The following is a 230,686-nucleotide window of genomic DNA, read 5'->3' as shown; positions in this document are numbered from 1 at the left end:
GTTGGGAAATATCGAAATGTTGTCCAGCAACCGGGGCGCTACATCCGGGTAAATTCGGTTAATCAGCAACCGGTCCTCCGGGCTGAGACCAGAATCATCGAGCGTCCCACCGTTCATGTATACATTGAGCAAAATGCCAGTTTCCTGCACCCCAACACGCTCCAGGCGGCTCAGAGGGCCAAATTCCAGGTGGTTGCCTGGCTGCAAATCAATGTAAGTTTGATTATCGGGGGATACCTCGTGGTTCCACAGTACAACCCGGTTGTTAATAAACAGGCGGCTGTCTTTGCCCAGCACAATTTGACCTTCTTTGCCGAGCCCCAGCAAACCGTCCCCATCTGCACCATAGTGAAGGTCTACGCCGGGCTGTACCTCCAATTTTGATCCATTGAGAAACATTAAACAGGCGGTCTCCCCGCCAAAGTCCAGGTGGCCGCCGCCGTATATCAGATTTGTAGAGCCATCGAAGACCAAGTCAATAATTACACCAAGGCACCAATCCATACCTTCATTGATAATATTCAATTCGTGCCGGACAGAGTCGCTGCCCTCCACCAACGCCCCCCGCACCTGCGTGAAGGGCTGAAAACGGAGATTGCTATACTCCCCGGCATACAGATTCAACTCCTGTGGAGTGGTCGTGTTTGTCTCCGGTTGCGCCTCAATGAAAGAGGGCTGGTCTACGCTCGGGTAGGTGGTATCTGCATAAACCCCTAGATAATTAGGCGCCCAGGGTTCCCCATCTACCACCTCCTCAATCGCAGCATCGTAGGAGTCACCGTCAAAAGACAAATCTGGGAATACCAGCTCAGGAAAAAGGCTGACTTAATCGTATATGCCCACAAAGTCACTAAAGAATAGCCGGAGCACTTGTCCACTTAGGTCTTCTTCATCGAAGGTGAACTTGATGACAAAGGTTTCCAGGAATTGATCTTCAAAGCGTTCCGTGGCAATACAGCTTTCAGCATAGAAGTCGACATTGTCGCCATCAATGCCTGCTTTATAGGTACGGTGTGAGCGCTCGCCCGGTATTTCAGCGGGAATATTGATCCGCGTAATCAATCCGGAGCAAAGTCCGCCCGGACAGCCCGTACCCAGCTTCAGAATACTCCCGGTATTGGGCTGTACATCAGATGCTGACAAATAAATATGGCTAGGGATCAGGAGTGCATTCAGGATATCTGTGCTTCTGATAAACAGGGACAGGTCCGGATCGATCTGGCCTAAATCAATGGTAGGGTTAAAGCCATCTGCTTCCACAGTGATACAACGTGTGCTATCTACCGGTCCATCCCATAGCCCGTTCGTAGTCTGGTAAACCTCCCAGCCCACCGGCCAGAGTACAGTTTCTGATTCATCATAGGGGCAGGGGCGGCTTTCAAGGTCGTTGTAGTAAATATTCTCCAGAAGTGACTGAGCGTGTAGCGCAAATAGTCCGAAACAGCTGGCTAGTAGTAAGGAATAAAGCTTTTTCATACGAAGAGGGTTTAGTCAGACTCAAGTTAGCCCTTTAGGAACTGTACTTCAACCCTAACTTTGTCTCGGGGATTGCCAGAACGACCGATTGAACGAAAATTCGGACTGTGCTGTTGATTGTCAAGCGAATACCGTACTTTTGCAAGTCCGAAAATTACAAGACCGATAACGATTATGTTTCCAGAATACGATGTGATTGTAGTGGGTGCCGGGCACTCGGGATGCGAAGCCGCCGTAGCCGCAGCTAACCTGGGCTCCAAAGTGATGCTCGCCACTATGAATATGAATACCATCGCGCAGATGTCCTGCAATCCGGCTATGGGCGGGGTGGCTAAGGGTCAGATTGTACGGGAAATTGATGCCCTGGGTGGTTACTCCGGTATTGTGACCGACCACACGATGGTGCAGTTCCGCATGCTCAACCGTTCCAAAGGGCCGGCTATGTGGAGCCCGCGGGCCCAAAGCGACCGTATGCTCTTTGCGGCCAAATGGCGCGAGTTGCTGGAGCAGCATCCTAACATCGACTTTTGGCAGGAAATGGTCACGGGTATTATGGTGAAAGACGGCCGGGCAACCGGTGTGCGCACCAGTCTGGGGCTGGAAATCCCGGCAAAGGCAGTCATCCTGACCAACGGCACTTTCCTCAACGGCATTATCCACATCGGTGAAAAGCAATTCGGTGGTGGCCGGGCGGGCGAACGTGCTTCCAAGGGTATCACCGAGCAACTCGTGGAGCTGGGCTTCGAAGCCGGCCGCATGAAAACCGGTACCCCACCCCGCCTCGACGGCCGCTCTATCGACTGGTCGCAGCTGGAAGAACAACCGGGCGATGAAGATCCGGGCAAGTTTTCCTACACCGATACTCCAACGCTGAAAAAACAGCGCCCCTGCCACATCGCCTACACGAGTCAGGAAGTGCACGACACGCTGAAGGAAGGCTTTGACCGCTCCCCTATGTTCAATGGGCGCATTCAGGGCCTGGGGCCACGCTACTGCCCTTCCATCGAAGATAAAATCGACCGCTTTGCTGACCGCGACCGGCATCAGCTTTTTGTAGAGCCCGAGGGTTGGAATACCGTTGAGATTTACGTCAACGGCTTCTCGTCTTCCCTGCCGGAGGATGTGCAGTACAAAGCGCTGCGGAAAATCCGGGGTTTTGAAAATGCCAAGATGTTCCGCCCGGGCTATGCCATCGAATACGACTTCTTCCAGCCTACGCAGCTGAAGCTTACACTGGAAACCAAGCTCGTCGACCGCCTTTACTTCGCCGGACAGATCAACGGCACCACCGGTTACGAAGAGGCCGGCTGTCAGGGGCTGATTGCCGGTATCAATGCCCACCTTTCCATCAGGGAGGAAGCGCCATTTGTGCTGCGCCGCTCCGATGGCTACATCGGTGTGCTCATCGACGACCTCGTCAACAAAGGTACCAAGGAGCCTTACCGCATGTTTACCTCCCGGGCCGAGTACCGCATCCTGCTCCGGCAAGACAATGCCGACCTCCGTCTGACGCCCCTGGCACAAGAGCTGGGCATCCAAGGTGCGGAAGAGCGCATGCAGCGCGTACTGGCCAAGCAGGAAGCTGGTGAAGCCATCAGTAAATTTGCCCGCAAGCTCAGCGTGGAGCCTGGTGAAGTCAACCGCTACCTGGACAGCCTGGGTTCGCAGCCGCTTTCGCAAAAAGTGAAGCTGCACAGCCTGCTCCTGCGCCCGCATGTGGATATTGCCGGGCTGCGCACCGTTCTTCCTGCCCTGGATGAGTTCCTGGGCAACTATGAGCCTGAGTTTATCGAGACGGCCGAGACGGATATGAAGTACGAGGGCTACATTGAGCGGGAGCGCGAGCGGGCCGACAAGATGAACCGCCTGGAAAATGTCCGCCTTTTCGACAACCTGGACTACGAGCAGCTGACTTCCCTGTCAAAAGAGGCCCGCGAAAAGCTATCCCAAATCCGCCCGGAAACGGTGGGGCAGGCGAGCCGGATCAGCGGAGTTTCTCCGGCGGATATTTCGGTCTTGCTGGTGCATATGGGGCGGTAGGTTTTTCTGTGTTTTTTGGTCAACTGTTTTCAGGAATTGATCGTGACATTTCCACCCCCTGAATCCACCTCCAGCGGGGGACAGTCGCTGCGCTTGGGGTGAGGGCGTTGAGGTGATCGCAGTGGCTTCAAGCTTCATACTGCAACATACGAAGCAGCCCTAAACCTTTGGCTCCAGCCTAAGACAAAACACTACGCTAACTCACGCTACCCTGAAATCAAACAAAACCCTACGCCCAAAGCCGCCCCTGCTCCGCATTAGGCAGCAGGCGGAACGACTGCCGGTGGTGTGGCGTAGCCCCGTGCGCCTGTATAGCCGCCCGATGTGCTTTGGTGGGGTAGCCCTTGTTTTTATGCCAGTCGTAGTGGGGGTGCATTTCGTGAATCTGCATCATATAGTCGTCGCGGTAGGTTTTGGCCAGTACGGAGGCGGCAGCGATCGACAGATACTTCCCATCTCCCTTGATGATGCAGTGGTGGGGCAAGTCCTGATAAGCCTTGAACCGGTTGCCGTCGATGAGCAGACATTCCGGTATGGGGTCGAGTTGAGCGATGGCCCGGTGCATGGCAAGGAAGGAGGCGTTGAGAATATTGATCTCATCGATTTCTTTTGGGGCCACCTGCGCTACAGCCCATGCAATGGCTTCGGCTTCGACGATTTTACGCGCTTCGTACCGCTGTTTTTCTGACAATTGTTTGGAATCATTGAGCAACGGGTGCTCAAAATCTGTTGGTAAAATCACAGCAGCTGCAAAGACCGGCCCGGCAAGACAGCCGCGCCCGGCTTCATCGCAGCCTGCTTCAATCTGATTTTTGTCGAAAAAGGGCAATAACATTATCGCGAAGAGTTGAATTAGTGGCCACAAAGATATAGCTTACGTCCAAGAGATGATGAAAAGTCCAATATTTATCCTACTGCTACTGCTTACAGCCGCTCCACTCCTGGGGCAGGTGACGCTGCGTGGCCGGGTGATCGATCAGGATACCAAGGAGGGCGTACCTTTTAGCAACGTATTCTTCGAAGGCACTACCAAAGGCACCTCTACTGATGTGGATGGTTACTATGAAATTACGGTCAAGGAGCCCGGAGACAGCCTGAGCGCGAGCGCCATCGGTTATAATGTGGTACGTAAGCCCGTGCTGCCGGACCTCGCAGAGCAGGAGATCAACTTCTACCTTGGCGGCTCCAGCCTGACCCTCAACGAGGTGGTGGTCATTGCCGGGGAAAATCCGGCCAATGCCATTGTGAAGGGCATTATTGACAACAAACCGCAAACCCGCATGAGCGCCCGGGAGTCCTACGCCTACGAAAGCTACGCTAAAATTGAGCTGGACCTGGAAAACATAGACGCAGAGCTGCGCAACAAGAAGCTCCTCAAGCCCTTCGACTTCATCTTCGAGAACATCGACAGCACTTCAGATGAGAAGCCCTTCCTGCCGATTTACATCAATGAGGTCCTCTCCGATGTGCTGTATGTGAAGGATGCGGGCCAGCCTAAGCGTATCATCAAAGCACAGCGTGCTACCGGCACGAACAATCAGACCGTTATCGAGTACATCAAGCGCATCCACCTGGAGTACAGTATTTACGATGACTGGATTTACGTGCTGGACAAGCCCTTCGCCAGCCCTTTTTCCAAATCCGGGCTCAACTACTACGAGTACTACATCATCGACAGCGCCATGGTCAACGGGCACTGGAGCCATCAGCTGAAGTTTAAGCCCAAGCGCAAGCAGGAGCCAACTTTTTATGGCGACTTTTGGGTGGCAGATTCTACCTTTGCGGTACAACGTGCCAATATGCGGATGACGCCCGATGCCAACATTAACCTGGTCAGCCGTATCATTATACATGAAGAATATGAACCGAGGGGAGAGGTACCCAACTGGGTGCCGGTCAAGAAAAAGATGGTGGTCGACTTTTCCCCCGCCGAAAATGCGCCCGGGATGATCGCCCGGCGGACCGAGACCTTCAGAAACGTACGCCTCAATCAGCTTGGCACCAAACAGGATTATATTGAGCTGGAAGAATTTTACCTGCTCGATGAAGTCAAGGTGGAAAACGACTCCTTCTGGCAGGCTGCCCGTCACGAGCCCCTTTCCAAAACGGAACAGCAGGTCTACACCATGGTAGACAGTATTCAGAACATGCCTTTGTTCAAGACCTATGTGGAAGTCCTGGAGACTGTCTTCGTCGGCTACCTGCAAGTTGGCAAAGTGGAAATCGGTCCCTATTCCTCCCTCTACAGCTTCAATCCGGTGGAAGGCGACCGCTTTAGTATTGGCGGGCGGACTACACGGCTATTCAGTGAAAACCTACGGCTTGGTGGCTTCCTTGCCTACGGGCTTCAGGACCAACAATTCAAATACGGGGGCAATGTAGACTGGATTATGAGCCGAAAGCCCAGAACTACGGCTGGTATAGCTTACGTAAACGACATCAGCCTCAACAGCGAGAACAGTGAGGAATTTGTGCAGGGCGATTTGTTTTCCGGGCTTTTCCGACGGGACCTGCTCATGAAGCTAATGCGTGTCAGAGAGGGCAAGGTCTACTACGAGCGCTTTTGGAAGAATGGCTTGTCCAACCGCGTCACCTTCCTGCACCGGGAGATGGACCCCTACGGCGGTATTTTTCCCGACGGGCGCGGCTTCAACTTTGCTTATTTATCGGACCCGGGCCGATTGACCGATATTGATACGACCATCCGCACTACAGAGATCGTTTTCAAAACCCGGTACGTAAAGGACGAGATGATTGTAGACGGCGATTTCAGCCGCAACAGCTTTGGGTCCAAACACCCCATCATTGAATTCCAGTATACGCTGGGCGTCGATGACCTGCTTGGCGGGCAGTACACCTACCATAAGCTCAACCTGAGTTACCGGCACTACTTTTATATGAACCCAATAGGCTGGATGTCCTACCGCATCCGGGCAGGCAAAGTTTTTGGCAATGTCCCCTTCCTGTTGATGGAGGTTCACCCCGGCAACGAAGGCTATCTGGTAGGTCGGAGTATTTTCAACATGATGACGCGGTATGAGTTTGCCAGCGACACCTACGCCAGCCTGATGCTGGAACACCACTTCGATGGGTTCTTCCTGAACCACATCCCGCTTTTGCGTAAGCTTAAGTTCCGTTCCTACGCGACCTTCAAAGCGGTGATGGGCCGCCTCTCCAATGCCAACCGAGATGTAAACCGGCTCAACCTCTTCGAGCCTACCGATGTCAACACCTATCCGGGCTTCCGGGCACCGAGCCAACATCCCTACATGGAGGCCAGTGTAGGCATTGAGAATATCCTGAAGGTCTTCCAAATTGAAGCCGTATGGCGGCTGAACTATATGGACAACCCTCAGGCAAGGCGCTTCGGGCTGAGGGGCGGTGTGGCTTTTTACTTCTAACCCCTAGCTACCGGTAAGCCCTGAAGACCATATCCAGTTGTGAAGCATAGTTAGCGGGTGGGGAATAAGCAAAGAAGACGACTATTTCCAGCCGGACACTCTCCCGGAACAAATCCCGCTTGGCATTCCGCAGCCCGGGCAGCAGGTCAATGCGGTCATCTTCAGGGTAGCGCTGCAGCTGATCGATGTAGAAGACTTCATCGGCAGGGGTACAGTTTTCTGTCCCATCTTCACATATGCGTACCGAGACCCCCTCCATAAAGACATAATCAAACCCATCCAGGCACCGAAGGGTTGCCGAGTAGGCACTCACCTCAGAAATCGCCGAGGTATCCGTATTGTTCTGGTTGAGGAAGAAGTTAATATTGGTAGCCACCCCGCGGATAGCGTAAGCCCCCGGAAGCACAGGGCTTTCACCGGCTTGAATGGTGAAGCGGAAATTCGGGTAAGCCAGATCAAACAACGGCTGCCGGTTATCACGGCGGCAGGCAGCGAAGATGAGCACTGTGAGGAAGATGTAAACCAATTGCTTCATAATGTTCATAACAACCGAATGCCCGGAAAGATTGTGTGCGTGGGACATCTTAAAGATTGCTCTTTTTTCACGCCGCCCGGGCAAGCAAAATTAAAAACTAAATTTATGCTTGCCTTTCCAATTATCAACTATATTTAAGCAGTTGAACAAAACGACACACTTATGGGCGAACAAAGAGTCTCTCTGGTACAGGATGAAGTATCTATGCAACAGTTTGTTAAGAAGCTGCTGCGGGATGTACAGGCATTGGAATACATGTTGGACAACGACTGGTTTGAAAAGGACATCGTCCGTATCGGGGCGGAACAGGAGATGTGCCTGGTGCACCGAAAAACCTACAAGCCGGCTACAATTGCCATGGAGGCGCTCGACCACATGAAAGAATATGACTGGGTGGAGACCGAGCTGGCAAAGTTTAACCTGGAGACCAATCTCGACCCGCGGGAGTTCACCGGGCACTGCCTGAGCGAGCTGGAAAAAGAGAACGCAGGTAAGCTGGATAAAATCAGTGACAAGCTCAAGGACCTCAAGGCACGGCTCATTCTTACGGGTATTTTGCCTACACTCCGAAAGTATGACCTGGAGATGCACAACCTGACGCCTAAGAAGCGCTACTATGCACTCATGGAGGCCATCAATTCCCAGCTGCAGGGCAATGCCTATGAGCTTCGGCTTTCGGGGATTGACGAACTGCTGCTGCGGCATAATTCTCCACTGCTGGAGGCTTGCAACACCAGCTTCCAGGTCCACCTGCAGGTAAGCCCCAACAACTTTGCACCGTTGTACAACATCTCGCAGGTCCTGGCTGCTCCCGTTATTGCAGTGTCCGCCAATTCACCTATTGTCTTTGGCAAGCGCTTATGGCATGAAAGCCGTATTGCGTTGTTCCAACAGGCCCTGGATGTACGTACCACAAATGAACATATGCGGCAGCGCAGTCCCAGAGTCAGTTTCGGCACCAACTGGCTCAACGAATCCATTATGGAGATTTATAAGGAGGACATCGCGCGCTTCCGTGTACTGCTGAGTGCTGATGTGGAAGAAGATTCTATAAAGCTGCTTTCAGAAGGGAAGGTACCCAAGCTACGTGCCCTGCAGGTTCACAACTCCACGGTGTACCGGTGGAACCGCCCCTGCTATGGTGTGAGCCCGAATGGCCAGCCCCATCTCCGTATTGAGAACCGGGTCATCCCTGCCGGTCCAACCGTTGTTGATGAAGTGGCCAACGCTGCTTTCTGGCTGGGAGCTATGGTAGGCATGCACACTGCCTATCCTGATATCCGGGCTAAAATTGGGTGGGAAGATGCGCAGGACAATTTCATCAAATCCGCCAAATTTGGTATCGATACCAAGTTCACCTGGTTTGGCGACCAGAAAGTAACGGCTACTGACCTCCTGCAGCAGGAACTCATCCCACTGGCACGGGAAGGCCTGAAGCAACGCAATGTGGATAGTGGCGACATCGACCGGTATATGGGCATTATTGAGGAGCGGGCTAAAATGCATATGAGCGGCTCGCGCTGGCAACTGCGGGCCTACACCAAACTGTCCAAGGAGGTAACACGCGATGAAGCCCTCTGCGGTCTGACGGCCTCTATCATCAAAAACCAGAAAGCCAATAAACCGGTTCATACCTGGGAGCTCCCGAATGCAGAAGATATGCCCGATTATAAACCCGCCCGCCTGATGGTCGATGAATTTATGGAAACCGACCTGTTTACAGTGCAGAAAGATGACCTCATCGAACTGGTCGCAGAACTCATGGATTGGCGCAAAATCCGCTACATGCCTGTGGAGGACTCCAAGGGCAAACTCGTAGGGCTTATTACTTCCCGGCTGTTGCTGCGCTACTACACGCATCAAAGCCGGCTCAACGGCAAGGCCGCAATCTGTGTGAAGGATATCATGATTAAAAGCCCGATCACCGTTGGGCCCAATGAGACGATCGTGCAGGCCATGCGCACGATGCGCGACAAAAAAATCGGCTGCCTGCCTGTGGTGCAGAACGATGAACTGATCGGCATCATCACAGAAATGGATTTTCTGCGCATCACTGGCCGCCTGATGGAACGGCTGGAGGCGGAGTTTGAGGATTGAGCCTAATCCAAAGCACGCTTTAAATCGCGCAACAGACGGCGCTGCCCAAGCTCTATCCGAAACTCCATACGCTCGTTGAGCAGCCGGCCCTCCTCCGTTGAATTGGAAGCGCGGGGTGCAAAATCGCCCTTGCCCGCCACCGTCACCCGGCTGGTGCTGAGCTCGTATTTCCGGGTCAGTTCGTTCACCAGGGTGGCAGCCCGCATGGCACTAAACTCCCATTTGCTGTTGATGCTGTTGCGGCGCAGAGGCTCGTTATTATTGTGGCCGATGACCGTGAGCTGCAGCGTGGGATAATCTGCCAGATACCGGCTGATGATTAGCAGGGTCGAGTCAGCCGCCGGTTCGAGGCGGGTGGTGCTGCCCGGATAAAAAAGATAATCAGCTAACACAGATAACGACAAATAGCCCCCGGGTTCCACATCAAGAGTAAAGGCAGCAGAATCCCGCCTTTGCAAAGTATCAAGCAGCTGAGCACCAAGGGTATCAAGCTCGGCGTTGCGGGCTTCCAGCAAAGCCTGGAAAGCCGCAATTTTGGCATCTCTTTCGGCAATGAGCGCGTCCCGTTCCTGCAGGCGGTCATCCAGGTCCTGCACTTCATTTGAGCGCTCTCTTTGCAACCGCTCAATTTCATCATCAAGGGCAATGATCCGGTCTTGTAAATTGCGCTGACTGGCGAGTAGAGCGGTATTCTCCCCCCGGCGCTCAGCTGTATCCAATCTCAACTGGTAGACGAGATTTGTGGTGGAGTCCAACCGGTAAGTTAAGCTGTCTGCCATTGCATCAGCAGTAGCCAGAGCCGCCAGGTGCTTTTTTTTGCCCACGCAGGACAGCAGTAGCAGGGGAAATAATCCAATCCAAAGTATCTTCCTCATTTGCAGACGATTTAGCCCCACAAATATAGCCTTCCTGATCTGTCCGCTGAAAAATACTCGCGCGTTCCTGAAATCAGCGAGCCCCGAAAAGGCGCAAAAGCTTTCCCGGGGCTCGAATAGTTTTATTGGAATTTATTCCGGCCAGGTTTAACGCAGCCGTATGCTGGAGGAGCCCAGCATGCCGATTTCCGTAAAGATGGACACCCGGTAAAACCCAGCGTCAAGTTTATCTTCCAGGTCGTATACGAAAGATAGACGCTGGTTCTCAGCAATATCCACATCTTTCGCTTTGACGGCGATGATGTCCATTTCCTGGTTATTGACAATAGTTTTTGCCTTTACCGGATTGGCAGCAGCAATTGGCGTTCCCTTGTCATCGTTAATGGTCAGATAAAGGGTACGCAGTCCCTGCAGCTCGTCCGGTACACCAGTCAGGTCGAAGCTGACCCGGATGGTCCGTACACGGCGCGCTTTGGAGGTTACTTTGTCATTACCTTTTTCCAGCTCTACCTGAAAGGCAGAAGCTTTAAAGTTTTCCAGCGTCAGCCGGCTATTTTCCTCTTCAATGGTTCGCCGGATATTGTTCAGCTGTTCAATCTCTTCTTTGGAAGCCGTGAGTTCGCCTTCCATGACGCCCATAGCCTGACGCAGGGAGTCATTCTCAGCTACTAACCCCTGAATATTGGACTGCAGCTCATCCTTCAGAGACATGAGTTCCTGAATCTCCGCTCGTAGTGCATTAATTTCGGAGGAACTTTTCGCACGGATATTACGAATGGCCGCTTCCTTTTGTGCAATGGTTTCCTGGGCTTGTGCCAGATCGCCCTGCAATTCTCCGTTTTGCTCCGCGAGCATGGTATATTCACCCTGCAGGCTGTCCACTTCTGAAAGCAGGTCTTCTCTCAGTCCTTCCAGGTCTTCAACCGTACCCTCCAGTTTATCCCGGACGCCCTCCAGTTCCTTACGTTGGCTGTTTTGGTTGAGCCCCCAAATACCGGCGGCGATAAACAGGATGGCTAAGATAACGATGGCGGCAATCATGCCTTTCTTCTGGTCCATAGTTGTTACAGTTAGTTGGTTTTGATGATGAAACTCGTCTTTTTTCAAGCGTGCTTCATCCCTCCTAACGAAGTGAAATGACCAAATCGCATGATTGCCTCCACTTTTTTTAACATTTTTTTAATTATTCAACGATCGTCATTCTCAGCGTGGTCCGGGACTGCCCCTGACTGAGCTGCAGGTTGTAAGTCCCTGCCGACAAGCCCTCCACAGGCAGCTGTAGTTGATGTCCTCCTGCCGATATTTCCGTTTGACCGCTGCGCAGTTGCTGCCCGAATTGATTAGTAAGGCTCCAGGCCAGTACGCCTGCCTTAGGGCTACGGACGGACAATTGCGCCTGATTGACTACCGGATTGGGGAATATCCGCGCATTAAGTACACCGGCTTCTGCAAACGAAGCACTGGTAGGGTCCAGGTCAAGCACTTCGATCAGGTCCAGGTAAATGAAGTTGCCATAGTCGCCAACATTTTCAAATTCTATTGTCACGGCTTGTCCTGTAAAATCTGCCAGGGAGACAGTTTCCGTACGCCATTCGTCACAACCTTCAGGCACAAACGGGCTGATTTCCGGGCTTGCTGTGGCCAGGTCGCTGCCAAAGGCTTCGTACACGGTGGTCTTATTGCCATCGCAGTCGATCAGGTTTACCCGAAGCCCATCGGCAATACCAGTCGTTTTTTGAGCATGGGCCACATCAAAACGCAGCGTGGGGTCATTTAAACTGCTCAGGTCGAAATTGGCACGCAGGTAATCACTTGTGTTGCGGGTATCGACCAGGAAGTTGTTGATGCGCATGGCACCGGGGTCGCAGAAATCAAAGTCCACCCGTTCCCAGGCTGCCAGGTCGCCCTCGGGATTCTCCACCGTCCAGGTTGCTGCCGGGAAGGCATCTTCAAAGGTCTCCAGGTAAGGCTGTTGCAGTTGCCGCACTTCCACGTGGTTCATTTGTGCCAGGGTATCAGCAATACTGCCTTTGTAGGCGATTAGCTCCACGGCATAACTTCCCCCTTCCTGATAAGTGACTGTCGGCATTTCTACCGTTGAAGTGGCTGGCTGCCCGCCCGGGAAATACCAGCGGATACTGTCGTAGGCACCGGTCGTCAGGTTCTCAAATGCGACCGCCTCGCCCGGGCAAATCTCGCGGGATTCCGGCCCAAAGGCGGGCTGCAGGGCATCGACTTTAAACCGGAAGTAGCCTTCAGGGGCCACAATAGGGCGCACCTGAGATTTTCCGCTGTTGGCTTCGGCTGCCAGGTAGTATTCCACTACTGTATTTTCCGGGAAGGGGGGAATGCTGCTTGTCCAAACAGATTCTGAAGTATCAGAAAGCACCATATTTACGGTGGTATAATCTGCCTCATCAGCTGTGCGGTAGTGCAGTGTAGCCTCCGCAATGCCACTCTTGTGCTTGATGATCGCGCTAAGCGGATAGGCATCTTCGGTACTTTCCTGGTCTCGCAGGCGGGCGTGGGCAATCCACAGCGGATCGTTTACGCCAACCAGCTTGGTGATGCAGTGGATCGCACCAAGGCTGGGGATGATCCCGTTACAGTCAATGCCCACGATATTATAGCCGGGCAGGGCTTCTTCATAAATACGAAGGGCGGTGGTATCGTACTGCTCATCGTAGGTAGGCACAAGCACGGTGCCATTCACAAACAGGGAATTAGTGTACGTGCGGTAGTCCCCGTTTTGATCCGGGTAGCGCCCCTGTGCATCCGGAGGCATAGGAATTCTTATAATGCGGTAAGGGTTACCGAATGGCGTCGGCACCTCATTGAGCAGGTACTCAATATTGGCTTCAATCTGCGGGCCATCAGACACACCATCCGGATACTCCCCAATGATGATGGTTTCTTCGTCAATGAAGCGCATGTGCATATCGAGGTGGTGGATTACATCGTAAGGAAGCGCAGGCAGCTTCACATAACGGTCTGCACCGAAAAAGAGGTTGGCAATCTGGTCGATCTCTGCTTCGGTTTTGAAGGGGTTTTCCTCCAGGATCAGGTCAGAGGAAAAAATGGTGCCCATGCCATCACGGAGGTTGTTCCCTCCGCTGTGCACCCAATCGTAGGGCGGCTCTATGGCTTCGTAAATGGGTAGCCCGAGGTGCTGAGCGATGAAGGCCGGAATTTTATCATCATTCGGGCGCCAGGGCCGGTTGTAGATGTAATCCGCGATCATCAGGCTGTCTACGTCATTGTGGTAAATTGTCCAGGGGCCGTAGTCCCGAATCCAGATGGAATCATACTCCGGGCTTAGTATCTCAACGTTTTCCAGGGAAACGTTCCCGGAACTGAGGTAATTCGAAACGGCAGAAGGGTTATCTGCAAAGATGATGACTTTGCATTCGGCGGAGCCATGGCGCACAATCTCCCTGAGCAGGATCGCATGCTGATTGCGCCAGCTTACCAGCAGTGCCTGTGATTCTTCCCACTCGGCCATCAGGCGCACCGGGGCGGGGGGTGGATCCGTGCTGACTTCCTGTGCCCGGGTTGAGGTAGCAGGCAGCAATAATAACCAAACGAAGCAGATCAGTAGTGTAGACCTTAGTTGCATAGGATGAGTTTTGTAACTCTTAAAGATACACCGATACCACTACTTTTTAAAAGGCAACTTTGGATTGCGTCGCCAAAATTGCCAGAACGTTGTTATCAGCCTCCCTAAAAGGTTGTACCTTTTAGGGAAGAAAAAATAATGTATGCCCGTTTTTGAAGAAAGTGGCCTGCAGTTCGGGTTCGATAACCGGTGGACGGTACGCAAGTACGATGCGCACCGCTTCTTTCAGGGCTTCAGCGGTGCCGGTCTGAAGGGGGTAGACTTCATTGCCCTATCAGGCAGTGCGCTGCTATTGCTGGAAGTCAAAAACTACCGCCGGCGCCGGGCCTGGCAAACGGAAAACCCTTTTGACCGTATTTTGGAAACTCCGGAAATATTCGCCGGACATATGGCGGGCAAGTTTACAGATACCCTGCGGGCACTCCGGGCTATTGGCACTTACTATCGCCGAAAGTGGTTATTCCGACTATGCCGCCCCATCTTGCTGAGGCGTTCCGGAGGGCACTCCGACTGGGCATTCTGGGCACAGGTGGATGCACATCTGCAAGGCGGCCAACCCGTGATCGCGGCACTTTGGCTGGAAACCGAACGAGACCAGGCTGTCTTCCGCGAGCAGCTAAGGCAGTCCCTGAAAAATCTGCTTGAAGATGAGGTTCAGGAAGTACAGGTGTATCATCTGGCCATGGACAAATCACCGGAGGGCATTCAGGTGTACCTTGCTCAAAAATAACCCCTACTCTTCCTCCTCCGCGAGCCGCTGATTGTAGCGGGCTACCGAACGGGCGAATTCCAAAAAGTACTTATGTGCCGGAGTAAACCGGAAAATCTGATCGTCCAGCCTCTCAATGATGCGGCGGCGGTGCAGGCGGTTGTAGAAATTGCGGCGGGCCTGGGCGTCCTGCAGGTTGGTAGTAGCGTCAAGGACTTCCCGGAAGGAAGACATTTCAAACATTTGCTCCACCTGCTCAAACTCCAGCGTGTGAAAAGAAAGCTGCTCCAGCAGGTTATAGCCTTCCCGGTCGAGCTCATAGCATAATATGCCCAGGAAGATGCACACATCGCGCGAAAGCGGGTCGCTGTCCCGCCCACTTTGCAAAAAGGCGTACTCACTGTGGTATTCCAGGGACAGCCCGAAGGACTCCCGAAAAAAAGCCTGGTAAAAATCAACGTGCTGCTTTAGCGTCATGAAAGCCGGGTCGCCTTCAAGGAGGAAACGCCCGTCTACCAGCAAGGCTTCCACTACATCCTGATGGCCCTCGGGGAAATTGATTCGGCGTTCTGCAGAGGTATCCCTATTCATAGAGCAGTTGTTTTTTGAGCCGTAGCTTCCTGTGTTTTGCGGCGCACCTCCATGACCGGCAGGTCAAAGACAGCGGACTCGATTTGTAATTGGATGCGGCCTTCGCTAAATTCGGCTTCATACTCATCGGCTTCTTCAAAGAGCAGGCTGCCAATTTTGAGGAAGCGTTCGGTGGTAGGCATAGCTTCGTGTGCCTGCATCACCTCATAGCACCATTCGAAGTAGTTGCCTACGGGGGCCGCAGCCTTCAGTGCCTGCTGGTAATGGCGGCGGTTGAAGTAGACCTGACGGGTGTTCACCGGGGCGGTTTCTTCTTCCTTAAGGACAATATCGGCCGGGCGGCGCTCAAACTGCTGCAGGAACAGCTCCAGCCCCACACCTATATTACTGCCCGTGAGCGTGAACAACCGGCGCGCGGGCATCACCGGCACTTTGTGCAGGAAAGGCCGCTCCAGAAAATAAAGCCAGCCACTGAGGATTTCCGACTCGGTCTGCAGGCGTTCAATCAGTGGCAGCAACTCGCGGGTCACCACATGGGATTGCCGGAGAATGCGGGCTTCAGCTTCACGCAACAACTCATGCAGACGCTCAAACCGTTGCCGGATACCGGTGTGCGGATGGTTGAAGCGTTCCACATTAACGTAAGCGGATACCTGGTTGAGCAGATTGGTAATGGACTGCTTTTTCTGGACGTCGAGGATTCGGTTGAGCGGCTCGATGTAGTATTCAATCAGGTGGCGGGCGCGGCGTACCCGCTCACTGTAGGGGATTTCGCCTTTGTTGGCCTTGAGGTACTGACTGTTGCGCAGCAGCTGGCTCGTATTGCTCTCTACATTTTCCAAAAACTCCTGCAGTTCCTGATAGAAGGCGTCGAGGCGTTCAGCCAGGATGAGAATGTCATCGTCCCGGAATGCCTGAATCCGCTTGAACAGCTCAAGGAAAGCCTGCCGGTACTTGGTCAGCTCCTCCGGCAGCAGCGGCTTAAACTCGTTAAGCAGAAAAGCCAGAAAGCCCCGCACCGGCTCATTGATGCGGAAGCCATTAGGCTGGCTGACCACCAGTTTGTAGTCCAGCATCCGCTTGACGATAACGTCCGCTTTTTCTTCTGTGGCTTCTTCAAACAGATCCCGACCAATGATGCTGTGCTCCAGTTGCAGGCGGTAGAGCGTGCGGAACAGCTCGAAGTTATCTTCGAGGAAGCGGAGGGCCTTATCTGGTTCTGCTTTTAAGATCATGCTATACCGCTTGGGCTACCTGAATAACGTGTTTTTGCTCATCAACCACCAACTGACCGCTGGGCTGCCGCTGAATAAGCAGATACTGGTCAAAGCCGTCCACAATATCCGGGGCGGCAAAAATGGGATAAAAGTGGTGCTCTTTGCAGAACTCCACGAGCTGGGGCCGGTTCTTACCATCAATGGTGGCGATTTCGTCGATAAACAAGACCACCCGGTTGTCCGGGCTACGCTGCGACAGCCGGCTGATGACCGCCATGACGATGATGAGGCGCAACATCCGGTCCGTACCATCTGACTCCACCTGCCGCCCGAGGTTGACCGAGCGGACTTTACCATTGATGGAAAGCCGCAGCTGCAGGTTGAACAAATCACTAAAGGCGATGGCCTGCCCTTTCTCGAGGTACTCCCTCAGGATGTCGAGCCGCTTGGCAGTATGGTCGGGCATACGGAACAGCCCATCAGTGGTGAGGGACAGCTCAGCGATGGACCGCAGGTCGTTCTGCAGGCGCTCGTTGGGCTCAAGCAGCACATTGAGGGATTCCAGATTAGAGATTTGGATCTCGCCCATCGTCCGGTTGAACTCATGGTGCACGAAAGCTTTGAATTCCTCATAGGCATCCAGAAAACGCTGAGCCGGGTTAGCAAACTGCACAGCAATGCTTTCCAGCAGGCTTTCGATACTTTGCTGCTTATCCCCGATCGAGAGCATTTCCTGCTCCAGCTGGGTGACAAACTGCTGCTCATCGGCCAGGTCGAACTGGGTTTTGTCTTTGAGCTGCTGGAAGAGACGCTGCCGGGCTTCCCGCTTTTGGGCCACCTCTTTGCGCAACTGCTTGATCTGGTTGAACAACTGCCGGATGGAATCGGGCGTGCGCACCATTTCCTGTGCATCAGGCTCCATAACGGGCAGGTTCATTTCCTCCACTTCCCGCTGATCGCGCTCCATATCCCGTGTTGACTGCTCAATGCCCTGCACCTCTTCCTGCAGCTGTCGGATAGCACGCTGCCGGCGCTGCAAGTCCTCTTGTACGGTGCGGTATTCGTGTTCGAGCGTATTAAGCTGCTTCTCCAGCTTGCGGATAGCCTGCTGCTGGCTTTTTAGTTCGTTTTTGATTTCAGGCAGCGCGCGCACCTGCTGCAGGGACTCCTCCAGTTCCTGGCGTTCAGCCTTGGCGGCTTCGAGTTGTTTTTTGATTTCGGCGCTGTTCTGAGCCGTGTCCATCAGCTGGGCGTAGCGGTCGCGTTCCTGCTGTAGTTCGGCGACTTCTTCTGCCAGTTGCCCGGGGTTGCTTACTTCCTGCATAGGAAAATCCTCAGGCAGCTCAATCTGCCCGTCGAAGAGCTCAATGAGGCGGCTGGCCTGGCTGATGGGCTTCTTGATTCGTGCTTTTGGCAATCGGGCGATATCCGGATGCAGGATGCTGTTGAGGAGGCGGCGCTGCGCATCGTCTTTCGCCAGGTGGGCTATAAGCCAGTCGTTGATATCGGCCTGCTGTGCCGCTTTGCGCTGTATTTGCTGATCTAGGCGCTCAATGCGGCGCTGCAACTGCTCTGGTGGCTGGGCGGCATTGGCAGCATACTGCTGCAGCCGGAACCAGAGCTGCTCCACTTTCTCCTGCTGATTTTGCAATTGTTGCTCCAGCAGGCTTTCAGCGGGGAGTTCCAGGGCTTGCTGCTGCTGTTGCTGCAGCGTTTGGGCTTCGCTCTTCAATTGGCGAAGCTCATAATCAAGACGGCCCTTTTGCTGATTAATGCGGTCATTCTCCACACTTTTGGCCTGAAGCTCGCCCTCCATTTGCTCAATTTCCTGCTTTTTGCGATGGCGCTGTTCCATGAGTGTGGCCCGTCGCAGGTTGGCACTGGCGAAAAAGGTAGCCACCTGCTGGCAAAGCAGCTCGTAGTGGGCTTTCACTTCGCTGACCAGGCTTTTGAACTGGGTGAACTCTGCCTCAATATTTTTAAGTACAGACAACTGCTGGCTTTGGTAGCGCAGGCGGTCAATCTGCTGTATATTCTGCCGGCTGTAGCTCAGCTCGTCCTGATCGCGGCTATCGGCAATCAGCAGGATGTCCTTGAGGGCCCGGTTGTCGATAAGTTTAGAGTTGATGAGGTAGCGGTAGACTTTATTAAAACTATTGTACGTACCGCTGATCTTGCACTTATCGGTGAGCCAGACCACGGCATCGTTACGGTCCCCAACCTGATAGATGTGCTTGAGGATTTCCTGGACCTGATCGATTTTTTTGACCTTCGCGCCTGCTTTGACGGCGGTGCGCATTAATTCCTTATAATTACGGAGATGCTGCCCATCTGCCTGTTCTTCGAAGAAATAGCTGCGTTGATAAGGCTGATCGATGCGGGTGTAGAGCACCTCATTGTCAGCATTGCGGTGCACAAGCATGCAATAGCGGCGGTCCCGCTTTTTGACCTCGAAGAGGATGAAGCTCCGCTCCGGGCTTGGGAAGTAGTGCGCCAGGGTCTCCTTATCGGCCGTACGCTGCCCGCTGAAGTTCATCAGGCGTTTATTGACCAGGAACAGGAAGTTAAGGGCATAGATCAGGGAGCTCTTGCCTACGTTATTGGGGCCTACCAGCTGCGGGGAGTGGCCGTGTTCGAATCCGACCTCTGCCATTTTGTAGGCACAGGAGTTAATGAGTACGAGTTTGGTCAGCATAGCCGACAAAGATAAAAAAACAAGGCTAAGAAAGCAGGGCTACAGTACTTTCATCAGGGTACGGAAAGCAACGAACTTCCCCTTGTACCGGTCCTGATGGTCTTTCTGCAACAGGTAGGCATGCTTTTCCTGATAGAGTTGGTAGGTGGTCATATTGGGGCTCAGGTACTGAATGCTATAGGTGAAGCCATCGGACTCATCCGTACCCAGCAGGCGGGAAATCCGGTGCTCGATGAACATGCCGGTTTCCATAATCGCCGGGATGTGCACCCGGCGCATCCACCGCAGCCAGTCTTCGTGTACGTCGTGGTCTATTTTCACCGTAACATTATACAGGATCTTGCTCATGTTTATTTTTTAGCATTTGGTAGGAAGGGCTATTCCCCAAAGATTTCAGCCAGTTTGATTTCCAGGGCTTCTGCACGAAGTTTGTTGGCAATGACGCTGCCCTCGGCGTCAACAAGCACGGTGTGGGGGATAGAACGCACTCCATATAGTTGGGCGACTTCGTTCTGCCAGCCTTTCAGATCACTTACGTGAGGCCAGGTTAGCCCATCAGCTTCAATAGCAGCCAGCCACTTATCGCGGTCCCGGTCCAGGCTGATGCCCAGTATCTCGAAGCCTTTATCCTTGTATTTTTCGTATACTTTCACCACGTTGGGGTTCTCCCATCGGCAGGGTCCGCACCAGCTTGCCCAAAAATCGAGCAGAACAACCTTCCCCCTGAAATCCGAAAGGCTCAGTGGCTCACCCTCGGGGCTATTCTGCGAAAAGTCCGGCGCACTGCCACCTTTCATCAGGTTTTTCACCTGTTCGATCTCCGCATACATGCTCGCTGCCGCATCCGGATCTTTCTCTTTGTAAACGTCAATGAACGCCTGTGCGAAGTGAGCAAAGCTTTGGCTGTTTCTTTGCTTAAGTCCTGCCACGACCCCGGAGAGCGCCAGCTTGTGTGCCGGTGAGCCAGGCGCTATGCCGGACATTGCCCCCTCGATAAACTGCTGCTGCCGTTCCGCATTAATACCAATGCTCGCCAGCGTAGTGGCATATTCCTGGAACTTTTCGAAGGTCCAGGGCAACTGTCCGTATACCGGCTGGGAAAAGTCTACAAGGCCAAAAAACTCGTTGGCGAAGTATTCAATTTCATTACCGTACCCTTCCGGGTGGTTGTGGTAGCTCAGATAGGTGTTCAGTCGAACAATAGGGCCAAACAAAGGGTGTTGTTTTTCAGCGCGGGCCAGCAGGGCCAGCTTTTTTCGTCCAGGGCTTCCATATCAGCAACGACTGCAGCCTTACCTGCACTGTCCCGTTTGGACTGGTAACGGCGGATCAACCCTGCGCCTTCCTGCTTGAGGGCATTGATTTCTGTCTTCAGCTCCTGATAGTTCGTATTCAATGGAGAGTCACCAACTGCGGCAGTCCGGATTTTAAGGCAGCTGCCAGACAAGCGTATGGTGTCCTCCTCACCAAGCAGGAGTGGGATCATATTGCTGCGGCTGGTCCCGATGTAGAAGAAGCTTGTTTCCTGCTTTGGCAAACGGACCTGATACTGATCCTCTCCGGTTTTCTCTACTGATTGGACCGGATAGAACTTGCTGCCGTCAAACTTCAGGAGGGCCAGCGGTTCCTGGCAACCGGCAAGATTTACTTCTACCACGACTTCCTGAGCCGGCGCTGCAAGAGTAAACAGGCATAGTATCCATATGGAAGACAGTAACTTATGCATGGTCTTATGTTTTGGCGTTATAAAGGTAAAATACAAAAGGTGAAGCATTTTACCACTCCACCTTTTACCCGATCTTAGTTCAGTCGGATTTCATCCTCGTTCTCATCGTAGAACTTGTACTTGGTCAGGTGGAAATCATTATTCGCCTGAATACGCACCCACTTGTAGTAATTCATGTACCAGCGCATTTGCACGCTTGGGAGCCCTTTCTTGAGGTAAGCCTCAATGAAGGGGTGTACCAGTAGTTTGATTTTCGACTTTGGCCGGGACTGAACGATGAAGTTCAGGTCGCGCTCGATCTCGTCATAAATCAGCAGGGAAGCATTGATCTTTCCGGTACCGTTGCAGGTTGGGCAGACTTCGGAAGTGCTGATATTGACCTCCGGCCGCACCCGCTGACGGGTAATCTGCATCAGCCCGAATTTGCTCAGGGGCAAAATCGTATGCTGAGCGCGGTCTTTCTTCATAAACTGCCGCATGGCCTTGACGAGCTCTTTGCGCTGCTCAGCCTTGCGCATATCGATGAAGTCGATAATAATGATACCACCGATGTCCCGCAGGCGCAACTGCCGTGCAATCTCTTCTGCTGCTTCAAGGTTGACCCGCATGACGGTATCTTCCTGCTTTGAGCTGCCCATTTTGTGCCCGCTGTTCACGTCAATAACGTGCATAGCTTCGGTGTGCTCAATGACGAGGTAAGCCCCACTTGGCATAGTAGCCGTTTTGCCAAAGGATGCTTTGATCTGCTTGGTTACACCGTGGGCATCAAAAACAGGCTTATTGGTCCGGTGTAAATTGACAATCTTGACTTGCTCCGGAGATATATTCTCGAGGTAGCCCCGGATGTTTTGGTACATCTGCTTGTCGTTGACTACAATCCGGTTGAAGGAGTCCGTTAGTACGTCCCTCAGTATACTCGAGGTTTTATCCAGTTCGCTGAGGAGTTTCAAAGGCGGCTTGGCCTTGTGGAGCTGTTTGTGAATATCCTCCCAGCTTTGCATGATCTGAATGATCTCTTCGTGCAGGTCTGCCACTTTCTTGCCTTCGGCCGCTGTGCGCACAATTACGCCAAAGCTCTTCGGCCGGATACTCTCTACCAGGAGGTGGAGGCGTTTACGCTCTTCGGCGTTGCTTATTTTTTTGGAAACAGCTACAACGTTGGAGAATGGGGTGAGGACGATATAGCGCCCCGGCAGTGTCAGCTCACAACTCAGGCGCGGCCCTTTGGTGGAGATCGGTTCTTTAAGCACCTGAACCAGGATAGGCTGCTTCTTACTAAGCACCTGATCGACTTTACCGGTTTTGATGATATCCGGCTCCATCTTGAAGTTGTCAAGTGTATGAGTATTGACCCCGCCTGACATCGCACCATTCGTGAATTTGAGCAGCGACTTGAGCTTGGGGCCCAAATCAGTGTAGTGCAGGAAGGCGTCTTTAGGGTGCCCGATATCCACGAAAGCGGCATTCAGGCCAGGCATGAGGCGTTTGATACGCCCTACGAAAATGTCCCCTACGGTAAAATTGTCGTTGGTTTTCTGATAGTGGATTTCTACCAGTTTTCCGTTTTCAAGCAACGCAATTTGAACCTCCGTGGGGGTGGAATTGATGATAAGTTCTTTTTCCACGGTCATGTTTTTGGGCTCCTGCCTGAACTCTCGGGGCTCGCCTTATACCAAGGTAGCGGCAACCGCCCGGCACGGGCAGAAGTCAAAGATAAACTCGGTCTCAGCGATCAAGCGAGATACGAACAGCAGTGGAAAAGAACCGTTGAAGTGTCACCCTAAGCCAATTATAAAGTGCCTTTGATGTTAATAAAGGCAGAGCATAAAAGCTTTGGGCTCATTTATCGTAAAGTTAGGTCTGCTTTAACAGGAAGGAAGCTGCTTTGTCTTCATAAAAGGAGCCTGATTAGAGGCAAAATATCTTATTGCTAACACGCGCCTACTGCGCCGTGTCGTTCTCTGCAGCTCTAAAGTATCCTATTATACAAGCTCTCCGGTAGCCGCTCTTTCGATTCGGGCTATACTTTTGGGCCTGTAACCTGTCAAAGAAGTTTTTTCTTTCTTCTGCCAGCACCTCATGTATAATCTGAGGCACTAACCTGAAGTGGATCAGCGGTTATTACAGCTGAAAGGGTATGAGGCGACGGGCCGTATTTGAATGACGGCTCCCCAACTTCATCCGGCATAGCTGATGTACAATACCACGCCTGAATACACCGCTTCCGGAGTCAGGCACAGGCCAGACTCCGGAAGCAACCGAAAATCACTTACTTATTCTTCTTCTTATGACGATTCTTGCGCAAACGCTTTTTACGTTTGTGCGTTGCGATCTTATGTCTTTTTCTCTTCTTTCCACAAGGCATAGTCAGAATCCTTTTAAAAATGAAAAAATCAAATATTTAATGATAATTACTGTCTCAGTTGCCGGCACTGCTCAGCAAATGCATTAGCCTGCTCAGCATTTCCGGCGCCTTCATAGGCTTGAGCCAGTAAACAAATGGTTGTCACGTTCTGCGAGTCGGCTTTCAAAGCGGCCTCCAGGCGTTTGACGGCATTCTCAAACTGCCCGGTACGAATAGATAGCCGGCCAAGGGCATTAAGTACTAAAACATTGTCAGGCTGCTCTTGGTTGAGTTCTCTCAACATCAGCACCCCTTTCATTGGATTATCTTCCGGCGGATTATTGGTATAAGTCAGCGCCAGGTTAACCCGATTGGCCAGGTTTTCCGGATTCAGGGAAATGGCATTTTCAAAAGCCTGTATTGCCCGTTTCGAACAAAAAGACTTTATCCGCTCCTCTGTCGTACGCTGCGTACAGATAGAGTAGGTAGTCCCTGCGATGGACCATGCCCCCTCGTTATTTTCCACCTCAGCCACCTGCTGCGCATAGTGGCCGGCGATGGAGAAACGCTGCAATTGATACCATTCCCCGGAGAGCTCCTTGTACAAGCCTACCCGGATGCTGTCTTCAAGTGAAGACTCCAGGTCTTGCTCAAGGCCCGAAATCATCGAGCGCTGAGCAGGCTCAAGCACTGCTTTAGCTTCCTGAATGACCAAATTAATGTCTGTACTTTCAACCGATAGTGCTCTGGACGTTTCCAGACTTGCGATATCTTCAGGTTTTCGGTCGCAGCCCAGGTAGAGTACCAGAAACAAGGCTAATGCCCCGGCGATGACCGCCCACTGAAGCTTTGTCATATCAGCAAAAGTTATTTTGTATCTTCATCCGGGAGCGCATCCACATTTTCTTTCACCTGCTCCACGAAAACCTTCGCCGGCTTGAATGAAGGGATATAATGCTCAGGGATTTCTATGGCGATATTCTTCTTGATATGGCGACCGATTTTTTTGGCGCGCTTTTTAATCACGAAAGAGCCAAAACCGCGGATATACACGTTCTCACCATCAGAAAGGCTGCCTTTCACTTCTTTGAAGAAAGTCTCCAAGGTAACCAACACGTCTACCTTTGGCACACCTGTTTTCTCTGAAATTGCTGCAACCAAATCAGCTTTTCTCATCGTTAGTTCTTGGTTTATAGTCAGTTATAGCAATTCTTGCTTTTTCAAAACGAAGGGCAAAGCTCGGTATTTATTTTTTTAATCGAAAATAAATGTTTGGTTTATTTTTACTTTTTTTGGTTCGCGCTCAACTGGTTACAGCAAAAAATGACTTTTCCATTCCTTTCTTTATCTTTGCACATTGCAAAATTACGGCTGTATTAGCCTACCTTCCGGGCTTAAAGCCTAAACTTATTTCTATGCTGCTATCAATGACAGGCTACGGCCGCGTGTCACATCCCTTTAAGGATAAAACCATCAATGTAGAGCTCCGGTCTCTCAATAGTAAATACACTGATATCAGGGCCAAAATACCTCAAAACTACCGGGAAAAAGAGCATGAACTCCGCAAGCTCATCTCCGACCGGGTGCACCGGGGCAAAATAGAGGTCAATATCGAAGTAGCTTCTGATAGCGGGGATGAGGAGTACGGCCTCAACGAACCGCTCTTCCGCAAATACCACCGGGAGCTGAGCCGCCTTTCTTCCGAACTCAACATACCGGATGGCGATATGCTGCAGGCTATTCTACGGCTGCCCTCTGTAGTGGCGACTGCGGCTGACAGCATAGACGAAGAGGAGTGGTCTGCCATGAAAACTGCGCTGAATGACGCGATAGAGAAGTTCACCGCTTTCCGCACCGCCGAGGGCAATGCCATGAAGGAGGATCTGCAACTACGCGTTGAAAACATCTCCAGCCTGCTCCAGCAATTGGACCCGGAGGAGGAAGAGCGCGTGACTAAACTGAGGCAGCGTATGCGGCAAAGTTTGGAAGAGCACCTGGGCAAGGACAAAGTAGACGACAACCGCTTCGAGCAGGAGATACTGTTCTATCTCGAAAAAATTGATATCACGGAAGAGAAAGTCCGCCTCGAACAGCACTGTAAGTACTTTATTGAGGAACTCAACAAAAAGCAGCCCCTCAAGGGCCGGAAATTAAGCTTCATCAGCCAGGAGATGGGCCGGGAGATTAATACTATGGGTGCCAAAGCCTATTCTTCCAGCATCCAAAAGCTGGTAGTAGAGATGAAGGACGAGTTAGAAAAAGTTAAAGAACAAGTGGCCAACACCGTATGAGTAAGTTATTTCTATTTGCCGCGCCTTCAGGAGCTGGCAAAACTACTATTGTCCGGCATCTCCTTGAGCGCTATGATCATTTGTCTTTTTCCACCTCAGCCACTACCCGGCCCAAACGGCCGCATGAAACGGATGGCAAAGACTACTATTTTATTTCTCCGAAGCAGTTTACGGAGTTAGTGAAAAGCGAGGGCTTTGTGGAATGGGAAGAGGTATATGAGGGCCTGTTCTATGGCACCCTCAAAAGTGAAGTGGAGCGGCTATGGGGAAAGGGTAAGCATATTGTGTTCGATATTGATGTAAAAGGTGCAGTCAATATTAAGGAAGCCTACCCCGAGGAGGCAATCGCTGTATTCGTCAAGCCCCCTTCACTTGAGGCGCTGCGTCAGCGGTTGGTTGCCCGTGGCACTGAGGACGAGTCTAATCTCCGTAAACGGCTGGACAGAGCGGCTGAAGAAATGACCTATGAGGGCCGTTTTGACATCGTACTCATCAACGATGACCTGCAACAAGCGCTCCGTGCTGCGGAAAAAATTATTGAAGATGCAATAAAGGAAGCCTAGACATGGCAACGCAAACGACTAACGGCATTCAGATTACGGTACAGCCTTCCTATCAGGCCGCTTATTCCCGTCCTGCTCAGCACCGCTACATTTTTGCCTACGAAATCACCATTGAGAACAACAGCAAGGAAACCGTGCAGTTGCTTGGGCGCCACTGGTTTATCTGGGATGCCAACGGACATGTGCGGGAAGTGGAAGGGGAAGGTGTGATCGGACAGCAGCCTGTCCTGCCGCCGGGGGGCAAGCATCGCTATGCCTCCTGGTGCGACCTATCGACAGGCATTGGGAAAATGCACGGTGCCTTTCAGATGGTCAACATACTGGACAACAGTACCTTTAAAGCAATTATCCCAACCTTTTTCCTGATCGCGCCTATCCGGCTGAATTAATCCGTATACGCCTTGAGGTCCGGAAAGTCAATGATATGCCTGCGGGCACGCATCTGATCGGCACGCCGCCCATCTATATACGCTGCTACGTAAGCCGATGTAAAGGCGCCCCTGAGCAACTTCACCTTAAACGCCTCCGCCTCTTCAAAAGTCGCAAAAGCACCTACCGTATACCGGTAATACGGACCATCCATCTGCCGTTCTACCATGACGCCTTCGTACGCATCGAGGCTGTTGGTGCCATAGGCGCCGCTTAGTGCCCCTACCTGTACCTTGTACAATAGCCGTTGATGAACAGGATGCCTGGGGACTGCATTAGCGTACCGGAGACCTACGACTGGAAGAGGGGTTGTGGCAGCCTTGCCTTCAGGAAGGTAGAATGAAAAATCAACACTGCATTCCTGATCACCTACTGCTTCAGAAAGCAATCCTCTGATAAAAATACGGTCGTTCGGTACTCCTTTTTCCAAAAGGGCTTTTGCGACAGCTTCTGCCTGCTGAGCACCTTTGAATATTGCTGTGCCTTTGCCACTTTCAACCTCTTTCTGGTAAGCCGTTAAAACCAGGTAGGCATCTTCCTGTTTTTGCATGGTGTCTGCGATGGTCTGCAGTTGCCGAAGCTGATCTGCGGAGAAGGCTTCCGGCGTATCCATTCTGAAGTAGATCGGGGGCAGGAACAACAGCCCGGCATTGCCTGCCTCAGAAGCGGTCTCCGGTGCCCCGTCCACCTGAGGCTGAACAGGAACCTCCTCCTGTTCACCTGTAATTTCGTGCTCCGCAGACATTTCTGCTTCTGGCACTGACGCCACCTCTTCAGTAGTGATGATCTCCTCAGGCAAAGCCGGTAGCGATTCCCCTTCTGGATTAGCAGCCATATCCTCCTGAGGCCCGGTTACTTCGGGTTCAACAAGCCTGGATTCTACATACCCGTAGTACTCATCCACACGGAGTTCCATCTCCGGCAAAAAATTGTCAAAATGAGCGGCATAAAGGTCACGCTGTCCCATACCGTCCTTTCGGGAAGAGGCAAAAAAGCCCGTGAAGCCGTCCTTGGCGATCCGAAAGTAGGCATCATCTTCAGAAGAGTTGATCTTCGTCAGCAGGTTTTCAGGCGTGGTCCAGGTTTCGGAATTGGCGTTAAAAACAGCTTTTACGATATCCAGTCCTCCGATACTAAAATCAGGATGGTTGGTGCTGTAATACAGGGTTATGCGGTCCCGGGCCAGAAAGGGCGTGGTTTCGTCATAGGCGGTATTGATTTGAGGGCCAAGGTTGACAGGAGTCCCCCACTGCCCGTTTTTGTATTCAAGGCGATACAGGTCAAGCCCACCGTAGCCTCCGGGGCGCCGGCTGGCGAAGAAAACCAGGTTGTCGCTGGCGAAGAAGAACGCTTCATCACCAATAGCAGGATTGATAGGCCCTTTGAAAACATCAGAACTCACCGTTCGCTCTTCCTTATCGTTGCGGAAAGTATCCACAATAATCTTGGCGTCCTCATGGTGCCAGCCCTGAAAAAAATACAGGACAGTACCGTCCGCATTGAAATCAAGGAGCACATCGTGCCGCGTACTGTTGACCAGGTACCCCACAGAGCTTACTTCCTGCCAGTTCCCCCCACCACCGGTAGCAGAACGGCAGGAAAAAATATCGCTATAGAACTGTCCGGTACGGCTGTCCGGCATTCCATTCTCGTCTCTGCGCCCGCCCAAATTACCGCTGCGCATGGATGAAAAATACAACCGATTGCTGAAGTTAGGGCTGGGCACGGGTGCGAACTCATCGCCGTTAGTGTTCACTTTGGGCCCCAGGTTTTCAGCGTACACTTCAGAGGGCAGGTACTGCAGCCGCATACCGGTTGCGCAGCGGCGGATATCGTCCCATACCATTTTCCGGTTGGGGCTATTGGCGCGGATACGCCTTAAATAGTCTTTATAGTAACCCGCTGCTTCTGCAAACTGGTTCATAGCATGGCGGATCTTCCCCAGGTAGAGCCAGCATTCCGGAAAAGGATCCTTTTCACTACGGATAATAGACTGGAACAAGCGTCCCGCGGCTTCCAGTTGGTTGGTTTGATAATAGGATACCGCGAGTAGGAAGCGCGCTTCCTGGTCGTTGGCTACCAGGGACTCTGCTGTTTTTAACACAGCAAGCGCTTCTTCGTACCGTTGATTGACGAAGAACGCCTTGGCCTCTTCTTTTTTGTAGGCTTGTGCCTTGAGTGCGTGCCCCATTGTCAATGACAACAAGGCAAGTAGCAATATTCTCATAGCGCCTGTTACTTTTGAGGAACGGCCGTGGCAGAGGACCGTTCAGGGTTAATGTCGACAGGTTACCAAAGCTCTGCGCCAACAGGCATCAGAGCACAAAAGGCGTTATTCATGATTGTGCTTGTAAGGCATCAGGGTTGGGGGTAAAAAACTTTTCTATTATAAAACTTAACCGCATCGAATGCAAGGAATATGCCAACTTTTATATCTAATTCCTGCATCCGATGCGGAAATAATGTATTTTAAATGGTTTGGGTATCATCAAACTGCTCCATATAGTCTCCTATCCGGCGCAGGAAGGAACCTCCAAGGAAACCATCCACAACACGGTGGTCGTAAGACAGCGAAAGGAACATCATATGGCGGACCGCAATAAGGTCGCCGTATTCAGTTTCCACTACCGCAGGCTTTTTCCGGATCGCGCCTACGGCTAAAATAGCCACTTGAGGCTGATTGATGATTGGCGTACCCATGACATTGCCAAAGGTACCTACGTTGGTCAGGGTGAAGGTTCCGCCCTGTATCTCATCAGCCCCCAGTTTATTTGCCCGGGCGCGGGCCGCCAATCCGTTAACCTGCTTGGTAAGCCCCATCAGATTGAGGTGGTCTGCATTTTTAATAACGGGCACGATCAGGTTACCGGAAGGCAGTGCCGTAGCCATACCGATGTTAACGTTCTTTTTGCGTACGATTGTGTTGCCGTCCACCGATACATTAACCATTGGGAAGTCCCGTATCGCTTTGGCTACGGCCTCCATGAAAATCGGAGTGAAGGTAATTTTTTCTCCGTGCTTTTCCTGGAACTGTTTTTTCACTTTGTTGCGCCAGTTGACAATCTTTGTCACATCCACCTCCACAAAAGAAGTCACGTGCGGTGAGGTCTTTTTGGAATTCACCATATGGTCCGCAATGATGCGGCGCATGCGGTCCATCTCAATAATTTCAACATTATCGGAAGCAGATACCCCGGCGGAAGCAGGTTGAGCAGGCGGTGCTTTGGGCTGTTTTGGCGCAGCGGTTTCCTGCACGGGAGCCTTGAGTTCAGGCGCAGAGGAGGGTTGGCTTTTGCGGTTTTCCACGTAAGCCAGGATATCCTTCTTAGTCACTCTGCCCTGTAGGCCGGAACCTGAGATCTGCTCCAGTTCGGCCATGCTAATGTCTTCTTTTTCCGCAATGGTACGGACCAGGGGTGAGTAAAAGCGATTGCTGCTGTCCGTACGCTCAACGGGCGCATCAGCGGAAGCCATAGCAGGCTCTGGCTGAGGCTCCGGCTTATCTATGCCATTACTGCTGGTCTTTTCGGCAGGCGCCTCGGCTGTCTCTTTGACGCTTGGACTGGCTTTCGGAGTAGCTTCCTCTCCATCTGTACCAATGATCGCAATAACTTTACCAATCTCCACCGTTTCGTCTTCCTGAAAGCGGATTTCCTGAATCACTCCGTCTACCGGAGAAGGCACTTCGGAATCAACTTTATCTGTGGCAATTTCAAGAATGGTTTCATCCTCCTCAACGGAGTCTCCTACCTGTTTAACCCATTTGAGGATGGTTGCCTCCATGATGCTTTCCCCCATTTTGGGCATAATCAGTTCGACTTGAGCCATAATTCTTTCTTTCGTTGTGTATTTTGGTTCTATTTGGCAGGTCTTTGCCTGTGCCTTTTCAGACCGCAAAATTAGCCGTTTTGCACTTGTAAAACAAATAAAGCACTGCATTCCGAAAGCCCCTGCTCCTTCCCTTGATTTAGCCATTGGCTACCGAGGCAGGATAATGTTTTTTCAGAAACCGGCGGATAAAATTCAGGGCATGTGCACCAGTGTATTCAATATTTTTCTCACGGTCTTTTCCAGCCTTAAGCAGATAAGCCTCCGTCACATTGTGATCTCCAACGGCAAGCCAGATGGTCCCTACCGGCTTTTCCGGCGTACCGCCGCCCGGGCCGGCAATTCCGGAAACGGCAACAGCAATATCGCCTCCGAAGTGCTGCAGGGTGCCAGCCACCATTTCGCGGACTGTAGCCTCACTTACAGCACCATCGGTTTCCAGTGTAGCAGTACGCACGCCCAGCTTTTCCTGCTTTACTATATTGCTGTATGCTACGATACCGCCAAGAAAGTATGCAGAAGAACCGGGAATACTGGTAACCAGGTGCGAAAGGTACCCGCCGGTGCAGCTTTCCGCTGTACTGAGCCACAGCCCGCGTGCTTTCAGCATTTGCCCGACTACAGCCTCCAGGCGGTCTTCTTCTTCTCCGAAGAGCAGGTCCTCCATCCGTTCTTTGAAACGGTTAGCCCACTGCTCAAGTTCGTCCCGGTATTGGTCAGACTGACTCCCCCGGCTGCTGAGCCGCAGCCGTACTCTCCCTAGATTGGGCAAATAGGCTAGCTTGATATGGGGCGGAAGGGCGTCTTCAAGGTCGGCGATGCGCTCGGCAATGCGGGATTCACCTTCTCCGGCTGTGAGTAAAGTACGGTGGGCAATCCGTTCCAGGGGGTACTGTGCCTTCAGGCGGGGCAGGACTTCCTTCTGCATAAGGGCTTTCATCTCGTAAGGTACACCCGGCATGGAGACGATCACCTTACCATCTACTTCAAACCACATGCCCGGGGCGGTGCCCATTGGGTTGGTCAGCAGCGTAGCGTTGTCCGGCATGTAAGACTGCAGCCGGTGGGCTTCCGTTGGCTGACGCCCGAGCTGCTTAAAAAACCGCTCGATACGCTGGTAAGTCGGTTCATGAAAAGACAGCCTGCCGCCGGTAAACTCCGCAAGGACTTTTTTGGTGATATCATCTTTGGTAGGCCCCAGGCCTCCGGTCATTAAAACCACATCTGCGGAGCGTAGCCCTTGCTCCAATGCCTGAACGATGCTTTCTGCCTCATCCGAAACGGTCATTATCCCGGTAATATGCGCTCCATTAAGATTGAGCTGCTGCCCCATCCAGGCCGAATTGGTATCCACAATCTGCCCGATAAGAATTTCATCACCTATTGTGATCAGGTATACTTTCATGAACCTTTTTTCTGGAAAAGACCAGTAAGGGGCGATTTGTTGCGACAAATCAGGAAATATCAGGCACCAATGCGATTTCCTTAAGTGCGAAGGGCTGAAGCTCCCCACTAATGCGTAAAAGCAAGCGGCCGGCTTCATCTACTCCGGCAGCCTCTGCCTCGAACTCCCTGCCGTCAGGCAAACGATAAGTGCGCAGCTCCTGATACCCGGTCAGGTGCTGGTAATAATCGCGCCTGAGCCGGGTAGTCTGCCCTGCCCTCAGCAGAAGGTAGCGTTGCTCGAGTGCCTGTAAATAAGAAGCCGCTACCTCGTCCAGGTCGTGTATGAGGCCCGTATCCAGGTACAGTGAAGTGGCGAATGGCAGCTCAGGAGGGAAAGCCCGTTGATTAATATTGACCCCGGTCCCGATGATGCTATGCTGTACCAGCTGCCCGGCCAGCTGATTTTGGATAAGAATGCCTGCGACTTTACGCGGCCCCAGATAAACATCATTGGGCCATTTCACGCTTACTACAGATTTGGCATAAGCTGACAGCGCATCACGCAGCGCAAGAGTGGCAGCCATATTGAGCTCGAACTGTTTGCGGGCCTGTAAAAAATGAGGGTACAAAATGACACTCAGGGACAAGCTCTCCCCTTCCGGGCTCTCCCATTTACTGCCAATTTGTCCACGGCCTGCGGTCTGTGTGGCTGCCGAAATGACCGTTCCTTCAGTTGGTTTACTTTTTGCAAGGAGTTCTTGTGCGTAACTGTTTGTGGAAGCAAGTGCCTCGAAGGCATGAACAACCTTTCCGATAAAAAGGGTGTTTTTGTTAGGCAAGAGCAAATTATTTGATAATTTTATTTGTTGTAAGCCCTGGGAGGGGGCTATTCCACCTCAGAACCATATTTTGGGGCAAAACGAAAAGCGAATGCCTCCTTTATTCATTGCAAAATTAACAAAATCTGAGTTTGAATTCACACACCAAAGTTCAACAACGCGAACTCACCACCGAGGCGCTGAACGAATTGATCATTGAAAGTATTCAGGACATCAAGGGCAAGAATATCATCAAGCTGGACATGCGAAAACTGGATGATGCCCCAACTGACTATTTCATCATTTGCGAAGGCGACTCCAACACCCAGGTAAAAGCCATTGCCGATCACATTCAGAAACGGCTCAAAAGAGAGGCAGATACCTTTGCCAGCCATGTTGAAGGCGACCGAAATGCGCTTTGGGTTTGCATCGACTACTTCACGACTGTAGCGCATGTGTTTCATAAAGAGCGGCGCTCTTTCTATGAATTGGAGAGCCTTTGGAGTGACGCACAGGTTACGGAATACAAGAGTTTATAGTCTGCTCAGAACTCTTGGCCGAATTCTGGCAACGAAATATCGTAAAGAACGTTACTACATAAATTTCCTGGGTATATCACCCCGGACATCCGGCTCTGATTACAGTCTTGTGGAAATACTCTAATTTTGGGGCGGCTACAGGACGACAAGCATTACAATCAGTTGAGACAGGGCCTGGCTCTGCCTGATTCGATAAACGTATATTTTAATGGAGAACAAGAATAACCAAGAAGATAAGAACAAGCCAACCGGGCCCAAATTCAATACTTATTGGATTTATGGGATTATTGCGTTGTTCCTGCTGGCACTGAATTTCTACAGTATGTCAGAAGGCACTATGGAACAGGTGAACCGGCAAAAACTCGGTGAAATGATTGCGGACCAGGACGTGGAAAAACTGGTGGTGGTCAATCAAAAACGGGGCTATATCTACATCAAGCGGCAGGCCCTTGAGCAAAAAACAGAGTTTTACAAAGATGCCGAAAGCCGCTCCTCGCTAAGCGGGGAGAACTACCAATACTGGCTTGAAGTAGGCTCAGTGGAAGCCTTTGAAGATTGGCTGCGGATCACGCAGGAGCAGGCAGATATACCTGAATCGGAATGGATTTATCCAACTTTTGAAACCCGCCAGAATTGGCTGACGCCACTTTTGGGCTGGGTCCTGCCGATCATCATCGTGGTTGCCATCTGGGTTTTCATCATGCGCCGGGTAAGCGGTGGTGCCGGTGGGCCCGGTGCCCAGATTTTCAATATAGGCAAATCCAAAGCGACCCTTTTTGATCAAAACAGTAAGGTTAACGTCACTTTTCAGGATGTAGCCGGGCTTGATGAAGCCAAAGAAGAGGTCATGGAGGTCGTTGATTTCCTGAAAAATCCTAAAAAATATACTGCTCTGGGTGGTAAAATCCCGAAAGGAGTTCTGCTGGTTGGCCCTCCGGGCACTGGTAAGACACTCCTTGCCAAAGCAGTAGCCGGTGAAGCAGGGGTCCCTTTCTTTACGATTTCCGGTTCAGACTTCGTAGAGATGTTCGTGGGTGTTGGTGCCTCACGGGTACGCGATCTGTTTAAGCAGGCAAGGGAGAAAGCGCCTTGTATCATCTTTATTGATGAAATCGATGCGATTGGACGTGCCCGCGGGAAAGGTAATATGCAGGGAGGCAACGATGAGCGGGAAAACACCCTCAATCAGTTGCTGGTGGAAATGGACGGCTTCAGCACCGACAAAGGTGTCATCCTGATGGCCGCTACCAACCGACCGGATGTACTTGACAGCGCATTGCTGCGCCCGGGGCGTTTTGACCGACAAATCGGTATTGACCGCCCGGATCTCAAAGGCCGGATATCCATCTTTAAAGTACACCTCCGCAATATTAAGATTGGTGAAGGAGTCAATGCTGAAGCTCTGGCAGAGATGACACCGGGCTTTGCGGGAGCAGATATTGCCAACATTTGCAACGAAGCCGCGCTCGTGGCTGCCCGCCGCAATAAGCAGGCGGTGGATATGGATGACTTCAACTTCGCACTGGATCGCATCATCGGCGGCCTGGAGAAGAAAAACAAGCTCATCTCCCCTAACGAAAAGAAGATTATCGCTTACCATGAAGCCGGGCACGCCATCTGCGGATGGTTCCTGCCACACGCTTCTCCGCTGGTGAAGGTGACGATCGTACCACGTGGTGTTGGCACTTTGGGGTACGCCCAATACCTTCCTAAAGAAGAGTACATCACGCGCACCGAGCAACTGCTCGACCGTATGTGCATGACCTTCGGAGGACGGGCTGCCGAGTCTATTGTGTTTGATAAAATCTCTACCGGTGCGCAAAATGACCTTGATCAGGTTACCAAGATGGCCTACAGTATGATAACCGTCTTTGGCATGAATGAGAAGGTCGGCCAGGTTTCTTTCTATGGCCTGTCACAAGACCAATTCCAGCGCCCTTATTCTGATGACACGGCCTCCCTGATTGACGATGAGGTAAGAAAACTTGTCGAGTCTCAGTACATCCGCGCCAAAGAATTACTGACAGAACACCGGGAGGACCTGGAAAAGCTGGCAGAGGTATTGCTGGACAAGGAAGTCCTGCTCAAATCCGATGTGGAGCGCCTGCTGGGCAAGCGCCCGAGTGAGGCAGAGGACGATCCGGAAAGCGGCTTTGATGACCATATCGCCGGCCAGTTGAAACCTATAAAAAGGGAAGAGGCTGAGGTATCCACTGAAGCGCCTTCAGAACCTAATAATGCTGAGCAAAACGGCGAAGAGAACAAACAGGAAGAGCATCAGGAGGAAGAAACACCGACCAAAAATGCTTAAGGCATAAACAGCCTCTTACCTTCTGATTACAAAGCCCCGCCTGCTTCCGTTGAAGCAGGCGGGGCTTTTATCATGATGCCTGTTTGAATTTATTTTTTTTATATGCTTTTTATATCAGTATATACTATCACTTGTTAAGCCCACGTTAAGGAGCCAATTTTATGCATGACAGGGCGCTATTGAGCTCCGAAGGCCCCAGGTATCTGACTACAGAAGCCAATGATAACGAAGCCAGGTCTGAGAAATTGCCGCATGCCTAAACAATTTATATTTTTTTTCATATAGAAAATTTTTTAGTTTAATACTTTGCGAATGTGTCTAAAACCTGTTAACTTTGAAACATCCTAATCAGTTGTGGGGTAAACCCGCATCATCCATCAAACCAAAGAGTGTTTCGGGGGCAATAAGGCAACTCTATGCTCGGTCCGGCAAGCTGGTCTGCAATACTAAGACCGCTTCCGAAAGAGCAGTTTGTCATTTTTCCTTTTCACTTTTTCTGAGAACGACTTCAACACAAACTTACCTTGAGAAAACGCAAATAGTACGCCGTGGCCGTGGTCTGCACGCTCCACGCCCTGGTACTATTGCGATGAAGCCATCATTCTTGACCCCAGGCTGCAGGATTGACCCCCTGCGTGATAAGCAACTGTATTGTCAAACTGAACACGGCAAATCCATTGTATTCAAACCATAATCTTATGAAAAACAACGCTGCGGGCAGGCTTCATGCTCTGGAAGCTTAGGCTTCTGAAGTTTTCCCCAGCCACGAGCCGGTATGCTTCATTTCAACTGCCTTAGGGCTGATGTTGCGAAGCTTTCCGGATTTACACAGGTGCAAGCGCACGTAGCAGTGCCATGCGCTAACTAATGATGCAAACACTCACCTGTTGACAATGAAACGTTTGTCAGCAAAAGGGAGTGGTGTGCCCCGACAACTGATTGATAACAAGAACCGATTGTTAACCAAAAACCGTTTTACACCATGAGATTCCCACTTACGTTGCTGGCGCTGCTGGCATCACTGCTTGCCTTTGCACAACAAGGCCTCAAACCCATTGACTTGATAAACACCGCTAAAAACGAACGTACAACATTTGAAGAGCTTAACTTATTTACCTTCTCACAACAATCTGATTACGCCCCTGCACGGCAGCTTGATGCCAATGACTTTACGTTACTTGAACTTGACGAAGAACCCCTTTCTGCTTTGGCACACCTAAAACCCGACGCCATTAAGCTGTCGTTACCTGCTAAAGGCCGGTCCGGATCTATTGACCTGGAGATGGTCCGCGTCAATCCGCTTAGCCCTGGCTTTGTGGCGATTACAGCTTCCACACAGCGCCCGGTCAAAGCACCAGAGGGGGCGCACTACCGGGGAGTCGTCAGGGGGGCACCGGGCTCGGTCGTCGCCCTAAGCTTTTTTGAAGACGAGGTCATGGGGCTGATCAGCACCCCCGGTCAGGGCAACCTCGTGCTCGGAAAAAACCAGGAAGCCCGCTCCCCTCAGGAGTACATCTTGTATAACGACCATAATGTGCTCCGCGAAATGCCTTTCGACTGCGCTACCTCTGATGATGCGCCGGATTACCGCCCGGAGCAACTGGAACCGGTGGTGGGCGAACGTGGCCCTGGCGATTGTGTACAGATCTACCTGGAGATTGATTATGATGTCGTGCAAAGCAAAGGCGGTGTGGCCGGAGCCACCAACTATATCACCGGCTTATTCAATCAGGTAGCTACCTTGTACGCCAACGAAACCGTCAACATCCGCCTGTCTGAAATGCTGCTCTGGGACCAGATTAGCCCGTACAACGGCAACAACAGCTTTGTCGTTCTCACTCAGTTTGTCAATGAGCGCCCCACCTTTAACGGTGACCTTGCCCAACTGATCAGCTATCAGGCTTCCGGCGGCATCGCTTATCTGTCTGGCCTATGCAATGAATACTCGCCCCGGCACGGGTTCAGCAGCATTAATGCAACTTACGCTGCCGTACCCACTTATTCCTTTTCGGTAATGGTGGTCGCGCACGAGCTTGGGCATTCCTTTGGCGCCCGTCATACCCACGCCTGTGCCTGGAACGGCAACAATACTGCTATCGATGATTGTGCAGGGTATACGGAAGGTAACTGCGCCTCCCCGGGTTGGCCTTCCGACGGCGGCACGATGATGAGCTACTGCCACCTGCGCAACGTGGGTATCAATTTCAGTAAAGGTTTTGGCTTTCAGCCCGGTAACGTCTTGCGCAACGCCGTAGCCGATGCGGACTGCCTGCAAGCCTGTGCTACAGATGGCGGAGGCGGAAGTATTGACACCTGCGCCGGACAGGAAGTCGCGCTGGAGATTGTCCTCGATGCCTATGGCATTGAAACCACCTGGGAAATCAGAGATACCAGTGGCGCATTACAATACAGTGGCGGCCCGTATCCCAATACAACAAATGGTACCATCATTAACGAAATGCTCTGCCTCAAGGAAGGATGTTATGTATTCGAAATCCGGGACACCTACGGCGATGGCATCTGCTGCGACTACGGTGATGGCTATTACGCCCTTACGGACACAAGTGGCTTACTGTTGGCCACGGGTGGGGAGTACGGTACCGGAGAGGAAGTCAATTTCTGCCTGCCTGCAGAACAGCCGGAGCCAGGAGACAACAATTGCCTCACCATCAACTTTTCGGATTACGAAATCCTGTCCTTCGGTGGACCACAGGATGCGGGCACTCACGATCTGCTCGATGATGGCCAGGTGCTCCGTATCCAAAACAACGCCTGGAAAGCCATAGAAGTCAATTATGAGGTGACGCCTAATACTGTCATTGAACTGGAATTTGGTTCTACTCGTCAGGGAGAAATACATGGCATTGGCTTTGACGAAAACAACAGCATATCCTCCAACCGCCTGATCCGGTTATACGGTATTCAAAACTGGGGTTATGGCAACTACGACAACTATCCCGGAGGGGCAATTTGGAAAAAATACGTCATCCCGATTGGTGAATTTTATACCGGGGAATTTCAGTACCTGTTCTTCACGGCTGACCATGACCGACCGCCCCGCAATGGCAACTCCTACTTCCGCAACATCATTATTTATGAAGGAGACGACTGTTCAGGCAGCAATGGATTGGGCACCCCTTTAGCGGCATTGGAAGAAAATGCGCCCACCGCAGCACTTAGCCTGTACCCCAATCCCGTAGCGGATTTGCTCACGCTACAGCTTGATCAGCCACAATTGGAGCAAGCGAGGGTGGAAGTCTATGCCCTGACCGGACAGCAAATGCCAATCGGCACACAAGATTGGATGCCTGGTACCGTGCAACAGCAAATCGACGTCAGTCAACTGCCAGCCGGCACCTACGTCGTGCGGGTACAGGCCGGGCATCAGTACTGGGTAGAGAAATTTACCATTTCCAGGTATTAACATACAGACAGCCGCAAAAGGCTGTAAAGACATGGCATTAATTGTGTGAATTTCGAGCGCTGCGGCAAAGGAGCCGCAGCGCTCTTTTTTTGTTCATCAAAAATGCCGTTTTTTTTGCTTATACATTAATTTTTACTACATTTATCACCATCGAGACAGAACAAGCTTCTTATTTCAAACCAAGACTCCAAACATTTAAGATTTACACACCACCCTGGTTATATCCATATTATACTGAGCCCGAAAATTTGAATGGGCTTAAAGTCAATCTGGATCAACGCTTGCCAGAACAAATGCTCCTGTACTCCTAACAGGTGTTTTCACCCGCATGGCACTTAAGTGCCGAGAAACAATCGGATAGTGACGCTCAGTTTGAGCTGTTCAAAAGCTTTGGATCACTGCAACATGGCCTGTTACAGGTTAGGTGCCGTGCATTAGGTCCTCTTCATGCTTTTTGAAGCAATACGGCTTTACCTGCTGCCATCAATGGGATTGGACAGCAGTGGGTTTTGTATGCCTTCGAGGCTGCTTCTTCATTCTGAAATTCTTTTTAACCATTAATAATTAGTATGAAAACTCTACTTACAACAATCTCCTGTTTCCTTGCCCTGTCCCTCTTTGGGCAAGGCATCCTAAAGCCTGCCGAGCTCGTTCAGGCGGAGAAAAGCAAGGGCATGCCTTTCCAAACGGTAACTGCTTTTGACCAATCTGAAGAACGGGCGAACCTTGGGGACGAGGCTCCTGACCAGTACGATCTGCTCGAAATGCGGGACGAGGTGGTACAGCAACTCCATGCCGAGCAGCCAGACCGCATCACGTTTAACTTACCCTCCACCCATCGCAGCGAGCTCGCCATTGAGCTGGTCAGGGTGGACCTCTTTACCGATGACTTCCAGGTTACGGACAGTCAGACCGAGTCTGCCGCTGATGTAGACTACGGCGTGCACTACCGTGGCATTATCAAAGGGGAATCCGGTTCCATCGCTTCCCTGAGTATTTTTGAAGATGGGGTCATGGGCCTGTTCAGCCCGGCAAGAGGGGGCAATCTCGTCCTTGGCCAGTTGGAAGGCAACCGCAATGAAACCCGCTACATCCTGTACAACGATAAGGATGTACTGGAGCGCATGGCTTACGATTGCGGCACGCCCGATGATGGCGAAGGCTACACCCGGGAGGAACTGCAGCCACAGGCCGGTACACGGGCACTTAGCGACTGTGTGCGCTTTTACTACGAAGTAGATTATGACATCTTCCAAAACAAAGGGGGTACACAAGGCGCGACCAACTACGTAACGGGCATTGCCAACGAGGTGGCCACGCTCTATGCCAACGAGAACATCAACACCGTAGTTTCAGAAATTTTTGTCTGGAGCTCCAGCAGCCCTTACTCCAGTAATTCCAGTTCCGGCATGCTGTCCGACTTCCAAAGCTACCGCAATGGCGTGAACGGCGACCTGGGGCATCTGCTTTCCTATCAGGCAAGCGGTGGTATCGCTGCTGGCTTCTCCGGGCTTTGCAACAGCAATCCGGATAACAGCCTGTGTTTCTCTTCCATTAGCTCTTCTTATTCACAGGTACCGACTTACTCCTTCACGATTATGGTCACCACTCACGAGTTTGGGCACCTGTTCGGTTCCCGCCACACCCACGCCTGTGTCTGGAATGGCAATAATACGGCTATCGATGGCTGTGCCGGATCAACAGAGGGCTCCTGCTCCCTGCCGGGCTACCCCAGCAATGGAGGGACGATTATGAGCTACTGCCACATTCAGAACGTCGGGATCAACTTCAACCTCGGCTTTGGATCACAGCCTGGCAACGTCATCCGCAACCGCGTGTCCAATGCCTCCTGCCTGCAGGCTTGTGACGGTGGCGGCGGCAACCCCACCTGCAACGACAATGAGATTACGCTCACCATCAATCTGGACAACTACCCGGGAGAGACGACCTGGAGCGTGGTTAACGGCAGTGGCACAACCGTAGCTTCCGGTGGGCCATACAGCGGTGCAGGGTCTACCGTCACCGAAGACATCTGCCTGCCGAACGGCTGCTATGACTTCACCATCTTCGACAGCTATGGAGATGGTATCTGCTGTGCTTACGGTAACGGCTCGTACAGCCTCACCGATGGCAGCACGGTACTGGCTTCGGGAGGCAGCTTTGGCAGCAGCGAGGCCACTAATTTCTGTGTTAACAATACGCCCCCTCCGCCGATAAGCTACTGTGGCTCGGAAGGCAGCAATAGTAATTTCGAATGGATTCAGCGAATCCAGTTTGGCGGTATTAATAACAACTCCGGCAATGACGGTGGTTACGGCGACTACACCAACCTCTCTACTGCACTGACGCCTGGCGGGTCAGTATCTGTAACCCTTGTACCCGGCTTCTCAGGCTCCACTTATACCGAATACTGGCGCCTGTGGATTGATTACAACCGTGATGGCGACTTCTCAGATGCCGGAGAGCAAATCGGACAGGGCAGCGGTACAGGCACTTTGTCAGGTACCCTGAGTGTATCTCCAAACGCAACTCCAGGCACTACGCGCATGCGGGTAGCCATGAAGTACAACGCTTATTCCACGCCCTGTGAAACATTCAGTTATGGCGAGGTAGAAGATTACACCATTACTATTGGCTCTGCTTTACCCGGAGAAAATGGAATCGCCGTGGGCAATCCTTCCGGCCTGAAAAGCAACGACCTGACTAAAGGCGCCGGCTTCCGCATCTTCCCCAACCCTGCCAAAGACCTCGTCAATCTGCAGTACCGTGCCGCAGTTGAGGGCAAAGTGGAAATTGAACTGCTTGACCTGATGGGCCGTACGCTGCAGGCGTTCACGGACCAGGCAGTAAGTGGCTCCAACGCCTTCCAGCTGGAAACCAATCAACTTCCGGAAGGGACCTACCTTATCCGGTTGACCCAAAACGACCAACAGCATGTGGAACGGGCGGTCATCAGCCGATAATAAGGAATAACTGTCTCGATAAATGGTCTCGATAAAATAGCAGTGCCCGGTACAAGCTTACAACCTGTACCGGGCACTTTTTGTATTCCCAAAATACTATTACCGCTACCAGCGCAGGGCTTGCAGCATCAGGCCGAAAATATCGTTGTTCTGATAAATACCCATAAACTTAGCCGCGCCGGGGCCGTAGGCATAGACCGGGATAAGCGTAGCAGAGTGCCCGCCAGTGCTGAAGGTTGGGTTGATATGCTCATAAGTCCGCTGCATCCGCACTTCAGCGGCTGAGAGGGACATCCCGCCTGTTTCATGATCTGCGGTAACAATCACCAGGGTATTCCCATCTTTTTCTGCAAAATCCAGCGCCGCATCAATCGCTTTATCAAAGTCTTTCACTTCCTCAATGATGTAATCGCCATCGTTCGCATGGCCGCCCCAGTCAATTTGAGAGCCTTCCACCATCAGAAAGAACCCATCTTTGTCCTCAGAAAGAAAATCAATAGCCATGGCAGTAGCTTCAGGGAGGAAGTCGCCCCGGCCTTCTGACATTTTCGGCATACCATCAGAAGCCAGAAGGTAGCCATACTTTTTGCTATTATCCCAGGCTGCAGGCTTGGTAAGAGCAGTGGTATCCATCAGGTAACCGTAAGCGGCAAGGGAATCCAGGTAATTTTTGCCATCCTTACGGCGGGCAAAGAACTCAATGCCACCACCCGCAAAGAAATCGACAGGCGCTGCGGGTAGCTGAGCCGCAATTTCGTCTGCCATGCCGCGGTTTGCAACATGCGCGAAAAAGGAAGCGGGCGTAGCGTGAGTGATAGAAGAGGTAGCTATAACGCCGGTAGCCTGCCCCCGGGCTGCAGCCATCTCGAGGATCGTCTCCCGGGCAATTGTATCTTTATCTACTCCAATGGCGCTGTTGTAGGATTTGTAACCGGTTGAGAACGCAGTAGCGCCCGCCGCCGAGTCGGTAATCGTAGCGTCAGTGGGTTCATTTTGGTGCAGCCCGATGTGCTGGAAACGGGTAAAGCTGGGCGTTTTATCCTGGTAGTAAAAAGCAGTGGACATCTGCGTCAGCCCCATGCCGTCTCCAATCAGCAGGATGACATTTTTTGGCTTTTTACGGATGGCCATTTGCTGGTAGCTGTTGTTGCAGCTCTGTACCACGAGGATAGTGGCGAGGAGGAAGAGTAGCTTTTTCATATCGCGTAATGCAGTTTTGGGCAAAGGTAAGATTTTGATATTGCTTAAAAGTTAACTTTATACCTTGACTCGGACACTCCCAAAAGGCAATTTTGCAATCACAGTTAAAAAAAGAGGATACCCGATGAGCCAAACCATTTTTCAGCTCAAAATAACGCTGATGGGCTCCCCAGAGCACACGTCCGCTTAGTTGAGTGGTGCAAAAACGCAGCGGACGCTTACGGCGAAATATTTTGATTAACCTTTTTGTACCAATTGCCGAATGGCTTCTCCCGCCTGCTCAAAGGGGAAGCCCTGAGCGGTACGCTCCCACTTCGCCCGGATTTTCGGCAGGCATAAGTTGCCAATGCTGCCTTCATGCGTGTGCCGGATTTCCCGGGGTGGCTCAAAGGTACCGTTAGCAATCTGTCCGCCCACAATCTGGTAGGCTTCCCGGAAGGGCTTGCCTTCGAGTACCAGCTGATTGACCGCTTCCACGCTAAAGAGGTAACGATAGCGCTCGTCCTTAAGTAAGTGCCCGGCCGGGCGGGCATAGGGCAAAGCGTAGTTGAGAATGCTCAGGCACTGCTTGAGCTGCTGCAAGGCGGGGAAAATCGCCTCCTTTAATAACTGAAAATCGCGGTGATAGCCGGAGGGCAGCCCGGCCGTCAGTTGGCTGATTTGTACGGGCAGGGCCTGCAGGCTGTTGCAACGGGCCCGGAGCAGCTCGAAGACATCCGGGTTTTTCTTGTGCGGCATGATGCTGGAGCCGGTGGTGAGCTCATCCGGGAAGGATAAAAAGGCGAAATTCTGGCTGACATAGAGCACGACATCTGCAGCGAGCTTGCCCAGGGTAGCCGCAGTGCCGGCGATACCATAGCTGAGCTGCTGTTCAGATTTTCCCCTCCCCATTTGAGCGTGTACCACGTTGTAGCTCAGGTCTTCAAAGCCCAGCAGTTCTGTGGTCATGCGACGGTCGAGCGGGAAGGAGGCCCCATAGCCCGCCGCTGAGCCGAGCGGATTGTGGTTGATGGTTTGATAAATGCCCTGCCAGAGCCGCAGGTCGTCCACCAGGCTTTCCGCGTAAGCGCTGAACCACAGCCCGAAGCTGGAGGGCATAGCCGCCTGGTAGTGGGTGTAGCCGGGCAGCAGAATGTCTTTATGCTGTTCGGCAAGCTGTAAAAGGGTTTGAAACAGCTCACCCATGAGTTGGCTGACTTCCTCTATCTCCGAGCGGAAGTACAACCGCAGATCTACCAACACCTGATCATTGCGGGAGCGGCCCGCGTGTATCTTTTTGCCGATATCGCCCAGTTCCTCCGTCAGCATATACTCCACCTGTGAGTGGATGTCTTCCATGCCTGACTCCACAGTCATACCCTCTTCAGTTGCCTTTTTATACAGTCGGCGGAGAGCGGCTTGCAGCTGGGTCAGCTCCTCTTCGGTAATCAGCCCGATCTTGGTGAGCATCTGCACATGCGCCAGAGAGCCGAGGATATCCCAGGGCGCCAGGTAGGCATCGAGTTCGCGGTCCTGCCCTACGGTGAAGGCTTCGATTTGCTGGTCGAGGGTGTAGGATTTTTGCCAGAGTTTCATAATGTAGCTGCAAAGTGGTCTTGGAAGTACAAGGTTTTCAACTTAGTATCAATACCATTTAGATGAATCGCCTCCGGACCTTATTTTTATTAATTGTAATAAATTCGTGTTTGCTGGATTTCCCTGCCTTTAGAAGAGATTTGATCAACTTTGATAAAAAGTCAAAAACCTTAGCGTAATCATCCTTTTCATACCTTAAAAAAACAATCGTGACCTCAATATTTTGTTTCCGTAGCCCGGCTACAATTTTACCATTTAGTCCTTCATCAGCTAACACCATAATCTAGGCAGCCTTAATTACTTCTTCATTCTCAATAACTAATGCGGCATACGTTATGGCAGCTGATATGTCCTCCGGCTTAAGATGAGGGTACATCTCCAAAATTTCCCCTGAATCGTATCCATCCGCCAGTTTTCGGAGTAGGAGCTCAACCGTAATCCTTGTGCCCTTAATAACCGGCTTGCCCAGCATTACATCCGGATTCGATTCAATATGATTTCTATAATCTACCATAACTAGGTCTTTTATTATAACACTTATTGATAACTTGAATAACAAAACAACAAAAATAAGCTTTGAGTAGTTTCCAAGCGCCAATTCACGTCAGCAGTACTCATATCTACACCCGCTCCACATACCCCTCCAACAACGCAATATACCGCTCAATCCCTTCCTCCACTTCCACCACCTTGATATACTCATTCGCCGTATGCGAGCGGGCGGAGTCGCCGGGGCCAATTTTGACGGTAGGAAAAGGGCAGAGCGCCTGATCGGAAAGCGTGGGCGAGCCGTAGGTGGACATGCCCAGGGCTATACCCGCCTGCACCAGTGGGTGGCCTTCCGGTATACCGCTGGGGTTGAGGCGCAGGGAGCGGGGCACGAGTATAGATTGTGTGTGAATCTGTAGGTACTCCAGCACCTCGGCATTGGTATAATGCTCATTGGTGCGCACATCGATCACAAAGTCGCAGCGGTCGGGCACCACATTGTGCTGATGACCGGCTTTAATTTGCGTCACGGTAGCCTTCACCGGCCCCAGCAGGCGGCTTACCCGCTCGAAATCGTGCTGTTGGATCCACTCAATATCCTTTAGCGCCAGGTAGATGGCGTTGACGCCCTCATTTCTGGCTGCATGCCCGGCGATACCTGTGACTTCTGCATCAATCACCATCAGGCCGCGCTCGGCTATGGCCAGCTGCATCTGCGTAGGCTCCCCGATGATGCCTACGGCGATTTCCGGCAGTTCCGGGAGCACCGCAGCTATGCCATTCGCACCTGAGATCTCCTCCTCCGCTGTAGCGGCCAGAATGAGGTTGAAGGGCAGGTCTTCCCGTTCGTAAAAGTGCAAAAAAGTGGCGATCAGGCTGACGAGAGGACCGCCGGCGTCGTTGCTGCCCAGGCCGTAAAGCGTGCCCTCTTCCATATCCGGTGAGAAAGGGTCTTTTGTCCAGCCTGCCACCGGCTTGACGGTATCGTGGTGGGAATTGAGCAGTACGTTGGGTTTGGTTTCGTCGTAGTGCCGGTTGAATGCCCAGATGTTGTGCCCTTTTTGGTGCGTAGTTAGGCCTGCATCTTTCAGAAAACGGTCGATTAGCCCGGCCGTCTTCTCTTCTTCGCGGGAGAAAGAAGGCGTGGCGATGAGGGATCGCAGCAGGGCAATGGCATTGGCGGCAAGTGGTGGCGTATTCATATCTTTTGTGGCTAGTTTGACGGTAATTTAAGGGGGATTTGATCAAATTTATGTTCGAAGAGTAAGGGTAGTGTAGTTAGAATTGCCCGAATCAGACGGGCTTGTTATCTGTCTCATTTAGTACTGAGTCTTCAGTTAGTCATTGTAGACGTTGTTGTTGTGACTCTATTTGAATGGTACTAATGCTAAATTAATATATTAATATGAGGTATCAATCCTTACCTATTGCTGTTTTAGACCGTGTTGGGACTTTAGTAATCGGTCTGCAAACTACACTTTTTTGCTTATACTTCGCCCCGAAAATCCTCATCCGTACGGACTCCGGTTTTCGGCTCTTGTCTAAACAAAAAATTGTTAGTTTTCGACTAGAAGACCAAAATCCCAACACGGTCTTAGCCCCCTAATAGATCAGACTCGATTACAGATCAAAAACTGTAACTTTGATCATGGCGCTGTGGCGGCTAAAAGACAAGGTCATGCGCTACAGCGAGTTGAAGCGAAGCATCCCGCACATTACCGACAAGATACTCACCTCACAGCTAAGGGAGCTAGCGGAGGGCTTCGTTAACCCGGGAAGTATACGCAGTATTGCCCCCCAAAAGTGGAAAATTCAATGACAGAGAAAGGCAAAACCTGCATCCCTATTATCCATGCCATACGGGACTATGGCATATATTTGATTAAGGAGGCGGGGATTGAGCATGACTTTAAATAAGCAGGTGGCAGATAATGGATTGAATTCCTGCCTGCGAGCAGAAGCGGGAACTGTTTGGTGCCGCTAGCTGTTCTTAAGCAGTATGTTATCGTCTAATATCCAAAGCATAATCAACTTCTTATGTCAACTGAAGACCGCTTAGTTCTGGATTATATGGCAATGCTACGCCACCTGAATATTGACCTCCGCCTCAGGCTTATTGCGGAGCTCACGGAAAGTATTCATGTAGATCAGTCCACAAACAAACGGAATGATCATGAGTGGAAAGATTTATTTGGGGCTTGGAGTAATATAGACGATAGCGTAGAAGAACAAATTAAAAGAGGTTAAGAGATGGGTATAGAATTAATTCGCAAACAAAGTGAAGTACTGGAAGAGGTGTGCTCATTGTTTGAAGTCGATGAATTATCTGTTTTTGGGTCGATTTTAACTTCTAAATTCAATCCAGAAAGCGATATTGATTTTGTCGTCTCTATCTCTTCAACTGATCCTATCGAATACGCAGAAAACTACTTCAATCTGAAGTTTGAGCTAGAAAAAATATTTGAAAGAAAGATTGATCTGCTGGAAGAGCGTTCCATTAGGAATAAAGTTTTCAAAGGTTTAGTGAACAAGCAAAAAGCCATCGTTTATGCAAGAGGAAATAAAGGTATGGCTTGAGGATATTGAAAAAGCGATTGCTGAGATAAATGATTTCCTTCCCAGCTCAGGCACGTATACAGAATTTGAAAAAGACATCAAGACCAAAAGAGCTGTAGAACGAAATATTGAAATCATTGGCGAAGCTATGAGCCGAATTTTAAGGGTAGAGCCAAATATCTCAATCAGTAACTCCAGAAAAATCGTAGATACTCGAAACCGGATAATTCACGGATACGATTCCGTCTCAGATGAGGTGCTTTGGCTTATCATTACCCGCTACCTTCCTATTCTGGAGAAAGAGATCAGGAAGATTAAATAAATAATGGTATGGATGGGGAACAAGACAGATGGATTAGTCAACCACCTCCGTACCCCCACCAGCCTTCAATCCCGCCAAATCCGCAATCACCGCCCGCTTCGCCCCCGCCTGCACCGCCCGGAAGGCGTTATCCAATTTAGGCACCATGCCGTCTACGATCACACCCTCTGCCCGGTAGGCAGCGTAGCTGTCTGGGTTTAAGGACGGGATGAGGGATGCCGGGTCTTTGATATCCCGCATCACACCGGGCTGCTCAAAGCAGTACTGCAATTCCACCTCGTGATAAGGTGCCAGCCCTGCAGCAAGGGAAGCGGCAATGGTATCTGCATTCGTATTGAGCAGCTGTCCCTGCCCATCGTGGGTGATGGCGCAGCAGACGGGGACTAAGCCTGCTCTCAGTAAAGCCTGTAGTTGCTCCGCCTGCACGCTGATTACGTCCCCCGCATAGCCGTAATCCACAGCTCCGCCCCGCCGTTTTCCGAAAGGATGATATTGGCATCCGCCCCGCTCAGCCCGATGGCCGGGCAGCCGAGAGCTTGCAGTTGGGCAACGGTGCGCTTGTTTTCCAGGCCGGCGTATACCATCGTCACCACCTCCAGCGTGGCCTCATCGGTAAGGCGGCGGCCTTCGTACATGCGCGGGGTGATGCCCAGGGCTTTACTGACTTGGCTGGCGCGCCGGCCTCCGCCGTGTACCAGGATTTTATGCCCCGGTAGCCCGTGGAAGTAATCCAGGCAGTCGCTGAGGGCTTCGGGCTGCTGTAGCAGGGCTCCTCCGATTTTTAGAATGGTGAGTGTGGACATGTTATTGGCTTTTCAGCAATTCTTTAATCGCCGCCATCGCCGCCCAGGTCCGGTTGTTGCTTTGCTCGAGATGCAGGGAGCGCGGGCTGTCGATCACGGCGTCTGCCACCACTACATTACGGCGTACCGGCAGGCAGTGCATAAAACGTCCGTCATTGGTCCCCGCCATTTTTTCCGGGCTGATCATCCAGTTGGCATCCTGGTTTTGCACTTGCCCGTAGGTATGGTAGGGCGACCAGTTTTTGACGTATACGAAGTCGGCTCCTTCCAATGCCTTTTTCTGATCGTAGATGACCGGCGTATCGCCCACAAAGTCCGGGGCCAGCTCGTAGCCCTCCGGATGGGTCAGGCAGAGGTCCACATCGGCAACCTGCATCCATTCGAGGAAGGAATTGGCGACCGCCTGTGGCAAAGCTTTGGGATGAGGCGCCCAGCTCAGCACGACCTTTGGGCGGTGTGCCGGGCGGTGCTCAGCTATCGTCACCCAGTCGGCCAGGGACTGCAGCGGGTGACGGATAGCCGATTCCAGACTGAGGACCGGCACTTGCGCATGCGTTTTGAATTGCTCCAGTATGAAATCCTGATAATCGCGCTCGCGGTCTGTCAGGCTGGGGAAGGTGCGCACACCGATAATATCCGCGTACTGACTGATGACACCCGCCGCTTCCTTCACATGTTCTGCCTTATCGGCATTCATAATGACGCCATCCTCAAACTCGAGTTGCCAGCCCTGACCGGCGTTGTGCACCATCACCTGCATGCCGATGCTGAGGCCGGCTTTCTGCGTGCTCAGGCGGGTGCGGAGACTGGGGTTGAAAAACAAGAGGACCATCGTCTTGTGCTGCCCAATGGAAAGCAGGTCTTCCGGCGGGCTTTGCTTGAGCTCCAGGGCACTTTGGACCAGCGCTGCCGGGTCCGCTACATCGTGTACGGAAGTGAAATGCTGCATAAGGTTTAGAATTGAGAAGGTTTGAGCCGCAGGCCAGCCGCTTCGTCCAGCCCAAACAGCAGGTTCATATTTTGTACCGCCTGCCCGGATGCGCCCTTGAGCAGGTTGTCGATCATGCTGACGATGAGGAGCTTGCCTTCGTGCCAGTCGAGGTAAACGATGCCTTTGTTCGTATTCACCACCTGCTTGAGGTCCGGATTAGTTGGGGAGCAAAATACGAAGGGAGAGTCGGCGTAAAACTCCTCAAACAGCTCTGTGGCTTTTCCAGCTTTCAGGTCCGTATACAGGTAGGTACTTGCGTAAATACCCCTGGGGAAATTGCCCCGCAGCGGCAGGAAATTGATGTCCAGGTCAAAATCGGGCTGCAACATGCGTACGCTCTGCCCAATTTCCTGTAGATGCTGATGCCGGAAAGCCTTGTAGATGGAGATATTATTATTGCGCCAGCTGAAGTGGGTAGTGGCTGAAGGCGCCTGCCCTGCCCCGGTGGAGCCTGTGACGGCGTGCACGTGCACATGATCTTCCAGCAGCCCGTTTTTAGCCAGAGGCAGCAGCGCCAGCTGAATCGCCGTGGCAAAGCAGCCCGGGTTGGCAATACGCGTAGCCGAGCGGATGCGGTCGCGCTGCAGCTCGGGCAGGCCGTATACAAAATCATGGTCTTCGCTTTCCGCCCGGAAGTCCGTGCTCAGGTCGACGATGCGGATGTCCTCCGGCACTTCATTTTCCGAAAGGAAGCTGGCCGAGCGGCCATGGCCCATGCATAGAAAGAGCACATCCACACTGCCATAGTCAGCTTCCGCCTGAAAATTGAGGTAAGTCTCGCCCAGCAGGCTGGTATGCAATGCAGTGACCGGTTTGCCCGCCTGACTATTGCTTTGTACCCAGGCGATTTCAACATCCGGATGATTGATGAGAATGCGGAGCAGCTCTCCGGCCGTGTAGCCCGCTCCGCCTACAATACCTGCGTTAATCATCTTTTGGTGCATTTTGCTGTACGAAATGGTGGATTTTCAGGTTGGTGGAGAGAATTTTGGTGAAGCCTTTGACATCCTCCCCACTCCAGGCTTTGTTCATCTCGCCGTACTGCCCAAAGCCGCTGTTCATCAGGTCGTAATCTGACTGAATGCCGATGAGCTCAAAGCGGTAGGGGTGCAGTTGGACGGTAACGCTACCGGTCACTGTCACCTGTGTTTCGGTCAGGAAAGTTTCGATATTGCGCATCACCGGCTCCAGCAGCTGCCCCTCGTGCAGGAGCATACCGTACCAGTTGGCCAACTGCTCTTTCCAATACTGCTGCCACTTGGTAAGGGTGTGCTTTTCCAGCAAATGGTGCGCTTTGATGATGAGGAGCGGAGCGGCCGCTTCAAAACCCACCCGCCCCTTGATGCCGATGATAGTATCGCCCACGTGCACATCGCGGCCAATGGCGTAGGGGGCTGCCAATTCCTGCAGGGCTTGTATGGCTTCCAGCGGGTGGTCGTAGGAAACTCCGTTCAGCCCGGTCAGTTCCCCCTTTTTGAAGTGGAGAGTGACTACCTGCGGCTCCTTTTGCGTAAGCGGGCTGGGGTAGGCTTCCTCCGGTAGAGTCTGGTCGGAAGTCAGGGTTTCCGCCCCACCCACACTAGTGCCCCATACGCCCTGATTGATGGAGTATTTGGCTTTCTCCCAGGGCCAGTCGATGCCGTGCTTTTTCAGGTAATCAATTTCTTCCTGCCGGGACAGCTGCATATCGCGGATGGGCGTGATGACCTGCAGGTTGTTGCCCAGCACCTCGAAGACCAGGTCAAATCGCACCTGATCATTGCCCGCACCGGTACTGCCGTGGGCTACGGCATCTGCGTCCAGGCTGTTGGCGTACTTGACGGTCTCCAGCGCCTGAAACATCCGTTCGGCACTTACGCTCAGCGGGTAGGTGTTATTTCGGAGCACGTTGCCGTAAATGAGGTAGCGCAGGCATTGGTCGTAATAGGTGGGCAAGGCGTCCACGGCTTTGTAAGATGCCGCGCCGAGCTGCAGGGCTTTCTGTTCCAGGGCTTCCAGCTCTTCCGGGGAGAAGCCGCCGGTATTTACCGTGAGAGCATGCACTTCCATGCCTTTATCGGCGGTCAGGTGTTTTACGCAAAAAGAAGTATCGAGGCCGCCGCTGTAGGCGAGGACCACTTTAGGTGGTTGGCTCATGTTTATTGAAGGGTTTAACGTTGGTTGACAATCATGTTGCTCATATCGTAGGCCATGGCATCTGCTTCCTCTTTGGAAGGCGCAAGCATGGCCGTGCACAGGCACATCCGGCGCTGATTGCGCTCGAGGATGTCGTAGTTAGGGCAGGATTTACAGCCCGCCCAGAAGGCCTCATCCTGTGTCAGCTCCGAGAAGGTGACCGGCCGGTAGCCCAGGTCGGAGTTGATGCGCATGACCGGCATACTGGTGGTGATACCGAACAAGCGCGCCTGTGGATACTTGTTGCGCGAAAGCTCGAAGGCTTTGGCTTTGATTTGCCGGGCCAGGCCGTGCTGCCGGTACTGCGGGAAGACGATGAGGCCCGAATTGGCGACGTAGCGCTCGTGGCTCCACACCTCGATGTAACAGAAGCCGGCTACCTTACCGTCCTGAAGGGCGATAATGGCGTTGCCATTCTGAATTTTAGTACGGATGTACTCGGGCTGTCGCTGAGCGATACCGGTACCACGGGCGCGGGCAGACTCAGCGTACTCGCGGCAGATTTCTTCAGCAAAAGCCTCGTGAGAAACGTCCGCTATCTGGATATCAAACTTCATGTGTCAAATTGATGCCTTTAGCATTTGGTACAGAGACCAAATGGTATTCAGATTGATGAATGCAAAACGTGGTTTTAATTTTCAGCAGGGAAAAGGAAAGGGTAAGCAAAGCTACACCCCGGATGGGTTATATGTTGAGTATACGCCCCTATGGGCGACGTGGGAAGCGTCGACGAGCACCTGCCGGGAATGTCCGCAGGAATAATGGTGAAATGATAATATTTGCTACGTCGTGTTGCATTTAGACATGCAATCTATAGGAGATTTCAAGAAAATGCAAAATTTGCCCGGAAAAAATTAAAATTTGCCCTTTTGTGATCTAGTGCATTGAAGGAAAACAGCCAAAGCCAGAAATTTGCAGCAAAAAATGAGTCAAAAGGCACCCTTGATTACCCGAGATGTTTTGGCCATAGAGCGCACAAGGCTGGCCAATGAGCGTACTTTTCTGGCCTACTTCCGTACTGCGGTAGTTTTCCTAAGTGCAGGGTTCGCTATACTTGAGATGTCAGCGCTGGAAGAAATCCGGCCTCTTGGATGGTTCCTCCTATGCTTGTCCCCTATAATTCTGGCTGTAGGTATTGGGCGGTTGGTCTACATCCGCGCGCACATCAAAAAATACTATCAGTTGTGACAGTGCAGTTGCTTTTTACCGGCACAACCACTATATTTGAAGTACCAAACTACTTTTTAAGGAACAAAAACCTCTGTGGCTGAAAGGCTACAGGGGTTTTGTTTTTGATTTTTAGTCTTTCAAAAGGCGATGATTCATCGGGTGCAGATAAACAAAAAGCCACACCCGGCAACTCCGGATGCAGCTTTTTTATCAGCAAGTCGGTAAAATTCTGATTGAAGTGCTTTATTCCTCAACGTATTTTTTAGGCAGCTCGCCGGAAGCGCTTACCCACTCCTGCAGCGCGTAGGCAAATCCCCGGCCGGAATGTTCTACCTTAGCCAGCAGCCCTTTCTTATTGGCCAGTTTATGCAGGCTCGCGTTAAGCTTGGTCTTGATCTGAGCAGCTCCCAGCTTGATCTCAGGATTTGCCACCCCGATTTTTGTCAGTTCAGAAGTGGTCAGGACTTTGCCTTTGTCTTTAATGCTTTTCAATACAAAGTCATCCCATTCTGACAAACGATAGCCCGGGACATCCTCATTGGCAGGTGTCTCTTTTGCGGTTTGGCTGGCCTTTTCTTTAGCGGCCTTCGGTTGGGTTTCTGTAGTTGCTTTCTTTTTGCTTTTGGAGCCAGGCGGGCGGCCAGGCCCCTTTCCCTTTCCTTTTGTCTTGCCAGCGGCGGCAGGTTTGGCAGCCTTTTTCTCTGTGGTTTTCTTATTCTTAGCCCCTTTTGGACGACCGCGCCCTTTAGTCTTAGGAGCAGCAGCTTTCTCTTCTTTTTCCTTTTTAGGAGCTGCCTCTACTTCCGGTACGTTCACAGTGGCTGTAGAAATTTCCAGCCCAAGCGCTGTTTCCGCTTCGGACAGATAGCCTTCCAGTTCGCTGACCATAGCCTGCGTTTTGACCACCTGATACTGCAGTTTCCTCAAATCGGAATTAAACTTATTAATTAAATCCCTTAGTTCTAAAGGGGATAGCTTTTGAAATTCCATTTTTTGTTTTTTTTATTTCGTTCTCAATTAAAATGCAAAACTAATCAAAACGTTTATTTTACTGCCTTTTTTCTATTAAATTTCAAAATAAAAAAAAACAAGATCAGCACACAACAATGAAGTAACGGAAGGCATTCTAAGTATTGATTTTAACATTGAAGCCTAATTCGTTTTTTTTGAATTTTAAATTTACAACCTGACTGCCTCTCAGCATATCAAAATACAGAGTACCTTAACAATGACCCGAAAGCTTAACCCTAAGCCACAGGCTAAATACCAATTCCGGTTTTTGAAGCTTAGCAAACCATTCACCCGCCCACCAATGAGGAAGATAAAGAGATTTCAGGCCTGTCCATCTTAAAGTCATCCAGCGTTGATCGAAAAAAATGGAGAATTTACCGTGCATAGTGTAAGATTGGGGCATCACAGGGCGTTAATTGCCTGTTGTTCAAACCAAAACACCCGACCACCATGTCAAAGACCAAGGAGTTCCTGCTATATTGCTCCGGAGCAGATACCTCAATTCTCGAAAAATGCCCTTCCGACGAAAATAAATTTATCGGTATTGGCGGCACTGTACTCTTCACCGGCTTGCTGGCATTTTTCTCTGCCGGCTATGCTGTCTATACTGTTTTCGACAATTATTTCTTTGCTTTCGTATTCGGCCTGATCTGGGGTCTGATGATTTTCAACCTCGACCGGTACATCGTAGCCAGTATGAAGAAGCGCGGGACGTTCTGGAAGGACTTCGCTATTGCCTTCCCCCGCCTGCTGATGGCGGTATTGCTTGCGCTGGTCATTTCCAAGCCTTTGGAGCTAAAAATCTTTGAAAAGGAAATTAACGCCGAATTACTGGTAATGGAACAGGAGGTATTTAAAGACCAGGAAGCTACCATACAGAGCCGATATCAGTCGTCCATCCAAAGCCACCTCGACCGCATACAGGGCCTGCAGGCCGAAATCAACACCCAGGCTTCCATCCGCGACACGCTCGCCCTAATGGCCCTGAGAGAAGCAGATGGCACCGGTGGGTCCGGTAATAAAAACCTGGGCCCTATTTACCGCGCTAAAAAGGCCGATGCGGATAAAGCAGAAGCCGAGCTGCAAACGATCAGAATGCGGGTATTGCCCCTTATCGCTGAACAGGAATCAGCAGTGAATGAGCTGGACAGCCTGATGAAAGCGGACATCGCCGGACTGGAGCGGGGCGCTTACGGAGGCATGGCGGCACGTATGGAAGCGCTGCACCGGCTAGGCTCGGAAAGCGACGCCATCTACTGGGCCAGTATTTTCATCATGCTTCTCTTTATAGCCGTTGAAACAGCCCCTATTTTTGTAAAACTCATCTCACCGCGCAGCCCCTATGACTACCTGCTGTACAACTATGAGCATGAGTTCGAAATGGACAACCTTGAAAAAGTGAGCCTGCGCAATAACGCCATGAGGAACAAAGTGAAGTTCGATACCGAAACCAGCATTTACCGGACGCAGCAAGAGATCAAAATCGAAAAAGAACTGACCAATACCTACCTGCGCCGCAGGAAAGAAGCCATCGAGCAAACGCCCGTGGAGTGGGAGCAACCTCCATTCCTCAGAGAAGCAAGTTGATGCTTAGTCAATTGCCTGCAGCCCTTTCAGCACATCTTCCGGCAAAGCCTCGAGCACTTCCTTACCGTGACGATACCCTTCGTCCCGAATATGCTCATAGGCTTTCCAGGAGGCGAACCCAAACTTCTGCACATTGGGATTGAAGTGGATATCGAGGTACTGAATCGTCTCTTTGCGCCGGGCTGTGCTGTACAAGAGCGAGGACTTGGTGATGATGCTGGTCATGGAAGGCATTTTGTACTTTCTCTTTTTTCTTCGGAACTTATCCCGCAGCAACTCCCAGGAGCTCGGGGTTTCATCAAAGTCCAGGGTATAATTTTTATCCGCAAGGAAGTCTACCCCAATAACGGAGCCCGCGCCCATTTTGCGCATTACATCCACAGGGAAGTTGTTGAAGTTGCCCCCGTCAACCAGGAGGTCATCCCCTAATGGAACAGGTGGAAAAACGCCAGGTACCGCCCCTGATGCAGTTAGCAGCTTCACGGCAGAACCACGGGTAAAGACTTCTTCCCGGGCTTTACTGAGATTGCTCACTACAACGTGCAGCGGTATCCAGGAATCAGCCAGGTCAACATCCGGATGGCCAGTCAGGCATTCAATAGCCCGGCTGATCATATCCCGGAACCGCTTACCTTTAATCAGGGAGACCAGTGGCAAGACATTTAGGTCTTTGGTCGGGTTGTACGCGGCTGCCCCTTTCAGGCATTTATCGGTCTGTTCGTAAGTAGTGTCAAAAGAAATCACAGCCGCCAGCATAGCACCCGCACTCGTGCCGCCTACGATATCGACCGGCACGTCCTTTTCCAGAAGGGCCCGGTACACGCCGATATGTGCAAAGCCTTTGGCACCCCCACCTGCCAGGGTCAGCCCGATGGCATTGCCGCACAAACTCCGTACTAAGCGGGGAATATCGCGTGGATTGTCCTGCCGGATGTGAAAATGACGGTGCAGCCACGGGCGCTGATCAAGCCAGTTTACAGTTCCTCTTGGAAAGGGCGCGCCTGCCGGATGTTGCAGGACCAGTATTTTGGGGGCCATCCCTGCTGAGAAGGCTGTTTCCAGTTCCCTCTCCAGAGGCGTTAGTGCAGGCCCGGCAGTAAAGGGCGCCCAAAGCAGCACCTGATCTGCCTGCCGCATGCAGCGGAGTATCCACTCTTTCTGATCCGGCCGGCCGGTAAAGATCAGGAAGTCGTGAGCTGATTCCTGCTCTTCCAACCAGTGGCTTACCCGTTCGGAGGCCAGACCTGCAGAGCGATTCTGCCTTGTCTCCGAGCTGTAGGGAACATCGGCTTCTGTTAACACCCTAACGCTACCAGCTTCCTGAAGGGCACCTTGCAGCGCTTTGAAGTATTGCTTAAAATCTTCGTTTTGATCCTGAGCGAGCAACAGCATAGTGGCCGGGCGTTTCACCTGATGTTGCCCGGCATCATCCCTGCGCAGCCGCTTAATGATGCGTTTGGTAATGCGGTGCCCTAACTGTGGAAAATGCTGAAGGGCCTGAAAGTAAGCCTCCGCAGAGATTTTGATCAGGACGCTGTCCCTTATCGCCATCACACTGGCCATGCGGGGCTCCTCGGAGTGAACGGCAATTTCCCCCACGACCTCTCCCCTTGCTACCTCGCCCAGTACTTCAGATGGGTTGCCCTCTCCGGCAGACCGGCGCAGCGCAAGCAACCGCCCCCGCACGAGAAAGTATACAGCATCTCCCTGATCACCTTCTTCAAAAAGATAATCGCTACCATGCAGCTTGATCCATTGGATGTGAGGCAAAAGAAAATCGAGCAGCGCTTCGTCGAATTCACCGAATATTTCACCCAGGCCTTTATGCAGCAGGTGTTTATCATCCTTTTTTACAGTAGAAAACATAAGCCATCAATTTTAGTCACACGCAATCAATAATCCACAACCTGTAGCATGCACTACAGGAAGGACACTCCCTGCACCGCTCTGGCACAGACAGCTCCGAATTTTCAAGGGGATATTGGTCTGACAAAAATCGATTAGGCCCTGAAAGGGAAGCGTTATTATCGCTTTTTCTGGCCTTTAAGGCGCTTGAACGCAGCCACAATATAATTGTTTTTTGGTAAACGCTAAAACACCCGGCCTCATGGTTTCAAACCATCTGCCAACGGCTACTCTGCTGAGGCTCGATAGCAAAAGTTAAAAACTAGCCCTGATTTTAACTTCCAACCCCCGGTGGGGAGTATCTTTGACAGGAACAACCAAAACAAAACGTATGGATTTAAGTCAGGTTGCTGCCCAGGTTTTACGGCAGGCGGAATACTACCTCCCCCACCTGACCTCCCGGCAATACACCGAACAGCCACAACTGTTGCAGGGCAGCTCCGTGGGGCAACATACCCGCCATTTTATTGAGTTTTTTGAATGCCTGATTGAGCAAAGCCAGCAACCTGCCGGAGAAATTGACTACAGCAAACGACGGCGCTCACCCGAAGTGGAAACCCAGCCTGGCAAAGCCCTTCAAAAAATCGAGTCGGTCTGCACACAACTTTCACTACTGGAAGCGCCTCAACCGCTCCGGCTGCAATGCAATGACCTGCAACATATTGCAGAATCCAGTACCATACCCACTAACCTGGAACGTGAGCTGGTCTACAATATCGAGCACACCATCCACCACCTGGCCATTATCAAAATTGGCCTTGCATTGGTAGCCCCTGAGCTTATCCTCCCGGAAGCATTTGGCACCGCTCCCTCAACGATGGCTTTCAGGGCAATGCGATAGCTCCTTTCTTTTTGCCGCACAACGACTACGCCAAACTTTGTCGGACATTTAAAGGCTAATTTACTTATATTGACGTTAATATCGGCTGGCTTTAACCCTCCCCGTCAACAAATTGAGCTGTTGATGTGTAAAATAGTAAGACCAGCCCGAGCAAATGCACAACCTTTATGTCGCAAAGCCTACCTATTCCACCTAACGAGGAAGAACGCCTCAAAGCACTGGCGTCCTACCAGATCATGGACACCCTTGCCGAAAAAGAGTTCGACAACCTCACCCGTATTGCCTCCCATATTTTTGATGCGCCTATTGCACTAATCACCCTGCTGGACGACGAGAGGCAGTGGTTCAAATCTAAAATAGGACTCGAAGCAGAAGGGACGCCCCGGGAAGTTTCCTTTTGTCAGTATGCCATAGTGGATGGAGAGACGCTTATTGTCAACGATGCTCACGAAGACAAACGCTTTGAGGACAATCCACTGGTAACAGGCAATCCGAATATCAGGTTTTATGCCGGCCACCCCATCACTAATGAGCAGGGGCACAGCCTGGGCACCCTCTGTGTGATTGATGACAAGCCCCGCTCTGCCACGCCAGAACAAATTGAATTGCTAAAGGGCCTGGCAGAGACTGCTATGAGCCTTATCGCATGCAGAAAGATCAATTACCGCCTGGAAATCTACAAGCGCTTCTTTGATGAGTCGCTAAACCTGATGTGCATCGTGGATATGCAGGGCATCTGCAGAGAGATTAACCCCTTTTTTATGAAAAAGCTGGGCTGGGAACAATCCCAACTTCTTTCCAGGCCACTCATGGACTTTTTCCACCCGGACGATCAGGAGCAGGCTTATGCTCAACTGGCAAAGCTTAACGAGGGCGAGCCAGCTGTGGAGTTTGAAAACCGCCTCCGCAAAAAAGACGGGTCTTACATTTGGGTACAGTGGAACTGTCAGCCTGACCCCGCCGCCGGGCAGATGTTTGCCATTGCCTACGACATTACGCCCCTCAAAGAGAAAAACGCAGCCCTTCACGAGGCTATCCACCACAAGGACATCTTCCTTTCCAATATGAGCCATGAGATCAGGACGCCCATGAACGCGATCATTGGGTTTTCTGACCTAATGGAGCGGACCAAGCTCGGGCCCACTCAGCGGGAATACCTGGACGCCATCTCCGTGGCCGGCAATAACCTCCTGGCAATCATCAACGATATTCTTGACCTTTCGAAAATTGAAGCTGGTAAAATTGACCTGGAATCCAAGCCGCTGGAGCTGAAAAAAGTCATACAGGATGCCATCAAGCTCAGCCAGTCCAGGGCGGAAGAAAAAGGACTCCGCCTGAGGGCCAGCCTGGACATGAATGCACCGGAATACATCATGGGCGACCCCACCCGCCTGCATCAAATTCTGGTGAACCTCATTTCCAATGCCGTCAAGTTCACAAACGAAGGGTCTGTAACGGTAGATGTCGAAGTCAAAGACCGGGATGAAGAACATGCAGGCCTGTGTTTTAAGGTTTCCGATACCGGCATAGGTATTTCGGAAGAAGACCAGGAGCGTATTTTCAACCGGTTTGAACAGGCGCGGCAGCCCAAAGAAGTGCTCTTTGGAGGGACCGGGCTGGGCCTTAGCATTGTAAAAATGCTGGTGGAGCTACACGGCGGCCACATTGAGGTAGAAAGCCAGCTGGGCGAGGGAACCACATTTTCCTGCTACCTGCGCTTACCCATTGCCCAATCTCCTGAAAAACCTAAAGCAACCAACGTGGATACCAACTCACCCCTGAAGCTTTCCGGCGTACGGATATTACTGGCGGAAGACAATAAGCTCAACCAGAAACTCGGCTCCTTTGCCCTGAAAAACAACGGCGCCATCGTGGAATTTGCGGAAGACGGAGAAGCTGCCGTCGAAATGGCCCAAAAGCAGGCATACGACATCATACTGATGGACCTGCAGATGCCGAAAATGAACGGCTATAAGGCAACCGAGGAAATTAGAAAAAACCTGAAAGTAAACACACCTATCATTGCCTGCACGGCGCACTCCCTCGTGGGGGAACGAACGAAATGCATTGAGGCAGGGATGAACGATTACATTTCTAAGCCCTATACAGAAGCTGTCCTCATAGAGGTTATTCAGCAAGCCCTTCGTGAAAAGTAGTGCCGGTATTATCCCAGAATGTGGGACGGGATAGACAACAGCGGCATGTTGCAGTGGTACGACATTTCCTTAGCGTGGCTGTACCGGAGCAGTTCCTGGAAGAAGTTGCGCTTATGCGTGACCATCACCAGCACGTCTACCGAATGGGTCTCCATGTACTTGGTCAGCCCCTCCCGGATATCCGTGCTCTCGATTACCTCAAAAGTTGTATTGTCGTAAGCGGGTAGTTTCCCCTTAAACTGATCCATCTCGTGGCGGTAATCTTCAGCATGAGACAGGTCTACATTCACACAGTGTATTTTGGCGTTGAACGGCTGGCAAATTTCCACTACTTTCTGGAAGGCTTCCACCTCCTCGTCCTGATAGTTGACCGCAAAGGCGATATCATCGATCTCTCCGTCGAAAGCTGCCTTTTCAGGAATAGCGAGTACCGGGCAATTGGCATTTTCCAGTACTTCCCCTGCCACACTGCCCATGAAGATTTCTTTCAGCCCCCTTGCACCTGTGGTCCCCATCACGATCATTTCCACTTGTTCCTCATCCGCCACCTTCAGGACGGTTTCCACTGTCCGGCCAGGCTTAAGCAGATGCTGTACGCTAAGAGCGCCAAAGCCCTCCCGCTGTTGAATATTACGCAAAATCGGAATAGAATCCTTGAAATTCTCAAACTCATCCAGGTCATAGCTTTCGTAAAACTCAGAAAGGGTATGGGGCAGGCCTCCACCTCTGACCTCCGGCTTCTGATACACATGGAGGGTAATCAGTTCAGCTTCCATGTTTTTGGCCAGGTGCAATGCATAAATGAAAGCACGCTCTGCAGCCGCAGAAAGGTCGGTGGGGAAAAGGATCTTTTTCATGGTAAGTTGGTTTCTTTTGCTTAGAGCCCAACCAGGAAACCCGGGTGTAGCCCTTTAGGACAACATATAGAAGTATGAACCGAAAATTAGTGAATTTCGGAAAGTTGAATGCGATAAATGCGGGAAATTTTGAGATTACTTTAAATCCTGAGTAAAGATTTGATTTCTTCTACTTCCAGAACCCTGCCGCTCGCTACCACCTGCTCTCCAATTTGCAATGCCGGAATAGCCGTGATACCCAGGTCCATCATCTCCTGAATATCAGAAACTTCCTCTATGCTCACCTCCAGGCCCAACTCTTTAGCGGCCCTTTGCATATTAGCATGCAGATTGCGCGAAAGGTTGCAACCAAGCCCAAAAAGTCGTATTTCTGTATTCGTCATGGCGTTCAATTTGCCTGAGCAGGTAGATTCATGGAATTCGTAAGTAAACCGGGCCGCAGTACGTAAATGAATTCCGTACAGCTTATTTCACGGTTCAAAATTGCAGTAATACCTTTGTTATTCTATTGACATTTGTCAGCCCCCTTTCTGATTTTTCTCAAAAAAGGGGCTACCTTGAGGTATACTGTCAACGATACGATAAATAAAATACCTTACCGATTAGTTCTGGTTTATGGAAGTGACTTTTATCACCCTGCTGTATTTTGCAGCGTTCCTGCGCCCAGCCAAAAGACTATATTTACATGCTTAGATACTTTCTACCCCTATCCTTTCTACTTTTGAGCACTGCGATCTGTTTTGCTCAAGATAAAGAAACCCTGCGCCAGCTGCCTCCGGAAGCTGTTCAGCTTTATCCCACTTTGGAGGATATGGAAGGCTACGCGGTCGGACAGTACAAAGATTACCTGCTCATCTTTGGGGGAAGTATTCGTTCCAAAATATCAGATAACAATTACCAGGATTTCCCCAATCTTGATATTCTGCTCATTGATTTTAATGAAAACCGGGCCAGTGCCTATACCAACGGCAGCTATGAGGGCAGCCTTGGAGAACAGATCAGCGCCACGGGGCTATCTTATTACCAAAATGATGGCCTACTCTATCTGCTGGGGGGCTATGGCTACAGCGAAACGCACAATCAGTTTATCACCTTCCCCTACATTACCGTTATCAACGTGAAGCAAACCGTCCTGTCACTCCTCAATGGCATGGACCCGGTCGCCAGTTTTTACCAGCTTTGCGACGACCGCATGGCTGTTTTTGATGCTGAAATGGACTATAACGGTGATGAGTTTTTCCTCATGAATGGCAAATTCGCGTATAAACTGCGCCCCTTCGCTGACAACCCGCGTTATGTGGAGGAAAAATACAATGAAGAGATCCGCACCTTTAAAATCAGTAAAGACGGGGCAGAATGGCACCTGGAGCATTTTGAGACCTGGTACGACCTTGAAGCCTTTCGGGAGCAGTATGGCACTCTTATTCCGGAACGCATCGAGCAACAGCTGCAACAGCTACAACAATCCAGAAACCTTAGCCAGTGACAATAGTCACTCTTCGCGCTGAGGGAAGTCATTTAGCTGGCCTGAAAACCCCTTTACATTTGTAGTGTAAGCAAAAGAATTGATAGAGATCGATTCAAAGCTAACATGGTCAATTGGGTGTTCAATCATTTTTGCCGGAGTAGCGTAAGTTTTTTGAGACAAAACGATCAACCGGCTATACAGCCGCACTGTCGAATTTTTCAGTGCGGCTGTTTTTTTCCTATTTCTGCTTCACATAAGCTTCCACCCCTTTACCGGAAAGCTCCGACTTTAGAGCCTGGGCACTAGCAAGCCCATCAAAGCGGTCAACTAACGCCACCGCATAACGCCCCCGGTCGAAAAGCTCTACAGAAGCGTTGGCGTACCCCATCCCTTTCAGTTTGCTGACCATCTCTTCGGCATTATTCCGGTATTTAAATGTGCCGGCCAGCACCATATATTGCCCACTGGCGACAGAACTGAAATCCGGTTTTATACGGCCGTCTTTTGCAGGGCCCCGGCTGGAGGATGTCTGCAGATCGCTGTCTGCATCTTCATAGTTAGGCGCATCCTCTTCCGCTATGGCCTGATCGCCTTCACCTGTATTGTCAACGGCCGCCCCGCCTTCATCATAGTAGCCATCATCAAAGGTGGCTGTCGTATCTTCCGGATAGTACTCCTCTTCTGCGTATTCGTCCTCTGGATCCGAAACCATTTGATCTGCAGTAGCCGGGGCTTCCGGACTGCTCCCCAGCAAATTGGTGGTCATGTAGATCAGGTAGACGAGCGCAGCTACGCATACAGCAACAATAGCAATGGTCACATAATCGAGTCTTGACATAGTGGAGTTGGTGTTGTTTGGTGATGAAAATAGGTAAATTTTACTAACTACTGTTAAATCTGTGCATAAGCTCAACTTTTAACAGCTAACATGCAATATCTAAACGCTCTAATGGGTTAATGTTCCCGTCTGTTATCTACAGCAACAACGCTTCCCCTAGTAAAATTTTAATCTCCCAAAAAAAACAGTCTTAGTCCGGAATACCTGCACGCTTTTGAATGGAAGCCTGCATGTGGCATCTGTTTGACTTGATACCGTCATCAATGCCTTTGACCAAATAACAGGGAGCTGATAACCCTTAAAACCCTCCCAAGAACCGATTGATTCCCCATTCCCTGACCGGGGCCGGCTTTGTGCTGGTCCTGGTTTTTTATTTTTTTCACCCCTTAGTTTGACTTTTAAACTAAGAGTACGTATACTTGTAGCGCGATAGATAGTTTTAAAACAAAACTAAGCTTGGTTTTACTGAGGTTTAAAGACCTTGTAAATTCAGGCAGGCTATTGCCCCCGGGGATTTTTTATTCTCAAATCCTAAAATTTAAACAAGATGGGTTACGCAAGATGGTCGAGTGATGCCTACCAGCATCTCCGGGCAAGTTATGCCAACAAGTCAAGAGACGATATTTTTCAGGCCAACCGCCACCGGCGGATGAATGCCGCTGTGAACCCCTACGGGATTCGCGTCCGGGAAAGCCGGGATTCGCAACGGCACCCTAATTCCTTAGCCATTGGTGTTTTCCTCGATGTGACGGGCTCGATGGGCCGTATACCGGAGCAGCTCGTGCGTTACAAACTGGGCGCGCTTATGAATACGCTAATTGCCCACGGCGTTAAGAGCCCACATATTATGTTCTCTGCCATTGGCGACCACCTCTCTGATCAGGCTCCTCTGCAGGCCGGGCAGTTTGAGGCAGGAGCGGATGAGCTGAGCGACGGGCTGTCCAAACTTTGGCTGGAAGGCGGCGGGGGCGGCCAAATTCAGGAGTCCTACCTCCTCGCCTGGCTACTGGCGGGCCGGCATACCTCCATCGACTGCTTTGAAAAGCGGGGGCAGAAGGGTTTTCTCTTCACCGTAGGAGACGAAGCCAGCTGGGAACGGCTCTCGCCTGAGCAGGTACAGCGCATCATGGGATACTGCCCCCAGCATACGCTCGATGCGTCTACGCTGTTGCGGGAAGCCCAACGAATGTATCATGTTTTCCACATTCACATCAACGAAACCAGCTACCGCAATCACCCCGAAGTGATCGGCTTCTGGAAAAGCCTGCTGGGGGAGCGCGCCCTGATACTAAATGACCACAATGCGCTGGCCGAGCTTATCGCCGCCACAGTAGCTATAGTCAGTGGGCACCCATTTGAGCAAACGATGGCGGGCTTCAAGCCAGCCGCCGCACAACAGGTATCTCAGGCGTTAGCTCCGGGTACAGGCTGGAACAGGCGCTCTTCTAACACTACAATCCTTCCATTATGAGCACACAGATTGTCATTGGGCTGGGCTACGGCGACGAAGGCAAGGGCCTGGCCACCGATTATCTGAGCCGCCGGGCGGCGCACCCCGTTGTGGTGCGCTTCTCGGGCGGCCATCAGGCGGGGCACACGGTAGTAGGCCCCAAAGGGGAGCGGCATGTATTTTCGGGCATTGGCGCGGGCACTTTTCAGGGTGCGCCCACCTTTTGGAGCCGGTACTGCACCTTTTCGCCTCCGGCTCTGCTGAACGAGCATCAGTCGCTATCGAAGCTGGGCTATCTGCCCCGTATTTTTGTGGATACGCTGTGCCCGGTCACCACGCCTTACGATATCGCGTATAATCAGCTACTTGAGCGCAGTCAGCGGCATGGCAGTTGCGGAGTGGGCTTTGGAGCTACCGTTGCGCGGCATTCGGAAACGCCCTGCCGGCTCTTTGCGCAGGACTTGGCCTACCCCGTGGTGGTGCAGCAAAAACTTAAAGCCATTGAGCAGTACTACGTGCGCAAAGCCAATGGGCTGTTGGCGGCAGAAAACTGGAAAGAGGAGGTCATGGCATGGCAGGAACAGTTGCCGGCTGTGCTAAAACGTATCCACCTCACCTCGGAATCCCGGTTTTTTGAGCGGTACGAAGGAGCCGATTTTATCTTTGAGGGCAGTCAGGGCATTCTGCTGGACATGGAGCACGGTTTTTTTCCGAATGTTACCCGGGCGCACACCACCTCCCGCAATGCACAGGCCATTATTAGGCGTAACGGGCTGTCAGAACCGGAAGTGTTTTGCCTCACCCGGGCTTACCAAACCCGGCATGGCAATGGTTTTCTGAGCAATGAAGGCATTCCTGCGGACCTGGTTCTCAACCCCAAAGAGACCAATCAGGAAAACGAGTGGCAGGGCCAGCTGCGCTACGGCACGCTGGATGTGGACCTCTTGCGCTATGCCCTGCAGTCTGAGGCCAACTACTCCGCCGGGCAAAAACGGCACCTGTTCCTCACCTGCCTCGACCAGTTGCAAGGGCCCCTGCAGGCCACCCTTGGCGGCAAACGGCATACTTATCAGACACCGGACTTAATCGCCCGCCTCCTCCCAGGCATTACCGGCATAGTTTACCAGAGCTACTCCGATGACGGGCAGCAGGTCAAAGGCGCTACTTTTACGGCGAAGGCCATAGGCAAATAATTATCTTTGCGCGGACCATAATCCGCAATCAATGACACTAAGAGAATTTTTTGACGTACTGACCAACGATCCGACTTATGTACTGGTTTACCTGTCCATCATACCGGTCATGGCCTTTGTGGCCGGGCTGACGGGACAGGACAAAGGCCACGAAGCACCGTGGAAATACCTTTACTCCACGCTGATTTACTTCATTTGTGTGCCGGGGATTTTTTCTATCACCGTCTCGGTCTATCAGTTTCTGTTTGAGCGGCGCAGCATTTGGGACGCGGATGTATTTGTGCAGGTCCTGCCCATTATTTCCATGGTCGTCACCCTGCTTATCATCCGGCGCAACGTCAACCTGGACTACATCCCGGGCTTCGACAAGCTGGGCGGGCTGGTGATGATCATCGCCTCCACGCTCATCATCATGTGGTTCATAGACCGGATGCGGATCATTGTATTTTCGTACCTGCGCTTTGAGTATGTTATCTTTTTCTTTGTTGGTCTGCTACTGGTCATCCGGTTTGGGTGGAAGCGGGCGTTTGGGAGTGCCTGAGCCTATGGCATTACACCCCCGGACAACAGTCCTCTTTATCATGAAAATGGTTAAATTAGTAGTGGGGCAAAAATAAAATGCACAACTTTTTAAAGCTTTTGCTCCAACATCTTTCAAAACCCGCCCTTTGGTTGGTTTTATACGACGTTGGAACAAAATCAGTTGTGCATTTCATTTTTCGAGTAGCCCTCAGGAAGGTAAAGCCAATATGATGATTAGGGACCTGCCGGTATTGCTGTACACTGCCATTTGCCTGGCTGCCATGGCCGGGCTTAGCAACAAGGCTTCCGCCCAGTTGGGGGGCCCCAGGTTTATCAACTATGGTGTAGGCGAAGGGTTATCGCAGAGCACGGTCCTTTCGGCCCACCAGGACAACTATGGCTTCCTCTGGCTGGGCACCCGGGACGGGCTCAACCGTTTTGACGGATATGCTTTCGAGGTTTTCCGCCGGCAGCCCGCCGACAGCACTTCCCTGGCGAACAACGTCATCAATGACATCACAGGCGACTCTCTGGGAAATATCTGGATCGCTACGCAGGGTGGGGTTAGCCGGTATTTAATCAATCAGTCGGGGTTCCTAAACTATACCTTTCATAACCTCGCTCAGCAGGAGACCCGCTGCCTTTGGATTGACCCTCACCATCAGCTCTGGGCCGGGACTAATGATGGCCTCTTCCGTTATAATCCGGCCACGGATGCCTTTGAGCAGCCCGATAACCCTCTGGCCAAAGCTGTGGGAGAGCGCTACGTCACCAAAATCTTCACCGACCGGCAGGACAGGCTATGGGTGGGAACAACCAGCGGTTTATTCTGTCAGCTGCCAGATCAGCAAACTATCATTACTTATACTCCAAATGCCCAAAGACCGGCGCACCAAATCAGCAATGAGCGGGTGGAGGATATTATACAGGCTGCGGATGGCACGCTTTGGGTCGCCACCTACGGCGGTGGAGTATGCGCCTATGATCAGAATGGCCAACTGACCGCACACTATGATGACAGCCCGGACTCAGAAGTACGCCTCTCCAATGCCTTTGTGCGCTGCCTCGAAGCCACCCCCGATCAAAACCTGTGGATTGGTACCTTCCAGGGGCTCAACATCCTGGACACCCGGACGCTGTCTTTACAAAAAATTTTGCAGGACAGCCGCTCCAGCAACGGGCTGAGCCACGGCTCTGTACGTGCCCTGCTGCAAGACCGGAAAGGTGCCATCTGGGTGGGCACCTACTTTGGCGGTGTGGACTATTTCGATCCGGATAATCAGCGTTTTCAGCATTACACCCACCTGCCTGAATTGGATCACAGCCTGAGCTTCAATGTAGTCAGCGCTTTTGCCGAAGCCTCAAATGGTCAGTACTATGTAGCCACGGAAAGAGGCGGGCTCAACCTGTTCGACCCTCAAACCCGGCGGTTCCGTCGGCTGCGGGGCCAATCCGGGCATGAGCTCAGGAGCATGACCATCAAATCGCTCTATGCCGCTCCGGACGGGCAGCTGTGGGTGGGCACCTTTAAAGGTGGGCTCCATGCCTATAATCCTAAAACCAACCGGTTTACCCCTCACTTTGGTGCCGAAACCTCACAACTCCCTGCCCTTTCTGATGCCATTGTAAATGCCATAGCTCCGGCAGGTGCCTATCTTTGGATTGGGACGGATAAACACGGCGGGCTGCATAAGTTTGACCCGCAGTCCGGACAGTACGTGGATTATCCCATGCGTGAAGCATTGCATCAGCACCTGCTGAATGTAAACGTTAAAGCCATTTATGCTGATCAGTTGGGCAATCTCTGGCTGTCCACTTTTGGCCGTGGCCTGGTCCTGTTTAATGAACAAACAGGGCGCATCACTACTTTTGAGCACCTGCCCGAAAACTCTAACAGCCTGCCGCGCAATGATGTCACTCATGTGCTGGAAGACCAACAAGGACAAATCTGGGTGGCTACCAAGGGAGGAGGTATCAGCCGCTTTGACCGGCAACGCCAGCAATTCCAGAACTATGATACCCGGCACGGCTTGCAAAACAATACTGTACTGGGACTGCTGGAAGATCAGCAGGGGCAAATCTGGGTCAGCACCATCAATGGCATTAGCCGCTGGGAAAATAAAAACCAGCGCTTCAGAAACTACAGCTACACCAATGGCTTCCCACTCGAAGAGCTCAACGAGGGCGCCTTTTTCACCGCTACCAACGGGCAGCTCTTTTTTGGCGGCAGCAACGGGTTTGTCACCTTCGACCCCGCCTCGCTGGCCGACAACTCCTATGTCCCACCAGTATACCTGACGGCGCTCAAGCTGTTCAACAAAGATGTAACTCCGGGCGATGACACCCGCCTGCTGAACGCCAGCATGCTGCAAACCGATGAACTGCAGCTGCGCTATTTTCAGTCCATCATCACCCTCGAATTTACAGCCCTCAACTTTTTGCGCCCGGAGCAGAACCGTTACCAATACAAGCTTGAAGGGCTGGAGGACAATTGGAACGAGGTCGGCAACCAACGATCGGCCACCTATACTAACCTCAAGGAAGGCACCTACACCTTCCTGCTCAAAGGAGCCAACAACGATGGGCTATGGAACCCGGAGCCCGCCCAACTGAAGATCACCGTGGAAGCCCCGCCCTGGCGCACCTGGTGGGCCATCCTGCTGTACAGCCTGGTCATTCTGCTGGGCATCTACCTGCTCCGCTACCTCAGCCTGCGCAGTGCCCGACTTCGAAACGAAATCCGCATTAAGGAACTGGAAAAAGAAAAGCTGGAGGAAGTCCATCAGCTCAAGCTGCAGTCCTTTACCGATGTCTCTCACGAATTCCGGACGCCTCTTACGCTTATTATCGACCCCCTGGAGCAGGTGCTGGAACAACACAAGGCTGAAGACTGGCTGGGGCGGCAATTACACCTTATGCACTTCAATGCCCGCCGCCTGCTCCTGCTGGTCAATCAGGTGCTGGATATCAACGCCTTGGAGACCGGCAAAGTAGGGCTGCGAAAAGAGCCTGTCCCGCTCGGGCAAATGACCAAACACATCTGCGATACCTTTCGGGGGCAGGCCGCCAAGCATCAGCTTGAGCTCTATTTTGCAGATGAACTGCCGGAGGCCTGGTACGAAGCCGACAAAGACAAGCTCGAAAAAATCATTTATAACCTCATCTCCAATGCCATCAAATTCAATAAGCCAGGCGGGCAGGTGCGGGTGGCACTGTCGCAAAAACCAGATAACGGCAAGGTTCAACTGACCGTTGCCGATACGGGTCAGGGCATTGCCCCGGAAGTGCGCGAGAAAGTCTTCGAACGCTTCTACAAAAGCGAACAGACCAAGGGCACCGGTATTGGCTTATCGCTAACCAAGTCCCTGGTAGAGGCCATGGGCGGCTCCATCAGGCTCCAAAGCCAGCCGGATTCAGGTACGACTTTTACCCTGCTTCTCCCGCTTAAGCCCGTAGGGCAGTCGGACGAAAACGCAGCATCCGCTTTCGTGAAGCCGCTGCCGGTGGAGTACCAACTCAGCGTAGATGAGCCCAATGCCGCTCCGGAAAACACCAACAGCAGCAGCAAGCTTCACCTTCTCATTGTGGAAGACGACCCCGACCTGCGCCGTTACCTGCGGGACAACCTTTCGGGAGCTTACAAAATCACGACTGCCAAAAACGGGCGCAGCGGGTTGGAAAAAGCCCGTACCCACACCCCTGATTTCATCCTTTCTGACATCATGATGCCCGAAATGGACGGTATAGAGATGTGCCGGGCGCTGAAAACCGATCCCGAATACTGCCACATCCCTATCCTGCTACTTACCGCAAAGGGAGAAGATACCGATCGTGTACATGCCCTGGAAACCGGTGCCGATGATTACCTGGCCAAACCTTTCATCATGAGGGAACTGCGCAGCCGCATCCAAAACCGGCTCAAAATGCGCGACCTTCTGAGGCGGCGCTACAGCCACGGGCCGGATTTACAAACCGAAGCGCTGCAGCTCAACAGCTACGACGAGGAGCTTCTCCAACGGGTGCAGGCTGCCGTGGAAGCCCACCTTGATGATCCGGACTGGAGCGTGGAAGCATTAGCCGAGGCCGTCAACCTGAGCCGGGTACACCTCTACCGCAAGCTGAAGGGGCTGCTCGATGTATCTCCGAGTACCTTTATCCGCAACATCCGGTTGAAACATGCCGCCCAACTGCTTGCTCAGAACAAAGTCAATGTGAGCGAAGTCGCCTACCGGGTCGGATTCCAGGACCCTGCCTATTTTGGCAAAAGCTTTAAGAAACAGTACGGCCTCAGCCCCTCTCAGTACGCCAAACAAGCCGGGAAGTAACCCCATTACCTGCCTTTTGTAACGCTTTTACGCACACAAGCAACGTATTCACCCCTCCCTGTAACCTCAGTGCCATTCTCCTGTCGCTGCCGGACATACATTTGCATTAACTCAAAAACGGGAGAAGGATGAGCTCAGATAAAAACGACCTGGATGAAAAATTGAGATTTAATGCCGTAGTCGAAGTGCTCGTCACACTAATAATCCTGGCTGCCGCATTACTGATCCTAAATGCTTTGTAAGCAATGAAGTACCTATTCCAAATAATCATACCACTATTAGCAAGCGCCACCCTGAGTGCACAGACCGGTACCGCTTTCGGTATCATCACAGATGCTGCCACCGGCGAGGCGCTGCCCGGGGCTACGGTTGTGGCCATGAGCAACGGCCGGGGCACGATTACCGAACTCACCGGCGAATACCGCCTGCCCAATCTGCCGGCCGGCAAACAGCAACTACAGATTTCCTACATCGGTTACCAAACGGATACGCTGGAAGTGGACGTTCCTCCTGGTGGGACGGTGAATGCCAATGTAAAGCTGCTCCTAAATGCCACCGTGCTGGGAGAAGTCGTCGTGCGCGGCCAACTGGAAGGGCAAAAGAAAGCCCTCAACCAACAGCGCTCCGCCGACAATATTATCAATGTGATTTCGGCAGACCTGATCGGCCGCTTCCCTGACCTCAACGTGGCAGAAGCCCTGCAGCGTGTACCCGGTGTGAATATCAGCCGCTCCCGGGGCGAAGGCTCCACGGTTTCGCTGCGGGGAACGCCCACGCACTTTACCACCATCAACATTAATGGCGAGCAGTTGCCTTCCACGCAGAGCGATGGCTCCCGAAATGAATCGCTCGACCTCATCCCGGCTGATCAGCTGGCTTCCATGGAGATTACCAAAGCCATCACGCCCGATATGGATGGGGATGCCATCGGTGGTACGGTCAACCTGCGTACCCCAACCGCCACAGGCATGGATCTCAAGCTGAAAGCCGAAGCCGGCGGGGGCTACAACAGTATGTCCCAAAGTTACAACGGCATCGGGCGCTTCAAAGCCGGGCGCCGATTTTGGGAAGATGATAAGCTGGGTACCGGCCGCTTCGGTGCCCTCGTCGGGCTGAGCTACTTCGAGACCGACAACGAATCTGACGAACTGGAAGCCGTGTGGTCGCCATTTGGGGATACGCCGGTACTTGGCCTGGGCCGGGACACGGTTGTCATCGAAAACCATCAGGTGTCTGACCTCGTCAACCAACGGACGCGCATGGGGGCGACACTCACCCTGGACTACAAATTTTCACCCAATTCTGACATCATCTTCAACTTTATGTACTCCCGCCGGGGCGATACCGATGAGCGGAATCGCCTCCGAACCTTCCTCAACGAATCTGCCGGCGTCACCTGGGTTTCCCTGGATACCATCCGCGGGGCAGAGCTGCGCCGGGATATCCGCCTGGCGGAGTCTTTTTCTGAGAACCTCTCCTACAACCTGCAGGGACAGCACAAATTTGGTCGCGGCACTATCGACTGGGGGCTCTACCACGCCGATAGCCGGCGGGTGGAAGATGCCTTAATTGGCCGTTTTGAGCGCGGGGAGCAGAGCCGGATCGACCTCTACACGCTGAACTCCTCCGGCATTTACAGCGATTTTGCCCAATTCCGGACCATCGGTAGTGAGCTGGGCTTCTTTGACCCCTTCCTCATTACGGACATTAACCGTTACGAGCGTTCGGCCCTCAACCTCGATGCCACTAACAGCGTAGCCAAAATCAATTATGAACTGCCTTATCAAATCGGTTCTTATCAGGCCACCTTCAAGACTGGAGTGAAATACCGGCGGCAGACCAATATCAAGGCATTTAACAGCGATGTCAATAACTTCTCAGACCCCAACCGGGTACTCGATCAGTCTGAAGGCTTTGCCAGCGTCATCAGTGATTTTGAGGATGAGAACTTCCTGGACGGCAATGTACGTTTCGGCCCCGGTATAGACCCCGGGAAATACCGGGATTTCGTTGACCGCAACGACAACTTATTCATCTTCGACCCCATTCGGTCTAACCGCAACTCCTTCAATGCTTCCTACGAAGCCTCCGAGGACATCATCGCCGGCTATGCCATGACCCGCATTCAGTTCCGGAACCTCATGGTGCTCGGCGGGCTGCGGTACGAAACCAATGAGGTGAACTACGATGCCTTCTCTGTCAATAATATTACCGGAGAAGCCACTCCCATTACCGATGGGACGAATTACAGCTTTTTGCTGCCCAATATCCACCTGAAGTACAGCCTCGGCAAATTCACCAATCTGAGGGCTGCCGCTACCTGGAGCTACGCACGCGCCAACTTTGACGACATCGTGCCTTTTCTGAACATTGACGAGGAAGGCTCCCGCATACAGGCCGGCAACCCCGACCTGCGCCCCGGCTCCGCCCTCAACCTGGACCTGCTGGCGGAACGCTACCTGGGCAACGTAGGCATTATTTCCGGTGGCCTGTTTTATAAGCAAATCGACGATTTCCAATTTAGCCGCAATCTACGCTTTCTGCGGCCAGGGGACCCTTTCTACGATGAGTTCCCAGGCTTCCAGTTCCGGCAGGAGCAAAACGGGGAAACCGCAGTCGTGTACGGTTTTGAGATGAACGTACAGGCCGCGCTATCATTCCTGCCCAAACCATTGGACGGGTTGGGGCTCTTTTTCAACTACACCTTCACCGAATCGGATGCCTTTACCAGCGACCGGGACAACATCAGCCTGCCCGGGCAGGCGACGCATACCTGGAATGCCGCCCTGAGCTACGACTACAAGCAGTTTTCTGTAAAAGGGTCCCTGAACTACAACGGTACCTTCCTGAACACCGTAGCCGGGGAAGCCCGCAACGACCTGGTACAGGAGGGGCGCCTGCAGGTTGATCTGAATGGCTCTGTAGCCGTTACCGACCGCATCACCCTGTTTGGGGAGTTCCTGAATGTGACCAATGCTCCCGTGATTGTCTATCAGGGCATACGGGAGCGCATTGCACAGTATGAAGTCGTAGGCTGGTGGAACCGCTTTGGCCTTTCTTACAGATTATAATAACCGAGTAGAACCATGATAATCCGAAATACCATACTTCTGTTCAGCCTGACCCTACTTTTGCTAGGCTGCCAAAAGGACAACAACACCTTTGAAAAGCAAGGCCCGGAAATTCAGCCTCTAGTGCCGGTGGAGTCCTTCCGGCAGGACCGGGGGCGGGAAGTCAACCTGAGCTTTGAGCTGCGGGCCATCAGTGGGCTGGGCGCCTTGCAGGTACTGAAAGACGGAGAGCCTTACGACAATATCAACTTCCCGGCAGACGACCTGATCTTTCAGTATGACTTTAACTATCTCGTGGAAGAGCTCCCGGATGGTACGGCGCTAAACTTTACTCTGGAGCTGACTGATCAGCTTGGGGCTACTGCAGAGCCCTTTACCTTTGAGGTGGTAGTCGGCCCGCCCTTCGATATTACCGACGAGACCATTGCAGGTACCGAGGTGAAAGTCATTACCGGTCGCATCAACCGCGACCTGAGGCTGGAAGCGCAGTTCACCTATCTTATCAACGGGCTGGTATCCGTGGAGGACAACAGTGTCCTCACGATTGAGCCCGGCACAACCATCCTCATGCGTACCTTCAATGGCCCGGAAGACTCCCGTTTGGCGATTACGCGAGGGTGCCGGATCATAGCCGAAGGCACTAAAGACAGCCCGATTGTTTTCACTAGTCAGGGCATACTGGACGGCACTGCAGCATGGGGTGATTGGGGCGGCATATTTGTCTACGGCAATGCCCCCACTAATCAGGCAGCAGTGGTCTTTGAGGATGGCTTCACCTACGGGGGCAATAACCTGGGCGAAAGCTCCGGTTCCCTACGCTATGTACGCATTGAATATGCAGGCAAAAGTGATGCCGATGGTATTCAGCTATATGGTGTAGGCTCTGGCACGCAAATCCGATACCTGCAGGTGTGGAACTGCTTCGACAACGGCATCCGTTTCAAAGGCGGCGGGGCGGATATCAAGTATGTCGTAGTGACTGACCACGGGGCCTACGGGCTTTGGGCAGAGCACGGATGGCGGGGCAGAGGGCAATTCCTCCTCTTTCAGACCTCCATTGCGGCTACCATTATCCCGGTCAACTTTAACAACATTGCCCGCTCCCTGGAGCTGCGCAACGATGCCAGCAATTTTGAGCTGGAACCCCGCACTTACACCTACATCTCCAATGTAACGATGATTGGCAACGGCAGCACCGATGCAGATGGTACCCGGCGGGGGTTCCGGGTGAGAAGGGGCGCAATGGGGCTTTTCCACAATATGATCGCCACCAACTACCCGGACGATGCAGTGCGGGTGGAAGATGTGGCGCCCGAACGCCTCGACGATGGCACCATGGAGATCGGAAATATCCACTCCTGGGGCAATAAGACTAACTATGATGAACTAGCAGAAGATTATTTCCTGCCAAACCCTGATTTCAACCTGAGCGAGGAGCCCGTGCCCGGCATTACGCCCGGCAACTTCGTGGGCTCTGTACCCAGTCCGTTCAACCCGGCAGCAGATGCCCGTTTTGGCAACTGGTTTACACCTGCGCCATACGTTGGTGCAGTCGAAAACGAAGCCAATGACTGGACGGCCGACGGCAGCTGGTGCAAAAACCAGGACGGCACGATACGATAGAACCATTTCCAATTTCAACTTCTTCTAAATTCACTTGTCATGAAACTTCAACATTCTTTTTTCACCCTCTTGTTATTCGCGCTGGGCGGTATGCTTTTATTCCAAGCCTGCGGCGATGACGAAGAGCCTGTTTTACCTGCACCGGCAATTTCTGTAGTTGGCGACAACCTCGTCAACCTGAAGCCCGGACAGGATATCACCGTAGAGCTCAGCCTTCAGGCAGAAGGCGGCCTCAGCTCCATCATCGTGAACCGCGGCGGCGGCTTCCTGGAGGAAATCACGCTTCCCGACCCGGACGCCACGACCTTTACCTACACCGGACAAACGGTTGCTGCCGATGCGATGGAAGGTGAGTTAGTGGAGTACGAATTCATTGGTGTAAACACCCAGGACCTGGAGTCTGCTCCGGCAGCTTTCAGCGTGAGCGTCAATCTGTACGATGCCATCGATATTGGCGGCACCTCTGTTTTTGATGTAAATCTCCCGGCGGATGGTATCATTCCAGCTGGCACAACTGTAAAGTTCGCCGAGGGCCGTTCTTACTACCTGGCGCAGCCTGCACCGGACGTGAACATCTCCTTTGAGGAAGGCTCCACTTTCCAGATTGAAGCGGGTGTGACCATCTATCTGCAGGCCGGTGTGGATATGGACGTAACGGTCTTTGGTACGGCCGACATCCGCGGCACCGCTGATGCTCCGGTGGTGATGACCAGCGAAAACGTACTGCGCCCCGGTGCAAACCCGGAAGCAGGCGACTGGAACGACTTCCAGATTGAAGGGCAGGGCAAAGGCACCAACAGCGGTTTTGTACAGTACCTGCGTATTGAGTATGCCGGAGACCGGGCTTTCGTCCTGGACGATGTAGGCAACGGCACACAGGTATCTCACGTGCAGGTATGGCAGTGTACAGATGAGGCGATCTTCATTGCTGGTGGCGATGTGAATGTTTCCCACCTTATTGCTACCAACTCCGAAGACACCCAATACCGCACTGATGATGACTACAGCGGCAACATGCAGTTCATCATTGCCGTAAGTACAGTACCCGGTGCAGGCGCAGAGTCCATGTACCTGCGTGGCGACTCAGAGGCGCTGATCTCCAACGTAACTGTAGTAGGGCCAGGTGCTGAGTTTGAACCAGATGGCGAACCAGATGGTGTCCGCTTCTGGTCTACCCGTGGCAACAAAATGTATAATGCCGTAATTACTGGCATCCCTTCCTGGGCAACCCGCGCCGAGGCCAATGAAACCGATGGCCGGCCTGAGGTCACAGACATCAATGGCCCGGTGGTGTTTGCTTACTCCAATGTATTTGGCTGCGATCAACTGGCACGCGATGATGCAGAGCCGTTCTTCACAGATCCCTCATTCAACAACTCTGAAGAAGCCATCCCTGGCCTGGGTGCTAACGATTTTGTACCCGACGCCCGCACAGGCAGCGACTTTGATCCTTCCTCCCTGGGCAGCTTCTTCGCACCGGCCAACTTTAAGGGCGCTATAGAAAGCCCGGATAACGACTGGACACTCGGCTGGGTGAAAAACCCGGATGGAAGTGTACGGTAAGCCTCTAAGAATTTGAGTGTAATTCAGCTTTTCTGTCGGCTGGGCATCATTTGCTCAGCCTTTTTTTTGCATCAGTGTTGCATTTTTTCAATTCCTGTATTACTTTTGCAACATCGTTGCATTAAATTAAAACTCAAAAGATGAAAATGCTGAAGTATTCCTGGCTGTTTATGCTGGCGCTTGCCGTAACGGTCTTCTCTGGTTGCGAAGATGATGATCATGATCACGACCATGGCGACAATGACATTACGATCAGTATCCTGGAGCCCGGTGCTGATGAGGTGGTGGCAGATGCCAGTGATGTGCACATCCATATCGAAATCGAAGCGACTGAAGACAACCACGACATCGATATAATTCTCCACCCGGACGGGGATATATCTGACAAGATCATCGAAACTAACCTGCACGAACATGATCAGAAGGTCAGCTTTGAGCAGGATGTTGACTTGTCTTCCTACCCTGCGGGCACCAAGTTTCACCTGGAAGTGGAAGCCTGCAAAGATCACGATTGCGAAGAGAAAGTGTTTGCTGATGTAGAGTTCTCTATTCAGTAAGCCCCTGTTCCTCAGCCCGGCTTAACCTAAAGCGCCGGTAGTGCCTCTGTTGCATTACCGGCGCTTTTTTTTGCCCTCTACTCACTGACCACCTAACCAAAGTCACTGAAAACCACTGAGAAAAGTCATCTGCTTTGCGCTGAAATTCCGGTTACATTTGAATAGAACATAAAATCAGCGCATCATGAAAACTTTCATCCGGACTATCATACTGCTTTTGGCGACTTTGCTGATGACCAGCGCTGCCAGGCGGGATGTGCGCCCCGGCATGGTGCAATTTGACCGGGCATTTCTGCCGGCATTAGATTACACCCTGCAAGGCAATACCCATGAAGCTAAAAAGGCAGTTTTTTACCTGGAATTCCGCTGGCGTCGGCTGCGCGATCAGCTTGCTCATCAGTATCCCGGAGAACAGGAGACCCTGCGCCGAGTCGATAGCTGGCTGGGGGATGCCTACTACGCTATAGACGCCAACCGCCCCTATACCGCAGCCAATCAGCTGGAGCATGTGAAGTATGAACTGATGGTGCTCCGCGGCCATTACGGCATCGACTACTACCTGGACGACCTGTACGACTTCCAGGGCGGGCTGGAGCTGCTAACGGAAGCTGCTAACGATGAAATGCTTTGCCTTATGGACTGGGGAGAATTTACAGCCCTTGGCAAGGAACTCCGCCTGGAGTGGCAGTACATCATGAAAAAACCCTTTGATCAGGAATTGTACGACTTTGACGACCAAGCCGTCAAACGACTAACATACGAACAACGAGCAATGGCGGAAGCTCTATATACTTTCGCAAAAGCAACCAATCGGGCAGACCGGAATGCAGTAGCCACTGCGGCCAAAGACCTCATGCCTCACTACAACGAAGTACTAAGGCTCTTTGGAGACTACCAGTCTACGCAAACATTCTTTGCCCGGCACAACCTTATTAGATAACAGAAAATCGGCCATTATGAATCCGGACACACCTATTCGGGAAATTATGACAACCAACCTCATTACGGTTGGGCCCGACCGCACCGTAGAAGCCATTCAGGAGCTGTTCCGCGAGAATGAATTCCACCATATCCCAGTCGTTGACCGGGGCGAACGTCTGATCGGCATCATCAGCAAGGAAGATGTTTTCAAGCTTTCTTATGTACTGTCGCTACAGACCACCGGCAAGAAGTATTCTGAAAAGGAATACCAAAGCCTGAAAGCAACCGACATTATGACCCGTTATCCGGTCACGCTTGACCCCGACGATACCGTGGGGTTGGCGGCAGATATCTTCCTGGCCAACAAGTTCCATGCCCTGCCCATCGTCGAAGACGATCAGTTGATGGGGCTGGTGACCACGCACGATCTGCTTTCGTACCGGTTTGGAGAGCCTATGCCTCCCAAGCAGGAAGAAGTATTCGAAGAAGAACTTTAAATCCGAAAAATCAACAGCCATGACTGATAAAACCACCACCGTTGCTCAAATCATGAGTACACCTGTAATCACAGTGGGGCCAAATGACACGATGAGCGATGTACAGGATATCTTCCGCAAAAACAACATCCACCACATCCCTGTGGTCGACGACGGCAAAGTGGTGGGTATCATCAGCAAGTCTGATTACTATCGCCTGTTGCACGGCTTCACCCTGTTTAAAACTCAGAAAAGCGAACAGTACAACGATGCTATCATGCGCTCCCTCCTGGCCGGAGAAGCTATGACCCGGCAGGTGGCTACCCTTGCTCCCGGTGATTCGCTGGAAATGGCCGTCGGCTTTTTCCGGGAGAACCTCTTCCACGCCTTACCGGTAGTGGACAAAGGCCGCCTCATCGGCATTTTAACGACATTTGACTTGCTTACCCATGCTTATGCTACTCCGTTTATGATGGAGGAGCAGTAAGTAAAGCACATACAATTTCCAGTTTATTTCAGCCGCTTCCAGGGTGTTCCGGGGGCGGCTGATTTTTTAAAACACCCGCGGCTCAAACCCCTCCGCATTCATAATGGCAGCGGAATCACCTGTGGCGCGGATAACGAACAAGCCTCGTTTTTCGGCCATATCTTCGCTGTTCTCTTCGGCGCGGAGGAAAGCAACAGCACCGTACACGTTGTGGTCATGGTATTCGGACAGCCAGGTTTTTACCTGTTGCAGCTTTTTGATGTGCTGACGGACATGCTTCGTGCGCAAGGTGGTCTTGACTTCGATGACCACGATCTCTTTGCCGTTGTGGGCAATGATATCGAACTCATAGCTGTTGCCTTCGTAGTTGCCTTTCACACGGGTGGAGGTCCGGTTAATTTTAATACCCTTTTCCTGAAGGATACGCACCACATCACCCTCAACCAGGGACTCCATGAGGCGCCCCCACTGTGATTCGAATAAGTCGAAAGCCTGTTGAATGCGTTTGTCGGTTTCCTTGAACTTTGCATCTGTTTCTTTGAACTTTGCGTCCGTCTCCTTAAACAGTTGCTTGATTTCTGCCCAGGTCAATTCTTCTGCCATGAGTAGTCCGTTTTGAATTTACGCTGAATGTAAAACTCCTGGAGGAGTGATTAAGTTCCCACCTCTCTTCCCTCAACCCGCCTTTTACAAGCCCCCGGGCAGCATATCTACCACAATTTTTCTACCTTTGGGCGTCTAAAATTGGACTTGAAAAATATCCGAACCGCTATGTCAGCAGACACCTTCAGCAAAGTAGACGAAATGAAGGCGGCCATTGAGGCCGATCAGCCGGGCGACCTGCAGGCGCTCGAGCAGTTTCGCATCAAATACCTGGGCTCCAAAAATGTCATTAAGGCACTGTTTGGGGAAATCCGCAATATCCCAAACGAGCAGAAAAAGGAGTACGGGCAGCGGGTCAATGCCGTGAAGGAAGCCGCAGAGGCCAAGTACAACAGCCTGAAGCAGGATCTGGAAACGGCAGCGGAAGAAGCGGCCGTCAAAGACATCGACCTGACCGCGCCGGGCGAACCCATCGAACTGGGGTCCCGCCACCCGATTGCTGTGACCATGAACCGCATCATCCGCATCTTTGAGCGTATTGGTTTTGTGGTGGCCGACGACCGGGAAATTGAGGACGACTGGCACAACTTCACCGCTATGAATACGCCGGAAGACCACCCGGCACGCGATATGCAGGACACTTTCTACCTGCAAAACAGCATGGAGATGCTCCTGCGTACGCATACGTCTTCCGTACAGGCACGGGTGATGAAGCATACACAGCCGCCCATCCGTATTATTGCGCCGGGCCGGGTGTACCGCAACGAGACCGTCTCTGCACGCTCCCACTGTCAGTTTCATCAGGTGGAAGGCTTGTATGTGGATGAGAACGTCTCTTTCGCCGACCTGAAGCAGACGCTGCTGTACTTCGCCCGGGAGATGTTCGGGCCCGATGCGCAAATCCGCCTGCGCCCTTCCTACTTTCCATTCACCGAGCCAAGCGCGGAGATGGATGTCTACCTCGGCACCGAAACCGAGAAAGACTACCGCCTCACCAAAGGCACCGGATGGCTGGAAATCCTGGGCTGTGGCATGGTCGATCCTGCTGTGTTGGAAAACTGTGGTATTGACTCGACTAAGTATACCGGCTTTGCCTTCGGCATGGGTATTGAGCGGCAGGCGCTGCGCCTGTATGACATCGGCGACATCCGCCTTTTCTTTGAGAACGATGTGCGCTTCCTGAAGCAATTCGCTTCTACGATCTAGAAAAAACGACTATGAAACCGAGTATCCCTAAAGGTACACGCGACTTCGGCCCGGCTGAGGTCATCAAACGCAATTACATATTCGACACCATACGGGAAGTCTTCGTGCGCTATGGCTTTCAGCCTATCGAGACGCCGGCCATGGAAGACCTCGCTACCCTTACCGGCAAGTACGGGGAGGAAGGCGACCAACTGCTGTTCAAAGTACTGAATAACGGCGATTTCCTCTCCAAAGCGGATGATCAGGCGCTGCAGGCTAAGGACTCGGCAAAGCTGGTCCCTTCCATTTCCAAGCGGGGGCTGCGCTACGACCTTACCGTGCCCTTCGCCCGCTTTGTGGCCATGCACCAAAACGATATTCCTTTTCCTTTCAAGCGCTACCAAATTCAACCGGTTTGGCGTGCCGACCGGCCCCAAAAAGGGCGTTATCAGGAATTTTACCAATGCGATGTGGATGTGGTGGGCTCGGAGTCTCTCATGTTTGAAGCCGAACTCGCACAGATTTACGATGAGGTCTTCCAAAAGCTGGGACTCAAGGTGGTCATCAAGCTCAACAACCGGAAAATTCTGGCGGGCATGGCAGAAGCTGCCGGATTATCTGAAGACCGCTTCATGGACATGACTATCGCCATCGACAAACTCGATAAAATTGGCATGGATGGTGTGAAGCAAGAGCTCAGCAAGCGGGATATCTCTGCCGAAGCCATTGAAAAAATTGAGGCCATGCTGGGCACCACTGAGCTGGAAGCCCTTAAATCCACCTTTGCGGCAAGCAAAACCGGGCTCAAAGGCATTGAAGAACTGGAAACGGTCTTTGAATACCTCAATATGGGCCACACCTACAATACCATCCAATTCGACATCACCCTTGCCCGCGGGCTCAACTACTACACCGGCTGCATTTACGAAGTAGCCGTTGACCTGGAAGCCGAAGGGCAGGAAAATATCAAAATGGGCAGCATCGGCGGGGGCGGCCGCTACGCCAACCTCACCGAAAACTTTGGCATGAAGACCAATGGTTCCGGTGTAGGTGTTTCCTTCGGGGCGGAGCGCATTTACGATGTTATGGAAGAGCTCAGCCTCTTCCCGGAAGACAAAGCCAATACCCTGCAACTACTGTTCATTGCCTTTGATGAGAAAGCGCACCGCTATGCCTTCAAAGCCCTGCAGCAGGCACGGGCAGCGGGCATTAATGCCGAGCTTTACCCGGACCCTGCCAGGGTAAGGAAACAGATGAAATACGCTGATCAGCGGAATGTACCGTACACGGTCGTTATTGGCGACCGCGAGATGGAATCAGGCGAGCTCGCCTTCAAAAACATGGTAACAGGCCAACAGGAAAACCTCCAACTGAATGCGATCATAGACCAACTGAAGTGATGAAGCGTTTTTACCTCAGCTTACTGTTTTGTGCCCTCGGCAGCCTTGCTATTGCGCAGGAGCTGCAGTTGGAAAACACCGTCAGCAGGCGTACCCTCACTCTAAAGCCGGGCAGTACTGTCGATTTGCATCTGGATTTGCCCGCCGCTCAGATGGTCCGCTCCAATAACCGGGTGCTGACCGGTGCGCTACAGACTCCGGAAAGAGGGCTGCTGCAAATCCTACCCGCAGAGGAGACCAAGCGATACCTTTTTGAAAATGGGCTAAAACGAGAAGATAAAACCTATTATGAGGAGCTCCTCGGCCGCCAACCCTACCGCCTTCCTCTGGAAGAGGTCAACTCGATCCATTACCGCACTCCGGCTATCGAGGGCCTGAATAAAGCCGGTAAAATCCTGATGGTGGCTGGTGGTGCCGGTGCACTGCTCGTTGCCCCCCTTGCCAGCATTGATTATGGAGAAGGCAGCTTCAATGGAGACCGCTACTTCCGCATCGCCGGGTACAGCCTGATTACGGCTGGCGTGGGTGTGGGCCTGAACCTTAGTACCCGAAAACGGGATTTTGCCATTCTCCAACCCGGCGAAAGCCCCCAAAAAAACCGCTGGACCCTAAAGATTCTTAACTAATCCGCCATGCCCAAATTCACCCACCTCTCCCAAGTACGTACGGCTATTGAAGATGGCGACCTGACCTGCACAGCGCTCGTAGAGTACTACCTCAATCAAATTGAGCAGCAAGCCCATCTGAATATCTATGTTGAGGTATATGCGGAAGAGGCACTGGAACGTGCCCGTACCCTCGATGCCCGCTATCAGCAGTCGCCCGGAGAGCTTGGCCGGCTGTATGGTATGGTGCTTTCGCACAAAGACGTGATTTGCTACGCCGGGCATGGCGTTCAGGCCGGCTCCAAGATTCTGGAAGGCTTTGAATCGCTCTACTCTGCCACTGCTATTGAGCGGCTGCTCGCTGAAGATGCCATCATCATCGGGCGGGTGAATTGTGATGAGTTTGCCATGGGCTCCTCCAATGAAACCTCCCACTTCGGCCCTGTACGCAACGCCGCTGATCCGGAGCGCGTGCCCGGTGGTTCTTCCGGAGGCTCTGCGGTAGCGGTACAAGCGGATACCTGCCTGGCTTCCCTCGGTTCAGATACCGGAGGCTCGGTGAGACAGCCGGCATCGTTTTGCGGTGTGATTGGGATGAAACCCACCTACGGGCGGATTTCCCGCCACGGGCTGCTGGCCTACGGCTCCTCTTTTGATCAAATCGGCACCCTGACTCATTCGGTAGAGGACGCAGCATTGCTCTTGGAAATCATGTCCGGACCTGATGAATACGACAGTACGGCAAGCCAAAAGCCGGTGCCAATGGCAACGGAGATCAAGATTGCCCCCTACGGAAAGCGCATTGCCTATTTTCCTTCTGCCCTACAGCACGCAAGCATACAGCCCGAAGTAAGGGCTACTGCCCAGACCTTCATTCAGCAACTGCAAGAGGAAGGGCATACGGTGGAGGGCGTTGAATTTGACCTCCTTGATTACCTGATCCCAGCCTATTATGTACTGACCACAGCCGAGGCGTCTTCCAACCTCAGCCGGTACGATGGCATCCGCTATGGCTACCGCAGCAAAAATGCAACAGACCTCTTGTCAACCTATCAGCAGTCCCGTACAGAGGGCTTCGGTACAGAAGTCAAACGCCGCATTATGCTTGGCACTTTTGTGCTCAGCGCGGGCTACTACGATGCTTACTACACCAAAGCCCAAAAGGTACGCCGCCTGCTCAAAGAAAAAACGGATGCCATTTTCCGGGACTACGACTTCATTATGATGCCTGCTGCGCCAACCACAGCGTGGAAACTAGGCGATAAATCAGCCGACCCGGTAGAGATGTACCTGGCGGATATTTTTACGGTACAGGCCAACATGGCTGGCATTCCGGCTATTTGTATCCCTGTAGGATCAGACGACGCAGGACTGCCCATTGGCATGCAGCTGATGGGGCCTAAATTCGCGGAAACAGCACTGCTGAGCCTGGCCAGCACCCTGATCCGTTAATCAGAATACTTAACATGACCCGACCCAAATATACGGAACGCGTAGCTCAGTTTGAATCGGCTGCCGAAGCCCTCAGCCAGCGTTACAATCGTCTTTCCATCATTCGCCTGCTGATCTTTCTGGGGGGTATTGCTGCGGTGGTACTCCTCTGGAATGGGGCAAACGCTCTCGTGGGTGTGGTTAGCATAATTGTCTTTCTGGCAGGCTTCTACCGCTTCGTCACCTGGCACCAACGGTTGAAAGCCGAAGAACAACATCAGCGCAACCTCGCCAAAGTCAATGATTGGGAGGCTGCGGTGGAACAGCACGATTTTTCAAACTACGACGATGGCGCCCGCTTCCTTGATCACGGGCACCCCAACGCCATAGACTTAGACCTCTACGGGCCTTTTTCCATGTTTCAGTACCTCAACCGGGCGGTGACTGCCCTGGGACAGCAAATGCTCGCCCGATGGCTGGCCGAACCAGCTACGCCTGAGGCCATCCAACAACGGCAGGCAGCTATACGGGAACTCGGCCCAATGCTGGAGTGGCGGCAGCACTTTCAGTCCTACGGACTGGAAACAGAGGATAACCTGGAGCAAATCAGCCTGCTGCACCGATGGATGAAAGAGCCCCCTTTTCTGACTGACAAAAAATGGGTAGCTGTTGCCCTTTATATCATACCGCTATGGTCGGTTGCAGCTGCCGTAATCTGGGCGCTGTACCTGCCCTGGTACCTGGGTATTTTACTGTACCTGCCAGCCCTGCTTATCCTGCGGCGCTTCGTGGAACGGGTCAACGAAACGCACCAAAAAACAACGCATGCGGAACTGGCCCTACGGCACTATGCACAGCTCATTCAGCATATTGAGGGGCAAAAGTTTCAGAGCGCCCCTCTGCGTCAGCTCCACGACGAGCTGTCGACCGAAGGGCAGCCCGCCTCTGCTATGATCCGCCGCTTGTCCTACATCATCCGGCAGCTGAATGTACGGTATAATGCCTTTTCCTTTATTTTCAACATCTTTGGATTGTGGGAATTGCAGTATGTCTACCGGCTGGAGCAATGGAAAGCCGCTGTACAGGGGCACCTGCCCAGGTGGTTCGAAGCCATGGCCAGCTTTGAAGCCCTGAGCAGCCTGGGTAATATTCATCATAACAATCCGGAATGGGCTTTCCCTGCCATCACAAATGGTGCCGTGGTGGAAGCCGAAGAGCTGGGGCACCCCCTGCTGCACCGCGACAAGCGGGTGTGCAATGATATCCACCTGCCCACCAATGGCCACATCAAGCTCATCACGGGTTCGAATATGGCTGGCAAGAGCACCTTTTTGAGAACGGTAGGCCTGAATATGGCGCTCGCTATGGCCGGCGCCCCGGTTTGTGCCCGTAGCATGGCCCTCCCACCCCTGCAGGTCTACACTAGCATGCGCACACAGGATGCTCTGCAGGAAAGCACTTCCTCCTTTTATGCCGAGCTCAAGCGCCTGAAGTTCATCATTGAGGCCGTGGAGGATACCGCTGACCATCAGCCGCCACAACTGCAAGCCTTTTTCCTCCTCGATGAAATCCTCAAAGGCACCAACAGCAACGACCGGCATACCGGCTCCAAAGCACTCATCCGGCAGCTCATCCGCAGCCGGGGCTCGGGCATCATTGCCACCCATGACCTTGAACTGGGGCAGCTCGAAGCTGAAGCCAACGGCACCATTGAGAACCTCCGCATAGAAGTGGAGATTCAGGATGGCGAACTGCACTTCGACTATAAGCTTAAGAAGGGCGTGAGCCAGTCCTTCAATGCCACCCTGCTGATGAAGCGGATGGGGATCAAGATTGAGGAATAAGCTTTACGGGCAAAATATTGACCTTTTTCTTCTAAATTTGTGTTGATTGTACAAATGGTTGAAATGCTACACTCTATATCAATAGTCTGTCATTCCGCCATGAAGCAACACAGCTGTTTCTCATTTAACGATCAGTAATATGCGGACTATCACAGTAGATATTATAAACGAAAAAGCACTGAACCTTTTACGGGACATGGAGTCTTTGGAGCTTATCCGTTTGAGAAACAGCAAGCCCGAAGAGCATGGAGAACCTGTAGACTGGACTAAGTATAAGGGAGCTATGTCCAAACAGCTTTTAAGCGAGATTGACCAACAGTTAGACGAGTTGAGAGGCGAATGGGACTAAAATATCTTTGGGACCCAATACCGCTATTTATTACTTGCAGCAACAATTTCCGCTCTCAGCTGAAAAGTTCATCGATGAGACCCTACTGGATTCCAGCCCTGCGATTTCAGTGATCACCGAAATAGAGTTGCTCTGCTGGAAGACAGATTCGGAGAAAGATTTGATTGTTCTTCGTGACTTTATTCATGACGCCCAAGTCCTCGAGCTGGAGAAGGCTATAAAGTTAAAAACCGCAGAAATACGAAAGGCTCATAAAATCAAGCTCCCGGATGCAATCATTGCTGCTACTGCCCTGGCTCATGATTTTACACTACTCACCAGAAATGTCAAAGACTTCAAGCATATTGAAGGTCTAAGCCTCATTAACCCTTATGAAAAATAAGTGGGTGTGCTTTCTGAATAGTCTCACCTGTCCTTCCCTCAGAACCAAAAGGCGTTTAGGGTTAAGTTCTGCATCAGTCTGCTTATCTATCATTATTACTATTTGGATGCTAAAAAAGCATCTCTAAACAGTTCAACATTTGAGCAATTAAGAATCAAAATATAATTCTGAATTGCACTGAAAAATAGAGGTCGCCGTCTTGTCGAAAGTATAGTTTTAACCAATAGCACCATAGAAAAGCCTGATGAGTTGTGTGATAGCCGACACACAACTCATGTCCATATGATCATAGATTTGTGTTATCAAATAATAAAACAAATAGAAAAACATGGAAGATAACACCACGATCAATCAAATGCCGCGCATCGGCGATCAGGCACCTGACTTTACCGCCTCTACGACTACCGGACCGCTGAAGCTTTCCGAATACAACAAAGACAGCTGGGTGATTCTATTCTCTCACCCTGCCGACTTCACACCGGTTTGCACGACTGAGATGAGCGCTTTTGCGGTTGACCAGCAATTCTTTGACGAGCGCAACACCAAGCTCCTTGGTCTTAGCATCGATAGCATTCACTCCCACCTGGCCTGGGTAAACAACGTAAAGGAAAAGACAGGCGTCTATTTCCAGTTTCCTATCATCGCTGACCTGGACATGAAGGTGTCTCAGCTGTACGGCATGCTGCACGATAAGGAAAGCTCTACTGCTGCTGTACGCGCGGTATTCTTTATCGATCCTAAAGGCACCATCCGCCTGATGATGTACTACCCGCTCAATGTGGGCCGTAACATGGAAGAAATCAAGCGTGCACTGATTGCCCTGCAAACAGCAGACGAGTGTAACTGTGCCCTGCCTATCAACTGGACTCCGGGCGAAAAAGCCATCGTTCCTCCACCCAAAACACTGGCAGAGATGGACGAGCGCATCAAGAATACAGAATACGAAATGGTAGACTTCTATCTGGCGAAGAAGGATATCTAAGCCTGGATTAGAAGTTAGTCAAGACCGATAACGATGAGGAAATGGGCGCAGCAGGGATGCTGGCTCATTTCCTTTTTGCCATGCCAGGCTGTTGGAAGGCACTTTCGAAGTGCCTTCCAACTCACGGCTGCCAAAGCCCTAGACTCTTAGCCAGTTCTTTATTGGGCAATGCCCCCTGTCTTAGGTTTGCATAATCAGAAGCAGAAGAATAAGGCCAGTCAACAGCATCTAATACGAGACCAGCTTTAACCGGGTTTTGATGAATATAATGAAAGCATTGCCGGGCATATCCGTTTTCTGCCCGAAAGAAAAGGTGTTGGTTTGGTCCTTCCAGCGTTATTGGCCCCTCAATCCAACCATCTTTAACCTTAGTTTTTCCTCTGAATATGGAGCCTGACCAGCCCCGTTGTTTATTTACTGCTTTGGTATAGCTGCTCAGAAGCGTGCCAATGGCCTGACTAAGCTTTTCCTGACGGTCCTGCTCTGGCTGTATTGCTGTATTTGTGACTTGTCTTTTTATGCGTGGCTTTACCGCGTTACTCGGCAATGCCGCTAATTCGTTTGGCACAAGAAGAATATGGAAATGGTTCGGCATTAAGCAATAGCATAGTACATCAGCAAGAGGCAAGATATACCGGCGTACCTTTCTCAAGAAGAACAGATAGTGCTCATGCTCAAGGAATACCTTCTGCCGGTTATTGCCCTGATTGAATACATGATATACTTGGTTTTCAATGAATTTCATAGGTCCTGGTGTTGAAAAGCACTTCGTAAGTGCCTTTTGGTTATCCAACAACTATTGTTCACTCCAACTTCCACACCACCCACCCCTCACAATCCGGATAAGCCTGCAGCAGCCCTCCCCAATCCGCATCCGGCCCCATCACACTAATGGCAGACGCCAATGCATCAGCTGTAGCACAATCGGAGCAAAGCACCGTAACCTGTGCGCCGTGCTGCACCCCAAGCCCGGTACGAGGGTCAATAATATGGCTGTAGCGTTGCCCTTCCCAGCTGAGGTAGCGGTAGTGGTCCCCGGAGGTGGCGATAGCGCGGTGGGCCAAGTGCAGGGTGACCGATTGGAATTGTCCGAGGCTGTCCACTTGCTGCACCTGAATGGCCCAGCCAGGCGCATCCGGCGGGGGTGACGTGACGCGGATATCTCCGCCCCCATCCACGAGGCTGCTTTGGATGCCATGGGAGAGCAGGACCTCAGTCATCGCATCCACTGCAAATCCTTTGGCAATCCCTCCGGCATCGAGCTTAACCCCGGAGCGCAACACCTGCAGGCGCAGTCCGGGCAATACCTGAATGGATTCATACCCCACCCGCATCCGGGCTTCTTCAATCTGCTTAAAACCGGGAAATTGTTGTTGACGGAAGGCGCGGCGCCAGAGCTTGGACAGTGGCCCAATCGTCAGGTCAAAGGCGCCCTGACTCAATACGGATAAGCTCTGTCCCTGCTGCATCACTTCCCAAAGCGGGCGGCTGACCTTCACTACAGCACCGGAGTCCAATTCGCTTAACCGGCTCAGCTCACTTTGCGCATCGTAGTCGCTGAGGCGGGCATTCAGGGCCTCAAGCGTATCAAAAGCGGCCCCGGCAGCCGTTTGGGCCAGGCTGTCGGAACCGGCGTAAAAGATCACCCGAAACGCTGTACCCATCTGCGGGCGCGTGAAGGCATAACGCTCTTGCGCACCTGCCGCCACGCACCACAAACAGCTTAGCCATATTAACGGGCTGTGCAGATTCAACATCCTACAGCACCTTGGTTTCTCCAGGCACTGCGATTGGATAGGTACCGTCTTCCAGCGGCATGACCTTCGGGTTAGCATCCCAGGCCAACTTCTCCGGCATCAGGCTGAGGTCCGAATTCAGGGCAGCGTCCCACTCAATGACTTGCCCGGAGTATGTCGCCATGCGCCCCATGATGGCCGTTAGGGTTGCCTTCGCACCATTCTCTGCATCTTCGTATTTGTAGTCGCCCTTCGCAATAGCTTCGAAGAGGAGATCATGCTCGTATTGATACGGATTCGGATCCTTTCGGTCGTTGTAATCCAGGATGCTGTGGCCACTGCGGGTCAGGATGACGCCCGGCTTCGGTGCTGTGCCATTGGTACCATGAAAAGCTTCCGTCACCATAGTGGGACAGCCCTTGATATGGCGGCATTGGCTGTGCATGAAGGAGCCATCAGCATATTCATACTCTACCGTGTGGTGGTCGAAAATCTCACCGTGCTCCGGCCCGGTGCGCACCTGCCGGCCGCCCATACCGGATGCCCGTACCGGATAGGCTTGTTTGACCCAGTTGCCCACGTCGAGGTTGTGAATATGCTGCTCATTGATGTGGTCGCCACAGAGCCAGTTGAAGTAATACCAGTTTTGCATTTGGTATTCCATCTCAGTTTGGCCCGGCTTGCGCGGGCGTACCCACACACCACCACTGTTCCAGTACACACGGGAGGAAGTGATATCCCCGATAGCGCCCTCATGCAGCAGGTCGACCCACTTTTGGTATTTCTTTTGGTAATGCCGCTGCAGGCCCACCACTACGTTCAGTTTTTTCTTTTTCGCCAGTTCCGCGGTCTCCAGCACTTTACGTACACCGGGGCCATCCACGGCCAGGGGTTTCTCCATGAAGACATGCTTACCGGCTTTGATGGCCGCCTCGAAATGATCAGGACGGAAGCCGGGAGGGGTGGCAATCAAAACCACATCACACAGATCAATCACCTGTTTGTAGGCATCAAAACCATGGAAACGGTGCTCCACGGGGACGTCCATACGGGCCGCATCGATTTCGTAATTAGGCATTTCCGCCTGCAGCTGCTTATAGCTGCTTTCCAACCGGTCCTGAAATGCATCCGCCATAGCGACTAACTTCACGGATTCTTTAACGGACATCGCCTGAAGGGCAGCACCTGTGCCACGCCCGCCGCATCCAATGAGCCCGACTTTGATGGTATCTTCGCCTGCTACATAAGCTTTAGCGGAAAGTATGGAGGGCGCTATCATCAGGCCACCCGCTGCGAAACCGGTCTTTTTGACAAAGTCCCGGCGTTTCATTTTTGAAGGTTGATCGTTTTGCATAGTCGTACAATTTTCTGGTTAGGTATTTTAGTGACGGAGAAAAATAGATGTTACCACTTGATCGCTTTTCCGAAAAAAGCCTCTACTTCTTCCGGACTTGGCTGCTTTGCCGGCTTCACCAACCGGAATCCCACGAAGGGCGAGTCGGTATTCCACCAAAGGCTTTTAGGAATCTGCGGGTCGCGCTGCTGCCAGCGGATGGAGGACTTCTCGCGGGCCATACAGGTACAATCTTCGGCATCCGAATCAAAAGAGCCGCCCTTGACGACCCGCCCGTAACGTTGCTCCGGCACCGCCCATGGGTTATCGAGTACTTCCTCCCCGGCAGTCTCCGGTTCGGTGTAGGCATCGAGGGTCCACTCGGCAACGTTGCCTAAAAGGTCGTAAATGCCCAGCCCGGTGGGTGCTTTTTCACCAGCTTCATGGTAGGTCTCTTCACTGTTGCCATAATGCCAGGCGTGGGCATCTAATTCTCCCATTTCTTTGGTGCTCAGCTGGCATGCATAGGCCCACTCCGCCTCGGTGGGCAGCCGGTAGAACTCCCCGGTTTTTTGGTACAGCCAGCCGCAAAAGAGCAGTGCCGCCTGCTGCGTCATATTCACGGCGGGATGGCGGAGCTCATGCCCCATGCCAAACGTTACATCGATGTAGGGCGGAGTTGGGCGGCTTACCGCATCTGCCTCAAAACCACCGCCTTCCCAATTGCTCTCATCAGTGTCTTCTTCCCGGTGCTGGAAAAGGCTGAACAAGTCGTGCGTGACTTCATAGGTGCCTAACCAAAAGGGATCAATTTCTGCCTTTTGAGTTACCTCGCCCCTCTGCCACTCAAAGGTCCCACCAGGCAAATAGACCGTTTCCACTGCTACCGTAGTACCGGGAATGGTTGTTGAAAAGGCCGCGCCTGCTTCGGGAGCCTGGGCTTGCATAGGGGTCCATATAGCCAGCCCAAGAAGCAGGGCCAACAGCGGGGCTTTCGTCCAATGCTGCATGGTATAGATTTTAGTTAAAGGACGTTGTTGCCGTCTAAATGTAATGAAAATGGAGGCAATTACAGAGCAGCTTGTGCGGTAAAATCGCAGAAGGTCTACAAAAAAGAAAAGCACCAGCTACCTTAAAGCAACTGATGCTATCCGTTTTTAATCAGACGGGTGATTTCCTGCCGTGGCAGGGTTTTTAGCGTATGTGTAACAATGATGCGATAGCCCGTGCTAAACCCCTACTTCGGCTACGGTGTTTTCCTAAAAAATTTGTCTATGCCCAAATCTGCCGGCATCAAGTCCAAAACCATATTCCAATTCCATAACGGCCAGCGCCAGGAAAGAACAGATACGGTAGCATGTGAGGAGCCGCTGGAAATCAAGCTGGCTTTTGGCAAGGAAGGGCAACGGGAACACCGCAGCTTAGCCATCACCATGCGCACCCCCGGACAGGATGAAGCCCTGGCTATCGGGTTCTTGTTTACGGAGGGCATCATCGGGCACGCCTCGGAAGTGATCGGGGTACGGCACATCGGGCAGGCGTTATCGCCCGAATCCGCAGAGAATATTCTTTTGGTTGAATTATCGCCTGGCACGCCGGTAGATTTCGGGCAGCTTAGCCGGCATTTCTACACCTCCTCCAGTTGTGGGGTGTGCGGTAAAGCCTCCATCGAGATGCTCCGCGCAGTCAATTTGTACTATCCACGGCATGGTTTTCCCACCTACAGCCCGAAACAAATTCAGCAGTTCCCCTTGCAGATGATGGACCATCAGCCCATTTTCGAGCAGACCGGTGGCATACACGCGGCGGCGGCTTTTGATGAGCAGGGCCAGCTGCTATGCCTGCAGGAGGATGTTGGCCGTCATAATGCCATGGATAAGCTGATCGGTCAGACGATGCGTGCCGGTGATTTCCCCATGCGCAATCAGGCCATCATGGTTAGTGGCAGGCTTAGTTTCGAACTGGTGCAAAAAGCAGCCATGGCTGGCGTGCCTCTGCTGGCGGCGGTGGGCGCCCCCTCCAGCCTGGCGGTGGAGCTGGCGGAATCGCATGGTATGACGCTGATTGGTTTCCTACGGGGGAGGCGGTTCAATGTCTATACCGGGGTGGAGCGGGTGGTGGTTTAATCTGGAAATGGTCCGCTGTTGTGCCTTCGGTTTTTTTAGTGCTCTTTAGCGGTTTCTTTGCTGTCTTCACCGCCTTGTGCCAAAGAATAAGTCCGGGCAAAAGCATCCATGCGCATGGCAAAAAGGTCTGATAATCGGATTGCTACTTCTTTGCTAATATTTCTTCGGTATTTTAAGATGTCATTCACCAGCTGCCGGGATACGCCAAGTTTTTGTGCAAGCTCAATCTGGCTAATCGCTGAACTTTCCATTTGCCTTTTCAGCAAAGCTACCGGGTCCAAAGCGTATCGCTCGCCTGTCATCCGCTGATCATAGTCTTCAATCAAAAGTTCCAGCAGTTCGATTTCATCCTGATACTCAGACTCGTTTTCGTGCAACAGTTTTTCGTGCCTGTTGCAATACTCAGTATACTGCGACAAGCTTTTGATAATTGTATATTTCAATTGTGCTTTCATTATGCAAACATATTTACAGTACAAACATCATTGATCTTATCGTAATCCTTGTGTGTCCCTACAAACCTGACGTACAAAACGATATTTCTACTCCCAAATTTATAGCCACAAATGAGTCTGTATTTATTCCCTCCCACATTGAAAATTACCCGATTGAACGGCACCCCCTCACAGGTAACAATATCAGCTGTTCTAAAACTTTTAATAATATCGCTGGGAATATTCCAGTCACAATACCTAAGCTGTTCTCTGAAATCTAAAAACGCCTTTAACATGATCACATCATGCCTGCAATACTCCATGACATTTGCCCATTTGAAGATTTTAACATTCATAACCGAAAATAATCAAATTGAAAATAGTACGCAAATTGCGTACAAATTATTTTACCAATTTCCCAAATCGGTACATTTTGATATATACCAACAGTATTCTATGGAATCAGATACCCGGTTCGGGTAGATTGAGCATCCCTCTCTACATCAAGTGCTTACCACTTATAATATTTTCATACCAATTGCCCATGGGCCTTCCTCCCAATATTTCGTACTTTGTACGCCCCCGATTAATCACTGAACGACGAGGAGAAATTATGGAGCCACAACCGGACGCGCAAGGGCAGGGACAGCAAGACAAGCCTGCCATCAAGGTAACAGGTGCACAGCCGCCACTGGAATTCACCGGGCTTAAGCTGAGCAAGCCAGCCAATACCTCAGCGGGCATCAAAGGCATTACAACGGCCTTTACGCACGCCACCCGCTATATGGCAGCCGGGCAGGCAGTAAAGACCATGTTCCGGCTCAACCAGAAAGGCGGCATCGACTGCCCGGGCTGTGCCTGGCCAGACCCTGATGACGAGCGTTCCAAACTCGGGGAGTACTGTGAGAATGGCATTAAAGCGATTGCTGAGGAGGCTCAGAAAAAGACCATCGGCCGTGCCTTTTTCCAACAGCATTCTGTTGCAGAGATGCGCCAATGGAGTGATTTTGAACTGGGCAAAAAGGGGCGGCTCGCTGAGCCTATGGTGCTACAGGCTGGCGGTACGCACTACGAGCCTGTCAGCTGGGAAGCAGCCTTCCAAATGATCGGGCAGGAGCTTCGCACACTCGACACGCCAGACCGGGCGATTTTCTATACTTCCGGGCGGACCAGCAATGAAGCGGCTTTCCTTTACCAGCTCTTTGTGCGGGAGTACGGCACCAACAACCTCCCGGATTGCTCCAATATGTGCCACGAATCAAGTGGGCAGGGGCTGGCTCAAACGGTAGGTATCGGAAAAGGCTCCGTCACCCTTCCTGATTTTTACGAAGCGGAGGTTGTCATCGTTATGGGGCAAAACCCCGGCACCAACCACCCGCGCATGCTCTCCGCTTTGGAGCGCTGCAAGGAGAATGGCGGGCAGATTATCACCGTCAACCCACTGCCGGAAGCAGGGCTGCAACAATTCAAAAATCCTCAGCGGCCTGGCAAAATGCTGACCGGTGGTACCAAGCTCACCGATCTCTTCCTGCAGGTAAAAATCAATGGCGATATCGCCCTGCTCAAAGCCCTTATGCTACAGCTTTGGTACGAGGAACAAAAAGCGCCGGGCACGGTATTCGACTGGGATTTTATACAAGAGTACACCCAAGGGTACGAGACTTTCATCGCCGGACTGAAGCAGCACGATTTCGAAGACCTGGTGCAGGCATCGGGCGTTCCCCGGGCAGCAATCAAAGCCGCAGCCGAAATGCTGAGGCGCAAAAAGAAAATCATCATATGCTGGGCCATGGGTCTGACGCAGCATGAGAATGGCGTTGATAACATACGCGAGGTCGTCAACCTGCTGCTGCTCAAAGGCAGCATTGGCAAGCCTGGGGCAGGCACCTGCCCGGTACGCGGGCACAGCAACGTGCAGGGCGATCGGACAATGGGGATATGGGAAGCTCCCAAACCCGCTTTCCTGGATCAGCTCAAGTCCGTCTTTGGCTTCGAGCCGCCCCGCAGGCATGGTTTTGCGGTAGTGGATGCGATCAAAGCCATGCATCAGGAACAAGCCTCTGTTTTCTTCGCCATGGGCGGCAACTTCCTTTCCGCCTCGCCCGATACCGAATATACAGCCGAAGCCCTCCAAAAGTGCAGCCTGACGGTACAGGTTTCCACCAAGCTCAACCGCAGCCATCTGATTCATGGCAAGCGGGCGCTGATTTTGCCCTGTCTGGGGCGTACGGATATTGACCGGCAGGAATCTGGTCCGCAGTTTGTGAGTGTGGAAAACTCTATGGGCGTAGTACACAGCTCAGAGGGTGTCCTTGAGCCGCCATCCGATACCCTCATGAGCGAGCCTGCTATCGTTGCAGGGGTTGCCCGGGCTACCCTGGGAGAGCGGAGCAAAGTCAACTGGGCGCAAATGGCTGGCAACTACGACCACATCCGGGAGGCTATTGCTAAGGTCGTCCCTGGTTTTGAGGACTACAATGAGCGGGTGCGGGAGCCGGGCGGTTTTTACCTGCCCAATGGGGCGCGCAACCGGCAGTTCAACACACCTTCCGGCAAGGCTTTGTTTTCCGTAACAGCGGTGCCTCAAAAGTCTGTTGACGAAGACGAGTATATCATGATGACCGTGCGCAGCCACGATCAGTTCAACACTACGGTCTACGGGCTGAACGACCGCTACCGGGGCATCTACAATGAGCGCCGGGTGGTCATGATGAATCAGGAGGATATTGTACAGACGGGGCTGAAAAGCGGGCAGGTCGTTGACCTGATCGGCCAATACAAAGGACAGGTGCGGACCGCCCGGAAGTTTATTGTTGTCCCCTACGATATTCCCCGCCGTTGTATAGCCACTTACTTCCCGGAAGCCAATGTGCTGGTCCCCATCGATGCTTACGCAAAAGGCAGCAAAACACCGGAATCGAAGTGGGTGGCGGTGCAGATTCGGGTGCATGAGTAAATAAAACAAATGTTATGGCAAGAGATATCTATCATGATATAGTCGTAACCGCTCTGAAGGGAGATGGCTGGACAATCACCCACGACCCTCTGATTTTAACATATGGTGTAAGCGCTGTAGAGGTGGATTTAGGGGCTGAAAGAATGTTAGCAGCTGAAAAAGGCACTGAAAAAATAGCAGTGGAGATTAAGAGCTTTCTTGGTACATCAAGGGGATATGATTTTCACCAGGCTATCGGTCAGTTTGTAATTTATAAAATGGCATTAAAGCGTAACCAAGAGTTGAGAACACTTTTTTAGCTATAACATCTGATGTGTATCAATCATTTTTTCAAGACCAAGAAATGGTAAAAGACGCTATTTTGGAACTAGGTTTAAAAATTTTGGTTGTTAATGTCAAGACAAAAAGCATAGACTTATGGGTAAAATAGATTCCTACACGGAAAAGATCATACAAGTCTTACAGCAGCATGAGGCTTTTCGTCCCATTGGCGACTGGGTGGAATATGAGAACCAAGTCATTATTGATCGAGATAACTTACATTTTCAGTTACTTCGGGTTGGCTGGAAAGAACTGGAGCGCACACACCACTGCGTAGTCCATATCGATATTAAAAACAATAAAGTCTGGATTCAAGAAGACCGAACTGAAGTAGGCATCGCTAATGAGCTTATGGAGATCGGGATACCCAAAGAAGACATTGTCCTCGCTTTCTATGCGCCATATAGAAGAGCTCATACCGGCTTTGCCAAAGCATAAGTACCCCGGTCCGCAAAAGCGAAACGAAAGGGCTGCGCTGTGCTGCCTGATTTTTCAAACGCAATTCATTTACACCAATGGCCTTAACCAAACTCTACGACAACCACGGGCGCCACATCAACTATGTGCGCCTGGCCGTTACGGACCGCTGCAACCTCCGTTGCTTTTACTGTATGCCGGAGGAGGGCATCAAATACGTTTCCAAGGAAGCCCTTCTGTCTTACGAAGAGATGCTGCGCCTCATGCACCTGCTTGCGGGCATGGGCATTGAAAAGGTGCGGATTACCGGTGGAGAACCCTTTGTGCGCCGCGATATGATCTACTTCCTGCGCCAGCTCTGCGCTATTGAGGGTATCAAAAAAGTGAATATCACCACCAACGGTACGCTGACCGAGAACCTGGTACCGGAACTTAAATCCATTGGCATCAACTCCGTCAACCTCAGCCTTGATGCGCTGGACAAAGACCGCTTTTTTGAAATTACCCGGCGCGATGCCTACGATAAAGTGATGGCTACCTACCGGGCCTTGCTGGAACACAACATTACCACCAAAATCAACGCGGTGGTCATGGATGGCAAAAATATTGAGGATATCATCCCAATGGCCATGCTTACCCAAAAAGATCCGGTCAGCGTTCGCTTTATCGAGGAAATGCCCTTCAACGGGGAGGGCGCCCACTACGAGACCCTGGTCTGGAACCACCGCCAAATTCTGAAGCACCTGCAGGCCAGCTTTCCTGATATGGAGAAGCTGCCGGACCCGCCCTACTCCACTTCCTACAACTACCAAATCCCCGGGCACAAAGGCTCAGTGGGCATTATCGCCGCCTACAGCCGGACCTTCTGCGGCACCTGCAACCGGATCCGCATCACCCCCAAGGGCATGCTCAAGACCTGCCTATACGACGATGGCGTCTTCAACATCCGGGATATTATGCGACAGGGCGCTACGGATGAGCAACTCAAGTCCACCTTCCTGGAAGCCCTGGGCAACCGCGCCAAAGATGGGTGGGAGGCGGAGCGCAACCGCTCGTTCGGACTACCAGTGCAGGAGTCGATGTCTACGATTGGGGGGTAGGGAGTTCATATCGGAAGTTCACGCTAAGGGCACTAAGCCCAGCCCCCAACTTTCCGATCTTTGCGAGACCCTTCGCGGACTCTGCGTGAAAAGCAACCCTCAGAGCCCACGCAAAGAGCGCGAAGGCCAACTTTACGCCCCCAACTGCTCCAGCACTTCCTCCAAAGTCAGGCGGAAGTCTTGCTGCCAAATGGCGATCACTTCCTCTAAACGGGCTTTAGCACGAGCTACAGCTTCCAAATTACCCCCTTCGTCCGAGACCAGTAGCAGGAAGTACTCCAACAAGGCTTCAATGACCGGTCGCTGCGACAAGTGCCAGCGTATTGCTTCGTTCTGTTCCGAATCGTACAGTAAAATGAAAAGGTCTTCCAGCGCAAAGCGCATTAAAATGTGATAGTGCCCGTACTCTGTGGCTTGTGCTTTCACCATAAAGCGCCAGTCCCGCCGGGCAGCTTCCAAAAGCGCCTGCAGTAAAATGCGCACCATCAAATAAGGCAAAGGCTGACGGGACGGAACCGCTTCCAGGGCACGGAACAACGCTTCCAGCATATCGTAAATCAATGGCTCTTGCCCTACCCATTGAGGGTGGTCCTGTAAGGCTTCATAAACCACCTCCAGCATATCCAGGATTTGCTCCCGGCTCAGACGGGGCTTCCAGCGGCCCGAACGGGGCGGCTCCGCAATAGCTTTGAGGGTTTGCTCCAGGGCGATGATGAACAGGTTGACCGGCTCTTCTTCATCCAAATCCAGTACCAGGTGAAGGTGGTGGGCAGTACTTTCAATGGTCAGCCGCAGCAGCTCCGGCAACAGGGCAGGCTGCCCTATCCCACTGTCGAGCAGGGCACCAGCAACATCGGATACCAGCAACTGTAAGACCCGGTCCCGGCCAACGAGTTCCGGATACTGATCCAGCGCCATGAGCGCGGACTCCACCAGCTGTTCGGCTTGTGCCTCATCAAACCCTTCATTGAAATTGATGCCGTTCTGGCCAAATAGTACCAGATCGATCAGAATGAGGCCGCGTTCGTTTGGATAGCGCAACAGTAAGCCGTCCAGTATATAGGATAAGACTTCTTCCAAAAGGTGCAGGCGGTGAGCAGGCGTATCTTTTTTGGTGGGGAAGGTGAAGCTGAACACCATACGCAGCGCATGCTCCAGAATGCTGCGCTCCAAGCTATCGGTAGCAAAACGTAGTGCACTCAGTACCTTTGGGCTCCGAACCGCCGCATACAGGCTGCCCTGAATAACCATTTCCAGTGTCCCCGTTGACAACCGGCTACCAGTCGGCACCGTTTCCAGTACATCAAATACGGTATCCAGTACGGCCCGCAGTACCGTATCTTCCTCCGTTGCTTTGGTGATCCAGTCAGGATAGCGCACGACTTCTTCCAGCAGTAACTCCAGAATGTAGAGCCCCTGATCCGGGCTCAGCCCCGGCCGCCAACGCCCTTCCCGGTCCTCCCGGCGGGTCAGCGCCGCTAATATTTCCCGGGTAGCCAGGACTAATAAGTGACGGGGTGTTCCGGTATCTGCATCAATCAGCACATGGGCATGTTCACCGGTTTTCTCCAGGACCAGCCGTAGCAGAAAAGGCAGCAACCCCGGTTGCCGCAAACCGGCACTGTCCACCGCGCGGGCCAGGCTGCGGACCAAATGCTGCATCCCTTCGTTTTGGGTGACCAGCTCGGGATAGTTTGCGAAGGCCAAAAGGGCTGCATCGATCAGGTCATCGGCAAGGTCAGCATTGAAGCCTTGGGCGTAGACTATACCACTTTCAAATAAAACCAGCTCTGTGAGGACCAGACCAGCACGATTGGGGTGTTCTGCGATGATGGTTTCGAGTACGTATTCCAGCAGTTCTTCCAGCAGTTCCAGGCGGCTGAGCTTTGGGGTTTTCTTATCATAAGCGACCACGAAAATGAGCTGTAGCGCCTGCTCAAGGATGATGGTTTCCCGCTCGTCTGTACTCCAGGGCAGGGTATCAAGGACAGACTCGCTAGTCAGGGCAGTGCGCAGGCTAAGACGAATGATGTAGTGCAAGACGTCAGGAGACAAGCGTTCGCCTTCCGGCAAATGCCGTAGTGCCCGAAAAACCACATCCACCACTTCTGCAAGGACAGGGCGACCCCTTACCTCTTCACTGATCCAGGCCGGATTAGCTACTACTTCTGCCAGCAGGAATTCCAGAAGGTCCCGCCAGTCTGAACGGGTGAGCGCGGTCTCCCAGCCGTTTTGCTTCGCATTCCCGGCAATCACCGTGAGGATCTGACGAAGGGCACTGACCAACAGGTGCTTAGCAGTGCCTTCAACTGTGGGCCAAAGTGCAGGCAAATGCCCGGCGGACTGCTCCAATATGATGCGGAGGATCTCCGGCAAAAGACCTGGCTGATTTAGGTTCGTCTCCTGTAGGGCAAGAGCGGTTTGAGCAATCAGGTCTTTGAGGTTGCGCTCCCCGCTAATCAGACTGGGGTGAGCAGCAACTACCTGCAACGTCACCTGTACCAGCTCATCCAGCGTTTTTACGCTTAGTGCTTCCCGCAGGCTCACCTGGCCCGGATCGTCATCAAGGATAGCACGCAACAGAACACCCGTGCTCCGCTCAATGATCCGGCTACTCGGGTAGTTGGTGTTGAACAGTAATTCCGGGTTAGCAGCTACGAATCCACCTGCATGCCGGATACTACTGCGCAGCAGCAACTGCCCCCAGTTGATGAGCACTTCCTGATCCTCAAAGCTCAGTTCGACCGAGCGTTCGTAGAGGTCTTCCGCAATATGCCGGGTGGTGGTGCGAATGAACAGCTGCACTTTCTCATCCTCACTGACTTCAGGTGCCAGCTCGCCGACCGTTTCCGCAGCAGCGGCGAAAAGCCGGGGTAGCAACATGGCATTGAACTGTTCGTATAAAGGCTGCCCTTCCGCAAATTGGATATCATCAAATGCGCTAAGGAAGTGGCGGAGAATGCGCCCTTTGGAAGAGTGCTGATTCAATGCCCCGGGCACATCCAGGAAGTAGTCGATCCCGATTTCCACCAGGCTGCCTACCACGAGCTTCAGTGCACTGTCGCGTTCCAGGTAGCCCTCCTGCCACTGCCGGACCCGGAATAGGTTCCACAGGTCCTGCGACTGCAACTCCAACACCTTGCCTTCACCTACCTGTTTAAAGCCAAGGTAGTACTGCCGGTAGCGCTTTGAGTCTCCTTCCGGGAGCTGTAATTCCTGCATCGCCCGCCCGTGCAGGCGCTTTAGGTCATCAAAATTATCCAGGAGCTCCGGCGACCATTCGAAGTAGGCGATCATGGTAGCCAGGTCGATGTTCGTATCAAAATCGGGCAGCGGAAGGACCAGGATACGCCCCTGCAGGCTTTGTGCATAAGCACGCTGCACATTACGGCTGAGCTTGATGGCCGAGTTAATCGCAAACAGGACCGCCTCAGCGGCCAGAGTAGGTGTGGAAATGGGCATTTGGGGTTCTTTTTTGGTAATAATTGGTAATTGCAACTGTGATTAGATCCCTAAATATTCAGAACGGGTCAGCCCGAAGAGCATAGTATCGATCAGCTCACCACTGAGCTTTCGGAAGTCACCCCGAAGGTCTCCCTCCCGGCGAAAGCCACATTTTCTTGCCAGCCGCTGGCTCGCTACATTTTCCATAGCCGTACGCAACAGCAGCTTTTCCAGTACCAATTGCCTGAAAGCGAACTGCTGCACGATCCGCAGCGCCTCGGTCATCAGCCCCTGCCCCATGTATTCCCGGTCAATAAAATAGCCGACTTCCCCCTTTGGTGTTTCCCAATCGATATGAAACAAGCGAACCAGCCCAATCAGCTCAGTGGTTTGGTTGTGCCAAATGCCAAAGCAATAGCCCTTCTGCAGGTGCCAGTCCGACAGCCTGCGCCGTACAAAAAACTCAGCATGCTCAGGGTCACTGATTTCCCGTAGTGTCCTTGGGAAAGCATCGTACAGCAAGCTGTAATTATCCTCCACCAGTTCATATAGCGTAGCCCCATCCCCTTCCTGAAAGCGGCGGACGAGGACATGTTGGCTCAGAAGGGCAGTATCAATATGGAGCAAACGCGCCTGCATAGTGCTGTTTTTCCGAAAGGTACAGCTTTTCAGCCAATGCTCAGGCGGGCTGCTGACCAAAATTCGCAGGAATAGCCCCCTGTCATTTATTAACTTAGCGACGATTGTTTGAACATCAAAAATGAAATACTCGTATGAAAAAACTGTTATTTATTTTATCCTGCCTGATACTAACATCTGGGCTTTGGGCACAGGAACCGGTCAATGAAGAGCTCGTAGAGGCCATCCGCAAGCACGGCCTCGATCAAAGCCAGGCCATGAAGACTGCCCAGCTGATGATGGATGTCTACGGCCCACGCCTGACCGGTTCTCCCATGCTGGAAAAAGCAACTGAATGGGCTGTCAGTCAGCTGGAAGAATGGGGCCTGGAAAATGTGCACACTGAAGAATGGGGCCCCTTTGGCCGCAGCTGGGAACTACAGCACTTTGAGATGCATGCCCACACCCCAACCTACTGGTCCGTTATTGGTGTACCCAAAGCCTGGTCGCCTTCTGTTAAAGCCGATGAAGCCGAGGTCATCTACCTGGAAGCCAACACTAAGGAAGAACTTGATGCCTACAAAGGCAAGCTGAAGGGCAAAATTGTGCTGGTGGATACGCTGCGCTCCATTGAGGAGTGGTTTGATGCGCCGGCCCGCCGGTACGAAAGCGATGACCTGCTCGATATGGCCAATGCCGATATGCCGACCCCGCGCCCGCGCCGGAACTACAACACGACTGGCGGATTTTCCTTCAACAAATACCTGTGGGAAACCCTGGCAGAAGAAGACCCGATCGCAGTGCTTGACCGCAGCTACAAAGGCGATCTGGGTACGGTGTTCGTATCGGGTGCGCGCACCGGCGAGTGGGGCAGCTACCGGGAGGAAGGCACTAAGGTTGTCCCTCAGATCACACTGGCAGTGGAGCACTACAACCGCATTTTCCGACTGTTGCAGCAAGGTATCCCTGTGAAGCTCAGCCTCGACCTGAAGGCCCGCTATTACAACCCGGACGATGGCATGGAGCGCAATATCATTGCCGAGATCCCCGGTACAGACCTCAAGGACGAAGTGGTCATTTTTGGTGCCCACTTCGACAGCTGGCATGCGGCCACCGGCGCTACGGATAACGGCGCAGGCTCCACGGTTATGATGGAAGCCGCACGCATCCTGCAGGAAGTCATCAAAGAAACCGGCGTTAAGCCCCGCCGTACGCTGCGCCTGGCACTATGGACCGGCGAGGAGCAGGGACTGTACGGCAGCCGGGGCTATGTGGGCGAGCATTATGCGGAATTTCCGGAAGGCACCTACAATCCGCAGTCGATCAAACCGGCTCAGGAAAAAGTATCTGCTTACTACAATCTTGACAATGGCACCGGCAAGATCCGCGGCGTTTATCTGCAGGGCAATCAGGCCGTTAGCCCTATCTTCCGTTCCTGGCTGGAGCCTTTCAAGGACCTTGAAGCAGGCACTCTCACGCTATCCAATACCGGTGGTACCGATCACCTGGCATTTGATGCCGTAGGCATTCCGGGTTTCCAGTTTATTCAGGACCCCATGGCCTACTTCACCCGCACCCACCACAGCAATATGGACAACCTGGACCACCTGGTGGAAGACGACCTCAAGCAAGCCGCTACCATCATTGCTTCCTTTGTAATGCACACGGCCATGCGCGATGAACTGCTGCCTCGTAAGCCTTTGGACCTCGAAGAGGCTAAAAGCGAAGAATAAGCGTAGCGCAGCTTATTATCCTACCAAATTAATAGGCATTTAGGCCAAAAAATAGTGGCTTTTCCCAAGGTAACTTTATCTTTAGGGAAAGGCCACTATTTTATTTAGTGAGCAACATTACTGAAGCCGCATGAAGTTACCGCTAACTTGCCTGCCCGGTAATGCCCATACTGAAAGCCAATTTCATTCACCAATACTACTGACATGCTGCAACGAAAATTTGACCAAATTGTTAAGGCTGTTTTCCCTAACGCTACTGACGCCAAAGACACTTCCGTCCGTTATATGGGCCGGATGCAAGACGAATACGGCCTGGATGTCTCTAAAGTCCTCATGGCCACTTCGCTTTGTTCGGATGACATCAACGTTCCCTCCACCACCTTCTTCAACGTCCTGTTTGGCCCCTTCATCATGGGCGGGCTGGGCGGCATCCCCTTTGCCGGGCAAACCGGCATGACCGCATTCGCCCACCATATTCCGGACGATGGCTCTGCCTTTATTTTTTATGGCCCGCACATTGGAATAACCCTGGAGGGCGAAACAGGTAGAATGTACCGGCCACGTCAGGATAACCCGGGTAACTCCTGTGGTGCACTTATGCTGGCGCTGGACCGGTTCCGGAAGAATGACAACTACAGCCCACAGGTACACGACGATGACTATCAGCAGATGACGCTGGAGAAAAGCCTGCTGCCCTATCGGGAGGAAATACTGGCGGCTGACAATCAGGAGGTCGCTATTACCGAAGCCACCTACAAAATTATTGACCAGAAGATCCATCAGTACATCAACGACACCAAAAAGGAGTTCCACGGCGACCACGTTGCGCTGCTGGGCGGTATTATTATCAATACCGACTACGGGCTTGATGACTACTTTGCCGTTCGGAATTTTGAGGTCATAAACCTGAAAGAATTGTAGGCAAAATCTGCGATGGTGTTGTTATTGGATTGAGGCATACCCAAAACCAACAGCACTATGGCGAACAGTTTGCGCGACATCTTTCACAAGAAACTCATCCCGGTCACCTTTGAGCGGACGGTGGGCCTGTTTGGAGCTACTACGATTGGCGTGGGCGCACTAATGGGCGCCGGGGTTTATGTGCTCATTGGCCTGGCCGCGGGCGTAGCAGGCCCTTCGGTATGGATATCCTATGTCCTGTGTGGAGGGCTTGCTTTTCTGACTACGCTTTTGTTTGCGGAGATGGCGAAGCTCGTCCCCATATCAGGTGGAGGATATGCCTACGCTTATCAGTCCCTGGGCAGCCTGGGCGGCTTCGTGACGGGCTGGTTCCTTGCCCTTGGCAGCATCTTTGCCTGTGGTCTATATGCCATTGGTTTTGCGGAATACTTCACTGCGCTCTTTGGCTATGAAGTACCCGCGTTTGGCGTTAAAGCCACGGCAGGTGGGCTGGTCCTGCTCTCTTCCTATCTTAATGCTAAGGGTACAGCAGGAGCCGACCGCATTCAAAACCTGCTGACCTGGGGTAACCTGGCAATCCTGATCATTTTACTGCTGGGGGCCGCACTGTTCCTGCAGCCCGCGCTGGCTGTACCTACCTTCCAAACCGGTTACAGCGGCACTTTTAGCGCCATCGGCATCATCTACATTTCTTTCTTTGGTTATCAGTTAATTGCCAATAATGCGGATGAAATCCGGGAACCGACGGTAATCATCCCTAAGGCGATGAAGCTGTCCATGGGAATTGCGTTCGTTTTTTACCTTTTGGTGGCGGTCGTCAGCATTATGATAATACCGTGGCAGGAGTTGGCTAAGAGCAGTGCCCCGTTGGCAGATGTAGCTACCGCTGTTTTTGGAGGCTTTGGATGGCTTTTAATCTCCCTTGGAGGAGTCCTTGCTGCTGCAGGAGCGCTTAACAGCACACTCCTGTCCCAGGGGCGGCAGATTTACGCGATGGGACGAGACCGGTTTGTGCCGGACCTCCTGGGCAAAGTGCATGAGGGGGCGAAGACCCCACGAGCTGCGATTCTGGCCGGGGGTATCCTGATTCTTGTTTTTTTGCTGCTCTTCGACCTCGCGTTTATTGCCAAAGCCGCCAACTTCTGCCTGCTGGTCTCCCTGTTGCCCGTATCGCTGGCCTTACGGCAAATTTACCGCACGCAACCGGAACGACGCCCAAAGGCCCTTTGGAAACGCATACTCCCTGAGCTGACCTTCGTTGCCAACCTGGGCCTCCTGTTTACGCTCGACTGGCTGTCCCTCTTCTTTGGGCTGCAGCTCACCCTGATTGGCGCAGGCGTGTACTTTTTCTACGCACGTAAGCGGGTCTTCCGGCAGGAGACCGGTTTTCAGCTAACACTTTCGGATGAAGGGCGGCGGATTCACTTGCGCAGTACCGAGCGGATTCTCATGCCGGTAGCGAATCCCAATACCCAGCAAAGTATTTTTGAGCTGTGCCATGCCTTGCTGGCCTCTAAAGGTGGTGAAATCATAGCCCTGCACGTAGTAAATACGCCGGAGCAGGTCGACTTTCGCACGGCACTTTCTGAATCCGATCAGTCGCTGGAACTCCTCGAACGCACTGCGCTCTGGCCTACTGCGAAAGGCGTAAAAGTCAAACCAGTTATCCGTGCTTCCCATAAGCTGGGCATGGGTATCGTGCATGCGGCTGAAGAGGAAAACTGCGATATTACAGTCATGGGCTACGCGGGCAAGTCTGCCAAACCCGCTACCCTTAACCTACTGGAACAAGTACTCAATAAAGCGCCTACGGATTTCATTTTCTTCCGCCTGCAGGGCTCGGGAACTGCCTTCCAGCCCAAGCGCATCGCGGTCTCCCTGGGTAGTCGGCTGAACCTCAACCTGATGGTGCGACTGGCCGGAGCATTAGCCACGCAGTTTGGCGGGACGGTCACTTTTCTCAATATTCTGCCCCAGGACTTTACCGCTGCGCAACAGGCGGAGTCCGGCAAGATCTTCATCGAAGCTATTCAGCGGCACTCCGCACGGGCATTGTACAACACGCAGGTCATGGCTTCGGACAATCCCATTGATACGCTGGTGGAAAAGTCAGGCGAATTTGACCTTCTCATTGTGGGCACCACCAAAGTGGGCTTCCTGCAGCGCATGGTGGTGGGCAATTTCACCACTCAACTGACCGAGCGGGCCCACTGTAGCGTAGCGATAGTGCGGGTGAAGCCGATTGCACGGCGGGTTAGTATCTGAAGCAGCGAAGCTATACGCATTACGAAGTGGTGTGCTACCCCAGGGTATACCGCTTAATCATCGGTATAAAACAGGGGTCTATGTATAAATCAGTATCTCCAAGGGTGAAAATCTGTTGCATCAGCAATGTCCAGGAGGCTCAACTCGCCGTACAGTACGGAGCCGATGCACTCGGCCTGGTAGGTCCTATGCCGAGCGGCCCGGGTACGCTAACGAACAATGCCATTGCCCAAATTGTACTTGACATACCTCCACCAGTTGCTAGTTTTCTGCTGACCAGCGAGACCAGAGCGGAAGCGATCATCGCCCACCACAAAAAGGTCCACACCAATACGCTGCAATTGGTTGATGCCCTGTCTGAAGGCACCTACGCGGACATCCGGGCGGCACTGCCGGCGGTTAAGCTCGTTCAGGTTATTCATGTTCTTGATGAGGGCTCCGTTGAGGAAGCGGTCCGGGTATCGGAATCGGTGGATGCACTGCTGCTCGACAGCGGCAACCCTAGCCTCAAAATCAAGGAACTGGGGGGCACCGGGCGTACGCACGACTGGTCACTTAGCCGCCGGATTGTGGAACAAGCCCGGGCTCCGGTTTTTCTCGCCGGCGGCCTGAATGCTCAAAACGTCCGGCAGGCCATTGAGGCAGTACAGCCATTTGGCATTGACCTTTGCAGCGGAGTCCGCACCGATGGCCAACTTGACGAGGCGAAGTTGGCGGCTTTTTTCCATGCAGTTGCCTGACAGACGTACCTATTTCTTTTCGAACGTCAGTTCGTCATCCTTTTCAGCTACCACGATGGTGTCGCCCGCAACAAAAGTGCCCGACAGTACATGCTTGGACAGCTCATTGACCACCTCCTTTTGAAGGACCCGTTTCATGGGCCGGGCGCCAAACTGCGGGTCGTAGCCCATTTCAGCCAGCAGGTCTTCGGCAGCCGGTGTCAGCTCGATGGACATGCCCTGGTCGCCGAGCATTTTTTTCACCTTACGCAGTAGGAGGTGGAGAATCTGTTTGATTTCCTCCCGGGTTAACGGCAGGAACATGATGCGCTCATCAATGCGGTTCAGAAATTCCGGGCGCAGCTCTTCTTCCAGCAAGTCGAAAACTTCATCTTTGGTAGCATCCAGCACTTCCGGCTGTTTGTCTTCAGGCAACTCGATCAGATCCTCAAAATTTTCCAGGATAACCTCGGCGCCCATGTTGGAAGTCATGATGATGAGGGTATTCCGGAAATTAGCTACCCGCCCCTTGTTATCTGTCAGGCGGCCATCATCAAGGACTTGCAGCAGGACATTGAAGGTATCCGGGTGTGCCTTTTCGATCTCATCCAGCAGTACAATGGAATAGGGCCGGCGGCGCACCGCTTCAGTCAGTTGCCCGCCTTCATCGTAGCCCACGTAGCCCGGAGGCGCACCCACAAGGCGGGAAACCGCATGCCGCTCCTGATACTCACTCATATCGATGCGGGTGATGGCTTTTTCGTCATTAAAAAGGACTTCCGCAAGGGCTTTGGCCAGTTCGGTTTTGCCCACACCGGTAGGCCCGAGGAAGATAAAGGAGCCAATGGGGCGGTCCACATCCTGTAATCCAGCCCGGCTGCGGCGCACGGCATCAGCCACGGCGCGTACGGCTTCATCCTGACCGATCAGGCGCTTATGCAGCTCATCCTCCAGGCGCAGGAGTTTGTCCTTTTCACTTTGCAGCATCTTGGTCACGGGAATGCCCGTCCAGCGGGAAACGATCTCGGCAATATCATCGCCGGAAACTTCGTCGTTGGTGAAGCGCTTCTCTTCGGAGAGCTCGCCCAACTTTTCCTCAGCTGCTTTGAGCATGGCTTCCTGTTCCTGCATCTGGCCGTAGCGGATTTTAGCCACCAGCTCAAAATCACTGTTGCGTTCGGCTTTAGCGGCTTCCGTTTCCAGTTCCTCAAGGCGCTTTTTAATGCCCTGAATGGTGTCCACGATTTCCTTCTCATTCTTCCAGGTGGCGCGGATGCCATCCCGTTTTTCCCGTGCATTGGCAATTTGCTCATTGATGGCTTCCACTTTGCGGTCGTTGCCTTCCCGCTTGAGGGCTTCCCGCTCAATTTCCAGCTGACGCACCCGTCGGTCCCACTCGTCTATTTCTTCCGGTACGGAGTCCAGTTCAAGGCGGAGTTTAGCAGCCGCCTCATCAATCAGGTCAATGGCTTTATCTGGCAAGTGGCGGTCGGCGATGTACCGGTGGGACAACTCCGCAGCGGCGATAAGCGCACTGTCCAGTATCTCGATTTTGTGATAGACCTCATACCTTTCCTGTAGCCCGCGGAGGATGGAGATGGTATCCTCCACGCTAGGCTCTTCGATTAGGACAGTTTGGAAGCGGCGTACCAGGGCTTTGTCTTTCTCAAAGTACTTTTGGTATTCGTCCAAAGTAGTCGCACCAATGGTCCGCAGCTCTCCCCGTGCCAGGGCGGGCTTCAGTATGTTGGCTGCATCCATAGCGCCATTGCCCCCGCCTGCTCCGATAAGGGTATGGATTTCATCTACAAACAGAATGACTTCGCCATTGGAGTCCGCGACTTCCTTGATCACGGCTTTCAGGCGTTCTTCGAATTCTCCCTTGTATTTCGCACCGGCAATCAGAGCAGCGATATCAAGGGTCAGGATTTTCTTTTCGCGGAGGTTTTCGGGCACATCGCCCTGAACGATCCGCCAGGCAATGCCTTCCACGATGGCGGTTTTCCCTACGCCTGCTTCGCCGATCAGGATAGGGTTGTTTTTCTTACGTCGGCTCAGGATATGGAGTACGCGGCGGATTTCCTCATCCCGCCCGATGATGGGGTCGAGCTTGCCGGATTCTGCCCGCTCGTTGAGGTTGATGGCGAATTTCTTTAGAGAATTGTAGCCACTTTCTGCGCTTTGGTCAGTGACTTTTCGCCCCTTGCGCAGCTCTTCGATGGCGGCGCTAAGGGCTTCCTCCGTAGCGCCCTCTGCCTGCAACAATTTACCCGTTTCATCATCACCAAGGGCGATGCCCATAAGTATGAGCTCAATAGAGATATACTCATCACCAAAATCAGGCAGGAGTTTTTTTGCACGGCTGAGTGCTTTATTGGCAGGCTTGGTTAGAAATTGCTTTTCGGTGCCTTTCACCTTCGGGGTAGCCACGATGGATTTTTCCAGCCCCTTGCGCAGGGTGGTCATGCTCACACCGCATTTGCTGAAGAGAAAAGTGGCAACATCTTCTTCTATTTCCAGAATCCCCCGGACGAGGTGGGCGGTGCCGACCTGTTGCTGGTCTAAACTACCGGCGATTTGCTGGGCTTTCTGAATGGCTTCCTGGGATTTTGTCGTGAAATTATCGTAGGTCATTTAAGCCTTTTTGGTTTTGAGGGTGAAAAAACACAGAAATTCAAAGATGGGCAATTTTGATCGACCAGTTTCCAAAGAATTCGGATTATTCAGGTAGATAAGTGAAGGTACCGCAAGTCTCTCCGACGGCAGGCTCAAAAGCCCAGGAATTCAGGCTGCGGGCTACCTGTGCTACCCATTGCCGGTCAGCGGCACTCTGCTGAACCGGCATTACTTTCACTACTTCACCGGATGCGGCCACGCAGACTTCGAACACCACAGGTGCAGCAGGCCTTGCCGGCAGTGGGTCCGACCGGAGGATCCTCCGGTTGCTTAAGGCGGCAGACCACCTCACACCCGATGGTAAAGCAACGGGGCGCTCAGTAGGTTCCACCACTTTGCCGGGTACCTCATTAGCCGGATACTGTTCCTCTGCAGCGCTTTTCTCGCCGGTGGAGAGCAGGTACAGCCCGCCAAAGCCAACAATCAGCACTACACTGGCCGCGATGGAGAGCCGGCGGACCAGGCTTCGCCCTTTAGCCTTTGCAGGAGCTGGTTGTGGCTGCTGCTGTTGTTGCGCCGTACTCCGTTTTGGTGTGCCTGTCCCTGCTGAAGGCCGGGTTGTCTGCTCTTCTTTTGCAGCCGGGGAAAACGGGTCGGTACGCCGGGGCGCGGAGGGTGCTCCGGGAAATGCACCGCCGCCTGTCATTGTGGGGCTGAGCGGAGGTACGCCGGGCGCAGATAAGGCGACTCCGGCAGCACGGAATGTAGCCGGTTCCGTTACATCAGATTCTGTGACGATCTGTACCTGTTCTTCCCAAGTGATATTTCGGCGTTCGCGGGCGCCCATTACTTCTTCGATGACGGTCAGTTTGAGCAACAGCCGAAAGGTGCCTTCCCGTATGGGCTCCACATAAAACTTCCACTCCGTGTAGGCCCCTACCTCCAGAAACTGCCGCTCATCGTGATAGGTGCGGATGCGGAATGCAGGTTCGCTGTTGGCATCAATCAGCTCCGCTTCCATGACTTCCGAAACAGTTACTTCCTTAACCTCTACGGCTTCTGTCAGCTCCAGATTATCCGCGATGACGGCGCGGTCGTAGGCCAGGCGAATGACACAGACTTCTTCCCTGCCTACTTCCATCTGCCGGGGGATTTTGTGCAGCAGCACACCTCTTCCTTTGGGCTTTAGCCCGGATGCAGCGGCATTAAAATCTGTAATTTCTAATCCGTCAATCCATTCCAGCAAGTGCAAACGGATGCGGTTGTAGTCCAGTTGCAGGTCTTCACTGGATTTGACGCCCATGACTTTAGCCCGGTTGGCCTCATTAAGCTGGGCTTTCAGCAAGAGCAACTCGTCTGCCTTTTCGCTGCCTGCTGGCAAGCGCTCTTCAATCGCATCGAAGACCCTGCCCAGGCTTTCGCTCAGTAAGTGGCGCCAGGCACGTTTCCATTCTGCAAGTTGTGCTTCCGTAGTCATCCTCCAAATATACATTTTTGGCAGCTCAAAAGCGTGGGATCAGGTACGAAAAAGAGGGCAAAACCTCGCGGCCCGGCCCTCTGCATTACACTTAAACAATAAAACGAATTCTTGCTACGGCATCCGGACCAAACGCCCCTGATGCTGCAGGCTTTCTGAAGACAACCGGTAGAAGTAGGTGCCGGGTACCTGCAGCTGGTAAGCGGGGAGGTTCCATTGGTTGACACCTCTGAAGCCCGGCCGGAATTGTGTCAGTACGACTTGGCCTTTCGCATTCCAGATTTGAAGTTTTACTTCTTCTGAGGCGGGCAGTGTATACTGCAGCAATAATGTTTCCCGGAAGGGGTTAGGCTGCACCTTAACCTGTGTGTCGAAAGCGGGTGCTCCAAAACCCAGAGCAAGCCCGTAGTCTTCCGCATTTTTCATGGCGCGGCTTTGGGCAGACAACGATAAAGCCTGGCTTACCCGGACCGTTTGCTTTGCCCTGACACTAAGCGTGAAAGCCGGCTGTCCTTGCCCGGCATCTCCCAACCAGCTTAGTGTGGTGGAACCATCGGGAGCAGCGTGAAGGAATACAGCCTCAACGGAAGCGGCTTCCGCGCCAATCACTTCCAAATCCGGATGCGAAAGCTGTAATACTCCCCCGGTCAGATGGGCGCTAATGGAAACTGACAGCTGGTATTCCTGACCCGGCTGAAGCACTTCGTCCCGAATGACGATGTCAGCGGTTTTAATGCTCCGGTTCTCCAGGGATTGGAATGTGGAAGACGTGTCCTCCATCGCGCTGCCATTGACATCCCCCAGCTTGATGCCGACGAAGTGCCCATTCATGAAGTCTGCCCCAAGGGTATCAATCAGGATGGCTTCAGGATAGCCCACCGTCACCAAAGTATCATTGGGAAAAACAAAGGACTCCGGGATGAACCGCCACCCTAAGCCTTCAGCCAGATCGGGCTGAACCCCCAGCAGGATGAAGTGGAGCATCATAATATCGTCTGAATCCAGGGTGCCGGACTGGTCTACATCTGCAGCGGCCAGTTGGTAAGGGCTGGTGATGGTGTCTACGCCCATCAGGTGACGGGCGATGGCCAGCAAATCGCCGGTAGTAATGCCTGCTCTTGGGTCATCCGATTTTTGAGCCGTGATTTCGTAACTGCCGCCCATGGGCATTCCGCTAAACCGATAATCGCCCAGGGTATCCGTCATTGCCATATCCAGATCATTCAGCCGTACTTCCGTATCCGGTATTTTGTCGCCCTGAAAATCATAAACATGCCCGGCAATTGCCGCCATTGGATCAGTAGAAGTGGTATCAGGATCGCAAACGCCGGCGTTGTCCTGCACCACAGCGCTCGTCAGGCAATAGCCCCAGTTCCCTGCTTTATCGCCTACCCAGAGAGCAATCACATTCATGCCGAGGTTGTCGCAGGTAAAGGTCAGAGCATCGGTTGCAGGTGGTGTGGTTTGCCCCGGGCCAGGCTCGAAGCCAAGGCGTAGTTCGAGGTTTTCGTAATCAGTACAGTTGTCATAGCTACTGCCTATTTCGATGGCGGATGCAGAAAGTTCATTCATTCCACCTTGCATCAGAGCTATGGTTACGCCTTCGAGGCAAACCGGTGTGGGCGCGGTGGCATCCTCTACGGTGACGGTAATTTCGCAACTGCTTGTGTTGTTGCAGCCGTCCTTCAGTACGTACTTCATTTCATAAACGCCAACGGGCACGCCGGAATACTGGAAGCCGCTGCCAAGGTCACCAAATGCACTCACCTCCACGCCCGGCAGGCAGTCCTGAATGTCTGTTGGCTGGGGCAATGTAAAGCTCGCGGTGCAAGTTGTAAAAGAGGTGGGCACAAGCAGATCGTCCGGGCAGGTAAAAACCGGTGGAAGCGTATCCTGGATTTTCAGGATTTGAGTTTCGCTCCAGATCCCGGTGCTGCCGCCGTATTCGTAGGTACACCAATCAATTACCCGCCATTCGCGGAGGATTTTGACACAGGATTCGGAAGCAGCGGTAAAGACCCAATCCTCGTAGTTGGTAGCGATCAGCTCGCAATCTTCGTATAGGATTTCCGGACGGGCAAAGGGCGCGGGAAGGTTTTCCGGTGCCAGGTCGTCTACTGTAGTGCAATCATAGGTAACGTAATCGGGTGGGAAGTGGACTTCAATTGGGGTATTATCGTAGAGGTAAATCGTCTGTGTACAAGTGCTGGTATTACCGTAGTTGTCCGTTGCAGTCCATATGCGGACGATCTGACCGGAACCACAGGAATTTGTGCTTTCCTGATCGTTGAATACCAGATTGGCAACACCGCAATTGTCAAAGGCATTAGGCGTTCCGACGTAATCCCAATCCGCCGACTGATGGCAGGCTACAGATTGTGTAGGCGGGCAATGCAGGCTTGGGGCCAGTTTATCCTCCACCGTTACTGCGGACCAACAGCTGTTGGAATTGCCGGCGCAGTCGATGGCCAGCAATTCCACCATAACTGTTTGCCCTATATCGGCACAATCAAAAGTAACGAAGGGGCCGAAAGCGGCATAACTCTGCCCCATACGCCGGACCTTCACACCGGCAAAGCAAACGTTATCGTTGCTACCCTCATCAAAAGTGCCGGCGAAAACAATAGCCTCCCCATTCCCCGTCAGGGATACGTTAACCTCGTCATCGCAAATTGCAGTAGGAGCGATGGGATCGTCGGAGGAATGGGTATCAGGTAGTGCAAACATGGAGTGCCCCCAGGAAAGAAGTACGCACAAAAAAAACAGGGTTCGGTTTTTAAGTTTCATATGGGTTTATGATTGTGAACAGGTAAATCAAGTAGTCCTAAGCGGCCATCCGATAGCAGCATGGTGGGGGGAGGCAACCTACGTGTTATCAGCAACCGCGAAGCGTATTCTAAGTTAAGTTAATCGTAAAGGGAAGGCATTGTAAAGCCCGGGTAGACGACCTAAGCGGACGCTAAAAAGTAGCGTTTGCACGTTTTTGAGGCGATTTTCTCAGGTATGGATGCGGGAAGAAATAGGAAGACGGCAGCGAACTGCCATCTTCCTTGTTTTTGGCTTGGTTAAGCTGTAACCTAGCCTCTCAAAGCTCGTGGAGAAATTGAATACTGCGGGGGGAACTGCATTCATCGTTTCTCCGAAATAAACAGAAAATACGGGGGGATGAATTTTCGATCACAATATATGAATTAATGCTAAGCCTTGCAAAAAAAATTGCCCCCGCTGGGAAAACGGGGGCGAATTGGGAACATTTTGGGAATGTTGTCAAACGGATCCGGTAGAACAGCCCGTTTGTGCACCCGCCGTACCAGTTGGGAAGTCTGGCGTTTGGGCGGTTGCACAAAGGGTGTTTTGCCGGAATTATTAATTCATAAGAATCATTTTCCTGGTAGCGGCATAGTCAGCGGTTTGCAACTGATAGTAAAGTAACCCTGAGGCACCCAGTTCGGTGCCTCTGATGATGAGCTCGTGAGCCCCGGCATCGTAATAGCCTTCCTGATGAAAGAGTACCTTGCCTGCCATATCGTATACCGTCACTTTTGCTTCACCTGCAATCGGCAACCTGAAGCCAATCACCGTTTTGGTGCTGAAGGGGTTGGGGCGGTTTTGGTACAATTCATAGCCTTCCACCCGGACACTGCCTGAGGAGGAAATGGCTTCACCAAAGTTGAGCCCCACATCCATAATATTGCCTTCCATATCGTAGGCTTCCTTTGAAGTCGGCACGCTCGTGAAGCTGACCAGCTCCTCCAGCGACTCAATGGGCTGCCGGGCGCGGAAGGTAATCGCGAAGAGTTCTGACTGCCCTTCCCCAGGAAGGGTACTGGTTTGGTTCCAGCTTGTGGTGATCCAGCCGTCGTTCGTTTTCTGCAGGTTGAAATTGGACCCTGACATACCGGGAACCGGGCCAGCCACGAGCTCCATGTACTCCAGGGCTTCGGTATTGAAGCGCAGAGTAAACTGATAGCCCAGTACAGCATGTAGCCCCGTGGTGGTGAATGGAATGGTAAATTCCTGTCCTTCGTTGACGCTCACATCCGGTATATGGACCATCATGCTGCCTTCCGGGTCACGTTCTTCAACTCCGCTAAGGTCGTTGGGTGCAGCCGAAAGGTCTACATCGCCTACCTTAATCGCTACGAAGTTGGCATCCATATGGTCCTGGTCAAAACCATTGATATTGACCACTTCGGGAATCGGGGTGGCGAAGGGGTTGTTCGGGTTTAGGAAGATATGGTTGGCATCTACAAACCGCCAGGAGGTGTTGCCGTTGGGCAGCTCGCTTTCCAGGCCCAGGATCATTTTGCGCAGGGCAATGATATCCAGTGTGGAAATGGAACCGGAACGGTTAACATCCGCAGCAATCATTTTGTAGGGCGTATTCAAAGGCTGCACACCCAGTATATGACGGCTGATAAACATCAGGTCCAGTGTGGAAACGCCATTCAGAGGGTCAGCATTCCGCTCGGGGCGGACCGTGTAGCTACCGCCAAAGGGCACGCCCAGCAGCTCGAAGAAACCATCGTTAGTGGTGTATGCCATCATCGGGTCGCTGCTCATGACTTCTACCATGACCCCTTCCACATACTGTCCTGACTCCGTAGTGACCTCCCCTGCAATCATACCGCTGGCGGCCTGCGGGCATACGCCGTTGTTATCTTGTACCGCAATGACCGTGAGGCAATGCGCACTGTTGCCGGAAGCATCCTCTGCCCAGAATTCAATCATCTGATTGCCCACATCTTCGCAGCTGAACGTCAGCTGTGGTGTGGTAGGCTGCCCGGTGCCTGCGCGGCGGATGGTAAGGTCGATTTCATTGGCGGGGGTACAATTGTCTACGGTACTGCCATCAAAGGCACCAGCGTTGATCATCGCCATAGGCTCTCCATTCATCATAGCCAGATTGATGGACAGACCAACAATACAGACGGGCTGTGGGGCGGTCTGATCCTCCACCGTTACTTCCACGGAGCAGGTCGATACATTGCCACAGCGGTCGTTAGCATAGAAATTTACAACGGTTGTGCCCTCCGGGTAAATGCCGCTGCCATTCGCGCCGCCCACATCTGCATAGGGGGAGTCATTGGTAATAAGAATATTGGTACTGCAATCATCTGCAGTCACATCAGGAAGCACCACCGGGCCCTGCCCGCACATGGAGCCCATCGCGACAGTCACATCATCCGGGCAAACCATAACCGGAGGATTAAGATCCTCCACTTTAATAACCTGCACGTCTGAGAAGCGCCCCCCAGCTGATGGATTTTCCGGATCGTACTGACACCAGTCCAGCACTACCCACTCCCTAAGTATTTTGTAGCAGGCTGGGAAGGACACATCGTAGAACTCATCCGTATGGTTGATTCCAATCATTGAACAACCAGGGTCCATAACCACAGGCTCATCAAAACCGGGCGGCAGGTCGTCCGGGTCAGTAGGCGCACCGCAAATGGTGATGGTGTAATCATCCGGGAAATCGATAAGGCCCAGGGTGAGTGGATTTTGATTCACCACTTGTATGGTTTGAATACAGCCTCCTATATTACCGGAAGGGTCTACAGCGGAGAAGGTCCGGGTGATTGTCCCCTCTCCGCAATTATCCACATCAACGGTTTCTTCCAGAGTCGTCTCGGCAGAGCAGTTGTCCATGACCGTAGCGTTCCCAAAAATGCTCAGGTCACTGTAGTCGTCGGTACAGTCTATCGTCTGATTTTGCGGGCAGACGACCACCGGAGCGATCTTATCCTGTACTTCCACATTGACCATGCACTCTGTAAAATGCCCAAAGAGGTCACCACCAGGTAGCTCCCGGGTGGGCTCAACAGGGCCAATACCAGGGTCAATTTCGTAGACCCGCATAATGACTCTGATATCAGTGGAGTCAATCTCCTCACAACAGAAGCTGACATTATCATCAAACCATTCCTGATAGCCTGGTATGTTCGAATCATCACCATTGAGCCCGTTACAGCTTCCGGTCGTCATACGCCGGGCTTTGAAGAAAAGCTGCTGCGCGCAGTTGTCATTGCTCCCGTCGTTAAAGGTAGCGGCGAATACTGTCCCCTGTCCGTTGTTGGACACGCTGACAACGGTGGTTTCTTCGCATACCGCTGTGGGCGGTTCCTGGTCTACCACATTCAGTGTAGTGGTGCAAGGCTGGGAATTGCCACAAAAATCGATGGAAGAGTACTGAATCGTGTGGGTACCTACCGGCACAAAATTATGTGGCCCTACGCCTACAGCACCGAAGGAGGTACTAACAAAGAAGGTAGCATCAGGGTCGCAGTTATCCACTACCGTAGGCGGCGGGAGGGTAACCGTAGCCCAGCAAGCGCCTGTATTTGTGGATACGGTGATGGGCCCGGGACAGGTAATGTTCGGCGCCACGGTATCCACCACTGTTATTAGCTGCAGATCGGTGGCCATAGTGCCTGAACAGGACTCGGTCACCGTCCAGGTACGCTGTATCTGGTATTCGATATTACCGCAAAGGTTGAGGGTGTCGTCATTGAAGGTCACATTGAGGTCGCACTCATTGGTGTTCTCAATGATGATCCCAAACAGTTCCGGCTGCCCGGTCATATTCAGGGTTGGGTCCCCCACCTCGCAACTGAGCAGAGTATCCAGTGGGAATTCAATATCCGTATTGAGGTCTGGCCGCTCCAGCAGGATAAACTGGGAGCAGGAAGAGGTGTTGCCCTGTTCGTCGGCAGCACTCCAGACCCGTTCCAGTATTGCTTTGTTGTCGTTGGCACAGGTAAAGTTGGTGAAGTTGTCGAAGTAAGACAGGGAAATATCGTCTGAGCAGTTATCGCTCACGGCAGGTGCACCGAGGACCACCGCCGAAGTATCCGCAATACAACTGATGGTATCGTTTACACAGCTAATTACCGGGGGGCTGATGTCTACTGCACGTATGAAGCTGTTGCAGAAAATTCCGGTTGTGGCATCGGTTACCGTTACTGACAGCACCTGCCCTTCGTAGGGCGCCGGGTCAAAGAGGACGAGGTTGGTACCAGACACGATGATGCTGTTCATCGTATCCCGTATGGTGAGGATTTTATCTCCGGGGCAGATGATCGGAACTTCTAGCACATCCTCCGGGGCAAGCTCGACATTGCAATCGCCATTGACCGGGATGTTTAAGGGGAAGTTGGGGTTGCCTCCGTTGCAGGCCAGGTCACACTGAGCGTACAAAGCCGGGCCTGTGAATAAGGTAAAAGCCAACATACCGATGGTTTGCAGTATTCGGGCGTATGTGGCGCGTGGCCAGCCCGAATGTTGGTTGCTTTTTAATAAGTGTTTCATTTTTGATGTAGTTTATGAGTGATACTGAAATACTTTGTTTTGGGGCATAGCACTGCCAGGCTGCATTATGGCAGCTTATGCCGCTGACTAACTATTAGGGGGCTCCGGCTCATGCCGGGCACGTAAAAAGACGGCTTGATTTTGGATGCCCCGGTTGGTACGGTAGCGCATCCAACGAAAGCTCCTGCTCACAGAAGTTGGGAAGGGTTACAAACGGCTACCGTAAGCCCGTTCTCATTCGTCCCGCTATCTCTTTGCAGAAGTGGCATTCAGAGGCAACCTGGCCCCGCTGCGGGTTGCGTGCAGAAGGTACGCTGCATGCGCCTTTCCTACTCAGCCCTTTGAAGGGAAACCTGCCCAACTGAAGGTATACTTCTCCAAAGCCCGTCTTGTCTTCTTATCAATGTGCCATATTATCCTGATTTGGGGTAAAAGTGGCCGGCCCCATGCAGAGCCGGCATCACCAATAACCGTATTGATTGATCGTTTTGCATTTTTCTCCCTCCGTCTCATCGACCGGAAAAAACGTTTTGCCTGTCCAGTCCTTTTGAAACCTGGACCGCATCTGCTTCCCGGACAGGAAGGATATGCTCGCACCGCATACTTCTCAACGTACTCCAACCGATGCTTAAAAAGCCACTACAGTCCCGATGCGGGCAGACCAACACAACTGGACAGACTGCCAGCGCTCTGCTTTCTGCAGGTTCGCATGGAGATAGCCCACCGCCGGCCATTCGCATTGGCTTTCCTTTTTCATGGCATCACAATTTATTCAGGTGCCCGTTACAGTTGATAGCGTGGGGTGCCTGTTTTCAGGTGACGGGGGGCTGACACCTTGTTTAAGTTGCTTACTAAGCCTGCCAAAATTTACTTGCAGTCAGCCCATGTATTGACTGCAGACCAAAGGGCCTTACAGCAATTTCATACCAGAACCTTCACTGGTGCGCAATCCCAGACTACCAGGCATTAACAGTCATTCTAGCACAGTGCTCTCCTATTGACTGCTGTTTTGTTTTACCTGTATCAATAGGGGCTTTAGCATTAGGCCAGCCTGCAGGATTATGCAGCTCAGGCAAATGCAGGCTACGCCCGTTATCCCTGGGTTGCCGCGTAGGCGCTGTGGCTTTTCGCCTGCTACGGGACAAGGTGTGAACCTGTCCAAACATCCACGGGCCTACTACGTCATTTTCAATAACCCACAGTTACTGAACCTGAGCTCCTATCAGGCAGGTACGGCACAGCAGTACCTGCGCGGCCCGATTCAAAAAACCTGCCCACCAGTCGAAGGCAGAATCCATAAAAATTCCCATTTGGAATATGCCTGGTCTTCTTCACAGGTGGATCCGGGGCTATTCTTTTACGGAACATTCGTACTCGAATCAACTTGTCCGGTGGATGCCAAAGCGAGGCCAGCGGGCAGGCACAAGCCTGCCCTGACCAAAAAACAATGTTTGAAGGTTTTGCATATTTACTCTTGTTGACCTCAAATAGCACTTCATCTGCTACAGCCCCTTTGATGCATGTATCCCTACATGGCATGAAGGTGCCGTACCTGGCAAAACAAATCGGGACAAACGACAAAAGCCCAGGCACTGTCTCTACAGTATCCGGGCTTTGAAGCTGACGCCATGATGGATGGATGCAGTCAGCCTTTCCCAGACACCTGAGACCTTTGCTGATACCCGGATTATGGAAGTTCCAATCTCCGGATACCGGACTACTCCATAGCGCTTTGTGACAGGCAGGCAATCCGCCCAACTGTCAAACTATAGGAGTAGGCACAACTCCACTATTGCTGCATGCACCCTCTTCATCTACGGACGAGGAGCTGTCGGGGCCTGGATCAGGTACCGGAATGACGTAAGCATTCGGGCGTCTCTACCGGGTTACCAAACAACTGATGCACTGTTGCTGCCCGCAAAGGCAGCCCGCAATAGAATCGTTGTACCATAGCACTTTGTACAGTATGGAAAAACGGAGTATCAGGGAATGCACCAGATGCGTCCCTGACTAACCAGGGGCAACATGCACTTTACCGAATCACACCGGGCAGACAGCCGCTCCGAAGCCTTACAGCCTGTAAGAGTACCTGTCCTTTCCTGCTTTACAAAGCACAAGCATACCTAAACGTATGCCGTCTCTAATTTTGTTTTGCCTGTTTGAAGGCTACTGACTCAAACCTATAACTGCGAAAAGCGTGCCAAAAATCAAAAATGGAAGAAAAAAGAAGAGAAAACCGAGAGAAAGTAGAAAAGAGGAGGTGCAAAGAAAAAAGCCCCCCTTCTAATGTTAGAAGAGAGGCCATCCCAAAAACCGATTTAAGTATAAACTTGAAAAACGGTTCTTGTGAATCACATACAATCCAATCGCCTAAATCTTTGCAGCTGATTATGCGCTGCGTATATAGGTTTACGGAATCAAATTTTAAAAGTTTCAATTTGTTTCAGGAAAAGTTTCCCTGATTTCCGAAAACCTACTTCCTCCCCCGGCCCGGATATTCCACGGAAGATTCCGGACGGGGGAGGATGCGGGAAGCAGAAGGCTTAGCCCGCACGCAGGCGAATAAATAACTACATCAAAATTCGTTTTAGGCAATCATTTGCCCGGCAGCATAACATGTTACACGGCCTGTCTTTTTGAAGTGTTTCACTAATATCACCGAATTAAGATGTAGTAGCAAGACGGAGCCACAGCCCAATGACCGGGGCGATCTTAACCTATTCAGTGATTATATAGCAAACACCTTGCCAAACATTCAACCCTCAGCAGGAAATGCCATTAGTAACGGCGGCGCTTCTTGGTATCCCGCTCAAAACCGAGGATCAGGCTGATTTCGTGGGAGCCGTTATTGTAGCTCTGAAACTGCTGAAAGAAGACGTCGTAGCTGTAGTAAATCTGAATGTTGCTGGTCTCCCCCATAGATAGCTGAGTGCCCAGAAGAATACCCAATGCACCTAGCGAACGGTAAGACAGACCTGTTGTCAGCTGATTGTCCATGAACCGGGCCATCAGATTGATATCAATTTGGGAAGGCACGTCCCGAACGTTCCGCAGCATAACAGATGGCTCAAAGGAGAAATCCAGATCTTCCACCTCCATCCTGTGGCTGGCAAAGAAGGTGTAATACTCCAGAATAGACTCGTCTGTGTCCTGAGAAATGCGGGACCGGACCAGATTAGTGAAAGAGAGCCCTACCCGTGTGTTTTCACCAAACGAGCTGAAGAACCCTAAGGCGGCGTCGAACTCGCCTTCGCCATTCATAAAGTCTTGTACCAGCTGATCGTTAAAATCAACAAAGTTGTTGGTCATAACGCTGTTGTCAAGCGTCATTTGCTGGTATTCTGCCTGGAATCCAGCTGCCAGTTTGATATTATCGCTGATATCAAACCGGAAGGCATAGTTCAGGTGTGCACGCAGGCGCTGCAATTGCGCAGCAGACTCGGTTAGGACGCCTACACCCAGGCCAAAGTTATCTCCCAGCGGACCATTGTACTGCGCTGCATAGGTGGTAGGGGCATCCGAAAAACCCGACCACTGTGCCCGGGCGTTCAGCTGCAGCTGGTAGGAATTGTCGAAACCTACTGCACTGGGGTTGATCAAAACCGGCGTCAGGTTGTAATGCCCGAAAATGGCTTCATCCTGAGCCGTTGCCAACTGCCAGGTCGCCAGGCAGCAAAAAAGGAGGAGTAGAAATTTACTTTTCATCGTCAAATCGGTTGAGGGTTGAAGAATGGAGCAGGGGCAGGAAGCCACCTGCTCCGTATATCTTATTAATCTTCACGAAGAATAGTCAGTGAACCTCGCTGCTGACGAGGGTTGCCTTCCGGGTCGGTATAGTCCAGTACGTAGTAGTACGGCCCTTCCGGCAGTGGTGCACCATCCTGAGTGACACCGTTCCAGGTGTTGTCGTAGTTATTCGCTTCAAATACCAACTGTCCCCAGCGGTTGAAAATCTGCAGGTGGTTATCCGGGAATTCATTGACACAGAGGATGATGAACTCTTCGTTGGCACCGTCATTGTCTGGTGTAAGGATAATGCGGTCTGAGAAACATGGGAAGCGCCGGTCTTCCACCCGAACAGAGGTATTCTCAGAGAGGCAGCCATTACGGTCGCGCACCTGAAGGAAATACTCGCCGAAGCAAAGATCAAGCAGCTGTGCATCCTGTAGGTCAGACTGTCCCCAGTTGAAAGTGTAAGGGCCAGTACCGCCGTCCACGATAGCCTCCACGGAACCGTTACAGCCCTCTGTCGCGGGTTCCGTCTCAAAGGTTACAGTGATCGGTTCCGGATTTTCGACCTCGAAAGTAGCGGTCTGCTGGCAATTATTGCCGTCGAGTACGGTCACGGAGTAGGCGGCCGGCTCCAGTTGAGTAATGCGGTTTCCAAAACCACCATTGCTCCAGAAGTAATCCAGTGGCTCAATACCGCCATCGACATTTGCCGTAATAGCACCGTTTCTGCCGTCGTGGCAAAGCACATCCTGAATGAAGGCTTCTACCTCAATAGTATCGGGTGCAGTGAGCTCGATCTGATTGGTTGATGTACAGCCTACTTCATCTTGTACCATCAGCTGGTAAGTACCTGCAGGCAGGTCTTCAATATTTTGTCCGGTACCGACCAGCATACTGGTTTCCACATTGGTCCACTCGTACAAATAGCCGCTGCTGCCTGTGGCTGTAGCACTTAGTGCTCCGTCCGCAGCATCCGGACAGCTAACATCAAAACCATTGTAGTTCTCCTCAGAAGTGATCGCCACGGCCAGAGCAGACTCTGTCTCGATGACTACCTGACGGGTCAGCATATTACCTGATGCCTCGGTGATGATCAATGTATAGGTCCCTGCGATGAGCCCTGTTGGGTCCTCCATGTTAGAAACCTGATTACCGTTGGCATCATTCCAGACAAAAGTATAGTTCGGATCACCACCAACTACGTCTATGTCAATAGCGCCGTTGGTGTCATCCGGACAGCTTGTAAATTCTACGTCGCCAACCTGCACGTCGAAGTTGTTGATGAATATAGAATCCACTTCGATAATACAGCCATTGGCATCGGTCACTGTTGGCACGTACCACTGATCAGCACAAAGCCCGCCAATACTTGCCCCTATGCTGCCGTTGTTCCAGTTGACTGTATACTGAGGTGTACCACCGGAGATGCTTACGGAAATCTGTCCATTACAGTTCCCCTCTGTTGCATGCCGGTAGTCTGGTGCCTGAACCTGAAGCGGTGCCGGGCTCGGAATCGAAATCGTTGTAGTCGTTTCACTGCCCAGCAAATCAGTAATCACAATCATGGTAGACCCCGGAGGCAGATCATTGACGGTAAAGGTATTATCAGTGGCAGTGTAGGGCGTCACCTGCCCTTCTGAATCCGTGATTTCAATCGTATAGTTTGGTACGCCACCATTGATCTGGATCTCCAGCGAACCGTCCTCTGTGTTAGAACAGGTCGTGCCTACCGCAGTTATCTCTGGCGCTCCCATTGGATCAGCGAAGTACACATTGAAGCAGGTATCCTTGCTACAAATATTGTTGAAGTTATTATCGGTGATTGTCACGCAGTACTCACCAGTTCCCAGGTTTGTAATACTGGGGTCGTTTGCGCTAAAGCCGTTGGGGCCGCTCCATTGGTATGTCAGCGGGCTTGTACCGCCAGTGGCATTCAGTGTTATGGAACCATTGGTATTGGTTGATGAGCCAGTGACCGGGATCAGAGTTGGGTTGAAGTTGATCTCAGGCGACTCGTCCACGATGAAGGTCATACTCGCCGTTTCGTTATTGCTGTCCGTTACAGTAACGGAATAGCTACCTGCGGTAAGCCCGGTTGCCGTTGCTCCGGTTGCCGTTGTGCCCGTCCAGGCATAGGTATACGGAGGCACCCCTCCGTCTGCGTTCAGCTCAATTGCACCTGTAGCTTCACCAAAGCAGGCATCGGTAATGTTGCTGTTGATCCGAAGCACTTGTTCAACCGCAACACAAGCAGTTGTCGTACAATCGTTCGCATCTGTGATGGTGACGCAGTACTCGCCCTGCTCATTGAGGTTGACAAGGCTGGAAGCGGAAGAATTGAAGTTGCCCGGGCCTGTCCAGCTGTAAGTGTACGGCATAGTACCGCCATTTACCTGCAGGTTTACCGCACCATCCAGTCCCTGATCAATCGGTGTTGCATCAATATTCTGGACGGCGAGCGCAGCGTTCGGTTCATCTATGGTATATACTTCCGATGCGGTACAGTTATTCACATCTGTGACAACAACCGTGTATTGGCCTGCGACCAGGTTGGCCACCAGGCTTTGGTTGCTGGAGAAGTTGTTGGGCCCGGACCAGCTATAGCTGAACCCACCGTTGCCGCCGGAAACAGCCAGGTTAATCACACCTGTTGCTTCTCCTGCGCAGCTTACATCGGTTACTCCTTCAAGCAAGTTGATAGGGCTGGCGTCGTCTATCTGAAAGCTGGCTGTACTCTGGCAGCTCGCGTCATCTAGTACCGTTACGGAGTAAGTGCCGGGAGAGAGGTTGTTCAGGGTTGAAGCCCCCGGAACACCAGGTGCCGTGCTCCAGAAGTAGTTAGCTGTGCCTACCGCACCACTGACAGAAAGTGCAATAGAGCCATCATTTTCGCCGGCACAGCTCTCGTCCTCCACAGTTGAGTTTATGGTGCCGCCCTGACCTGTGCCGTTAGGCACGTTGTAGCAATTTTCAGCAGTACAGCCATTCTCATCGGTAACGGTAACACAGTAGGTGCCGCCAGGAAGGTTACTTGGATTGGTCTGCCCGGATTGAATGCCGCTATCCCATGAGATGGTGTAGCCCGGGTTGCCACCGGAAATATTCAGGTTAATCGCACCATTAGTTCCATTTAAACAAGTGGGTGCGGTAACACCGCCGCTCAAGGAAACCGCGCTGGATGGACCATCTACCGTGTAGGTAGCAGTTGTTGTCAAGCCTCCGCTGCCCATATCGGTAACAGTAACTGTGTAATTACCGGCAGCAAGGTTGTTAATTGTAGCTGTTGTGGCGTTGTTATTCCAATTGTAGCTGTAGGGGCCGCCTGTACCACCATTAACGGTCAGCGCAATGGCACCTGTGTTCTCTCCGAAACAGTCTACATCAGTAATATTCACCTGTGCAATACTTGGAGGTTGCACGGCAGATATCGTAATCGTACCAGGCAGGCTGTTGAATGGGATGACATCGCCGTTGCTGTCTGATATCTCAATGGGGGTCACGCTACTGGAGAATGTAATGTCGGACATATCGCCGTCATCGCCAATAGCGGTGAAACAGATTTCAAACAGTGCCGCGCCATTTGGCAGGTTGACCGGTGTGATAGACTGGCTAAACCAGTTCACCGAGATATTGCCTGCTCCGATTTGGGTGGGCGTACCGAAGTTGCCCGCCAGTGAGAAATCCGGAATTGAGGGGTTAAGGTTGCTTATGTTTTGGAAACTCAGCTGGGTTTGATCGTAGTTGATCGTAAAGGCAAAACCAACCACATCCAGGAAATTCAGCACGTTGACCGGCACGCATACCTGATCGCCGGGCTGTACGGTCTGATCCGGGATAGAAAGCCGGAAACCATCAAAGGCAGAGTTGATACAAATCGTGCCCTCTTCCCCACTAAAGCTGAGGCTACCCAGCGTACTGCTGGTAAAGTTGATAGGCTCAGCCGAGCCTGTTATGACGACGTCTGAGCAAGTATCTTCTGTGCCAATTGCCGTGAAGCACAAATCGAAGAGTACAGTGCCATTGGCTAATGTAGCAGCAGCACCACTCCAGGATATTGAAATGACACCAGGTGTTGACGTGTTGATATTGGCTGCTGTGAAGTTAGGCAGCATGGAGGTAATGGCATTGAGGTTATCGAACTGCAGCTCGTTTGCATCATACTCCAGTGTGAAGCCAAAATCTGTAATATCCGTAAAGGCATCCACTGAAACCGGGACACAAACGGCGGCATCAAGATCTACGGAGGCGTCTCCAACTTCAACCTGCACTTGTCCTGGCACACCATCCTCGATGCAAACGGTGCCATCTTCGAAGAAAGCAGGAATGACATTCTCGTCAGCGTCAGAAAACTCAATAGCTGCAACATCCGAGGTGAATTCCAGGTCCGAACACGACCCGTCTACTCCAAGTGCTGTGAAGCAAACCTCAAAGAGTAGTTCGTTGTCGGGGAGGGAAGTGGGGATCAAGCTATTCTCAAACCAGTTGACGGTAATGAAGCCAGCGCTTGGATTACCGATGTTGCCGGCAGTCGTAAAACCAGTCAGATTGGTGGTCAGGTTAGTGACCTGATCAAAAGACAAGTGCGTCTCATCATAATTGAGTGTGAAAGACATACCGACGATGTCCTCGAAATTCTGGACCGTAACCGGAACGCAGAAAGACTCAGCAGGCCCTACATCAATGCTACCTGCGGTGAGCGTCAGGTCCGTTGTTACACCCGTAAAGGTGATGGTACCAGGGTCACTGCCAAAAGGAATAATATCTTCGTTCGCATCCGAGAACTCGATAGCGGCTACATCTGAAGTAAACTCAATATCAGAAGTAATGCCGCTACCGGTTGCGGTGAAGCAAATATCAAAAAGTACTTCCCCGTCCGGAAGGTCCGTGGGAGTCAGGCTGTTCTCAAACCAGTTGACTGTGATAAACCCGGCACTTGGCGTACCTATGTTGGCCGCTTCTGTGAAGCCAGGCAAATTAGAAGTGAGGCTGGTAATATCGTCCAACGCCAGTACATTGGGGTTGTAACTGATCGTAAAGGACATACCGACCACATCTTCAAAATTGAACGCCTTCACGGAAGTACAAAACTGATCGCCGGGGTCAACGGTTTGATCGTCAATTGTCAGGAATAGCCCCGTTGGTGCAGGGTCACCTGAAATAGTAATGGTCCCGTTGTCAATAACCGGAGGAATTACATTTTCATCGGCATCTGAAAACTCAATGGCAGCGACTTCAGAAGTGATATCCACTGCAGCTGAACCACCGCCCAATGCTTCAAAGCACACTTCGAAGAGCACTGTCCCATTTGGCAATGAAGTAGGCGTGAGGCTATTCTCAAACCAATTGACCGTGACTTGCCCGGGCCCGGGGTTGCCAATATTACCAGCTACGCTAAAGCCTGGAAGGTTACCAGTCAGGTTTTGGACATTCGTGTAGGTCAGCAGTGACTCATCATAGCTTACGGTGAAGGACATACCGACCAGATCTGTGAAGTTGTCTACTGTAACAGGCACGCATACTGTTTGGCCTTGATTGGCAGAAGCATTACCAACTGTCAGGGTGAGGTCGCCGGTTGGAGGCGGCCCGCCGTTGATCGTCACGGTGCCATCGTTTGAAACCAGCGGGATCACATTCTCATTGATATCGGAAAACTCGATCGCCGCTACATCTGAGGTAATCTCCACATCAGTTGTACCAGAGCCAATCGCGTCAAAGCATACTTCCAGTAACACACTTCCATTGGGCAGGGTGATGGGCGTCAGGCTGTTCTCGAACCAGTTGATGGTGACAAAACCAGGGCTTGGGTTCGCAATATTACCTGCCACACTGAAGCCCGGAAGGTTGCTGTTCAGGTTGCTCACGCCGGTATAGCTCAGCTGTGATGCGTTGTAGCTCACGGTGAAGGACATCCCAATGAGATCCTCAAAGTTATCGATCTCCAGTGCAAGGCATACGTTGTCGCCCTGGTTGACGGTCGCATCCTCGACTGTCAGGGTGAGGTCACCGGTTGGAGGCGGCCCGCCGTTGATCGTCACGGTGCCATCGTTTGAAACCAGCGGGATCACATTCTCATTGATATCGGAAAACTCGATCGCCGCTACATCTGAGGTAATCTCCACATCAGTTGTACCAGAGCCAATCGCGTCAAAGCATACTTCCAGTAACACACTTCCATTAGGCAGGGTGATGGGCGTCAGGCTGTTCTCGAACCAGTTGATGGTGACAAAACCAGGGCTTGGGTTCGCAATATTACCTGCCACACTGAAGCCCGGAAGGTTGCTGTTCAGGTTGCTCACGCCGGTATAGCTCAGCTGTGATGCGTTGTAGCTCACGGTGAAGGACATCCCAATGAGATCCTCAAAGTTATCGATCTCCAGTGCAAGGCATACGTTGTCGCCCTGGTTGACGGTCGCGTCCTCGACTGTCAGGGTGAGGTCACCAGTTGGAGGCGGCCCACCGTTGATCGTCACGGTGCCATCGTTTGAAACCAGCGGGATCACATTCTCATTGATATCGGAAAACTCGATCGCCGCTACATCTGAGGTAATCTCCACATCAGTTGTACCAGAGCCAATCGCGTCAAAGCATACTTCCAGCAACACACTGCCATTGGGCAGGGTGATGGGCGTCAGGCTATTCTCGAACCAGTTGATGGTGACAAAACCAGGGCTTGGGTTCGCAATATTACCTGCCACACTGAAGCCCGGAAGGTTGCTGTTCAGGTTGCTCACGCCGGTATAGCTCAACTGTGATGCGTTGTAGCTCACGGTAAAGGACATTCCAATGAGGTCCTCAAAGTTATCGATCTCCAGTGCAAGGCATACGTTGTCGCCCTGGTTGACGGTCGCGTCCTCGACTGTCAGGGTAAGGTCCGTATTTACCGAGTTAACGTTGATCGTCCCTCCCTGTCCATTGAAGTCGATAGCGGTACCGTTTGCCGTTTGGGCACTTGAAGCACCACCAAAGGATAGGCTGGCAGTGCCGGCAGCGGTGCCGGTAAAGCAGAGTTCAAATATTGTCGTGCCATCAGGCTCTGTTACGCCCGTTCCGTTTGACCAACTTAGTGTGATCACACCAGGCGTAGACGTATTGAAGTCTGATGCCTGCAAGCCCGGAAGATTGATTCCGGTGATTGAGCCGAAGTCCAGCCGTGCATCATTATAATTAATGGTTAGTTGCAGGGCACCGATGTTTTCGAAGTCAGATACGCGGACATCCACGCAACCTGTCTGGCCTACATTGACTGTGGTGTTGGTCAAATCCAGTGTCACCTGAACGTCCTGCACCACAACCGCGCCGTTTTGTCCTATGAAATCAACATTTTCCCCATCTCCATTTGTAACAGCAATAGCTACGGGGTTGTCAGAAAAAGCAAGGTTTGCTGTTCCCGCCTGTACACCAGTGAAGCATAATTCGAATATGGCTGCTCCATCGATCAGGGAAATACCAGTGGCGTTGGACCAGTCAAGGGTAATCACTCCGGGAGTAGTGGTAGTAAAATCACTTGCATCCAAACCTGCCAGGCTAAAGCCACCGACCGAGCTAAAATTCAGTAAGCTTGCGTTGTAGGTAATGCTGAATGCAACATCTGTGATATTTTCGAAATCCTGTACTTCTACTTCCAGGCAACCTGTTTCGCCAACGTCTAACGTTATGTTATTAATGCTAAAGGTTGTTTCAGGTGTAACAGTGCCGCAGTTGCCGCCGCTAACGGTGACGGTCGCATTTTCGGGGTTGAGGCTAACATTTGTAAAGCTCCCGTTAAGTAATTCAATACCTGGGGTCGGTGGGCCGGAAAACTGTATATCTGAAGTACCACAGCCCACTGCCTGAAATTCGAGGGTAAACAAAACCGTCCCATCGGGAAGGTCAAGGGTTATAAAAGAAGGATGGAACCAGGAAACGCCCATACCATTAGCAGGTACGTTGCTGGAGCCACCGGGGTTTGGTGTACTAAATGCCGCAGCCAGGGTAAATCCCGGGATTGTGGAGTTGACATTTTTCACCTGTTGGAACTCAATAATTGTAGAGTCCCAGGTAACGCCGTACTGCATGCTCAGGATGTTTGTGAAGTCTGACACGGTAATGTCTACTTCAAAAATATCATCCGGTTGTACATCATTAGAGGTTGGTGAGATTGTAAAGGTAGGCTGCTGTGCAGACATTGACACTACACAGAATAATAAGCCCGCCAGAAGGCTGGTAAATACTTTGTCCATCGGTGCTCGGAATTTGGGATGTTAGGAAAATGGCGAATCGGTTTTACGCCAACTTCAAAAAAACTAGAGGACAATCAGTTTATAGGTAACTAAAAAATCGGTTGACTTAATTTCAAGGTAGTAATTGCCTGACTGGCCAAAAACTGTTCGGTCCAGATCAAGCGTGTGTAAGCCCGGGTCAAAGGACTGCTCGCGCTGCATGACCACCTGCCCCTGTGCATTGAGGATACGCAGAGTACCGCGATCTACGCGCTGCTTAAAGTCCAGGCTAACCTGAGTTTGCTTTTCAAAAGGATTAGGAGCACAGGTAATTGCTACGGTTTCTCTTCCTTTCCGGTCCAGCAAGTCCGAAATACCTTCGATGCTTATTGCCCCTGAGATGAAGTCGACTTCGAGCTGCTCTTCCTCTGCATTGGCAAATTCCACGATCACTGGAAATCCGGAAAAACGAATAGAATCAATAGTTGATTCTTCTTCAACCACTTCAAGCTCTATGGAAAACAAGGTGGCATCATCCTCAAGTGAGACGGGCTGAATAGCCGGGTCGAACCACAAAAAGCCCAGATAGCCACTATCGACCTGGGCATAGCTGAAGTTTTCTATAGAACTTGTCAGTTCTGCGCCCAGCACAGCACTATCTCCTTTGATTCTAAACAGCTTGGTGTCCCAGTTAACACTGAACTGACAACCTACGACTGAATCGAAGTTCTGCACTTTTATTTCAACAGTAAATTCTTCATCAGGAGTTACCGTGTGGCTGGTAGCATAAACAGCTACTTGTGCAGACACACAGAATGGCAGGAGTAGGAGGAAAGGAACCGCAAGGAGGGTCCTTACAGGAGGTATTGTTTTTGTCATGGGATCATGAGATTATTAATTCCAGTGCAAGGTAGCAATTTTTAAGTACAAAGGAAAGTGACACCTTTAAGTATTTAGTTTGTACGGATTAAATCTCAAAAAGGTTTCACTAAAACCAGAAAGGCCGGGCGCCCTTTCGGATGCCCGGCCTCCCGGTCTGCCCACTGCGGGCGCCGCCTAAGCAGCGCCCGCCGGGCTATATCTCAAAGAGATGGTTACTTGATGATTACCATCTTCTTCGTTGCTGTGTAGTCACCAGTTTCAACAGTGTAAGATACTACGCCTGTCGCCGCCAGCTCAGAAGACTTAACCGTGATGTGGTTGTAGCCCTTAGAGCCGTCCTGGCGGTACAGTTTCAGTACCTTGCCGGTTACGTCGCTGATGGTGATCGTCACCTGTGCTGCCTCTGGCAGGTTGAAGCCGATCACAGTCTCGCCCTTGAATGGGTTCGGCTGGTTCTGGTACAGCTCGAAGCCTGCGCCCGCTACAGTACCGGTGCTGAACTCGATCGCTACGTCCTGGAAGCTGCCGTCTTTGCCGTAAGCTTCTGCCTTCGTAACTGCTGAGCTTACGCCCAGTACTTCGCTCAGCATCACGTCGCTGTTTGCGCGCAATACCAGTGTGAACAGCTCTGCATCAGATGCTTCGCCGTTCCAGCTTGTCGTGATCATGCCTTCGCCCAGGTAAGACAGGCCGAAGTTGTCTTCAGTAGCTACACCGCTTACGATGTCTACCAGCTCTACGCCGTTGCTCAGCGTCAGCGTCGCCTGGTAGCCCTCGATGCGTGCCAGCTCAGCAGCTGTGAAGCTTACGCGGTACTCATTGCCCGCCTTCAGCTCCTGCTCGTCTGTCTGCAGTGCAAAAGTGCCTTCGTAGCTGCGCTCGTCAACTACTGCAAAGCTGTTCGCTGTTGCATCTCCGTTCACATCACCAATCTTCACCGCTACGAAGTCCGCATCCATGATGCTTGTCGCAGGCAGGTCGTTGATGTTGATCACTTCCGGGAACTGCTCTGCCCATGGGTTAGATGGGTCTGGGAAGACATAAGCTTCCTCTACAAAGCGCCAGCTTGTGTTGTTAGAGAACTCTGTATCGATCGACAGGATCAGCTTGCGCAGCTGGATCAGGTCCAGCGTCGTGATAGAGCCAGAGTTGTTAACGTCCGCTGCGATGCGCTGGTATGGCGTGCTCAGCGGGCCAACGCCCAGGATGTGCTTGCTGATCAGTACCAGGTCGAACGTAGACACACCGTTGAGGTAGTCGCCGTCGCGCTGTGGCGTGATCGTGTAGTCAAGCCCTGCTGTCAGGTTCGTGAATACGTAAGCGCCGTCGTTCTCTGTTGTCATCTCATCAGATGCCTGGCCGGAAAGGCTGACCTGTACATCTTCTACCGGCTCGTTGTCCTCAGTATTGACTGCACCGGCTGCCATTGGTGCTGCTGCACCGCATACGCCCATGTTGTCCTGTACCAGGATGTAAGTCTCGCAGAAGTCGCTGTTGCCAGCTGCGTCGTACGCCCAGATCTCGATCACCAGCGTGCCTTCGTCGTCGCAAGTCAGCACAAGGCCGGTCTGGTCAGGGTTGTTAGGCTCGCCTACGCGGTTGATAGAGTACTTGATCGGCTCAGAGCAGTCGCCCGCCTGAGTGGAGAAGTCGACAAAGTCGCTCGCCCAGATCTCAGCCATGCCTGCGCCCGGGTCCGGCAGGTTGTCGCCGTCCTCGTCTACTGGCATCAGCTCGATCGCAATGCCGTTCAGGCAGAATGGCGCTGGCGCCTTGCAGTCGATGATGTCGAATGGCAGGATCGCAAGGTCTGAGTTGCCACAGCCGTCCAGTACGTGCACTTCGAACGCGTGGCTGCCGATTGGCAGGTCGTTCACTGTGATCGTGTAGTCTGGGTAAGAACCAGATACCACGCCTGTCAGCTCCACAAGGTCGCCGCTCAGGAATGGGTCAAGGAACACCTTGATCGTCAGGTCGTCTGGCGTACAGTCCTCATCGATGCTGAACGGATAAGTCACGTTCGCATCACAGTTCACGTTGTCCAGTGAGCAGAATGCGTCTGCCTGCGTGAAGCTGATCTCAGGAGCGGTGTCGTCGTATACCTTGATGATCTGAGTGTACTGGTAGTAGCCAGTCTCGTCATACTCGAAGCTGTAGTAGTCGTTCGATACGCCACAGAAGTTGATGCCTGGTACGTTGTTGTCAGGTGTCTCGTCTGTGTCCTGGTCGAAGTAGATCTTGCCGTTCGGGCGTGCAAGCAGCCAGAAGCCGTTGCCGTTGTTCGCAATACGGTCGCCATCGCCTGGCGTTCCGTTGCAGTCCTCGTCGCGGCCCACGATGTAAGGGTCGCTCTCGCCGTCATACTGGCACCAGTTGATCACCTTCCACGTACGGAAGATCTTGTAGCACTCGTCGCCGGATGCAGAGAACTGCTCGTCGTTGCTTGTCACTGCAAGCAGGTCGCAGCCAAGCTCGTTGTACTCAACGGTGTCTGGCGTTGGCGTGCCACAGTTCGCCTCAGCGTCCTCTGGGAAGTAGATCTCGTAGTTGTGCACCTCATTGATCGTGATCACCTGCACACAGCTGTTCGTGCTGCTCAGGCCGTTCACGTCAGTGACGCGGAAGATACGAGTGATGGAGCCGTAGCCGCACTCCAGGTCAGCGTTCGATGCTACCTGCTGTACAGATGCTACGCCGCAGTTGTCTGCGCCCGTCGCCATGCCGAACAGGTCTTCCAGCTGGCCTGCGTCAGATGCGTCGAAGCCGTATGGCAGATCGTCGCAATCCACAACTACGTTGTCTGGCGCGTCACAGAATGGGTTGATCTTGTCCTCTGGCGTAACGCTCAGCCAGCAGGAGTTCTGGTTGCCGTACTGGTCGGTCACAACCAGTGTGATATCAGATGTAACGCCTACGTCACAGCAGAAGAAGTCGACGAAATCGCCGGTTACGCTGTTCTGCGTGCCACAAGTGTAAGTGACCGGGTTGAAGTTGTTGCGGAAGATCGCGATAGATACATCACCGCAGTTGTCCCATGAGCCTTCGTCCACGTCAGATGCGAACACCCGTGCAAGCGCTGGCTGGCCAGGCACGATGTTGCCGCCGCCGATGCTTACGTTCAGCTGGTCGTCGCATACTGCCACTGGCTCGATCTCGTCGATCACGGAGAATGGGCAGTAAAGCTCTGTCTCATTGCCACAGTCGTCTTCTGCCACATAGCGGAAGAAGTGGTCGCCGAATGGGATAGAGGATACAAAACGGTTCGCGCCAGGCTGGATTGTGCGCACCACTACGGTGTCGATCACAAACTGTCCGGTTGGCAGGCCGTACTGGTTGATCACCTCTTCCTCTGTTGTCGTCACGATCTCAGTGTATACCGTTACGTTAGAGCAGTTGTCGCTCACGCCTGGCATTGGCACTTCGAAAGATGCACCGCAAGAGAATGGGCTTGTAGAGTAAGCGATTGGCGTGCCCGCTGGGCAAGACACCTCTGGCGCTGTGTAGTCGCCTACTTTGATCAGCTGGTCGATGATTACTGAACTGCCTGGGTCGCACCAGTCGAATACCGTCCACTCCCGGCGGAACTTGAAGCGGCCTTCGCACTCGTCTACTGTCGGCAGGTCTTCGTAAGAAGCGCCGATGTTGCAGTAATTCGGAGCGATGTCAAAGATGCCGAACGCTGTGAAGATGAACGGATAGCCGGTCAGCTCTGGGCTTGGGTTGCCGTTCGCAAGCGTTGGGAAGTCTTCGTCGCACTCTACCACCACCGTGATCGGCGGGTTCGTCACGTCAGCAAGCGTCGGCTTGCGGAAGGTGATCTGCTGCTGGCACTCGTCTGTCAGCCCCTGGTCGTCAGTAGCCGTGAAGGAGCGCGTGATCACTACGTCGCCGCAGTCGCCGGAAGCTGTGAAGCTGTCCGTCGCTGTGATGTCTACGTTGTCGTCGCAGTTGTCCGTCGCACTTGGCGCGCCTACCCACTGGTAAGTGCCGCTGATGAATGCGGTCTCCTGTGCTACAGAACCTGCGTCGCCGCCGTAGATCTGGTCGAAGTCGTCACAGAATAATGGCAGTACCAGGTCTTCTGTAGTTGATGGCAGTGCAGAGAACGTCGTGTCATACTGGATCGTCCAATCTGGCAGCATCGTTTCTGTAAAGTTCCATGCGCCTACAAGGCCGTTGCCGTCGCTGAAGATCGTGTGCGTGTACGGGCCTACCTGCTCTGCATCTACGGAAGATACCAGTACAGTGTAAGTCTCGTATGGGCGCAGTGGGAGCGTCATGCGGATCGTTGGGTTGATGCCGCCCCCCACAGGGCCGAGGTTCGCGCTGTTCAGGTCCGCTGACGACGCCGTGAGGATATTCTCACAAGGGTTGTCAGGGTTGAAACCGCCCTGGAATACTGCTGTCGCTGCCCCTCCGTTCCAGCCGGCTGGTGCAGTCAGGTAAATTGTATATACATCCTCTTCGCTCACCTGGAACTCGATCAGATCGTAGTACTGTGGGCCTGCCAGTGGCGTGGTCACAGGGCCGAAGATGTTGAACAGGTAGTCGAGGAAGCAAGAGTAGTCCGCCAGCTCGATCTGTGGGTCAGACACTGTCAGCTCTCCGTCGATCGTCTGTACGGAAGCAGAGACCGTTGCAACGTCTGTGTCGTCCGGGCACTCAACAACTGGTGCGGTCTTGTCTTCGCCGGTGATGTAGCCCCAGCATGGCTCGAAGCCTGCTCCGAGGTCTGCACCAGAGAGGAAAGAGAAGTTAGTGATCTCTATCAAAGAAGTAACGCCACCTGTGGTAAAGCCGTCACCGTCAATGAGGAAAATCAGTGTCCAGCCTGCCTGAACCGCTTCGTTTATAGATCCCTGCAGAACGAATGGGTTGCCACCTGGCGTATCGTCCAGGTCAACGATCAGGTTACCATTCAAGTCAATGATAATGATGTCCTCAATGATAGAGTTCTCCTGCTCGATGTAGTAATCGAAAGATAAATCACCGTTTGCTGGCATAGCAATAGATGCTATCGCATCAGATAAAGCAGCACCTGGCGCACCACTGGTAAGAGTCAGTTGGTCAGCTGTGAAATCTACGTTAGCGCTGGACCCGAAATCAACATTCCAGTTAGCTGGCGCAAATGGGCCTTCAAAGCCTTCAGATAGAGTAGCGGCAGTCGTAATCTCATAGATAAACTGGCCGTGGCCGTCCAGAATGTTGCCGTTAGACGGGTCATTGTCGTTAACGATATCGATTATGAAGTCGCCATCTGTAGCACAGCCGAAGTTGCCTTCCAGTACCATGTCCGCTGTAATTACGCGGGAGCAGTTGTCATCAAGCGTAACATTGATATCGTCGTTGCACGCCAGGTTCGCTTGAGGAGCTGGTGCCTGTGTAACGCTTACTGTGAACGTTTCAGTACGGCTGTTGCCGGCTGCGTCTTGAGCATCAATGGTTACCGTATATGGCCCCATGTTGGCAGGAGCAGCAAGTACATAGGTATTGCCCATGTCCAGTACCAATGTAGCGGCACCGTCAACAGTAACTGTTGGGTCAAGGTCACCATCGCAGTTATCGATAGCCGATACGTTAAACGTCAGCATGTGCACTGGGTCACCGCATGGGTCAAGTGCAACGTTGATATTTTGTGATGGGTATACGATAATTGGAGCAGAGTTGTCAGGCTGGTCTGTTACCGTGAAGGTAGCAGTGCCTTCTGATACTGCACCGTTGCTATCTTCAAATGTAGCAACCAATGTGTAAGAGCCCGCTGGGATACCAGACAGGTTCCATACATACAGACCTGCTTCCGGATCAGATGCACCTGCATCGATTGCTGGAGCAGTCGCACCGTTCAGCGTGAATGTAGCACCGGAAAGGTCAAAGTCACAATCATCTGTGATCTGCACCTGGAAGCTCAAATCAGCACCAGCAGTACATGCAGGCTCCAGGAAGCTCAGGTTACCAGGCATTGTGATTTCTGCAGGCTGGTTGGCATCCTGTACAACAGATACAGAATGATCAACAGATACATCGCGGTAAGAGAATACAACGAAATAATCACCAGGAGTCATCACACCCGCTACCTCAAAGTAAGCGAAATCTTCCTCTGCCTCAACATAAGTCACGAAGAGATCAGCCTGAGCATCAGCGGTCAGACCAACTGCATTAATTTGAATATCTCCAAGTGTTAGACCACCTGGCACAATATCGCAATCATAGATGTTACCAGAGAAAGTAGCCAGTACATCATCAGCACAAGCAGGTACTGAGAACTGACCATTGCCGGAAACATCAACGATTGGAGCTGGGCTTGCAGCCTGAGTGATATCCACTACGAAGCTGTAGTTAGAACTGTTGCCGTAATCGTCAGTAGCCGTGTAAGCTACATCATATGTACCGACACCAAGTACACCACCGCTACCAGTGATAGCAGGGTCTGTATTCCCAGCATCGATAACCAGGTCTACGTCAAGGTCACAATCGTCAACAGCAGAAACGGTCCAGTTTACCGGAACCCCGCCATCCTGACAAGCAGGAATTTCAACGCTGATATTGCCTGGGCCGTAAATTTCAGGTGCACGTACGTCAAGTACTTCGATAGTGAAAGTCAGGGTCGTGTTGTTGCCATTCTCATCGGTTGCGCTAAGCGTAACAACGTTCGTGCCCACTGCAGCGAAGATATTCACAGCATAAGCCACGTCTACTGCATCCTGAGTTACTGAAGCCGTTGGGAATACGCTAGGGTTGTCATTGGTCACACTCGCTGTGAAGTCAATATCAGATGGCCCACCGCAGTTGTCGAATGGGAACACAGACCAAAGCAGCTGTACGCCGCACTCGCCCTCTGGCGGAGTGTACGTAAGCGTCGCGCCTGAGCCCAGATCAACACCACCGGCTGCAGTCACGTCCATACCTGGTGCCTGGCTGTCGGATGGCGTCAGCGTCTGAGTTGCTGAAACAGAAGAAACACAGCCCGTCTGGTCTGTGTTAAACTGGCAGCCGCCTGCTGAAGCCAAGGAAAGGTTCACCGTGTAGACTGTACCACCTACTGCGGCGTTCAGCCCACCGAAGGTTATGGTATTGCCCGCTGGCACGTTGAAGAAAGTGGTCCCGCCTACAGAGATATTGTAGGAAGCGCTACAACCATCATCATTCACCGTAACATCAAAGCTGCCGGAGAACTCGTCGCCTGGGCAAACTGGGTTGTTCACGTTGGTGATAGAAATCGTTGGCTGACGGTTCTGAATGTCCGCGCCATCGATTTGGCCAGTTGCAGATGAAACATTAGAAGCTGCACAGTTCGCAGTAATTGCGTAGTTGTAGGTCGTGCCTGGTGTCAGGGTACCTGCAACAATAGTCAGCTCAGTGGAAGTCATGTTGACAAAGTCGACAACCGGCTGGTTGCCATTCTCGATGTCAACGGTGTAAGATTGTACCAGGCCGCTTGGGTCCGTAATGTCCCAGTCCAGTACAACGACTCCATCACAGTTATAGCTCACATCTACGTTCGACGGTGTTGGACAATCCTGCGCAAAAGCCTGTGGAAGGCCCAGGAAAGTCAACAGCGCGAATGCAAATGCGCCTGCTAGCTGAGATGGAGAAACGAATGTAAACTTCGTTTTTTCCATAAGATCACGATTTGTTTGAAAAAATTAGGTTAAAAAAAAGGTCGTTAAAAATTATTGTGCGACACTTGCAGCAGTGCACCGTTGTACACTTGGCAGGCATCATCAAATGCTTAGGTCTGTTTTTAAAAACGGGGTCGTCGTATCTTGAATATTGAAACGCGGATAAAACCACCGCGGAATCATCTTTAAACAAACAAAGCTTATCGCCCGGAACTGATTAGGGCATAAGCGTCGTTCAACATTTAGTAACATCTAGAATGTCAGATGTTTCGTAAGATTAATTGTCTTTTCGTTTGGGCATGAAACATAAAGAAGAAAACCAGTAGATTTACCGATATACTCTTGATTCATGGGATTCTTATATTATTAGGCAAATGTAAAAAGACAAAACAGAAAACCAAACTAAATACCACACTCTTTTAAAATGTAAAATATCCGATTAGTCTTTTGTCTTTCTTTCTAAATATGGCTTAATACGGTACAAATATAAAGCTTTGACCAGAAACTTTTATACCCTAAACAGGGTAAATCTCAAATCAATGCATGATCATGTGCAGCCTTGATTAACCCGGCAGTGTTTGTCACTCCTAATTTGCGCATAATATTTTTTCTGTGCACACCTACCGTTTGGTCACTAATGAACAGCCGTTTACCGATTTCTTTATTGCTGAGTGCTTCTGCGATCAGGTTTAGAATTTCAAGCTCTCTTTTGGTGAGCATATGCTGGCTGACAAACTGATCTGAGCGTTCATAAGAAGCCCCTGCCGTTTTAAACCGTTTGCGCCGGCCAGTCTCATTGAGGAATACGCCGCTTCCAAAATAAGTTTCTTTTTTCCGGAGCGCTGAAATGGCTTTTTTTAACTCTCCCGGTGCCCGGTTTTTAAGCAGGTAGGCATCTGCGCCGGCTTTGAATGCGGTTCGGACCAATCTGGGCTGATCATACATGCTCAGGACTAAAATTTGTATCTCCGTGCCTTCTTTTCTCAGCCGTTTGATCACGTCCGGACCATCCATCTCCGGCATGTTCATGTCTATGAGTAACAGGTCAGGATTTTGCTGCTTTACTTTTTGATAGGCCTCAACTCCATTGGTCGCTACATCAACGACTTCAAGAAAGCTAAATGCCTCTTGCCGAAGTAGGCACTTTAAGCCTTCCAGAAAGATAGGATGGTCATCGGCTATGAGTGTCTTAATACTCATAATAGCATTTTTTTTTAGAGCCTGAAGCGGGCATTAGGCCCTTTTCAAACTCGCTGTTCATGGGAAATTTTACAACGCTAACACCGCAACAACTTCGCACATTCAAGTGCTGCGGGTAGCTCTTGTTTATCGAGATTACTCAAAGGGGGGCTTATAAACAGGCTGTCGAAAATGTTTATAAAAGGCAGATGTGAAATAAATGTACGCAAAAATACAAGTTTTTCCAAGTCCTCAGCCCTGACTTCAGTGGAAGCAGCCAGGACGTGGTGTCATTGATACCCGAGGGTGAACAGCTTATTTTTGAGATACCTGTGGGGAAAAGCGGCCGCTTAGGGGTGAGGGCTTACCAAGTGAGCCAGCAGTGGTTAAGGCGAAAACGCACGGTAGCAAGCCCCTTTTTTGCCGACATTACGCCAGTGCCTTCCTTCTGTCAGGGTTTTGAATGGCTTGTTCGTGGCTCGGCAATGGCATAAACCAAAATATACGAACCAACAGACTGGTAAGTAATGGAAAACTGCCGCTGATATGCCGCTTTGCTGACCTGCCCCCTTACCTTTCCTTCCCGGCCTTCGCCATCTATAGGCCCAATCGCCATATGCTGGCAGAAGTCAAGCTGCCGGCGGCCATAAGCCTTGTACAAAGACTCCTTAGCCCCCCAAAGTACGTGCAACTGAAACAAGCGCTCCTCAGGGTCTGTGGCAAGGTGGTCTAATTCAGAGGCATTCAAGAAACGCTTGGCCAAGCGTTCTATCTTGGGCACCCAATGTTGTATATCTATCCCTACCACCTCTGGGGCTGCAATTGCGGCAGCTTTGTCATGAGAATGGCTGATGGAGATTTGAAAAGGCGAATCTTCTAAATAAGGTTTGCCGTGTTCATCTTTTTGGAATAGTGCCCGTTTATCCCTGCCCGACATCTGATGGACCAATTGCCGGGCGGCCAGCCATTCCAGCCTTCTGCGCCCTTTTAAATTCTTAAACTGAGCTGCTTCCGGAGCACGCAAATCAAGGCGCCCAAGAAACCAATCTTCGGGTTCTTCAATATCCCAGATTCCGATCTCACCAACCGGCTCGATAGCATGATGCAAACTTAGGGGCATATTTTAATAAACTGTGCTTTATCAACTTTACAGCAACAAAAAAAGTACGTATTCTGTTTTTTTATTCAAAACCCAGCTGATCTATGCCTCGTCTTAAAGTTGCAAAAATTGCTCAACTCACTGGTCACAATGCTTCTGTTTTTGCCCTTGGCGAGGACCAATCGCCAAATACCTTCCTGTCTGGAGCCGGCGACGGATGGATCGTACGCTGGGATTTGAATGAGCCTGAAAATGGCAGGCTTATCGCAAAGGTGGAAACACAGGTCTTCTCTATTCTCCACCTTCCGGAACGCAATATGATGATTGCAGGCAACATGAACGGTGGCGTGCATTGGGTAGACCTTGAAAATCCAGAAAAAACCCGGAATATCGCTCACCACCAAAAGGGTGTTTTCGCTATTGAAGCCCTTGGAGACCACATCCTCACCGCAGGCGGACAGGGTATGCTGACCAAATGGGACCGGGCTACGGGTAAGGCCTTGGAAAGCTTACAACTCTCCAATCAGAGTCTCAGGAGTCTTGCGGTCTCCCCTAATCAAAAAGAAATCGCAGTAGGGTCCAGCGATAATAGTATTTATCTTTTAGATGCTCAGACCCTGTCCATCCGCCACCGTATCAAAAATGCCCATAGCAACTCTGTGTTTGCGCTGGCCTACCGGCCTGACGGCGCCTATCTCCTCAGCGGTGGCCGCGATGCCCACCTGAAGGTCTGGCAGTTAACGGATGTACCCAAATGTGTGGAGGAAAAGCCTGCTCATTGGTTTACAATCAACAGCATCGTGTTCAGCCCCTGTGGCCGTTGGTTCGCAACCGGCAGCCGGGACAAAACTCTGAAAATCTGGGATGCCGAATCTTTCGAGCTGCTCAAAGTACTGGAGACCATTAGGGACAAGGGGCACCTCAATTCCGTCAACCGGCTGTTCTGGACACCTTATCAAAACTACCTGATTTCTGCGAGTGATGATCGTAGCCTGATTATATGGAAGGTCAGCCCTGCTAACGACACCAACGTATGAAACGACTTAGTGCCCTGGCGTACTGTAGCCTTATCATAGCTCTATGCTTGCATTGCTCCGATCATAAGCAAATGGCGGCAAAAGCTTCCGTTGCCAACCTGCCACACCTGGATACCCTCAGGCAGCATTTGTGGCAGTCCAGAGCGATCACGGTAGTCTACCCGGCTTCCATGGATTCTACCCTGAAATCACTTTCCACCGCACTGCACCCTTTTAAAGTCCGCATGATAAGTGCGGAACAAGCACAACCGGAAAACCTGAAAGGCAGCCTTTTTCTGATCGGCACCCCGGAAAATAACCCCTGGATTTGTAACACACCCCTCCGCCCGGCGATTCACTTTCAGCCTCCATCCATACTGCTCAATAGCCAGATTATCCCGGAAGACGCTGTAGCCTTCCTCTCTTTTTACCCCAACCCGCACGCGCCTTACTTTCCGCTATTCCTGGCCACTGCAAATGACGAAAGGCAGCTCAGGGAGGCTCTCGCCCGACGAATGAGAGAAGGCTTTTCGGCTTTTGGCTGGGGGGGCTGGCAGTATGAGGTCTACCAGGGGCCTTACCGCATCCGGTGTGGAAAGTACCACCCTACAGACTGGACACTGTTGGCTGAACGACAGTTTCAGGCCGCTTCAACTGTGGTAGCACCTCCTTCCGCTGCCTGTTTTGAATACCACTGGCATGGCGACAGCACGAATAGGTCTGATTTTCGGTCGTTTGTGATGGCATGCGATCAGCAGGCAGCTGCTGTTCTGGCATTTTGTGACACGATTTGGCATGAGGCTTCAATTCCGGTTCACGGCTTCCCGGATATGGAAGCCAAAGGGCTTGCCCTAAACAACACGTCCCCCTTACAATTCAGTATTCAGGCCAACAGAATAGATGCTATTGCCAATTCGGTTTACAGTACCTCATGGCTGGGGCCCCAAAATCAATTTCTACTTCGGAGAATATTGGGAGCTCCCCGGTTCCCATTGCTTGAAGCAGGGCTTGCGCTTACTTTTAATCCAAGCTGGCAGAAACACGGGCTATCATACTGGAAAGACCGTTTGGCCCATACCGGGCTATTGCCCGGGCTGGCTGACCTGGAAGCATTCTGGGCCGACGAATACCAGTCGCCTTTTCTCAGGCAGCTCGCCGCAGCGGCCTTTTGCGACTTCCTGCTCCGGCACTGGGGAAAAGCCGCTTTTCTGGAAAACTATGCCAATTGGGCGCCCGATGCGGCGGCACTCCTTTCCATGGAGCCTCAGTGGCAGAGCTACCTTTCGGAAAATGCAATCATGCCTGAACCCCGGGAGGCAGGCACAGCCCCCTACCTGAAAGGCTTCAACTTCGCGCACGAGGGTTATGCCATTTACAACGGCTACGGCTCTAAACTCGCCGCCGGGATGCTACAGGAACAGTTCAGCCTCGGTGCCAATGCTGTGGCGATCGTCCCCTATTCGTATATGCGCTCCCCCAACGCGCCCCAGCCCCTGTCTATCATGAACCGAGCAGGGACTGAAAACGACGAGAGTGTCATCCGCGACCTCGTCTACGCCCGCCGGCTGGGCCTGCAAACCGTCCTTAAGCCACAAATATGGATGGGCGGTGGCCATTGGCCAGGAGATGTAAGGATGGACAACAAAGCGGACTGGGAGGCTTTCTTCAGGCACTACACCCGCTGGATTGTACACTATGCGCTAATGGCGGAACTTTATAATGCTGACGTTTTTTGTGTCGGTGTGGAGTTTGCACAGGCAACGCTCATAGAGCCTGATGCCTGGCGGGAAGTCATCAGAACCGTCCGGGCGGTTTACAGCGGCCGCCTGACCTATGCCGCCAACTGGGGGCCTGAGTTTGAAGAGCTGGCTTTTTGGGATGAGCTTGACCTGATCGGCCTGAATTGCTACTACCCGCTGAGTGAAGCCAAGCAGCCATCAGAGGCTGAGTTATCTGAACGTTTTGAACAGGTGCTTCAAAAGGCCCGGGCGGTTTCCAATACCTTTGGGCGCCCTCTGATCCTTACCGAAATCGGGTTCACAAGCACAGCAACCCCCTGGCAGCAGCCTCACCTTGACGGAGAAGGCGAAGCTTACTTAGGTTCAGCCCAGCTCCGGTGCTACCATATCGTCACACAAGCGCTCGCCAGATCTACTGACTGGTGCCGTGGCGTGCTTTGGTGGAAATACCCCAGCTACCCTACCCTCGGCGGTGAAGGGCATACTGGTTTCACACCGAACGACAAACCAACCGAAGAGCAGTTGCCTGAGCTCTTCGGCCGACTGCCTGAATAAAGCGGTTTACTGCTCCACTTCCGTCACCAGCCACCACAGGTACTCGCTGACCTGATTGAATGGGCCGGGCGCATTGGGGAAACTTGCGTTGCGGCGGTAAATCAGATTGCGCTTCTGTCCATCCACTTCTACCCGGATAATATGATCCTCTCCGTTTTGATGGCCAGGGGCACCGAAGGCGTTCCCATTCAAGGCCAGCAGTCCGGTATTTTTGATCTGGTCCTTGAGGGCCAGCAACTGATTGCCGTTCAATGGTATGCCTTCAAGTACGGTTTGAGCGCTGTACTGTACAGGCTGAGCGTTATAGCCTCCCGGCGTGCTTTCGTGGTAAATTTTGGACTGATGAGAAATGAAGCCATCGCGGACAACAATCAGGTCATGTGGGGTTTCAAAATAAATTTTAAGGTCTGTGCCCGGCTTCTGCTCTGGCCGGGATAGCTCCTGATAGGGAATGACCTGCGCGGCCAGATGCAGGCATGCTGCGAGAAGTGTAAAAAGCAAAACTGCCTTTTTCATAGCGTCGTCAAATTTTGGGTGTTCGAAAAGAAAACGCAATTAGGTTTTCCAAAAAGTCGTGTTTTGAGGTACCATAACGCAGCAGGCTATAGTGCAAATTGTATAAATTGATATTTTTTCCATACGTCCTGCTAATTTTGGTGCTCTTCTCAATAAATACAAAGAACCGCTGCCTATGCCGGAAAAATCCAATACCTTTACGGGCTAACTATCGAGACCACAGCAGGCTATGATCTTATCTGATACGAGTATTCTGGAGAGTATTGAGCAGGGCGAGATTGTCATCGAGCCATTCCGCCCCGATTGCCTGGGCACCAATTCCTATGATGTGCACCTGGGCAAAACACTGGCCATTTACAAAGATCATATCCTTGATGCACGGCGGCACAACCGGATTGAGTACCTGGAAATACCGGAGTCCGGCTTTGTACTTCACCCTAACACCCTTTACCTGGGCGTTACTGAAGAGTACACCGAGACGCACAACTCCGTCCCTTTCCTGGAAGGCAAGTCCAGTGTCGGCCGACTCGGCATTGACATCCACGCCACGGCAGGAAAAGGGGATGTTGGCTTTTGCAATACCTGGACACTCGAAATTTCCTGCACTCACCCGGTCAGGGTCTATGCGGGCATGCCTATCGGGCAACTGATTTATTTTCAGGTGGAAGGCACCATCCAAAACTATTACAACAAGAAAGAAAACGCCAAGTACACAGAACGCACTGAAAAGCCCGTTGAAAGCATGATGTGGCGCAACAAGTTTTAACCCTTAGAGCGAGCACTACATTCATAGTTTTCGTATTTTTAGGCCCTTAAGTACAATTTTCTCTACAATAACGGCTACCCTGAATACCCTCAGCACACCGTTTGCTACTGCCTCAGCACACCCTTTTTGAGAATCGGATTCGAAAAACACCTCCCCCCATTCCGGTAAGCAACTGTTGGTTGCCTGCCTTTTCTATCATTTGTCCCTTCGGGGATGAATGAATAATTGTGAACAACAAACATAATCCCAATGGTACATCGAATCCTCTGCCTGGCACTCGCCGGCATTCTGCTGCAATTTTCAGCTGCAGCACAAATCATTGACGCTGACTTTTCCCCTCTGATCACGCGGCCTGGTGATGTAGAGAAGCTTCGGCTCCTTCCCGATGGCAAATTTATTGCTGCCGGTTCATTCACCATGGCTAACCGAATTGAAGAGTCAAGCGTAGCCCGTTTCAATCCGGATGGCACACTAGACCAGTCCTTTCAGTCCGGCATTCCTTTTTCCGTTACAGCCCTGGCGATTCAGCCCGACGGCAAAGTCATTATCGGCGGCTCCTATACAGACCCCGATACGGATGGGCTCCACATCCTAAGGTTAAATACCGATGGCAGCCAGGACCTGAGCTTCCAGGCCGGAACCATACCAGCTGGCACCATCAACGATATTGAAGTGGAGTTTAATGGCACCATTCTCGTGGGCGGTGCCTTTACGATTTTTGATGGCATGCAGGCTCAGGGGCTGGTACGCCTGAACACGAACGGCAGCCTTAGCCAGATCATACCGCTGAACCCCGGCACCACCATTTTCGTGAGTGACCTGATCACGCAGGTGAACGGGCGCTTTGCCATTGGCGGCACGATTATCGGTGGCCCCAACGGACCGGAAGGGTACATCAGCTACCGGACGTATAACGGGCAGCCTATTAACAATTTCACCTTCTCCTCTAACCTGCCCGGCGTCAACAATTTCATGACATCTATCCGTGATATCGCCCTGGACAACCTGGGGCGCATTGTACTGACTTCAAGCACCTTCCTGGTCCGGTATGCAGTGGTAGTCTTAAATGTGGATGGCAGCATTAACAACTGGAGCGACATCTTCGGTATCCCCATGGCTCTCGCGCTTTCTCCAGATGGCGACATTATGGTGGCCGGTGAGTTTAACAACACCAATGCCGTACACCGGTATGTACCCAATGCAGGCTTAGACTACTACGATTTTGGTGCTGGTGCAGATGGTGTAATACGGCAGTTGGCCTTTTATCAGGATGGCAGCTACGTTATCGGTGGCAACTTCAGCGCATTCAACGGGCAGCCAACGCTGGGCCTGGCACATTTTGATGAGCAGAGTATTCCGGACCTCGCTTTTGACGCCATGCTTGAGCGCCCGGGCCGCATCAACTCCATCGCCCGCTATGATGACAACCGTGTCTGTATAGGCGGCGATTTTGCGATGGTCGGAGACCTGCACAGCGTCAACGTTGCCCGTCTGATGCTGAGTAATGGCAGTATGGACCCTGCCTTTAACAGCCCGAATATCAGCTACCGAAATACCATTAATACCGTAGCAGTTGATGCTGAAGGGCGTATGCTACTGGGCGGCACTAATAATGCCACAGGCAACAGCATGGGGCAATCCCCCCTGCTCCGGCTTACTTCAACCGGAGCCATCGACCCCGCCTTCACCGTCAGCCCACTCCCCCTGGGCGACATTCTGCACATCTTACCGCTGCCCGGCGGACAAGTTCTGACCGGTGGCGACTTTACGGTATTCGATCCGGGTATCGTTGCACAAAATTTTGCCCTGTATAACTTTAACGGCACGCTTAACGAAAACTTTTCTGACCGGATCAGCGGGGAAGCCGGTGGGCTATTCCGGCGGGCTGATGGCCGCATTCTGGTCGCCGGGGAAAATATCAGCCTGGACGGAGGGCCTGCCTCTACCCTCCTGCAACTCAGCACTAACTTACAGCCTGATCCTGCTTTCAATGCCCCCGCTAACCTGGTTTGCACCGGCGATTGCCAAATCAGCTTTGCAGAGCAGCCCGATGGAGCGTTGCTGCTTGCCGGGCAGTTTGCGGTTGGGCCAGACTCCTGCCTCACACGGCTGTTGCCGAATGGTCAGCTTGACCCTGCCTTCGACCTGCCTGGATTCTTTAGCGCAGCTGACGAAGAAGATGAGGGAGCCCCGGCCTTTGTCGGGCTGCTCGCCAATGAAAGCATTCTAACAGTTGGCCCTGTGGATTCAATCGGGAATACGCCCATCCCGCAAATGGTCCTGCTCGAAAACAATGGCCTGCTCCTGGAAACGCTCGATGAGGAAGGCTTTGAAACGCAGCGCATCCGCACTGCCCTGGTGCTGGATGAGAACACCTTCCTGATCGGCGGCCAGCTGGAAGATGCTGCACGGCCTAACCATTACGGGCTGGCCCGGGTGAGTGTTCCGATTGTCATCGAAGGACTGATTCGCGGGCAGGTCCGCACGAAGACCGGCGAACCCATCGTCGGAGCATTTGTGACCCTAAGCGGCAGTGCAAACGGCAGCACCATAACGGACAACAACGGGGAGTTTGGCTTTATTCACCTCGAAGCCGGGCTGCCTTACACGGTTACGGTCAGCTTGGATGAAGCCCCCTTCAATGGTGTGTCCACTTTTGACCTTATTCTTATCAATCAACATATACTGGGGGTTCAGCCCTTTGATGACCCGTATGATTACCTGGCAGCAGATATCAACAACACCAGCTCGATAACCATACTGGATATGATTGGCATTCGGCGGGCAATACTAGGCCAGGTCAGCACCCTGGGTAACAGCCCAAGCTGGAAGTTCGTAACGGCTGGCTACAATTTTCCTGACCCTCAGAACCCGTGGCTGGAAGATTTCTCAACTGCTATAGAAGTCAATGAATTACCTTCAACCGGTGTTACGGATGCGGACTTCATAGGAATAAAGATGGGGGACATCAACGGCGATGCCGACCCCGGAAACTAAAACACAGCCCAATCACGAGCTTACCGGGCAGGAAATCACGATGTTTTCCTGCCCGGTTTTTAATTTCTCTCCGATCGCGCTATCTTGATCCCGCACAGGCATAAAGCAGCAGGCAAACGAATTTTTATGAATTTACGCATTATCTCCGCCGGCGCAGGCAGTGGCAAGACCTACCGCCTCACACAGGAAATGACAGAACTTCTGGAAAAAGATGTTCGCGCCAGTGGCATCATCGCTACGACCTTCACCAACAAGGCCGCTGCAGAGTTGCAGGAACGGGTACGCGTCAGCCTGCTCGCCAAAGGCCGTACTGCCGAAGCAGATCAGCTGAGCAATGCCATGATCGGGACCGTCCACAGCCTGGGCGTCCGGTTGTTGCAACGGTTTGCTTTTGAAGCGGGCGTTTCCCCACAGGTAGATATTATCGCCGATGAGGACCAGCAGCAGCTTTTCAATCAATCGCTGGCAACAGTACTGACGGAGGAGCGGGTAGACCAGATGGAAGCCCTGAGCGAACGGCTCGGCCTGACTGCCCAAAGCTACAGCGACTGGCGTCATGTGCTCAAACAGCTCACCGAGATCATCCGCTCCAATAATTTCCCGGTGACAGTTATATCGGAAAGCAAAGCCAAATCCGTAGAGACTTTCCTTGCACTCCTTGGCGACCCCAAACCGCTGCAGGGTGAAAGCTATGAGGACCGGTTGCGCACCTTGCTTCAGGCTACCATTTCCAGGCTGGAGCACAACGAGGACCATACCAAGAAGACCCAGGGGGCTGTAAGTACCCTCAAAGGTATGCAACGCACTCTGGAGAACCGCGGGCACCTGTTTTGGCATGAGTGGGCCAAAATATCGAAGCTCGGCGTGGGCGCCAAAAGCCGGGAGGATGCTGAAGACCTTCTCGAATTTGCTTACCAACACTATCAGCACCCGGATTTCCACCGTGACATACAGAACTTTACCTACCTCCTATTTGACCTGGCGCAGGCCGCTATTGAAGAGTTTGACCAATACAAGAAAAAACGGGGGCTGATCGACTACACAGACATGGAGACGCTGGTCAATCAGCTCCTGGACCAGCCCACCATCAAAGAAGTCCTGAAAGCTGAAATTGACCTTTTGATGGTCGACGAATTTCAGGACACCAGTCCCATTCAGCTCGAAATTTTCCTAAAACTTTCCCGCATTGCCCGCTACTCTGTATGGGTGGGCGACCCTAAGCAGTCGATCTACGGCTTTAGAGGTGCAGACCCGGAGCTAATGCAAGCCATCATTCAGCAACAGGGCGGTATTGACCCCAAAGACATTCAGGAATTCTCCTGGCGCTCCCGCGAATTGATTGTCAATACGACCAACACCCTGTTCACCAAAGCCTTCCCCGACCTCCCTCAGGAGCAGGTAGCCCTGAAAGCCAAGCGCTGCCGGGATGGCAAGAACAACCCTGACTGCAAAAACGACGGCCCGGAACCTGCCGAATTGGGTTATCCGTTGATACACTGGCATTTTATGCAGGAGGAAGGCAAACGCGCGCCCGGCCGCCCCTGGATGGAAAACTGCCTGGCCGACACGCTGCGGCAGTGGCTGGAAAAAGGGCATTACACCGAGCCTAAATCAGGCGGTACGCCCCGACAGGTACGCCCCGGCGATGTAGCCATCCTTTGCCGGTCCAACAACAATTGCCAGGCCATGGCGGAAGCCCTGCACAAGGCCGGGCTCAAAGCGGCGATCTCAAGAGCAGGGCTGTTGCGTACAGCGGAGGCGCGTTATATTCTGGCCTGCCTGAAATACCTGATCAACCCTTATGATGACTTATCGGTAGCAGAGGTTTTAATGCTTTACGGAAGCCATGACCTGGAAGCAATAGTGGAAAGCCGGCTCAGTTACGTCGCGGCCCGGGAAGCCCGTGAGAAAGGGCTCCAACCCTGGGAGTCCGAAGCTGATATCATCCGGCAGTTAAAGCTACTGCGCAAAAATACGCTGGAGCTATCCAGCGCAGAAACCCTGGACTTGCTCATGGAACGGCTGCAGATCAGGCGTACCATTGCCCGATGGGGGAACACCCGGCAGCGCCTGAGCAATGTAGACGTGCTGCGGAAGTACGCGCTACAGTACGAATCTGCCTGCAACCGGATGCACTCAGCGGCCTCTACCGGTGGATTTCTGCTTTGGCTCAATGCCCTTGAAAAAGATGGCAAGGACCTGCAGGGTTCCGGCGAAGGGCCTGATGCGGTCAATGTGCTGACTTACCACCGCAGCAAAGGGTTGGAGTGGCCTGTTGTCATCTGCCATGACCTGGAAAACAACCTCAGAGCCGATCCCTGGGGCATTGACATCATCTCAGAGACTGATCATGTGGACCTCGGCAACGTACTCGGAGGACGGTGGCTCCGATACTGGGTCAATCCTTACGACAAACAGTACAAAAATACCTACTGGGAGGAGCAGCTGCAAAGTAGCCCGGCCAGTATCAGAGCCCGAAAGCAGGCACTGGCAGAAGAAGCCCGGCTGCTCTACGTGGGCATTACCCGGGCCCGGGACTACCTGATTTTCCCTACCCGTGAAAGCCCGGCCAAATGGCTCAACCGCACCTGGCATGCCGGAGAGGAAGCCCACCCTACCCTTGAGCCCGGCAACGTGGAAACCCCGTGGAGCTGGGCAGATGAATTCATTAATATCGAAGCAGAGATTTTCACTTACGAAAGGAGCTTTGAACCAGCCGGAGCAGACGCTGCTGAAGCGATAACTTTCCTCAGCCAGCCTGCCGGTCCGTCCAGGCATGAGTATTTTGATTACCTCTTCCCGCAGGATCAGGTGGAAGACGCCCGCGTGCATCCGCTCCCGGCTTATGCCTACGCTACGCCCATGGCGTTGTCAGAGGGAGAAGACAGTATAGCTGCACTGCGCGCGGTTACCGCCTTTTTATTCGCCGATCAGCCGCACCACGATACCGATCGCCGAACGGGCGTTGCACTCCGTTTTCTGCAACGCTACGAACTCGAGCACCTGCCTGCACGCACAATATTGCAACAAGCCGATGCCTGGCATAAAGGGCTGGACCGGCAATTACAGCCCCGGGACCACTACCGGCAGTATCCCTTACATTTCTTCTATAAAGGCCGGCTTTTTCAGGACTACCTGCACCATTTAATAGTAAAGCCTGATGAGGCCATCATCATACAACACCTTCGGCATGACCAGAATGACGGCAGAAAACTGGGTGCTGTGGCACAGCGCAAAATGGGCGGCTGGGCATTTCTCGCTATGCGTGGCATTAAGGCCGTACTTGGGCTGCCCCGGGTCCGCTGCCTCATCCACTTTCCACTGAGTGGCCAATGGGTGGAACTGGAGTAAGCAAAGACCTGAAAACGCCTCTTTTTCTACCAATGAACGCCATATCCCGACAAACAATATTGGTATCTTCTTTACAGGAATAGGTGAATACTAGTAAATTTGTGTCTATTCATTAGAAAGCCGCCCGCTGATTGCCAAACTTTATTGCTTAAAACCGGGACTTTTCCGATGAGCCGTACTCCGTTGAGCCCGGCATATGAGGAGAATTCTTTTAATAAAGCCCTCAAAACAACCCACTGAAAGTAAGACTAAACTGCGCCAGAAAAAGTGCAGCAATTATATCATCAGGCCGGGCCCTGAATTTATGGATCAAGGTCATTACAGAACAACTGTAGAATTATGAAATCACTTTTTACTTTTCTCCTTAGTTTATTTGTCCTCAGCTTTGCCGGGGCACAGTCTGGTTTATGGACAGATGTTAGCGAACAGCGCATCATGCTCCCTGTGGAGTCTGAAGTCGCGATTACTGCAACTCAATACCGTACCCTGGCGCTGGAATACGAGCCTTTTGTTCAACAGATTGCCAATGCACCACTTGCCTTCACAGCAGCAGCTCAGAATGCGCCTGCCGAAATTGAACTCCCGCTTCCGGATGGCACTACAGAGAAGTTTGAAGTTGTGGAGTCAAGAATTATGGCGCCGGAGCTTGCTGCAAAATACCCTTACATCAAGGCCTACACCGCCATCAGCAAGGACCGCCCGCTCGTTACGGCACGCTTCGAGGTAACGACCAAAGGGATAAGCGCAGGGATCAATACCCCTGAGGGCCGTGTGCATGTGGAGCCTTATGCTTCTCATCAGAACCGGTACTTTATCAGCTACTACAAACGCCATCAGCAGCTGGAAGAAATGCCCGAGCTTACGTGTGGTTTTGACAATCATGCTGAAGAGATGCTGGCCGAAGTCCATCAGGAGCGCACCCGGGAGTCAGAAGAACTGTCCTTCCGCAGTACAGCTGGTGCGGCTTTACCCTTGCGTACCTACCGCATGGCGCTGGTCTGTACGGGTGAGTTTGCACAGGGACAGGGCGGTACCATGGATGATGTCATGAGTGCCTATGCTGTGGCCCTCAACCGGATGAATGAGGTCTTCCAGTCGGAAGTCTCTGTTACCATGGAGCTCATTCCCGATAACGATGAGTTGATCCACCTTGATCCCGGCACAGACCCTTTCAATAATGCGAACATGGGAGGCGCTCTGCTTGGACAGAATCAGGATTTCCTCAATGGCGCAGTTGGGTTGAACAACTTTGATATTGGCCACATTTTTACCGGTGGCTGTACAGACGTAGGCGGCGTAGTGAGTGGCGCAGTATGTACCCCCGGCAAAGGACGGGGCGTAACCTGTTTTTCCTTCAGCAACGTAGTCGCTATTGTGGACCGGATTGTTACGCATGAGGTCGGTCATCAGTTTTCCGCTGGCCATAGCTGGAATAACTGCCCGGGGATTCTGGAGCAGTTGTCCAGCTCGAACGCCTACGAGCCCGGCAGCGGTAGCACCATCATGTCTTACGCCGGCTCTTGTGGCAACCAGAATATTGTCACCAACAACGACGACTACTACAACATCGGCTCTCTGGAAGACTTCATTGGTTTTTCCCGGGTAGGCACCGGATCCAGCTGTGGAACAGAAACCATTACGGACAACCACGAGCCAGTCATACAGATGGACTATGAAGATGGTTTCTTTATTCCCATCTCCACACCGTTCAGATTAAGTGCGTCAGCTACTGATGAAGACGGGGACAACCTGACCTATGTATGGGAGCAGTTTGACCTCGGACCGGTATCTCCAATTGGCGAGCCTTTTGGCAATGCGCCCCTTTTCCGGACTTTCGCACCTTCACCCTCCGGCCACACCAGGACCTTCCCTCGCCTCAATAAAATTATCAATAACAACTATGATGTTTCGGAGGTACTCCCCACCTACAGCCGGGATATGACCTTCCAGTTTGTGGTTCGCGACAACAACGTCAACCATGGTTCTGCCGTTTGGCAACCTGTTGCATTCAAAGCGGACGAAACGGCCGGCCCTTTTGTGGTGCTGACCGGCAATGAAAACGGGTTTAGCTGGACCGGAGGAGACTATCGCGAGGTAACCTGGGATGTAGCCAACACCACCAACGCACGCGTCAACTGCCAGTATGTGGATGTGCTGCTCTCTGTGGATGGTGGGTTCACCTATCCGTACACCCTGCTGGAAGCAACGCCAAACGATGGCTCGGCTTTTGTAGATGTACCGGATATAGCCACCGAAGATGCCCGTATCCGTATACAGGCCTCTGATAATATTTTCTTCGACATCAATGACTTTGACTTTACGATTGAGGCAGCTACCGAGCCGGGCTACGCCATGAGTGTGGCACCTGCTACTTTCCCATTGGTATGCCTGCCAAGCGAAGCTTTGAGTATCGAAATCAGTACCAGCGCCATCCTGGGCTTAGACACCACATTGATGCTGAGCCTTGTAGGCGAACTGCCGGCGGGTTCTTCTGCTACTTTCACCTCAGATACACTAGCCATAGGCGCATCAACCTTCCTGAACCTCGATATCGCCCCCAACCAGGGCAGAGATACCCTTGACCTTCTTGTGCAGGCAATGATTCCCGGTGTGGATACTTCTTTGCGGGAGATCCGGATCATCACTTTGTCCAGCGATTACTCAGAGCTGGAAATGCTTACGCCCGTTGATGGAGAATCCGGCATCGTCTTCAGTACAGATTTCAGCTGGCTGGACGTATCCAGCGCTGACCGTTATGATATTCAGATTGCTACCAGCCCGACTTTTGAGGAAGGGACGATCTTTGAAGAGGCTTTTGGGCTCACCGAAGCAGCCTACCAGCCGGAAGGTTTCTTTGATCAGAACCAACTCTACTTCTGGAGGATACGCCCGGAGAATGACTGCGGATTGGGAGAGTACCTGGAACCTATTGCTTTCCGGACTTCCAGTGTAGACTGTGAAAACAACCTGCCGGTAGACTTGCCTGTCAACCTCTCCAACAACCCAGGGGTACGGACTTCCAAGATTTTTGTTACTGAAAGTGGCACCATCAGTGATATCAATATAGATGAGCTGGAGATCCCCTACCAAACGGTCAATGGCCTTCGGGTAACCATCATCAGCCCTGCGGGTACCCGCGTAGTCCTGTTTGACCAGTCCTGCTTCGGCTCTCCACTGCTTCGGGCTTCCTTCGACGACGAAGCCCCGAACCCGATTGCCTGCCCTCCTATCACCACTATTCCCGTGAAGCCCCACGAGCCTTTATCTGCCTTTGACGGAGAAGATACCTTTGGGGAATGGACGCTGGAAATTGAAATCCTTCAGCAAGGTACGGGCGGTGGCGCGCTGGAGAAATGGGGGCTGGAATTCTGTGCGGCCATCACGCCATCTTCACCAAGCATTATCAGGAACGAAGTCCTGGCGGTGCCTCCCGGTGGTGGCAATACCATCACAGTGAATGAGCTGGAAGTAGAGGATAGTGAAAGTGCTCCGCAGGATATCGAATATACTATTGTTACCCTGCCTAAAAACGGCCAGCTTTTCCGCGGTGGCGACCTGCTGGGCGTAGGGGACGAGTTTACCCAGCAAACCATCAATCTGTTCAACCTGACCTATGTACACGACGGCAGCGATACGGAATCGGATGCGTTTACCTTCATTGTGGAAAACCCTGAGGGCGGATGGATCCCCACTCAGACCTTCAGCATTCAGATTGACGAAGATGCGACGGTTAGCACTTCAGACCTGGGGCTGGATAAAACACTCAAGGTATTCCCGAACCCTACTCAGGATGTATTGAATGTGACATTCGGGCAAGCTATCGACGGCAGCGTATCGTTGCAACTGATCAATTTGCAGGGACAGGTCGTCAATCAACAGGCATACAACAGTATTAGTGGTACCGTTACGTTAAATGTTGATCAACTTCCAAAGGGCATTTATCTCCTTACCGTTCAGACGAAGAAGGGGTTGGTCAGCAGACAAGTAGCTGTACAGTAAAACAAATTCAAATGTACCGGGCGGCTGACCGTTGCCCGGTACTTCTTTCAAGGCTATACCCTATGTTTTTGATATCGGCCATGACAGCATAACTGTAAAAGTATGAAACCCATTTTCACGATTCTTCTTTGCTTTTTTGCACTCCCTTTTTTGAACGCACAGTCCAGCTTGTGGACTGATATCAGTGAACAAAGCATCATGCTCGCCCCGGGAGCTGAAGTTGCGATCCCGGCAAAGCAATACCGCACGCTGGCTTTAGATTATGCGTCTTTTATTCAGCAGGTTGCTAATGCACCACTTGCCTTCACCGCAGCTGCACAGCACAATCCGGCGGAAGTGGAACTGCCCCTTCCGGATGGTACAGTAGAGCCATTTGAGGTAGTGGAATCCCGGATCATGGCGCCCGAACTGGCTGAAAAGTACCCTCACATCAAAGCTTACACCGCCATAAGTAAGATCCATCCCTTTGTTTCTGCCCGTTTTGAGGTCACGAACAAAGGGCTTACAGTTGGCATCAGAACCCCGGAGGGCAGATTTTACATTGAGCCTTATGCATCCGGGCAGGTTCGGCATTATGCCTTCTACAGCAAAAAGGATGTAGCTCCTGATGCCTTTACAGATGCTTCATGCGGGTTTAATGATCAAATGCACGAGGAACACTTTGGCGAAGAACCCCGCAACAGCAATCCGGAAGCTTTATCCTTCCGCAGCTTCTCCGGTGCCAGCCTCCCGCTTCGGACCTACCGCCTGGCAGCGGCCTGTACCGGTGAGTTCGCTCAGAATCAGGGCGGCACAATGGATGATGTGCTTGGCGGCTATGCCACCATCATCAACCGGTTGAATGAAGTCCTCCAAACCGAGGGCTCAGTCAGTATGGAGCTCGTACCTAATAATGACCAGCTGATCCACCTTAACCCGGGCACGGACCCCTTCCAAAACGCTAATGAAGGCCTGGTGCTTCTGGGACAAATCGCCGGGTATCTGAATGGAGCGATTGGGCTTAACAGCTACGACATTGGTCATATTTTTACCGGTGGCTGCACGGATGTTGGTGGCGTAGCCGGTGGGGGCGTTTGTACTCTCAATAAAGGCAGGGCCGTAACCTGCTTTTCTTCCAGCAACCTCGTATTCACTGCACAGGGCACCCTGGCTCACGAAGTCGGCCACCAATTCTCTGTAGGCCATAGCTGGAGCAATTGCCCCGGGAACATGGATCAGCTATCCTCTGCCAACGCTTACGAGCCGGGCAGCGGAACCACCATCATGTCTTACGCTGGTGCTTGTGGCAACCAGAATATTGCTTTCCGTGATCCTTACTATAATGTGGGTTCCCTTGAAGATCTGATCGGGTATTCAAGAATGGGTACCGGTGCCACCTGTGGTACGGAAACCATTACTGAAAACCATGAACCGGAAATACAAATGCCTTATGAGAGCGGGTTTTTCATCCCCATTTCCACCCCCTTTGAGCTCCGTGCGACGGCTACCGATGAAGACGGAGATAACCTCACTTACATCTGGGAGCAATTTGACCTCGGCCCGGTTTCACCTATAGGCGAACCAATTGGCAATGCGCCGCTTTTCCGTTCCTTCCCCCCTTCTGCAAATGGAAATACCCGGGTGTTCCCCAGAATAGACAAGATTATCAACAACGATCCCGATAACACCGAAGTATTGCCGACCTATAGCCGTGACCTGACTTTTCAATTCGTCGTACGCGACAATAATGTTAATCATGGATCGACTATTTGGCAGCCTGTGGCATTCCGGTCAGACGAAACAGCCGGGCCATTTGTAGTGCTGACGGGCAATGAGACAGGACTGAGTTGGACCGGTGGCGAGTACCGGGAAGTGACCTGGGATGTCGCCAATACCACTAACCCAAGGGTAAACTGCCAGTATGTGGATGTGCTGCTGTCTGTGGACGGTGGATTTACTTATCCATACACCCTACTGGAAGCTACGCCAAATGATGGCTCGGCTTTTGTAGATGTCCCAGACCTGTCAACCAACGATGCACGGATCAAAATCAAAGCTTCCGACAATATTTTCTTCGACATCAACGACTTCGATTTTGCGATCGAGCCGGCTACAGAACCAGGCTATGCGATGAATGTATCGCCTGCCACCTTCCCGTTGGTCTGCCTGCCCAGCGAGGCACTGAGCATAGAGGTAAGTACCACTTCCATCCTTGGTTTTGACAGCACCCTGACGCTGAGCCTTATCGGCGAGCTCCCCGCTGGTTCTTCAGCAAGCTTTACGTCAAATACAGTTACGGCGGGCGAATCTGCCTTCCTGAATCTGGATATCGCACCAAACCAGGGAAGAGATACGATCAACCTGATGGTTCAGGCTGTGATACCGGGTGTCGATACCTCTTTGCGGGAGATTCGCGTGATCACTTTGTCCAGCGATTATTCGGCACTGGAAATGCTCACGCCTGTGGACGGTCAATCTGGTATTGTTTTCAGCACAGATTTTAGCTGGCAGGATGTACCGAGCGCCGACCGGTATGATATTCAGATTGCGACCAGCCCCACTTTTGAGGAGTCGACCATATTTGAAGAGGCTTCCGGACTGACCGATGCAGCATATCAGCCAGCTGGCTTTTTTGAACAAAACGAGCTCTACTTCTGGCGGATACGCCCGGAGAACGATTGTGGCCCGGGCGATTATCTTGAACCTTCCGCGTTTCGGACTTCCACCGTGGATTGTGTAAACAACTTACCGGTTGACTTACCTGTAACCCTTTCCAACAACCCCGGGGTACGGACTTCAAAAATTTTCATCACAGAGAGCGGCACGATCAGCGACATTAATATTGACAACCTGGAGATTCCTTACCAAACCGTCAACGTGCTTCGGGTAACGGTTATCAGTCCGGCTGGTACCCGCGTGGTCCTGTTTGACCAGTCCTGCTTCGGTTCACCACTGCTCCGGGCTTCTTTTGACGATGAAGCCCCGAACTCCATCGCCTGTCCACCGATTACTACGATCCCCGTGAAGCCGCACGAGCCCCTCACTGCCTTTGACGGAGAGGACACCTTTGGGGAATGGACGCTCGAGATTGAGATCCTGCAGCAAGGTACGGGTGGGGGTGCACTGGAAAAATGGGGGCTGGAGTTCTGTGCCGCAGTAACGCCATCTTCACCTACCGTGATCCGGAACGAAATCCTGGCAGTGCCTCCCGGTGGCGGAAATACCATCACGATAAACGAGCTCGAAGTACAGGATAGTGTAAATACTCCTCAAGACATTGAGTACACTATTGTTACCCTGCCCGAAAACGGCCAGCTTTTCCGTGGTGGCGACCTGCTCAGCGTTGGCGACAAATTTACCCAGCAGACCATCAACCTGTTCAACCTGACTTACGTCCATGATGGCAGCGATACCGACACGGATGGGTTCACCTTCATTGTGGAAAACCCTGAGGGCGGATGGATTCCCACCCAGGCCTTTAGCATTCAAATTGATGAGGATGCCACAGTGGGCACTTTTGATCAGCAACTGGACCAAACGCTCAAAGTCTTCCCTAACCCGGCAACCGACCGGCTGAATGTCGCATTCGGGCAAGCGGTGGAAGGGCCGGTGGCGCTACGGTTGATCAACCTGCAGGGCCAAATGCTTACACAGCAGGCTCTCAATAGTGTCAGCGGCACCTTAGAACTGGACATCAGTCAGCTGCCCGGCGGGATTTACTTCCTCAACGTACAAACGCAGCAAGGCACGGTCAGCCGCAAAATAGCGGTACAGTAGTCCCTAAAAAACAAACACCGGGCAGTATTGTACGCACTGCCCGGTGTCATGATACATAGCCCCGGTCTAAAGAACAAATAAGATTACTTTTCCACTCCTCTGAGAACTGCTACGCTTTGAATTTGTCTATCAATTGAAAAAACATTAAAAATGAGATTTACGCTTACTTATCTGCTTCTGCTTTCTGTGCTGTTTCCAGCCATTGGGCAGCAGAACTTCTGGACCGCCCTTGAATCGCGGTCAGTACTGCAGCAACCCCTGCAACAACGGCAATACAAAGTTGACAACTATGAGGCTTTCGACCTCAATCTACAGGGTATCAGAACGGCACTGCGGACAGCGCCAGCTGAGTTCACGGATGAATCACCTCTTGAGCTCCTGATGCCAATGCCAGACGGCACCCTGAAGGCATTCAGTGTAGTGGAAACCCCAGTTATGGCAGCAGGGCTTGCACAACGCTACCCTGCCATCAAGACCTTCCGGGGGTGGAACCCTGAAAATCCACGCGAGTCTATCCGGTTGGGTTTTGGCCCGAAGAAGGGCTTTTATGCTACCATTTTTTCGGATAATGGCCGCGTTTACATTGATCAGGCCGGTCCGGCCTACATCACCTACGCCACCAGAGAGAACCCCAATACTGAACTGTACCAGGGTTTCACCTGTGAAGTGGAAGACCATACTGCGGAAGCGGGGTTTGCTGAGGATGACCAGGTGAGCGAACGGGGTTTGCTGGCACAAGCGACCCTGCGCACCTACCGGTTTGCAGTGGCTGCTACCGGTGAGTACACGCAGTATCATGGCGGCACAGTGGAAGATGCCCTGGAGGCTATCGCACTCAAGGTCAACCGTTTAAATCAGGTCCTGGAGCGGGATGCATCCATTCGCCTGGAACTCATCGAGAATAACGACCTGATCATCTTTACCGATCCTGCAACAGACAACCTTTCCAACGGAAATACTTCAGAGCTGCTAAGCCAGGTGGGCATAGCCATCAATTCCAACATAGGCCTGCCCAATTACGATATCGGGCACGTACTCAATGTGCACAATGATTTTGTGGGCAATGGTGTAGCTTCTCTGAGCTCTGCCTGTAATACCAACAAAGCCAACGGTGTATCCGGCATTACCCTGCCAGAAGGCGACCCGTTTGTGATTGATATCATCGCGCATGAGGTTGGGCACCAATTTAGTGCAACCCACACCATGAACAGCTGTCAGAACGTAACTGCTGCCACCGCATTCGAACCCGGTAGTGGCAGCACGATTATGGCTTATGCGGGCATTTGCTCCCCGGATGACAACATTACCGATATGACCGATGACCACTATCATACCGCGTCACTGCAACAAATTTTCAACTACACCCGGGAAGGTAATGGCGACAACTGCCCCACAAAAACGCCTACTACCAATGCAGAGCCTACTGTGGAAATCCCGTTAGAAGACGGGTTCTGGATACCTCTGAGTACTCCTTTTGAATTAACCGCAGAAGGTTCAGACCCCGATGGAGATGCTATCACCTACTGTTGGGAACAGTACAACCTTGGGCCTAACGATGTTGGCCTGGGCAACCCTCAGGGGGACAGCCCGCTCTTCCGGTCCTTCTCTCCCGTAGAATCCCCAACCCGGGTTTTCCCAAGGCTCAATAAAATCATCAGTAACAACTTCGATAACACCGAAATCCTGCCTGACTACGGGCGTAACCTGACCTTCCGCTGCACCGTTCGGGACAACAACCCTCAGGGCGGAAATGCCGTATGGGATGCCGTAGCCTTCAAATCGGACGAAACCTCCGGTCCATTCCGCGTTCAGATTCCTAACTCCGATACGGTAGTCTGGACTGTAGGCGATTATCAGGAAGTACGCTGGGATGTAGCCAATACCGACAACAACCGGGTGCGCTGCTACCACGTCGATATCAAGCTATCCGTAGATGGCGGGCAGACCTATCCTTTCACTTTGCTGGAAGGCACACCTAACGATGGCAGCGCTTTCATTACCGTTCCCGATGCCGTTTCTACGGACGCACGCATCCGGGTAGAAGCCGCTGACAATATTTTCTTTGATATCTCCAATGCAGACTTCGAAATCGCCCCTGCAACGGTACCGGGTTTCGCATTGACACTCACCCCTGAGTCTGTAAGCCCGATATGCCTGCCTGAGGTGACGTCCATTGATATCAGTACCGAAGCCTTCCTTGGCTTTGATCAGCCGATCACGCTATCCTTAGATGGCGACCTGCCTGCTGAAGCCACCGTAACCTTTAGCGAAAATCCGGTGGCGCCAGGTAACGCCACAACCCTGACGATTGACTGGGGAACTTTTGTGGAAGACACCTTCTCTTTGGAAATCACGGGGATAACAGATAGCCTGCCCCCCGCCGTACGTTTCCTGAATTTGTCTACGATTTCCAACGACTTCTCCGAACTTGAAATGCTGTCACCTGCCAATGGCTCGGCAGATATAGTTTTGTCCACGCCTTTTAGCTGGAATGAGGTCCCGGATGCCGACCTTTATGATTTCGAGCTGGCTACAAGCCCGGCTTTCGGCGATGCCGTCATCTACACTGAAAGCAATATCGTGGAAACGACAGACTTCGTACCTGACGATCTTATTCTTGACAATAATCAGTTTTTCTACTGGCGTATTCGCCCGGTAAGCGAGGAGTGTGGCCCCAGAGAATGGCTTGATCCTTTTGTCTTCCGTACAGCCAGCATTTCCTGTGAAGACTACGCGGCTTCAGACCTGCCGATTAACATCAGCTCTAATGCCAATGTGAAAATCTCACGGTTGGATATACTCGAAAACGGGACCATTAGTGACATCAACCTTTCTGATGTGGAGATTTCCTATCAGCCGGTCAATAACCTGAAGGTATCGCTGATCAGCCCGGAAAACACGGAGGTCCTCCTCTTTGATCAGAACTGCCTGAGTACGGGACTGATCCGCCTTGGCTTTGACGACGAAGCGCCCTTTGGCATCAACTGCCCTCCACTAACAGGCCAGATTGCTCAGCCGGAAGGCAGCCTCTCCGACTTTGACGGACAAGGCACTGCCGGCGAATGGCAACTAAAAGTAGAAGCTGTTGGCAGCGGCGGCGGTGGCGCTATCGAAAGCTGGTCTATCGAATTCTGTGCTACAGCGGAACCTGCTAAGCCGAGCCTGCTGACCAATGAACCGCTCAACGTACCTCCGGGGGGTGGCAATACCGTTACCACCGCTGAGCTCAGCGCTTCAGACGAAACCTATGGCGCCGCACAGCTCAAGTACAGAATCATTACGCTTCCGGAGCACGGGCAACTGTTCCGCGGTGGCTTTGAGCTGGCCGTCAATGATCATTTCACACAGGAGACCATCGAGTCGCTCAACCTTGTTTATGTACACGATGGCAGCGATACAGAGCTGGATGAATTCGTCTTCATACTGGAGAATCCGGACGGAGGCTTCATCGGCACCGAAACCTTTAACATCGTAATCAGTGAAGGTGCGGTAGTGAACACCATGGAAGAAGGGCTGAACAACGATTTGTCGCTCTTCCCCAACCCTACCCGGGATGAGGTGACGCTTCAACTGGACCGCCCTGTGGAACAGCAGGCGGATGTCATGCTCTTCAACCTGCAGGGCCAACTGCTGCAGCAGGTACGCTTCCCAAGTGGCGCCCGTCAGATGCGCCTGGAAACCGCAGACCTGCCAAGCGGTATTTATGCGATAAGCCTGCGCACGGCTAATGGACAGTTGACGAAGAAACTGATTATCCGAAAGTAATCTGACTGTAAGGTTTACATCTTGATGCGAAAAATAGTGAAGGGCAATCCCGGCGGGGTTGCCCTTCGCTGTTTTCAAACCCCGCGCTTATTGCCATAAATAAAGATGTGCAGCCGGCTTGTGAAGTTAAACCCGTGCACTTTGCAGGCCTCCACCAGCCACGCCTGCTTTTCGGCCAGCCGTTCTGTATTCGTCCCTTCCGGCATCAGATAGACCCGGGAGGGCTTGATGGCGTAGCGATCGATCAAATCCTGTACCTCCTCCAACTCTGCCGGGTTGGCCACTACGAACTTGAAGTGGGCCTTGTCGCTTTGAGCGAAATACCGGTATACCTTTGGCCGCTCCCGGAGCTTTTGGCTGTTATTGGAATTCGACAGTTTAGGTGAAACATTATACTGATGGATTGCCGCTTCGAAGGCAGGGTCCGGCAGTAAAGTCCCGTTGGTTTCCACCTCAAACCAGTAGTTTCTGCCAAGCGCCTGCATCAGCGCGGCAAGCGCAGGTTGTTGCAGCATAGGCTCGCCGCCGGTAAGGATTACGTTTTTGCAGGGATACTGCTGTATCGCCTCCACTACTTTCTCCAGCTTCATCTCTGCAATGACATCCTCCTTTTTGAACTTCCGGTAGCCGGGCAGCACATCGTTATCGTGGGTAAAACGGGTACCCTCCCAGTTCCAGGTGTAATCGGTATCGCACCAGCTGCAATGCAAATTGCACAGGGAGGTACGGACGAAAATACTGGGCTGGCCCATATTTTTCCCCTCGCCCTGAATAGAGTAAAAAATCTCCGGTTCCTTATCCGGTTTCGCTATCTTAATCGTCATGATGAATCAGTTCAGTGCCAGTCCTTTGCGGTGGTAAAGCCAATACTGGAATCCGCCCCGTGCCACCAGGAAGATCAACATCGCCAGCCAGAGGCCATGATTGCCATACCCGCGTGCCGCCGCGTACGCCAGCAGGAAAGTAACAAACGCCAGCAGCATACTGTTCCGCATAGCTTTGGAAGCCGTGAGCCCGATGTATACGCCATCCCAAATGTAACTCGGCGTACCCAGCAGCGGGAAGAGCACCATCCAAAAAAGAAAAGGTTGAGCAGCGAGGATCACATCCGCCTGATTGGTGAATAACCGGAGCAGCCCATTTCCGCCCAGCCCGTATCCCAGGCTGAATAAAGCCGCCAGCCCCATACCCCAGGCAAAGGAAAGCTTGATCGCCCGGCGGGTTTTGGGGTGGTCTGCTGCACCTTTATATTTGCCCACCAGGCTTTCCGACGCGTACGCAAAGCCATCTACGCCGTACGACATCCAGTTGAGGTATTGCAGCAGGATGGTATTTACCGCCAGCACCATTTCGCCCTGCCCGGAAGATTGAGAGTAGAAGAATCCGAAGACACCAGTCAGGCAAAGCGTGCGAATGAAAATATCGGCATTGATACGCAGAAAACCGAGGAGTTTTTGCCATTGGCTGATCGCCCGTAACCGGAAGTGCCCCAGCAAGTGGCCGTAGCGGTAAAACGCCAGCCCAAAAGCTGCAGTCAGCCCGATGTACTGAGCAATCAGTGTGCCGTAAGCCACACCAGCTACGCCCATTTCCCGATATTCTACGAGGTAAACACTTAGCAGGATATTAGCAGCGTTGATGATGATGGTCAGGACCAGCGGAAAGATAGCATTCTGCAAACCAAAGAACCAGCCCATGAGGGCGTAGAGCCCGAGGGTAGCCGGGGCCGCCCAAATCCGGATAAAAAAGTATTGCCGGACCAGGCCAGCCTGCCGGTCTTCCGTATTCATCAGTTGTATACCCGCTTCACCCAAAGGCCATTGCAACAGCAACAACAAGGTCGCCACAGCAAATACAACCAACAGTGCCCTCCCCAGGGTGTGCGCCACTTCTTCATCCGACTGCTGCCCATACGCCTGAGCCGTCAGGCCCGTTGTGCCCATGCGCAGAAAACCGAAATTCCAGTAGATGAAATTGAACAGCATCGCTCCGATGCCCACTGCTCCGATATGCAGTTCTGACATGCGCCCCATCAGTGCTGTATCCACGCTGCTCAGGAGCGGCACCGATATGTTGCTGATGATATTGGGAATGGCCAGCCGTAGGATTTCTCGGTTCATAAATGCCCGTTTGAGCTGCAAACATACGCATTCTACGCCTGAGCTACACACCCGATATTCTGACAGACTTCCTTACCTTTACAGCCGAAAACCCACAACGCCGTATGAAAATAGGCATTCTGTTTGGTGGCCCCTCCCGCGAGCGCGATCGTTCCCTGCCGAACGCCCGGTCGGTTTATGCCCTGCTGGACCGTTCCCTTTTTGAACCGGTCCCCTTGCTGATCGATGCCCGGGGGCAACTACTGCAGATGCAGCCTGCTGCGCTCAACGCAACGAGTATAAAGGCTTTGCTTGCAGCCAATCAGGCGCTGCCCGACGGCTTTTCCCTTAGCCAGGAATCTCTGCCGGCCCACCCCGAGTGGCTGCATCTTGAAAAGCCCCTGGATTGGTCTGATTTACCAGCCAGCGTTGACTTCGCCTGGATTGCCATGCAAGGCGCTTTTGCGGAAGACGGGCAGCTTCAGGAGCAACTCGAAGAACTGGGCGTCCCCTACAACGGCTTTACCCCAGCGGCCTGCCGTTACACTGCTGACCGGACCCGCCTGCGGGATTTGCTCGACCTTCACGATTTCTCCACCACCCCGGCGATTGCTATAAACCGGGAAGAATGGACCGGGCACACTTCCGGCACCTTGCCCCAGCGCGTAAACACCGAACTCCAACACCCTGTTTGGGTCCGCCCTGGCGATATTCCCACCCTAGCCGGGCAGACCCAGCTCCAGCACCCCGATGACCTTGAGCGGTTTGAACTCGCCATTAACCGGGCCTTTTTTGAAGAAATTCTGCCAGCTGCAGAATGGCGCGACAGCAACAGTTTTGAACGCCGGGAGACCATTCGCCTGCTGGGTGACTTAGAGGACGGAACGGGCTTTCCGGTAGAAGTGCAGACCACGGAGGAAAAAGTCGTCATTGACGCCCCTCAGCAACTTTTTGAGTACCTCAATACGGCGGCAAGCCACCCGTCAGTTACCGAATTCCGTCTGCGCAGCCACCGGAAGAGCTTGCAGGAAAAAGTCCTCATTGAGCAAGTGCCTCAGGGCATACCTTTCACCTGCAGCGTCCTGGCTGCTCCCGAAAGCGGGCTGCTGGTATTGCCCCCCCAGGTCCCCGAAGTATATGCCAACGCGGGATTTACGGACCATATCCCTCAGCTGGTCACCGAAGTATTTCAGCGCCTGCAACTCCGGGCTTTCGCCCAAATTAGTGGCTATAGCCTGCCGGACGGGCAGTTCATTATCGATCGCGTCAGTAGTCAGCCGGACTGGAATCTTGAAGCTCCGGTTTGGGCGGGGTTCGGACAACTGGGACTCCCCCCAGCTCAGGCACTGACGCTCCTCATACAAGCAGCTCTTGAGTCTGCCAATGATACGGAAGGGCTGCCACCCGCAGAGCCTGTTGAAGAAACCGGTATCGCCCTGGTCTGTGGCGGCTTTGGCTACGGAGGCGGGCTGTCGCTGGAAAGTGCGCGGGAGGTCTTTCAATGGCTGGACGGGATGCAGGGCTTTCGACCTATTCCCATTTGGCAGACGGTTACGGATACCGGCATTCATTACTTCCGGTTGCCGCTCCATGCTTTTCTAACCGCATCGATGCCGGAACTTCACCAGCTATGCAGCCATCCGGGCATACCCCCCCAATTTGACGATGCGCTACAGGCATTCATTGCAAAACACAGCAACCGGGCCTACCCCAAAATGGCAGAGCCCTGCCCGGTCAATCAATGGCCTGCCATAGCCGGGTATGTTTGGCTTACGCTGCCTGCAGCTACCGACGCCCCTATTGCCCTGTTGGACCAATTGGCAAAAGTAAAGCTGCCTCACAATGGGGCAACGGAGCGGGCCGCCCGGCTTTGCGCAGATAAATACCAATTACTGCAGACGCTGGACAGAAATGGTATTGCGGTCCCTAACCAGCTAAGGCTAACCCGGACGGAATACGAAAAAGACGTTGCGGGAGCGCTAAACCGCCTCGAAAGCCAGGTTGGCTACCCTATGATCGTTCGCCCCCTCGACGGACAATACAGCTCAGGGGTACAGTTTTTGTCCACCCGTGCAGAACTGCAGGCCTACACGCGCCTGCTTTTCAGGACGAGCCCGGAGGATGGCCAGGAAGCCCGTCGGATACTACGGCTCTCTCCGGGGACCCTTTTCCCGCAAAAGCCAGCAATGGTCGCAGCTCCGCAAATTTCGCGCAAAGCCGGGTACTACCTTATGGAGATCAGTGCGCATGTTTGCCCGTTATCATCTCCTGAAGGTACCCTATCATATAGCTGGCTGCCCATTTCCGAAGTACGGTCCGGCGGGCACATTCTGCGTTCGGCAGAAAAGTATGAGCAGGCTGCAAAATACAGCCATACTCCGGCACGTTTTGCCTCCGATGAAGGGCTGAGGTGGAGTATTCAGCAACAGCTGGAAAAAGCCGTACGCCTCCTCGACCTGAAAAGCCCTGCCAATCTCGATGCTTTTGTACATTTGCAGGATGGCAAAGCACCTGAGGTTTGTATTTTTGATGTCAATTTGCAACCACCGGTCACCCCGCACAGCTTATTTGGCGTGCAGCTTGCTGCGGCAGGACAGACCCCGGCCGGCATGCTACACCAGGTGATTAGCAGCGCTTTGCATATACCAGACACCGATATTCAACACGTACCGGCTGAAGCCAAGGCCTCAGCTCAACCGATTCACAATCCGATCACTATGAATGAGGATACCAAGTCTGCCTCTCCGGACCACTCCAACAGCCAACGCCCGGGCTCCGGGCCACCCAGCCCGCTGGCAGAACAGGTAAAGGCTAAGGCTAAAATGTTTATGGCGGAAACGTGGCAGTTTTTGAAGTCCCCCGTTTTTCTCCGCAACTTTGCCGGTATCCTGCTGATGGTCTTTGGTTCCATTTACATCGTGCGTTGGTCCCTCAAAATTTATACCCGCCACGGGGAGTCTATTCAGGTCCCTGACTATACCGGTATGGATATGCGGGACGCGATGCGCAAAGCTGAAAAACAAAACTTTCGGATTGTCGCTATTGATTCCTTTTTCGATAGCAATAAACGCCCCAATACGATTTACCAGCAGGACCCTATGCCCAATCAGCGGGCTAAGGAAGGCCGGACCATTTACGTGAGTAAGTACCGGGCACAGGCTGATTCCGTTCTCCTCCCCACATTGATGCGTGCCGGGTACAACTTCGAACAATACCGTACCAAACTCAAACGCATTGATGTAAAAGCACGGGTACAGGAGCGGATATTTGACAATAAACAGGAGGAAAACACAGTGCTGCACTTTTTCCACAACGGGCTCAAAATCACGGATGATATGCTGCGCCGGGGCGTCAAAGTCCCACGAGGCTCGACACTTGAGTTCGTGATCACAGAACGTATTACCAATGAAGTAGCCCTGCCGGACCTGATTTGCAAGCGTTTTGACGAAGCAAAATTTCTGCTGACCACATCCAATCTTGCTCTCGGACAAACTTCCGGGGCAGAAGGTGCGGAAAGCAGCGCCTTTGTCTACCGGCAGGAGCCGGAGTTTGTTCCCGGACAGATGGTCGTTAAAGGGTCCTCTATTGATTTATACCTGACCACCTCACGGCCGGACGGCTGCCCTGAGCCGGCAGATGTTTTACAGGAAGGAGAAGAAGATTTCAATTAACAATCTTATGCATACCATGAACCTTACACGAATTTCTTTTTTACTGGCACTTATCGCCATTGCATTTACAGCCTGCACCAATGAGCAGGAGGTTAAGTTTGAAGAGCTGAAAAAGCAGTACGAAGAGGCACGTACCTCCCTGAAGTACTACCGCAACAGCTTCGATCAGACCAAGGGGGAATACACAGCGCTACGGGAGCAATATGACAGTCAGCCCAACAAAATCGGCACCGACTCCCTGCACACCCAGCTTCGGGAAAACCACGAAAGGCTGTTGGAAAAGCACGAGGGCTTCTTCGGGCATCAGGCGGAAGTCCTGAAAAAGCACGATGACCTGCTGGAACGGCTTAAAGTGGAAGGATACCCTGTGGAAAACCGTATCGCGGACTTCGAAGAAATGAATGCGGACATTCAAAAGCTGATCCAAGAGTACGAGTATATGAACAACGAGCATAACGTGATGATCGAGGAACAGCGCGGCATGCTCCGGACCATCAAGACACCCAATCTGCCCACACGCCCTACAGAGCGCTAGTAATCAACCTTAATATGCAGTTTTCCATACGGATCGCCCGCCGCTACCTGCTTGCTAAAAAATCAACCAACGCTATCAATATCATCACTGGTATTGCGGTGCTTGGTATTGCAGTAGGGTCAGCGGCGCTTATACTTGTGCTTTCCGTATTTAATGGGTTTGAAGACCTGATCGCGACGATGTACAGCAACTTCAACCCGGATGTGAAGGTCACTCCTGCACAGGGCAAAACCTTCACGGCCGATACGGTGATGCTGGAAGAACTGCTGGCACTGGAAGGGGTCGCAGCCGTAACCACGTCTCTGGAGGAGGTCGCCTTTTTTGAATACAAGGACAATCAGGATTTCGGCACCCTCAAGGGTGTGGCCCCCAACTACGAAAAGGTGGTGGGTATTGACACTACCGTCCGGGAAGGCGTATACCGGTTGAAAGACGGCGAAAAAGACTTTGCCATACTCGGCCTGGGCATGCGGGACAAACTCAACGTCAACGTTGGCGACCCTTTCACAGAGCTGGGCGTATACATGCCCCGGAGAAGCCAAAGCCGGGGAATGTTCAGCCGGCAGCTTCAGCCCTTCCGCCGCCGGTATATTTATCCGGGCGGCACCTTTGTCATTCAGCACGAATTTAATAACGAATACGTGCTTGCCCCCATCAGCTTTGCGCGTGGCCTGCTGGAAGCAGATGCTGATGAGGTGAGCGCTATTGAAATCCGACTGCAGGAAGGCGTGGATTCCAGAGATGCGGTTGCCCAAATCGGTACTTTGCTTGGCGAAGACTATGAGGTCAAAGACCGTTTTGAGCAGGAGGCGGCTTTCCTAAAGCTTATGCAGATAGAGAAGTGGCTCAGCTACGCCATTGCCAGCCTGATGTTGCTTCTGGTTTCCTTCAATATGATCGGGGCGCTGTGGATGATTGTGCTGGAAAAGCAGCCGGATATTGCTATTCTCCGATCTATGGGGGCACTAAAAACGACCATACGCGATATTTTTCTGGCGGAAGGTGTACTGCTCAGCCTACTGGGCCTCGGCATTGGCATAGTGCTCGCGCTGGGGCTTTACGCTGCACAAAAGTACATCGGGCTCATCACCGTGCCTGGCAATTTTATTGTAGAAGCCTATCCCATCAGCTTGCGTTTCATGGATTTTGTAACGGTGGCCGTAACCGTGGTGACGATAGGGCTGCTCGCTGCGCTCCCCCCGGCACTACGTGCCATGCGAGTTTCAGCCCTGATCCGGGAAGAATAAGCTGTCTTTCTGCAAGCCTTTTGTCCAAATCAGGTTTTCCAGCCAACCAGAGTACCAGAATTTTGTCTTATGTTCGTTTCGGATTAAATTGAAACAACGAACCCATGAGGCAACTGTTACTACCCTTCGCCCTCCTCCTCTTTGGAGCACAATTCATTTCAGCACAAACCACTTACCACCGGGTACGCGTCGATTTGTCCCGCCACAGTATTCAGGAAGTGGGCGCACTCGGGCTGGAGACTGATCATGGCATTGTCCGCCCGGGCGCATTCCTCGTAAATGACTTTTCGGAAAGGGAAGTACAACTCCTGGAAGCCGCAGGCATTCCCTACCAAATTGCCATTGAAGATGTAGGCACCTATTATCAGCAGCAGCCTCAGCAAACCGGGTTTCGCAATGGCGATTGCACCACTGATGACCCCTTCGCAGATATCCCTACGCCCGAAAACTACGTGGACGGTACGATGGGCGGCTACTTTACCTACGATGAGATGCTAACCGAACTGGAGCGTATGCATGATCTCTTCCCCGAGCTCATCACACCTGTCACACCAATTGATACATTCACGACCTTTGAAGGGCGCCCCATCTACTGGCTCCGCATCTCCGATAATGCAGCTACAGACGAGCCTGCCGAGCCCAAGGTGCTTTACACCGCCCTCCATCATGCGCGGGAACCCAACAGCCTTTCTCAGCTGATTTTTTACATGTGGCACCTCCTGGAAAATTATCACTCCGACCCTCAGGTGCAGTTTCTGCTCAACAACACCGCCATGTACTTCATCCCCTGCCTCAACCCGGATGGCTACGTGTATAATGAACAAATTATGCCACAGGGAGGCGGGCTTTGGCGTAAAAACCGCCGCCCCTTTGGTGGCAATGTGTTCGGAGTTGACCTCAACCGAAACTATGGCTTCGAGTGGGGTTTTGACAACAGCGGCTCCTCTCCTGACCCTAACAGTCAGGTCTTTAGGGGGGATGCACCTTTCTCCGAACCCGAAACACAAGCGGCAAAAGCCTTCTGTGAGCTGCATAACTTCAAAATTATACTGAACTACCACACCTTTGGCAACCTCCTTATCCACCCCTGGGGCTACAACGATGTGCCCACCAGCGAGGATGCCCTTTTCAAAGGCATGGGCAATGTGATGAACCGCTTCAACGACTTCAGGCTGGGCACCGGTACTGAAACCGTGGGCTACGTGGTCAACGGGGGCAGCGACGACTGGATGTACGGCGAAATGGAAACTAAGGATAAGGCCTATTCCTACACCCCGGAAGTCGGCCCCGGCACCTTCGGTTTTTGGCCCCCTGCCTCAGCCATAGACCGGTTGAATAAGGGCGTGCTTTGGCAAAACCTGGCCATGGCAAACCTCGTCCATTATTACCTTGAAGTCCGGGATGAAACGCCGGAAACCCTTAGTGAACTACAGGGTACCATCCCCCTGGAAATACAGCGGTTTGGGCTGGAGGATGGCAGCGCCACGTTAAGCGTTACCGCCGGTAGCTCAAATGTAGTAGTGGCTTCGGCCCCGCAGGTGCTTGCCCTTGATCTGTTGGAAAGCACGGGCTACTCCTTCGACTATATGGTGATGCCGGGATCAGCCATTATTGAAGAGGTGCGCTTCGCTATTGCATTGGATTATGGCGGATACGTTTACCGCGACACCCTGGAAAAAACCTACCTCAATGGCGCAACCAATACAGTCTTCGCAGACCCTATGGACAGCCCGTCTAACTGGACAACCAGTGGCTCCTGGGCGCTGACCACAGAGGCTTTTGTCTCCGCCCCCAATTCCTTCACCGACAGCCCTTTCAGCAATTACCCTGCCGGAACAACCAACCTGCTGACGCTGAATGAAAACCTGGCCCTGAATGAAGAAGCCGGCAAAGCCTTCCTGCGCTTTCAGGCCCGATGGGCAACCGAAGAAGACTACGACTACGCTCAGGTGCAGCTTTCCACTGATGCCGGCAATAGCTGGACCCCACTCTGCGGCCGCTATACCGTGACCGGCAACGGAGGCTTTCAACCAGCAGAGCCGCTCTATCAGGGCATTCAAAATGAGTGGGTACAGGAAGAAATTGACCTGACCGAATACCTTGGCGAGTCGGTCTCCATCCGTTTTCTGATGGCATCTGACAACTTCATACAGCTCGATGGCTTTTATGTGGATGACCTGGAAGTGGTTACGCTGGACTCCATCATGGTCAATGCCACAGACTTCCAACCCATAGCAGCTGCGTTGCGCGCCTTTCCCAACCCGGTGCAGGAAGAGCTGACGGTGCAAGTGGAGGGCTTGTCAGAAGTCCGAAGCTCACAGCTGGTACTCCGTAATGCCCTTGGGCAAACCGTATACCGCAGAGCACTCCCTCCTGCGCAAAAGCAGACGCTTGCTTTGGACATGAAGCCTTACGAAACCGGGCTCTATATCCTTTCATTAGAGTCTGGAAACACCGTACTTCAAAGACAGAAAGTCATTAAATAACCGGTGAGGGTAAAAACCACGATTCACGGAACAACCCCTACACCCCAAGATACTTTTTCCTTACGCCTCTTCTACTTTTGCAGCAGACGTTTTACATGCTGTTCTGCCGGACCATAGAGCCTGATTTTTCAGAAAAATAAACCGGCAGGCCACAGGAAAACCTGAAAGCTAAAAGTAAAAGAGTGATGAGCAATAATGCAACAGGTCAATTAGAGTCTCTGCTGGCGCGTCGGGCCCTTCTATGCTTCTTTTGGTTACTCAACCTACTGCCCTTGCAGGCACAGGAGGTCTTGCACTTTGAGGCTGGAGAGAATGCCAGGCTACCCGAAGCCCGGGTGTGGCTGCCAGATGGCTTTGAGGAAAACCCAGGCCCTTACCCGGTGATGGTTGTGCTAAACAGCAACCGTTACGCAGCGCTCACTTACCATTTAGCAACAGAGCTGGCGCGTTCGGGGCAGGGGTTGCCATTGGTCGTAATAGGACTCGATGTGCCAGATAACAACTACTGGAGCGTTAGTGCGTGGCCTTACCGTGCAGGGCAGGGTCCTCAACAAGCCATGGGTGATACGACTCTAAGCTTTCTGGAACACCGCCTTTTCCCGGTTTTGGAACAGCAATACGGCCCCCGGCTTGCGCCCTACCGCATCCTGGCTGGCCACGGAGATGCCGGATACTTCACCCTCTCAGCGATGATGCTGCGCCCCCATCTCTTTGATGCCTACCTGGCTGCGGCACCGACGATCCACCGGTTGGTTAATCCGGAGCGGGCTTACCGTACTTTTCTGGTAGGGGAGACGGATTTTGATGGCTTTCTGTACCTGACTAACGGCTTTGGCGATCAGCCCGACATGATGGAGACCCTCAAGCTGGCTCGCTTACTCAAAGCCCATTCTATTGAACGCCCTATGGCCTATCATACTGAAATGATTGAGGAAGAGACCAATGCCGGTATTATGCAACGTACGCTTTACCAAGGTCTTCAAACCTTATTCGGGGACCTGAGCCTGCCCACCATGCTCCCCAACGGAGGCCCTGAGGCCTGGTGGGAGCGCAAGCAGGAACTCATCAGAAAATACGGTTACGACCCCCTTCAACTAACCATTTCCCCAAGATCAATAGCTCAGGAGATCGCTCCGCTAAAAAAGCAAACAGCGGCAGTCATCACCGCCACTTTGCAGTTGCTGCAGTCTGACACCACCGGCCGCTTCTACCATCACGCCACCGAGGTTTATAATGTCTGCGCAGCCTGGCAAAGCACAGGGCATGCGGATGCTGCCTCCGCCCTTGCTCAGGCAGCCCTTACTTATTATCCGGAAAGCCAGGTATTACAATCCGTAGCCCGCAATCAGAAACCGGACAGCCTGCCGCCTGCTGCCAACGCTTACGGCAAAAGCCAAGATCTGGAACGGGGCCTTGCTATCTACTTGAGCTTTGATACACCAATGCGCCACCCCGCCATACGGTCTGATAACGGCGCTCTTACAGTGGCCGGGATTAAGGAGGAAGCTCTTCAGTTTGACGGGCAGGAGCACTATCTGGAACTGGGCTTGCCCGCGCTCGACAAGCACCAGGGCTCCGTAAGCTTTTCGGCATGGATTAAGGTCGATGAGCTGCGCCGTTTTGACCGGCTCCTGGGCAAATCCATGGATGGAATCAATAAGCCCGTCTGGCAGTTTGGCCTCGGCCCGTTGGGCGATCTGCAGTGGGGTTTCTCTACTTACACCAATGGCTGGAAAGACTATTGGATCAATCATGCTCTGCCGGAAGACGAGTGGGTACATCTGGTTGCGGTAGCCGACCAGAGCCTGGGGCAATGCACCTACTATGTCAATGGCGAGCAGGTAGGACAGGTGGAGGACCTTTGGCCTTTTCCTGCCTCACAGCAACCTGTACTGCTGGGATGTAATTTTGCTCGCCGCAATTTTTTCAAAGGAGCAATGGATGAGGTGCGGCTATACTACCGGGCGCTATCGCCCGCTGAAGCTCAGGCGCTGGCCTCAATCAAAGACTAAACGAAACGTATGTTTTCCCTTGATGGTGTTCCCATCCGGCTCAATAGCAGTAAAGGCAAGGGTATGCACGCCTGGCTTGAGCTGATCCGGGAGGGGAGCTTTCCAGAGATGGGCACAATCCCTGGCTTTCATCCAATGCGAATATTCTTCCGGATATTGCTTCAGCATGTGCAAAACGAGTGGGTCTTTTTCCACCGTTCGCTTCATAGGTACCGACGCCCCATCATCAATCTGGCAGGTCACTACCGCTTCATAGCTGGCGGCATAAATATTGGCAACCACCTCCTGCCCATCCGTACAGGCCGCAAGTGGACCTGAAATGGGTGCCCGTACCCCTACCTGCTCATGCGCAGGCTGACCGGCCGCCTGAAAGCGATAGGTGTAAGCCACCCCATCGAAATCGAAAACCCAGAACCCATTGGGTGTCCCATCCATGCCTAAGCGAACGGGCAGCCCTGTCCAGTCTCGGGGCCCTTTCCACCAGGCCCCGCAGGCCGCCCCGCAGACCAGATGCTTAAAGGCTCCATTGCCCGACCAGCCGCCTTCGCGCAAGTCAACGTGCTCTACAAAATGGGTATGAGCAGCCAGCGCCAGCACTTGCTCGCGGTGGCCCAGAATGTCAAACAGATCGTCCCGGTTTTGAATATTGCGGTAGGTATCGGCGGGCAGGATATCGGTATAGATAGGAATATGCATGAGCAGCACCACCAGCTTATCCTCAGGAACTGTCTCCAAGTCATTGCGGAGCCATCGGAGTTGTTGCTGCGAGAGGTAACCCTGGGTAATACCGAAGGTGTCGTATTCGGTATCCCAGCCCGTGTAGCCGATATCATCGAGCACCACAAAGTGTACCTGTCCGTAGTCGAAGGCATAGTAGGTCGGCACAAAGTAACGCTGAAAGGTCTCCCGGCTGAATGCCGGGTCTGAAGCCCGCAGGTTGATATCGTGGTTACCGCAGACCGTGTAGTAAGGCTTTCCAATCCCGGCAAGTGCTTCCCTAATCTCCGGATAGAGAGCAAGCCCGTCCCAGGCAATGTCCCCCAGCGGCACAAAAAAGTCCATGGGCTGATGGAGGAGGTGCTGTACCATAAGCTGCCGGAAAAATCCTACTTCCTCCTCCGTCTTAGGCTGAATATCGCCAAAAAAGACCGCCCGGAACTGCTCCTGCCGCCGGCCCGGCAGCAATTCAAAATCAACGGTTTCGGGCAGGGGCGCAGGCTCAAAGCCCTCGTATTCCAGCTCGGCATTATTGGGGCTGCCCTCTGGCCGGATAAAATGGAAAAACTGTGGCTGATTGTGGGCATTGAGCGGCAGCTCGTACCCGGCGGGCTTGGTGATAAAAATGACACCTTCCGCTTTTGGCCTTGGCAGGGTGTAACGCCCGTCCGCATCCGTTTGCACGACCATCTTACCGTCGGAAACGCTTACGTTGGCGATGCCTTTTTGAAGATCGTTTTGCTGTACATATACCCTGCCTGTTATGGTCGCTTGCTCCATATTCTGATGTTTCGGTATTGATCAGGGCAACGCAAAGATGAGTATTAAGTTGAAACTTCTGCCTTGTGAGGAAATTAAGTAACAGTTAACTTTTGCTTAAAATACCTTCTCGCCTCCCTATCCACTCACCTGTCCGAACCCACGTGCCATTAGCGTGGCACAAAGCGGGATGAAGAGCAGCAACAACAATTCCAGGCGGATCAGGAGCCGGATGCGTACCGGAATCTCCACCCAGTCTGTTTCCTGTCCCTTCCGGTTTTTGAAGAAAAATACAGTTGGAAAGATCGACAAAAGCCCTAAGGCAGTGAAGAGCCCCAGCTTTAAATGAAAAAGCCAGTTGGATGTGTAGTACTCCGCAGGCTTGCCTACCCCAAACCATAGCAGCAGACCGACGCCCACAATAGCCAGGGCACTTAATCCGTATACACCATCCAGTACAAATAGCTGCTGTACCGTGCGGCGCTGCAGGCGCGGCCGGATGAGCCAGGCTTCTCCGGCAATCGCAAAGGACATGGTCAGAATGCTGATAAAGTGAAAATAGCGGGCAAAGGCTTCAGCTATCATGGCAATGATTTTGGCAATAGGAATGAAACACGATTCCTCTCGAAGTGTTAACTGATTTTGTAATTTCCCTTCTAAAACCGGAATATGCCAGCACGCATTTTATCCATCCCCTTTGTACTCGGGGCCATTCTGTTTTTGTTCCTGGCCTGGGAAGCCCATTCCAGCTACAGTATTTACGTCGTGCCCTTTGTGATTGCGCTGGCTTTTATCTACATCCTGAGCCCACAGATCAACTGGTGGTGGTGGACCCGCCGGCCACCGGATATGCCCCCCAAGCTGCGTGGGTTGCTGGAACGCCATCTGCCCTATTATCAACACCTGGCTGATCCTGAAAAGCTGCGCTTCCGCCGCCGGGTACGCCTGTACATGGAAGCCAATGACTTTATGGCGAAAGGGATGGAAGACGTAACGGAAGACCTCAAAGCCGTCGCTGCCATTTGTGCCGTTCAACTCACCTTCGGGCGCAAAGACTTTTTGTTGCCCAAATTTGAGCACCTCATCTTTTTCCCGCAGCCTTTCCCCTCTCCGCAATACCCCAAAAACTACCACGCTTCCGAAATCTACGAAGAAGACGGTGCCATACTCTTCTCCGCTGAGCAGCTGATGAAAGGCTTTCTGGAGCCCCACAATTTTTATAACATCGGGCTGCACGAGTACGCCAAAGTCTTCGAGCGCTCCTACCCGGAGCTCGGCTTTCCGCCTCTGACCGAAGACCACTGGCTCGAGCTACAGCAAATCAGCGGCTTTAGCCAAGCCTGGATACAGCAATGGATCAACCTAGACCCCATTCCGCTCCGCCCGGTAAGCATAGTCCACTTCTTTACCTGGCCTGCCGCTTTTCAGGCACAGTTGCCGGAGCTTTATGCAGCTTATGCCCGGTTGTTTAATCAGTCGCCGGGGAAGGCAGGCACGCCGGTGCTGGGGGAGTTGGTGTGAAGGATGGGGGGCTGTACCTCTTTTGTCCAGGTAGATCCGGTGCAGTAGTATGCAGCGCGCACAATGGATTGGTGCAAGTGATGAAGCGTTAATGTGAACGGGTAAAATCAGGTCTTTGAGTAGGTGGAGGTAGCACAAGGGCAATAAACGCCCTTTTGCTACAAACAAGGGCGAAAAAAACCTATATTTGCCCTTGTTTTTAAAACGGGTGTAAAAAACGCCCTCGTTATAAAATACATGGATATGGCATATAGCCCTGACCTACCGTACAACGAACTGCCGCTCTTACCGCCCAAAGCGGAAATAGAAACTACAGTCATTCTCAAAAAAACCATTACTGCCAGCCGTGCTCTTTCAGAGCTGAAAGGTGCCATCACTAAGTTACCCAACACTACGCTTTTTATAGATACCATTCAATTGCAAGAGGCGCAGGCCAGCTCGGCTATAGAAAACATCATCACCACCCATGACGAGTTATTCAAGCAATCCATAGCCGATAAAAAAACAGACAATCCGGCTATAAAAGAAGTATTGCATTACAAAAATGCCTTGTGGTATGGGCTGGAAGTAATGAAACGAAAGCCCCTGCTCACCACCAACTTGTTTATCAAGCTGGTGCAGGTGATCAAAGAAAACAATGCCGGCATTCGCAATGCACCCGGCACCCAGCTGAAAAATCCGGCTAACGGCATGGTGGTTTACACCCCACCAGAAGGCGTAGAGGTGATCCGGCAAAAACTTAAAAACCTGGAAGATTTTATTCATGCCGAAGATGAGATAGACCCGTTGGTAAAAATGTCTATCATCCATTATCAGTTTGAAGCTATTCACCCGTTTTTTGACGGCAATGGCCGGGTGGGAAGAATTATTCTTTTGCTCTACTTGAAATTAACCGGCTTGCTGGATTTACCGGCCCTGTTCCTCAGTGGTTATATCATGGAAAACAAAGCGGCCTATTATGAAAAGCTTCGAGCGGTAACCGAACAAAGCGAATGGCAGGGCTGGATTCTCTACATGCTTGACATGGTAGAAACCACTGCAAAAAAAGACCGCCAACGTATTGCGCAGATTGAAACGCTAATGAGTGAAATGGGTGCTGAAATACACGCCAAACTTCCTAAAGTGTACTCCAAAGACCTAATGGAAGTACTGTTTAGGTTACCCTATACCAAGAGACAATTTTTGGAAAAAGCGGGTTTGGGGAATTTAAAAACGGCAGGTAACTATTTAAAAGAACTAGAAAAAGCGGGATTTCTAAAGAGCGAACAAGTAGGTAAAGAGAAATTGTATTTGAACTATCAGTTATTGGAAATACTTAAAAGATGATGCAGGGTATTTAGGATAAATGATTTCAAAAGGGAGTATCCAATTGCCAAGCATACAAGCATGTTAGCTGGTCGCTATGGCAACTACTCAAACTAAACCCGGTCAATGAGTTTGCCTATTTTGACCCTGAAGAGATTTAATGAACGTGTCTCTTTATTTGCGTTGCAGAGCACGCAAAAGATGGTATTAAGATTCGATATCGACCGTTGTAAAAAACCTTAGTATTTGCCCACGTATCAGAGCCGACGAACCACCACTACTTCGTCCGCACTCATTTCCAGCTTCAACAATGCGCTATCCTGAGCCACCCCATCCACCTGACAGCCGTTGAGAAACGGCGTTTGCACAACCAGTGGCTTTCCAAATTTGCTCTCTATTTCGATGCGCTCCACTTGCCCGTTTTTCACCTGGCCGGCGATGACGAAGCCGCCTGCTGTGTGCAAGCCTTCAAACTCAAAATCCCGCCACCTCACCGGCAGGTACGGGAGGATATGCAGGACGGAATCCCGCTGCTGGAAAAACAGGTTATGCAGGGCATCAAGCACCCCAAAGCCGCCGTCCAGCTGCATGACTTCATTATGGGGTGCCATGAATTCCACATTATTCCAGTCCATTGGCTTAGAGGCATCGGGGCGTATGTCAGGCCCAATACCGGGTTTGATCAGGGAAAGGCCTTTGTAATTGGCATCGTGCAGGGTGCCCCGCCCCAGGTTAGTATAGTTTTCCTCCCAATAGTGCAACCAGGAGATCGCGCCATCCGGATTGCCCAAACGGGCGTGGAGGGCAGCCGCCCAGGGCACACACCAGCCCGACCATCTGCCCGCGCCTTCCGCTATCCACTGATTGATGGAATGACGGACGATAGCGGCATGCTTTTCATCAAAAGGATCAAAGGACTGAAAGGGATATATGCCTGCCAGGTGAGAATGGTGGCGGTGGCTCTCCACCAAGTCCATGCCCTCCCAGAGGGCAATACGCTGGTTGACATATTCCGGGTGTTCCTGACTTCCCGGCCCTTCAATGATAGCGTAATCGGGGAGCTTTTCCAGAACCTCCGTCCAGCGCTCATCCATCGGCTGATTGAGAAGGGCACTTGCTTCAATCAGGTTCTTTGCCGTCATCTTGTAGGCTGCCAGCTGAAAGGAAGCATTCCGCCCCCACGCATCAGGCCTCGCGCCCTTAAATTCCGGGCTTACGGAAACGGGGAGGCTCAGGGTGCCATCTGTCGTTTTTTCTGTCATCGCGTAGTAGCCTTCGAAGGTGCCCTGCATGAGAGGGAAGGCGACTTCCGCCAGTAGTTGCTCGTCCAGGGTGTGCTGATACTGCAGCCACGCCAGCTGCGCCATCCAGGCCGCACAGGCCTGATCGATCATACCGGTCCAAAAGTTGCCCACCACGTGTCCGCGGTTGTCTACGGCGTGGGGCATAAGCAGGGCTTTGTCATTTTCGTAAAAGTAGCGCCCGGCGGCTTCCAGCGTAGGCATCCAGTCCTCCAGCATGGCCCAAAGTGGATCGAGATGTTCGTATTTACCGGATACCAGGACGGGCCAGTAGATCATCTCAATATTGATGTTGAAGTGGTAATCGTTGCTCCACGGAGGGATGCGCTGTGTTTCCATAAAGGGGCCCTGCAAGGTGGCCGCTACGCCATGCGGCGGGTGTACACACCCCATTTTGTAGAGACCATAATCATAGGCTTCCTGAAGCTTCGGATCCGGAATGGTTACCTTTGGAAGATCTTTGGAAAAGTTGGTCCACCAGGCAGTGGATTGTTTATCCAGCGCTTTCAGGTCGACCGACCGAAAGGAGGCGATCAGCGCAGGCTCCGGCTGTTCGCCCAGTACGGTCTGAAGCACCAGATGGTCTTTGTTTTTCTGATAGGCCACCGAAAGCGGAGCGTCCGCCGGCAGGGACTGCGTAAAACCGGCTACGGATTGGGCAGCATCGGAAAACCGGGTGGGAGGTGCTACGCCAATTTCAGCCAGTTCTTTCCGGACCTTTGGGTGGTCATAGCTCGCGACCAGCTTGATCTCCACCTTCGCCAGCAGGGCTTCTTCCATCTTTATCCAGGCCACTTCATCGGGTACTGCCTGACCGATATCTATCGTTCTGAGCGAGCCATCGGGCAATTTGATCACCACTTCCAACTTGCCAGTCTGTAGATTTAATTCCCCCGTCTGCAGCATGAAGCTTTTGGGAAAATGTAGTTCCAGCCTACCCCCGCCCAACTGATAGGGCCGGTTGGGTAAACCCTCCTGTTTTTCATTTTTGAAAATGAGCTTCAGGGAATCCTGCTGCCCGGCTTCCAACAATCGCTTCACAGTCTTAAAGTTGGTGGTGGCGCCAAACGGCCGGCCTCCCCTGTGGTCCCAGAATCCAGCCCGGCTTACCGTCACATTCAGCTGATTGTCCTGCCCCCAGACCATGAGCCCCTGAATACCGTTGCCGATCAGAATCCCAGTGTGCGTCCTCGGGAGAGGAAAAGTCCAGGTGAGGGTTTTATCGGCTGCCAGGGACGCACATGGCGTCCATCCGAACCATAAAAGGACTAGGAAAAGGGAAATCTGCGAGGTCTTCATCGGAAAAAATTAAGGCCAACAAACGTTGCTCACTCTATGGTAGCCTGAAAGATAAGGATGTAACGACATACTACGTAGCTGATTTGAGAGCAGACCGGCCATCTGATGCAAAACGCAACGCGAACGCAACTTTCGGAAATGGATGCTATTGCTACTTTATTAGAGTTTATTAACGCAAATTTTGTATGTCTCTGAATGGTCTTTTTCACCAGCTCTGCATCTCGTCCTCACCTTCGTAGCTTAGGCTACGAGGTTCCGGGCGTTCTTTGATCTGGCAAAAAATACTCATCCATACCCTGTACAAAACTTACCTTAATAAACTCTATTGTTAAAATGGTTTGCTTCGGTTGTGCAAATTCAAAATCCAAGCTTTGTATTTTTAAAAACTATTTTATGCAAATTCAAAATTTATAGCTTGTATTTTCAAAATTCATTATCTTGTCACTATGAGTATAATCAACCGGCAGATGACCACTGCTATTCGCAGACAGGTAGAGAAATATCCCATTCTTGCAGTGACTGGGCCAAGACAATCCGGGAAAACCACACTGCTCAAACATTTATTCCCGGAATACCAGTATGTAAGTCTGGAAAACACAGACCTCCGGAGCTTTGCCACAGAGGACCCGGTGGGGTTTCTCACAACTTATGACGGGCAGACCATATTTGATGAAGTTCAACGCGCGCCAGAGTTGTTTCCTTATCTCCAGACCAAAGTGGACAAGCAGAGCATCATGGGGCAGTACATCCTCTCGGGTTCTCAGAACTTTCACCTACTGGAGCGCATAACCCAAAGTTTGGCTGGCAGAGTAGCCCTATTCAAGTTGCTGCCGTTCGATATTCAGGAGTTAAAGTCTTCGGATCTACTGGCTGAGAATTGGGAGACTATGCTATTCAGAGGATTCTACCCGGCGATTTACGACCGGGGGATAGAGCCTCCTGTATTTTACGCTAATTACCTTCAAACCCATATTGATCGGGATGTATCACAGCTTACCAAAGTGCAGGACTTACGGCGTTTCCGCAATTTTGTCAGTCTTTGTGCAGCTCGTACCGGTCAGTTGCTAAATATAAGTGCGCTGGCGAATGCGGCTGGGATATCTCAGCCTACCGCCAAGTCCTGGCTTACTATACTGGAGCGCAGCTTCATTATTTTTCTGCTTCCGCCTTATTTCGAAAACTTCAGTAAGCGGGTTGTCAAATCACCTAAACTTTACTTTTTTGATCCAGGCCTGGCCGCTTTCCTGTTAGGGCTCAGAACACTGGAGGACCTGACTGACCGCACCCTTGCCGGCGCATTATTCGAAACACTTATCATTTCGAATATCATCAAGCAAAATCACCATACTTATCGACTCAGGGAGTACTGGTTTTGGCGGGATGCCGCCGGGCACGAAATTGACCTCCTCACCCAGCGTGGAGGCAGCTTCGATATTTTTGAAGTGAAAGCGGCCCGCACACTCAAACCCAGGCTATTCAAAGGCTTGCAGGACTTCGTCAAAATCGCCGAAGGGCGTGTGCAATCTCAAACGCTGATATACGGCGGAGCAGACACACAGCACAGAACAGAGGTGAAGGTCTTACCCTGGAACCACTAATCCCGCTCAAATAACCCATCAAACCGTAAGCCACTATTGCCCTGCCCCCGGCCATTCTGCTTGCGGAAACCACTCCAAAGGGCGGTCCGGCCGTTGTGCCAACGGGCTCGCTGCCAGGTCCGGGATACCCGAATACCTGACTTAGGCACCTCTTCTTCCGGAATGAAAAAGGGCTGATAAGCTGATTTATCCAGACCATACCGCAGCAGGCTCGTGCGGGGGCGGATCCGCTCAATGGGCAGTCCGGGATACACCCGGGGCATCGCCGCCCGCTGTAACCGGATGGCCCCGCCACCATCCGGTACAGGTGTTGCTTTAAAAGGAATCCAATGCTCCGGCACATCCGTTGCCAACCGGTAACGGACCAGGGCTTCATTTTCAAGGGGTGGAGCGGGTGGGGCTCCTCCGGTGACTTCCTCCGACAGGGCGCGCAAATAGGTGGCGGTATTCAGGGCGGCAGCATTGCCTTCCCGCCGGCCATCAATGCCATCTGGAAGATAATACTCAATACCCCAAACCATATTCGCCATTTCGTCGCGGGCCAGGTAGACTTCTTCCTGTGCCGGGCTTTCCTTCAGATCGACCACGCCGGGCGGCAGCAACAGGTATTTATCGTAAGCACTCTGCGGGTCAGGAATGCCAGTGAGCCCAAAGAAGTTCCAATGGTTGCTGCCGGAACTATCCCGATAGTGATTGGCCTCGGACCACTGCCCAAAGACATCACGGATTTCCACCCCTTCCACCTCAAGCAGCCCTCCGCCGGGAACACGCAGCGGCAGCAAAAACCAATCATTGCTGTACATGAGCCCAAACTCCATAAGCGCCAGCCGCCCGGACTGCGTGGCACCAGCTTCCATAGCCAGTAGGTTGACCTTACCATCTTCCATCTCCCACCATCGGGCAGCAGGCATACCGGGGTAGTCCACTTCTGTGGGGATCAAATGCCGGACCTGAGGCGCTTGCACATCGTCCCGGCTGCCCCGTCCGGATTCAGCAACCTCAAAGCTGTACCAGTCGAGGCGCCCTTCGTAGTACTCCTCGGCTCCCAATTGCATGGGGGCACCGTTTTTGCCGTTGAGATGGGCCTGAAAACGATACTCCATACGTTCAGGCCGCCAGGCATCTTTTGTTTCATCAACCGGCTGATTGTATTGACGGTCAAACCAGTCGGCCCATTGCCCACCTACTGTATCCGCTTGAGGATTAGGGCCAGGCAGAAAGTCCGTAAGGGATTGCCCCCCGCGCAGTTTTTTGTACAACGCCCCTCCATCGAGAGCACCGGTCTGCACCGCTGCGTGTACCCAGGTTTGAAGGCTCCTGTTGCTAAGTTCATGTGCATTTTGCATACGGTCTTCCGTAGTCGCTGCAGCGGGGATCTGAAATTGCAGCTCTGGCCTGGCTTTCAAAGTTTGCACCACTCCACCTGCGGCATCACCCAACGCACGGTGTAGCATTCGCTCCAGTTGCCGCCCCATCTCAATGCGAAGGGGGATACCGGGCTCTACCGCCACACGTTCCACTTCCGCTTCCATCGGCTGATGATTGGTATAATCCACAGGGTGGTTGCCATCGGCCGATAACTGTCGGAAAGGGTACTGCTGCCATTTCACGCGGACCTCCGCCGGGGAACCATTGTCCGTTCCTTCGAATTCGCCGGTTTGCCACTGCCGGCAAAGCATCCAATAGGGGTCATAAAGCTGATTGCCCAGATTCTCGTCAAACCGCTCGCTGCGCGCACGGATCTCCAACCGGTTCCAAAGTATTGAGTCTGCCATAATTTGTTCTGTTATTCAATGGTGTTGCCCAGGTCCAGTCCTGCTAAATCGTCATCCGTAACTTCTGTAGGTGGTGCCTCTACGATACGTTGTTCCCCCGGAGGCGCACCAAACAGTAAGCCGCCGTACGCCCGTTCGCCCGCTTCTTCCGTGATGGACACTTCTCCTAAAACCAGCGGTAAAAACTGATCAAGAAAGCTGTTCTTGAGAATATCCGGGTCCACCCCGCGGAGCTTAGCCAGGTGCAGATTATCGAGAACCGTATTTTGCAAAACGGGCCAGTCCCATGCGGCGCCGCGCCGGGGTGTCATCGCCAACAGTACAGCATTGGGCGGCTCGGTATCGGGCTGATCGTATTGCAGGGCAATGCCTGCGTTCACTTCCGGATCGGGTATCAGCTCCTGCCAGTCATCAATTAGAAGTCCGGAAAAAGTACCGTTGCTGAAGGAAAAGTCCTCCTGAAGCTCAAGTGTCATCGCCATCGTATCGCCGTGGGGAATAAAACTGCCATATTCCTGCCCTACCCATGGCCCGGGCTTGCCTTCCCGCAACGGCAATTGCAGCAGTGACATCCCGTCGCCTTCTTTTGTCCCACCGAAGAGCCCCGTCAGCATCTGGCAACGGAAGTACAAGTCCATTTTAGAGCGCAAGGGGGCTTGTGTCTGAAGCCAGCGCTCAATGGCAAAATCATCAGCAGAGCTCTTCAGTTCAGGGTCGGTCATGGACTGTTGCAGCTGAGCAGCTGCCGGAAGCCGAAAATCAGGGTATATCCGGTAAAACCGGCCAAACAGCAGCTCCGTAAGGGTTTCCAAAAGCGCAACTTCCCCGGCAGTATCCTGACCGGGCGGTGGCTGCCTGAGCATTGCCGAGAGCAGCTGCGTACTTCCCTCCTGCCAGGTATCTATTGCCTGTGCCATACGCTTTCGGGCATCCTCAAGTATATTGCGGCAACGCCGGATTTCCTGTTCCAGCGTAAGCTTGTCCAAACGGTCAATCGCCGGTGGAACCGCTTTCACCCAGCCCAGTCCTGCATAGAAAAAAGTATCTTCCCGGATAGACCGAAGGCGTTGCTCCAGTTGCGGATGCGTACCGTTGCCGGAAATGCTGTTCGCCAGCTCCTGTGCCGTATCCAGTGCATTGGCCAAAGTGGTGTCCATGTCTTCCCACTCCAATGCCACATTCCGCAATTGCCGGCGCAGGAACTCCGGTTCCCAAAATTGCCCGGCAGCTTCCACCGACTCGTCGTTGGCCCTCAGAAAATCCTCAGGGCGCAGGCTGCGGGTTTCCATTAACAGCTTGCCAAGACCGGCGGCAAGAGGCTCTACGGCAAAAAGGGTGTAATCTGATGGATCAAACCCTGTGCGGTCTTGTTCCAGAATCTGAATTCTGGAAGTCAGAGGCAGGCTCCGTTGCCGGCGTACCACCCGCTCGATACGGTACTGAAGCTCACTCGTATCCGGATTTTCGCGCTGCAGGTGCATCATATACACCAGGTCTATTGGTTCAATCGTAATGTTCCGCAGAGGCATAGTCATTGCTTCAAAGACCGGATTGCCATCACTATCCACCCCGCTTTGCCAACGCACCCGCACCTTTATGAAGCTGAGGTCAGGCAACTGATCTTTTAACCAGCGGTTGAGCTTTGGGCTGACTACCGCCCGGGGCGAAAGGGGCCCGCCCCCAGTCACAAACGGGCGGTCCTGCAGCAGTACGCCCGTACGAAAAGTCAGGGGCACGCTGCTCTTAGGCTGGTCTACAATTTCCGGACGAGTAGGCTGTTCCCCGTCGGTCATAGCATCAAGAGCAGCTTTGGCACGGTCTGCCTGCCCGTCCACCAGTTGATAGACTCCTTCCGCAGCGAGCAGGTCTTTCACACTGTCAAGTTGCTCTGCCAACCCGGTTACGATGGGCTCCAGGTCAGCCACTACAGCCGCGCTAACTACTGATCGCCAACCTTCTGTTTCATCTTCGACGAGGGCCACAGCATCGATCACCCGTTGCGAGAAGTCTTCCTCTGTATCCGGGGCACTGCCCTGATTTTCTCCAATGACCGGGATCACTTCAAAGCGGTACTTTTCGCGCAGGTCCTGTATGAATGGCGCAAGTGTAGGTACTCCACCGTTCCGGAATTCCTGCATGGCGCGCTCCAGCCGGTAGCCCAGCAAAGCGGATAAGTCCTGCCCGTTGCGAACGCCTTCCAGCAGGAAAAGGGCATTTCTCATCCGCCCGGAGCTCAGCCCCACGGCAAAGAGGTTATCCCCGGTACCACTTGAGCGGTTGTTCTGATAACCGCTGCGCAAGACGGCCGCTGCGGTGGCATGGCGCAGGGAAGGCGCAGGAATGTACTCTGGTTGCACGGCCCGTTGTTCCGGCTTCAGGTGCTCCAGGTAGCCCCAGGCCCCGATGTAAATACCTTCGGCGTTTTCCTGCCGTATTTCCTGGAGCCTGAATGCGGCATAACTGCTCAGCCAGGCATCGAGGCGATACGTACAGCAGTCAAGGTGCTCCTGTACCATACGCCTCAGGTAGGGCGCAGGCCAGTCTTTAATCTCATTGAGCAACGCCTGAGGAGAAGCAGCTCCCGGTTGGGAAGAAGATGGCAACTGCAACCGCCGCTTTAGTAAATGGTACAAAATAGCCCTCGGAGGCGCTGAGCCGGGAGGGGCAGTATCCGGCCCATGCTCCGCCAGCCATTGCAGGTAATTTTGGTCTGAATCGGGCAATGGTGGGATCATGCCGCCTTCCATGCCCAGGAGCGGGTCTTCATCAGTGGCTTCAATCAATCTGCCATCATCGCCGGTCTCCCATAGCAAAGGACGGGCCTGGGTTTCGAAAAGCAACTTTTCGGTATTCTCTACACCGGGCATGCCGTTGGTACTAAGCTGGGCTGAGATGCTATCTCCCTCACGGTCAGCTCTGGCATCGCCTTCCGGAATGAGAAACAGGTTGCGCAGTGCTTCATCGCCAGCCACTTCCGGGCGAAGTGCAAACCTTTGCCGGTAGGCCACACTTGTAGGATGAAGCTGAAGTACCGATAACAATTGCAATTGCGCCTGCCGGGGGCTGACCCCTCTTTCGATGTGCGCCACCTGATCCAATTGAGCGCTGTACCAACGGTGCAGCGGCCAAAGGATATGGTCCCAAAGCTGCCGCAGCAAACTGCCTTCCGGATGGGCATGATTGCTATTCAGGGCAGACCATGAGAGTGCAGGTAGAATGCCATAGGGCTGATCATCAATTTGCAATGCAGGCAGATGCCCGCGCCCGCTTACCCAACTCACAAAATGTTGCCTGAGCTGACTGCGGAGGGCAGCGCTCAGGCTCGGCTGCCAGAATTCCAAAGCCTGTCCAAGGGTTACATCAAAGAGTAACTCATGTACTTTACGGGCATCCGCAATACTGCTCAGGCCACTGTTGTCAAGGCCTGCGAAGGTATCTACAGGCAAGCCTAATGCCAGGGCTAACTGCTCCGCATCGCTGCCGGTACTACCATCTCGTACGGGCACATCAGAGTCCCGGTCTTCGGGTGCGAGGGTGGAATCCGATTCCCGGGTATTGTTCGTAGGGGTTCCTACACCTGCCAGGTCCATGCCTCCAACTTTATACCGGTGGTTTTCCAACAGGCGGCCGAGTACAGCTGTACCTGATGCGGGTGCTGCTCCGCCCTTCCAACCCAGCACCGTCAGACGGTCAATTTGGTCTTCAGCCCCCCAACTTCCGAGTGGAATTCGCAGCGCCATGCCTACTTCCACTGCCTTGGGAAAGTCTGTCATCCACTTCAAATCTTCGGGCACCTGCCGGCCTTCCGGGGTGTCTTCAAACTCATCGGGGCTACCGGGATCGAGGCCCAGCCGCAGTGCTCCATCTTCGGTTTTATCAATTGGGGCGCCTTGGTAGTGGCGATGAGCGCCGGCTTGTTCTATGCTTACCACAAAGCGGTCGGGCAGGAGGTACGTGCGTGGTGCATTTGCCCAGCTCTCCTCGGTAGTTTCAAGATCCGGCAGTTGGGGGGCCGATTGTGGGAACCCCTCTGCATCCAATCCCCCTACAGGGCGGGTTTCCCGCAAAATGTAGCGGGCGCGTATTGGTCCGTAATCCTCTGACAGGGAGCGCCAGGCTCCGGCTTGCTGATCCTGCCGGTCGGTCTGACCTGCTGCCGCCCAAAGTGCCGCCCAGTAGTCCCCGGCAGCCGAGCGCTCATCTTCTGTAAGCCGATCTTCGTGGGTATGGACGAAAATATCATCAGGGTAAATCCGAACCCAGAGTTCTACCGGAGCAGCAGCAGGGTCAGGTGCGGGGACGGGCCCATTGCCCAGGGCATCCACCATAGGTTGTGTCGCAAACCGGGTTTGTACCTTAACCGGGAACAAAGCGATAGGTATAGCGCCATTCAGAGCCGACAGGGCATTGTTCAGTTGGTCTGCATTGGTTTCAGGCATCGGTTGGGAGTTTGATCATATCGGTAGCGTGCACGGCTGCCCGAAATGGAAGTTGTAGCAATATGCCCGCCATGTGGGCGCTGTTTTTGCCCCAGGTATAGGTATGAGGCTCTCCTGATTCTGGTGGCAACGGTTCTCTGCTGAGGTCATTTATGCGCAGAAAATCATGGGGTGCTACCCCAACATGAGGCCAGGCCAGGTCATTCCACTCATGGATTGAATCGAAACTACTGCCTGCATCCTCAGCCGTAATATCAAGCCCGAAGCGGGGCTCGCCGGGGCGTTCCTGTACCACAAAGAACCAGCCGGGATCGGTATCGCTGCCCAGTGCTTCCTCAGCAGAAATGGGAAAGCCGAAGAAGGAAATTTCCGGATCGATTTTGGCTTGAAAAACAGGCATTTTGCGTTGATTAGCCGTTGTGCCAGTAGTCAACCCTCTTGGCGCCTTCACATTTTTAGCCTTCTGCATGTACACGAGGGCATTCGGAAACTTCTTCAGCAATTCACTGCGAATGACGAATACCACATTGGGATTGTCCGGATCTGGTGGCGGAATGGGGCGGTCAGCCGGGAGGTTTTGCCCGAGCGGTTGGTCCATTTTGGTCAACAGTTCGATATCGGGAGGCGGAAAAGTAGTGTCCAGATTATCAGTATCGTCCCAAAAGCTGCGGAAATAGCTGCCGCGCTGATCCGTAGGGAACTCCCGCCACAGGAGTTCCCGCGCCATCTCGTGGTTGAGCCCGACCAGGTAAGCTTCAATGAAGCGTTGATTGACCTCAAGCAGGGAGAAGGTGTCCATGGGAATGCGCTGCACATTGGGCAGCATAAGCTCAGAGGAGATTTTTGCGAGTGCCTCGTAGGTAGCCTCCCTGAATTCCGGATAGGCGAGCAAGGGGCGCGTGCGGGTATCGGCTCCAGGCACCATGGTTTCAGGGGGCACCTGGACTAATTGGCGCAGGCGCTGATTCAGTCCCTGATAGGCCTCCATAAATTTTTGGATTTGTGAGCGGACCAGCCCGGGTGTCGTCACCGCAAACCCTTCCACGGTAACCAGCTCCATTTTGCGGAAAGTATCAGCCCCCCATTGCAGGTCTTCCCAATCTTTGCTCACTGATGTATTAGCCACTGCGGTACCCGTAGAAGTCTCATCAACCTGAAGGGAAATTTCCACCATCGGGTCCTGAGCAACCTCGCCTATATCGGCGCGCCGGAGCAAAGGCCCGTTCACCCGCGCCATTTTACGGTAATCCTGCCGCAAAGTGGAGGTGGGCAAGTGCAGGCGGGACAGCCGCAGAATTTCCTGCTCAAGACTGGCGATTTCACTTTTAAGCGTTTGAATCTCGTCCCGTTTATCTTCCTCATCATTCCGCAGCCCCACCAACTGATTGTTCAGAACGTTTAACTCATTCTGGGCGGTAGTTCGGGCGTTTACTTTGTCATTGCGGGTTGCTTCTTTTTGATCCTTGTCCGCTTCCAGCCCATCCCGTTGGGTTCCTAAGGCATCGCGTTCAGCTATGAGCCCATCGCGCTGTGTCACCCGTTGATTGCGCTGTGTTGTAACGGTATTTAACTGAGTCGTAATCGCTGCTGCCTCACTGCTGTTACTGGCATCGGCCAGGGCTTGCTCAAGTGCAGCGATTTCACCATTCAGGGTAGCGATTTCGCTATTTAAAGTGTCAATGGACGTAGTTTTCTCGCTGATTTGGCTATTCAGTGCAGCGATTTCGCCAGTAAGGGAGGTAATATCCTCTTCTAAAGCATCGATTTCTTCATTGAGGCTGTCGATTTGTGCTTCCTTGGCGGTAATGTCCGCTTCTTTCGCTGTAATGGCTTGCAGGATGCCCTGCAGTTCTGTTTCTGCGGTCTCCTTTTCGTTTATTTTTTGTTGCCGCGCATTGCGTTCTGTTGTGAGGCGTGCAGACAACTCTCCGGTTTGGAGTACCCGCTTACGGACAACTTGTGCCACAGCCTGCCCTCCGGCTCCACTTTCCGGGAATAACGACCGGGCATGCATAGATGACGAAAAAGCGGAGTACGTTGCCTCGTCCATATCATTAAAGTAGGAGCGCTGCAATTGCCGGGCCGTTTCCGCCGAAAAGCGAGCCAGCCGAATCCGTCGCTGGGCTTCCAGGATTTCCGCAGCCTGCTCCCAGGCACGGTCCATGTAAGCATCCTGGTTTTTGCGGACCACCAAAGTACCAAAGCCTGCTGCCACCCGGTTGCGTGGGTCAAGGTTAAGGGAATGGAACCAGGGCTTATCGCCACCTTCTTCCACGCGCGTCTTTCCGGCATGCCACTGCCCGTAGAGGGGCGGAAGAACGAAAGGATCGTCCGATTCCCCATCGATATCAAGTGAGGTATCCACCGGAGGGCCACTGCCAGAAGGGTCGTTCAGGTTGAGGATTTGCCGGAGCTTACCTACAAAGACCTGTGCTTCATCCTGAGCGAGAAAATCAAGGCGGCTTTCATCTGCATCAATAATTTGCAGGGCGCCCTCCACCAGTAACACCCCATCATCAACACCGGTATAACTCAGGTTGTAACCGGCGTCCTGCATATCCATTGGCCGGCGGCCCACTGGGTCTTCCATCACCCGTGCTTCGATACGGCGCACCAGGTATTCGAAATCGGCCTGATCGCTGGTTTGAAATTCCCATTCGAAATAAACCGGCCAGAGTTGTTGGTATTCGTCGTTTTGATGCGCCCCCCAGGAGGGTTGCTGTATGTCTTCATTCAGGATGCGCTCAGGCGGAGCGCCCAGGCCCGATAGCCGCCCCTGCTCAAAAGCAGGGAGGAGAAAAGCGGTGTAGCGGGTGTTGGGCTTGAGCCGGCGGGGGCAAATCAGACGGGAGGAGGCCAGGTTGGGGTCTTTTTCCACCAATTGCTGAAGAGCTACCGTCTCATTACCGGCAGGAAAGGGTTCATTGGCCTGCACATGTGCCCAGGCCCAGGTTTCGGAGGCTGGTGGAAAAGCAATCGGCAACTGCCCGTTGGTAATGGCAGAGAGGGCCGCCCCGGGCAGGAACCGGCGTTCAAATTCGGCTTCTTCCAGTACAACAAGTACCAACCACGGACGCAGCTTGCCATCTACACTACGGGCCGGAGTATAGCGCCAGGGAAAGTCCTCTTCGTAAAATTCGATGTACGGAAAGTAGTTGGGTTCAAAATTGCCCACATTAGCCCGTGGTTCTGTCCGGACCACCGCGTTGGCTTTGATGCCAGTGACATCGCCCGGGCCTACCAGCTGTACTTTTTTGTATACGGGTTTGCCGGGGCGGGCAGGGTCTTCCGTTGCCTCCGTGATGGGCTGCATGGACCAGCCGCCTACGGGTATGCCCTGCAAAGCCAGGCTCACATCAATGGTCGCCCGCCCGGTTCGCCCGGCAGTCCCGCCGAGCGTATCCTGTTCGTTGATATCCCTGCTGATGCCTTGCCGGGCCCAGGGTAAAAAGGTGTATTGTGCTATGCTCATAGTGTTTCGGTTTCAGTGGCCGGGGCAACGCGCAGGCGGTGGCCCAGCTGGGGTTTACGGAATTGAAGGGTCCGGAGGGCTTGCAGTGCCTCTGCCTCAGATTCGTACTTCAGGGCTGTGCCATTTAACTTGAAAGGCCGAAGGTTGCTTTGGTCCACGAGGCTGAAGGCCACAGCACGGGCCTGCACAGCCTGCTGGTTTTCCCTGCGCTTCAGCTCTTGTTGCCGCCCCTGCACAGAACGGCCCACTGCATTCCCTTTCACAAAAGTGTCATAGTCAGCCTGCTCCATGCCTGCTCTGGCCCGGTCTGCCGGACGGACGAAAAAGTCGGGCCCGTCGATGATCATCTGCTCAAAACGGTAACTGCGTTGTACTGCGGCATCAGGCTGCTCAGCGGTAAAGAGGTCCATGTTCCCCTCTACTTTCCTGCCGGACTGCATACGCTCGAAAGCATTGCGGCTCAACCGCTGGCTATCGGACAGCTTAATGAACTCCGCCGGCGCAAAGAAGTCCTTGATAGACGATGCGGCGCCGTATTGTTCTATAGAGAACTGAAAAGCGGTATAGTCATTAGGTTGTTCGTTGCCAATTTTATCAAAGCGCATCCCCAATGGCAGGCGGTCCTGACGTATGGCCAGCTGACCGGCAGGGTGTACAATGAGCTCCTCTTCGGGCAGCTCGCGCAGGGTCACTTGCAGGGATTTGGCTTTGGGCAGGGTGGCTTCCCAATTGCGGGTATCGCGTAAGGCTTCCAAAAGTAGCGGCAGTGCCGGGCGGGGCGGCAGCATTTCCTTTTGCTGTTTTCCAAAGCGTTTATTCACGCGAACTTTGACCTTGATAAACAGGATTTTGAAACTGGCGGTGCCTTTGATATGCCAGGGTGTAGGGCCCGACAGCGAGCCGCGCAGGTGAATGCCCAACAGCTCCCGGCTACCCAGCATCACCGAAAGGCCTGCTCCCACTTCCACAATAAAATAGAAGGGGCTGAAGCGGAATAGCGCATCCAGGTACAGGTAGCCGACCACCTTGAACTTACTCACCTTAAAATAAAAGTCGACACTCGCTCCAAACTGTACCGTATTGGAGGTCACCGCGAAGTAAGCCTGAATGGTCAGTCGGGGGTTATCGGTAGGCAGCAGGTTAATGGTAATCCGCTTGAGGTTGCCGTTGATGGCCCGCAGTGGGGGTGGCCTGAATGCCGGGTGGAAACCACCTACCGTAAACAGGAAGTTGGGCGCACTGCCCCAGTTGAGAGCGAAGTACATTTCCCCGGAAATACGGTATTGTGCCAGGTTAGATTCAAAGAGGGCCGCGAAGAAAAACATCTCCCCTTTTTCAAAGTCCACTCCACCGATAAAATTAGCCTGCAGGTTGATAATCGGCGCCCGCTTGTCTGGTAATTGCACCCGCACCACACCAATAATCGCCAGTTGCACGGGGTCAGGCACCTGTATGATCAGCCCCAGTTCCACCGCAATAAGCGTAGGCGTACCCCAGCCGATGATGCCCATCAGCCCGAAGGTGTAGAGCCCTTCCGCTACCGGGAAAAACTGGTTCAAGTCAGCAATAATGCGTGGGGCTTCCGCAATGGGATCATCCGGGAACATGACTGCGTCAATGGCATTGGTGCGTACCCCGGCGGCCAGCGCATCCAGGTTCATGCCCCGGTTGATAGCAATGAGGCCCCCAACACCGTTCAGCGTAAAGCCGAAGCCTAATTGGATCGGCTTGAATTCGGCAGTAATCAGCAGCAGGAAGGAAAAGCCCGGGCTGCCGTCCGGTTTTTTGGTTTGGATAATACCGATGGCTTTGACCGCCACCATTTGCTTGATGGTCAGTTCAGCCACACCGGCATACTCTCCCTTTTCAAAATCCAGGAAGAGGTAACCGCCACCTTGTATAGCAGGCGTCTCCAGCGACAGGCCAATGCCTTTGGGTGGTTTGAAATCCATCCCAAAATCCAGCACGCCGAGGTTACCCCCTGAGGGCTGGTAGTTGATCAGGGCTTTGATACCCATCTCCTGCACTACTGCCGTAAACGGACCGAGGAGCAGTTGCACATCCGTGCCCAGTGGAATTTCAAAAGCCGGGGGGATGCCCGCTTCCAGCTTAGGCTTTAGCCCCAGGCTGATACCTTGTATTTCTATAGCCCCCAATTCGATATGGGCGGGAATTTTCACTTCGAGCCCGGCACTGCCCCGGAAGTAGATCCCCTGTTTGCTGGACCAGCCGATGGTCAGATCGAATAAAGCGGCTATGCCATCTTTAGGAAGGAGGTTATTGAGAAAACCATCACTGCCTGCATTGAGGATCAGGATACGGCCGTCTTCAAGGCTCAGCTCCGTGAGGAACTCCAGCGTATCTCCGGTGGCGATACGCAGCCCGGCTTTGGCAGAAAATGCCTGGAGGTCCAGCCGGTTCCCTTCAGCAGTGCCCAGCAGCGTCAAACGCCCCGAGGGCCGGGAGGCTTGGATACCTGCCAGGACTTCACCGGACAGGTTCGTATCTGTTTGTTTTAGTGCAGCCCCATCAGGTGTTACTTCTATGTGAAAGCCGCCCTCCAGCGCGACCGTAGCCTGAAGGAGGAGCTCCAGCAAAAGGGAGGCGGTTTGCGTAAGCGTAACGGTCTGTTCTGCAGCGGCTTCTCCCTGTGGCGTAGCCCTGATACCCTGTTGCCCCAGAAGAGAAAGTTCAAAGCCAAAATTAGTAGCAACCCCTCCGGTGCCAGCTGCCCACATCGGAACGTACAGCTTTTCGCCATCATCCCTCAGTTCAGCATCAGCCGGAGGGAAACCTTTAGAGCGCTGCGCATTCAGCCACTCGCCCAAATGATAGAAAAGAAATGGATACTGTGCTTCGAAGCCCGCAGTGCCCCAGCCATGCCCTGCTTCAGAAAAGACAGCAGCAGGATCAGAAAAGAACCGCGGCAGACTCTCCCAGTCGATAGGCACTTCGCCATACACCGGTGCATCTTCGAAGAACCGATTCGCTTCATCCAGCTCAAACCGGATCCAGCCCAGCAGGCTGCCTAGCTGATAAAACCCGGACCAGTGATCCCGCAGGTAATCGGCCAGCAAATAATCGTTGAACCGGCGCGCGAAGACCGCCACATCATCAATCAGGCTGCCGGGGCCGATGCTGCGGGCATCCTCCACCCACTGCCGGAGTGCCTGAAGCTGGGCAGGCAATTCCTGTTCCGTAAAGTTGGCGGGTAAAGCAGGAAGTTGGTTTTGGATTTCCGCAATTGGACCGCCGGGAAACATGCGTTGCAGTACGCCCTGATATTTGGCAGGGTCATAAACCTTGCCCAGTTCCTGAGCAAGCTGCTGCAATGTGGAAGGAGGATTGTTAGAATTGGTAGGCATAGCAGGGAAAGTCAGAAGTTGTGAAGAGGAATGGTTACATCATTCGACTGTACTTCTGAGTGCTATACTCTCAGGCATAGGTGAGCCCATTTCGGGCCATGGTTTTTGGGCATGGGTGGGTTTTTAGGTGTTGTTCAAATAATACACGAATGCACATTTGGGTTTTAACGCCTACAATTTACTTTTTATTTGGCTAAATATCAACAGATCAGTATTTTTTATCAAATCCTTTAGCTGCCTCACAGCTCAGACCTTTTCTTTATATTTTTGAAAAAAAGGGAACATGACCATCGCCATAGGAAGTGACATGGACGCCACCATCCTCAAAGTAGCCGTTGAAGAACTGCAAAAACGCGGGCACGAAGTGCTGCCCTTCGGTAGGCTGCTCACCGCCGAAGCCCCCTGGCCTAAAGTTGGGATGGAAGTGGCGGAAGCCGTAGTGAGGGGACATGCGGATCAGGGCATTGTATTTTGCTGGACGGGCACCGGTGTCAGCATGGCCGCCAATAAAGTCAAAGGTGCCCGGGCTGCGCTGTGTTGGGATGCGCCCACCGCTGCTGGTGCCCGACAGTGGAATGATGCTAACATACTCGCTATGAGCCTGCGCTATACCTCTGAAGAAATGCTAAAAGAGATACTGAACGCCTGGTTCAGCAACGCCCCCAGCACAGAGGAGGAAGACCAGGCCTGTATCCGGTATCTGAAGGAAATGGATGCCTAAAGTTTGTAGTGTAGAATCTACGGTCTGATGACAGGTAAGTTCCTGATGTTGCCTATTTTTGTTTTTTAATAAAAAGTAAGCCTAAACAGGTACAGCACATGTTGATGATCGGGGATATATTGATAAGTGACGATGTGGTCAGTGAGCAGTTCATCTGCAACCTGGATGCCTGTAAGGGCGCCTGCTGCTGGGAAGGTGACTATGGTGCGCCTCTTGAGCAGGAAGAGCTCCGGACTCTGGAGCGTATTTACGATGACATTCGCCCTTTCCTCAGCCCTGCCGGACGAGCAGTCATTGAATCCGAAGGGCCATATACCTATTATGAAGGGGATGCTCAGGAATTTGGCACACCGCTCATTAACAATGGGCCGTGCGCGTACATGACCTACGATGAAAACGGTGTGGCCCAGTGTGGCATTGAACGTGCGTATAAAGCCGGGGCCACTGACTTCAAAAAGCCGATATCCTGCCACCTCTATCCCATTCGGGTGGAACGCCACGGAGCCACAGGAATGGAAGCCCTGAATTACGACCGCTGGGACATCTGTTCCGCCGCCTGCACACTGGGCAAAAAGCACCAAATGCCTGTCTACCAGTTCCTCAAAGAAGCGCTAATCCGAAAATACGGCGAGGGCTTCTACCATCAACTTGATGCCGCCGCCAAAGAATTACCACAGCTAAAAAAATGAATAGTTTGACTATTCCCTCAAAAATACCTACCTTTACCTACTGAAATAGCACCTTAAAATAGGAAACAGCGAATTTTGGCTGTATCTCCACAACAACTTATAGCAGCACTACTACATACCCCCCTGTTAACTGACAATACCTTTGGTATTTCCTAGCCAAAGCTATTACTCAGATGAATCGTATAGATTTTTGGGTAAGTCAGTACTGTTATCCCTGATTATTGATAGTCCGCATCCGGAGTAATCCGTCATATTCCCAAACAGACACTCACAGGACCGAAGACCGCCGGGGTTAAGGGCTTAGGCCTGTGATACCATTCCATAAGATTCACGTTTAACCCCCCTTTTGAAGTTGGTTTTTTGGGCAGCCCCGGAGCTTTATTCGGGGCTGCGCTTTTTTTATCTTCGCACAAAAACCAACTGCATGCGCTTTTTGCTTCCATTCATTATCACTATTTCGTTCGCTACAAGACTGGGCGCTCAGCCCACTGTACCCCTGTTTTCCAACCTTGAGGGCAATGACCTGCTACAGGCCGTGCAGAAACGGTTTACACCTGCTCAGGTACTGGGCTACGGCCCTGCCCGTGACATCATGTATGGCAAAATTGACAACTACCGCGATACCGTCTGCGGCATCTATTCCGGTCATTGCCTTTACCTGCCACCGGGAGAAGACCCCTCTCAGGCGCTTTATCAGGAAGGCAGTGCAGATGGCATCAATTGCGAGCATGTATACCCACGCAGCAAGGGCGCCAAATATGGGAATGCGAAGTCAGATATGCACCACCTCTTCCCCACCCGGCTGGCGGTAAATGCCGCCCGCGGCAATGCCCCCTTTGCCGAAATACCGGATGAACTTACGGAGCACTGGTACTACATGGATACAGAGCAAAGCAATGCCCCTGACCAACAGATTGACCACTACAGCGAATCAACCGGCGAGCAATTCGAGCCCCGTGAGGACCGCAAAGGTGACATTGCCAGGGCTGTGTTTTATTTCTACACCATCTACCGGCAAGAGGCCCTGGAAGCGGACCCGCTATTCTTCCAGATACAACGCGAAACGCTACTGCTCTGGCATCAGCTCGACCCGGCTGATGAGCGGGAAATCGCCCGCACTCAGGCCATCGCCCGACATCAGGACGGGAAGCCTAATCCTTTTGTCATTGACCCCACACTGGCGGAGCGGCTTTATCGTACGGAGTAGGTTAGATTTGTCATTGACAGCCAGAACTACTGCTCTTAATTTGAGGGCTAAAAATGCGGGTTTTATGCTTTTTGACCAGTTGGTTGTGGCCATTATGCCTGTCAGCGCAGATGTGGGGTGCACACCTGATGGCTGCTCATACGCAATGGAAGGACCCTCAGCTCACCCCTCTGATCCTATCAGGATACAGCATAGCCGGCGGGCTCAGCTACGCCCGGCACCCCCCCGATCATTACCAGCGGTTTCAGTTGCTCTATACCGCCTCAGCGCTGAGCAGTAGCAATAGCAGTACATTCACAGCGTCTTCCAATACGGCCCGCCACAACTACGGGCAGATGAACCACGTTGAACTTTGGGCAATAGGTCCGTCCGGCCCCCTGCAAACACTAGCCGGCATGATGGGGCACCTGACAGTCAGCTACCGGCAGCATCACTACATCGGCGGCATCACAGAGGATCAGTTTGAGGGTGCTCTGGGATTCGGGCCCGCGCTGGGGGCACACTGGCAGCCGCAGGGAGACTTAAGCTACCGGATAGTGCTGGGGACGCCCTTATGGCACTATGCCATTACCAAGCGGCACAGCCCAAGGTACTTTTCCAGAGATTGGATTTGGGACCACCGGAACCTGTACGGTCCAGCCCGCTTTGCCCTCCTGCATGCTGAAGCTGGCACCTCCTGGACAGTTAGCAAAAAAACCAGCCTCTCCCTTGATTATCAGGCTCAGCTCACCTCTGTACACATTGTCCAACCACAACGGTCTTTGCAGCACCGTTTGCTATTGGGCGTTCACCTAAAATGGGCGGAATTATGAGCAAAAAAACTTTCCTGATACTCCTTCCAGTCAGCGTTTGGGCAGGCTGCCTCAAGCCGGATATTGAAAGCAGCAGCACAGGGGTTTTTCAGTCCTTTTGGACCGAAATGGACCGGCACTATGCCTACTTTGACTATAAGGGAACCGACTGGGATGCCATTCACACCCAATACGCCCCACAAGCCGCGCAAGCAGATGAAGAAGCCCTGCGTGACCTGCTTTGCACCATCATTCAGGACCTGGAAGACGGCCATGTCAATCTCTACACTCCGGCAGGCATCTGTGGCTACCCCTTTTGGGAGCGTGGCCCCTCAGATCCGCCTGACCTGGAGCGAATCTCCCTGACAGCGGCGGTTGACTTTAGTACGGTGCTCTACGGTGGCTATCTGCAGCAGCAGCCGGAGCTCGGCTATATCTGGATTAAAAACTTCAGCAGTGAAATTGGTGAATATGCTGCAATCGGGGAGGCTCTGGATTACTTTTCCGGCTCCCGGGGCCTGATTATAGACCTTCGCGGCAATGGAGGCGGCTCCGACCGCAACAGCGAGCTCGTTGCCGGTCACTTCGCTACGAAAGAAACCCTCTACCGGCGATTTCGCTACCGCAATGGCCCCAATCACGATGACTTTACGCCCTGGATTGAAGACAATATTGCACCGCTTGGAAATACTTATACCAAACCGGTGCTGTTGCTAACCAACCGGAGCTGTTTCAGCAGCACAGAAGACTTTATTTTAGCAATGAAACGCTTTGACCATGTACAAACAGTAGGAGACACTACAGGCGGTGGCTCAGGCAATCCCATTTTCCGGGAACTGCCCAACGGCTGGATATACCGGTTTTCTCACTGGCAGATGCAAACGGCGGACGGGCGCTTTTTTGAAGGCATTGGACTGCCGCCGGACCATTATCAGCACTCCTCAGCAGAAGACAATACTGACCGGATACTGGAACGAAGCATAGAGCTGCTGAATTAAAATCAACTGACCCGCTTCACCGCCCACTCCAACTTGCCGGAAAGTGGCTCCGGTGCCGGATAGTCTGTTCCGATGCGTACTCCATATTTATTTTGTGTGGCCTCGTCCATCAAAAACGGGGCGTAGCAGTAAGGGGGCGGTACCTTTTCCAACTCAGGCAGCCAATGCCGCACAAATTCGCCTTTTTTATCGTATTTGCGGCTCTGCCAGATGGCGTTGGTAAAGCGCTGTTCAGTAGCCTGTACATTCCAGTTGAGCCAGTTGCTGCACACATCGTAGTCGATGAGCTGCACCTCAAACCAGGCGGCGCCCCAGGTCCAGTCAATACCATACTCCTGTGCCAAAAAGCTGGCATGATTGACCCGGCCACGGTTGCTCATAAAGCCGGTTTGGTTCAATTGCCGCATGTGGGCATCGAGGAAAGGGATACCGGTACGCCCCTCCTGCCACCGGCGGAACAACTCCTCGTCCTTCTTCCAGCTGTGCGCTCTTTCCTTAATCCCTCCCGGGAAAAACAAACGGTTGCCGTGCTTCATGCCCAGGTACTGGAAGAACTCCCGCCACTTCAATTCGAAGATCAGCCAGTAGGTGGATACATTTTTTTTGACCTCCCGCTCGTACTTTTTATTTTCCCAGTACACCCGGCGGGGCGAGAGGCAGCCGTAGGCAAGGTAGGGCGAGAACTTGGAGCTGTAATCGCTGCCCAGCGACTGATTGCGGGTCCATTTGTACCGGGTCAGCAACTGGCTGTCGAAAAAGTAATACTGCAGGCGCTCCAGTGCCGCCGTTTCTCCACCGGGATAGGCAGGCTGTCCGGCAGTGGCCTTAAAACCTACATCCTCCATGGACGGCACCGGTGCGTAAGTGTATTCCAATAACGGAAAAGTAACCGGCGTTGGCAGTAATGGCCGGACCTTACTCCCCTGCCTCAGGTGTTTGCGGAAGGTTTTGAATGTAGCGGCAGTGTCCTCCGGTGCAAAGGACACATCATCCGGATGGTATAACAAATGGCTCCACTCCCTTTCAAAATTACACCCCAATGGCGCCAGGGTATGTTGTACCGCTTGCTCGTCCTGTTGTTCCTCCCACGTGATGTCCCGCTGTGCATACACGGTTTGAACGCCATGTGCCCGGACCAGCTTAGGAATAACCTCCTCCGGCTGCCCAATGACGATATGCAAATCGCCACCAATCCCCTTCAGGCGCTTCTTCAGGTCCGTCAGGCTTTGGAGCAAAAAAGCCAGCCGGTGGGCACCCGTTTTCCGGAAGCCCAGCGGCAGCTCCCGGAACCAGCGCGGGTCCAGGCAGAAGACCGGCAGCAGCGTATCGCTTTCCGCTAAAGCACGGTGCAGGACGGGGTTATCATGCAGGCGTAAGTCTTTTCGGAACCACAGCAGGCCGGGCTTAGACATAGAATGAAGTGTTTTCTTGCCCAACAGGCTGGCTCCCCCAAGGTTTAATTGCCCATGATGTTGAAGGAAATGCCCAGGAAAAAGCCCAACTCGTAAATCGACTTAGTGGGCAGTATCGTTGCATCGTACACATCGCCAGGTTGATACCCTTGTGCGAGGCGCTCTACCTTCCCGCCGGTAAGGCCAGTGGTGAAGACCACCCGCTGCCCCTGCCCAAGGATCAGGCTGGGGCCGAAAAAGTAAGTTTGCAGCCCCGCGTTATCTCCTCCGACCCCAATACCAAGGCCAAAGGTCCCCCCGACGGAAACCTGCCGCCGGCTCTGCGGGTAGAAATGGAAAAAACTGGAAATAATCGGCAAAAAGGCATCCTGGTCATCTGCAACGATAAAGGAGTCCCGAACGCTATACGACTGTGGCCGGTCAAAGAAGCGGACGAAACTTACACCTACACTCGCATTGACCTTTAGCCCGCCGTAGGTATTCAGCTTGATAGGGTTCAGCTGCTTAGGCCTTACGCCCTGCTGCAGGGCAGAATCTACCGGATTGAGCCGGATGCGGAAGGTGGTCAGGTCAGCATCCGGGCTAAAGACGAACTTCTGTTCGAAACGGTGCTCCTGCATTTCTTCATAGAGATAACCCAGTTCGGTCAGTTCCCTGAGCTGAAGGCTCTCCAGCCCAGTGAGTTGTTCCCGGACCGACTGGGCTTTTTCCTCGTACCCTGCCACACGGAGGGCAGCAGATTCATAGGCTACCGCCAGTGCGAGGCGGTCGGTATCGGGCAGGTCAGGAGCTTCGAAGAGGACACTGCGGGAAGCCTCCAGTTTTTCCAGTTCCATCTGAAGCTGCCCCACTTCCTGCTCGTAGTCTTCAACCGTCTTTTGAATGGCACTGGACTGATCGGTGCGACGAACCACTTCCCCGATATTCAAAGGCTCATCCCGGCGGACACCCAGCACGGGCTTGAGGTAGTCCATGGAAAGGGCTTTGATCTTTTTAGGCGATAGTCCGGGATGCTGCCGGAGCTGTCGTACCTCGTCCAGTGCTATCTGTTGAAAAGCCTGGCTCTGCAACTCTTTGTTCAGATAGCCATTAAGCTCCTGAATCTCGCTTTCGATATCCTCCATCGCCTGCAGGTGGCTGGCAAACCGCCTGGCCATAGCTTTAGTAGCGGTAGACACATTCGCCTGGTCCACCATCCCACTGCCCTGATCAGCGATGCGGGTACTGTCTAATCCAAAACCCGTGCCCCCCATCCCTCCGGTCAGGCTTCTAAACTGTGCCAGTGCAGAACCGCTGCTGCCGCCGCCAAATAAAGGGCTGCCTGAGGCGGGCACATTGAAGTCCTCTGCTTCGGTTTCCAGTTCCAGGTCATAAATATAATCGTTGTAATTAAGCACATGCAGTATGACCTGCTGCCCTTTTTTGACGGCTGGCTGTGCTACAGCTTTCCCGTCAATCTGATAGTAAACCGTATCCTCAAATACGTCGTAAAAAATATGCAGGTCCTGGGCGTAAAGCCAGGCTGTGTTCAGTAACATCAACATAGCTAAACAATACTTAGGTGCGTTCATCGGTAGGTAGATTAAAGGTGGAGAAAAAGGGCTGTGGGCCGCTCATTAGGACCCCGCGGCAGGAAATGAATTCCTAAATATAGTGATTTGGTAAGATGGAGATAGGTTACCCTGGCCAAAAACTTTCTATTGAAAGGTAACCAAAAGACAGGCATTCAAATCAACCCAGGGAAAGGAACCTGGCTTTCCCCGTTGTATTAATTCAAGATTTCCTATTTTGTGAAGGTGACCCATGTTTGCAAGCCTTAAATACCATCTAAATCCAACCCGCCATGAAAGCCCCTAGTTTGATCCTTATTGTTTGCCTGGTCTTTGCGCTCAATCTTACAGGGCAGCCCCGTAACGCTTTTAGCTACATCAGTAAGCCTGACCAACTGGAGCAAGAAATGGAAGCACTGGTGGGCCCGAAGTATGAGAAAGCCCTGGCCATATACAACCGGCTTGTGGAGGCCAAAGGCGACCGGCGATTTCCGGTCCCGGCTTTCGCTATGACAAAGGCCGCAAATAATGCTGCGTTTTTGGTTTACGGCGGCACACAGATTGGGCTGGAAGAAAAAGCCTACGATATCTGCATGTCACTGGGGGAGCAGGAAGGTGAAGCGGCTATCGCCGGGCTGCTCGGGCATGAACTAGTCCACTTTTACGAGAAGCACCAGTGGCGGTCAGGTTTTGCGAAAGCCTATCAGGAGCTGGAAATCGGAAGGACACTGCAAGGCATGGTGGACCATGATAAAATCAATAACGAAACGCAAGCCGACTATCTTGGAGGATTCCTGGCGTACTCCGCCGGCTATCCCGTTTTTGACAACCGGGCCGCCCTCCTGGATAAAATATATAAGACCTACCCTTTCCCGGAAGTCGATACTACTGGCGCTTATCCCAGCCTGAACGACCGTAAGGCGCTGGCCCAAAAGTCAGAAGAAAAGCTCAAAGACCTGGTCCTGGTCTTCGAAGTGGGGAATTTGCTCGCCGCAATCGGCCAGTACGATGATGCCCGGGTATTTTTCAAACACATTCTGATCGACTACCAGGGCAGGGAGATCTATAACAACCTTGGAGTAATTACCGTACTGGAGGCGCTGGAATACTTCCCGGAATCCGAACGTAAGTACCGCTTGCCCCTGGAACTGGATATGACCTTTGGAGCAGGCAGCAAAGACGGTTTTGGAGACAAGGAAGAACGGCGGGCCAAGCTGTTGCGCGAGGCCATTTCCTACTTCAATAATGCCATTAGCATGGACCCGGACTATGCCCCGGCTTACCTGAATAAGGCCTGTGCCTACTACATGCTGGAAGACAACGACCGGGCTGCTTTTTACGCTGGCGTGGAAGCAAAGCGCAACCCGGGGCAATTCCCCAAAACCAAAACGGATGCTCAGGTATTGATGGCTATGCTGACCGCCCGAGGGGGCGACCTGGAAGCCGCCATTCAGCAACTGGAACAGCTGGAAACGCCCTCGGCTGTAGCCCTTTACAACCTGAACCAAATGAAGCAAACCCCAATTCCGGCGGGCCGCAAACCCGATGGGCCGGATGCCTATGATATCGACAGCGTGAAACCCTATGACCTAACCAACTTTGACCGGCAGTACCGGCGGGAGCGTAAGGAAATTGAGCTGTTTGAAGCCCTCGACTTCAGAATTTGGACCCCCGAACAGGTCGACGGCCTTAGCGCTTCAACCGTTTATATGGTGAAGTCGCCTAACAATCCCAGCCTCTATCTGCAACTGACCGACGCCGGGCATCCCGGAGAGCTTTACGACGGCTTCAAAGCCGGCACCCCCCGCTCCGAGCTAACGGATCTTTACGGAGAACCTAAAACCTCAATTGAGCTGCCCACCGGAGAAATCATGGTTTACAAGGAAGTACTACTTTTGCTGGGCCAAAAAGGACAGCTCAGCCGCTGGGCTAATTACCGATTCAAATAAACCTATGCTCAACCGCATTATTCAGCCACACAGCATCATCATTACGGTGCTGATTTTTCTGTTTATCTGGTTTCTCAACCTGATACGGCTGAATATGCACTACATCGACCCTTTCAACAACGGGCTCAAAAACTACGAGATTACGGACATCGTCTATGCCTACCTGAGCGACTCCTCCCGGCAACAGCCACTCCGGACCCAGGATTTACTGCTCGTGGACATTGGCAAGCCGGACCGCGGGCGTATTGCACTGCTGATTGACCGGTTAAGGGAAGCCGGTGCGGCTGCTATTGGGGTAGATGTACTGTTTAAAGCGTCGACTGTCTCTCCTGCAGACTCTTTTTTGCAGACGGTCATTCAACGGACGCCCAACCTCGTCCTCGCCTGCGAAGTCGATCAGGTCAACGCAAAGGCGACGAAGTTTGAGCAGTGGAAAGGCGTGGACACCGCTTTTGCCAACTACAGCACCCTCGGCTACGTCAACTTCCCGGCGAATCAGACGCGGGTCATCCGTCATTTTAGCCCGCAGGAGCTGGTGGGGGCAGATACGCTGCCTGCCTTTGCGACCGCGCTTTTGCAAATTTATGCGCCCGGGAAAGCCGCAAAATTGCTCGAACGGAACAAACCAGTAGAGCGTATCCACTACACTGGTACTCAGTATGCCTTCCCGAGGCAGGAACAGGACCGGCTTTTGGACAGCATGAGCCTTGAGGAGGTCCGCTCGGTTGTCCATGGCAAAATAGTGCTCCTGGGCTACCTGCCTGCTCCCTACGAGGGCGACCTGCTGAAAGACCGGCACTACACTCCTCTCAATCAATCTTACACCAACCGGGCCATACCCGACATGTACGGCCTTGCCATACACGCGAATGTGCTCAATATGGCACTGGAAGAACAATTCATCCGTGAGCTCCCCAACTGGCTCAACGTCATTCTACTCGCCATTTTCGGATACCTGAATGTGTTGTTAATCCACTGGGTGTATGATGATTTCAATGAAGTATTCCATGGCATCACGCGGGCTCTGCAGCTTGTTGAGTTTATTCTTCTGTTTTTTCTAATTGCCCTGCTTTTTCATTTTTTCCGGATAAAACTCGATTTTGGGGTGGGCATACTGGCCCTTTTGCTAGCCTACGACCTCATCATGATCTACGAAAGCCTCATCCGGCGGCGTCTGCCCTGGCTCGACCGGATTCCGGAGGCGATTCCACTACGGCCTACACCTGCTGCTATTGAGGAAGAAGAATAATCCTTGTGCGATTTCTGTATATTGGAAGGTAACCCTTTGAAGGCTGATCAAATTGACTAATAAAGCCTGAGCATACTATGAGAAACAAATGGCTATTTCTGATTTTACTGACTTGCTGCGTGGCAGGCCTTACTGCTCAGCAGGATCTTTTTATTGTTTTGGACGTCAGTTCGGGCAATGGCCTGACCTACAGTCAGGAAGGCGGTAATGAACGGCGGGTATTTGCCGGCACAACGGTCAAAGCTCCAGGGCGGCTGCGGCTGCTACAGGGCGTGAGTGCCGTTATCGTTTTTGAAGACACCCGGACAACGCTAAAAGGCCCGGCCATGTATGACCTTGAACAGCTGGGCGCTGATATCCGCAGCCAAAATAGTTCTACTTTCCTGAGCCGGTTCTGGTCTTTTATCAGTAATGCCATTAAAGATACCGATACGCCACAGCAGGTGGAACAGTCCCATCGCCGCTACCTGACCAACGCCCGGGCGGGTGTCAGTGGATTCGGCAGTTCGTCCTACGGCATTGAAGCGCCGCACTACCTGACCGGTCTGCTGACGCAACCAGAGGTGACGTTCCGCTGGGACTCCGTTGCCCACCCGAATGGTTATCGTTTTGAGCTGCGGCAGGAGGGGGCTGCAGAGCCCATTCTTGCTGCCACGCTGTCCGATGAACAATTTACCACAGACCTCCGGCAACTCCGCTTTGAGGGCAATGCGCCTGCCTATTGGCAAGTAAGCGCCCTACAGGCTGACAGCAGTTGGCTGCAGTCGGCTCCCTTTCCCATTCTTTATGATGAGGCAGCCTTGCAAAACTTCGATACTCAGCTGGAAGCCGACGGCGATTTCCAAAGCCTGTCTGAACCCGTGCAGCCTGTTTACCGGCTTTATGAGCTGGAGGAAGCCGGGCTTCTCCAGGCCGCTTACCACACCTACGCTACACAACTCCAATCGGATGCCCCCTCTGCAGTGGACCGGCAACTTTTCATCAGTTTTCTCCTGCGCATGAATGCGTTAGAAGAAGCCCAAACCCTAATGAAATGAGCAGGCTCCTCCTGATACTATGGCTGGCGCTGCCTGTCGCATTAGGGGCACAGGACAGCCTGTTCGCCTTTGTCGACAATCCCTTCTCGCGCCGGTTCGCCCCTGTGCCGGTAGACGGTTACAAGCTGGAAGTGGCGCAGCGTATTTTCGATGACCTGGTGAAGGCCCGGGGCAGCTTCAGAATGCCCGTTCCCGAGCTTGTCATGAATACCGGGCGCCGCTACATGGCCTGGATGCACCCCGGGAAGCGGCAGATTGGGCTGGAGGAGCAAGCTTATGACATTTGCGTCAGCCTGGGTAAAGACTCCCTGAATGCGCTGGCGGCTATGCTTTCGCATGAAATCATCCACTACTACGAAAACCACGACTGGAAACGCAACTTCATCAATCAGAATGACGGGCTGGAAGCAGCTGAACAGCTGGAAAAACTTTCTGACGGGCTTAAGTACGAGACGCAGGCCGATTATTTTGGCGGCGTATTAGCGATTTCTGCCGGCTACAATACCTACAGTACGCTTGCTCCACTGTTGGAAAAAGCCTACGCGACCTACGGGCTGCCTGACGAAATCCAAGGCTACCCCAGCCTGAGCGAACGCCTGAAGCTTAGCGAGAACACCGCAAGGCGGCTGGAAAAACTCTTTCAGGTCTATCAGACCGCCAATTACCTGAGCCTGATAGAAGGATATACCGATGCACTGGAATATTACCAGTACATCCTCGGCGAGTATCAGGGCTTTGAGCTGTACAACAACGCCGGAGCTACCGCACTGCTGGCGGCACTCGACCTCACCCCGAAAAATGAAATGCCTTACGTTTTGCCCATTGAGCTGGACCTGGAAAGCCGGCTTGGGCAGATTACCACCCGATTGCCCAAAGACGCTGCTGCCCGCCGGGCACAGTTGCTGGAGCAGGGGCAGCAACTATTCAAAAACGCTTTGCTGCTCAATGAATCTGAACCCTCTGCCCACCTTAACCTGGCTAATCTCCATGTGCTCAGGGGAGAATGGCTGGATGCTGAATACCGGGCCCGGAAGGCGTTGGCGCTTGCAGAAAAGGCAAGCAATGCCCCCGCTGCGGCTAAAGCGCAAGTCACTTTGGGCGTAGCGGCTATCCTTCAGCAAGACACCACTGCCGCTTTGGCCTACTTCCAATCGGCGCAACCAGCAGTGATGAACCTGGCAAAGATCAATCTATCTGTCCTGCAAGGAGGGGCAGAATTGATTGCCCCGCAAAATTATAACGTAAAAGGGGTGGAAGAAATCGATGGCGTTTTCCCGGAAGACTTCCTCGTTGCCCCTTCCTTCACCGCCACCGTAAATCTGCCCGGCAAAATATACTGTGGCTATAAGCATATGCCCACTTCCAATATTTTTCAACACTATGTGGACAACGGCAGCAACCGCTTTGCCTGGTTCCACCGGACCAGTCCCGACTATAAAGGGAACACTCTTGCAGGGCTTTCAGCCGGTGCCACCGCAGCTGAAATCCGTACAGCCTATGGCGCGCCCGACCGGATACTATCCATGCCCAACGGGCAATGCCTGGCGTACGATCAACGTCAACTTCTACTCCTTACCGATGATGCCGGACAGCTTCGCAGCTGGATCGTCTTTCGGTCAGGACTAACAGAATAAATCTTCATCTACCTAAAACCTTATCCACATGAGATGGCTAACCTTATTGTTTTTTGCCTGCACTTCCTTGATGCTGAATGCGCAGGACAGCCCGGTTGTTTATTCCGTTGATGGCCCCGCCCGGTACTCGCCGGCAAGCAAAGGCTGGTTCAACTTTTCTCCAATTAAAACGGGCATGCCGCTCAGTAAGGAGGGCCGCCTGAAGCTCAAGGCAGGCACTTCTGTCAGCCTGCTTTACGATGAGCAATTTGCCACGATCAACACCAGGGGCAAACATGACATCGCTACCCTGCTCACGGATTATGACCAGTTTCAGGAAAGCCCCTACGCCGAGCTGTTGCAGGACAGGGTGGAAGAAGCCAGCGACCCTTTCTTTTTTTACCTCGATGACGAGCCGGGGCTGGCCGCCAGTACCAAGCCAACCAAGCCCAAGTACGAAAGTAAAGAGGGCGATGGCCATGGCGATGCCGATGCTGCCCTGCTCCCCATTACGACCAATGGCGGCAAGGTGGCTGGTGAAAGCTTCTTCGTTTCCTGGGCACCGGGAGCCGATGTGAAAGCGCCTGATCAATATACTTTCCGCCTTACCGACGATCAGGGGCAGGTTTTACTGGAAGAGACTACAGCTGAAAGCAACCTCACTGTGAATGCAGCAGATGCCGGGCTCAAAACCGGTGAATTTTACCGATGGAAGGCCACAGCCTCCAACGATGCATCTGTGGGCACGCCATTGATTACCTTTCAGTATGTGGATAAAACAGAACTCGACAGTGCCCTTTCAGACCTCAGGTCAACGCCTGCCTATTCCACGGCTGAGCCCGCAGCAAAATTGTTACTGGAAGCGGTAACGATGGAAGACAATGGCTTTCAGGAACGTGCGGGTCTGCGCTTCCGTAAGGCCATGGGGCAATACCCCGACCACGATCTCGCAAGAGCGCTGTACAAGGCCTTCCTGTGGCGGCAGGGGTTATAAAAACCACCTGTATTTCTTGTACCAGGGTAGTTTGTAACAGACTGCCCTGTACTTACATCAATCGGCATTTACTATAAAGTAACTGTACCTTGACCTGGCCATGACCGGCAATGGCCTATACAGTTGACACTACAACGGGCTGGCAATACCGCGTTCAAGCTAAATTATTTATCCGTCGCTGAGGTTAGAGAATACCTTTGCAGGCCCGAACTGCCGACAACCTCAAACAACTCGGCCCCAACGTGGTAAGAGCTACTCAAAAAATAACCTGATGCAGAAAATACTGTTTTTCCTGTTCCTCTTCCTCCCCCTCGGCGCCATCGCCCAGCCCGTAGAGCTGGGCCTGCCCACAGGGCATACCGGAACTGTTTACAACCTCCGTTTTTCACAGGATGGCACCCTGCTGTTCTCTGCCGGAGAAGATGCCAGCCTGATGCTTTGGGATGTGGCAACCGGTAAACTGCTGAAGTCCTCTGTGAAAGCCGGGGGCGCTGTAATGCCTGGGGCCATCGCTTCCCCAAACCTGCAGTACGTTCAGTATAATAAAGGCTGGCAGGACTACCGCCCGCTGTTCTTTAGCTTCCGGAACCCGGAAAACCGGGGGATGAACCTCCGGGATGACCCTTTCCAAAGCTTCTCTGCCGATGGGCAATGGGGCATGAAGCAGTCCGGCGGCTTAGCCCGGCTTGACAACCCTGCCGATAGCCTGCCCGCTCCTGATTTTAAGCCCGATGGCTTTACACCGGATGGGCGCTATTTTTACAAAATCAGGGAAGGGCAGATTCAATTTTGGGATGCGGTTACTCAGGACCCAATGCAGTTTCAAAGCCTAAATGGGCTCTCGCCATACGCAAAGTTTTGGGCGTATGGTAAAATACTGGGTGATGAGGTAGAGTACCCCATTCAGTACAACTTTTGGTCGACCGAAACCGGCACGTTCCTCTATCGCCTGGAAGTACCCGAAGGCTATCAGCTACGGGACATCGCCCCGGACGGCAGCTTTGTAATTCTGGTGGATGAGCAGGGGCAGTTCCGGAAGTACGACCCTGTAGAGCAGGTATTCATGCTTACTTACACTACCGGCTCCCCAACTACCAATGAAACGATGATGCTAGAACCGCCCGCTGCACGGCTTTCCCCTGATGGGCAAATGCTGGCATGCAGCGGACTCGATGGCACGCTTTATCTGCTCGATGCCAATACCGGGCAAAGGATTCGAACCCTGCGTGCTCACCATCTCATCCCCGCTGATTTGGCTTATAGTGAGAATGGCGAAAAGCTCAGCTTTACTTCAGCATCAGGCTTGGTACATACCTGGGACCTGGAGGCTTGCCGCAAGGAAACTCCGGAGGCGCCCACCAATATCTACAACAGCATCTCCCTGTCAGAAGGAGCCTTCCGGGAACAAACCCTCACCCAACAAGGCATTAAAGCGACTACGGCAGACGGACAAACCGGAGTGCGCTTCGAGCGTAGCGACAGAGATTACACCCCCGTACTGGTGAATCTGCAAAACATGGAGCCCATCCGCTCATTAGCACCGGCCAATTTAGGGCATCATTCGGTAAGAAAGGCCATCTTCTCCAATGATGGCAGACGGTTACTCCTCATCCCCACCACTGAACTGCAAGAGGGGACAACTTGCTACGTTTGGGATGTGCCTTCGGGTAAAATCCTGCACCGCTTCCCGGATCCGGAAGATAGTTATGCCCTTTCTGGTGCATTTTCCTCCGAAGGGAACCAACTGTTACTAGGCACCTGGAACCGTGCCGTCCACCTTTATAACCTTACCAACGGGCAGCTTTTGCATACCTTCAGGGGGCACCGGGGAAAGGTACAAGCCCTCGCCTTTGCACCGAATGGCAATTATTTTGCCAGTGGTGCGGAAGACGGACAAGTCAAAATCTGGAGCATCCCTGAGCGTAAGGAAATCGCCACCCTCATACTTATTGACAAAGACGACTGGATTGTACTTAGCCCGCAAGGGCTGTTCGATGCCTCCCAAAATGCCATGCGCCTGCTTTACTACCTGGTTGAAACCGGCCAGCGCACCGAAATCATAGAACTGGAACAACTGAAAGCCCGCTACTACGAGCCGGGGCTGCTTCAAAAATTACTGGGTTACCTGCCTGAGCCCGTCCGTTCTGTGGAAGGATTGGCTCGTGTAGCCTTGTACCCGGCGCTCCAGGCCGGCATTCAGGGCGATCAGTTAAAGGTGGCACTCGAAGCCCGGTCCGGTGGAATCGGCAGAGTGTCCATTCAGGTCAATGGAAAGGAAGTGGCTTACGATGCTGACCCTGATCGCAAACCCCGGTTTTCCTTTGACTTGCGCCCGGTGCATCCCTACCTGCTGCGACATCCGGACAGTACCAACCGTATCAGCATTCAGGCGTATAATGCCGAAGGATGGCTGAAGAGCCGCCCGCTTCACCTCAATTACGAACCGGTCAGCCGGACCAGAGGAAATACCGGCAACAGCAGCAGCTCCTGGACCGGAGAACTCGACCCCAAAATGTACGTCGTGACAGTAGGCACCTCCGACTACAATGGGGAAGCCCTGGACCTGAAGTACGCCACGCAGGATGCGATAGCTATGGCCCGCTCCCTCGCACTCGTCGGCGCTAACCTTTTTGCCAATGGCGATAGCATAGAAGTACACTGCCTGACCACCGCCCCGGCCAACCAAACCGGGCTCGAAGGCACCAACATCTCCTGGCAATACGCCAGCAAAGCGAATATCCAAAGGACCTTGCAAAGCATACAGCAAAAAGCCAAAGCCGAGGACGTGCTACTCGTTTACCTCTCCGGCCACGGGCTGGCTTTCGGCAATGGCGACCGGGAACAGTTCTACTACCTCACCCACGATGTAGCGAATACCGATATGATCATGGATGCAGAAGTCCGCGATCAGTACACCATCCCGAGCAGCGAGCTTACCGAATGGATTAACGACATCCCCGCCCTCAAACAAGTGCTCGTTATTGATGCCTGCAACTCCGGGCAGGCCGTGGAAGACCTCAGCAGCGGCACCCGCAACCTCAACGCCAGTCAAATCCGGGCATTGGACCGCATGAAAGACCGCACCGGCATGTTCATCCTCTCCGGCAGCGCTGCCGATAAAGTTAGCTTTGAAGCCAGTGAATACGGGCAGGGGTTGCTCACCTATGCACTACTGCAAGGCATACAGGGACTGGCCACTACCCGAACTGCCGATGGGGAATACGTGGACGTGATGACGCTCTTTCAGCATGCCCGGGACGAAGTGCCCCGCCTCGCCGCCTCCATCATGGGTGTACAGACGCCCACCCTGGGCTTCCCGGCTGATGCCAGCAGCTTTGATATCGGGATTGTCAAATACGAGCAGCCACTACCCATCGGACAAAAGAAACCGGTACTGATCCGCACCACCTTCCTCAATGAAGCTACCCTGACGGACGACCTGCAACTGATGCAGCAGCTGGAAAAAACCTTCCGGCGGGAAAATGAAAAAGCAGCCAGTGCCGATTACCTGTTTATTGATGCCAGTGATTATCCGGGGGCGTATGCGCTGCGGGGGCTGTACACTCAGGTTGATGGAGAGATCCGCTTTTCCAAAATCCTCCTCTTCAAGGGGCAGTTCACCTCTTTCCCTTTGGATATCGCTCCCGACAGTGATCCGGGCCGCATAGTGAGGGAAATAGAGCGGGCCGTCAAAAAGATCATCAAGCGGCAGTCCCGGTAAACAAAAATGAGGCTTGAGCTATTTTAATGTTAGAACATTAAAACAACAATTATGAGTACGCAAAATACCTCTATCAAAATGGTCCGGGCGCTGGGCTTCCCCTGGGCCACACAGGACCCCTTCATTTTCTGTGCTTACCACAATGATCGCTATCCAAAGGGCAATGCCCAGTTGGGCCCTGATGCCTCCCTGGGCGGCCGTGCCATCGGGCAGGACTTCGACCCTTCCAACGACTGGCGGATGTACCACGGGAAGACCGTACCTGGCTTTCCGCACCACCCCCACAGCGGTTTTGAAACGGTGACCATCGGTAAGAAAGGACTGATTGACCATGCTGATTCTCTGGGTGCTGCCGGCCGCTTCGGCAATGGGGACGTACAGTGGATGACCGCCGGCAAAGGCGTACAGCATTCCGAGATGTTCCCCCTCCTGCGTGACGATGCGGAAAACCCGCTGGAGCTGTTTCAAATCTGGCTCAACCTGCCCCAAAAAAGTAAGCGGGTGGAGCCGCACTTTAAGATGCTTTGGGCAGATACCGTACCGGTTTATGAAGCAGATGGCGTGAAAGTCGACATCATCGCCGGCGAACTAGAAGGGCACAAGGCACCGGCTCCAGCCCCGGATTCCTGGGCAGCCGACCCTGCCAATGAGGTAGCCATCTGGACCATTAAACTGTCAGCAGGCAAGACCTTTACCCTCCCAGCGGCCAGTGCCGGGCTCAACCGTTCGCTCTACTTTTACCAAGGTGCTACGGTATATGCAGATGGGCAGGAAATCCCTGCACAGAAGATTCTCGACCTGCACAGTGATCAGTCCACGACTTTGAAAGCCGGCGCAGAAGACGCCTACTTCCTGTTTCTGCAGGGCAAGCCGATCAACGAGCCGGTCGTACAGCATGGCCCCTTCGTAGCCAATGACCGGGAAGGCATCATCCAGATCATGCAGGAATACCAGGCTACAGAATTCGGTGGCTGGCCCTGGCCCCGCCCTGATCAGGTGCATGAGCGGTCGCGTGGGCGCTTCGCTAAGCATGTGGATGGAAGGGTGGAAGAGAAGGCATAGCATTGGCTCGCAGAGTAGTTTCCTGGATTTTTTCTAATCCCGGTCAGGAAAATACTGGTCCAGTAGCGCCCGGTATCCCGCAGCACTCCGCAACGGCGCCAGCTGATCGAGCCCCTCTAATTCCTCCAAAGAGACTTCCAAACGGGCGAGCAGCGCTTCCAGTGTTGCCAGCCCGTTTGCATTTTGCCCCAGTTGTACCTGACAGGCAGCCAGCTCCAGGTAGTGAGCCGCTTCCTCCGGTGCATGTTGCAGGCGCTGTTCCAAAAAGGGCAGGGCTTCCTCATAACGCCCCAGCTCGAAGTAAATATAAGCCAGGTAGTCATTGCTGTAATTGGAGCCGCCATCCAGCTCGTACATGCGCACCGCACTGGGCAAAGCAGCCTCCAACTGATCACTGTATAGATAAAGGTAAGCCATCATATCGTACCCCTTGAAAGCCTCCGGCTCCAACTGCTGATAGCGGCGCAACAGGCGCAAGGCTTCCTCATGCCGATTCTCCTCATCGGCATACAGATTGGCAAGGGAGAAAACCGGTGCAGCATAGCTTTCATCCCGCTCCATGGCAGCAGTATACATTTGGATCGCCTCCGCCCGGCGTTCCGTGGATTCATACAGCACGCCCAGGTTGTAATAGGCGAGTGCCAAACTGCTATCCTGAGCGATGGCCTGCTTGTACAGCTCCTCTGCCGCACCAAACTGCTTTTGGCGCTTGTAAGTGTAAGCAAGATTGGTAAGCGCCAGCCCCCAGGTCGGCGACAGGGCATTGGCCCGCTGAAAGGCGTTGAGTTCCTCGGCGGGGCGGTCGAGACGGCGGAAGAGCAATCCCAGTTCATTGTAAATGTGGGGGGCTACCGGGGTCAGTGCCAGGGCTTTTTGCTGTAAAACAAGCGCCTCTTCAAGTTTTGGCTTTGGCAAACCATTAGCCTCCGCTTCCAGCCTGAGGTTCACGCCCCGAAAGTAGTGCTCCCGGGCTTTGATTTCCCGGAAGAAGAAACTGCTTTCGCCTACCAGCTCGGCAGCTTTGGCCAGATAATCGGGGTAGACACTGTAGACCTCCTCATTTTCCCAGCGCTCCGCGACGACCTCCATAGGTGTAGTGATATAGGCATTGATGGCGGCCTGCGCATCATCCTGCAAAGCGCTGGACAAGCTGACTGTCATCAGGCGCTGTACGGCTTCGGTACCGGGCATCTGCCTTATTTTTTGGTAGACCTGGTAGGCAGAGCCCTCCTCCGGGTACAGTAAATGGTCATTCGCCAGGGCCTGCTCAAAGCGGGCCAGGTCGGGCAGATAGCTGGTGTCCTGGGCGAGGGCTGGAGCTGGTTCTCTGGATTGCGGCTCCGGGCGTACCCGGCTGATCTTCATATTGCCCGTTCCGCCGCGCCGGATCGGCAGCTGTTGCTGATTGGACGCCATGAGCACTTCGTCCTGCACATAGCGCTCCAGTTCGAAGAGGTCAACGAAGCGGTTCTCATCTGCATCGGCCTGACCGCGCAAACCTTTGACCAGATAGTAGGAGAAAACACCGCGCCCGCCGCCCCACTTTTTATCTTCGAGCGAGGTTTGGTGCGCCTCGCAGGACAGGAGCTTTACCGTATTGGAAAACAACTCTGCCAAGGCTGCTGTCGTCGCTTGCGTGCCCCCGTAAGAACTGCCCGCCAAAGTACCCGACCGGCACGCATCGCTGATGAGGATGACCTGGACATTTTTTTCCTGTATCAACTGCTGAAAAAAGGCATCAAGGGTATTAATCATGCACGCGCCGCCGGAAGCATAAGTGGTAGGGGGCGCATCGTGGAAAAGGAGGTAGCCCATACGTTTGTCCGAGGTCACCTCCACGTCCCCATGGCCGGAGAAATAGAGGATAAAACGATCGTTGCGCTCGCATTGCCCGCTTAGCCTGGTAAATTCGCTGATGAAATTACCGTAGGTGGCCTGCTCGTTGGTCAGCAGGACCAGGTTTTCCTCCTCCACCTTCCAGGGGCTTTCATGGGTGAGAAATTCGGCGAAAGCCTCCGCATCCCGGTCAGCGTACTGTAGCTGTGGTATGCGGTGGTCCCGGTAGTCAGATACCCCGACCACCAGGGCCTTGATACTGTTGAAAGGCCGAATGGGCTTGATCTGTGCCCTACCATTGGTGTGCACCAGGAACGTCATCAGAAAAGCGAGCAGGTAAAACTTTGTGGTCATGGTTTCAGGTTGCTTCGGTCACAAAAGATACGTCAAGTATGCCTTAAAATGAAAAATGACGCTGGAAAGCGACAGGTCACTTGCCGGAAACAGCAATTTAAGGTCTCCATTCCTTTACTCCCTTGATTTAAGCAAAGCCCAAAGGGTTACCCTAGTTGCTAAAAAAAACTGTAGTTTCGTAGGTATAAGACCAAAACTATGCGCCCAGCCGACGAGCACTATATCAATGCCATCCGCAACAACGACCGGAAGGGGCTGCAGCAGCTCTACCAGGAGTTCCTGCCGCGTATCTCCGCTTTCATCCGCAAAAACGGGGGGAGGGACGCGGATGCCAAGGATGTTTTTCAGGATGCCCTCATCGTAATCTTCAAAAAAGTACAGGAGGCAGATTTTCAGCTGACGAGCGGGTTCTACACCCTGCTGTATGGCATTTGCCGTAACCTATGGGGCAACCGCCTCCAAAAAAAGTCGGGCAATGAGGTATCCATCCCGGAGGATTACAAATACACTGGAGAAGCAGGTCTGAGCCAACTGCTGGAGCAGCAGGAAGAAGAACAACTCTTCTGGGATGCCTTCCGGCAACTCGGCCAGGACTGCCAGCAGTTGCTGCAATGGTTTTTCGCCAAAGTGAAAATGGCAGAAATTGCAGAGCGCATGGAATACAGCAGTGTCGGCTACGCCAAAAAACGCAAGTTCCAATGCAAAGAGCAGCTCATCCAACGGGTAAAGGCCGATGCCCGGTATTCCGAACTCATGAATAATTAACGCCATGCAGGAACAATACGAACGAATAGAAGCCTACCTCGACGGCACCCTGCCGGAGCCGGAGCGCAAAGCCTTTGAGGCCGAGCTGGAGCGGGATAAAACCCTGGCGGCAGAAGTCGAGCTCCACCGCCGCGTGCACCGCACCCTGAGCAATGCTGATGAATGGGCCTTTCGCCAAAACCTGGAAGCCATTAGCGAGGCTTATGAAGCACCTGCCGAAAATGGAAAGCCGGGGAACCGCAGCGCGCTGCGCCTACTCCTGGGCATTCTTATCCTCATCATCGTAGCGAGCCTCCTCTACTACTTCTTTATGCCGGCCCCGGATGCAGCGCCTGCTGAACCACCTGCGATCGAACAGCCGGCTCCTTCGCCTACCGCACCGGAGGAAGTACCCGAAGAGAAAGCTGTTGAAGAAACCACTACTCCTACAGCACCGGAGGATACGCCAATAGCCAATACCCCCCCCGATCAGCCCAATCCGGCACTGGAAGCACTCGTAGCCTCCTCCCCACTGAACGCTACCTACGAACTCGCCGTTGAAGCCCGTTTCTCCAATCAAAATTTCACGCTGGAAGGCGAAATGCTGAGCGCCCAATACGAAGAGGGGCAGTCCATGACCCTTACCCTCTTCGACAACCAGCCCAATAACTATCCGGATGCCCCCCTGCATACCGGGGAAATCCAGGTGATGGAAATCGACGAGGACGCACCCATCGCCTTCGCGGCTAAGAAAGTCTACTTCCTGTCTTATGAGGTAGCGCTGGACTTGCCAGCTGGCTTGTACTACTACGTTGTCCGTGTGGACGGAGAGGCGGAAGCGCTTTGGGTCGGGAAGGTCGAGCAGTAGAACATTTACCACCACATGCCCACGGAAAACACCAACGTCCGGCTGCGCAGCTGCGCTTCCTCACCGTCATTCCCTTTCTCCGTCCGCCAGTCCGTAAAATCGCGGAGGTAACGGGCATCGAAGACCCACTCGTGCTGACCGATGGATCGGGAAAGCGACAGTCCGGCCACCAGGCTCCAATCCTGCGGCTCAAATTCGCCCCTGAGCAGCATCGAAGCTTGCTCTTCAAAGGGTATCCCATCTGCAGCCAACAGGAAGATCTGGTCCTGATCAGGGAGGTACATTTGATCACCCTCCAGGCGATGGGAGAGGATGCGCCCGTAGCTGAACCCGGCGAAGAGCCCAGGTTTCCAAGGTCCATCAATGAGCGCGTAATGCAGCAGGACTGGCAATTCAATGGTAGCTACCTTATAGTCTGTTTCAAAGTCCTCAAAAACGGGCTGCGTACCGGTATTCGGCAGCAGGAAGCGCTCCTGTATCCGCCCGCCCTTTTGCAGGTACTGGGCTTCCGTTATCAGGGACAGGCGGTTAGAAAGTGGAATTTTCAGCATCAATGCGGCATTCAAGCCCGGCAATAGAGCCGTGGAAGATTCCGAAGTGCTGTGCAACTGATGGTACAGGGTATTGTTTTCCACCGTACTGAGCGACAAGCCCGCGCGGGCGCCCCACTGCAATTGCCCGATAGTAGGAGCCGTAGTGATCATCAGCGCAAAAAGAAAGGTTATCATTCGTTTCATTAGAGTCAATTTTGGGGCGAGTTGCACTGATTTTAACCCGTAATCAATAGGGCTGGAAAAATTTCGTCGAAAAAAGTCGGCCAGTGGAGAAGCGTTTGATGATGTAGTGGGAACGATTTCCCAGCCTTTCACGGTTGAAAGCCACGAAACAAGCCAAAAAAATCATGACTACGCAAAATGGTTGCGCACTTGCTATTCGACTTTGTATCAATCAAACCTGGCAACCATGAAAATTACCGGACAAACATTAATCGACTTGGGCTATAAGCCCGGCCGCTGGTTTGGCGATGCTCTGCAGCATGCCAACCGGCACCAACTGCAGGGCGATGACCTCAAAGCTTACCTCGATAGCGTAGCGCAGTGGACGATTGATCCCCGTGAGGCACCGCTTGCCTACCACAAAAATATCGAAGCAGAAACAGAGGACGAGATCAGTAATGTGGAAGCCGTATTCCGCAGTATGGACGAGCTGATGAAAACGCCTACGGTCGTTGCCGGAGCAGTTATGCCCGATGCCTGCCCGACCGGTGGGAAGGGGCGTATCCCCGTTGGTGGCGTAGCGGTGACCGAAAATGCCATCCACCCCGCTATGCATAGCGCGGATATTTGCTGCTCCGTCATGATGACTTCCTTTGGGCATGTTGACCCTAAGAAAGTCCTGGACACGGCCCACAGCATCACCCACTTTGGGGGCGGAGGGCGTACCTCAGGTGGCTTTGAGCTCCCTTCCGAACTTACTGATCAGATGCAAGGCAACTTCTTCCTGCGGGACGATAAAAGTCAGATGGTCACGCAATCCCACCTGGGCACACAGGGCGATGGGAACCACTTTTTGTTCGTCGGGCAATCGGAGCAGACCGGGGAGACCATCATGGTGACCCACCACGGGAGCCGCGGGCTGGGGGCGCATTTGTATAAAAAAGGCATGGCACTGGCGGAAAGCTACCGCCGGGAGCTGTCGCCAAAAACCCTTCCGGGCAATGCCTGGATTCCCTACGAGGAGGAGCATGGCAAGCACTATTGGGAAGCCCTGCAGCTCGTGCGGCAGTGGACGAAGCTCAACCATGAGGTGCTGCACGAGACCACCTGCCGGCGGCTGAAGGTGGACCACACCCTGCGCTTCTGGAACGAGCACAACTTTGTCTTTAAGGAAGGCAGCCGCTTCTACCACGCCAAGGGTGCGACCCCACTGACCGACGCATTTGTGCCGGACTCCCACGAGGGGCTGCGGCTTATCCCGCTTAACATGAGCGAGCCGGTATTGATCGTCAAAGGCGAAGCCACCGCTGGTAACCTCGGCTTTGCCCCTCATGGTGCAGGGCGGAATGTGAGCCGTTCGCAGCACATCCGCAATCAGGGCGGGCGCAGCATGGAGGCGATCTTTGCGGAAGAAACGGCCGGGCTGGATGTCCGCTTTTTCTCGGGCAATATTGATATCTCTGAGCTTCCTTCGGCTTACAAAAATGCGGATGCCGTACAGCGGCAGATGAAGCAATTTGGGCTGGGGGAAGTGGTCGACCGGGTCATTCCCTACGGTTGTATTATGGCGGGGGACTGGCAGAAGGATGCGCCGTGGCGGAAGAAGCGTAGGAAGAAAAAATGATCGATGGCGGGCATTTACTGCCGGCCATTGGGTTATACTTTTAACTCATCAAGCGGGAGCGCAAATCCGGGCAACAGGGATTCCCCGGTCAGGCTTTGGCCTGAAAAGCCCTGAACGTATTCTGGTTCAGCCTGGTCTTGCCGGTAAATGAAGGCTTCTTCCTGGTAAGGGTTGATGAGCCAACCCAGGCGGACACCGGCCGGCATCCAGATATCCGCCATTTTTTGCCGGAGTTTTGACATTAAATCCGTGCCGGAGCGGATTTCTATAACAAAGTCAGGAATAACAGACAGGTAGGCTTCTTCATCTGTCACTTCCTTTAGCCGCTCCTCGCTAATCCACCCGCAGTCCGGGCTTCTGAGGCTGCCATCAGGCATCTGAATGCCTGTGGAGGCGCTAAAGGTTTGCCCTTTTCGGTGCTGCAGCCACCATTGCCCTAAATAAATCATTGGGATGGACTCCCTTTTCCCTGAACCAAATTTTACCGGAGCCATAATCTGAATAGAGCCATCTGCTTCCTGTTCCATGCGGAGATCAGGATAACGTGCGGATAACTGCTCAAAGCCGTCGCGGGAGAAAGGGCGCTCTAAATGCAAAGGCCCCAGCTCTGCCAGCTCTTGTAACACTTCGTTTGTTGTTCGCACCGCAGAAGCCATGTTTTTTTATTTAAAGATAAGCATTTTAGCGGAAACTTACCCCTCCAGCCAACGCCGCAGCTCGGGCGTCCGGCTGGCACTGGAGACCAGCGCTTTTTCCCCACCCTTCATGTGCACTGCCAGGCGCAATTCTTGCCGAAGGACTCCAGACGCAGCAGGTGGGAAAGCGATGTAATTTGACTTCGGTTGAGGCAGAAAACTGGCGTAAACCCGCAAATACGAAAGCCGCTACCCGAATATTCTCCGGTAGCGGCTCCCATCGTGCAGGTAAAATCGGAATATTACAGCTTCGCCTTCACCAGCTCCATCACATCATCTGCCTCCTCGGCAAACAGGATTGCATTGAAAACGCTGGTATCAAAAATCATGACATAGCCGTTTTCCTTAGCCACTTCCTGAATGGCCTGCTCTGCTCTGGTGATGAGCGGCTCCAGCAGTTCCTGCCGCTTAGCCTGTACTTTTTGAGCTACTTCCTGCTCGTAAGCCAGGATTTCATCGCGCTCTTTTTCAAGCTTGGCCTGAGTTTCCTGCTGTGCTTTTGGCGTCATTGTGCCGCCCTGCACCTGCTGAGCAAAGGCCTGGGCTTCTTTCTGCCATGCTGCTGCCATCTCTTCGCCTTTGGTCACGAGCTGCTTTTGGAAAGCTTCCAGCTCGCTGTCGGCGGCTTTCGTTTCTTCCAGTGAAGAAATGAGATTGCCAAAGTTGAGGTGGCCGTACTTCTGCGCCATCGACAGGGCAGGTGTCAAAAACAAGAAGGCGGCAAAAAGGATGTATGACTTCATATTGTTTTGTTTTTCTGATTCAGGAATCGTCTTTACGGAAATTTCCGCAAAGGTAGTTGGACACCGGGACTACAACAATTAAAAGAGGGGAAAAATTGGATAGGTGTTGGTTAAGAGTCTCTTAAAACCTGCCGGAAAGCATAAAAAAACAAAATATGTTTAGATTAATTTGATTTTAAAACGTTTTATTTTAAATTTGTTGCATCATTTTGTGTTAACAGCCGGTAGGCAGGCCGCCATCCGGTACTCAATTCTGACAGATATGAACCTCATCAACGAAACAAACATCCGGCAGCTCGCTTACAAAGCGGGACAGGAGACCAGCCTTGCCATTCAAAAACACTGGCTCAAGACGGCATTACTTGGGGCAGCGGCTTATATGGCCCTGCAGAAAGACATGGTAATTGACCTGCAACTGAACCGGCCGGCTGCAGCTGTTGTGCAACCTCAGGCTACAGCCCGCCCCATGGCACAAACGGTGGCTTTCCGGGAACCAGCTACTAAAGCTCGGGCCATGAACACTTCCCTTGTGGAGCAGCAGGCATCCAAAACGGAAACCACAGCCGCCAAATCTGCACCCGGGACCAATGTCAGTAATCTGGCAAACACCTATTCCAACCTGACCGCAGCCAATAAGGGAGAGGCCCGTAAGGAAAGCGCTACCGACCGAAGGAGCAAACGTCAAAAACAAAAAGCCTATGTGAAACGGTTTGCCAAAGTGGCTCGCATGGAAATGGACAAGTACGGCATACCGGCGAGTATCACGCTGGCGCAAGGCTTACTGGAAAGCAATGTAGGTGAAAGCAAGCTGGCCACCCGCAACAACAATCACTTTGGAATGAAGTGTTTCTCAAAAAGTTGCTCCAAAGGGCACTGCAGCAATTTTACTGATGACAGCCACAAAGATTTTTTCCGCATCTACAAAAGCGCCTGGGAAAGTTTCCGGGCACATAGCCTGCTCCTGAAGCAGAGCAGCCGTTATCAGCCTTTGTTTCAACTCAAATCCAATGATTACAAGGGTTGGGCAAGGGGGCTAAAAAAAGCCGGTTATGCCACTGATCCCAAATACGCTGAAAAAATTATTAACCTGATCGAAGACCTCGACCTACACCAATACGACCGGTAGCCACCTGCCTGTCTGATTCCTGACAGTTTATCTGCAAAGGGGGGTGACAAAAATCACCGCATGGGCGCCCTAAGGTGCTTATTTTCGCTCTATCACAATTTATTATTGTTTTTAGCGATTAAATACAACCGTAAAGGACGTATTGCTGCTATCCTTCCTGGTCGTAAGTTAGGAGGCAGCCCATGAACATTAGCATAAACTGTAAACAACAAATGAAAGATTTTACCTGCCTCGTAACCGGCGCCGAGTCCGGGCTGGGTTACGCTGCCGCCCGCGGGCTTGCCCGGGAAGGCGCGACTGTCGTAATGGTCTGTGACAACAAAAAACGGGCCCGCAAAGCAAGGGTCAAACTGATCGAAGAAAGCCAAAACCCGGATATTGACCTTGTCCTTGTTGACTGGTTTTCACAAGAGGATATCAAAGCGAAAGCACAGGAAATCCTGCATAACTACCGGTCTGTCCATTTGCTCCTCAACCTGGCGGAGGCTTACTTCCCCATCCGGAAGCTCACTGCAAATGGTAAAGAACGCAACTTCGCCTACAACGTGCTTGCGCCCTACCTTTTCACCAATGAGCTAAGCTCGCTGCTGATGGCTGCGGATGGTGCACGGGTCCTCAATCTGACTTATGAATCCCACCGGCTGGGTGCCATCAACTTTAACGATCCGGGATTGAAGTACAACTTCTCCATCCGGGATGCACAGCGGCAAGTTGCCCTGGCCCGCTTGTCCTGGACTTACGAGCTCAATCGTCGTTTGTCTGGCACAGGAATAGATGTCCATGCCTTTTCAACCGGTGCACACCATCCGGCCACCATTCAGCAAGTGCCCCGCGTCCTCCACTGGGCGGTCAAAATGGCTACCCGCTTTTGGGAGCGTACTTCAGAAGAATCCATTAGCGCACTCTTGCGTTTGTCCCTTTCCGACGACTACGAGCGGCTTAGCGGAAAATACCTTTTCAAAGGTCAAATCGTAAAGTCTTCTCCAATCACTTACAATACAGCATTCAACCAGCAGCTTTGGGACACTTGTGCGACCAACACGAATTCTACTATTGCTGCTTACCGGGAGATACAGGAAATGCTGTTATCCTAGGGGGCTACCGCCTGACCCATAGCCCGGTCAGGATCAGCCCGAATACGCCGCCAAGAATCCAGAAAACCGGGATATCTGAAGTCCCGGTCTTTCCTGACTGGCTGTAGGGCGCCCCAAAAGTACGCACCGCTTGAAGGACTTCATACGCCGGCTGTGCCTGTAGGACAGCCAGTTGCTCTATGGGGTTTAGTGAGGATGTGGCAGCATCCAGCCAATCCACATACACCTCGGGGTCCTTGCAGAGGTCCTGCTGCTCGATGAAGGTTCCAATAAAATGCTGCTGAGCGCGTACCCGGTTGATCAGGCCCGTTGTACTGTTGCCCCAATAATCGGTATAAGCCTCATCCAGCGCCAAGTACCTGGTACGGGGCAATGTGGAATTTGCCAGCGCCAGCGCGCTGCCGGCGTCCGCCGTCAATAGCAAACGGGCATTAACGGCCTCTTCGGGAGCCCGCAGGTTGATTAATGCCTTGGAGGCGCTCAGCCAGTCGGACAGGACAGAGAAGCAATTATGAATTGATGAGTGGCTTGTAGGCATGGCCACAGCCGCACCACTATTTTTGTCAAAAGGCTCTTTTTGAAAGAAATAGGCATCCGCTTCAGCACCAGGCAACTGGTCAGCGGTAGAAAGATCCGCAAGAAAAGACGCAGCGCAAAGATGGCGGTGTATGAGATAAGCCTCGGAAACACTTCCTGTCTCCAGCTCTGCCTTATTAAAGGGGTACATCGCTAACTGATGGCTGGGCAGTACCAACAGCCCGGAAATTTCCCTGTTATCCAACGCTTCCAAACCTGGAAACAACGTCCGCCCGCTAAGGCTTTTTATTTGCCCGTTCTGATCGATCTCTATATGCTTTCGGTACAACTGTCCAATCCCTGCTCCCAATTGTAAAATGTATAAATTCTGATCCGCAACCCAGTAGTGGTAACTCCGTAAACTTAGTGATGCCAATACAGCCTCAAACTCCTGCAAGGGCCTGTGCTCTACTTTATACCTTAGCTGCGTTGCCTGTTGCGAGCGTAAACCAGCCCACACCTCGCCTACCGCCGAAATTACTCCTGAAGCCCTGCCATTCTCATACGGATATGCATTGTCCAGCCGTTGTGACCGGTACTTCCAGAAAGCAGGAGCAGTACAGGCTTCCACATCGTGAAAATTAAAAAAGGCGACTTTGCCAAATTCAAACCAATTATAGGCATCCTCAACCGAAAAGCCATCTCTGACGTATTGCTGCTGCAGATAAAGGTGCTGTATCCCACTGTTGAAGATATCTTCCAAATGGTTCTTCAGCCAGTGTGCCTCAAATGGCGTAAGCGGCTTGGATAACAGAAGCTCCAGCCGGTTCTGCAGCTCAGCGTAGTACTCCGTGCCAGCTTTAATATTGTCAATAGTATGCCGGTCCTGACCAGCCAGCAGTGTATGTACCTGGCCCATAGCATATAGCAGTCGGATTTGGTTAAACTCATGGTGCCCAGCCCGGTGCAGGGCCGACTTAAAATGCACCATCGCCTGTTCTGTATTCCCGCTTTGAAACTCCATTTCACCCAAGGCTTCCTCGGCCAGCGCTTTTAGGGCTGCAGGCTCCGTGGAGCGGGCGATGTGATTCAGGATTTGCCGGGCTCTCGTTTCGTTGCCAGAAGCCGCATAGGCACGGGCTACAAAATAACGTGGAAGGAGGCTTTCGCTACGCTCAGCGAAAAGCTTGCTCCATTGCAGCGCTTCAGCCCTTGCTCCACTCAGCAGGGCTAATTCCACTGCGTTGGCCCAGTCGGCAGGATGGAGGGCACCCGGAGAGGTGCTAATCCATTGCCGAAAGTGCTGAAGTGCGGGCTCGAGCTGCCCCAGCAAAAGGTACGACTTTGCCAGTAGTGGAAAAGCGGAAGACCGGACCCCAGGGTTGCGCACGGCACGTTCTGCTATTTGGACGGCTAAAGCCGGTTGCCCTGCATGCAGTGCATCTTTGGCCAATTCAAGGGCGGCTTCTCCAGCGAAACTATTTTGCATGCGCTCATTAGCTTCGAACAAATGGTAGGCCCGCTGATAGGCCTGGGCGCGCTCGCCTTCAGGCAACAATCTGGCCAACCGGCACCAATTTCGCCCCAAAGCCTCCGGATACTGATTAGGGAACACCTTTAATATGGATATAGCCTCCTCGTAAGCCTTTCGGGCCTTAGGGAGCAGCTCTTGTTTTTCGTAGAGCATACCTCTTTCTTCCCATACCCGGCTTAATTCCGGATGACCTGCGTCGTAGTATTTGGCCAGGATTTCTTCCGCCTCTTCCAGAAAGGCCACTGCACTGCCAAAAGAATCCTGATTGCGCGCGGTAACAGCCATAAACAGAAGTGAAGCCGCTGTTTGAGGATGTTCCCTTGAAAACAGATCTTCACGAATATCATAAGCCATCCGATGGCACTCCATTGCGTCCCCAAAACGGCCAGCGGCTTCGTACACCTGCCCAAGTTTATGGGCGGCTTTGGCAGCTTCATCATTATTACGGCTGAGGGTTTCAATACTTTGCCAGAGCGCCTGTTTAGCGGTTTGCTTAGCGGCATCTAATTGCCCGAGTTCGAGCTGAGCCTGAGTGATCTGGTTGAGGCAGGAAAAATAGTAAGGCCAGGACGCAGCAGCTTTGTAGTGGGCAGCAGCTTGTCTCAGCTCAGAAATTGCGGATTCAAAATCATGACTGAGCAACAGGGAGGCTGCCCGGTTCTGATGTTGACCAGCAACGCCCGGCGGCTGCGCATGCAGCATATTAAAGGCGCAGACACCTATTAAAATCAGTACAGTTTTTCTCATAGTAAGAACATG

At 52.6% G+C, this 230,686-nt stretch carries 154 protein-coding genes (1 of these 154 running past the window's edge); 82 read left to right on the top strand and 72 right to left on the bottom strand.

All coding sequences use genetic code 11. The annotated features are described in order from the left end of the window. Positions 1-792, bottom strand: partial view of a T9SS type A sorting domain-containing protein gene (locus tag ACO08I_RS18805; RefSeq protein ID WP_421946756.1) — the 5' portion only. The gene continues 225 nt to the left of window position 1, outside the view; the window shows 792 of its 1,017 coding nt (coding positions 1-792); its start codon is at positions 790-792; its stop codon lies off the left edge, out of view. Between the two features lie 33 nt (positions 793-825). Next, entirely contained in the window at positions 826-1,476 is a 651-nt protein-coding gene (locus tag ACO08I_RS18800; RefSeq protein WP_421946755.1) for a hypothetical protein, read from the bottom strand. A 174-nt stretch (positions 1,477-1,650) separates the two neighbouring features. Here ACO08I_RS18800 and mnmG point away from each other — a divergent pair, with 174 nt between their 5' ends. Continuing rightward, entirely contained in the window at positions 1,651-3,516 is a 1,866-nt protein-coding gene (gene mnmG / locus ACO08I_RS18795; RefSeq protein WP_421946754.1) for a tRNA uridine-5-carboxymethylaminomethyl(34) synthesis enzyme MnmG, read from the top strand. A 229-nt stretch (positions 3,517-3,745) separates the two neighbouring features. Here the strand turns inward: mnmG and ACO08I_RS18790 are convergent, their stop codons facing one another. Continuing rightward, the gene (locus ACO08I_RS18790) at positions 3,746-4,351 is read right to left on the bottom strand and encodes a ribonuclease HII (RefSeq protein ID WP_282777059.1); all 606 of its coding nucleotides are present in this window, start codon (positions 4,349-4,351) and stop codon (positions 3,746-3,748) included. Between the two features lie 52 nt (positions 4,352-4,403). Here ACO08I_RS18790 and ACO08I_RS18785 point away from each other — a divergent pair, with 52 nt between their 5' ends. Beyond that, entirely contained in the window at positions 4,404-6,917 is a 2,514-nt protein-coding gene (locus tag ACO08I_RS18785; RefSeq protein WP_421946753.1) for a DUF5686 family protein, read from the top strand. Between the two features lie 7 nt (positions 6,918-6,924). On the opposite strand, the gene ACO08I_RS18780 is transcribed toward ACO08I_RS18785, so the two are convergent. Further along, a complete protein-coding gene (locus ACO08I_RS18780; protein WP_044219571.1) occupies positions 6,925-7,500 on the bottom strand; it encodes a hypothetical protein in 576 nt (191 codons plus the stop codon). Positions 7,501-7,614: 114 nt separating this feature from the next. Here ACO08I_RS18780 and ACO08I_RS18775 point away from each other — a divergent pair, with 114 nt between their 5' ends. After that, a complete protein-coding gene (locus ACO08I_RS18775) occupies positions 7,615-9,549 on the top strand; it encodes a CBS domain-containing protein (protein ID WP_421946752.1) in 1,935 nt (644 codons plus the stop codon). Positions 9,550-9,551: 2 nt separating this feature from the next. On the opposite strand, the gene ACO08I_RS18770 is transcribed toward ACO08I_RS18775, so the two are convergent. The 3 genes from ACO08I_RS18770 to ACO08I_RS18760 all read right to left on the bottom strand — a co-directional run bounded on the left by ACO08I_RS18770 (position 9,552) and on the right by ACO08I_RS18760 (position 14,040). Further along, on the bottom strand, positions 9,552-10,424 hold the full coding sequence (locus ACO08I_RS18770) for an OmpA family protein (protein ID WP_421946751.1): 873 nt from the start codon (positions 10,422-10,424) through the stop codon (positions 9,552-9,554). A gap of 147 nt (positions 10,425-10,571) precedes the next feature. Beyond that, on the bottom strand, positions 10,572-11,483 hold the full coding sequence (locus ACO08I_RS18765; protein ID WP_282777050.1) for a hypothetical protein: 912 nt from the start codon (positions 11,481-11,483) through the stop codon (positions 10,572-10,574). A gap of 124 nt (positions 11,484-11,607) precedes the next feature. Beyond that, positions 11,608-14,040, bottom strand: a complete 2,433-nt coding sequence (locus tag ACO08I_RS18760; protein WP_421946750.1) for an agmatine deiminase family protein — start codon at positions 14,038-14,040, stop codon at positions 11,608-11,610. A gap of 142 nt (positions 14,041-14,182) precedes the next feature. Between ACO08I_RS18760 and ACO08I_RS18755 the strand changes: the two genes are divergently transcribed. After that, positions 14,183-14,770 carry a hypothetical protein gene (locus ACO08I_RS18755; protein ID WP_282777046.1) on the top strand — a complete coding sequence of 196 codons (588 nt, stop codon included), beginning with the start codon at positions 14,183-14,185 and terminating at the stop codon, positions 14,768-14,770. 3 nt (positions 14,771-14,773) lie between these two features. Here ACO08I_RS18755 and ACO08I_RS18750 read toward each other — a convergent pair whose 3' ends face one another. The 9 genes from ACO08I_RS18750 to ACO08I_RS18710 all read right to left on the bottom strand — a co-directional run bounded on the left by ACO08I_RS18750 (position 14,774) and on the right by ACO08I_RS18710 (position 24,498). Further along, positions 14,774-15,340 (bottom strand): condensin complex protein MksE, encoded by a 567-nt coding sequence (locus ACO08I_RS18750; RefSeq protein ID WP_421946749.1) that lies wholly within the window; start codon positions 15,338-15,340, stop codon positions 14,774-14,776. Beyond that, a complete protein-coding gene (locus ACO08I_RS18745; protein WP_421946748.1) occupies positions 15,337-16,575 on the bottom strand; it encodes a hypothetical protein in 1,239 nt (412 codons plus the stop codon). Before ACO08I_RS18745 ends, ACO08I_RS18750 begins: the two co-directional genes overlap by 4 nt. Position 16,576: 1 nt before the next feature. Beyond that, positions 16,577-19,252 (bottom strand): ATP-binding protein, encoded by a 2,676-nt coding sequence (locus ACO08I_RS18740; protein ID WP_421946747.1) that lies wholly within the window; start codon positions 19,250-19,252, stop codon positions 16,577-16,579. A 39-nt stretch (positions 19,253-19,291) separates the two neighbouring features. Next, positions 19,292-19,600, bottom strand: a complete 309-nt coding sequence (locus ACO08I_RS18735; RefSeq protein WP_044219547.1) for a DUF4286 family protein — start codon at positions 19,598-19,600, stop codon at positions 19,292-19,294. Positions 19,601-19,629: 29 nt separating this feature from the next. Further along, positions 19,630-20,466: a peroxiredoxin family protein gene (locus tag ACO08I_RS18730; protein ID WP_421946746.1), complete on the bottom strand. Its 837-nt coding sequence runs from the start codon at positions 20,464-20,466 to the stop codon at positions 19,630-19,632. After that, positions 20,442-20,978: a hypothetical protein gene (locus tag ACO08I_RS18725; protein ID WP_421946745.1), complete on the bottom strand. Its 537-nt coding sequence runs from the start codon at positions 20,976-20,978 to the stop codon at positions 20,442-20,444. The genes ACO08I_RS18730 and ACO08I_RS18725 overlap by 25 nt, the downstream gene beginning before the upstream one ends. Before the next feature lie 74 nt (positions 20,979-21,052). Next, positions 21,053-22,603, bottom strand: coding sequence for an Rne/Rng family ribonuclease (locus ACO08I_RS18720; protein WP_044219771.1), 1,551 nt, complete (start codon positions 22,601-22,603; stop codon positions 21,053-21,055). A 786-nt stretch (positions 22,604-23,389) separates the two neighbouring features. Beyond that, positions 23,390-24,178: a tetratricopeptide repeat protein gene (locus tag ACO08I_RS18715; RefSeq protein WP_044219545.1), complete on the bottom strand. Its 789-nt coding sequence runs from the start codon at positions 24,176-24,178 to the stop codon at positions 23,390-23,392. An 11-nt stretch (positions 24,179-24,189) separates the two neighbouring features. Beyond that, a complete protein-coding gene (locus ACO08I_RS18710) occupies positions 24,190-24,498 on the bottom strand; it encodes an HU family DNA-binding protein (RefSeq protein ID WP_044145658.1) in 309 nt (102 codons plus the stop codon). Positions 24,499-24,737: 239 nt separating this feature from the next. Between ACO08I_RS18710 and ACO08I_RS18705 the strand changes: the two genes are divergently transcribed. Genes ACO08I_RS18705 through apaG form a run of 3 tightly spaced genes read left to right on the top strand, consistent with a single transcriptional unit; the run spans position 24,738 to position 26,565 of the window. Then, positions 24,738-25,613, top strand: a complete 876-nt coding sequence (locus ACO08I_RS18705; protein ID WP_421946744.1) for a YicC/YloC family endoribonuclease — start codon at positions 24,738-24,740, stop codon at positions 25,611-25,613. Continuing rightward, entirely contained in the window at positions 25,610-26,176 is a 567-nt protein-coding gene (gene gmk / locus ACO08I_RS18700) for a guanylate kinase (protein ID WP_044219543.1), read from the top strand. The genes ACO08I_RS18705 and gmk overlap by 4 nt, the downstream gene beginning before the upstream one ends. A gap of 2 nt (positions 26,177-26,178) precedes the next feature. Next, the gene (gene apaG, locus ACO08I_RS18695) at positions 26,179-26,565 is read left to right on the top strand and encodes a Co2+/Mg2+ efflux protein ApaG (RefSeq protein WP_421946743.1); all 387 of its coding nucleotides are present in this window, start codon (positions 26,179-26,181) and stop codon (positions 26,563-26,565) included. Here the strand turns inward: apaG and ACO08I_RS18690 are convergent. The 4 genes from ACO08I_RS18690 to ACO08I_RS18675 form a co-directional block, all read right to left on the bottom strand. Continuing rightward, the gene (locus ACO08I_RS18690; protein ID WP_282777033.1) at positions 26,562-28,832 is read right to left on the bottom strand and encodes a tetratricopeptide repeat protein; all 2,271 of its coding nucleotides are present in this window, start codon (positions 28,830-28,832) and stop codon (positions 26,562-26,564) included. The two genes, apaG and ACO08I_RS18690, sit on opposite strands and share 4 nt — an antisense overlap. A 242-nt stretch (positions 28,833-29,074) precedes the next feature. Then, on the bottom strand, positions 29,075-30,433 hold the full coding sequence (locus ACO08I_RS18685; protein ID WP_421946742.1) for a dihydrolipoamide acetyltransferase family protein: 1,359 nt from the start codon (positions 30,431-30,433) through the stop codon (positions 29,075-29,077). A gap of 139 nt (positions 30,434-30,572) precedes the next feature. After that, a complete protein-coding gene (locus tag ACO08I_RS18680) occupies positions 30,573-31,838 on the bottom strand; it encodes a competence/damage-inducible protein A (RefSeq protein ID WP_421946741.1) in 1,266 nt (421 codons plus the stop codon). A 49-nt stretch (positions 31,839-31,887) separates the two neighbouring features. Then, positions 31,888-32,658 carry a biotin--[acetyl-CoA-carboxylase] ligase gene (locus ACO08I_RS18675; RefSeq protein ID WP_282777023.1) on the bottom strand — a complete coding sequence of 257 codons (771 nt, stop codon included), beginning with the start codon at positions 32,656-32,658 and terminating at the stop codon, positions 31,888-31,890. 131 nt (positions 32,659-32,789) lie between these two features. Here ACO08I_RS18675 and rsfS point away from each other — a divergent pair, with 131 nt between their 5' ends. The 4 genes from rsfS (at position 32,790) to ACO08I_RS18655 (ending at position 41,874) form a co-directional block, all read left to right on the top strand. After that, complete coding sequence (gene rsfS, locus ACO08I_RS18670) at positions 32,790-33,176, top strand: ribosome silencing factor (protein ID WP_044219535.1); 387 nt, start codon at positions 32,790-32,792, stop codon at positions 33,174-33,176. A gap of 208 nt (positions 33,177-33,384) precedes the next feature. Then, positions 33,385-35,487, top strand: coding sequence for an ATP-dependent zinc metalloprotease FtsH (gene ftsH / locus ACO08I_RS18665; protein WP_081968689.1), 2,103 nt, complete (start codon positions 33,385-33,387; stop codon positions 35,485-35,487). 982 nt (positions 35,488-36,469) lie between these two features. Continuing rightward, complete coding sequence (locus ACO08I_RS18660; protein WP_421946740.1) at positions 36,470-38,911, top strand: zinc-dependent metalloprotease; 2,442 nt, start codon at positions 36,470-36,472, stop codon at positions 38,909-38,911. Positions 38,912-39,480: 569 nt separating this feature from the next. After that, a complete protein-coding gene (locus ACO08I_RS18655; protein ID WP_421946739.1) occupies positions 39,481-41,874 on the top strand; it encodes a GEVED domain-containing protein in 2,394 nt (797 codons plus the stop codon). Between the two features lie 105 nt (positions 41,875-41,979). Here ACO08I_RS18655 and ACO08I_RS18650 read toward each other — a convergent pair whose 3' ends face one another. The 4 genes from ACO08I_RS18650 to ACO08I_RS18635 all read right to left on the bottom strand — a co-directional run bounded on the left by ACO08I_RS18650 (position 41,980) and on the right by ACO08I_RS18635 (position 46,340). Further along, a complete protein-coding gene (locus ACO08I_RS18650; RefSeq protein WP_421946738.1) occupies positions 41,980-43,074 on the bottom strand; it encodes an alkaline phosphatase in 1,095 nt (364 codons plus the stop codon). Between the two features lie 237 nt (positions 43,075-43,311). Beyond that, the gene (gene argH, locus ACO08I_RS18645; RefSeq protein ID WP_421946737.1) at positions 43,312-44,649 is read right to left on the bottom strand and encodes an argininosuccinate lyase; all 1,338 of its coding nucleotides are present in this window, start codon (positions 44,647-44,649) and stop codon (positions 43,312-43,314) included. A 283-nt stretch (positions 44,650-44,932) separates the two neighbouring features. Further along, the gene (locus ACO08I_RS18640) at positions 44,933-45,163 is read right to left on the bottom strand and encodes a DUF433 domain-containing protein (RefSeq protein ID WP_044148402.1); all 231 of its coding nucleotides are present in this window, start codon (positions 45,161-45,163) and stop codon (positions 44,933-44,935) included. 106 nt (positions 45,164-45,269) lie between these two features. Next, on the bottom strand, positions 45,270-46,340 hold the full coding sequence (locus ACO08I_RS18635; protein WP_282774328.1) for a M20 family metallo-hydrolase: 1,071 nt from the start codon (positions 46,338-46,340) through the stop codon (positions 45,270-45,272). A gap of 446 nt (positions 46,341-46,786) precedes the next feature. Between ACO08I_RS18635 and ACO08I_RS18630 the strand changes: the two genes are divergently transcribed. The 4 genes from ACO08I_RS18630 (at position 46,787) to ACO08I_RS18615 (ending at position 48,016) form a co-directional block, all read left to right on the top strand. Continuing rightward, positions 46,787-46,957 carry a winged helix-turn-helix transcriptional regulator gene (locus ACO08I_RS18630; protein WP_282774329.1) on the top strand — a complete coding sequence of 57 codons (171 nt, stop codon included), beginning with the start codon at positions 46,787-46,789 and terminating at the stop codon, positions 46,955-46,957. After that, positions 46,954-47,055 (top strand): hypothetical protein, encoded by a 102-nt coding sequence (locus ACO08I_RS18625; RefSeq protein WP_345894594.1) that lies wholly within the window; start codon positions 46,954-46,956, stop codon positions 47,053-47,055. The genes ACO08I_RS18630 and ACO08I_RS18625 overlap by 4 nt, the downstream gene beginning before the upstream one ends. A 333-nt stretch (positions 47,056-47,388) precedes the next feature. Continuing rightward, on the top strand, positions 47,389-47,715 hold the full coding sequence (locus ACO08I_RS18620; RefSeq protein WP_282774331.1) for a nucleotidyltransferase family protein: 327 nt from the start codon (positions 47,389-47,391) through the stop codon (positions 47,713-47,715). Further along, positions 47,687-48,016 (top strand): DUF86 domain-containing protein, encoded by a 330-nt coding sequence (locus tag ACO08I_RS18615; protein WP_282774332.1) that lies wholly within the window; start codon positions 47,687-47,689, stop codon positions 48,014-48,016. Before ACO08I_RS18620 ends, ACO08I_RS18615 begins: the two co-directional genes overlap by 29 nt. A 33-nt stretch (positions 48,017-48,049) precedes the next feature. Here ACO08I_RS18615 and ACO08I_RS18610 read toward each other — a convergent pair whose 3' ends face one another. The 6 genes from ACO08I_RS18610 to ACO08I_RS18585 are packed head-to-tail and all read right to left on the bottom strand — an operon-like array spanning position 48,050 to position 52,542. Next, a complete protein-coding gene (locus tag ACO08I_RS18610) occupies positions 48,050-48,475 on the bottom strand; it encodes a hypothetical protein (RefSeq protein WP_421946736.1) in 426 nt (141 codons plus the stop codon). Then, a complete protein-coding gene (locus tag ACO08I_RS18605) occupies positions 48,448-48,819 on the bottom strand; it encodes a hypothetical protein (RefSeq protein WP_421946735.1) in 372 nt (123 codons plus the stop codon). The genes ACO08I_RS18610 and ACO08I_RS18605 overlap by 28 nt, the downstream gene beginning before the upstream one ends. A 1-nt stretch (position 48,820) precedes the next feature. Continuing rightward, the gene (locus ACO08I_RS18600) at positions 48,821-49,768 is read right to left on the bottom strand and encodes an N-acetylornithine carbamoyltransferase (protein WP_421946734.1); all 948 of its coding nucleotides are present in this window, start codon (positions 49,766-49,768) and stop codon (positions 48,821-48,823) included. 5 nt (positions 49,769-49,773) lie between these two features. Beyond that, a complete protein-coding gene (argC, locus tag ACO08I_RS18595; protein WP_421946733.1) occupies positions 49,774-50,742 on the bottom strand; it encodes an N-acetyl-gamma-glutamyl-phosphate reductase in 969 nt (322 codons plus the stop codon). Continuing rightward, complete coding sequence (argG, locus tag ACO08I_RS18590) at positions 50,735-51,946, bottom strand: argininosuccinate synthase (RefSeq protein WP_282774339.1); 1,212 nt, start codon at positions 51,944-51,946, stop codon at positions 50,735-50,737. The genes argC and argG overlap by 8 nt, the downstream gene beginning before the upstream one ends. Positions 51,947-51,960: 14 nt before the next feature. After that, entirely contained in the window at positions 51,961-52,542 is a 582-nt protein-coding gene (locus tag ACO08I_RS18585; protein WP_282774341.1) for a GNAT family N-acetyltransferase, read from the bottom strand. A gap of 367 nt (positions 52,543-52,909) precedes the next feature. Here ACO08I_RS18585 and ACO08I_RS18580 point away from each other — a divergent pair, with 367 nt between their 5' ends. After that, complete coding sequence (locus ACO08I_RS18580; protein ID WP_044219507.1) at positions 52,910-53,173, top strand: DUF202 domain-containing protein; 264 nt, start codon at positions 52,910-52,912, stop codon at positions 53,171-53,173. Between the two features lie 225 nt (positions 53,174-53,398). On the opposite strand, the gene ACO08I_RS18575 is transcribed toward ACO08I_RS18580, so the two are convergent. Further along, the gene (locus ACO08I_RS18575; RefSeq protein WP_282774344.1) at positions 53,399-54,145 is read right to left on the bottom strand and encodes a hypothetical protein; all 747 of its coding nucleotides are present in this window, start codon (positions 54,143-54,145) and stop codon (positions 53,399-53,401) included. 471 nt (positions 54,146-54,616) lie between these two features. On the opposite strand from ACO08I_RS18575, the gene ACO08I_RS18570 reads away from it, so the two are divergent. Continuing rightward, complete coding sequence (locus ACO08I_RS18570; RefSeq protein ID WP_421946732.1) at positions 54,617-55,753, top strand: DUF4407 domain-containing protein; 1,137 nt, start codon at positions 54,617-54,619, stop codon at positions 55,751-55,753. 3 nt (positions 55,754-55,756) lie between these two features. Here the strand turns inward: ACO08I_RS18570 and ACO08I_RS18565 are convergent, their stop codons facing one another. After that, complete coding sequence (locus tag ACO08I_RS18565; protein ID WP_282774349.1) at positions 55,757-57,619, bottom strand: patatin-like phospholipase family protein; 1,863 nt, start codon at positions 57,617-57,619, stop codon at positions 55,757-55,759. Positions 57,620-57,989: 370 nt separating this feature from the next. Between ACO08I_RS18565 and ACO08I_RS18560 the strand changes: the two genes are divergently transcribed. Next, positions 57,990-58,499, top strand: a complete 510-nt coding sequence (locus ACO08I_RS18560; RefSeq protein ID WP_421946731.1) for a hypothetical protein — start codon at positions 57,990-57,992, stop codon at positions 58,497-58,499. 167 nt (positions 58,500-58,666) lie between these two features. Then, positions 58,667-60,655, top strand: a complete 1,989-nt coding sequence (locus ACO08I_RS18555) for a GAF domain-containing hybrid sensor histidine kinase/response regulator (protein WP_282774353.1) — start codon at positions 58,667-58,669, stop codon at positions 60,653-60,655. A gap of 8 nt (positions 60,656-60,663) precedes the next feature. On the opposite strand, the gene ACO08I_RS18550 is transcribed toward ACO08I_RS18555, so the two are convergent. Further along, positions 60,664-61,512, bottom strand: a complete 849-nt coding sequence (locus ACO08I_RS18550) for a universal stress protein (protein WP_282774355.1) — start codon at positions 61,510-61,512, stop codon at positions 60,664-60,666. A gap of 140 nt (positions 61,513-61,652) precedes the next feature. Then, on the bottom strand, positions 61,653-61,895 hold the full coding sequence (locus ACO08I_RS18545; RefSeq protein WP_044219493.1) for a thioredoxin family protein: 243 nt from the start codon (positions 61,893-61,895) through the stop codon (positions 61,653-61,655). A gap of 302 nt (positions 61,896-62,197) precedes the next feature. Here ACO08I_RS18545 and ACO08I_RS18540 point away from each other — a divergent pair, with 302 nt between their 5' ends. Continuing rightward, positions 62,198-62,998 (top strand): hypothetical protein, encoded by an 801-nt coding sequence (locus tag ACO08I_RS18540; protein WP_044219491.1) that lies wholly within the window; start codon positions 62,198-62,200, stop codon positions 62,996-62,998. 220 nt (positions 62,999-63,218) lie between these two features. Here ACO08I_RS18540 and ACO08I_RS18535 read toward each other — a convergent pair whose 3' ends face one another. Further along, the gene (locus ACO08I_RS18535; protein WP_282774358.1) at positions 63,219-63,818 is read right to left on the bottom strand and encodes an SPOR domain-containing protein; all 600 of its coding nucleotides are present in this window, start codon (positions 63,816-63,818) and stop codon (positions 63,219-63,221) included. Positions 63,819-64,365: 547 nt separating this feature from the next. On the opposite strand from ACO08I_RS18535, the gene ACO08I_RS18530 reads away from it, so the two are divergent. The 11 genes from ACO08I_RS18530 (at position 64,366) to ACO08I_RS18480 (ending at position 80,006) form a co-directional block, all read left to right on the top strand. After that, entirely contained in the window at positions 64,366-65,289 is a 924-nt protein-coding gene (locus tag ACO08I_RS18530; protein ID WP_282774360.1) for a hypothetical protein, read from the top strand. Beyond that, positions 65,286-66,461 carry an adenylosuccinate synthetase gene (locus ACO08I_RS18525; protein ID WP_421946730.1) on the top strand — a complete coding sequence of 392 codons (1,176 nt, stop codon included), beginning with the start codon at positions 65,286-65,288 and terminating at the stop codon, positions 66,459-66,461. The genes ACO08I_RS18530 and ACO08I_RS18525 overlap by 4 nt, the downstream gene beginning before the upstream one ends. Before the next feature lie 31 nt (positions 66,462-66,492). After that, positions 66,493-67,002 carry a hypothetical protein gene (locus tag ACO08I_RS18520; protein WP_044219486.1) on the top strand — a complete coding sequence of 170 codons (510 nt, stop codon included), beginning with the start codon at positions 66,493-66,495 and terminating at the stop codon, positions 67,000-67,002. A gap of 208 nt (positions 67,003-67,210) precedes the next feature. After that, on the top strand, positions 67,211-71,308 hold the full coding sequence (locus tag ACO08I_RS18515) for a hybrid sensor histidine kinase/response regulator transcription factor (RefSeq protein ID WP_421946729.1): 4,098 nt from the start codon (positions 67,211-67,213) through the stop codon (positions 71,306-71,308). 245 nt (positions 71,309-71,553) lie between these two features. Next, on the top strand, positions 71,554-74,379 hold the full coding sequence (locus ACO08I_RS18510) for a TonB-dependent receptor (protein ID WP_282774364.1): 2,826 nt from the start codon (positions 71,554-71,556) through the stop codon (positions 74,377-74,379). A gap of 15 nt (positions 74,380-74,394) precedes the next feature. Further along, positions 74,395-76,002, top strand: coding sequence for a hypothetical protein (locus ACO08I_RS18505; protein WP_421946728.1), 1,608 nt, complete (start codon positions 74,395-74,397; stop codon positions 76,000-76,002). A gap of 39 nt (positions 76,003-76,041) precedes the next feature. Beyond that, positions 76,042-77,565 (top strand): hypothetical protein, encoded by a 1,524-nt coding sequence (locus tag ACO08I_RS18500; RefSeq protein ID WP_282774367.1) that lies wholly within the window; start codon positions 76,042-76,044, stop codon positions 77,563-77,565. Between the two features lie 140 nt (positions 77,566-77,705). Next, on the top strand, positions 77,706-78,122 hold the full coding sequence (locus ACO08I_RS18495; protein ID WP_421946727.1) for a hypothetical protein: 417 nt from the start codon (positions 77,706-77,708) through the stop codon (positions 78,120-78,122). 184 nt (positions 78,123-78,306) lie between these two features. Continuing rightward, the gene (locus tag ACO08I_RS18490; protein WP_282774369.1) at positions 78,307-79,062 is read left to right on the top strand and encodes a hypothetical protein; all 756 of its coding nucleotides are present in this window, start codon (positions 78,307-78,309) and stop codon (positions 79,060-79,062) included. 16 nt (positions 79,063-79,078) lie between these two features. Continuing rightward, complete coding sequence (locus tag ACO08I_RS18485; RefSeq protein ID WP_044219468.1) at positions 79,079-79,540, top strand: CBS domain-containing protein; 462 nt, start codon at positions 79,079-79,081, stop codon at positions 79,538-79,540. Positions 79,541-79,559: 19 nt separating this feature from the next. Then, entirely contained in the window at positions 79,560-80,006 is a 447-nt protein-coding gene (locus tag ACO08I_RS18480; protein WP_282774371.1) for a CBS domain-containing protein, read from the top strand. A 66-nt stretch (positions 80,007-80,072) separates the two neighbouring features. On the opposite strand, the gene ACO08I_RS18475 is transcribed toward ACO08I_RS18480, so the two are convergent. Beyond that, complete coding sequence (locus tag ACO08I_RS18475) at positions 80,073-80,609, bottom strand: YraN family protein (protein WP_421946726.1); 537 nt, start codon at positions 80,607-80,609, stop codon at positions 80,073-80,075. A 201-nt stretch (positions 80,610-80,810) separates the two neighbouring features. On the opposite strand from ACO08I_RS18475, the gene pheS reads away from it, so the two are divergent. The 8 genes from pheS (at position 80,811) to ACO08I_RS18435 (ending at position 88,787) form a co-directional block, all read left to right on the top strand. Next, the gene (pheS, locus tag ACO08I_RS18470; protein ID WP_421949725.1) at positions 80,811-81,815 is read left to right on the top strand and encodes a phenylalanine--tRNA ligase subunit alpha; all 1,005 of its coding nucleotides are present in this window, start codon (positions 80,811-80,813) and stop codon (positions 81,813-81,815) included. Between the two features lie 11 nt (positions 81,816-81,826). Beyond that, the gene (gene hisS / locus ACO08I_RS18465) at positions 81,827-83,194 is read left to right on the top strand and encodes a histidine--tRNA ligase (protein WP_282774376.1); all 1,368 of its coding nucleotides are present in this window, start codon (positions 81,827-81,829) and stop codon (positions 83,192-83,194) included. Continuing rightward, entirely contained in the window at positions 83,194-83,820 is a 627-nt protein-coding gene (locus ACO08I_RS18460; RefSeq protein ID WP_421946725.1) for a hypothetical protein, read from the top strand. Before hisS ends, ACO08I_RS18460 begins: the two co-directional genes overlap by 1 nt. Positions 83,821-83,826: 6 nt before the next feature. Continuing rightward, on the top strand, positions 83,827-85,251 hold the full coding sequence (gene gatA, locus ACO08I_RS18455) for an Asp-tRNA(Asn)/Glu-tRNA(Gln) amidotransferase subunit GatA (protein WP_421946724.1): 1,425 nt from the start codon (positions 83,827-83,829) through the stop codon (positions 85,249-85,251). A 14-nt stretch (positions 85,252-85,265) separates the two neighbouring features. Further along, on the top strand, positions 85,266-87,074 hold the full coding sequence (locus ACO08I_RS18450) for a MutS-related protein (protein ID WP_421946723.1): 1,809 nt from the start codon (positions 85,266-85,268) through the stop codon (positions 87,072-87,074). 139 nt (positions 87,075-87,213) lie between these two features. Further along, positions 87,214-87,423, top strand: coding sequence for a hypothetical protein (locus ACO08I_RS18445; protein WP_044219445.1), 210 nt, complete (start codon positions 87,214-87,216; stop codon positions 87,421-87,423). Positions 87,424-87,430: 7 nt separating this feature from the next. Then, a complete protein-coding gene (locus ACO08I_RS18440) occupies positions 87,431-87,805 on the top strand; it encodes a type II toxin-antitoxin system VapC family toxin (RefSeq protein WP_421946722.1) in 375 nt (124 codons plus the stop codon). A gap of 328 nt (positions 87,806-88,133) precedes the next feature. Continuing rightward, positions 88,134-88,787, top strand: a complete 654-nt coding sequence (locus ACO08I_RS18435) for a peroxiredoxin (RefSeq protein WP_044219440.1) — start codon at positions 88,134-88,136, stop codon at positions 88,785-88,787. 121 nt (positions 88,788-88,908) lie between these two features. Here the strand turns inward: ACO08I_RS18435 and ACO08I_RS18430 are convergent, their stop codons facing one another. From ACO08I_RS18430 to ACO08I_RS18415, 4 genes are read right to left on the bottom strand one after another with little or no spacing between them, the layout of a single operon-like run. Beyond that, on the bottom strand, positions 88,909-89,532 hold the full coding sequence (locus ACO08I_RS18430) for a transposase (protein ID WP_421946721.1): 624 nt from the start codon (positions 89,530-89,532) through the stop codon (positions 88,909-88,911). Between the two features lie 58 nt (positions 89,533-89,590). Then, positions 89,591-90,544 carry an FAD:protein FMN transferase gene (locus tag ACO08I_RS18425; protein WP_421946720.1) on the bottom strand — a complete coding sequence of 318 codons (954 nt, stop codon included), beginning with the start codon at positions 90,542-90,544 and terminating at the stop codon, positions 89,591-89,593. Between the two features lies 1 nt (position 90,545). After that, positions 90,546-91,877, bottom strand: a complete 1,332-nt coding sequence (locus ACO08I_RS18420) for a Gfo/Idh/MocA family protein (protein WP_421946719.1) — start codon at positions 91,875-91,877, stop codon at positions 90,546-90,548. 50 nt (positions 91,878-91,927) lie between these two features. Next, positions 91,928-92,866: a formylglycine-generating enzyme family protein gene (locus ACO08I_RS18415; RefSeq protein WP_421946718.1), complete on the bottom strand. Its 939-nt coding sequence runs from the start codon at positions 92,864-92,866 to the stop codon at positions 91,928-91,930. Between the two features lie 264 nt (positions 92,867-93,130). On the opposite strand from ACO08I_RS18415, the gene fdhD reads away from it, so the two are divergent. Further along, positions 93,131-93,982: a formate dehydrogenase accessory sulfurtransferase FdhD gene (fdhD, locus tag ACO08I_RS18410; RefSeq protein ID WP_421946717.1), complete on the top strand. Its 852-nt coding sequence runs from the start codon at positions 93,131-93,133 to the stop codon at positions 93,980-93,982. Positions 93,983-94,017: 35 nt separating this feature from the next. Here fdhD and ACO08I_RS18405 read toward each other — a convergent pair whose 3' ends face one another. Beyond that, positions 94,018-94,437 carry a helix-turn-helix domain-containing protein gene (locus tag ACO08I_RS18405; protein ID WP_282773914.1) on the bottom strand — a complete coding sequence of 140 codons (420 nt, stop codon included), beginning with the start codon at positions 94,435-94,437 and terminating at the stop codon, positions 94,018-94,020. Next, positions 94,437-94,712 carry a type II toxin-antitoxin system HigB family toxin gene (locus ACO08I_RS18400; protein ID WP_345894592.1) on the bottom strand — a complete coding sequence of 92 codons (276 nt, stop codon included), beginning with the start codon at positions 94,710-94,712 and terminating at the stop codon, positions 94,437-94,439. Before ACO08I_RS18400 ends, ACO08I_RS18405 begins: the two co-directional genes overlap by 1 nt. 317 nt (positions 94,713-95,029) lie before the next feature. On the opposite strand from ACO08I_RS18400, the gene ACO08I_RS18395 reads away from it, so the two are divergent. From ACO08I_RS18395 to moaA, 4 genes are all read left to right on the top strand, one after another. Then, a complete protein-coding gene (locus ACO08I_RS18395; protein ID WP_421946716.1) occupies positions 95,030-97,372 on the top strand; it encodes an FdhF/YdeP family oxidoreductase in 2,343 nt (780 codons plus the stop codon). 14 nt (positions 97,373-97,386) lie between these two features. Then, positions 97,387-97,671, top strand: a complete 285-nt coding sequence (locus tag ACO08I_RS18390; RefSeq protein WP_421946715.1) for an element excision factor XisH family protein — start codon at positions 97,387-97,389, stop codon at positions 97,669-97,671. Positions 97,672-97,789: 118 nt separating this feature from the next. Next, on the top strand, positions 97,790-98,131 hold the full coding sequence (locus tag ACO08I_RS18385) for a XisI protein (RefSeq protein WP_044219416.1): 342 nt from the start codon (positions 97,790-97,792) through the stop codon (positions 98,129-98,131). 77 nt (positions 98,132-98,208) lie between these two features. After that, complete coding sequence (moaA, locus tag ACO08I_RS18380) at positions 98,209-99,210, top strand: GTP 3',8-cyclase MoaA (protein ID WP_421946714.1); 1,002 nt, start codon at positions 98,209-98,211, stop codon at positions 99,208-99,210. Positions 99,211-99,342: 132 nt separating this feature from the next. Here the strand turns inward: moaA and ACO08I_RS18375 are convergent, their stop codons facing one another. Next, the gene (locus ACO08I_RS18375) at positions 99,343-102,672 is read right to left on the bottom strand and encodes a hypothetical protein (RefSeq protein ID WP_421946713.1); all 3,330 of its coding nucleotides are present in this window, start codon (positions 102,670-102,672) and stop codon (positions 99,343-99,345) included. 42 nt (positions 102,673-102,714) lie between these two features. Continuing rightward, the gene (locus tag ACO08I_RS18370; protein WP_044219407.1) at positions 102,715-103,293 is read right to left on the bottom strand and encodes a GNAT family N-acetyltransferase; all 579 of its coding nucleotides are present in this window, start codon (positions 103,291-103,293) and stop codon (positions 102,715-102,717) included. A 134-nt stretch (positions 103,294-103,427) separates the two neighbouring features. On the opposite strand from ACO08I_RS18370, the gene ACO08I_RS18365 reads away from it, so the two are divergent. From ACO08I_RS18365 to ACO08I_RS18350, 4 genes are all read left to right on the top strand, one after another. Beyond that, the gene (locus ACO08I_RS18365) at positions 103,428-105,005 is read left to right on the top strand and encodes a M28 family peptidase (protein ID WP_044219405.1); all 1,578 of its coding nucleotides are present in this window, start codon (positions 103,428-103,430) and stop codon (positions 105,003-105,005) included. Positions 105,006-105,209: 204 nt separating this feature from the next. After that, a complete protein-coding gene (locus tag ACO08I_RS18360) occupies positions 105,210-105,926 on the top strand; it encodes a hypothetical protein (protein WP_076650632.1) in 717 nt (238 codons plus the stop codon). A 57-nt stretch (positions 105,927-105,983) separates the two neighbouring features. Beyond that, positions 105,984-108,191 (top strand): amino acid permease, encoded by a 2,208-nt coding sequence (locus ACO08I_RS18355; protein WP_421946712.1) that lies wholly within the window; start codon positions 105,984-105,986, stop codon positions 108,189-108,191. An 80-nt stretch (positions 108,192-108,271) separates the two neighbouring features. Further along, entirely contained in the window at positions 108,272-108,931 is a 660-nt protein-coding gene (locus ACO08I_RS18350; protein WP_044219401.1) for a phosphoribosylanthranilate isomerase, read from the top strand. 9 nt (positions 108,932-108,940) lie between these two features. On the opposite strand, the gene clpB is transcribed toward ACO08I_RS18350, so the two are convergent. The 5 genes from clpB to ACO08I_RS18325 form a co-directional block, all read right to left on the bottom strand. Further along, the gene (gene clpB / locus ACO08I_RS18345) at positions 108,941-111,544 is read right to left on the bottom strand and encodes an ATP-dependent chaperone ClpB (protein WP_421946711.1); all 2,604 of its coding nucleotides are present in this window, start codon (positions 111,542-111,544) and stop codon (positions 108,941-108,943) included. An 85-nt stretch (positions 111,545-111,629) separates the two neighbouring features. Continuing rightward, complete coding sequence (locus tag ACO08I_RS18340) at positions 111,630-113,003, bottom strand: hypothetical protein (protein ID WP_421946710.1); 1,374 nt, start codon at positions 113,001-113,003, stop codon at positions 111,630-111,632. 114 nt (positions 113,004-113,117) lie between these two features. Beyond that, a complete protein-coding gene (locus ACO08I_RS18335) occupies positions 113,118-115,790 on the bottom strand; it encodes an HYR domain-containing protein (RefSeq protein ID WP_421946709.1) in 2,673 nt (890 codons plus the stop codon). Positions 115,791-116,369: 579 nt separating this feature from the next. Continuing rightward, positions 116,370-120,314 carry an HYR domain-containing protein gene (locus ACO08I_RS18330; RefSeq protein ID WP_421946708.1) on the bottom strand — a complete coding sequence of 1,315 codons (3,945 nt, stop codon included), beginning with the start codon at positions 120,312-120,314 and terminating at the stop codon, positions 116,370-116,372. A 628-nt stretch (positions 120,315-120,942) separates the two neighbouring features. Further along, on the bottom strand, positions 120,943-121,071 hold the full coding sequence (locus tag ACO08I_RS18325; RefSeq protein ID WP_421946707.1) for a hypothetical protein: 129 nt from the start codon (positions 121,069-121,071) through the stop codon (positions 120,943-120,945). A gap of 304 nt (positions 121,072-121,375) precedes the next feature. On the opposite strand from ACO08I_RS18325, the gene ACO08I_RS18320 reads away from it, so the two are divergent. Beyond that, a complete protein-coding gene (locus ACO08I_RS18320; protein ID WP_421946706.1) occupies positions 121,376-121,795 on the top strand; it encodes a hypothetical protein in 420 nt (139 codons plus the stop codon). Positions 121,796-123,092: 1,297 nt separating this feature from the next. Here ACO08I_RS18320 and ACO08I_RS18315 read toward each other — a convergent pair. The 6 genes from ACO08I_RS18315 to ACO08I_RS18290 all read right to left on the bottom strand — a co-directional run bounded on the left by ACO08I_RS18315 (position 123,093) and on the right by ACO08I_RS18290 (position 143,044). Next, positions 123,093-124,019 carry a PorP/SprF family type IX secretion system membrane protein gene (locus ACO08I_RS18315; protein ID WP_421946705.1) on the bottom strand — a complete coding sequence of 309 codons (927 nt, stop codon included), beginning with the start codon at positions 124,017-124,019 and terminating at the stop codon, positions 123,093-123,095. A 65-nt stretch (positions 124,020-124,084) separates the two neighbouring features. Beyond that, positions 124,085-132,265: a cohesin domain-containing protein gene (locus ACO08I_RS18310; protein WP_421946704.1), complete on the bottom strand. Its 8,181-nt coding sequence runs from the start codon at positions 132,263-132,265 to the stop codon at positions 124,085-124,087. 63 nt (positions 132,266-132,328) lie between these two features. After that, complete coding sequence (locus tag ACO08I_RS18305; protein WP_421946703.1) at positions 132,329-133,123, bottom strand: cohesin domain-containing protein; 795 nt, start codon at positions 133,121-133,123, stop codon at positions 132,329-132,331. Between the two features lie 215 nt (positions 133,124-133,338). After that, on the bottom strand, positions 133,339-140,745 hold the full coding sequence (locus ACO08I_RS18300) for a T9SS type A sorting domain-containing protein (RefSeq protein WP_421946702.1): 7,407 nt from the start codon (positions 140,743-140,745) through the stop codon (positions 133,339-133,341). A 531-nt stretch (positions 140,746-141,276) separates the two neighbouring features. Further along, entirely contained in the window at positions 141,277-141,945 is a 669-nt protein-coding gene (locus ACO08I_RS18295) for a response regulator (RefSeq protein ID WP_044219360.1), read from the bottom strand. 430 nt (positions 141,946-142,375) lie between these two features. Beyond that, a complete protein-coding gene (locus tag ACO08I_RS18290; protein WP_044219357.1) occupies positions 142,376-143,044 on the bottom strand; it encodes a 4'-phosphopantetheinyl transferase family protein in 669 nt (222 codons plus the stop codon). Between the two features lie 83 nt (positions 143,045-143,127). Between ACO08I_RS18290 and ACO08I_RS18285 the strand changes: the two genes are divergently transcribed. After that, positions 143,128-144,060 (top strand): WD40 repeat domain-containing protein, encoded by a 933-nt coding sequence (locus ACO08I_RS18285; RefSeq protein WP_282781020.1) that lies wholly within the window; start codon positions 143,128-143,130, stop codon positions 144,058-144,060. Continuing rightward, the gene (locus ACO08I_RS18280) at positions 144,057-146,333 is read left to right on the top strand and encodes a glycoside hydrolase family 113 (RefSeq protein ID WP_421946701.1); all 2,277 of its coding nucleotides are present in this window, start codon (positions 144,057-144,059) and stop codon (positions 146,331-146,333) included. Before ACO08I_RS18285 ends, ACO08I_RS18280 begins: the two co-directional genes overlap by 4 nt. A 6-nt stretch (positions 146,334-146,339) precedes the next feature. Here the strand turns inward: ACO08I_RS18280 and ACO08I_RS18275 are convergent, their stop codons facing one another. Next, a complete protein-coding gene (locus ACO08I_RS18275) occupies positions 146,340-146,849 on the bottom strand; it encodes a hypothetical protein (RefSeq protein WP_044219352.1) in 510 nt (169 codons plus the stop codon). Between the two features lie 229 nt (positions 146,850-147,078). Between ACO08I_RS18275 and dcd the strand changes: the two genes are divergently transcribed. From dcd to ACO08I_RS18245, 6 genes are all read left to right on the top strand, one after another. Then, on the top strand, positions 147,079-147,615 hold the full coding sequence (gene dcd / locus ACO08I_RS18270) for a dCTP deaminase (protein ID WP_044219349.1): 537 nt from the start codon (positions 147,079-147,081) through the stop codon (positions 147,613-147,615). Between the two features lie 249 nt (positions 147,616-147,864). Beyond that, positions 147,865-150,612, top strand: a complete 2,748-nt coding sequence (locus ACO08I_RS18265; RefSeq protein ID WP_421946700.1) for a carboxypeptidase regulatory-like domain-containing protein — start codon at positions 147,865-147,867, stop codon at positions 150,610-150,612. Positions 150,613-150,738: 126 nt separating this feature from the next. Further along, on the top strand, positions 150,739-153,963 hold the full coding sequence (locus tag ACO08I_RS18260; RefSeq protein ID WP_421946699.1) for a UvrD-helicase domain-containing protein: 3,225 nt from the start codon (positions 150,739-150,741) through the stop codon (positions 153,961-153,963). A gap of 339 nt (positions 153,964-154,302) precedes the next feature. Continuing rightward, positions 154,303-157,962, top strand: a complete 3,660-nt coding sequence (locus tag ACO08I_RS18255) for a reprolysin-like metallopeptidase (RefSeq protein WP_421946698.1) — start codon at positions 154,303-154,305, stop codon at positions 157,960-157,962. A gap of 102 nt (positions 157,963-158,064) precedes the next feature. Continuing rightward, the gene (locus tag ACO08I_RS18250; protein ID WP_421946697.1) at positions 158,065-161,718 is read left to right on the top strand and encodes a reprolysin-like metallopeptidase; all 3,654 of its coding nucleotides are present in this window, start codon (positions 158,065-158,067) and stop codon (positions 161,716-161,718) included. 150 nt (positions 161,719-161,868) lie between these two features. Next, entirely contained in the window at positions 161,869-165,483 is a 3,615-nt protein-coding gene (locus ACO08I_RS18245; RefSeq protein WP_421946696.1) for a reprolysin-like metallopeptidase, read from the top strand. A 74-nt stretch (positions 165,484-165,557) separates the two neighbouring features. On the opposite strand, the gene ACO08I_RS18240 is transcribed toward ACO08I_RS18245, so the two are convergent. Further along, positions 165,558-166,307, bottom strand: a complete 750-nt coding sequence (locus ACO08I_RS18240; RefSeq protein ID WP_282781009.1) for a 7-carboxy-7-deazaguanine synthase QueE — start codon at positions 166,305-166,307, stop codon at positions 165,558-165,560. A 6-nt stretch (positions 166,308-166,313) separates the two neighbouring features. After that, positions 166,314-167,603, bottom strand: a complete 1,290-nt coding sequence (locus tag ACO08I_RS18235) for an MATE family efflux transporter (protein ID WP_282781007.1) — start codon at positions 167,601-167,603, stop codon at positions 166,314-166,316. Positions 167,604-167,707: 104 nt separating this feature from the next. Here ACO08I_RS18235 and ACO08I_RS18230 point away from each other — a divergent pair, with 104 nt between their 5' ends. The 5 genes from ACO08I_RS18230 (at position 167,708) to ACO08I_RS18210 (ending at position 177,533) form a co-directional block, all read left to right on the top strand. Next, positions 167,708-171,253 carry a PASTA domain-containing protein gene (locus ACO08I_RS18230; RefSeq protein ID WP_282781005.1) on the top strand — a complete coding sequence of 1,182 codons (3,546 nt, stop codon included), beginning with the start codon at positions 167,708-167,710 and terminating at the stop codon, positions 171,251-171,253. Positions 171,254-171,269: 16 nt separating this feature from the next. Further along, positions 171,270-171,788 carry a hypothetical protein gene (locus ACO08I_RS18225; RefSeq protein WP_282781003.1) on the top strand — a complete coding sequence of 173 codons (519 nt, stop codon included), beginning with the start codon at positions 171,270-171,272 and terminating at the stop codon, positions 171,786-171,788. A gap of 14 nt (positions 171,789-171,802) precedes the next feature. Then, positions 171,803-173,035, top strand: a complete 1,233-nt coding sequence (locus tag ACO08I_RS18220) for an ABC transporter permease (RefSeq protein WP_282781001.1) — start codon at positions 171,803-171,805, stop codon at positions 173,033-173,035. 104 nt (positions 173,036-173,139) lie between these two features. Continuing rightward, positions 173,140-175,521, top strand: a complete 2,382-nt coding sequence (locus ACO08I_RS18215; protein WP_421946695.1) for a M14 family zinc carboxypeptidase — start codon at positions 173,140-173,142, stop codon at positions 175,519-175,521. Positions 175,522-175,706: 185 nt separating this feature from the next. Further along, complete coding sequence (locus ACO08I_RS18210; RefSeq protein WP_421946694.1) at positions 175,707-177,533, top strand: LamG-like jellyroll fold domain-containing protein; 1,827 nt, start codon at positions 175,707-175,709, stop codon at positions 177,531-177,533. Here the strand turns inward: ACO08I_RS18210 and ACO08I_RS18205 are convergent. Together ACO08I_RS18205 and ACO08I_RS18200 are read right to left on the bottom strand one after the other, a co-directional pair. Beyond that, a complete protein-coding gene (locus ACO08I_RS18205; protein ID WP_421946693.1) occupies positions 177,519-179,030 on the bottom strand; it encodes a calcineurin-like phosphoesterase C-terminal domain-containing protein in 1,512 nt (503 codons plus the stop codon). The genes ACO08I_RS18210 and ACO08I_RS18205 overlap by 15 nt on opposite strands. A 117-nt stretch (positions 179,031-179,147) precedes the next feature. Next, positions 179,148-179,594: a DUF2214 family protein gene (locus ACO08I_RS18200; protein WP_282775401.1), complete on the bottom strand. Its 447-nt coding sequence runs from the start codon at positions 179,592-179,594 to the stop codon at positions 179,148-179,150. An 84-nt stretch (positions 179,595-179,678) separates the two neighbouring features. Between ACO08I_RS18200 and ACO08I_RS18195 the strand changes: the two genes are divergently transcribed. Together ACO08I_RS18195 and ACO08I_RS18190 are read left to right on the top strand one after the other, a co-directional pair. Then, positions 179,679-180,530, top strand: coding sequence for a zinc-dependent peptidase (locus tag ACO08I_RS18195; RefSeq protein ID WP_282775400.1), 852 nt, complete (start codon positions 179,679-179,681; stop codon positions 180,528-180,530). Positions 180,531-180,773: 243 nt separating this feature from the next. Next, the gene (locus tag ACO08I_RS18190) at positions 180,774-181,856 is read left to right on the top strand and encodes a Fic family protein (protein WP_421946692.1); all 1,083 of its coding nucleotides are present in this window, start codon (positions 180,774-180,776) and stop codon (positions 181,854-181,856) included. A gap of 236 nt (positions 181,857-182,092) precedes the next feature. On the opposite strand, the gene ACO08I_RS18185 is transcribed toward ACO08I_RS18190, so the two are convergent. After that, positions 182,093-184,435, bottom strand: coding sequence for a glycosyl hydrolase family 95 catalytic domain-containing protein (locus ACO08I_RS18185; RefSeq protein ID WP_421946691.1), 2,343 nt, complete (start codon positions 184,433-184,435; stop codon positions 182,093-182,095). Positions 184,436-184,881: 446 nt separating this feature from the next. On the opposite strand from ACO08I_RS18185, the gene ACO08I_RS18180 reads away from it, so the two are divergent. After that, positions 184,882-186,033 (top strand): ATP-binding protein, encoded by a 1,152-nt coding sequence (locus ACO08I_RS18180; RefSeq protein ID WP_421946690.1) that lies wholly within the window; start codon positions 184,882-184,884, stop codon positions 186,031-186,033. Here the strand turns inward: ACO08I_RS18180 and ACO08I_RS18175 are convergent. From ACO08I_RS18175 to ACO08I_RS18160, 4 genes are read right to left on the bottom strand one after another with little or no spacing between them, the layout of a single operon-like run. Then, positions 186,030-187,808 carry a hypothetical protein gene (locus ACO08I_RS18175; RefSeq protein WP_421946689.1) on the bottom strand — a complete coding sequence of 593 codons (1,779 nt, stop codon included), beginning with the start codon at positions 187,806-187,808 and terminating at the stop codon, positions 186,030-186,032. The genes ACO08I_RS18180 and ACO08I_RS18175 overlap by 4 nt on opposite strands. An 11-nt stretch (positions 187,809-187,819) precedes the next feature. Then, complete coding sequence (locus ACO08I_RS18170) at positions 187,820-192,247, bottom strand: hypothetical protein (protein ID WP_421946688.1); 4,428 nt, start codon at positions 192,245-192,247, stop codon at positions 187,820-187,822. After that, a complete protein-coding gene (locus ACO08I_RS18165; protein ID WP_421946687.1) occupies positions 192,240-195,719 on the bottom strand; it encodes a hypothetical protein in 3,480 nt (1,159 codons plus the stop codon). Before ACO08I_RS18165 ends, ACO08I_RS18170 begins: the two co-directional genes overlap by 8 nt. Continuing rightward, entirely contained in the window at positions 195,716-199,084 is a 3,369-nt protein-coding gene (locus tag ACO08I_RS18160) for a DUF6603 domain-containing protein (protein ID WP_282775393.1), read from the bottom strand. Before ACO08I_RS18160 ends, ACO08I_RS18165 begins: the two co-directional genes overlap by 4 nt. A 283-nt stretch (positions 199,085-199,367) precedes the next feature. Between ACO08I_RS18160 and ACO08I_RS18155 the strand changes: the two genes are divergently transcribed. From ACO08I_RS18155 to ACO08I_RS18135, 5 genes are all read left to right on the top strand, one after another. After that, positions 199,368-199,805 carry an RpiB/LacA/LacB family sugar-phosphate isomerase gene (locus ACO08I_RS18155; protein WP_282775392.1) on the top strand — a complete coding sequence of 146 codons (438 nt, stop codon included), beginning with the start codon at positions 199,368-199,370 and terminating at the stop codon, positions 199,803-199,805. 98 nt (positions 199,806-199,903) lie between these two features. Beyond that, the gene (locus ACO08I_RS18150) at positions 199,904-200,494 is read left to right on the top strand and encodes a DUF3109 family protein (RefSeq protein WP_044219303.1); all 591 of its coding nucleotides are present in this window, start codon (positions 199,904-199,906) and stop codon (positions 200,492-200,494) included. A gap of 424 nt (positions 200,495-200,918) precedes the next feature. After that, on the top strand, positions 200,919-201,701 hold the full coding sequence (locus tag ACO08I_RS18145; protein ID WP_421946686.1) for an endonuclease: 783 nt from the start codon (positions 200,919-200,921) through the stop codon (positions 201,699-201,701). 71 nt (positions 201,702-201,772) lie between these two features. Then, the gene (locus tag ACO08I_RS18140; RefSeq protein WP_421946685.1) at positions 201,773-202,513 is read left to right on the top strand and encodes a hypothetical protein; all 741 of its coding nucleotides are present in this window, start codon (positions 201,773-201,775) and stop codon (positions 202,511-202,513) included. After that, positions 202,510-203,490: a S41 family peptidase gene (locus tag ACO08I_RS18135; protein WP_421946684.1), complete on the top strand. Its 981-nt coding sequence runs from the start codon at positions 202,510-202,512 to the stop codon at positions 203,488-203,490. The genes ACO08I_RS18140 and ACO08I_RS18135 overlap by 4 nt, the downstream gene beginning before the upstream one ends. A 2-nt stretch (positions 203,491-203,492) precedes the next feature. Here ACO08I_RS18135 and ACO08I_RS18130 read toward each other — a convergent pair whose 3' ends face one another. Both ACO08I_RS18130 and ACO08I_RS18125 read right to left on the bottom strand, forming a co-directional pair. Next, on the bottom strand, positions 203,493-204,902 hold the full coding sequence (locus tag ACO08I_RS18130; RefSeq protein WP_421946683.1) for a DASH family cryptochrome: 1,410 nt from the start codon (positions 204,900-204,902) through the stop codon (positions 203,493-203,495). 44 nt (positions 204,903-204,946) lie between these two features. After that, positions 204,947-206,446, bottom strand: a complete 1,500-nt coding sequence (locus tag ACO08I_RS18125; protein WP_421946682.1) for a hypothetical protein — start codon at positions 206,444-206,446, stop codon at positions 204,947-204,949. A 299-nt stretch (positions 206,447-206,745) separates the two neighbouring features. On the opposite strand from ACO08I_RS18125, the gene ACO08I_RS18120 reads away from it, so the two are divergent. From ACO08I_RS18120 to ACO08I_RS18090, 7 genes are all read left to right on the top strand, one after another. Then, complete coding sequence (locus ACO08I_RS18120; RefSeq protein ID WP_421946681.1) at positions 206,746-208,401, top strand: hypothetical protein; 1,656 nt, start codon at positions 206,746-206,748, stop codon at positions 208,399-208,401. Positions 208,402-208,405: 4 nt separating this feature from the next. Then, positions 208,406-209,650, top strand: a complete 1,245-nt coding sequence (locus ACO08I_RS18115; protein WP_282784583.1) for a CHASE2 domain-containing protein — start codon at positions 208,406-208,408, stop codon at positions 209,648-209,650. 77 nt (positions 209,651-209,727) lie between these two features. Continuing rightward, complete coding sequence (locus tag ACO08I_RS18110; RefSeq protein ID WP_421946680.1) at positions 209,728-210,687, top strand: hypothetical protein; 960 nt, start codon at positions 209,728-209,730, stop codon at positions 210,685-210,687. Then, positions 210,684-212,321: a hypothetical protein gene (locus tag ACO08I_RS18105; protein WP_421946679.1), complete on the top strand. Its 1,638-nt coding sequence runs from the start codon at positions 210,684-210,686 to the stop codon at positions 212,319-212,321. The genes ACO08I_RS18110 and ACO08I_RS18105 overlap by 4 nt, the downstream gene beginning before the upstream one ends. Before the next feature lie 28 nt (positions 212,322-212,349). Then, on the top strand, positions 212,350-213,294 hold the full coding sequence (locus ACO08I_RS18100) for a hypothetical protein (protein ID WP_282784577.1): 945 nt from the start codon (positions 212,350-212,352) through the stop codon (positions 213,292-213,294). 271 nt (positions 213,295-213,565) lie between these two features. Next, positions 213,566-217,015: a caspase family protein gene (locus tag ACO08I_RS18095; protein WP_421946678.1), complete on the top strand. Its 3,450-nt coding sequence runs from the start codon at positions 213,566-213,568 to the stop codon at positions 217,013-217,015. Positions 217,016-217,066: 51 nt separating this feature from the next. After that, complete coding sequence (locus ACO08I_RS18090; protein WP_421946677.1) at positions 217,067-218,077, top strand: pirin family protein; 1,011 nt, start codon at positions 217,067-217,069, stop codon at positions 218,075-218,077. Positions 218,078-218,110: 33 nt separating this feature from the next. Here the strand turns inward: ACO08I_RS18090 and ACO08I_RS18085 are convergent, their stop codons facing one another. Beyond that, positions 218,111-220,267: a caspase family protein gene (locus ACO08I_RS18085; RefSeq protein ID WP_421946676.1), complete on the bottom strand. Its 2,157-nt coding sequence runs from the start codon at positions 220,265-220,267 to the stop codon at positions 218,111-218,113. Positions 220,268-220,465: 198 nt separating this feature from the next. Here ACO08I_RS18085 and ACO08I_RS18080 point away from each other — a divergent pair, with 198 nt between their 5' ends. Further along, on the top strand, positions 220,466-221,032 hold the full coding sequence (locus tag ACO08I_RS18080; protein ID WP_421946675.1) for an RNA polymerase sigma factor: 567 nt from the start codon (positions 220,466-220,468) through the stop codon (positions 221,030-221,032). Positions 221,033-221,036: 4 nt separating this feature from the next. Continuing rightward, a complete protein-coding gene (locus ACO08I_RS18075; RefSeq protein WP_421946674.1) occupies positions 221,037-221,879 on the top strand; it encodes an anti-sigma factor family protein in 843 nt (280 codons plus the stop codon). A 5-nt stretch (positions 221,880-221,884) separates the two neighbouring features. On the opposite strand, the gene ACO08I_RS18070 is transcribed toward ACO08I_RS18075, so the two are convergent. Then, positions 221,885-222,616: a porin family protein gene (locus ACO08I_RS18070; protein ID WP_421946673.1), complete on the bottom strand. Its 732-nt coding sequence runs from the start codon at positions 222,614-222,616 to the stop codon at positions 221,885-221,887. 226 nt (positions 222,617-222,842) lie between these two features. Here ACO08I_RS18070 and ACO08I_RS18065 point away from each other — a divergent pair, with 226 nt between their 5' ends. After that, complete coding sequence (locus ACO08I_RS18065) at positions 222,843-224,219, top strand: RtcB family protein (RefSeq protein ID WP_282776268.1); 1,377 nt, start codon at positions 222,843-222,845, stop codon at positions 224,217-224,219. A 32-nt stretch (positions 224,220-224,251) separates the two neighbouring features. Here the strand turns inward: ACO08I_RS18065 and ACO08I_RS18060 are convergent, their stop codons facing one another. Continuing rightward, positions 224,252-224,863: a Uma2 family endonuclease gene (locus ACO08I_RS18060; protein WP_160213712.1), complete on the bottom strand. Its 612-nt coding sequence runs from the start codon at positions 224,861-224,863 to the stop codon at positions 224,252-224,254. A gap of 293 nt (positions 224,864-225,156) precedes the next feature. Then, on the bottom strand, positions 225,157-225,657 hold the full coding sequence (locus tag ACO08I_RS18055) for an OmpH family outer membrane protein (protein WP_044219163.1): 501 nt from the start codon (positions 225,655-225,657) through the stop codon (positions 225,157-225,159). 262 nt (positions 225,658-225,919) lie between these two features. On the opposite strand from ACO08I_RS18055, the gene ACO08I_RS18050 reads away from it, so the two are divergent. Together ACO08I_RS18050 and ACO08I_RS18045 are read left to right on the top strand one after the other, a co-directional pair. Beyond that, positions 225,920-226,783, top strand: a complete 864-nt coding sequence (locus tag ACO08I_RS18050; protein ID WP_282776272.1) for a glucosaminidase domain-containing protein — start codon at positions 225,920-225,922, stop codon at positions 226,781-226,783. Between the two features lie 212 nt (positions 226,784-226,995). Continuing rightward, on the top strand, positions 226,996-227,877 hold the full coding sequence (locus ACO08I_RS18045; protein ID WP_421946672.1) for an SDR family NAD(P)-dependent oxidoreductase: 882 nt from the start codon (positions 226,996-226,998) through the stop codon (positions 227,875-227,877). A 4-nt stretch (positions 227,878-227,881) separates the two neighbouring features. Here the strand turns inward: ACO08I_RS18045 and ACO08I_RS18040 are convergent, their stop codons facing one another. Next, positions 227,882-230,674, bottom strand: coding sequence for a tetratricopeptide repeat protein (locus ACO08I_RS18040; protein WP_421946671.1), 2,793 nt, complete (start codon positions 230,672-230,674; stop codon positions 227,882-227,884). Between the last annotated feature and the right edge of the window lie 12 nt (positions 230,675-230,686).

The organism is Phaeodactylibacter xiamenensis, assembly GCF_965229835.1.
GTDB classification, from domain to species: domain Bacteria; phylum Bacteroidota; class Bacteroidia; order Chitinophagales; family Saprospiraceae; genus Phaeodactylibacter; species Phaeodactylibacter xiamenensis.
Note: the sequence above shows the minus strand (reverse complement) of the source record. Positions and strands in the feature narration are given on the sequence as shown.

Bases quoted from the DNA above. Each gene is read 5' to 3' on its own strand.
- ACO08I_RS18800 (WP_421946755.1), bottom strand. From the start codon at position 1,476: ATGAAAAAGCTTTATTCCTTACTACTAGCCAGCTGTTTCGGACTATTT.
- mnmG (WP_421946754.1), top strand. From the start codon at position 1,651: ATGTTTCCAGAATACGATGTGATTGTAGTGGGTGCCGGGCACTCGGGA.
- ACO08I_RS18790 (WP_282777059.1), bottom strand. From the start codon at position 4,351: ATGTTATTGCCCTTTTTCGACAAAAATCAGATTGAAGCAGGCTGCGAT.
- ACO08I_RS18785 (WP_421946753.1), top strand. From the start codon at position 4,404: ATGATGAAAAGTCCAATATTTATCCTACTGCTACTGCTTACAGCCGCT.
- ACO08I_RS18780 (WP_044219571.1), bottom strand. From the start codon at position 7,500: ATGTCCCACGCACACAATCTTTCCGGGCATTCGGTTGTTATGAACATT.
- ACO08I_RS18775 (WP_421946752.1), top strand. From the start codon at position 7,615: ATGGGCGAACAAAGAGTCTCTCTGGTACAGGATGAAGTATCTATGCAA.
- ACO08I_RS18770 (WP_421946751.1), bottom strand. From the start codon at position 10,424: ATGAGGAAGATACTTTGGATTGGATTATTTCCCCTGCTACTGCTGTCC.
- ACO08I_RS18765 (WP_282777050.1), bottom strand. From the start codon at position 11,483: ATGGACCAGAAGAAAGGCATGATTGCCGCCATCGTTATCTTAGCCATC.
- ACO08I_RS18760 (WP_421946750.1), bottom strand. From the start codon at position 14,040: ATGCAACTAAGGTCTACACTACTGATCTGCTTCGTTTGGTTATTATTG.
- ACO08I_RS18755 (WP_282777046.1), top strand. From the start codon at position 14,183: ATGCCCGTTTTTGAAGAAAGTGGCCTGCAGTTCGGGTTCGATAACCGG.
- ACO08I_RS18750 (WP_421946749.1), bottom strand. From the start codon at position 15,340: ATGAATAGGGATACCTCTGCAGAACGCCGAATCAATTTCCCCGAGGGC.
- ACO08I_RS18745 (WP_421946748.1), bottom strand. From the start codon at position 16,575: ATGATCTTAAAAGCAGAACCAGATAAGGCCCTCCGCTTCCTCGAAGAT.
- ACO08I_RS18740 (WP_421946747.1), bottom strand. From the start codon at position 19,252: ATGCTGACCAAACTCGTACTCATTAACTCCTGTGCCTACAAAATGGCA.
- ACO08I_RS18735 (WP_044219547.1), bottom strand. From the start codon at position 19,600: ATGAGCAAGATCCTGTATAATGTTACGGTGAAAATAGACCACGACGTA.
- ACO08I_RS18725 (WP_421946745.1), bottom strand. From the start codon at position 20,978: ATGCATAAGTTACTGTCTTCCATATGGATACTATGCCTGTTTACTCTT.
- ACO08I_RS18715 (WP_044219545.1), bottom strand. From the start codon at position 24,178: ATGACAAAGCTTCAGTGGGCGGTCATCGCCGGGGCATTAGCCTTGTTT.
- ACO08I_RS18710 (WP_044145658.1), bottom strand. From the start codon at position 24,498: ATGAGAAAAGCTGATTTGGTTGCAGCAATTTCAGAGAAAACAGGTGTG.
- ACO08I_RS18705 (WP_421946744.1), top strand. From the start codon at position 24,738: ATGCTGCTATCAATGACAGGCTACGGCCGCGTGTCACATCCCTTTAAG.
- gmk (WP_044219543.1), top strand. From the start codon at position 25,610: ATGAGTAAGTTATTTCTATTTGCCGCGCCTTCAGGAGCTGGCAAAACT.
- apaG (WP_421946743.1), top strand. From the start codon at position 26,179: ATGGCAACGCAAACGACTAACGGCATTCAGATTACGGTACAGCCTTCC.
- ACO08I_RS18690 (WP_282777033.1), bottom strand. From the start codon at position 28,832: ATGAGAATATTGCTACTTGCCTTGTTGTCATTGACAATGGGGCACGCA.
- ACO08I_RS18685 (WP_421946742.1), bottom strand. From the start codon at position 30,433: ATGGCTCAAGTCGAACTGATTATGCCCAAAATGGGGGAAAGCATCATG.
- ACO08I_RS18680 (WP_421946741.1), bottom strand. From the start codon at position 31,838: ATGAAAGTATACCTGATCACAATAGGTGATGAAATTCTTATCGGGCAG.
- ftsH (WP_081968689.1), top strand. From the start codon at position 33,385: ATGGAGAACAAGAATAACCAAGAAGATAAGAACAAGCCAACCGGGCCC.
- ACO08I_RS18660 (WP_421946740.1), top strand. From the start codon at position 36,470: ATGAGATTCCCACTTACGTTGCTGGCGCTGCTGGCATCACTGCTTGCC.
- ACO08I_RS18655 (WP_421946739.1), top strand. From the start codon at position 39,481: ATGAAAACTCTACTTACAACAATCTCCTGTTTCCTTGCCCTGTCCCTC.
- ACO08I_RS18650 (WP_421946738.1), bottom strand. From the start codon at position 43,074: ATGAAAAAGCTACTCTTCCTCCTCGCCACTATCCTCGTGGTACAGAGC.
- argH (WP_421946737.1), bottom strand. From the start codon at position 44,649: ATGAAACTCTGGCAAAAATCCTACACCCTCGACCAGCAAATCGAAGCC.
- ACO08I_RS18640 (WP_044148402.1), bottom strand. From the start codon at position 45,163: ATGGTAGATTATAGAAATCATATTGAATCGAATCCGGATGTAATGCTG.
- ACO08I_RS18635 (WP_282774328.1), bottom strand. From the start codon at position 46,340: ATGAATACGCCACCACTTGCCGCCAATGCCATTGCCCTGCTGCGATCC.
- ACO08I_RS18630 (WP_282774329.1), top strand. From the start codon at position 46,787: ATGGCGCTGTGGCGGCTAAAAGACAAGGTCATGCGCTACAGCGAGTTG.
- ACO08I_RS18625 (WP_345894594.1), top strand. From the start codon at position 46,954: ATGACAGAGAAAGGCAAAACCTGCATCCCTATTATCCATGCCATACGG.
- ACO08I_RS18620 (WP_282774331.1), top strand. From the start codon at position 47,389: ATGGGTATAGAATTAATTCGCAAACAAAGTGAAGTACTGGAAGAGGTG.
- ACO08I_RS18615 (WP_282774332.1), top strand. From the start codon at position 47,687: ATGCAAGAGGAAATAAAGGTATGGCTTGAGGATATTGAAAAAGCGATT.
- ACO08I_RS18605 (WP_421946735.1), bottom strand. From the start codon at position 48,819: ATGTCCACACTCACCATTCTAAAAATCGGAGGAGCCCTGCTACAGCAG.
- ACO08I_RS18600 (WP_421946734.1), bottom strand. From the start codon at position 49,768: ATGCAGCATTTCACTTCCGTACACGATGTAGCGGACCCGGCAGCGCTG.
- argC (WP_421946733.1), bottom strand. From the start codon at position 50,742: ATGATTAACGCAGGTATTGTAGGCGGAGCGGGCTACACGGCCGGAGAG.
- argG (WP_282774339.1), bottom strand. From the start codon at position 51,946: ATGAGCCAACCACCTAAAGTGGTCCTCGCCTACAGCGGCGGCCTCGAT.
- ACO08I_RS18585 (WP_282774341.1), bottom strand. From the start codon at position 52,542: ATGAAGTTTGATATCCAGATAGCGGACGTTTCTCACGAGGCTTTTGCT.
- ACO08I_RS18580 (WP_044219507.1), top strand. From the start codon at position 52,910: ATGAGTCAAAAGGCACCCTTGATTACCCGAGATGTTTTGGCCATAGAG.
- ACO08I_RS18575 (WP_282774344.1), bottom strand. From the start codon at position 54,145: ATGGAATTTCAAAAGCTATCCCCTTTAGAACTAAGGGATTTAATTAAT.
- ACO08I_RS18570 (WP_421946732.1), top strand. From the start codon at position 54,617: ATGTCAAAGACCAAGGAGTTCCTGCTATATTGCTCCGGAGCAGATACC.
- ACO08I_RS18565 (WP_282774349.1), bottom strand. From the start codon at position 57,619: ATGTTTTCTACTGTAAAAAAGGATGATAAACACCTGCTGCATAAAGGC.
- ACO08I_RS18560 (WP_421946731.1), top strand. From the start codon at position 57,990: ATGGATTTAAGTCAGGTTGCTGCCCAGGTTTTACGGCAGGCGGAATAC.
- ACO08I_RS18555 (WP_282774353.1), top strand. From the start codon at position 58,667: ATGTCGCAAAGCCTACCTATTCCACCTAACGAGGAAGAACGCCTCAAA.
- ACO08I_RS18550 (WP_282774355.1), bottom strand. From the start codon at position 61,512: ATGAAAAAGATCCTTTTCCCCACCGACCTTTCTGCGGCTGCAGAGCGT.
- ACO08I_RS18545 (WP_044219493.1), bottom strand. From the start codon at position 61,895: ATGACGAATACAGAAATACGACTTTTTGGGCTTGGTTGCAACCTTTCG.
- ACO08I_RS18540 (WP_044219491.1), top strand. From the start codon at position 62,198: ATGCTTAGATACTTTCTACCCCTATCCTTTCTACTTTTGAGCACTGCG.
- ACO08I_RS18535 (WP_282774358.1), bottom strand. From the start codon at position 63,818: ATGTCAAGACTCGATTATGTGACCATTGCTATTGTTGCTGTATGCGTA.
- ACO08I_RS18530 (WP_282774360.1), top strand. From the start codon at position 64,366: ATGGGTTACGCAAGATGGTCGAGTGATGCCTACCAGCATCTCCGGGCA.
- ACO08I_RS18525 (WP_421946730.1), top strand. From the start codon at position 65,286: ATGAGCACACAGATTGTCATTGGGCTGGGCTACGGCGACGAAGGCAAG.
- ACO08I_RS18520 (WP_044219486.1), top strand. From the start codon at position 66,493: ATGACACTAAGAGAATTTTTTGACGTACTGACCAACGATCCGACTTAT.
- ACO08I_RS18515 (WP_421946729.1), top strand. From the start codon at position 67,211: ATGATGATTAGGGACCTGCCGGTATTGCTGTACACTGCCATTTGCCTG.
- ACO08I_RS18510 (WP_282774364.1), top strand. From the start codon at position 71,554: ATGAAGTACCTATTCCAAATAATCATACCACTATTAGCAAGCGCCACC.
- ACO08I_RS18505 (WP_421946728.1), top strand. From the start codon at position 74,395: ATGATAATCCGAAATACCATACTTCTGTTCAGCCTGACCCTACTTTTG.
- ACO08I_RS18500 (WP_282774367.1), top strand. From the start codon at position 76,042: ATGAAACTTCAACATTCTTTTTTCACCCTCTTGTTATTCGCGCTGGGC.
- ACO08I_RS18495 (WP_421946727.1), top strand. From the start codon at position 77,706: ATGAAAATGCTGAAGTATTCCTGGCTGTTTATGCTGGCGCTTGCCGTA.
- ACO08I_RS18490 (WP_282774369.1), top strand. From the start codon at position 78,307: ATGAAAACTTTCATCCGGACTATCATACTGCTTTTGGCGACTTTGCTG.
- ACO08I_RS18485 (WP_044219468.1), top strand. From the start codon at position 79,079: ATGAATCCGGACACACCTATTCGGGAAATTATGACAACCAACCTCATT.
- ACO08I_RS18480 (WP_282774371.1), top strand. From the start codon at position 79,560: ATGACTGATAAAACCACCACCGTTGCTCAAATCATGAGTACACCTGTA.
- ACO08I_RS18475 (WP_421946726.1), bottom strand. From the start codon at position 80,609: ATGGCAGAAGAATTGACCTGGGCAGAAATCAAGCAACTGTTTAAGGAG.
- pheS (WP_421949725.1), top strand. From the start codon at position 80,811: ATGAAGGCGGCCATTGAGGCCGATCAGCCGGGCGACCTGCAGGCGCTC.
- hisS (WP_282774376.1), top strand. From the start codon at position 81,827: ATGAAACCGAGTATCCCTAAAGGTACACGCGACTTCGGCCCGGCTGAG.
- ACO08I_RS18460 (WP_421946725.1), top strand. From the start codon at position 83,194: ATGAAGCGTTTTTACCTCAGCTTACTGTTTTGTGCCCTCGGCAGCCTT.
- gatA (WP_421946724.1), top strand. From the start codon at position 83,827: ATGCCCAAATTCACCCACCTCTCCCAAGTACGTACGGCTATTGAAGAT.
- ACO08I_RS18450 (WP_421946723.1), top strand. From the start codon at position 85,266: ATGACCCGACCCAAATATACGGAACGCGTAGCTCAGTTTGAATCGGCT.
- ACO08I_RS18445 (WP_044219445.1), top strand. From the start codon at position 87,214: ATGCGGACTATCACAGTAGATATTATAAACGAAAAAGCACTGAACCTT.
- ACO08I_RS18435 (WP_044219440.1), top strand. From the start codon at position 88,134: ATGGAAGATAACACCACGATCAATCAAATGCCGCGCATCGGCGATCAG.
- ACO08I_RS18430 (WP_421946721.1), bottom strand. From the start codon at position 89,532: ATGAAATTCATTGAAAACCAAGTATATCATGTATTCAATCAGGGCAAT.
- ACO08I_RS18425 (WP_421946720.1), bottom strand. From the start codon at position 90,544: ATGTTGAATCTGCACAGCCCGTTAATATGGCTAAGCTGTTTGTGGTGC.
- ACO08I_RS18420 (WP_421946719.1), bottom strand. From the start codon at position 91,877: ATGCAAAACGATCAACCTTCAAAAATGAAACGCCGGGACTTTGTCAAA.
- ACO08I_RS18415 (WP_421946718.1), bottom strand. From the start codon at position 92,866: ATGCAGCATTGGACGAAAGCCCCGCTGTTGGCCCTGCTTCTTGGGCTG.
- fdhD (WP_421946717.1), top strand. From the start codon at position 93,131: ATGCCCAAATCTGCCGGCATCAAGTCCAAAACCATATTCCAATTCCAT.
- ACO08I_RS18405 (WP_282773914.1), bottom strand. From the start codon at position 94,437: ATGAAAGCACAATTGAAATATACAATTATCAAAAGCTTGTCGCAGTAT.
- ACO08I_RS18400 (WP_345894592.1), bottom strand. From the start codon at position 94,712: ATGTTAAAGGCGTTTTTAGATTTCAGAGAACAGCTTAGGTATTGTGAC.
- ACO08I_RS18395 (WP_421946716.1), top strand. From the start codon at position 95,030: ATGGAGCCACAACCGGACGCGCAAGGGCAGGGACAGCAAGACAAGCCT.
- ACO08I_RS18390 (WP_421946715.1), top strand. From the start codon at position 97,387: ATGGCAAGAGATATCTATCATGATATAGTCGTAACCGCTCTGAAGGGA.
- ACO08I_RS18385 (WP_044219416.1), top strand. From the start codon at position 97,790: ATGGGTAAAATAGATTCCTACACGGAAAAGATCATACAAGTCTTACAG.
- moaA (WP_421946714.1), top strand. From the start codon at position 98,209: ATGGCCTTAACCAAACTCTACGACAACCACGGGCGCCACATCAACTAT.
- ACO08I_RS18375 (WP_421946713.1), bottom strand. From the start codon at position 102,672: ATGCCCATTTCCACACCTACTCTGGCCGCTGAGGCGGTCCTGTTTGCG.
- ACO08I_RS18370 (WP_044219407.1), bottom strand. From the start codon at position 103,293: ATGCAGGCGCGTTTGCTCCATATTGATACTGCCCTTCTGAGCCAACAT.
- ACO08I_RS18365 (WP_044219405.1), top strand. From the start codon at position 103,428: ATGAAAAAACTGTTATTTATTTTATCCTGCCTGATACTAACATCTGGG.
- ACO08I_RS18360 (WP_076650632.1), top strand. From the start codon at position 105,210: ATGCTGCAACGAAAATTTGACCAAATTGTTAAGGCTGTTTTCCCTAAC.
- ACO08I_RS18355 (WP_421946712.1), top strand. From the start codon at position 105,984: ATGGCGAACAGTTTGCGCGACATCTTTCACAAGAAACTCATCCCGGTC.
- ACO08I_RS18350 (WP_044219401.1), top strand. From the start codon at position 108,272: ATGTATAAATCAGTATCTCCAAGGGTGAAAATCTGTTGCATCAGCAAT.
- clpB (WP_421946711.1), bottom strand. From the start codon at position 111,544: ATGACCTACGATAATTTCACGACAAAATCCCAGGAAGCCATTCAGAAA.
- ACO08I_RS18340 (WP_421946710.1), bottom strand. From the start codon at position 113,003: ATGACTACGGAAGCACAACTTGCAGAATGGAAACGTGCCTGGCGCCAC.
- ACO08I_RS18335 (WP_421946709.1), bottom strand. From the start codon at position 115,790: ATGAAACTTAAAAACCGAACCCTGTTTTTTTTGTGCGTACTTCTTTCC.
- ACO08I_RS18330 (WP_421946708.1), bottom strand. From the start codon at position 120,314: ATGAAACACTTATTAAAAAGCAACCAACATTCGGGCTGGCCACGCGCC.
- ACO08I_RS18325 (WP_421946707.1), bottom strand. From the start codon at position 121,071: ATGAAAAAGGAAAGCCAATGCGAATGGCCGGCGGTGGGCTATCTCCAT.
- ACO08I_RS18320 (WP_421946706.1), top strand. From the start codon at position 121,376: ATGCAGCTCAGGCAAATGCAGGCTACGCCCGTTATCCCTGGGTTGCCG.
- ACO08I_RS18315 (WP_421946705.1), bottom strand. From the start codon at position 124,019: ATGAAAAGTAAATTTCTACTCCTCCTTTTTTGCTGCCTGGCGACCTGG.
- ACO08I_RS18310 (WP_421946704.1), bottom strand. From the start codon at position 132,265: ATGGACAAAGTATTTACCAGCCTTCTGGCGGGCTTATTATTCTGTGTA.
- ACO08I_RS18305 (WP_421946703.1), bottom strand. From the start codon at position 133,123: ATGACAAAAACAATACCTCCTGTAAGGACCCTCCTTGCGGTTCCTTTC.
- ACO08I_RS18300 (WP_421946702.1), bottom strand. From the start codon at position 140,745: ATGGAAAAAACGAAGTTTACATTCGTTTCTCCATCTCAGCTAGCAGGC.
- ACO08I_RS18295 (WP_044219360.1), bottom strand. From the start codon at position 141,945: ATGAGTATTAAGACACTCATAGCCGATGACCATCCTATCTTTCTGGAA.
- ACO08I_RS18290 (WP_044219357.1), bottom strand. From the start codon at position 143,044: ATGCCCCTAAGTTTGCATCATGCTATCGAGCCGGTTGGTGAGATCGGA.
- ACO08I_RS18285 (WP_282781020.1), top strand. From the start codon at position 143,128: ATGCCTCGTCTTAAAGTTGCAAAAATTGCTCAACTCACTGGTCACAAT.
- ACO08I_RS18280 (WP_421946701.1), top strand. From the start codon at position 144,057: ATGAAACGACTTAGTGCCCTGGCGTACTGTAGCCTTATCATAGCTCTA.
- ACO08I_RS18275 (WP_044219352.1), bottom strand. From the start codon at position 146,849: ATGAAAAAGGCAGTTTTGCTTTTTACACTTCTCGCAGCATGCCTGCAT.
- dcd (WP_044219349.1), top strand. From the start codon at position 147,079: ATGATCTTATCTGATACGAGTATTCTGGAGAGTATTGAGCAGGGCGAG.
- ACO08I_RS18265 (WP_421946700.1), top strand. From the start codon at position 147,865: ATGGTACATCGAATCCTCTGCCTGGCACTCGCCGGCATTCTGCTGCAA.
- ACO08I_RS18260 (WP_421946699.1), top strand. From the start codon at position 150,739: ATGAATTTACGCATTATCTCCGCCGGCGCAGGCAGTGGCAAGACCTAC.
- ACO08I_RS18255 (WP_421946698.1), top strand. From the start codon at position 154,303: ATGAAATCACTTTTTACTTTTCTCCTTAGTTTATTTGTCCTCAGCTTT.
- ACO08I_RS18250 (WP_421946697.1), top strand. From the start codon at position 158,065: ATGAAACCCATTTTCACGATTCTTCTTTGCTTTTTTGCACTCCCTTTT.
- ACO08I_RS18245 (WP_421946696.1), top strand. From the start codon at position 161,869: ATGAGATTTACGCTTACTTATCTGCTTCTGCTTTCTGTGCTGTTTCCA.
- ACO08I_RS18240 (WP_282781009.1), bottom strand. From the start codon at position 166,307: ATGACGATTAAGATAGCGAAACCGGATAAGGAACCGGAGATTTTTTAC.
- ACO08I_RS18235 (WP_282781007.1), bottom strand. From the start codon at position 167,603: ATGAACCGAGAAATCCTACGGCTGGCCATTCCCAATATCATCAGCAAC.
- ACO08I_RS18230 (WP_282781005.1), top strand. From the start codon at position 167,708: ATGAAAATAGGCATTCTGTTTGGTGGCCCCTCCCGCGAGCGCGATCGT.
- ACO08I_RS18225 (WP_282781003.1), top strand. From the start codon at position 171,270: ATGAACCTTACACGAATTTCTTTTTTACTGGCACTTATCGCCATTGCA.
- ACO08I_RS18220 (WP_282781001.1), top strand. From the start codon at position 171,803: ATGCAGTTTTCCATACGGATCGCCCGCCGCTACCTGCTTGCTAAAAAA.
- ACO08I_RS18215 (WP_421946695.1), top strand. From the start codon at position 173,140: ATGAGGCAACTGTTACTACCCTTCGCCCTCCTCCTCTTTGGAGCACAA.
- ACO08I_RS18210 (WP_421946694.1), top strand. From the start codon at position 175,707: ATGAGCAATAATGCAACAGGTCAATTAGAGTCTCTGCTGGCGCGTCGG.
- ACO08I_RS18205 (WP_421946693.1), bottom strand. From the start codon at position 179,030: ATGGAGCAAGCGACCATAACAGGCAGGGTATATGTACAGCAAAACGAT.
- ACO08I_RS18200 (WP_282775401.1), bottom strand. From the start codon at position 179,594: ATGATAGCTGAAGCCTTTGCCCGCTATTTTCACTTTATCAGCATTCTG.
- ACO08I_RS18195 (WP_282775400.1), top strand. From the start codon at position 179,679: ATGCCAGCACGCATTTTATCCATCCCCTTTGTACTCGGGGCCATTCTG.
- ACO08I_RS18190 (WP_421946692.1), top strand. From the start codon at position 180,774: ATGGCATATAGCCCTGACCTACCGTACAACGAACTGCCGCTCTTACCG.
- ACO08I_RS18185 (WP_421946691.1), bottom strand. From the start codon at position 184,435: ATGAAGACCTCGCAGATTTCCCTTTTCCTAGTCCTTTTATGGTTCGGA.
- ACO08I_RS18180 (WP_421946690.1), top strand. From the start codon at position 184,882: ATGAGTATAATCAACCGGCAGATGACCACTGCTATTCGCAGACAGGTA.
- ACO08I_RS18175 (WP_421946689.1), bottom strand. From the start codon at position 187,808: ATGGCAGACTCAATACTTTGGAACCGGTTGGAGATCCGTGCGCGCAGC.
- ACO08I_RS18170 (WP_421946688.1), bottom strand. From the start codon at position 192,247: ATGCCTGAAACCAATGCAGACCAACTGAACAATGCCCTGTCGGCTCTG.
- ACO08I_RS18165 (WP_421946687.1), bottom strand. From the start codon at position 195,719: ATGAGCATAGCACAATACACCTTTTTACCCTGGGCCCGGCAAGGCATC.
- ACO08I_RS18160 (WP_282775393.1), bottom strand. From the start codon at position 199,084: ATGCCTACCAATTCTAACAATCCTCCTTCCACATTGCAGCAGCTTGCT.
- ACO08I_RS18155 (WP_282775392.1), top strand. From the start codon at position 199,368: ATGACCATCGCCATAGGAAGTGACATGGACGCCACCATCCTCAAAGTA.
- ACO08I_RS18150 (WP_044219303.1), top strand. From the start codon at position 199,904: ATGTTGATGATCGGGGATATATTGATAAGTGACGATGTGGTCAGTGAG.
- ACO08I_RS18145 (WP_421946686.1), top strand. From the start codon at position 200,919: ATGCGCTTTTTGCTTCCATTCATTATCACTATTTCGTTCGCTACAAGA.
- ACO08I_RS18135 (WP_421946684.1), top strand. From the start codon at position 202,510: ATGAGCAAAAAAACTTTCCTGATACTCCTTCCAGTCAGCGTTTGGGCA.
- ACO08I_RS18130 (WP_421946683.1), bottom strand. From the start codon at position 204,902: ATGTCTAAGCCCGGCCTGCTGTGGTTCCGAAAAGACTTACGCCTGCAT.
- ACO08I_RS18125 (WP_421946682.1), bottom strand. From the start codon at position 206,446: ATGTTGATGTTACTGAACACAGCCTGGCTTTACGCCCAGGACCTGCAT.
- ACO08I_RS18120 (WP_421946681.1), top strand. From the start codon at position 206,746: ATGAAAGCCCCTAGTTTGATCCTTATTGTTTGCCTGGTCTTTGCGCTC.
- ACO08I_RS18115 (WP_282784583.1), top strand. From the start codon at position 208,406: ATGCTCAACCGCATTATTCAGCCACACAGCATCATCATTACGGTGCTG.
- ACO08I_RS18110 (WP_421946680.1), top strand. From the start codon at position 209,728: ATGAGAAACAAATGGCTATTTCTGATTTTACTGACTTGCTGCGTGGCA.
- ACO08I_RS18105 (WP_421946679.1), top strand. From the start codon at position 210,684: ATGAGCAGGCTCCTCCTGATACTATGGCTGGCGCTGCCTGTCGCATTA.
- ACO08I_RS18100 (WP_282784577.1), top strand. From the start codon at position 212,350: ATGAGATGGCTAACCTTATTGTTTTTTGCCTGCACTTCCTTGATGCTG.
- ACO08I_RS18095 (WP_421946678.1), top strand. From the start codon at position 213,566: ATGCAGAAAATACTGTTTTTCCTGTTCCTCTTCCTCCCCCTCGGCGCC.
- ACO08I_RS18090 (WP_421946677.1), top strand. From the start codon at position 217,067: ATGAGTACGCAAAATACCTCTATCAAAATGGTCCGGGCGCTGGGCTTC.
- ACO08I_RS18085 (WP_421946676.1), bottom strand. From the start codon at position 220,267: ATGACCACAAAGTTTTACCTGCTCGCTTTTCTGATGACGTTCCTGGTG.
- ACO08I_RS18080 (WP_421946675.1), top strand. From the start codon at position 220,466: ATGCGCCCAGCCGACGAGCACTATATCAATGCCATCCGCAACAACGAC.
- ACO08I_RS18075 (WP_421946674.1), top strand. From the start codon at position 221,037: ATGCAGGAACAATACGAACGAATAGAAGCCTACCTCGACGGCACCCTG.
- ACO08I_RS18070 (WP_421946673.1), bottom strand. From the start codon at position 222,616: ATGAAACGAATGATAACCTTTCTTTTTGCGCTGATGATCACTACGGCT.
- ACO08I_RS18065 (WP_282776268.1), top strand. From the start codon at position 222,843: ATGAAAATTACCGGACAAACATTAATCGACTTGGGCTATAAGCCCGGC.
- ACO08I_RS18055 (WP_044219163.1), bottom strand. From the start codon at position 225,657: ATGAAGTCATACATCCTTTTTGCCGCCTTCTTGTTTTTGACACCTGCC.
- ACO08I_RS18050 (WP_282776272.1), top strand. From the start codon at position 225,920: ATGAACCTCATCAACGAAACAAACATCCGGCAGCTCGCTTACAAAGCG.
- ACO08I_RS18045 (WP_421946672.1), top strand. From the start codon at position 226,996: ATGAAAGATTTTACCTGCCTCGTAACCGGCGCCGAGTCCGGGCTGGGT.
- ACO08I_RS18040 (WP_421946671.1), bottom strand. From the start codon at position 230,674: ATGAGAAAAACTGTACTGATTTTAATAGGTGTCTGCGCCTTTAATATG.